205 protein-coding genes, 1 tRNA gene and 3 pseudogenes (2 of these 209 running past the window's edge) are annotated in these 230,686 nt (G+C 66.1%); 126 read left to right on the top strand and 83 right to left on the bottom strand.

Annotation, left to right across the window (positions count from 1 at the left end; translation table 11 throughout):
- From WK25_RS31530 to WK25_RS27965, 6 genes are all read right to left on the bottom strand, one after another.
- Positions 1-984, bottom strand: partial view of a YadA-like family protein gene (locus tag WK25_RS31530; RefSeq protein WP_156789128.1) — the start only. Its footprint begins 6,951 nt before the window's first position; only the first 984 of its 7,935 coding nucleotides appear in the window; its start codon is at positions 982-984; its stop codon lies beyond the left edge, outside the window.
- Positions 985-2,114: 1,130 nt separating this feature from the next.
- The gene (locus tag WK25_RS27985; protein WP_069243319.1) at positions 2,115-3,017 is read right to left on the bottom strand and encodes an aminomethyltransferase; all 903 of its coding nucleotides are present in this window, start codon (positions 3,015-3,017) and stop codon (positions 2,115-2,117) included.
- Positions 3,018-3,111: 94 nt separating this feature from the next.
- Positions 3,112-3,330, bottom strand: coding sequence for a hypothetical protein (locus tag WK25_RS27980; RefSeq protein WP_006749916.1), 219 nt, complete (start codon positions 3,328-3,330; stop codon positions 3,112-3,114).
- Between the two features lie 225 nt (positions 3,331-3,555).
- Entirely contained in the window at positions 3,556-4,206 is a 651-nt protein-coding gene (locus WK25_RS27975; protein WP_040138668.1) for an NADPH-dependent FMN reductase, read from the bottom strand.
- A gap of 339 nt (positions 4,207-4,545) precedes the next feature.
- Positions 4,546-5,898 carry a DUF3999 domain-containing protein gene (locus WK25_RS27970; RefSeq protein ID WP_040138667.1) on the bottom strand — a complete coding sequence of 451 codons (1,353 nt, stop codon included), beginning with the start codon at positions 5,896-5,898 and terminating at the stop codon, positions 4,546-4,548.
- Positions 5,895-8,900: a DUF2339 domain-containing protein gene (locus WK25_RS27965; protein ID WP_069243318.1), complete on the bottom strand. Its 3,006-nt coding sequence runs from the start codon at positions 8,898-8,900 to the stop codon at positions 5,895-5,897. The genes WK25_RS27970 and WK25_RS27965 overlap by 4 nt, the downstream gene beginning before the upstream one ends.
- A gap of 476 nt (positions 8,901-9,376) precedes the next feature.
- Between WK25_RS27965 and WK25_RS27960 the strand changes: the two are divergent.
- The 4 genes and pseudogenes from WK25_RS27960 to WK25_RS27945 form a co-directional block, all read left to right on the top strand.
- Positions 9,377-10,669: pseudogene (locus WK25_RS27960) on the top strand (quaternary amine ABC transporter ATP-binding protein); the annotation flags it as partial.
- On the top strand, positions 10,662-11,558 hold the full coding sequence (gene choW, locus WK25_RS27955; RefSeq protein ID WP_040138664.1) for a choline ABC transporter permease subunit: 897 nt from the start codon (positions 10,662-10,664) through the stop codon (positions 11,556-11,558). The pseudogene WK25_RS27960 and the gene choW, both read left to right, overlap by 8 nt.
- A gap of 118 nt (positions 11,559-11,676) precedes the next feature.
- Positions 11,677-12,678: a GlxA family transcriptional regulator gene (locus tag WK25_RS27950; RefSeq protein ID WP_040138663.1), complete on the top strand. Its 1,002-nt coding sequence runs from the start codon at positions 11,677-11,679 to the stop codon at positions 12,676-12,678.
- Positions 12,679-12,788: 110 nt separating this feature from the next.
- Positions 12,789-13,736 (top strand): choline ABC transporter substrate-binding protein, encoded by a 948-nt coding sequence (locus WK25_RS27945; RefSeq protein WP_040138662.1) that lies wholly within the window; start codon positions 12,789-12,791, stop codon positions 13,734-13,736.
- A 147-nt stretch (positions 13,737-13,883) separates the two neighbouring features.
- Here WK25_RS27945 and WK25_RS27940 read toward each other — a convergent pair whose 3' ends face one another.
- The 3 genes from WK25_RS27940 to WK25_RS27930 form a co-directional block, all read right to left on the bottom strand.
- Positions 13,884-15,038 (bottom strand): WD40/YVTN/BNR-like repeat-containing protein, encoded by a 1,155-nt coding sequence (locus WK25_RS27940; protein WP_069243317.1) that lies wholly within the window; start codon positions 15,036-15,038, stop codon positions 13,884-13,886.
- A gap of 54 nt (positions 15,039-15,092) precedes the next feature.
- The gene (locus tag WK25_RS27935) at positions 15,093-15,362 is read right to left on the bottom strand and encodes a MoaD/ThiS family protein (RefSeq protein WP_059544548.1); all 270 of its coding nucleotides are present in this window, start codon (positions 15,360-15,362) and stop codon (positions 15,093-15,095) included.
- A 150-nt stretch (positions 15,363-15,512) separates the two neighbouring features.
- Positions 15,513-15,911 carry a nuclear transport factor 2 family protein gene (locus WK25_RS27930; RefSeq protein WP_059544546.1) on the bottom strand — a complete coding sequence of 133 codons (399 nt, stop codon included), beginning with the start codon at positions 15,909-15,911 and terminating at the stop codon, positions 15,513-15,515.
- A 77-nt stretch (positions 15,912-15,988) separates the two neighbouring features.
- Here WK25_RS27930 and WK25_RS27925 point away from each other — a divergent pair, with 77 nt between their 5' ends.
- The gene (locus tag WK25_RS27925) at positions 15,989-16,930 is read left to right on the top strand and encodes a LysR substrate-binding domain-containing protein (protein WP_069243574.1); all 942 of its coding nucleotides are present in this window, start codon (positions 15,989-15,991) and stop codon (positions 16,928-16,930) included.
- Between the two features lie 26 nt (positions 16,931-16,956).
- On the opposite strand, the gene WK25_RS27920 is transcribed toward WK25_RS27925, so the two are convergent.
- Positions 16,957-17,646 (bottom strand): aspartyl/asparaginyl beta-hydroxylase domain-containing protein, encoded by a 690-nt coding sequence (locus WK25_RS27920; RefSeq protein WP_069243316.1) that lies wholly within the window; start codon positions 17,644-17,646, stop codon positions 16,957-16,959.
- A gap of 204 nt (positions 17,647-17,850) precedes the next feature.
- On the opposite strand from WK25_RS27920, the gene WK25_RS27915 reads away from it, so the two are divergent.
- Complete coding sequence (locus WK25_RS27915) at positions 17,851-18,195, top strand: DUF4148 domain-containing protein (RefSeq protein WP_059544543.1); 345 nt, start codon at positions 17,851-17,853, stop codon at positions 18,193-18,195.
- 72 nt (positions 18,196-18,267) lie between these two features.
- Positions 18,268-18,528 carry a DUF4148 domain-containing protein gene (locus WK25_RS27910; RefSeq protein WP_069243573.1) on the top strand — a complete coding sequence of 87 codons (261 nt, stop codon included), beginning with the start codon at positions 18,268-18,270 and terminating at the stop codon, positions 18,526-18,528.
- A 184-nt stretch (positions 18,529-18,712) separates the two neighbouring features.
- Here WK25_RS27910 and denD read toward each other — a convergent pair whose 3' ends face one another.
- The 8 genes from denD to WK25_RS27870 form a co-directional block, all read right to left on the bottom strand.
- Positions 18,713-19,684, bottom strand: a complete 972-nt coding sequence (denD, locus tag WK25_RS27905) for a D-erythronate dehydrogenase (protein WP_069243315.1) — start codon at positions 19,682-19,684, stop codon at positions 18,713-18,715.
- 28 nt (positions 19,685-19,712) lie between these two features.
- Positions 19,713-20,489, bottom strand: coding sequence for a 2-oxo-tetronate isomerase (gene otnI / locus WK25_RS27900; RefSeq protein ID WP_069243314.1), 777 nt, complete (start codon positions 20,487-20,489; stop codon positions 19,713-19,715).
- A 67-nt stretch (positions 20,490-20,556) separates the two neighbouring features.
- Positions 20,557-21,882: an MFS transporter gene (locus tag WK25_RS27895; RefSeq protein WP_040138654.1), complete on the bottom strand. Its 1,326-nt coding sequence runs from the start codon at positions 21,880-21,882 to the stop codon at positions 20,557-20,559.
- Between the two features lie 150 nt (positions 21,883-22,032).
- The gene (locus tag WK25_RS27890; protein WP_069243572.1) at positions 22,033-22,671 is read right to left on the bottom strand and encodes an aldolase; all 639 of its coding nucleotides are present in this window, start codon (positions 22,669-22,671) and stop codon (positions 22,033-22,035) included.
- Entirely contained in the window at positions 22,671-23,969 is a 1,299-nt protein-coding gene (otnK, locus tag WK25_RS27885; RefSeq protein WP_069243313.1) for a 3-oxo-tetronate kinase, read from the bottom strand. Before otnK ends, WK25_RS27890 begins: the two co-directional genes overlap by 1 nt.
- 19 nt (positions 23,970-23,988) lie before the next feature.
- Complete coding sequence (gene ltnD / locus WK25_RS27880; RefSeq protein WP_257785764.1) at positions 23,989-25,038, bottom strand: L-threonate dehydrogenase; 1,050 nt, start codon at positions 25,036-25,038, stop codon at positions 23,989-23,991.
- Positions 24,941-25,645 (bottom strand): FadR/GntR family transcriptional regulator, encoded by a 705-nt coding sequence (locus tag WK25_RS27875; RefSeq protein WP_069243312.1) that lies wholly within the window; start codon positions 25,643-25,645, stop codon positions 24,941-24,943. The genes ltnD and WK25_RS27875 overlap by 98 nt, the downstream gene beginning before the upstream one ends.
- A gap of 216 nt (positions 25,646-25,861) precedes the next feature.
- Positions 25,862-26,935: a GlxA family transcriptional regulator gene (locus WK25_RS27870; RefSeq protein ID WP_059544540.1), complete on the bottom strand. Its 1,074-nt coding sequence runs from the start codon at positions 26,933-26,935 to the stop codon at positions 25,862-25,864.
- 245 nt (positions 26,936-27,180) lie between these two features.
- Between WK25_RS27870 and WK25_RS27865 the strand changes: the two genes are divergently transcribed.
- From WK25_RS27865 to WK25_RS27840, 6 genes are read left to right on the top strand one after another with little or no spacing between them, the layout of a single operon-like run.
- On the top strand, positions 27,181-28,566 hold the full coding sequence (locus tag WK25_RS27865) for an L-serine ammonia-lyase (protein WP_069243311.1): 1,386 nt from the start codon (positions 27,181-27,183) through the stop codon (positions 28,564-28,566).
- Between the two features lie 15 nt (positions 28,567-28,581).
- Positions 28,582-29,826, top strand: a complete 1,245-nt coding sequence (locus tag WK25_RS27860; RefSeq protein WP_034204196.1) for a sarcosine oxidase subunit beta family protein — start codon at positions 28,582-28,584, stop codon at positions 29,824-29,826.
- 26 nt (positions 29,827-29,852) lie between these two features.
- Positions 29,853-30,164: a sarcosine oxidase subunit delta gene (locus tag WK25_RS27855; protein WP_040138648.1), complete on the top strand. Its 312-nt coding sequence runs from the start codon at positions 29,853-29,855 to the stop codon at positions 30,162-30,164.
- Positions 30,161-33,172: a sarcosine oxidase subunit alpha family protein gene (locus WK25_RS27850; protein ID WP_069243310.1), complete on the top strand. Its 3,012-nt coding sequence runs from the start codon at positions 30,161-30,163 to the stop codon at positions 33,170-33,172. The genes WK25_RS27855 and WK25_RS27850 overlap by 4 nt, the downstream gene beginning before the upstream one ends.
- Positions 33,162-33,791, top strand: a complete 630-nt coding sequence (locus WK25_RS27845) for a sarcosine oxidase subunit gamma (RefSeq protein WP_069243309.1) — start codon at positions 33,162-33,164, stop codon at positions 33,789-33,791. Before WK25_RS27850 ends, WK25_RS27845 begins: the two co-directional genes overlap by 11 nt.
- Entirely contained in the window at positions 33,788-34,222 is a 435-nt protein-coding gene (locus tag WK25_RS27840; protein ID WP_040138645.1) for a dihydroneopterin aldolase, read from the top strand. Before WK25_RS27845 ends, WK25_RS27840 begins: the two co-directional genes overlap by 4 nt.
- A gap of 208 nt (positions 34,223-34,430) precedes the next feature.
- Here WK25_RS27840 and WK25_RS27835 read toward each other — a convergent pair whose 3' ends face one another.
- The 6 genes from WK25_RS27835 to osmF form a co-directional block, all read right to left on the bottom strand.
- Entirely contained in the window at positions 34,431-35,087 is a 657-nt protein-coding gene (locus WK25_RS27835) for a lytic transglycosylase domain-containing protein (protein WP_069243571.1), read from the bottom strand.
- 229 nt (positions 35,088-35,316) lie between these two features.
- Positions 35,317-35,712, bottom strand: coding sequence for an NAD(+)--rifampin ADP-ribosyltransferase (gene arr / locus WK25_RS27830; RefSeq protein WP_069243308.1), 396 nt, complete (start codon positions 35,710-35,712; stop codon positions 35,317-35,319).
- Between the two features lie 32 nt (positions 35,713-35,744).
- The gene (locus tag WK25_RS27825; protein ID WP_069243307.1) at positions 35,745-36,512 is read right to left on the bottom strand and encodes an ABC transporter permease; all 768 of its coding nucleotides are present in this window, start codon (positions 36,510-36,512) and stop codon (positions 35,745-35,747) included.
- Positions 36,509-37,447 (bottom strand): ABC transporter ATP-binding protein, encoded by a 939-nt coding sequence (locus WK25_RS27820; RefSeq protein ID WP_069243306.1) that lies wholly within the window; start codon positions 37,445-37,447, stop codon positions 36,509-36,511. The genes WK25_RS27825 and WK25_RS27820 overlap by 4 nt, the downstream gene beginning before the upstream one ends.
- Positions 37,444-38,622 carry an ABC transporter permease gene (locus tag WK25_RS27815; RefSeq protein ID WP_069243305.1) on the bottom strand — a complete coding sequence of 393 codons (1,179 nt, stop codon included), beginning with the start codon at positions 38,620-38,622 and terminating at the stop codon, positions 37,444-37,446. Before WK25_RS27815 ends, WK25_RS27820 begins: the two co-directional genes overlap by 4 nt.
- Complete coding sequence (gene osmF, locus WK25_RS27810) at positions 38,619-39,542, bottom strand: ABC transporter substrate-binding protein (RefSeq protein WP_040138640.1); 924 nt, start codon at positions 39,540-39,542, stop codon at positions 38,619-38,621. The genes WK25_RS27815 and osmF overlap by 4 nt, the downstream gene beginning before the upstream one ends.
- A gap of 166 nt (positions 39,543-39,708) precedes the next feature.
- Here osmF and WK25_RS27805 point away from each other — a divergent pair, with 166 nt between their 5' ends.
- Complete coding sequence (locus WK25_RS27805; protein ID WP_069243304.1) at positions 39,709-40,638, top strand: 2-hydroxyacid dehydrogenase; 930 nt, start codon at positions 39,709-39,711, stop codon at positions 40,636-40,638.
- A gap of 333 nt (positions 40,639-40,971) precedes the next feature.
- Here the strand turns inward: WK25_RS27805 and WK25_RS27800 are convergent, their stop codons facing one another.
- Together WK25_RS27800 and WK25_RS27790 are read right to left on the bottom strand one after the other, a co-directional pair.
- Positions 40,972-42,918: a Xaa-Pro dipeptidyl-peptidase gene (locus tag WK25_RS27800; protein ID WP_069243303.1), complete on the bottom strand. Its 1,947-nt coding sequence runs from the start codon at positions 42,916-42,918 to the stop codon at positions 40,972-40,974.
- A 599-nt stretch (positions 42,919-43,517) separates the two neighbouring features.
- Complete coding sequence (locus WK25_RS27790; protein WP_040138636.1) at positions 43,518-43,856, bottom strand: helix-turn-helix domain-containing protein; 339 nt, start codon at positions 43,854-43,856, stop codon at positions 43,518-43,520.
- Between the two features lie 78 nt (positions 43,857-43,934).
- Between WK25_RS27790 and WK25_RS27785 the strand changes: the two genes are divergently transcribed.
- Positions 43,935-44,840: a hypothetical protein gene (locus WK25_RS27785; RefSeq protein ID WP_040138635.1), complete on the top strand. Its 906-nt coding sequence runs from the start codon at positions 43,935-43,937 to the stop codon at positions 44,838-44,840.
- A gap of 275 nt (positions 44,841-45,115) precedes the next feature.
- Positions 45,116-45,346: a hypothetical protein gene (locus WK25_RS27780; protein WP_040138634.1), complete on the top strand. Its 231-nt coding sequence runs from the start codon at positions 45,116-45,118 to the stop codon at positions 45,344-45,346.
- A 270-nt stretch (positions 45,347-45,616) separates the two neighbouring features.
- On the opposite strand, the gene WK25_RS27775 is transcribed toward WK25_RS27780, so the two are convergent.
- From WK25_RS27775 to WK25_RS27765, 3 genes are all read right to left on the bottom strand, one after another.
- Positions 45,617-46,465: an alpha/beta hydrolase gene (locus WK25_RS27775; RefSeq protein WP_174554705.1), complete on the bottom strand. Its 849-nt coding sequence runs from the start codon at positions 46,463-46,465 to the stop codon at positions 45,617-45,619.
- Between the two features lie 145 nt (positions 46,466-46,610).
- Positions 46,611-47,042 (bottom strand): YciI family protein, encoded by a 432-nt coding sequence (locus tag WK25_RS27770; RefSeq protein WP_040138632.1) that lies wholly within the window; start codon positions 47,040-47,042, stop codon positions 46,611-46,613.
- A 178-nt stretch (positions 47,043-47,220) separates the two neighbouring features.
- Positions 47,221-48,990: an ATP-binding protein gene (locus tag WK25_RS27765; RefSeq protein WP_069243301.1), complete on the bottom strand. Its 1,770-nt coding sequence runs from the start codon at positions 48,988-48,990 to the stop codon at positions 47,221-47,223.
- Positions 48,991-49,143: 153 nt separating this feature from the next.
- On the opposite strand from WK25_RS27765, the gene WK25_RS27760 reads away from it, so the two are divergent.
- Positions 49,144-49,374, top strand: a complete 231-nt coding sequence (locus WK25_RS27760) for a hypothetical protein (RefSeq protein WP_040138630.1) — start codon at positions 49,144-49,146, stop codon at positions 49,372-49,374.
- Positions 49,375-49,410: 36 nt separating this feature from the next.
- Here the strand turns inward: WK25_RS27760 and WK25_RS27755 are convergent, their stop codons facing one another.
- The 4 genes from WK25_RS27755 to WK25_RS31525 all read right to left on the bottom strand — a co-directional run bounded on the left by WK25_RS27755 (position 49,411) and on the right by WK25_RS31525 (position 52,215).
- Positions 49,411-50,112 carry an MBL fold metallo-hydrolase gene (locus WK25_RS27755; RefSeq protein ID WP_040138629.1) on the bottom strand — a complete coding sequence of 234 codons (702 nt, stop codon included), beginning with the start codon at positions 50,110-50,112 and terminating at the stop codon, positions 49,411-49,413.
- Positions 50,113-50,258: 146 nt separating this feature from the next.
- Entirely contained in the window at positions 50,259-51,029 is a 771-nt protein-coding gene (locus WK25_RS27750) for an ABC transporter permease (RefSeq protein WP_040138628.1), read from the bottom strand.
- A 5-nt stretch (positions 51,030-51,034) separates the two neighbouring features.
- Positions 51,035-51,979, bottom strand: coding sequence for an ABC transporter ATP-binding protein (locus tag WK25_RS27745; RefSeq protein ID WP_040138627.1), 945 nt, complete (start codon positions 51,977-51,979; stop codon positions 51,035-51,037).
- A gap of 2 nt (positions 51,980-51,981) precedes the next feature.
- Positions 51,982-52,215 (bottom strand): hypothetical protein, encoded by a 234-nt coding sequence (locus WK25_RS31525; RefSeq protein ID WP_156789116.1) that lies wholly within the window; start codon positions 52,213-52,215, stop codon positions 51,982-51,984.
- A gap of 193 nt (positions 52,216-52,408) precedes the next feature.
- Between WK25_RS31525 and WK25_RS27740 the strand changes: the two genes are divergently transcribed.
- The 6 genes from WK25_RS27740 (at position 52,409) to WK25_RS27715 (ending at position 59,095) form a co-directional block, all read left to right on the top strand.
- Positions 52,409-52,705 carry a cupin domain-containing protein gene (locus WK25_RS27740; RefSeq protein WP_040138626.1) on the top strand — a complete coding sequence of 99 codons (297 nt, stop codon included), beginning with the start codon at positions 52,409-52,411 and terminating at the stop codon, positions 52,703-52,705.
- 592 nt (positions 52,706-53,297) lie between these two features.
- Positions 53,298-54,896 (top strand): DUF2957 domain-containing protein, encoded by a 1,599-nt coding sequence (locus WK25_RS27735; RefSeq protein WP_069243300.1) that lies wholly within the window; start codon positions 53,298-53,300, stop codon positions 54,894-54,896.
- 71 nt (positions 54,897-54,967) lie between these two features.
- Positions 54,968-56,221 carry a DUF2957 domain-containing protein gene (locus tag WK25_RS27730; protein WP_069243299.1) on the top strand — a complete coding sequence of 418 codons (1,254 nt, stop codon included), beginning with the start codon at positions 54,968-54,970 and terminating at the stop codon, positions 56,219-56,221.
- A gap of 76 nt (positions 56,222-56,297) precedes the next feature.
- The gene (locus WK25_RS27725) at positions 56,298-57,122 is read left to right on the top strand and encodes an OmpW/AlkL family protein (protein ID WP_040138623.1); all 825 of its coding nucleotides are present in this window, start codon (positions 56,298-56,300) and stop codon (positions 57,120-57,122) included.
- 122 nt (positions 57,123-57,244) lie between these two features.
- A complete protein-coding gene (locus tag WK25_RS27720) occupies positions 57,245-57,748 on the top strand; it encodes a hypothetical protein (RefSeq protein ID WP_040138622.1) in 504 nt (167 codons plus the stop codon).
- Between the two features lie 225 nt (positions 57,749-57,973).
- Positions 57,974-59,095 (top strand): hypothetical protein, encoded by a 1,122-nt coding sequence (locus WK25_RS27715; RefSeq protein WP_069243298.1) that lies wholly within the window; start codon positions 57,974-57,976, stop codon positions 59,093-59,095.
- A gap of 79 nt (positions 59,096-59,174) precedes the next feature.
- Here the strand turns inward: WK25_RS27715 and betA are convergent, their stop codons facing one another.
- Genes betA through betI form a run of 3 tightly spaced genes read right to left on the bottom strand, consistent with a single transcriptional unit; the run spans position 59,175 to position 62,984 of the window.
- A complete protein-coding gene (betA, locus tag WK25_RS27710) occupies positions 59,175-60,875 on the bottom strand; it encodes a choline dehydrogenase (RefSeq protein WP_040138620.1) in 1,701 nt (566 codons plus the stop codon).
- A gap of 22 nt (positions 60,876-60,897) precedes the next feature.
- Complete coding sequence (gene betB / locus WK25_RS27705; protein ID WP_040138619.1) at positions 60,898-62,367, bottom strand: betaine-aldehyde dehydrogenase; 1,470 nt, start codon at positions 62,365-62,367, stop codon at positions 60,898-60,900.
- 32 nt (positions 62,368-62,399) lie between these two features.
- Complete coding sequence (gene betI, locus WK25_RS27700; protein ID WP_040138618.1) at positions 62,400-62,984, bottom strand: transcriptional regulator BetI; 585 nt, start codon at positions 62,982-62,984, stop codon at positions 62,400-62,402.
- 719 nt (positions 62,985-63,703) lie between these two features.
- Between betI and WK25_RS27695 the strand changes: the two genes are divergently transcribed.
- The 8 genes from WK25_RS27695 (at position 63,704) to fdhA (ending at position 73,598) form a co-directional block, all read left to right on the top strand.
- Complete coding sequence (locus WK25_RS27695) at positions 63,704-64,606, top strand: alpha/beta fold hydrolase (protein WP_069243570.1); 903 nt, start codon at positions 63,704-63,706, stop codon at positions 64,604-64,606.
- A 66-nt stretch (positions 64,607-64,672) separates the two neighbouring features.
- On the top strand, positions 64,673-65,242 hold the full coding sequence (locus WK25_RS27690; RefSeq protein ID WP_040138616.1) for a methyltransferase family protein: 570 nt from the start codon (positions 64,673-64,675) through the stop codon (positions 65,240-65,242).
- 17 nt (positions 65,243-65,259) lie between these two features.
- The gene (locus WK25_RS27685) at positions 65,260-66,543 is read left to right on the top strand and encodes a glycosyltransferase (protein WP_069243297.1); all 1,284 of its coding nucleotides are present in this window, start codon (positions 65,260-65,262) and stop codon (positions 66,541-66,543) included.
- Positions 66,540-68,129 carry a DHA2 family efflux MFS transporter permease subunit gene (locus WK25_RS27680; protein WP_069243296.1) on the top strand — a complete coding sequence of 530 codons (1,590 nt, stop codon included), beginning with the start codon at positions 66,540-66,542 and terminating at the stop codon, positions 68,127-68,129. Before WK25_RS27685 ends, WK25_RS27680 begins: the two co-directional genes overlap by 4 nt.
- Before the next feature lie 11 nt (positions 68,130-68,140).
- Complete coding sequence (locus tag WK25_RS27675; protein WP_069243295.1) at positions 68,141-69,079, top strand: glycosyltransferase family 2 protein; 939 nt, start codon at positions 68,141-68,143, stop codon at positions 69,077-69,079.
- 8 nt (positions 69,080-69,087) lie between these two features.
- Positions 69,088-70,914 (top strand): efflux transporter outer membrane subunit, encoded by a 1,827-nt coding sequence (locus WK25_RS27670; protein WP_069243294.1) that lies wholly within the window; start codon positions 69,088-69,090, stop codon positions 70,912-70,914.
- The gene (locus WK25_RS27665) at positions 70,914-72,104 is read left to right on the top strand and encodes an HlyD family efflux transporter periplasmic adaptor subunit (protein WP_040138611.1); all 1,191 of its coding nucleotides are present in this window, start codon (positions 70,914-70,916) and stop codon (positions 72,102-72,104) included. The genes WK25_RS27670 and WK25_RS27665 overlap by 1 nt, the downstream gene beginning before the upstream one ends.
- Before the next feature lie 297 nt (positions 72,105-72,401).
- Entirely contained in the window at positions 72,402-73,598 is a 1,197-nt protein-coding gene (gene fdhA / locus WK25_RS27660; protein WP_040138610.1) for a formaldehyde dehydrogenase, glutathione-independent, read from the top strand.
- 154 nt (positions 73,599-73,752) lie between these two features.
- On the opposite strand, the gene WK25_RS27655 is transcribed toward fdhA, so the two are convergent.
- Entirely contained in the window at positions 73,753-74,580 is an 828-nt protein-coding gene (locus WK25_RS27655) for an ATP-dependent serine protease (RefSeq protein WP_069243293.1), read from the bottom strand.
- An 8-nt stretch (positions 74,581-74,588) separates the two neighbouring features.
- Entirely contained in the window at positions 74,589-76,010 is a 1,422-nt protein-coding gene (locus WK25_RS27650; protein WP_069243292.1) for a PLP-dependent aminotransferase family protein, read from the bottom strand.
- A gap of 292 nt (positions 76,011-76,302) precedes the next feature.
- On the opposite strand from WK25_RS27650, the gene WK25_RS27645 reads away from it, so the two are divergent.
- Positions 76,303-77,715, top strand: coding sequence for a discoidin domain-containing protein (locus WK25_RS27645; protein ID WP_069243291.1), 1,413 nt, complete (start codon positions 76,303-76,305; stop codon positions 77,713-77,715).
- Positions 77,716-77,769: 54 nt separating this feature from the next.
- On the opposite strand, the gene WK25_RS27640 is transcribed toward WK25_RS27645, so the two are convergent.
- Complete coding sequence (locus tag WK25_RS27640; RefSeq protein ID WP_040138606.1) at positions 77,770-78,801, bottom strand: GlxA family transcriptional regulator; 1,032 nt, start codon at positions 78,799-78,801, stop codon at positions 77,770-77,772.
- A 446-nt stretch (positions 78,802-79,247) separates the two neighbouring features.
- Here WK25_RS27640 and WK25_RS27635 point away from each other — a divergent pair, with 446 nt between their 5' ends.
- From WK25_RS27635 to WK25_RS27585, 11 genes are all read left to right on the top strand, one after another.
- Entirely contained in the window at positions 79,248-80,522 is a 1,275-nt protein-coding gene (locus tag WK25_RS27635; RefSeq protein ID WP_069243290.1) for a serine hydroxymethyltransferase, read from the top strand.
- 42 nt (positions 80,523-80,564) lie between these two features.
- Positions 80,565-81,536 (top strand): dipeptidase, encoded by a 972-nt coding sequence (locus WK25_RS27630; RefSeq protein WP_040138604.1) that lies wholly within the window; start codon positions 80,565-80,567, stop codon positions 81,534-81,536.
- Positions 81,537-81,675: 139 nt separating this feature from the next.
- Positions 81,676-82,209: a DUF5943 domain-containing protein gene (locus WK25_RS27625; RefSeq protein ID WP_069243289.1), complete on the top strand. Its 534-nt coding sequence runs from the start codon at positions 81,676-81,678 to the stop codon at positions 82,207-82,209.
- Between the two features lie 82 nt (positions 82,210-82,291).
- Positions 82,292-84,355, top strand: coding sequence for an NADH:flavin oxidoreductase (locus tag WK25_RS27620; RefSeq protein ID WP_040138602.1), 2,064 nt, complete (start codon positions 82,292-82,294; stop codon positions 84,353-84,355).
- A 3-nt stretch (positions 84,356-84,358) separates the two neighbouring features.
- Positions 84,359-86,284, top strand: a complete 1,926-nt coding sequence (locus WK25_RS27615; protein WP_069243288.1) for a (Fe-S)-binding protein — start codon at positions 84,359-84,361, stop codon at positions 86,282-86,284.
- A 4-nt stretch (positions 86,285-86,288) separates the two neighbouring features.
- Positions 86,289-87,458, top strand: coding sequence for an electron transfer flavoprotein subunit alpha/FixB family protein (locus WK25_RS27610; RefSeq protein ID WP_040138600.1), 1,170 nt, complete (start codon positions 86,289-86,291; stop codon positions 87,456-87,458).
- The gene (locus WK25_RS27605; protein WP_040138599.1) at positions 87,455-88,240 is read left to right on the top strand and encodes an electron transfer flavoprotein subunit beta/FixA family protein; all 786 of its coding nucleotides are present in this window, start codon (positions 87,455-87,457) and stop codon (positions 88,238-88,240) included. Before WK25_RS27610 ends, WK25_RS27605 begins: the two co-directional genes overlap by 4 nt.
- A 52-nt stretch (positions 88,241-88,292) precedes the next feature.
- Positions 88,293-89,534 (top strand): aromatic ring-hydroxylating oxygenase subunit alpha, encoded by a 1,242-nt coding sequence (locus WK25_RS27600; protein WP_040138598.1) that lies wholly within the window; start codon positions 88,293-88,295, stop codon positions 89,532-89,534.
- Between the two features lie 36 nt (positions 89,535-89,570).
- Positions 89,571-90,719: a hybrid-cluster NAD(P)-dependent oxidoreductase gene (locus WK25_RS27595; protein ID WP_040140803.1), complete on the top strand. Its 1,149-nt coding sequence runs from the start codon at positions 89,571-89,573 to the stop codon at positions 90,717-90,719.
- A gap of 133 nt (positions 90,720-90,852) precedes the next feature.
- Entirely contained in the window at positions 90,853-91,716 is an 864-nt protein-coding gene (locus WK25_RS27590) for a glycine betaine ABC transporter substrate-binding protein (RefSeq protein WP_040140802.1), read from the top strand.
- 225 nt (positions 91,717-91,941) lie between these two features.
- Positions 91,942-93,597 carry an APC family permease gene (locus WK25_RS27585; RefSeq protein WP_069243287.1) on the top strand — a complete coding sequence of 552 codons (1,656 nt, stop codon included), beginning with the start codon at positions 91,942-91,944 and terminating at the stop codon, positions 93,595-93,597.
- A 137-nt stretch (positions 93,598-93,734) separates the two neighbouring features.
- Here the strand turns inward: WK25_RS27585 and purU are convergent, their stop codons facing one another.
- Positions 93,735-94,619, bottom strand: a complete 885-nt coding sequence (gene purU, locus WK25_RS27580; protein WP_040140800.1) for a formyltetrahydrofolate deformylase — start codon at positions 94,617-94,619, stop codon at positions 93,735-93,737.
- A 229-nt stretch (positions 94,620-94,848) separates the two neighbouring features.
- Positions 94,849-95,775, bottom strand: a complete 927-nt coding sequence (locus WK25_RS27575; protein ID WP_083253098.1) for a choline sulfate utilization transcriptional regulator — start codon at positions 95,773-95,775, stop codon at positions 94,849-94,851.
- Between the two features lie 200 nt (positions 95,776-95,975).
- Between WK25_RS27575 and betC the strand changes: the two genes are divergently transcribed.
- From betC to WK25_RS27555, 4 genes are all read left to right on the top strand, one after another.
- Entirely contained in the window at positions 95,976-97,511 is a 1,536-nt protein-coding gene (gene betC / locus WK25_RS27570; RefSeq protein WP_069243569.1) for a choline-sulfatase, read from the top strand.
- A 45-nt stretch (positions 97,512-97,556) separates the two neighbouring features.
- Positions 97,557-98,528 (top strand): choline ABC transporter substrate-binding protein, encoded by a 972-nt coding sequence (choX, locus tag WK25_RS27565; protein ID WP_040140798.1) that lies wholly within the window; start codon positions 97,557-97,559, stop codon positions 98,526-98,528.
- Between the two features lie 254 nt (positions 98,529-98,782).
- Entirely contained in the window at positions 98,783-99,922 is a 1,140-nt protein-coding gene (locus WK25_RS27560) for a porin (RefSeq protein WP_069243285.1), read from the top strand.
- A 198-nt stretch (positions 99,923-100,120) separates the two neighbouring features.
- Complete coding sequence (locus WK25_RS27555; protein WP_069243284.1) at positions 100,121-101,371, top strand: MFS transporter; 1,251 nt, start codon at positions 100,121-100,123, stop codon at positions 101,369-101,371.
- A 139-nt stretch (positions 101,372-101,510) separates the two neighbouring features.
- On the opposite strand, the gene WK25_RS27550 is transcribed toward WK25_RS27555, so the two are convergent.
- From WK25_RS27550 to WK25_RS27530, 6 genes and pseudogenes are all read right to left on the bottom strand, one after another.
- A complete protein-coding gene (locus WK25_RS27550) occupies positions 101,511-101,879 on the bottom strand; it encodes a YbjQ family protein (RefSeq protein ID WP_069243283.1) in 369 nt (122 codons plus the stop codon).
- A 127-nt stretch (positions 101,880-102,006) separates the two neighbouring features.
- Positions 102,007-102,181: pseudogene (locus WK25_RS31520) on the bottom strand (M20/M25/M40 family metallo-hydrolase); the annotation flags it as partial.
- A 2-nt stretch (positions 102,182-102,183) separates the two neighbouring features.
- On the bottom strand, positions 102,184-103,128 hold the full coding sequence (locus WK25_RS27545) for a GlxA family transcriptional regulator (protein WP_069243282.1): 945 nt from the start codon (positions 103,126-103,128) through the stop codon (positions 102,184-102,186).
- A 260-nt stretch (positions 103,129-103,388) separates the two neighbouring features.
- Positions 103,389-104,915: a CYTH and CHAD domain-containing protein gene (locus WK25_RS27540; protein ID WP_069243281.1), complete on the bottom strand. Its 1,527-nt coding sequence runs from the start codon at positions 104,913-104,915 to the stop codon at positions 103,389-103,391.
- Between the two features lie 22 nt (positions 104,916-104,937).
- Positions 104,938-106,728 (bottom strand): SulP family inorganic anion transporter, encoded by a 1,791-nt coding sequence (locus WK25_RS27535; RefSeq protein WP_083253097.1) that lies wholly within the window; start codon positions 106,726-106,728, stop codon positions 104,938-104,940.
- Positions 106,729-106,878: 150 nt separating this feature from the next.
- The gene (locus tag WK25_RS27530; protein WP_069243280.1) at positions 106,879-107,643 is read right to left on the bottom strand and encodes an SDR family NAD(P)-dependent oxidoreductase; all 765 of its coding nucleotides are present in this window, start codon (positions 107,641-107,643) and stop codon (positions 106,879-106,881) included.
- Between the two features lie 139 nt (positions 107,644-107,782).
- On the opposite strand from WK25_RS27530, the gene WK25_RS27525 reads away from it, so the two are divergent.
- Both WK25_RS27525 and WK25_RS27520 read left to right on the top strand, forming a co-directional pair.
- Positions 107,783-108,700 (top strand): LysR family transcriptional regulator, encoded by a 918-nt coding sequence (locus WK25_RS27525; RefSeq protein WP_040140784.1) that lies wholly within the window; start codon positions 107,783-107,785, stop codon positions 108,698-108,700.
- A gap of 164 nt (positions 108,701-108,864) precedes the next feature.
- Positions 108,865-109,992, top strand: a complete 1,128-nt coding sequence (locus tag WK25_RS27520) for an aminotransferase class V-fold PLP-dependent enzyme (RefSeq protein ID WP_069243279.1) — start codon at positions 108,865-108,867, stop codon at positions 109,990-109,992.
- Positions 109,993-110,310: 318 nt separating this feature from the next.
- Here the strand turns inward: WK25_RS27520 and WK25_RS27515 are convergent, their stop codons facing one another.
- Positions 110,311-111,123, bottom strand: coding sequence for a DNA-binding transcriptional regulator (locus WK25_RS27515; protein ID WP_059544505.1), 813 nt, complete (start codon positions 111,121-111,123; stop codon positions 110,311-110,313).
- Positions 111,124-111,286: 163 nt separating this feature from the next.
- On the opposite strand from WK25_RS27515, the gene WK25_RS27510 reads away from it, so the two are divergent.
- From WK25_RS27510 to WK25_RS27480, 7 genes are read left to right on the top strand one after another with little or no spacing between them, the layout of a single operon-like run.
- Entirely contained in the window at positions 111,287-113,134 is a 1,848-nt protein-coding gene (locus WK25_RS27510) for a bifunctional 3-(3-hydroxy-phenyl)propionate/3-hydroxycinnamic acid hydroxylase (RefSeq protein WP_069243278.1), read from the top strand.
- Position 113,135: 1 nt separating this feature from the next.
- Positions 113,136-114,089 carry a 3-carboxyethylcatechol 2,3-dioxygenase gene (locus tag WK25_RS27505; protein WP_069243277.1) on the top strand — a complete coding sequence of 318 codons (954 nt, stop codon included), beginning with the start codon at positions 113,136-113,138 and terminating at the stop codon, positions 114,087-114,089.
- A gap of 4 nt (positions 114,090-114,093) precedes the next feature.
- Complete coding sequence (gene mhpD, locus WK25_RS27500) at positions 114,094-114,882, top strand: 2-keto-4-pentenoate hydratase (RefSeq protein WP_040140774.1); 789 nt, start codon at positions 114,094-114,096, stop codon at positions 114,880-114,882.
- A gap of 17 nt (positions 114,883-114,899) precedes the next feature.
- Positions 114,900-115,847: an acetaldehyde dehydrogenase (acetylating) gene (locus WK25_RS27495; RefSeq protein WP_040140772.1), complete on the top strand. Its 948-nt coding sequence runs from the start codon at positions 114,900-114,902 to the stop codon at positions 115,845-115,847.
- A gap of 15 nt (positions 115,848-115,862) precedes the next feature.
- Positions 115,863-116,885, top strand: coding sequence for a 4-hydroxy-2-oxovalerate aldolase (gene dmpG, locus WK25_RS27490; protein WP_319000776.1), 1,023 nt, complete (start codon positions 115,863-115,865; stop codon positions 116,883-116,885).
- A gap of 58 nt (positions 116,886-116,943) precedes the next feature.
- Positions 116,944-118,197, top strand: coding sequence for a 3-(3-hydroxy-phenyl)propionate transporter MhpT (gene mhpT, locus WK25_RS27485; RefSeq protein WP_069243567.1), 1,254 nt, complete (start codon positions 116,944-116,946; stop codon positions 118,195-118,197).
- A gap of 14 nt (positions 118,198-118,211) precedes the next feature.
- The gene (locus WK25_RS27480) at positions 118,212-119,108 is read left to right on the top strand and encodes an alpha/beta fold hydrolase (RefSeq protein ID WP_069243275.1); all 897 of its coding nucleotides are present in this window, start codon (positions 118,212-118,214) and stop codon (positions 119,106-119,108) included.
- 224 nt (positions 119,109-119,332) lie between these two features.
- Here the strand turns inward: WK25_RS27480 and WK25_RS27475 are convergent, their stop codons facing one another.
- Positions 119,333-121,633, bottom strand: coding sequence for an NADP-dependent malic enzyme (locus WK25_RS27475; protein ID WP_040141282.1), 2,301 nt, complete (start codon positions 121,631-121,633; stop codon positions 119,333-119,335).
- Between the two features lie 136 nt (positions 121,634-121,769).
- Here WK25_RS27475 and WK25_RS27470 point away from each other — a divergent pair, with 136 nt between their 5' ends.
- From WK25_RS27470 to WK25_RS27440, 7 genes are all read left to right on the top strand, one after another.
- Entirely contained in the window at positions 121,770-122,741 is a 972-nt protein-coding gene (locus WK25_RS27470; protein WP_069243274.1) for a LysR substrate-binding domain-containing protein, read from the top strand.
- Between the two features lie 322 nt (positions 122,742-123,063).
- On the top strand, positions 123,064-124,017 hold the full coding sequence (locus WK25_RS27465; RefSeq protein WP_040140764.1) for a choline ABC transporter substrate-binding protein: 954 nt from the start codon (positions 123,064-123,066) through the stop codon (positions 124,015-124,017).
- 131 nt (positions 124,018-124,148) lie between these two features.
- The gene (locus tag WK25_RS27460) at positions 124,149-125,078 is read left to right on the top strand and encodes a 3-keto-5-aminohexanoate cleavage protein (protein ID WP_069243273.1); all 930 of its coding nucleotides are present in this window, start codon (positions 124,149-124,151) and stop codon (positions 125,076-125,078) included.
- A gap of 87 nt (positions 125,079-125,165) precedes the next feature.
- On the top strand, positions 125,166-126,131 hold the full coding sequence (locus WK25_RS27455) for an L-carnitine dehydrogenase (protein ID WP_069243272.1): 966 nt from the start codon (positions 125,166-125,168) through the stop codon (positions 126,129-126,131).
- Positions 126,132-126,137: 6 nt separating this feature from the next.
- Complete coding sequence (locus WK25_RS27450) at positions 126,138-126,626, top strand: thioesterase family protein (protein ID WP_069243271.1); 489 nt, start codon at positions 126,138-126,140, stop codon at positions 126,624-126,626.
- Positions 126,627-126,677: 51 nt separating this feature from the next.
- Positions 126,678-127,634 carry an alpha/beta hydrolase gene (locus tag WK25_RS27445; RefSeq protein ID WP_069243270.1) on the top strand — a complete coding sequence of 319 codons (957 nt, stop codon included), beginning with the start codon at positions 126,678-126,680 and terminating at the stop codon, positions 127,632-127,634.
- Positions 127,635-127,656: 22 nt separating this feature from the next.
- Positions 127,657-128,850, top strand: coding sequence for a TauD/TfdA family dioxygenase (locus tag WK25_RS27440; RefSeq protein ID WP_040140754.1), 1,194 nt, complete (start codon positions 127,657-127,659; stop codon positions 128,848-128,850).
- Between the two features lie 193 nt (positions 128,851-129,043).
- Here WK25_RS27440 and WK25_RS27435 read toward each other — a convergent pair whose 3' ends face one another.
- The 3 genes from WK25_RS27435 to WK25_RS27425 form a co-directional block, all read right to left on the bottom strand.
- On the bottom strand, positions 129,044-129,346 hold the full coding sequence (locus tag WK25_RS27435; RefSeq protein WP_069243269.1) for a DUF4148 domain-containing protein: 303 nt from the start codon (positions 129,344-129,346) through the stop codon (positions 129,044-129,046).
- A gap of 215 nt (positions 129,347-129,561) precedes the next feature.
- Positions 129,562-130,548, bottom strand: a complete 987-nt coding sequence (locus tag WK25_RS27430; protein ID WP_069243566.1) for an oxidoreductase — start codon at positions 130,546-130,548, stop codon at positions 129,562-129,564.
- A 169-nt stretch (positions 130,549-130,717) separates the two neighbouring features.
- The gene (locus tag WK25_RS27425; protein WP_040140750.1) at positions 130,718-131,005 is read right to left on the bottom strand and encodes a DUF3331 domain-containing protein; all 288 of its coding nucleotides are present in this window, start codon (positions 131,003-131,005) and stop codon (positions 130,718-130,720) included.
- Between the two features lie 80 nt (positions 131,006-131,085).
- Between WK25_RS27425 and WK25_RS31515 the strand changes: the two genes are divergently transcribed.
- From WK25_RS31515 to WK25_RS27380, 10 genes are all read left to right on the top strand, one after another.
- On the top strand, positions 131,086-131,577 hold the full coding sequence (locus tag WK25_RS31515) for a hypothetical protein (RefSeq protein ID WP_156789115.1): 492 nt from the start codon (positions 131,086-131,088) through the stop codon (positions 131,575-131,577).
- Positions 131,578-131,684: 107 nt separating this feature from the next.
- Complete coding sequence (locus WK25_RS27420; protein ID WP_069243268.1) at positions 131,685-132,449, top strand: SDR family oxidoreductase; 765 nt, start codon at positions 131,685-131,687, stop codon at positions 132,447-132,449.
- 77 nt (positions 132,450-132,526) lie between these two features.
- Positions 132,527-133,369: an ureidoglycolate lyase gene (locus tag WK25_RS27415; RefSeq protein WP_040140746.1), complete on the top strand. Its 843-nt coding sequence runs from the start codon at positions 132,527-132,529 to the stop codon at positions 133,367-133,369.
- A 23-nt stretch (positions 133,370-133,392) separates the two neighbouring features.
- A complete protein-coding gene (locus WK25_RS27410) occupies positions 133,393-134,670 on the top strand; it encodes an L-fuconate dehydratase (protein ID WP_069243267.1) in 1,278 nt (425 codons plus the stop codon).
- 72 nt (positions 134,671-134,742) lie between these two features.
- Positions 134,743-135,519 carry an SDR family oxidoreductase gene (locus WK25_RS27405; protein ID WP_069243266.1) on the top strand — a complete coding sequence of 259 codons (777 nt, stop codon included), beginning with the start codon at positions 134,743-134,745 and terminating at the stop codon, positions 135,517-135,519.
- A 12-nt stretch (positions 135,520-135,531) separates the two neighbouring features.
- Positions 135,532-137,079: a sugar ABC transporter ATP-binding protein gene (locus tag WK25_RS27400; RefSeq protein ID WP_069243265.1), complete on the top strand. Its 1,548-nt coding sequence runs from the start codon at positions 135,532-135,534 to the stop codon at positions 137,077-137,079.
- Between the two features lie 26 nt (positions 137,080-137,105).
- Positions 137,106-138,143, top strand: a complete 1,038-nt coding sequence (locus WK25_RS27395; RefSeq protein ID WP_069243264.1) for an ABC transporter permease — start codon at positions 137,106-137,108, stop codon at positions 138,141-138,143.
- A gap of 90 nt (positions 138,144-138,233) precedes the next feature.
- A complete protein-coding gene (locus WK25_RS27390) occupies positions 138,234-139,175 on the top strand; it encodes an ABC transporter substrate-binding protein (RefSeq protein WP_040140737.1) in 942 nt (313 codons plus the stop codon).
- Positions 139,176-139,218: 43 nt separating this feature from the next.
- The gene (locus WK25_RS27385; RefSeq protein WP_069243263.1) at positions 139,219-140,109 is read left to right on the top strand and encodes an amidohydrolase family protein; all 891 of its coding nucleotides are present in this window, start codon (positions 139,219-139,221) and stop codon (positions 140,107-140,109) included.
- 77 nt (positions 140,110-140,186) lie between these two features.
- On the top strand, positions 140,187-140,948 hold the full coding sequence (locus WK25_RS27380) for a FadR/GntR family transcriptional regulator (protein ID WP_040140733.1): 762 nt from the start codon (positions 140,187-140,189) through the stop codon (positions 140,946-140,948).
- A 48-nt stretch (positions 140,949-140,996) separates the two neighbouring features.
- On the opposite strand, the gene WK25_RS27375 is transcribed toward WK25_RS27380, so the two are convergent.
- On the bottom strand, positions 140,997-142,238 hold the full coding sequence (locus tag WK25_RS27375) for an NAD(P)/FAD-dependent oxidoreductase (protein WP_059544480.1): 1,242 nt from the start codon (positions 142,236-142,238) through the stop codon (positions 140,997-140,999).
- A 492-nt stretch (positions 142,239-142,730) separates the two neighbouring features.
- Between WK25_RS27375 and WK25_RS27370 the strand changes: the two genes are divergently transcribed.
- From WK25_RS27370 to WK25_RS27360, 3 genes are all read left to right on the top strand, one after another.
- Positions 142,731-143,438, top strand: coding sequence for a YfiR family protein (locus tag WK25_RS27370; RefSeq protein ID WP_040140729.1), 708 nt, complete (start codon positions 142,731-142,733; stop codon positions 143,436-143,438).
- Positions 143,435-144,703, top strand: coding sequence for a diguanylate cyclase domain-containing protein (locus WK25_RS27365; protein WP_069243262.1), 1,269 nt, complete (start codon positions 143,435-143,437; stop codon positions 144,701-144,703). The genes WK25_RS27370 and WK25_RS27365 overlap by 4 nt, the downstream gene beginning before the upstream one ends.
- A gap of 84 nt (positions 144,704-144,787) precedes the next feature.
- Positions 144,788-145,297: an OmpA family protein gene (locus WK25_RS27360; protein WP_059544479.1), complete on the top strand. Its 510-nt coding sequence runs from the start codon at positions 144,788-144,790 to the stop codon at positions 145,295-145,297.
- Positions 145,298-145,310: 13 nt separating this feature from the next.
- On the opposite strand, the gene WK25_RS27355 is transcribed toward WK25_RS27360, so the two are convergent.
- Positions 145,311-146,024: an IclR family transcriptional regulator gene (locus tag WK25_RS27355; protein ID WP_040140723.1), complete on the bottom strand. Its 714-nt coding sequence runs from the start codon at positions 146,022-146,024 to the stop codon at positions 145,311-145,313.
- A gap of 165 nt (positions 146,025-146,189) precedes the next feature.
- On the opposite strand from WK25_RS27355, the gene WK25_RS27350 reads away from it, so the two are divergent.
- The 15 genes from WK25_RS27350 to WK25_RS27275 all read left to right on the top strand — a co-directional run bounded on the left by WK25_RS27350 (position 146,190) and on the right by WK25_RS27275 (position 163,782).
- The gene (locus WK25_RS27350; RefSeq protein ID WP_069243261.1) at positions 146,190-146,888 is read left to right on the top strand and encodes an RraA family protein; all 699 of its coding nucleotides are present in this window, start codon (positions 146,190-146,192) and stop codon (positions 146,886-146,888) included.
- Positions 146,888-147,835 carry a hydroxyacid dehydrogenase gene (locus WK25_RS27345; protein WP_040140719.1) on the top strand — a complete coding sequence of 316 codons (948 nt, stop codon included), beginning with the start codon at positions 146,888-146,890 and terminating at the stop codon, positions 147,833-147,835. The genes WK25_RS27350 and WK25_RS27345 overlap by 1 nt, the downstream gene beginning before the upstream one ends.
- A gap of 21 nt (positions 147,836-147,856) precedes the next feature.
- A complete protein-coding gene (locus WK25_RS27340; RefSeq protein ID WP_069243260.1) occupies positions 147,857-148,786 on the top strand; it encodes an SMP-30/gluconolactonase/LRE family protein in 930 nt (309 codons plus the stop codon).
- Positions 148,787-148,872: 86 nt separating this feature from the next.
- The gene (locus WK25_RS27335; protein WP_040140715.1) at positions 148,873-150,252 is read left to right on the top strand and encodes an MFS transporter; all 1,380 of its coding nucleotides are present in this window, start codon (positions 148,873-148,875) and stop codon (positions 150,250-150,252) included.
- Between the two features lie 46 nt (positions 150,253-150,298).
- Positions 150,299-151,450, top strand: coding sequence for a porin (locus tag WK25_RS27330; RefSeq protein ID WP_059544475.1), 1,152 nt, complete (start codon positions 150,299-150,301; stop codon positions 151,448-151,450).
- 10 nt (positions 151,451-151,460) lie between these two features.
- On the top strand, positions 151,461-152,507 hold the full coding sequence (locus tag WK25_RS27325) for an amidohydrolase family protein (RefSeq protein WP_069243259.1): 1,047 nt from the start codon (positions 151,461-151,463) through the stop codon (positions 152,505-152,507).
- On the top strand, positions 152,504-153,784 hold the full coding sequence (locus WK25_RS27320) for an MFS transporter (protein WP_069243258.1): 1,281 nt from the start codon (positions 152,504-152,506) through the stop codon (positions 153,782-153,784). The genes WK25_RS27325 and WK25_RS27320 overlap by 4 nt, the downstream gene beginning before the upstream one ends.
- A complete protein-coding gene (locus WK25_RS27315; RefSeq protein WP_069243257.1) occupies positions 153,781-155,019 on the top strand; it encodes an MFS transporter in 1,239 nt (412 codons plus the stop codon). The genes WK25_RS27320 and WK25_RS27315 overlap by 4 nt, the downstream gene beginning before the upstream one ends.
- Positions 155,020-155,030: 11 nt before the next feature.
- Positions 155,031-156,353, top strand: a complete 1,323-nt coding sequence (locus WK25_RS27310; protein ID WP_069243256.1) for an MFS transporter — start codon at positions 155,031-155,033, stop codon at positions 156,351-156,353.
- 2 nt (positions 156,354-156,355) lie between these two features.
- The gene (locus tag WK25_RS27305) at positions 156,356-157,288 is read left to right on the top strand and encodes an amidohydrolase family protein (protein WP_069243255.1); all 933 of its coding nucleotides are present in this window, start codon (positions 156,356-156,358) and stop codon (positions 157,286-157,288) included.
- 1,509 nt (positions 157,289-158,797) lie between these two features.
- Positions 158,798-159,916, top strand: coding sequence for a branched-chain amino acid ABC transporter substrate-binding protein (locus WK25_RS27295; RefSeq protein ID WP_040140699.1), 1,119 nt, complete (start codon positions 158,798-158,800; stop codon positions 159,914-159,916).
- A gap of 185 nt (positions 159,917-160,101) precedes the next feature.
- Positions 160,102-161,028 (top strand): high-affinity branched-chain amino acid ABC transporter permease LivH, encoded by a 927-nt coding sequence (livH, locus tag WK25_RS27290; protein WP_069243253.1) that lies wholly within the window; start codon positions 160,102-160,104, stop codon positions 161,026-161,028.
- Between the two features lie 11 nt (positions 161,029-161,039).
- Positions 161,040-162,311 carry a high-affinity branched-chain amino acid ABC transporter permease LivM gene (locus WK25_RS27285; protein WP_040140694.1) on the top strand — a complete coding sequence of 424 codons (1,272 nt, stop codon included), beginning with the start codon at positions 161,040-161,042 and terminating at the stop codon, positions 162,309-162,311.
- Positions 162,308-163,081, top strand: a complete 774-nt coding sequence (livG, locus tag WK25_RS27280) for a high-affinity branched-chain amino acid ABC transporter ATP-binding protein LivG (RefSeq protein ID WP_040140691.1) — start codon at positions 162,308-162,310, stop codon at positions 163,079-163,081. Before WK25_RS27285 ends, livG begins: the two co-directional genes overlap by 4 nt.
- Positions 163,081-163,782: an ABC transporter ATP-binding protein gene (locus WK25_RS27275; RefSeq protein WP_040140689.1), complete on the top strand. Its 702-nt coding sequence runs from the start codon at positions 163,081-163,083 to the stop codon at positions 163,780-163,782. The genes livG and WK25_RS27275 overlap by 1 nt, the downstream gene beginning before the upstream one ends.
- Before the next feature lie 168 nt (positions 163,783-163,950).
- Here WK25_RS27275 and WK25_RS27270 read toward each other — a convergent pair whose 3' ends face one another.
- From WK25_RS27270 to WK25_RS27260, 3 genes are all read right to left on the bottom strand, one after another.
- On the bottom strand, positions 163,951-164,358 hold the full coding sequence (locus tag WK25_RS27270; RefSeq protein ID WP_040140687.1) for a DUF2000 domain-containing protein: 408 nt from the start codon (positions 164,356-164,358) through the stop codon (positions 163,951-163,953).
- A gap of 44 nt (positions 164,359-164,402) precedes the next feature.
- Positions 164,403-165,260, bottom strand: coding sequence for an AraC family transcriptional regulator (locus WK25_RS27265; protein ID WP_069243252.1), 858 nt, complete (start codon positions 165,258-165,260; stop codon positions 164,403-164,405).
- Between the two features lie 91 nt (positions 165,261-165,351).
- Positions 165,352-166,653 (bottom strand): aspartate aminotransferase family protein, encoded by a 1,302-nt coding sequence (locus WK25_RS27260; protein ID WP_069243251.1) that lies wholly within the window; start codon positions 166,651-166,653, stop codon positions 165,352-165,354.
- Between the two features lie 102 nt (positions 166,654-166,755).
- Here WK25_RS27260 and WK25_RS27255 point away from each other — a divergent pair, with 102 nt between their 5' ends.
- From WK25_RS27255 to WK25_RS27230, 6 genes are all read left to right on the top strand, one after another.
- Entirely contained in the window at positions 166,756-167,613 is an 858-nt protein-coding gene (locus WK25_RS27255; protein WP_040140683.1) for a LysR family transcriptional regulator, read from the top strand.
- Positions 167,614-167,808: 195 nt separating this feature from the next.
- Entirely contained in the window at positions 167,809-168,708 is a 900-nt protein-coding gene (locus WK25_RS27250) for a LysR substrate-binding domain-containing protein (protein WP_069243250.1), read from the top strand.
- A gap of 164 nt (positions 168,709-168,872) precedes the next feature.
- On the top strand, positions 168,873-169,622 hold the full coding sequence (locus WK25_RS27245; protein ID WP_069243249.1) for an SDR family NAD(P)-dependent oxidoreductase: 750 nt from the start codon (positions 168,873-168,875) through the stop codon (positions 169,620-169,622).
- 74 nt (positions 169,623-169,696) lie between these two features.
- Positions 169,697-171,022 (top strand): MFS transporter, encoded by a 1,326-nt coding sequence (locus WK25_RS27240; protein WP_069243248.1) that lies wholly within the window; start codon positions 169,697-169,699, stop codon positions 171,020-171,022.
- A 40-nt stretch (positions 171,023-171,062) separates the two neighbouring features.
- Positions 171,063-171,908, top strand: coding sequence for a transketolase (locus WK25_RS27235; RefSeq protein WP_040140675.1), 846 nt, complete (start codon positions 171,063-171,065; stop codon positions 171,906-171,908).
- Positions 171,905-172,903: a transketolase family protein gene (locus tag WK25_RS27230; RefSeq protein WP_040140670.1), complete on the top strand. Its 999-nt coding sequence runs from the start codon at positions 171,905-171,907 to the stop codon at positions 172,901-172,903. The genes WK25_RS27235 and WK25_RS27230 overlap by 4 nt, the downstream gene beginning before the upstream one ends.
- 156 nt (positions 172,904-173,059) lie before the next feature.
- Here the strand turns inward: WK25_RS27230 and WK25_RS27225 are convergent.
- Positions 173,060-173,144: transfer RNA gene (locus WK25_RS27225), tRNA-Leu, on the bottom strand.
- Positions 173,145-173,292: 148 nt separating this feature from the next.
- Between WK25_RS27225 and WK25_RS27220 the strand changes: the two genes are divergently transcribed.
- Positions 173,293-174,618 carry a leucine-rich repeat-containing protein kinase family protein gene (locus WK25_RS27220; RefSeq protein ID WP_069243247.1) on the top strand — a complete coding sequence of 442 codons (1,326 nt, stop codon included), beginning with the start codon at positions 173,293-173,295 and terminating at the stop codon, positions 174,616-174,618.
- Positions 174,619-174,648: 30 nt separating this feature from the next.
- Here WK25_RS27220 and WK25_RS27215 read toward each other — a convergent pair whose 3' ends face one another.
- The 8 genes from WK25_RS27215 to WK25_RS32290 form a co-directional block, all read right to left on the bottom strand.
- Entirely contained in the window at positions 174,649-175,278 is a 630-nt protein-coding gene (locus WK25_RS27215; protein WP_040140664.1) for a LysE family translocator, read from the bottom strand.
- 87 nt (positions 175,279-175,365) lie between these two features.
- A complete protein-coding gene (locus WK25_RS31890) occupies positions 175,366-175,542 on the bottom strand; it encodes a hypothetical protein (protein ID WP_167432681.1) in 177 nt (58 codons plus the stop codon).
- Positions 175,543-175,572: 30 nt separating this feature from the next.
- Entirely contained in the window at positions 175,573-176,019 is a 447-nt protein-coding gene (locus WK25_RS27205; protein ID WP_069243245.1) for a copper chaperone PCu(A)C, read from the bottom strand.
- 52 nt (positions 176,020-176,071) lie between these two features.
- Entirely contained in the window at positions 176,072-176,437 is a 366-nt protein-coding gene (gene copC / locus WK25_RS27200) for a copper homeostasis periplasmic binding protein CopC (RefSeq protein ID WP_040140658.1), read from the bottom strand.
- A gap of 222 nt (positions 176,438-176,659) precedes the next feature.
- A complete protein-coding gene (locus WK25_RS27195) occupies positions 176,660-177,037 on the bottom strand; it encodes a DUF2946 domain-containing protein (RefSeq protein ID WP_040141274.1) in 378 nt (125 codons plus the stop codon).
- A gap of 218 nt (positions 177,038-177,255) precedes the next feature.
- Complete coding sequence (locus tag WK25_RS27190; protein WP_040140656.1) at positions 177,256-177,558, bottom strand: 2Fe-2S iron-sulfur cluster-binding protein; 303 nt, start codon at positions 177,556-177,558, stop codon at positions 177,256-177,258.
- A gap of 107 nt (positions 177,559-177,665) precedes the next feature.
- Positions 177,666-179,558 carry a sigma-54-dependent Fis family transcriptional regulator gene (locus WK25_RS27185; protein ID WP_069243244.1) on the bottom strand — a complete coding sequence of 631 codons (1,893 nt, stop codon included), beginning with the start codon at positions 179,556-179,558 and terminating at the stop codon, positions 177,666-177,668.
- Positions 179,559-179,736: 178 nt separating this feature from the next.
- The gene (locus tag WK25_RS32290; RefSeq protein WP_257785763.1) at positions 179,737-179,865 is read right to left on the bottom strand and encodes a hypothetical protein; all 129 of its coding nucleotides are present in this window, start codon (positions 179,863-179,865) and stop codon (positions 179,737-179,739) included.
- Positions 179,866-179,988: 123 nt separating this feature from the next.
- On the opposite strand from WK25_RS32290, the gene WK25_RS32230 reads away from it, so the two are divergent.
- Together WK25_RS32230 and WK25_RS27170 are read left to right on the top strand one after the other, a co-directional pair.
- Positions 179,989-180,264 carry a DUF2964 family protein gene (locus WK25_RS32230; RefSeq protein WP_315854907.1) on the top strand — a complete coding sequence of 92 codons (276 nt, stop codon included), beginning with the start codon at positions 179,989-179,991 and terminating at the stop codon, positions 180,262-180,264.
- Positions 180,265-180,508: 244 nt separating this feature from the next.
- On the top strand, positions 180,509-180,796 hold the full coding sequence (locus WK25_RS27170) for a DUF1488 domain-containing protein (RefSeq protein ID WP_014898618.1): 288 nt from the start codon (positions 180,509-180,511) through the stop codon (positions 180,794-180,796).
- A 312-nt stretch (positions 180,797-181,108) separates the two neighbouring features.
- Here WK25_RS27170 and WK25_RS27165 read toward each other — a convergent pair whose 3' ends face one another.
- Positions 181,109-182,410 carry an NCS2 family permease gene (locus WK25_RS27165; RefSeq protein ID WP_040140648.1) on the bottom strand — a complete coding sequence of 434 codons (1,302 nt, stop codon included), beginning with the start codon at positions 182,408-182,410 and terminating at the stop codon, positions 181,109-181,111.
- Between the two features lie 790 nt (positions 182,411-183,200).
- On the opposite strand from WK25_RS27165, the gene WK25_RS27160 reads away from it, so the two are divergent.
- Positions 183,201-183,482, top strand: coding sequence for a hypothetical protein (locus tag WK25_RS27160; RefSeq protein WP_040141270.1), 282 nt, complete (start codon positions 183,201-183,203; stop codon positions 183,480-183,482).
- 173 nt (positions 183,483-183,655) lie between these two features.
- On the opposite strand, the gene WK25_RS27155 is transcribed toward WK25_RS27160, so the two are convergent.
- The 5 genes from WK25_RS27155 to WK25_RS27135 form a co-directional block, all read right to left on the bottom strand.
- Complete coding sequence (locus WK25_RS27155) at positions 183,656-184,039, bottom strand: DUF2917 domain-containing protein (protein ID WP_069243565.1); 384 nt, start codon at positions 184,037-184,039, stop codon at positions 183,656-183,658.
- Positions 184,040-184,290: 251 nt separating this feature from the next.
- Positions 184,291-184,578: a hypothetical protein gene (locus tag WK25_RS27150; protein ID WP_040140647.1), complete on the bottom strand. Its 288-nt coding sequence runs from the start codon at positions 184,576-184,578 to the stop codon at positions 184,291-184,293.
- A gap of 91 nt (positions 184,579-184,669) precedes the next feature.
- The gene (locus tag WK25_RS27145) at positions 184,670-185,575 is read right to left on the bottom strand and encodes a metal-dependent hydrolase (RefSeq protein ID WP_040140645.1); all 906 of its coding nucleotides are present in this window, start codon (positions 185,573-185,575) and stop codon (positions 184,670-184,672) included.
- A 34-nt stretch (positions 185,576-185,609) separates the two neighbouring features.
- Positions 185,610-187,397, bottom strand: coding sequence for an SDR family oxidoreductase (locus WK25_RS27140; protein WP_069243242.1), 1,788 nt, complete (start codon positions 187,395-187,397; stop codon positions 185,610-185,612).
- A 47-nt stretch (positions 187,398-187,444) separates the two neighbouring features.
- Positions 187,445-188,344, bottom strand: coding sequence for a M24 family metallopeptidase (locus WK25_RS27135; protein WP_069243564.1), 900 nt, complete (start codon positions 188,342-188,344; stop codon positions 187,445-187,447).
- Between the two features lie 496 nt (positions 188,345-188,840).
- On the opposite strand from WK25_RS27135, the gene WK25_RS27130 reads away from it, so the two are divergent.
- Positions 188,841-190,118, top strand: a complete 1,278-nt coding sequence (locus WK25_RS27130) for a haloacid dehalogenase-like hydrolase (RefSeq protein WP_040140641.1) — start codon at positions 188,841-188,843, stop codon at positions 190,116-190,118.
- A gap of 103 nt (positions 190,119-190,221) precedes the next feature.
- On the opposite strand, the gene WK25_RS27125 is transcribed toward WK25_RS27130, so the two are convergent.
- The 3 genes from WK25_RS27125 to WK25_RS27115 all read right to left on the bottom strand — a co-directional run bounded on the left by WK25_RS27125 (position 190,222) and on the right by WK25_RS27115 (position 193,719).
- Entirely contained in the window at positions 190,222-190,995 is a 774-nt protein-coding gene (locus tag WK25_RS27125; protein WP_040140639.1) for a slipin family protein, read from the bottom strand.
- Complete coding sequence (locus WK25_RS27120) at positions 190,992-192,560, bottom strand: NfeD family protein (RefSeq protein ID WP_069243241.1); 1,569 nt, start codon at positions 192,558-192,560, stop codon at positions 190,992-190,994. The genes WK25_RS27125 and WK25_RS27120 overlap by 4 nt, the downstream gene beginning before the upstream one ends.
- 121 nt (positions 192,561-192,681) lie before the next feature.
- The gene (locus tag WK25_RS27115) at positions 192,682-193,719 is read right to left on the bottom strand and encodes an AraC family transcriptional regulator (protein ID WP_069243240.1); all 1,038 of its coding nucleotides are present in this window, start codon (positions 193,717-193,719) and stop codon (positions 192,682-192,684) included.
- Positions 193,720-193,856: 137 nt separating this feature from the next.
- Between WK25_RS27115 and WK25_RS27110 the strand changes: the two genes are divergently transcribed.
- The 6 genes from WK25_RS27110 to WK25_RS27085 all read left to right on the top strand — a co-directional run bounded on the left by WK25_RS27110 (position 193,857) and on the right by WK25_RS27085 (position 201,427).
- Positions 193,857-194,990 carry an acyl-CoA dehydrogenase family protein gene (locus WK25_RS27110; protein WP_059544579.1) on the top strand — a complete coding sequence of 378 codons (1,134 nt, stop codon included), beginning with the start codon at positions 193,857-193,859 and terminating at the stop codon, positions 194,988-194,990.
- 237 nt (positions 194,991-195,227) lie between these two features.
- Positions 195,228-196,934: an AMP-binding protein gene (locus WK25_RS27105; protein ID WP_040140633.1), complete on the top strand. Its 1,707-nt coding sequence runs from the start codon at positions 195,228-195,230 to the stop codon at positions 196,932-196,934.
- A 118-nt stretch (positions 196,935-197,052) separates the two neighbouring features.
- Positions 197,053-198,582, top strand: a complete 1,530-nt coding sequence (locus tag WK25_RS27100; protein WP_040140630.1) for a CoA-acylating methylmalonate-semialdehyde dehydrogenase — start codon at positions 197,053-197,055, stop codon at positions 198,580-198,582.
- An 18-nt stretch (positions 198,583-198,600) separates the two neighbouring features.
- A complete protein-coding gene (mmsB, locus tag WK25_RS27095) occupies positions 198,601-199,500 on the top strand; it encodes a 3-hydroxyisobutyrate dehydrogenase (RefSeq protein WP_040140628.1) in 900 nt (299 codons plus the stop codon).
- Positions 199,500-200,291, top strand: coding sequence for an enoyl-CoA hydratase (locus WK25_RS27090; protein ID WP_069243239.1), 792 nt, complete (start codon positions 199,500-199,502; stop codon positions 200,289-200,291). The genes mmsB and WK25_RS27090 overlap by 1 nt, the downstream gene beginning before the upstream one ends.
- Complete coding sequence (locus tag WK25_RS27085; protein WP_059544435.1) at positions 200,288-201,427, top strand: enoyl-CoA hydratase/isomerase family protein; 1,140 nt, start codon at positions 200,288-200,290, stop codon at positions 201,425-201,427. Before WK25_RS27090 ends, WK25_RS27085 begins: the two co-directional genes overlap by 4 nt.
- A gap of 42 nt (positions 201,428-201,469) precedes the next feature.
- Here WK25_RS27085 and WK25_RS27080 read toward each other — a convergent pair whose 3' ends face one another.
- Complete coding sequence (locus tag WK25_RS27080) at positions 201,470-202,405, bottom strand: LysR family transcriptional regulator (protein WP_059544434.1); 936 nt, start codon at positions 202,403-202,405, stop codon at positions 201,470-201,472.
- A 186-nt stretch (positions 202,406-202,591) separates the two neighbouring features.
- Between WK25_RS27080 and WK25_RS27075 the strand changes: the two genes are divergently transcribed.
- On the top strand, positions 202,592-204,130 hold the full coding sequence (locus WK25_RS27075) for an MFS transporter (protein ID WP_069243238.1): 1,539 nt from the start codon (positions 202,592-202,594) through the stop codon (positions 204,128-204,130).
- Between the two features lie 255 nt (positions 204,131-204,385).
- Here the strand turns inward: WK25_RS27075 and WK25_RS27070 are convergent.
- Positions 204,386-204,967, bottom strand: a pseudogene (locus WK25_RS27070) (HD domain-containing protein).
- A 107-nt stretch (positions 204,968-205,074) separates the two neighbouring features.
- Positions 205,075-205,632 (bottom strand): helix-turn-helix domain-containing protein, encoded by a 558-nt coding sequence (locus WK25_RS27065; RefSeq protein ID WP_069243563.1) that lies wholly within the window; start codon positions 205,630-205,632, stop codon positions 205,075-205,077.
- A gap of 326 nt (positions 205,633-205,958) precedes the next feature.
- Between WK25_RS27065 and WK25_RS27060 the strand changes: the two genes are divergently transcribed.
- Positions 205,959-207,362: an HdeD family acid-resistance protein gene (locus WK25_RS27060; RefSeq protein WP_069243237.1), complete on the top strand. Its 1,404-nt coding sequence runs from the start codon at positions 205,959-205,961 to the stop codon at positions 207,360-207,362.
- 204 nt (positions 207,363-207,566) lie between these two features.
- Positions 207,567-208,298 (top strand): ribonuclease T2, encoded by a 732-nt coding sequence (locus WK25_RS27055; RefSeq protein ID WP_059544426.1) that lies wholly within the window; start codon positions 207,567-207,569, stop codon positions 208,296-208,298.
- 84 nt (positions 208,299-208,382) lie between these two features.
- Here the strand turns inward: WK25_RS27055 and WK25_RS27050 are convergent, their stop codons facing one another.
- The gene (locus tag WK25_RS27050) at positions 208,383-209,018 is read right to left on the bottom strand and encodes an isochorismatase family cysteine hydrolase (RefSeq protein WP_069243236.1); all 636 of its coding nucleotides are present in this window, start codon (positions 209,016-209,018) and stop codon (positions 208,383-208,385) included.
- A 560-nt stretch (positions 209,019-209,578) separates the two neighbouring features.
- Here WK25_RS27050 and WK25_RS27040 point away from each other — a divergent pair.
- From WK25_RS27040 to WK25_RS27000, 9 genes are all read left to right on the top strand, one after another.
- Positions 209,579-210,789 (top strand): IS3 family transposase gene (locus WK25_RS27040; RefSeq protein WP_135801118.1). Its coding sequence is split into 2 segments (ribosomal slippage): positions 209,579-209,894 and positions 209,894-210,789, totalling 1,212 coding nucleotides; the frame shifts between segments, so codons are not numbered across the junction.
- Positions 210,790-210,793: 4 nt separating this feature from the next.
- The gene (locus tag WK25_RS27035; protein ID WP_083253094.1) at positions 210,794-211,201 is read left to right on the top strand and encodes a cupin domain-containing protein; all 408 of its coding nucleotides are present in this window, start codon (positions 210,794-210,796) and stop codon (positions 211,199-211,201) included.
- 183 nt (positions 211,202-211,384) lie between these two features.
- On the top strand, positions 211,385-211,957 hold the full coding sequence (locus tag WK25_RS27030) for a hypothetical protein (RefSeq protein ID WP_083253093.1): 573 nt from the start codon (positions 211,385-211,387) through the stop codon (positions 211,955-211,957).
- Positions 211,958-212,184: 227 nt separating this feature from the next.
- Positions 212,185-212,655, top strand: a complete 471-nt coding sequence (locus WK25_RS30935; protein WP_083253092.1) for a type VI secretion system baseplate subunit TssF — start codon at positions 212,185-212,187, stop codon at positions 212,653-212,655.
- Between the two features lie 143 nt (positions 212,656-212,798).
- Positions 212,799-215,804 carry a type VI secretion system Vgr family protein gene (locus tag WK25_RS27020; protein WP_069243233.1) on the top strand — a complete coding sequence of 1,002 codons (3,006 nt, stop codon included), beginning with the start codon at positions 212,799-212,801 and terminating at the stop codon, positions 215,802-215,804.
- 97 nt (positions 215,805-215,901) lie between these two features.
- A complete protein-coding gene (locus tag WK25_RS27015) occupies positions 215,902-216,675 on the top strand; it encodes an ankyrin repeat domain-containing protein (protein WP_409995335.1) in 774 nt (257 codons plus the stop codon).
- A 112-nt stretch (positions 216,676-216,787) separates the two neighbouring features.
- Positions 216,788-217,246 carry a DUF1795 domain-containing protein gene (locus tag WK25_RS27010; RefSeq protein ID WP_040140602.1) on the top strand — a complete coding sequence of 153 codons (459 nt, stop codon included), beginning with the start codon at positions 216,788-216,790 and terminating at the stop codon, positions 217,244-217,246.
- A 20-nt stretch (positions 217,247-217,266) separates the two neighbouring features.
- The gene (locus WK25_RS27005; RefSeq protein ID WP_069243232.1) at positions 217,267-221,532 is read left to right on the top strand and encodes an RHS repeat-associated core domain-containing protein; all 4,266 of its coding nucleotides are present in this window, start codon (positions 217,267-217,269) and stop codon (positions 221,530-221,532) included.
- Positions 221,532-222,158 (top strand): hypothetical protein, encoded by a 627-nt coding sequence (locus tag WK25_RS27000; protein ID WP_069243231.1) that lies wholly within the window; start codon positions 221,532-221,534, stop codon positions 222,156-222,158. The genes WK25_RS27005 and WK25_RS27000 overlap by 1 nt, the downstream gene beginning before the upstream one ends.
- A 386-nt stretch (positions 222,159-222,544) precedes the next feature.
- On the opposite strand, the gene WK25_RS26995 is transcribed toward WK25_RS27000, so the two are convergent.
- Together WK25_RS26995 and WK25_RS26990 are read right to left on the bottom strand one after the other, a co-directional pair.
- Positions 222,545-223,279, bottom strand: coding sequence for an anti-sigma factor (locus WK25_RS26995; RefSeq protein ID WP_069243230.1), 735 nt, complete (start codon positions 223,277-223,279; stop codon positions 222,545-222,547).
- Positions 223,276-223,887: a sigma-70 family RNA polymerase sigma factor gene (locus WK25_RS26990; RefSeq protein ID WP_040140594.1), complete on the bottom strand. Its 612-nt coding sequence runs from the start codon at positions 223,885-223,887 to the stop codon at positions 223,276-223,278. Before WK25_RS26990 ends, WK25_RS26995 begins: the two co-directional genes overlap by 4 nt.
- 642 nt (positions 223,888-224,529) lie before the next feature.
- Between WK25_RS26990 and WK25_RS26985 the strand changes: the two genes are divergently transcribed.
- The 6 genes from WK25_RS26985 (at position 224,530) to WK25_RS26960 (ending at position 229,543) form a co-directional block, all read left to right on the top strand.
- On the top strand, positions 224,530-224,730 hold the full coding sequence (locus WK25_RS26985; protein ID WP_069243229.1) for a hypothetical protein: 201 nt from the start codon (positions 224,530-224,532) through the stop codon (positions 224,728-224,730).
- A gap of 9 nt (positions 224,731-224,739) precedes the next feature.
- On the top strand, positions 224,740-225,819 hold the full coding sequence (locus tag WK25_RS26980; protein WP_069243228.1) for a linear amide C-N hydrolase: 1,080 nt from the start codon (positions 224,740-224,742) through the stop codon (positions 225,817-225,819).
- Between the two features lie 62 nt (positions 225,820-225,881).
- Complete coding sequence (locus WK25_RS26975; protein ID WP_226209288.1) at positions 225,882-226,481, top strand: TetR/AcrR family transcriptional regulator; 600 nt, start codon at positions 225,882-225,884, stop codon at positions 226,479-226,481.
- A 48-nt stretch (positions 226,482-226,529) separates the two neighbouring features.
- Positions 226,530-227,498 (top strand): quinone oxidoreductase family protein, encoded by a 969-nt coding sequence (locus WK25_RS26970; RefSeq protein WP_040140588.1) that lies wholly within the window; start codon positions 226,530-226,532, stop codon positions 227,496-227,498.
- A 580-nt stretch (positions 227,499-228,078) separates the two neighbouring features.
- Positions 228,079-228,960, top strand: a complete 882-nt coding sequence (locus tag WK25_RS26965) for an NmrA family NAD(P)-binding protein (protein ID WP_069243227.1) — start codon at positions 228,079-228,081, stop codon at positions 228,958-228,960.
- Between the two features lie 121 nt (positions 228,961-229,081).
- Entirely contained in the window at positions 229,082-229,543 is a 462-nt protein-coding gene (locus tag WK25_RS26960) for a MarR family winged helix-turn-helix transcriptional regulator (protein WP_069243226.1), read from the top strand.
- A 210-nt stretch (positions 229,544-229,753) separates the two neighbouring features.
- Here WK25_RS26960 and WK25_RS26955 read toward each other — a convergent pair whose 3' ends face one another.
- Positions 229,754-230,362 (bottom strand): carbonic anhydrase, encoded by a 609-nt coding sequence (locus tag WK25_RS26955; RefSeq protein WP_069243225.1) that lies wholly within the window; start codon positions 230,360-230,362, stop codon positions 229,754-229,756.
- 151 nt (positions 230,363-230,513) lie between these two features.
- Positions 230,514-230,686, bottom strand: partial view of an HD domain-containing protein gene (locus WK25_RS26950; protein WP_059544410.1) — the 3' portion only. The gene runs 451 nt beyond the window's last position; the window shows 173 of its 624 coding nt (coding positions 452-624); its start codon lies beyond the right edge, outside the window — the gene reads right to left on this strand; its stop codon occupies positions 230,514-230,516.

Genomic DNA, 230,686 nt, shown 5'->3' with positions numbered 1-230,686 from the left:
CGACGAGATCGAGCTATTGGCTGACGAAAGCCCCGTCGACGTCGACGTCGACAAGCTGCTGATCGCACTGGTCGTCGTGCTCATCCCGGTGCTGAGCTGAGCCACGGTGACCGCATCCTGAGGTGCAGAGCCGTCGGCGACGTTCGTGATGCGACGCAGCGCCGTCGAACTGCCGACCGACACTTCCGACGTCGGGGCGGTGCTGCCCGTCAGATACCCCGTTCCCGTCGGTGCCGCCGCGCCGGTCACGCTGCCTGCACCGATTGCGACACTCGACGTGTAGTTGGCCGTGCCGCCGAGCGCGATCGCGTTGGTGCCCGTCGCCGTAGCGCCATTGCCGAGGGCGGTTGCGCCGGAGCCCGCTGCCGTGGCTGCCGAACCGAGCGCCGTGCCGTTGGTGCCAACCGACGTGACCGTCGCATTCGAACCGATTGCGATACCTGACGTCGTCGCCGCGTTGACGTTCGAAAACCGACCCAGTGCGATCGCGTTGCTGCCGGCCGCCACCGCCCCGCCCGAGCCGGAGCTGTTGCCGCCGCCAATTGCGATCGAGCTGGAGCCCGAAGCGGTCGCGTCGTTGCCGACCGCGGTCGCGCCCGTGTTGAGTGCCTTCGCGCCGGAGCCTATCCCGATCGCGCTCGAGCCGGTCGCCGTCGTGGCCTGACCGAAAGCTTGCGAGTAGTTGCCGGACGCCGTGGCGTTCGCGCCGATTGCAATCGACGTAGCCCCGCTCGCCGTCGTGGTGCTGCCGCCATTGCCGCCGATCGCAATGCCCTGCGTGCCGGTGCCCGTGACAGTGCCGCCGCCAGCCGCGTACTGCGCGTACACGATGTTGCTATTGGCGACGCCGGCAACGAGCGCGGCGGCGGCGACCGCCTTCACGACGGCCGACTTGTTCGGCTTGCCCCGTGCCGAATCGTGTTCGGATGCCGCGACCCAGGCGCCAAGGGCTTCGTTCCAGATCGAACGGTATGTGCGGTTCATGTCGTACTACCTCCAAATAAGCACGTCACACACCGGTCTCTTTCGTTAGATGAATCTGCCGTGCGCCCGCGCGAATCTCAAAAATGATGGGCGGAGTTTATTGGAGGCGTTATTTTGAGATTGATAAACAGTGAAAAATTGCTGGTCGGAAAAGTTAAAGAATGGTTAATGAATCGCGCTTTGATGTATTGAGGGGTCGTTAAGTCGATAACTCGTGGAGAGTTGAGGGTGGGCGGCTTCTCCACGCGAGGATTGGTGTGAAAATCCTCAAAAATCAATGTCTTATTATGTTTTGGGGTCGCTTTGGTCACTCACGAACATCAGAAAAGTACGACGAATTCGAGCGCAAACGTTTGCGCAACCGAGATTTCTTTCTGTTCTGTAAGATTTCTGTCGTGCTAGTTGATAATGGTTTTGCGTATCTATTAACTTATTATATTTTTGTTTTATGGATGGTTTTCGTCGGATTCAGTGCGTATCTCTAAAATGGAATAAAAGTTAAAGGCGTATTGCCCGAGTGTGCCGATTTGCGCATCGCATCGGCCTCAGTTGCCCGTCGGACGGGCGTTTCGTTGCCCCCGCTTTCATGAAGTTGTAAAAAAATGCAACGAGCGCATCGGTGCCGTGAACGGGATTCGGCTATCGAATCGCGCGCAAAGGCGGCATTCATATGCGGGTTCAGGTTCGGCGATGAGCCGAGGCCTCTGTGGCGCCTGGCGCGGGCGGCCCGCATGCGCGGCCATTGCGGCGGCGACCGACTTTCGCAATCGTTTGCATGTGAAGCGGAAGGTCGGTGTTACGGGGGGACGTAGGGGAATGTCGGATCCGCTCCACGCCGACGACGCTGTCCGGCTCGGGCGCGGATGCAGTCCGCCGGAGCCGGGAACGGACGTGCAACGTGCGATGCGCGTGCAGTCGTGCCCGGCGGGCCGCTGCACCCTTGCAACGTCGGCGCCGGCCGAGTCAATCTGCGGCGGGAAGATTTGCGGCGGGCGCGCGTATCGATTCGATGGACGGGCGCGGATGACGGCAGGGGCGAAACCCGCTCCCGCCGCCCAGTTCCGGCACCGAAGCAGACCGCCGCGCGCGATTGGCATTCGCGCCTCGGCCCGCTACGGGCCGCCGCAGCGCTACTTCCGCATGAAGCGCAGCGCGAGGCGCGCCATGCGTGGTACGAACATCGGACGCAGCAACCGTTTGTCGTAGCCGGCCATACGGCGCTCGTTCTCGACGAGGCACAACTCGATCAGCTCGCGCGGGTTAAGCGATTCGCCGATGTCCGCCGTGCTCGTCGCCGGGAAGTTCGCGTCGCGGGCGACGCCGTCGGGGTCGATGCCGCGCGCGATGCTGACGCGCTCGCGAATCAGGAACGCCCACACGGCCGCGACGCGTGCGAAGAACCACGGCCGACGCCACCACGGCAGGTTGCGCCAGTACCACGCATACCAGTTCACGAAAAACAGGATGTGGCGACCTTCCTCCTGGATCACGGGTTCGAAGGTATCGACGAGTTCGGTCGGGAAATAGCCGGAGCGCTGCGCGGAACGGAACAGGCCGAATGCGAAGAAGCTGTCGATGCATTCGCTGAAGCCGGTCACCATCCACGCCCATTCGGGATCCTTCGGCGCCGGATAGGGCGGTTCGGGGGCGAGATCGATCCCGTATGCCTCGACCAGCTTCGACAGCACGACCTTGTGCCGGGCTTCCTCGCCGCCGTCCATCTCGAGCGCGCGGCGCAGCAGCGGATCGTCGACGGTGGCCGCGAACGTGGCAACGCGGATCGACGCGCGGCCTTCCGTTTGCACGGCAATGTCCCAAATCGGCAGCGACGTGAGCCGCTTGAGTTCGTCGGGCTTGAGCGGCGGCCAATCGATGACGGCCGGCTTGTACGGGTTGTGCGTGTCGAGCAGCATGCGGCAGAACATTTGCCTGTGCGCATCGGAACCGATCCGGACCGGGCCCGGATGCTCGAAGGTCCAGTTGCGCATTGCGTGATCTGCCGCCGCATGTTCGTGCTGCAGCGTGTCGGACATGGCTGTTGTTATGCGATTACGAGACGAAAGATTCTTGCATAGCTTCCGTAATCGCGCATTTTCGTGCGGCCGTCCGCGCCGCCGCGCGCGGCGTTTACGCTTGCGTATCGACCCACAGGCGTCCCCAGCGGGACGCATACGCGAGCGCGTGTTCCTCTTCGAAGAAGAAGTCGATGGCGTCGAACGACACGGCGCGCGGCGACGGGCCGCCGCTTGCCTTCTCGATCGTCAGGTTCGCGGCGAACAGCCCGTTCGGCAGCCGGGCGGCGGCGGGGGCGACTTCGTAGCCCTTGTAGCGGATCGTGCGGTTCATGGCGGGCACATAGCAAGTACGGGCTTTCAGCGTACGAAAACCCGCGGTCCGCGTGAACCAATCTTTCGGCCAATGCAAATCACGTGGCGAGCCGAATTGTTATCGGGCGGGAAACCGGGATGCGTGCGGGTGTCGGGGCAGTGCGCGCCGGCCGGAGGGCCGGATGCGCGCCGCCCGCACGCGGCGAGCGTCGCCGGCCGGGTGCGGGCGGTGCAAAGGCGGGCGTTACTGATTGGCGATCTTCAGCACGGGCGCGAGCGCATCGACCGATGCGGCGTGCGTGGCCGCACGATGCGATGCGAACGCGAGCGCGAATTCGGCCGCCTGCGCGCCGACGGTCTCGAGCTGCGCGACGACTTTCGGGTCCGAGCAGCTGTCGGCACTGTCGAAGCGCGTTTCGAGCGTATTCACGGTGGCGCCGAACGGCGTCGGCCAGCCGCGCAAAGCATGCACGATCGAACGCAGCGACGTAAGCACGGTGCCCGCGGCCTGCCAGCCGTACGCGGTGACGATCAGGCCGACCGCGCGGCCGTCGAGATACGGGCGCTCGTCGGCGCGCAGTTCCTCGAGCGTGTCGAGTGCGTTCTTCACGAGACCTGATACGCCGCCGTGATAACCGGGCGTCGCAATGATGATTGCGTCGGCTTCGCGCACGGTGTCGATCAGTTCGCGCTGCGAGTCGGTCAGCGTTTTATGCTCGGGGGCGTAGTGCGGCAGCGTATGCAGGAACGGGCCGTCGAACAGGCGCGTGCGTGCGCCGGCGGCCTGTGCGCCGCGCAGCGCGAACGAAAGCGCGCGCTCGGTCGACGACGCGGCCCGGGTGGTGCCGCCGATGCCGACCACGAACGGGCGGCGGTGTTGATCGAATGCAGTCAAGGGGCGCTCCTTGGGGATGGCTTGCCCGGCTAAGCACAGGCTTAAAACCAGATGGTAACGACCCCGCCGCCACTGTGAAAACGACTTTTCGTTCTATCGATATGCGCTGCATGCGGGGCGAGTGTACGCGCGGCGAAGCAGATGAATAGCAGAAAAGCTTGGTTGGGGCGGCGCGCCGGGCTCGATAAGATGGGCCCGTCTCCTCCATGATGTCTCTACTGACATGGGTTGGCCCCGCCACGCGGATGCAGGCGGGGCTTTTTTTCGTCCTGCGCCGGCGAAGCGGGGCGCGATGCTCGGACGCGCGCCACGCAGCGGCCGCTGCACGATCGGGATACCCTATTCGTCGCGCTTGCGTGTGCCGGTGCCGCCGCGCGCGACGCGCAATGCGATCGTGCCGAGCACACCGACCGCCACCACAAGCGCGCCCCACAGCACGTAGCGGCGTGTCGCATCCGCATCGTTGAGCAAATCCGGCTGCATCGGCGATGCCGGCAACGCGTCGCCGACGCGCGCGGGCCGCACTTCCGGCGCCATCCCGACCAGCAGCGCGTCGCGACTCACGGCCGACGACGACAGCGACGCATTGCCGACGCCGAGCGTGAACGGCGCCGTGCCGCGCGCGACGAAGGTCAGCGCGGCAGGATGCCAGCCAACCGCGACGGCCGGCTGGCCGCCGCCGAAGCCGCCGTTGCGCATGTCGACGACGATCCGCCACGCGCGATCGCTGTCCGGCGCGAACGCCAGCGGCGCGTTGCGCTGCTCGCCGCCGTTGCCCTGCAGCCGGAACAGCACCGCGCCGGCGACGTCGCGCCACGGCGTCTGCGCGTCGGCGCGGCTCTGCAGCGTTGCGCGCGCAACCGTGTTTGGCTGCGGCAGGTCGATGCGCACCCGATCGACGGGATATGCACCGTCGGTGTCGAACAGATACTCGCCGGGTGCGCCGCCTGCCCGCACGCGCACGGCGTCGCGCCATTGGCGCGGCACCGCCGCGGTGTCGGCCGTGCGCGCATCGCGCGGCTGCGTTTCGATGTCGATCGACTCGATCGCGGGTACACCGTCGAGCCAGCCGAGCCGTACGTAGCGCGGCACCGTGCCTTCGAGCGCGATGCGCTCCTGCACCAGCATGTCGTTGCCGCGCCCGACTTTGAGCAGTTGCGTGGTGCCGAGTGCGCGCCAGCTGCGCAGGTCGTCGCTCGCTTCGACGGCGACGCGCCCTTGATAGCTGGCGTCGCTCACGTGCACGAGCAGCGCGCCGACTTCGCCGTCCGCATGCGACAGGTCGACGAGATCGGCCGCGTGCTTCGCGTGCAGCGGCGCGGTGGCGGCCGCGCGCAGCGAACCGTCCGGTGCGACCGACACGCCGAGCGGCGCATGACCGTCGTCGGTGCGCGGCGGCGGCAGCGGAAACCAGTGCGCGGGCATGCGCGACGGCGGCACGGCGGCCGCTGCCGGTGCGTCGAGCGAATACGGGACGGGCTCGCCTGCGGCGTTGAAGATGCGCACGTCGCCGAGATCGCTGCGCCGGCTGGCTGCATACACGGCTTGCGGCACGGTGAGCTGGTAATACGCGGCGCTGCCGTCGAGGTCGAGTGCGAAGCGTCGTGCGACGCGTTCGGCGCCGGGTGTGCCGCCCGCTGCCGCGAACGACGTCAGCAGGCTCAAACCGAGCAGGGCTGCGAATCGTTTCATGGTAGGGTGCCGTTCCGGGGGGCCGCGGCCTTTGGCGGCAGCGGCGAGAAATAGCCGATCAACAGCAGCAGCACACCGATGCCGATGAACGACACGATGCGTTCGATGCCGGTGACGTGCGACAGGTCGAACAGGAACAGTTTGATCACGGTGAGCGCGAGCAGTGCCGCGCCGACGAACCACAGAGGACGCAAGCCGCGACGCGTGGCCCAGATCGTCGTCGCAAGCGCGCAGAGCGTCCAGTAGACGGAAACGGACGCCTGCACGAGCGTCGATGCCGCCATCGCTTCGACTGTATACGGCACGCCCGTCCAGTGATGCAGCGTGCGCAGCAGCAGCGCGTTGAACCACAGGAAAGCGATCGCGAGCACCGCAAGCCCGGACGCGAGCGGATGTATGTTGACGTCGAGCGTCTTCACGCGGCGCAGCCAGGCGGCGAACGCGACGAAGATCAGCAACTGCGCGACATCGAGCGGGTTGAGCAGCGGCAACCATAACAGCGGCGACGCATCGCCGTCGCTTGCGGTGCTGGCGATGCTCCACAGCCACAACAGCGCGGCGAGCGGCGCGGCGCCCCATAACTGATACGCACGCGGGAATGCCGCGACCGGCCAGCGCAGGCGCGAGCCGGGGCCCGACACCAGCAGAAGCAGCGCGCCGAAGCCGTAGGCCCACGCGCTCCAGCTCCATGCGCCTTCAGGCACGAACGCGCGCAGGCGCCAGTAGCCTTCGAGCGAGCACAGGCCGCACAACGTCCAGAACATCAGCGTGTGCAGCGGCGCGATGACCGGCGTCGGGATGGATGTTACGGCCGACGTGGCTGATGTGGCTGATGTGCCGGCGCCGGCCGTCGCCGACCCGGCGCCGCCCGCCGCCGACCCGGCGGCCGCTGCGCCGCGCGACTGACGCAGCAGCAGCGCATAGCATGCAATGACGGCGGCCGGCCATGCGAATGCGCCGATGCCGGACAGCGGCGGTTGATGCGAATCGAACGCACGCAATGCGAGCAGCGCGAGCACCGGCGTCAGCGCGAGCGCCGGCCATTCGGCGATCGGCCATGCGAGCTTGCGGCGTGCGACGTGCGCGAGCCACGCGGTGGCCGCGGCGAACAGCGCGGTTGCATCGACGACGAAGCGGTCCGCATGCAGGTCGACGTGGCGGCTCGCATAGACGAGGATCTCGTGCAGCCCGCCGCTCAGCCACCACAGCAGCCCCCACGCAGCGGCGGCTATGCCGAGGTCCGGCATCCACGGATGCCACGCGCGCGCCTCCCCGCTCCCGTGCAGCCACCAGCCGGTAAATAACCCGGCGAGCGCGATCAGCAGCATCGCGATGTATCCACTGTTGAGCACCGGCAGCGCGTTCGTATCGGCCGGCCCGAGCAGGCTCGTGAAGAACGCGCCGGCCGCGGCGAGCTGCATCGCAAGGCCGAAGCCGAACGCCAGCACGCGTTTCTGGCGCACGCCCAGCCACACGACGGCCGCGCCTTCGATGGCCCACGCGGCGCTCGTTGTCGGCCCCGAGAATGCGAGCGGCACCGCGAGCGTCGCGAAGATCGCCGCGAGCGCGAGCATCGATTCGAACAGCAGCCCGAGCCGATCTCGGCGCCTCGAAAGCCATGCGGCCACCGCCACGTAGAACGCCGACAGTGCGACCGCGCTCCACGCGAGCGCGAACGGCATGTCCTTCACGAGGGATGCCTGAAGCGCAGTCGCGACGATCGGCGTGCCGAACACGAGCGTGCCGTCCACGTAGTGGCGCAGCGCCAGCTCGCGCTTGATCGCGTACAGCAGCGCGATGCCGACATACATCAGGAAGAACAGGATCAGGAACGGCTCGGTGGTGGCGAACAGCTCGGGGCGATAAGCGGTCACGCCCCATGCCGAGCCGATCGTGAACGTGAACACGAACCCGAGCAGGTTCAGCGGCCGCCACGCCTTGAACCATGCGATCGCGAAGATGCCGGCGTTCAGCAGCGCGTAATAGCTGAACAGTGCGATGTGGCTGCCGTGCCCGGTCGACAGCAGTACGGGCGCGAGAAAGCCGCCGGCACTTCCCATGAACGCGAGCGGCAGCGCATTCTGCTTCACCGCGAGAAACGCGCTCAGCGCGCATACCGCAACCATCAGCGGGAACGCGGCGCCGACCGGCAGCAGCGCGTAGAGCTTGGTCGCGGCGAAGATCGTCAGGTAGAGGATGCCGACTCCGCCGCCTTGCAGCACGAGGCCGTACGCGGCGCGGCGCGCGCGCACGCGCCAGCCGATCGCGAGCAGCGCCGCCGCGGCGAGTGCCGTGCCGGCCAGGCGGAATTCGATCGGCAGCATGTCGTTGTCGGCCGCGTACTTGAGCAGGAACGCGACGCCGAAGAACAGCACGATGACGCCGACGCGCACCACCGTGTTGCCGCCGAGCAGCCAGTCGCGCGCCGCCTGTAGTGCGCGTTCGGCGATGCCTGGCTCGCGCGGCTGCGGGGTAGCAGGATGTTCTGTCGTTGCACGTGCATCGATCTCTGCAGCGGCAGTGACAGCGGCGGTGGCGGCGGCCGGCCCTTCGCTCGCGCGCGCGGCAAACGGTTGCGTCGGCGCAGGCGTCGATATCGACGATGCCGTGCCGGCACTGGCGGCGGCCGGCTGCGCGACGGGGAACGGTGGCGTGGCAGCGGGCGTTGTTGACGGCGCGGGCGCGGCGCCGCTTGCTGCCGTCGCTGTAACCTGCGTGCCGGCGAGCTGCGTGCGCAGCATGTCGAGCTCGCGTGTAAGCGCATCGACGGTCGTTTCGAGGCGCGCGACGCGCTCCGCAAGCGGCACGGGCGGGGGCGCCGGCGGCATCGCCGAGGTGCCGGTCGCCGCGCCGCCGCTCTCGCGATTGCGCTGTTGCAGCACGCGGCCGATGGCGAACCCGAGCGCCGCGCCGAGCAGCATGCCGCTGGCGGCCGGGAAATCCCCGAACAATGCGGCGATACCGCCCACGATGAAACCGATTGCGGCAAAGGCCCAATTCATCGCCTAGCTTCCTCTCTCATTTCGTTATCGTCCTTCGATCGTCGCGCGGCCGATCGAGGCTGTATCGGCAAGGCCGGCAGGCGAACCGGCGTCCGTGTATCCCCGGCACGCCGCGGCGCGCAAAGGTGCGCGGCGAGGTCGCAACCGGTGTGGCTGCCGGCAATGTATCACAGCGCCCATGCGGGATTTTCTGGGTTGCCGGCGCGGTCGAAAACATGACTCGCGCGCGTTCGTGGTGCATGTTTTCGTACGACCATTCGCTTTGTGCGCTCGACGCAGCCGGCTCAGTCCGATCGGACGTGAAATTGTCGCAAAGCGACGCGCGCCCGCTGGCGATTGTCGCAAAACGACCGCGCATTCGTGTCGCGCTGCTTCGCACAACGCCGGCGGGCGATGCCCGTCGTTGTTGGGCGCGCGCGTACTGCATTGCCGCAATCAGGTGCGCTCGGGCGCAGCGCCCCGCCTGGCGCGGCTGTCGGGCGTGTCGTATTTGCGCAAGCGTTTGTCGTAATTCGTCGGCAGGTCGGGGTTTTTTCTGGCAACTATGTAGGCACGCTAGGAACACGCGTGAGTCCCCGCTACACGAGGAGAAGGTTTCGATGGATGCCCCCAAGGTCGTGGTCGAAGGTCTGTGCAAGGTGTTTGGAAGCAACCCGCAACAGGCGCTCGACATGCTCGCCGCCGGTGCGACGAAAGACGATGTGCTCAAGCGTACCGGCCAGGTGGTCGGCGTGCACAACGTGTCGTTCAATGTGCAGGAAGGCGAAATATTCGTGCTGATGGGCCTGTCCGGCTCCGGCAAATCCACATTGATCCGCCTCGTGAACCGGCTGGTCGATCCAAGCGCCGGCAAGGTGCTGATCGACGGGCTCGACGTCGCATCGGCCCGCCGCTCGGCGCTGACCGCGCTGCGCCGCAAGGACATGAGCATGGTGTTCCAGTCGTTCGCGCTGATGCCGCATCGCACCGTGGTGTCCAACGCCGCGTTCGGCCTCGAAGTTGCGGGCGTCGGCAAGAAGGAGCGCGAGCGCCGCGCGATGGAAGTGCTGGAACAGGTCGGTCTCGCACCGTTCTGCCACAAGCTGCCGTCCGAGCTGTCCGGCGGGATGCAGCAGCGCGTCGGCCTTGCCCGCGCGCTTGCCGTGAACCCGTCGCTGATGATCATGGACGAGGCATTCTCCGCGCTCGATCCGCTCAAGCGCCGCGAAATGCAGGATGTGCTGCTGCAACTGCAGAAGGAACAGCGCCGCACGATCATGTTCGTGTCGCACGACCTCGAAGAGGCACTGCGCATCGGCAACCGCATCGCGATCATGGAGGGCGGCCGCCTCGTGCAGGTCGGCACGCCGCAGGACATCATCGCAAACCCGGCCGACGATTACGTGCGCGCATTCTTCGACGGCATCGACACGAGCCGCTACCTGACGGCTGGGGACCTGATGCAGACGGGCGCCGTGCCGGTCGTGTCGAAGTGCGATGCCGCGAACGTCGCGGCGACGCTGAACGGCAGCGCCGAATACGCATTCGTGCTCGACGCCCAGCGCAAGATCCGCGGCTTCGTCACGCGTGAGGCGATCGGCCAGGACACGCCGTCCGTGCGGCCGATCGAAAGCATTCGCCGCGACGCGTCGCTCGAACACGTCGTCGCGCGCGTCGTCGCGAGTCCGAATGCACTGCCCGTCGTCGACGACGACGGCTGCTACTGCGGCTCGGTCGACCGTGCACTCATCCTGAAGGCCATCACGCGTTCGCGAGGCTCCCATGTCTGAAATGATTCCGCTCGGCAGCTGGGTCGACCAGTCCGTTCATTACCTGCTCGACCATGACGCGGCGACGTTCGATGCGATCGGCCGCGCGATCGAAGGGCTTGCCGCATTCGTCGAGCACAGCCTGCAGGCGGTTCCGATGTGGCTGATGATGGCCGTCTTCATCGGCGTGGGTTTGTGGCGCGTGGGCTGGCGCTTCGCGCTGTTTACCACACTGTCGTTGCTGCTGATCTTCGCGACGGGCTTCTGGGATCAGACGGTCATCACGCTCGGCCTCACGCTGTCGTCGACGATCATCAGCCTCGTGCTCGGCATTCCGCTCGGCATCTGGGCCGCGAAGAGCAAGTGGGTCGCCGCGATCGTGCGTCCGATTCTCGACCTGATGCAGACGATGCCCGCATTCGTCTACCTGATTCCGGCTGCGATGCTGTTCGGTCTCGGCCGCGTGCCGGGGATCCTGTCGACGGTGATCTTCGCGATGCCGCCGGCCGTGCGGCTGACGAGCCTCGGCATCCGGCACGTGAATCGCGAGATCGTCGAGGCCGGCCAGGCATTCGGCTGCACGCCGTGGCAGTTGCTGTACAAGGTGCAGTTCCCGAACGCGCTGCCGTCGATCATGCAGGGCGTGAACCAGACGATCATGATGGCGCTGTCGATGGTGATCATCGCGTCGATGGTCGGCGCCGGCGGCCTCGGCAACGACGTGCTCGCGAGCATCCAGCGCCTCGACATCGGTCTTGGCTTCGAAAGCGGTCTGTCGGTCGTGCTGCTCGCGATCATTCTCGACCGCATCACCGAGAGCTTCGGCCGCGCGCCGGGCACCGTGAAAGCACCGCTGTTCTCGGGCCTGAAGCAGCTGTTCCGCGCGAAGGGCGCGCCCGTTCAAGCCTGATTCACCGGCGGCCGGCGCGTCTGCCGGCCGCCTTCCCGATTCGACTCCGGCCCTCCGCTGCATATGCCGCGGGGGCTGGCATCCTGCAACCTGCTCAACCGTTCGTCAGGAGCCCGATGTGACGTCCGCCGCCGCCGCCGCCGTGCCCGCCGCTTGCGTTTCACCGGTTTCGTCGCTTGCCCATTTCGGTTTCCTCACGCTGCCGAACTTTTCGATGATCGCGTTCTCGAGCGCCGTCGAAGTGCTTCGGATGGCGAACTACGTCGGACGTGCGGACCATTACCGCTGGTCGATCTATTCGCTCGACGGTGCGCCGGTCCATGCGAGCAATGGAATCGCCGTGCGGCCGACCCAGGCGCTCGACTACACGAACCTGCCCGACGTGATGATCGTGTGCGGCGGAATCCGCATCCGCGACGTCGTCGACGACCGTGCGCGCGACACGCTCGCGGCGCTCGCCGAACGCGGGTTGCCGCTCGGCGGCATCTGTACCGGCGCGTACGCGTTGATGTCCGGCGGGCTGCTCGACGGCTATCGCTGCACCGTCCACTGGGAAAACCTGTCCGCGCTGCATGCGGAATTTCCGCAGGTCGGGTTTGCCGACGAGCTGTTCGTCGTCGATCGCGACCGCCTCACGTGCACCGGCGGAACCGCGCCGCTCGACCTGATGCTCAACCTCGTCGGGATGCGCTTCGGCCAGCAGCTGGCCGCGCAGGTGTCCGAACAGTTCATCCTCGAGCGCATCCGCAGCTCGACCGACACGCAGCCGATTCCGGTCGATGCACGCGTCGGATTCTCGCGCGCGGAGCTGATCGAGGTCGTGCGGCTGATGGAGGCGAACATCGAGGAACCGCTGTCGCTGGAGGAACTCGCGCGGCTCGTGCGGCTGTCGCAGCGGCACCTGCAGCGGATGTTCAAGGTGTACCTGAACGTTTCGCCGACGCACTATTACCTGACCCTGCGGTTGAAACGCGCGCGCGATTTGCTGCGCACGACCGATGCGTCGATCGCACGCGTGACGACGACGTGCGGCTTCCATTCGCCGTGTCACTTCAGCAAGGCGTATCGCGCGCAGTTCGGTCACGCGCCGAGCTACGAGCGCCGGCTGCCGGGGCGCTGATGCGACCGGCGCGAACCACTTGCGCCGCGACGCCGCCGGGATCGCGGCGCGCGGTTTCAATCATCGATCCCGCACCCATGAAAAACGACGTCACTTTGAGGAGAAGACAGATGAAGCGCCTATTGATCGCAGCGGTATGCGGGATCGGAATTGCCGCGCCGACGTCGGCCGTATATGCGGCCGATCCGCCCGTGTGCAAGAACGTGCGCTTCGCGGACGTCGGCTGGACCGACATCGCGGCCACCACCGGCCTCGCGGCCACGATGCTGCAGGGGCTTGGCTATACGCCGACGAAGACGATCGCGTCGGTGCCGATCACGTTCGCCGGCATCAAGAGCAAGCAGATCGACGTGTTCCTCGGCTACTGGTCGCCGACGATGGACCCGATCATTCAGCCGTTCACGAAGGCCGGCACGATCAAGGTGCTTGCCACGCCAAACCTGACCGGCGCGAAATACACGCTCGCGGTGCCCGACTACGTGTACCAGGGCGGCTTGAAGTCGTTCGCCGATATCCAGAAGTACGCGGACAAGCTCAACGGCAAGATCTACGGGATCGAGCCGGGTAACGACGGCAATGCGCTGATCAAGAAGATGATCGACGGCAACCAGTTCGGTCTCGGCAAGTTCAAGCTGGTCGAATCGAGCGAGGCCGGGATGCTCGTCGAGGTGAATCGCGCGATTCGCGACAAGCAGTGGATCGTGTTCCTCGGGTGGGAACCGCATCCGATGAACGTGCAGATGAAGATCGACTACTTGAGCGGCGGCGACGACGTGTTCGGCCCGAACTACGGCGAAGCGAAGGTGCTGACGGCCACGCCGCCCGACTATGCGCAGCGCTGCCCGAACGTCGCGAAGTTCGTGTCGAACCTGCAGTTCACGACGTCGATCGAGAACCACGTGATGGTGCCGATCATGAACAAGGAAGACCCGAACAAGGCCGCTGCCGCGTGGCTGAAGGCGAACCCGCAATCGCTCGACAAGTGGCTGGCCGGCGTGACGACGATCGACGGCAAGCCGGGCCTGCCGGCGGTGAAGGCGTATCTCGGCGTGCATTGATCGATGCGCGCGGGCTTGCCGGACGTCGCCGGCAAGCCCGCGTCGATATCAGCCGCCGGTGGCAGGGCAGACGTCCTGCTGCCGGCGGCTTTGTCATTTTCTGCGCGCAGCGCGGCGCGCTTTGCGTCGTTCCACGTTCGCCGAGCGTCACCCGAAGCGTACGCAATACACGGGCGGCAAATGTGCGGAAATCTGCCGCCAGTGGTCGCCGCCATCCTCGGACGTCCATAGTCCACCCGTCGTCGACGCCATCGCGACACGCGTGCCCGAGTCGTCCACCGCGAGCCCGTGCCGGTACACGAGGTCGTAGGCGGGCGCCGGCGGCAAGCCGTTCGACAGGATCTCGAAACTGCGCCCGCCGTCGCGCGTGCGCGTGACGACCAACCGGCCGTTCACCGGAATCCGGCACGCATCCTTCACGGCCGGCACGAACCACGCGGTGTCGGGATCGCGCGGATGGACGGCCACCGCGAAGCCGAAGCTCGACGGCTGCGCTTCGATCCGTTGCCAATGCGCGCCGCCGTCGGTCGAGCGGAAGATCGCGCAGTGATGCTGGGTCCACAGCACGTCCGGGTTGGCCGCGCACTGGACGACGCGATGCGGATCCTGCACGTTGGGCTCGCCGCGCCGCTCGGGCGGCATGTAGTCGGCCTCCATGCCGTCTGCGCTGACGCGCCACGTCGCGCCGCCATCGACGGTCTGCCACACGCCGCCGCACGAGATGCCGATCGTCACGTGCCTGCTGTCGCGCGGATCCACCATCACCGAATGGATGCCCGGCGCGTCGTAGCCGCCGCCGAACCACTCCAGCCGCTCCGGACGGTCCCACAGCGCGCGGTCGAGCACCCACGAATCGCCGCCGTCGCCGGAGCGGAACAGCCCGCCCGGGATCGTGCCGGCCCACAATACGCCGGGCTCGTCGGCGCCGCCGGTTTCGAGCGACCAGATCTGCTGGAGTGTCCACGGCGGGCGAGGCGGCGCGGGCGCTTCGTCCGCGGCGTCGGCGTCGCCCGTGCGCGCATGTGCGCCGGTGTCGGCCCGCGGCGGCTCGGCGGGCTGCGGCGGATAGACGGGCACCGCGCATTCTTCCCATTCTGCCGCGCCGGCGCGACGACGATGCAGCTTCACGCCGAAATGGCCGAGATTGAGCGCCGCATACAGCGTGCCGTCGCGCGGGTCGGCCAGCGCCATGCTGACGGGTTCGCCGATGAAGTCGGGTTCGCCGAGCGACCAGCCGCCATTACCGTCGGCGTGAAGCACGAACAGGCCCTTGCGGGTCGCGACGAGCAGTCGATCGTTCATGTCGGGTGTCTCCTGGGGCGCGATCGGGCGCTTGCTACGGTGCGGATCCGCGAGTTACCCGCCGGACAATGCCTGCACGACGTACACGCGGCTCTCCGTACCGAGCGGATCCGACAGATGTTGCCGGTCGCGCGCCGGCTGGCCGTCGATGAACACCGACAGGTGCTTTCGCAGCGCGCCCTGGTCGTCGACGATATAGCCGCGCAGCCGCGGCTGTTCGCCGAACACGTATTCGAACGCTTCGCCGAGCGTGCGCGCGTCGACGTCGCGCTCGGGCGTGTCGATGTGCCGCTGGATCGATGCCGCGAAGAAGATGTGGGCCATGTCAGTGGCTGGCAGGAGCCGCGCGGAGCCGGAATCGTCTGTAGTGTAGGCGATCGATCGGGCCGATGGCGGCACAGTCGTACGCGTCAGTCGCTGGCGAGGTTGCTGCGGCGCGCCATTGCCCGGGGCGTCCGGGCGCGCGCCGCCGCGTCATGCATACTTGTCGCCGACCGTACTGCGGATCGGATACGTGTCGTAGACGATGATCATGCGCTCGATGCGCGCGTCCTCGGCGAATTCGAATACGTCGACGCACTCGAACCGCACGGCGGAGCCGTCTTTCAGTCCCCAGTCATAGACGAAATAGCCGGTGGCCCGGCGTGCGCCGGTCGTGCTGACGCAGATGTCGATCGGCGTGATCCGGCTTTGTCCCGATGCGGCCACGACCTTGTCGAAGAACGGCTGCGGCGACATCCATCCGAGGAATGGCGAAAATATCTGCGCGTCCGGCGTGAACAATGCACAGATCTCGGCTGCATCGCCGCGTTCGAGCGTTTTCAGGTAGGTATCGACCTGCCGCGTGTATAGTGCGCTGGACGATTCGACCATGGTATTTCTCCGCTGAGTGTTGAAGGGCCATCGCGACCGCGGTCGCGATGCGGTCCAACCACGATAGCGATGCAGCGATGACCGAACAAACGAAAAATCCGCAATCCGGGTATGCCGGACACGCATATCCGCTCGCGGACCTCACCCGCGCGCTGCCGCCGCTGACGGCGTTCCAGGCCTTTGTCGCTGCCGCCGAACTTGGCAGTTTCAATCGCGCAGCCGAGCATCTGTGCCGGACGCAAGGCGCGGTGAGCCGGCAGGTGCAGCAGCTCGAAGCGCATTACCGGTGCGCATTGTTCGTGCGCCATCCGTCGGGGCTCACGCTGACCGCCGAAGGCACCGCATTGCTGGCAGTCGCCGTCGACGTGCTCGCGCAACTGGCGCGACACGCGCATGCCCACGCGCACGCTGCGTCGACGCTTACGTTGCGCTTGCCGTCGACGTTCGCGATTCGCTGGCTGCTGCCGCGGCTGGCGGCGCTCAATCATGCGTTGCCGCGCACCGAGCTGCGCATTCACACATCGGCCGACGACACGCCGGATTTCACCGACGCCGGTTTCGACGCGATCGTCGTGCGCGGCAGCGGACACTGGACGGGCATCGTGGCGGTGCCGCTGTTCGACGAATGCCTGACGCCGCTGTGCACGCGCGAGACCGGCGCGTCGTTGAAGTCCGCCGCCGATCTTGCACGGGCGACGCTGCTGCATCCGGCGGGCAACCGCGACGAATGGCGATGCTGGTTGAACGCCGTCGGCGCGGTGCAGGTCGACCCAGCTACCGGGCTGGTGTTCGATACGCTCGAACTGACGCTGACGGCCGCGGCACAGGGGCATGGCGTTGCGATAGGCGATCCGCGCATGGCGGCGGACCGGATCGCGGCCGGAACGCTGGTTGCGCCGTTTCCGGACGTGGTGCGCAATGGTCTCGGCTACTACCTCGTCTATCCGGCGCAGCGTGCCGCGCAACCGGCGATTCAGGCGCTTGCGGACGTACTGACGCGGCTCGCGCGCGAGGACTGAATGCGCAGCGCGCGTGTGCCGGCCCGCTAGACCGGAATCGACTGCCCGCGCACGCGAATCCCGAGCCGCACGATGCCGATCACAGCGTTCGACAGCCACGTGAGCACGCGCGGCATTCCGCGCCGGCGGATATCGAGCAGCAGCACGATCCGCACTTCGTCGCTGTCGTTCCAGACCTCGTGCACGAACGTGTCGTCCCACAGCAGGAAACGGCCTTCTTCGAGCCGATATTCGCGGCCGTCGACCTTGAGCACGGCAGCCGGCGTGCCATCTGCGCGCTTCGGCATCGACAGCACCAGATAGCCGCGCAGAATGCCGCGGAACGGCCCGCGATGCGGCGGGATGTACTTGCCCGGCGCAAGGAACGACAGCGACGCGGACAGCACGTCCGGCGACGCCGCGACGATTGCTGCGACGGTCGGGCAGCGCGACAGGTTGCGCGGAAACGGCTGTCCGTAAGCCTGCATGATGAACATTCGCCAGTCGCGCGCATCGTTGGCCGAGATGTCGCGCTGCTCGCGCATGATCTCGTGAAAGCGCGGGATGCGCGGCAGATCGCGCGCGACGTCGAGCGCTTCTGCGCGAATGGCCGGCCACGCGCGAACGAAACGTTCGGCGTCGGGGAATGCGGCCGTATCGAGTACGGCGCCGCTGTCGATATGGCGGTCGTACAGCCTGCGAAGCAGGCCGGCTGCATAGTCGTATACGACGGACATGGTCGGTGAGCGGTCCACAAGGTGTCGTCAGTCTGCCCCACGCAAGGTGGGGCCTGCGTTACGTCAGGTTACGCCGGCTGACGAAAGAATGACAGCACGCGGAAATCCGGCGCATGCAGCGCGCGACTGCGGGAATAAACACCCATCGGGCGTCGTCATACGGGATGTAGCACGTCGTCTCGTTGACTTCCGAAGGAGCTGAGCATGAATACGTATTGGCTGGTGGCCGCCACGGTGGCGGCAATTTCCGTCGCGAGTGTCGCGACGCCCGCGTCGGCACAGGCGCTGACGCGCGCGCAGGTCAGGCAGCAATTGATCGACGCCGAAAACGACGGGTTGCGCTTCGTGACCGACACGTCATACCCGGCGGTGAGCCCGATGTTCGAGCGGCAAGCCGCGCAGATGCCGCAACGGCAGGCGGAGACTGCGCTCGGCAGCGCGCCGGCCGCGACGACCGATGCGGGCAAGCCGGCAATGCCCGCGCCGAGTGCGCGCACCGCAGCGTGCGTGGGTCCGGAAAGCTTCTGCACGCTGTACTTCGGAAGCTGAGCGGGCGGCACGCTTCGTCGCATTCTCGTCTTCACCTCGTTTGATCAGCAAGGAAAACTGCAGGAGCCGATGATGAAAACTTGTATCGCACTACTGATCGTGGCCGGCGCGTGTGCCGCTCAAGCGTCGTTCGCGCAATCGAATACGCCGCTGACGCGCGCGCAGGTTCGTGAAGAGTTGATGCGTCTGGAGGCGGCCGGGTACGACCCGTCGAAAGGCGACGACGGCGAATATCCGGCGGACATTCAGGCGGCACAAGCGCGGGTGGCCGCGAACGAGCATGCACGAATGGCGGCGTCTGCCGCTGGCGCGCCGGTCCCGCTCGGAAACTAGATGGCGATGTGCCCGTACATGCTTGCCGGTCGCCCAGCATCCGGACCCGCTCGGGCGCGCATGTCGCGGCGCGCACCCGTGGACAGTACCGCGCCGTGCGTCGGCGGCGCGGCGCGCGCGTGGCGTCATGCTGGCTGCATGCGCCCTTCGCGCCGCGTGCCGCGCCGGCCGATGGGCGCGGCCGTCAATGCCGTTCGTCGGCGATGTAGCTGCGGATCACGTCTGCGAACGACGTATCGCCCTTCAGTCCGAGCGCTTCCGCGCGCGTCGTGTCCCAGCGGCCCGGCCAGCTGCCGACGATCTTCTCGATGCGTTCGTCCGGCGCGTGGCGGATCAGTTTCACGACGTCGTTGCCGGCGACTTCGCGCAGCGCGTCGATCATTTCATCGACCGACACCGACAGGCCCGGCAGGTTGATCGCACGCTTGTTGCCAAGCCGCGCGCCGTCGAGCTCGCACCCGGCGACGAGCGCTTCGATCGCGCCGCGCGGCGACAGCAGCCACAGCCGGGTCGAGCCTGGCACCGGGCACACGCTTTCCTCGCCGTTCAGCGGCTCGCGGATGATGCCGCTCGCGAACGACGACGCTGCAGCGTTCGGGCGGCCTGGCCGCACGCTGATGGTCGGCAGCCGCAGCACGCGGCCGTCGACGAAGCCGCGGCGCGCGTAGTCGCACAGCAGCAGTTCGGCGATCGCCTTCTCGGCGCCGTACGACGATTGCGGGTTCAGCGCGGTGTCGTCCTGCACGACGTCGGGCAGCGCGCCGCCGTAGACGGCTACCGAGCTCGTGAACACGACGCGCGGCTTGTGGCCGCGCGCGCGGCACACTTCGAGCAGCGCGCGCGACGCATCGAGATTGATCCGCATGCCGAGATCGAAATCGGCTTCGGCCTGGCCGCTGACGATTGCCGCGAGGTGGAAGATCGCGCCCGTCTGCGTGTCGATCGCACGCTCGAGCACCGCGCGGTCTGCGATGTCACCGACGATGGACGTCACGCGTGCATCGCCGAAGTCGCTGCCCTGGACGACATCGAGCAGCACCAGCTCATCGATCTTGCCGGTCCGGCCGTCGGGGCCGGTCAGTTCTCCGCGCTCGAGCAGCTTGCGCGCGAGACGCTGGCCGAGAAAGCCGGCGCCGCCGGTGATCAGTACTTTCATGTTCGTTGCCCTCGTTGAAATACTTGAATTACAGGTACGGCTTCAGCCAGCCCAGGCCTTCCGACGTGCCGGCCTTCGGCCGATATTCGCAGCCGATCCAGCCGTCGTAGCCGAGCGCGTCGATCAGCGCGAACAGATACGGGTAGTTCAGTTCGCCGACGTCCGGCTCGTGACGCTCGGGCACGCCGGCGATCTGGATGTGGCCGATGCCCGCGAAATCGCGCTTGAGCTTCATCGCGAGATCGCCCTCGACGATCTGACAGTGATAGCAGTCGAACTGCACCTTCAGGTTCGGCGCGCCGACTTCCGCACAGATGTCGTGCGCGTCGTCCTGGCGGCTCAGGAAATAGCCGGGCATGTCGCGCTGGTTGATCGGTTCGATCAGGACGGTGATACCGAATGCGGCTGCGGCCTGCGTCGCATGGCGCAGGTTCGCGACATAGGTGTCGCGATGGCGCGCGCGGTCCGCGCCCGGCAGCACCATCCCGGCCATCACGTGCAGCTTCTTGTTGCCGAGCACGCGTGCATAGTCGAGCGCCTGATCGATGCCGCGCCGGAATTCTTCCTCGCGGCCGGGCAGCGACGCAATTCCGCGTTCGCCTGCAGCCCAGTCGCCCGGCGGCGCATTGAACAGTGCCTGCTCGAGGTTGTGCGCATCGAGGCGTGCGCGGATATCGTCCGCGGCGAAGTCGTACGGGAACAGGTATTCGACGGCCTTGAAGCCGTCATGCGCGGCGGCGGCGAAGCGGTCGAGGAACGCGTGCTCGTTGTACATCATCGAGAGATTGGCGGCGAAGCGGGGCATGGCAGCAGGTCCTGTGAATGAATGAGCGGGGCGCTCGGCACCCCGCGTCGAATGGCAAATCGTCGGCTCAGCGGTTCACGAGTTTGGCCGGCGTGAGCCACACGGCGATCGCGCCGATCACGAGCATCCCGGCGAGCACGTACATGCCGGACGACGTGCTGTGCGTGAGGTCCTTCAGATAGCCGATCACGTACGGGCTCGCGAACCCGGCGAGGTTGCCGACCGAGTTGATGATCGCGATCCCGGCCGCCGCGGCGGAGCCGGCGAGAAACGCGGTCGGCAGCGACCAGAACAGCGGTGCGCAGGTCAGCACGCCGCCCGCCGCGAGCGACAGGAACACGATCGACACCGCCGTATTGTGCGAGTACGACGCGGCGACCGCAAACCCGATCGCACCCATCAGCGCGGGCACGATCAGGTGCCAGCGGCGTTCGCGACGTTTGTCCGCGCTGTGGCCGAACACGTTCATCACGACGATCGCGACGACGAACGGAATGGCGGACAGCAGACCGATCTGGAACGTATCGGTGATACCGGTCGACTTGACGAGCGTCGGCATCCAGAACGTGAGCCCGTACTGGCCGGTGACGAACGCGAAATAGATCAGCGACATCCACCACATGCGCGGGTCGGCGAACACGGCTTTCAGCGTGTGACCGTGCTTGTGCTGTTCCTGCGGCTGCGCGGCGATTTCATCCTCGAGCAGTTGCTTCTCGCGCTCGTCGAGCCACTTCGCGCTGCGGATGCCGTTGTCGAGATACAGGATCGTTGCAATGCCGATCAGCAGGGCCGGGACGGCCTCGATCACGAACATCCATTGCCAGCCGTGAAAGCCCGAGCCGCCGTGAAAGCGCTCCATGATCCAGCCCGACAGCGGATTGCCGAAAATGCCCGATACCGGAATCGCCGACATGAACACCGCGATGATTTTCGCGCGGCGATGCGACGGGAACCAGTACGTGAGGTACAGGATCACGCCCGGATAGAAGCCGGCTTCCGCGAGGCCCAGCAGGAAGCGCAGCACGTAGAACTGCGTCGGCGTCTTCACGAACGCGAACAGTGCGGACAGCAGCCCCCACGTAATCATGATCCGCGCGATCCAGATGCGCGCGCCGATGCGATGCATCAGCATGTTGCTCGGCAGCTCGAACAGGAAGTAGCCAAGGAAGAAGATGCCGGCGCCGAGGCCGAACACCGTTTCGCTGAACGCGAGATCCTGCGACATCTGCAGCTTGGCGAAGCCGACGTTCACGCGGTCGAGATACGCGACCACGTAGCAGAGCATCAGGAACGGCACGATGCGCCAGAAAACCTTCTTGTAGGTGCGGTCGAGTTCGCCCGCTTGGGCGGCCGCGGCGGTTGAGCGGCTTGCGGCCGCGTCGAGAGCAGTCATCGTTGTCTCCAATGATGTCGTGTGCCGGCGGCGCGTACGCCGCCGGATCGTGTGTGTGCTGACGGAAGGGCCCACGCACACGGCGGGCGAGATAATCGGTTGGTAGTCCTCTATGACGCGCAATGCACGATGCGTGCGATGTACGTTGGGTTACCAGCGCGCGCCGAAGGTTTCGCGAAGTTCGTCGAGCGCAGTGCCGGAAAGCGGTTCCGGTTTCGGGTTCGACATCAGCCACAGCTTCGCCGTTTCCTCGAGCTCCTCGAGCGCATATGACGCATGCGATACCGACGGTCCCCACATCACCGGGCCAAGGCGCTCGAGCAGCACGCCGCGCACCTGGTCGGCGAGCGCCGCGACTTCGGCCGCGACGGCCGGATCGCCGGGGCGGCGATAGCGGATCAGCGGAACGTGGCCGACTTTCATCACGTAGTACGGCGTGATCGGCGGCAGCACGTCGGTGTCGCGCCACACGCCCGCGAGTGTCAGCGCGACGAGATGTGTCGAATGCGTGTGGACGACGCCGTTGGCTTGCGTGTTGCGTGCGTAGATCCCGCGATGCAGCGCGAGCGTCTTCGACGGCTTGCCGCCCGAGACGGGCTGGCCATCGAAGCCGACCTTCGCGATGTCGGTCGGATCGAGGCGGCCGAGGCAGGCGTCGGTCGGCGTGATCAGCCAGCCGTCGGCAACCCGCGCGCTGATGTTGCCGGCGCTGCCGACCGCATGCCCGCGCGCATACAGGCTCGCGCCGACGACGCAGATTTCTTCGCGCAGTTTCGCTTCGTTGCTCATCATGCGGCTCCGTCGAACGCGCGCAGCGCCTTGTCGAAAAAGTCCACGGCGCCGAAGTTGCCGGATTTCAGTGCGAGGCCGAGCGGCTGCGCGCCGATGGTGGCGGTGGCCGGCACACCCGGATCGATCTGTGCGCCGATCTGCAGCGATTTCACGTCGAGCGCCTGCACGACCGCGCCGGACGTCTCGCCGCCCGCGACGACGAACTTGCGCACGCCAAGCTCGCGCAGCCCGCGCGCGATCGCCGCGAGTGTGGTTTCGACAAGGTGGCCGGCCGCTTCGACGCCGAGTGCGTGCTGAACGGCCCTCACTTCGTCGGGCGTCGCGGTCGCATAGATCAGCACGGGCTGCGGCAGATGCGAACGCGCGAAGGCGAGCGCTTCGTCGACGACGGGTTCGCCGCGCGCTGCGGCAAGCGGATCGATCCGGAAGCTCGGGCGGCTTTCGCGCCAGGCGGCAACCTGGGCATTCGTCGCCTTCGACGCGCTGCCGGCGAGCACTGCCGACAGCCCGTCGATGCGGGGCAGCGATGCCGCGTTGTCGCGCTGCGGCAGCAGCCCCGCGCGGCGGAAATTCTCCGGCAGGCCGAGTGCGATACCCGAGCCGCCGGTGACGAGCGGCAGGTTCGCGCACGCTTCGCCGAGCACGTGAAGATCGTGGTCCGACAGCGCATCGGCAATCGCGAAGCGCACGCCATCCGCGCGCAGCGCGTCGATGCGCGCACGCACGGCCGCTGCACCCTGCGCGATCGTGTCGTAGCGGATCAGGCCCACCGGCGACTTCGTCTGTTGCTGCAGCACGCGCACGAGGTTCGCGTCCTTCATCGGCGTGAGCGGATGATGCTCCATTCCCGATTCGTTCAGCAGCACGTCGCCGACGAACAGGTGGCCGCGAAAGATCGTGCGGCCGTTCTCGGGGAACGCCGGACACGCGATCGTGAAGGCGTCGCCGGCCGCATCGAGCAGCGCGTCGCCAACCGGCCCGATGTTGCCGGCATCGGTCGAGTCGAACGTCGAGCAGTACTTGAAGAAGAACTGCCGGCAGCCTTGCGCGCGCAGCCATGCGTACGCGGCGAGCGATTGCGCGACGGCGTCGGCCGCGGGAATCGTACGCGACTTCAGCGCGACGACGATCGCGTCGGCGTCGATCGGCGTGTCGATCGCGGCGCCGTCGGCGGGCACGCCGATCGTCTGCACGGTGCGCATGCCGCTTTTGACGAGCATGTTCGCGAGATCGGTCGCGCCGGTGAAATCGTCGGCGATGCAGCCGAGCAAGGGACGGGAAGCGGAAGCGGTCATGGCAGGTACGTCGTTCGAATCAGCGGGCGGGCGGCAGCGTGATGCCGGGGAAAGTCTTGATCACGGCGGAATCGTCCTCGCCGCCGTGGCCGGCGCTCGACGCATTCATGAACATCTGGTGCGCGGTAGCCGACAGCGGCAGCGGGAACTTGCTGCGGCGCGCGGTATCGAGCACGAGGCCGAGATCCTTCACGAAGATGTCGACGGCGGACAGCGGCGTGTAGTCGCCGTTCAGGATGTGCGGCACGCGGTTCTCGAACATCCACGAATTGCCCGCGCTGTGCGTGATCACGTCGTACAGCGCGTCCGCATCGACGCCTTCGCGCAACCCGAGCGCCATCGCCTCGGCCGCCGCCGCGATATGCACGCCGGCCAGCAACTGGTTGATGATCTTCACCTTCGAGCCGATGCCGTGCGCGTCGCCGAGACGGTAGACCTTGCCGGCGATCGCGGCGAGCACGTCGTCGCACGCCGCGTACGCGGCGGCAGGGCCCGACGTCATCATCGTCATTTCGCCCGACGCCGCACGCGCGGCGCCGCCGGACACCGGCGCATCGAGCATCTGCAAGCCCGCGGCTTCGATGCGCGCACCGAGCGCGACCGCGAAATCGGGCGCGACGGTCGCGCTCGCGATCACGACGCCGCCGGGCTTCATCGCAGCGACCGCGCCGTGTTCACCGAACAGCACCGTGTCGGTCTGCGCAGCATTGACGACGAGCGTGACGACGACGTCGCACCGCGCGCCGAGTTCGGCCGGCGTCGCGCACGCGACGCCGCCTTCTGCCGCGAATGCCTGCAATACGGTGTCGCGCACGTCGCACGCGTGTACGCGGAACCCCGCGCGCAGCAGCGAGCGGGCGACGCCGAGGCCCATCGCGCCGAGGCCGATGACTCCAACATTTCGTGACATGGTCAACCTTGATCGATTCGATAGAGATTCGGGACAACGGCGACGCGCGCGCCGCCGGGCTTCAACAGATGCCGGCTTCCGCGAGACGGCGGGCGGCGTTGTACATGTGCGTGCGCGCCGCGTTGCGCGCCGCCATCGGGTCGCGCGCGCGGATCGCATCCGCGATCGCCGCGTGTTCGTCGCGCACCTGCCGCGAGAAATCCTCGCGCGTTGCTTCGTTGCGACGCGTGACCTTCACGCCGGCCTCGAGGTACTGGTTCAGGAACTGCAGCGTCTTGAGGAAATACGGATTACCGGTGACGCCCGCGATCGTGCGGTGAAACGCGACGTCTTCGGCGACGCCGTCGCGCCCTTCGGCCACCGCGTCGTCGATTTTGCGCAGCGCGTCGTCGATGTCGGCCATGTCGTCGGCGGTGTGGTGCAGCGCGGCTTCGGCCGCGACTTCAGCCTCGATCGCGCGGCGCACCGCGAGCAGGTGCGGCAGCGAACTCGCCTCGACGGCTTCCGCGTAATCGATCCGCAGCGGCCGGATCGCGCCGTGCTGGTTCACGAACACGCCGCTGCCCTGGCGCGGCTCGACCACGCCCTCGTTCTTCAGCCGCGAGATCGCTTCGCGAATCACGGTGCGGCTCACGCCGAATTCCTGCGCGAGCACGGCTTCCGTCGGCAGCTTGCCGGTGGCCGAGAAACTGCCGGCTTCGATCTGCTTGAGCAGTTGCTGCGCGACGTGGTCGCTCATCGCACGGGCGGGAATTTTCTCGAACATGGCGCAATGGTTTGTAAGGTGATGTGGTCATCATACAAATTTGTGCGCGCGTGTCAGTATCGGGAATAACCCTCGGTCAGCGACGCTCAACGTCGGCCAACTTGGCTGGAACCGGTTTCAATCGCGCTGATTTGCAGCGATCCTGAAGGGTGTGGTGCGCGGGGGAAGGGAAATGAGGCGAATGCGCGCGGCAGCGTCTGCGGCGGCGCGCGATCGTCAGTCGGCGATGTCTTCAACGGGATCGGCGTCGGTCGCGGCCGGCACGCCGGCGTCCGCGACGTCCGCGCCGCGCTCCCGGTACGTCGCGGGCGGCACGCCGAATTGCTTGCGGAATTCGCGGCCGAGGTGCGACGCATCGGCGAACCCGCAGCTCGACGCGATATCGGCGACGGTGCGGTCGGAGCTCGTCAGCAGCCACGCGGCCGTGCGCAGCCGGACCTGCTTCGCGAATGCCTGCGGGCTCTTGCCGGTCTCGGCCTTGAACAGCCGCTCGAGCTGGCGCGTCGACATGTCGAGCTTGCACGCGAGTTCCTCGAGCGGCAGCGCGCGCCCGACATGCTGTTCCATCAGAAGAATCGCGCGCTTGACCTTCGGGTGCGTGGCCGGCTCCAGGCCCGGCGGATGCGGCTGCGGCGCGTTGCCTTTCTGCATCTCGCCGACGAGCAAGATCCGCAGTGCCTTCTGCACGGTCGCGTGGTCGAAATGGCGCAGCAGGATCGCGGCGGCGACGTCAATCGAGGCGCGCCCGCCCGAGCAGGTGATCCGGCGTCGGTCGATCACGAACAGACGGTCGGCGATCAGCATGTCGGGGGCGGCGTTCGGGAAGCGTTCGATGAAGTCCCAGTAGTGGAACCAGCTTACGCACGTGCGGTAGCCGTCGAGCACGTTTGCACGCATCAGCGTAAACACGCCCGTGCAGATTCCGACGATCGTCGCGCCGCCGCCCGCCGCGCGGCGGATGAACTCGAGCGTTTCGGGGCCGGCTTGCGGGCCCGAATGCAACAACCCGCCGACCACGACCACGTAATCGAACGGTTCCGCGCTGTCGAAGGTTTCCCACGGCGTGATCTGGATCCCGCAGCTCGCGCGCACCGGCGCCAGCGTTTCGCCGATCACGCTCCATGCGCAGCGCACCGGCTTGCTGTAATCGCCGTCGTCGGCGGACAGGCGCAGCATGTCGACGAAGCCCGAGAACGCCGTGAGCGTGAAGTTCGGCAGCAGCACGATTCCGAAGCGGATGCGCTGCGGCGGCGGTTCGGCGATCGGGGAAGCGGGTACGTCGGGTGTCATTGCGGTCAATCTCGTCACGCCCGGAAGGCGGGTCTCACTCGGTTCATTCACTCTGCGGGCACTGCTCGCGGCCGACTTGTGGTTTTTCGTCGTCAATCATCGCCAAAACGCACTTTCCGACCATCCGTCGCGGCGCTTGGCGGCGGTATCCCACGCCGATGCCGTTTTTGTTCTATCGGCCAATTTTACGCTTTGATGTACTGACGCCAACGACATTTCACGTACGCCCACCCAGAGGAAGCCAGATGAACGTCAGCGCGTTCGACCTGTTCAAGATCGGCATCGGCCCGTCCAGCTCGCATACGGTCGGCCCGATGATCGCCGCCTGCCGTTTCGCGTCGCACATCGAAGACGCGAACCTGCTTGGCTTCGTGCGCCGCGTGCGGGTCGAACTATACGGCTCGCTCGGTGCGACGGGCAAGGGCCACGGCACCGACAAGGCGGTGTTGGTCGGTCTCGAGGGCCATCTGCCGGACACTATCGATCCCGACCTGATCGAGCCGCGGCTCGCCGCGATCCGCGCGGAGAAGTCGCTGTCGCTGCTCGGCAAGCAGACGATCCGCTTCGACGAGAAGGAGAACATCGGTTTCTACCGCAAGCTGATGAGCGGCACGAGCATCGTGCATCCGAACGGGATGCGCTTCCAGGCGTTCGACGAGCACGGCCAGCTGCTCGTGGAGAAGGAGTATTACTCGGTAGGCGGCGGCTTCGTCGTAAACCGCGACGGCGATCGCGTGAACGGCGTGCGTGCGGCCGCCGAGGTCCCGTATCCGTTCCGCACCGGCGACGACCTGATGCGCCAGTGCCGCGAACACGGGCTGTCGATCGCCGAAGTGATGCTGCGCAACGAATGTGCGCTGCGCTCCGAAGACGAGGTGCGCGCCGGGCTGCTCGCGATCTGGCGCACGATGGCCGCCTGCGTCGAGCGCGGCTGCAAGGTCGAAGGCGACCTGCCGGGCCCGATGCGCGTGAAGCGCCGTGCGGCGGAACTGAACGGGCGCCTGCGTGCGCGCTCCGAGGAGTCGCTGCGCGATCCGCTGTCGATGCTCGACTGGGTCAACCTGTATGCGATGGCCGTCAACGAAGAAAACGCGGCGGGCGGCCGTGTCGTCACCGCGCCGACGAATGGCGCGGCCGGCGTGATTCCGGCGGTGCTGCACTACTACGTGAAATTCGTGCCGGGCTCGAACGAAGCCGGCATCGTCGAGTTCCTGCTGACGGCCGCCGCAATCGGGATCATCTACAAGGAAACCGCGTCGATTTCCGGCGCGGAAGTCGGTTGCCAGGGCGAAGTCGGCGTCGCGTGCTCGATGGCCGCGGCCGCACTCGCCGCGGTGATGGGCGGTACGCCGGACCAGGTCGAAAACGCGGCGGAGATCGGCATGGAACACAACCTCGGGATGACTTGCGACCCGGTCGGCGGGCTCGTGCAGATTCCGTGCATCGAACGCAACGCGATGGGCGCGATCAAGGCGCTGAACGCGTCGCGCATGGCGCTCAAGGGTAACGGCCAGCATTACGTGTCGCTCGATTCGGTCATCAAGACGATGCGCGAGACGGGTGCCGACATGAAGACGAAATACAAGGAAACGTCGCGCGGCGGCCTCGCCGTGAACGTCATCGAATGCTAACGAAGGATCACTAACATGAGCCGCTACTCGATATTCAGCCTGTTCCGCAACGGCCTCTCGTATCACGAGAACTGGGAAAAGCAGTGGAAGAGCCCGGAACCGAAGAAGGAATACGACGTCGTGATCGTCGGCGGCGGCGGCCACGGCCTCGCGACTGCCTACTATCTCGCGAAGGAACACGGGATCACGAACGTCGCGATCCTCGAGAAGGGCTGGATCGGCGGCGGGAACACCGCGCGCAACACGACGATCGTGCGCTCCAACTACTTGTGGGACGAATCGGCCGCGCTGTACGAGAAGGCGATGAAGCTGTGGGAAGGGCTGTCGCAGGATCTCAACTACAACGTGATGTTCAGCCAGCGCGGCGTGATGAACCTCGCGCACACGCTGCAGGACGTGCGTGACACCGAGCGGCGCGTGAACGCGAACCGGCTGAACGGCGTCGACGCCGAATTCCTGACGCCCGCGCAGATCAAGGAAATCGAACCGACGATCAATCTGAACAGCCGCTACCCGGTGCTCGGCGCATCGATCCAGCGCCGTGCCGGCGTCGCGCGTCACGACGCGGTGGCCTGGGGCTTCGCGCGCGGCGCCGACCGCGCCGGTGTCGACATCATCCAGAACTGCCAGGTGACGGGCATTCGCCGCGAAGGCGGCGCGGTGGTCGGCGTCGATACGGTGAAGGGCTTCATCAAGGCGAAGAAGGTCGCGGTGGTGGCCGCCGGCAACACGACGACGCTCGCCGACATGGCCGGCATCCGCCTGCCGATCGAGAGCCACCCGCTGCAGGCGCTGGTGTCTGAGCCGATCAAGCCGGTCGTGAACTCGGTGATCATGTCGAACGCGGTGCACGCGTACATCAGCCAGTCCGACAAGGGCGACCTCGTGATCGGCGCGGGTATCGACCAGTACACGGGCTTCGGCCAGCGCGGCAGCTTCCACATCATCGAAAGCACGCTGCAGGCGATCATCGAGATGTTCCCGGTGTTCTCGCGCGTGCGGATGAACCGCCAGTGGGGCGGCATCGTCGACGTGTCGCCGGATGCATGCCCGATCATCACCAAGACCGACGTTAAGGGCCTGTATTTCAACTGCGGCTGGGGTACCGGCGGCTTCAAGGCGACGCCCGGCTCGGGTTGGGTGTTCGCGCACACGATCGCCCGCGACGAACCGCATCCGCTGAACGCACCGTTCGCGCTCGACCGCTTCTACACGGGCCACCTGATCGACGAGCACGGCGCAGCCGCCGTCGCGCACTAACCCCCCGCACTGAAGGAGAAAGAAACATGTTGCTGATCGAATGTCCGTGGTGCGGGCCGCGCGCCGAATCCGAGTTCACGTGCGGCGGTGAAGCCGACATCGTGCGCCCGGTCGCAAACGAGACCATGACCGACCGCGAATGGGGCGAATACGTGTTCATGCGCGAGAACAAGCGCGGTGTTCACCGCGAGCAGTGGCTGCACACGCAAGGCTGCCGCCGCTGGTTCAAGGTGACGCGCGATACGGTCACTTACGATATCAAGGGATACGAAAAGTTCGGCGGAGCTGCCAATGGCGCGGCTGCCGGCAACGCACACGAAGAGGGCACCAGCAAATGAGCCAGAAAGACCGCCTCGGCACCGGTGGCCGCATCAACCGCGCGATTCCGTTGACGTTCACGTTCAACGGCCGCACGTATCAGGGCTTCCAGGGCGACACGCTCGCGTCCGCGCTGCTCGCAAACGGCGTGCACTTCGTCGCACGCAGCTTCAAGTACCACCGTCCGCGCGGGATCGTGACGGCCGACGTCGCGGAACCGAATGCCGTCGTGCAGCTCGAGACCGGCCCGTACACGGTGCCGAACGCGCGCGCGACCGAGATCGAGCTGTACCAGGGCCTCGTCGCGACGAGCGTGAACGCGGAGCCGTCGCTCGAGAACGACAAGTACGCGATCAACCAGAAGCTGTCGCGCTTCATGCCGGCCGGCTTCTATTACAAGACGTTCATGTGGCCGCGCAACATGTGGCCGAAGTATGAAGAGAAGATCCGCGAGGCCGCCGGCCTCGGCAAGGCGCCGGAGGTGCTCGACGCCGACCGTTACGACAAGTGCTACGCGCACTGCGACGTGCTCGTGGTGGGCGGCGGTCCGTCGGGTCTCGCGGCCGCGCATGCGGCAGCGATCGCCGGCGCGCGCGTGATCCTCGTCGACGACCAGCGCGAGCTGGGCGGCAGCCTGCTGTCGTGCCGTGCGGAAATCGACGCGAAGCCCGCGCTGCAGTGGGTCGAGAAGATCGAGGCCGAACTGCGCAAGTTGCCGGACGTGACGATCCTGTCGCGCAGCACCGCATTCGGCTACCAGGACCACAACCTCGTGACGATCACGCAGCGCCTGACCGATCACCAGCCGGTGTCGATGCGCAAGGGCACGCGCGAGCTGCTGTGGAAAGTCCGCGCGAAACGCGTGATCCTCGCGACCGGTGCGCACGAGCGTCCGATCGTGTTCGGCAACAACGACCTGCCGGGCGTGATGCTGGCGGGCGCGGTGTCCACCTACATTCATCGCTACGGCGTGCTGCCGGGCCGCAACGCGGTCGTGTTCACGAACAACGACCGCGCGTATCAGACGGCGCTCGACCTGAAGGCATGCGGTGCGAAGGTGACGGTCGTCGATTCGCGCGCGTCGTCGAACGGCGCGCTGCCCGCCGCCGCGAAGCGGCAGGGCGTGACGGTGATGAGCGGTGCGGTCGTGACGGCCGCTTCGGGCAAGTGGCGCGTATCGTCGGTCGACGTCGCGTCCTACTCGAACGGCCAGACGGGCGGCAAGCTGCAGTCGCTGGCGTGCGACCTCGTCGCGATGTCGGGCGGCTTCAGCCCGGTGCTGCACCTGTTCGCGCAGTCCGGCGGCAAGGCGTGCTGGAACGACGAAAAGGCGTGCTTCCTGCCGGGCAAGCCCGTGCAGGCCGAGGCGAGCGTCGGCGCGGCCGCGGGCGAGTTCGGTCTCGCCCGTGCGCTGCGGCTCGCGGTCGACGCGGGCGCCGAAGCGGCGAACGCGGCAGGCTTCACGGCCGCGCAGCGTCCGGTCGCACCGCAGGTTGCGGAGACGGTCGAAGGCGCACTGCAGCCATTGTGGCTGGTCGGCAGTCGCGAGGCCGCCGCACGCGGTCCGAAGCAGTTCGTTGACTTCCAGAACGATGTGGCCGCGGCCGACATCCTGCTGGCCGCACGCGAAGGCTTCGAATCGGTCGAGCACGTGAAGCGCTACACCGCGATGGGCTTCGGCACCGACCAGGGCAAGCTCGGCAACATCAACGGGATGGCGATCCTCGCGCAGGCGCTCGGCAAGACGATTCCGGAAACGGGTACGACGACGTTCCGCCCGAACTACACGCCCGTGTCGTTCGGCACGTTCGCCGGCCGCGCGACGGGCGACTTCCTCGATCCGATCCGCAAGACATGCGTGCACGAGTGGCACGTCGAGCACGGCGCGATGTTCGAGGACGTCGGCAACTGGAAACGGCCGTGGTATTTCCCGAAGAACGGCGAGGATCTGCATGCGGCCGTAAAGCGCGAATGCCTCGCGGTGCGCAACAGCGTCGGCATTCTCGATGCGTCGACGCTCGGCAAGATCGACATCCAGGGTCCCGACGCAGTGAAGCTGCTGAACTGGATGTACACGAACCCGTGGAACAAGCTCGAAGTCGGCAAGTGCCGCTACGGGCTGATGCTCGACGAGAACGGGATGGTGTTCGACGACGGCGTGACGGTGCGCCTCGCCGACCAGCATTTCATGATGACGACGACGACCGGCGGCGCGGCGCGCGTGCTCACGTGGCTCGAGCGCTGGCTGCAGACCGAATGGCCGGACATGAAGGTGCGGCTCGCGTCCGTCACCGATCACTGGGCGACGTTCGCGGTGGTTGGCCCGAAGAGCCGCAAGGTCGTGCAGAAGGTGTGCCAGGACATCGACTTCGGAAACGACGCATTCCCGTTCATGAGCTACCGGAACGGCACCGTCGCCGGCGTGAAGGCGCGCGTGATGCGGATCAGCTTCTCGGGCGAACTCGCGTATGAAGTGAACGTGCCGGCCAACGCGGGCCGCGCGGTGTGGGAAGCATTGATGGCGGCCGGGGCCGAGTTCGACATCACGCCGTACGGCACGGAAACGATGCACGTGCTGCGTGCGGAGAAGGGCTACATCATCGTCGGTCAGGATACGGACGGCTCGATCACGCCGTACGACCTCGGGATGGGCGGGCTCGTCGCGAAGTCGAAGGACTTCCTCGGCAAGCGGTCGCTGTCGCGCTCGGATACCGCGAAGGAGGGCCGCAAGCAGTTCGTCGGCCTGCTGACCGAAGACGAACAGTTCGTGTTGCCGGAAGGCGCGCAGATCATCGCAAAGGACACGCAGGTGTCGGCGGTCGATCCGACGCCGATGATCGGCCACGTGACGTCGAGTTATTACAGCCCGATCCTGAAGCGCTCGATCGCGCTCGCGGTGGTGAAGGGCGGTCTGAACAAGATGGGCGAGAGCGTCGTGATTCCGCTGGCCAACGGCAAGCGCATCACCGCGAAGATTTCGAGCCCGGTTTTCTACGATACCGAAGGGGTGCGCCAGCATGTGGAATGAAACGAGAAACCAGACGCCGGTGGCGGGCGCGGGCGTGACGCTTGAATCGCCGTTCGTCGGCGCGGCCGATGTGCTGAAGCCGCATCACGCACGCGCATCGAAGAAGTTCACGCTGCGTGAACGAGCGTTCCTCGATCTCGTCAACGTGCGCGGCGAGCTGGCCGACCCCGCATTCGTCAGCGCGTTCGAGCGCGTGGTCGGCTGCCTGCCGCCGTCGGTGCCGAACACCGTCGCGCGCGGCGCCGAGTACGACGTGCTGTGGCTCGGCCCCGACGAGTGGCTCGTGCGCTCGAACGGCCCGGTGCAGGCCGGCGTGCTCGAGGCTCGCCTTGCCGAGGCGGTGCAGGGCTCGTATGCGGCGGCGGTCGACGTCGGCAGCGGCTACACGGTCGTCGAGGTCACCGGCGAGCGCGTGCGCGACGTGATCGCGCGCGGCTGCCCGCTCGATCTGCATCCGCGCGTGTTCAAGCAGGGCCAGTGCGCGCAGTCGCATTACTTCAAGTCGCCGATCACGCTGATCGCGACCGGCGACGATACGTTCGAGATCGTGGTGCGCCGCAGCTTCGCCGACTATTTCGTGCGCATCATGCTCGACGCCGCGGCGCCGCTCGTATCATGAAGCCGTTCGACGAACCGTTCGTGGCGATCGACACGCCGCGCCTGCGCGGGGCTGGCTGGAGCGTGTTCGTCGACGAATTGAAGGTGCCCGCGCGGATCGGGATCCATGCACACGAGCACGAGGCGCCGCAACCGGTCGTGATCGATGCGCGGCTCGGGTATCGGTGCGAGCCGAGCGAGCAGGGCGAGTGGATCGACTATGACGGGTACTGCGCACGCGTTGCATCATTCTTGTCGCACAAGCCGCACACGCGGTTGCTCGAAACGCTCGTCGCGGATGTCGCGGTAATGTCCTTCCGCGAGTGGCCCGCGCTGGAGTCGCTGACGCTGTCGATGTACAAGCCGAAGATCCGGCCGGGGACGAAGCGGGTCGGCGTGTCGCTCGACTGGACGCGCGGGGATTACCTGCGGTGGACGGAGGCGGCGGGGTAGTCGCGATTCGAAGGAGCCGCGGCAGGCCCCCGTGCTCCGCTGGGCGTCGTTACGGCTGCTGATTCGATGGAGACCCTCTGGCCGTGTGGTGTGAACCTTCGTGAGGCGCGACCGCGCATCGGCACAGGTGGTGGTCGCACTTCGTGTTGCCATGACGGACGATGCTGGCCTGCAGAGGCGGCGCGCCGCGAACGCGCGTGCGCGTTGCTTACTTCACGTTGCGACCTCCGGCCGACACGCCGGACGGATCGCTGACCGGCACCATGCGCGCCTTCCCGTCGCTTGCCGCGTTCGCGCCGTCTTCCGGTTCGAGCACGAACCGGAACGCGTCCACGCGCTGCATCACCTTCGCCGCATACGCATTGGATCCGCCATAGCTCTTCAGCCCAGCCTGCACGTTGCCGCCGGCCGCCTTCACGTAGCCCGACAGGATCCGCGAGCCGGCTTCGACGTTCGCATTCGGCTCGGTCAGGTCCTTCACGTCCCGCAGCATGCCGCGGTGCGCCGACGGCACGACCTGCATCAGACCAGTCGCGCCGTGCTGGCCGCGCGCCTTTTCCTGGAAGCGCGATTCGATCGAGATAATCGCGTAAACGAGTGCCGGAGGCAGCGAATATTTCGTCGCGGTTACGCTCACGATATCGGCGAGCTTCGCGGCCTTTTCCTTCGCGACACCGAATTTCTTCGTGAGGTACGACGTGATGCGGCGGTTTTCTTCGTTCGGCTGATCGTTCGCGAGCGGTGCGGACGCCGCGGATGCGGCCGCTTCGGGCGCGGACGCAGTCAGCGCGGGCGCCTGCTGCGCCGACGCCTGTTGCGCAATGCCGAGCGAAAGCACGATCAGCCAGAAAAACCGTCGTCGCATGGTCGTGTACGGGGAAATGGAAGGCGCATAGTATATCGGCCAATCGACGCGTGCGGTCGAGCGCCGGCTCGAATGAAAGCCGCGTGTAGGCTTGTTGCGTTCGCAATGGTCGGCGCGCCGGCCGTTGCACGCACACGCATCGCAGTCCGGACGAACAACGCACATGCGGCTCGCTTGCGTCATTCCGCGCGCGGTTCGCGCGTTGCTGACGAAGCGGCCAGCCGCGACGCTAGTTGATGATCTCGCCCATGCCGGTTTCGATGCGACTCCTGAGTTGCGCGATGAACTCCGGGTCGTACGGTTCCCAGCTATCGAGTTCGCCGACGATCTTCAACGGGCGTGCGCTTCGATACGATCGCGTGGGATTGCCCGGGAATTTCTTGTCCGTCACGTTCGGATCGTTTTCGAATTCCCCGGTCGGTTCGACGATGTAGACGCGTGGCTTACCGTCGCCTTTGGCCATTTCCGCCGCGAGGCCTGCGCCTTTGGGCAGCGCAGTGAAATACACGTGATTCATCACGACCTCGTCGCGATAATTCGACCGGAAACCCGCGGTCAGCAGATCGCCGATCCGCAGATTCGCTTTCGTGCCGTGAAAGAATGGGCCGGTGTCCAGGACAGCCATGGCGTCTCCTTCGTAAAGTCTCGCGGCGGCTTCTACGTGCGCCGCGCGCGCATCATTCGCCCGAGCGTGCCGATCGCATCGCTGACCAGCACGGCGAGCAACCCGACGATCACGCCGCCTTGCAGGACGAACGCGGTGTTCGACGTCTGCAGCCCGGCGATGATCACGTCGCCGAGACCGCGCGCGGCAACTGTCGAGCCGATCGTCGCGGTGCCGAGATTGATTACGACCGCGAGCCGGATCCCGTTCACGATCACTGGAAGCGCGAGCGGCAGTTCGACCGACACCAACTGCTGCCAGCCGCTCATCCCCATCCCGCGTGCGGCTTCGACGACATCGCGCGGCACGTCTTCGAGCCCCGCGATCGTGCTCTCGAAAATCGGCAGGAGCCCGTACAGTACGAGCGCGATCAATACGGGCTTCAGCCCGAAGCCCACGGCCGGCACGGCGAGCGCGAGCACCGCGACGGGCGGAAACGTCTGGCCGATGTCGACGATGCTGCGTGCGAGCGGCAGGAAATCCGCACCCGCCGGCCGCGTGACCGTGATGCCGGCGGCGACCGCGACGAGCGTGCCGATCAGGCTCGACAGCGCGACGGTGCCGAGGTGCGCGAGCGTCAGGTCGAGCAGGCTCGCGCGATCGTAGATGACGGGCGCGCCGTTGTCCGCGAACGGCGCGAACAGCCCTTGCAGCCACGCAGGGCGCAACAACAGCACGAGCAACAGTGCAAGCGCGGCCGCGCGCGCGACATATGCCGGCAGCCGATGCGGCAGCGTCGGACCCGCTGGCCGCGCCGTCATGCGGGCTGCCTCGCATGCGCGCGAATCGCATCGAGCGTGATGCGGCGCGCCGCGTGTCCGTTGCCGTCGTCGACGGGCAATGCGTCGGCGCCGCGCCACAGCAGTTCCGAGACCGCATCGCGGAGCGTGCGCGTCGCGGCGATCGGCTCGCCATCGGCGTGACCCGGTTCGGCCACCGCGTCGACCGGTGTCAGCGCGAGCAGGCGCAGCGGCCGGTCGACACCGGCGACGAGCTGTTCGACGACACCCGGCGCCGGCTTGCCGAGAATCTCGGCCGGTGACGCAACCTGCAGCAGCCGACCGCCGTCCATCACCGCGATGGTATCGCCGAGCTTCAATGCTTCCTCGATATCGTGCGTGACGATCACGATCGTGATCCCGAGGCGGCGCTGCAATGCGTACAGATCGTCCTGGGCCTTGGTGCGGATGATCGGGTCGAGCGCGCCGAACGGCTCGTCCATCAGCAGCATCGCGGGCTCGGCCGCGAGCGCGCGAGCGACGCCGACGCGCTGCTGTTGTCCGCCGGACAGTTCGTGCGGCAGCTTGTCCGCGAACTCGGCAGGGGCGAGGTCGAACAGCTCGAGCAGCTCATGCACACGCGCATCGATGCGCTGCGCGGGCCAGCCGAGCAGGCGCGGTACGGTCGCGATATTGCGCGCGACGCTCCAGTGCGGAAACAGGCCATGCCCCTGGATCACATAGCCGATGCGCCGCCGCAACTGCTCTGGCGGCACGCTTGCGGTGTCGACGCCGTCGATGCGGATCGTGCCGCTGCTAGGTGCGATGAGCCGATTGATCATCCGCAGCAGCGTCGATTTGCCGCTGCCCGAGGCGCCGACGAGTGCGGTGATCGTGCATTGCTTCATCGTCAGCGACACGTCGTCGACCGCGACGATATCGCCGAAGCGTTTGCCGATGCGTTCGATCTCGATCATGCGGTGCGTCCCTTCGCGAGTGTGGTCGCTGCTTCGAACACGACGGCGGCCGCCAGTGCGAGCGCGATGGTCGGAATCGCGCCGAGCAGCACGAGGTCGGCGGCCGCTTGTCCGATCCCCTGGAAGATGAAAGTGCCGAACCCGCCGCCGCCGATCAGCGCGGCGACCGCGGTCAGCCCTATGTTCTGCACGAGCACGATGCGCACGCCGCTCAGGATCACCGGCAACGCGAGCGCGAGATCGACGCGCACGAGCCGCTGCGTTCGCGTCATCCCCATTGCGCGCGCCGCTTCGGTCACGTGCGGCGGCACCTGTTCGAGGCCGACCACGACGCTCGACGCGATCGGCAGCAGCGAATAGAGAAACAGCGCGAGCGCTGCCGGTGCGATGCCGATTCCGCGAATACCGAGCGCGGCCGCGAGCGGCACGTGTGCGGCAAGCAGGCCGAGCGGCGCCATCATCAGCCCGTACATCGCGATGCTCGGGATCGTCTGCACGATATTGAGCACCGGCATCACGACGGTGCGCAGGGGTGCGATCCGCGCGCATGCAATGCCGAGCGGCAGGCCCGCGACGAGCGCGGCCGCGACCGAGCCGCCCGCGAGCGAGACGTGCCGGATCGCCTCGCGCCAGAAATCGTCGCTGCGCACCGCGTATTCGCGCATCACCGACAGCCCGTCCCACCAGCCGCTCGCGAGCGGCAGCGAAATCGCTGCTATCGCGACGGCGAGCGCGACGACGCGTCGCCACGGGCCGAACGCGAGCCGTGCAAGCGCGTCGGCGACGAGCACTGTCCATGCGAACAGCAGCATCCACACGCCGGCCGCAGGCGACACGCGCGCGAGCATGTCGTCGGGCGCGACGACGTGCGCCGCTGCCGCGCCCACCGCATACGCGAGGGTCGTGAGCCCCGTGCAGCCGGCCGCGAGACGCCACGCGGGGCGGCTCGCCGTCATCGCCCACAGCGCGCCGGCGATCCACAGCGCGGCGAGCGCGGCCCCCTGCATCGCGGGCAGCGCGGCGAACACCGACAGCCCGGTGCCGGCCGCGATGCGGTTCGGCCGCAGCACGATGAACGGCAGCGCGGAAACTGCGGCGATCGTCAGCACACCGATCAGGATGCCGACCTTGTCGAGCGTGACGCGCCGCGCGGACGCCATCGCGCGTCCCGTCACTTAACGAAGCCCTTCGACTTCAGGTAGCTCTTCGCGACGCCGGCGGCCGGTTCGCCGTTGATCTGGATGCGTGCGTTCAGCATTTGCAGCGTCTTCAGGTCGAGGCTCGCGAACACCGGTTTCAGATAATCGGCGATTTGCGGATGCGCGTTCAGCACGGCTTCGCGAATCACCGGCGTCGGCGCATAGACGGGCTGCACGTGCTTGTCGTCGTCGAGCACGGCGAGGCCGCTCGACGAAATCCCGCCGTCGGTGCCGTACACCATCGCCGCATTCACGCCGTCGGTTTGATTCGCGGCGGCCTTGATCGTCGCGGCCGTGTCGCCGCCGGACAGCACGACGAGCTGGTCGGGTTTCAGCTTGAAACCGTACGCCTTCTCGAACGACGGCAGCGCCGATGCGCTGTTCACGAATTCGGCCGATGCCGCGAGTTTCAGCTTGCCGCCGCCCGCGACCCATTTGCCGAGATCGGAGAAAGTCTTCAAATGCTGGGATTGCGCGACCTGCGCGAGCACGGCCACGCCCCACGTATTGTTCGCAGGCGCCGGTGCGAGCCAGACGAGATGATTCGCCGCATAGTCGAGCTTCTTAGCGGTCTCGTAGCCCTGGGTTGCGTTCTTCCACACGGGATCGTCGGCCTTGTTGAAGAAGAACGCGGCGTTGCCCGTGTATTCGGGGTAGATGTCGATTTCGCCGCTCGTGAGCGCCTTGCGCACAATCGGCGTCGTGCCGAGCGCGATTTTTTCGGTGACGGGAACGCCGTGCGCCTTCAACACCTGCGCGATGACATTGCCGAGCAGGTTGCCTTCGGTGTCGATCTTCGACGACACGACGACGGGAGTATCGGCGTGGGCGCCGGGTGCGACGACGGCGGCGGCGAACGCGAAGCCCAGGATTCGGGCGGGCAGGGCGAGCTTCATCGGGGCCAATCTCCAGAATGCGGACGTACGCCGAAAGTTACTTGAGTGAGTCGGCTTTGGCAAACCGCGTGCGGCGGCGCGCCCACAGCGAGCGTGGGGATAACCGGCGCGCGTCACACGCCGTTGTTACACTGGAGCGCATTACCGCCTGCGGACATTTGCTGACATGAAGCCCGAGCTGCTGGTCCTGATCGCGCTGCGCGGCGACGCGCACCGCCGGATTGCCGCGTCGTACGACGTGCACTACGCGCCCACCATCGACGAACGCGAGCGCGCGGTCGTCGAACATGGCAGCACGATTCGCGCGGTGCTCACCAACGGCAGCACGGGCCTGACTGCCGCCGAGATCGACCGGCTGCCGCAACTCACGTTCGTCAGCGCGCTCGGGGCGGGCTACGAGCACATCGATGTCGCGCATGCGAAGGCGCGCGGCGTCACGGTGGTCACGGGGGCCGGCACCAACGACGATTGCGTCGCCGATCACGCGTTCGCGCTGCTGCTCGCCGTCGTCCGCAACGTCGTGCAGCTCGATGCGAAAACCCGCGCAGGCGTATGGCGCGACGGGCTCGCGATGCCGCCGAACGTGTCGGGCAAGAAGCTCGGCATCGTCGGGCTCGGCAAGATCGGCGAGAAATGCGCGCGTCGGGCGGCCGGCTTCGATATCGAAATCGCTTATCACAATCGCACGGTGAAGCCCGTGCCGTATCGCTATTTCGACCGGGGGGACGCGCTCGCGCAATGGGCCGATTTCCTGATCGTCGCGACGCCGGGCGGCGCAGGCACGCGCCATCTGATCGACCGCGCGGTGCTCGATGCGTTGGGCCCCGGCGGTTTTCTCGTGAACGTGTCGCGCGGCAGTGTTGTCGATACCGCTGCTTTGGCGGACGCGCTGCGCGAACGGCGCATCGCGGGCGCGGGGCTCGACGTGTACGAAGGCGAACCCGAACCGCCGCGCATGCTGACGGACCTCGACAATGTCGTGCTGACGCCGCACATGGGCGGCTGGTCGCCGGAGGCGCTCGATCGTTCCGTGCAGCAGTTTCTCGACAATGCCGCGCGGCATTTCGCGGGGGAGCCGGTGCTTACGCCGCTGTAAGCGGGGCGGATGTGCGTCTGCCGAACCGGATACGAGCCGTTTCTTCCTCGAGCGGCGCGCGAAGGCTGTAGAAAACTGCAATGCGGCTGCAAGCCAGCGGCCGGAACATCCATCCCGGGGAAACGACGTTTTGCCTCATGCAGCCGGACAGTGGCGGACCCGTGCCGGTACTGCAGATCGCAGATAGCGGACGACTTTCTCTGTAGTCAGGCCGCTGCGCCGGGTCGACGCCGGATCGCGAGCCGATGCGTGCGCGGCCGCGGCCGCGAAGCGAACCCGGTCGCCGCACGCGTGCGATCGTTTGCGATCGCACGCGCATCACGTCGAATACGCTCAGGACGTAACCAGCGGCACGGTCACCGACGTTCCCGCTGGATCCAGCGCAAGGCCGGTGCCCGGCGTCGGCCGCAGCGTCGCTTCGTTGTCGCTCGACAGCACGACGAGGCCGAGCTTGTGGCCCGCCTGGAGCGTGTAGTCTCGCGGCATGAAGGTCAGCTTCAGGTCATACGGCATCCCCGGCAACAGCGGTTCGGAGAACCAGTCCGACACGCGATTGCGCGGATCGGTCCACGCGCGTGTGACGATCGTCGCCGTGCCGTCCGGTGCGCGGTCGACCAGCAGCGCCGTCACGTTCGCGACACCGGTGAACGTCAGTCGCACGCGCGCTGTCGCGGTGCCGGCCAGGCGCGTCGCGGTTGCGAACGGCGCGGTCTCGAAGCGGCTGCGATGCTCGCCCGTCGTCGCGTTCGCCAGCGTGAGCGCCGGAATCGTCGCGTCGTCGGTGAAGCGTGCAAGCGGGCCGCCGCTCGGTGTGCGCAACAGCGTGCCGGTGCCAGCGCCGTCGCCGCCCGCGAAGTACGCAACCGGCGTCGCGCGCCGGGCGGCCCAGTCGGTTTCCTTCAGCAACGTGCCGTCCGCCTGCTCGACCACCGCGCGCGGATCGCGTTCGACGTCGTTGTCGACGCCGATCAGATAGCGCGTGAACCAGCGGTTCACCTCGGCAGTCCACGCGTCGGCCATCGCCTGCACGCGGGTCGGGTCGGTATGCTTCAGGCGATGCAGCCACAGCTGTGTCGGCACGCCCTGGCGGCGCATCGCGAGATACCACGACGTCGACTGGTCGACACGCACGTTGTCGTCGGTCAGCCCTTGCGCGACCAGCGCAGGCGCGACCGCGCGCGCGGTCGGAATGTCGCGCGCTGCCCAGAACGGCGAGTAGTCGCCGGTCTTGCGGTCTTCCTGCTGCAGCGCTTCGTCGACCAGGTGCGTGCAGCGTTCCGGATGCGCATTCGTCAGCAGCGCCTTGATGTAGACGTCGACGTCCTCGCCTTGGTACCCGTCCGGCGCGCGCACGAGCCCGCCCGAACGGTAGTAGCCGTACATGTTCGACAGCCCGGCGACCGGCACGATCGCGTCGAGCCCGCGCGTGCGCAGGCTCGCGACCATCTTCGGCAGCGTGCCGTCGTACGACACGCCGTACATGCCGACGTGGCCCGTCGACCAGCTCGCGACGACGGGCTTGCCGCTCGCGTCCTTCGCGGTCGCATCGCGGCCGAGCCAGCGAATCACCGACGCCATCGCGACGGATTCGTCACGCGTGAGGATCGTCGGGCAGCCGTCGGAACCGGCGGTGCCCAGGGAATCCGCATAGACGATCGTGAAGCCGCGCGGGATGAAATAGCCTTCGATCCATGAACGGCCAGCCGCGGCCGCTTCGAGCTGCTGAAGTATCCGCAGCTGCGGCGCCGCGGCCATCACGCGTGCGGATGCGCCGCCGGCGGCCGCTGACGTTGCGACGGGATGCGGCGTGCCGTCGAGTTCGACGTCGACGTCGTGGTTCGGGCTGTCGGCCAGCCCCGCGTAGTACGGGCTCGCGAGCACGATGACCGGCGTGCGGGCGCCGTTCGCGGTTTCGGACGGACGCACGATGCGAACGTGAATCCGGTCTTTCGTGCCGTCGCCGTCGGAATCGACCGGCGTGTCGACCCACGCGTTTTCCTCGATCGTGCCGCCCGATAACGATGGCTGCACCTGGCCGTTGCTGATCACCGGCTTGTAGCGGCCGCCGCTGGCCGGGTTCGCATACGGAACGCCGGACGGCGACACGCGCCGCTGCGCGGCGCCATCGGCCTGTTGATCCTGAGCCTGACCTTGATTTTGCGCGAGCGCGGACACGCCGGCCACGCTGCCGCCGTCATCGCCGCCGCAAGCGGCGAGCGTCGCGGCGGCGACGAGCGCGGGTAGCCATGCGCGACGCGATCCTCTGACATGAATTTGCATTGCCGACCTCGTTCTTGTGTTTGTGTAAATGCGACCGTTCCGCGAGACGCCCCCTGCGGGCCGGGCCGATTACTGCATGAAACGAAGACCAAAACTGCGCACTAAGAACAGCGCCGCGGCGCAATGCGACGGCGCCGTACCGCTGTCATGCAGGACTGCGAATCAAAAATGCGCATGCCGCACATCCTTCCAGATGAAACGGAACGACATCGTTCGACGAGGCGGGGATGATGCGAGCTGCGGTGCTGCGCTGCGGAAACACACGACGCGACGCGCGTGCGGCGGCGGAAGGAAACGGATCGGCGGTTTCGGCCGCGCCGCGCATCGTGATGGCTTGCCGGTTTGCATTTGCTTTCCGGAAGCTTGCACAAAAGTTATCTCAGGGAAAACGGCGTGTCAAACTTTTTTAACTGACGGCAAAAAAGTTTCGATAGTGGGACGCGCAGGCCGTGCGGCGCGCGTGCGGCGCGCTTGCCGTTGCTTTGGTGCGGACGCCCGACGCAAATGCAGAACGGGCGGTCGCGAATCGTATTCGCCATCGCCCGTTCTGCGGATGCCTGCATTCGTGTTCGATTCAAGCCATCGAAGCCTGCGCGCCATCAGCCGTCATCCGCCTTCGCCTGCAGATCCTTCAATCCCTGAATCACGACCAGCAGGGCGCGCCCGTGCTCGTCGGAGCCGTCCCATGCGTCGACGATCGCGTCGCGCAGCAGGTCGTTATAGCGGCGGCGTGCCGGGCCGGTATCGACGCCATAGAAATTGCATAGCTTATTGAATGGCGCACTGCGTCGCAGCCGGCGCCCGTTCGATAGCCGCAAGCGCGACACCGTCGGTTGACTGACCCCGGAAAGCCGCGCTATTTCGCTGGACGAACGCGTATCCGCCATCAAGCGGCGTAACAGGTCTTGAACAGGAAAATCGTGATCCGGGGCTTCCATGCGATGCATTATACCTATACAGTTACGGTTGTTGAATGGGCTTGCTGTCACCGGCGAGGCTGTATCCCGAGAAAGTTGATGACACTGAAACACCTCCCTCCCACGTTCTGCTGGACGAAGATCGGTACCGAGTCCGGCGAGGAACTGCCGACCGTCGTGCTCCGCAAGGAATGGGAGCGACGGCTGGGTGGCGGGCGTTTTCTGTGGGGCATCAGCCAGCCGCTCGGCAGCAGTGCGCAGGTGGCCGCGCACCGCACCGGTTCGCTGCTCGCGTTGTTCTCGCCGGTTGCGTCGCGCACGCGTGCCGGCGAGCGCAAGCGTGAGGACGCGCTGCTATGGAATGCATGGGTCGACGCCGGCGGCCAGGTGCGGCCGCTGCCGCCGCACACGTTCATCGCGAGCCGCGCCACGCTGCCGTCGGGCCGCCGTCGCGAGCAGCACTACGCGCTCGTTTGCGCATCGTCCACTGCGTTGACGGTCGGCACGCAATTGCGCGTATTTCCCGATCATCTGCGTAGCGTGAGCACCGGCAAGCCGCTTGGCGTCGCGCAAGGCGCGGCCGTGGTCGACTGCATCGGGCGTGCGAAGGAGCAAACGGGCAGAAGTTATCCGCTCGCGCTGTCCGTGGAACTCGAGGCGCCGTATTTCGTGCGGCTCGCGCAGCCATGCGTGCTGAAGGCGCGAGATCTCGCAGAGGTAAACAAGGCGACGCGCGCCGGCGATTTCGATCGGTTCGTTGAACTGGTCGCGCGTTTGCGGGGCAGGTCGCCAACGGATGCCGTGCGCGGCGTCACGCGAGATCTGTTCGACGTCCCGCCGATCGAAACGGCGGCCGCCTATGTCGCCCCCGCACATGCGGTTCGGCTGCGCAGCCGGCCCGCGGCCGAGCATCCGGGTGAACTCACCGGCGATCTGTTCGATCTGTCGCCCGCCGACGCGGCCGCGTTCGGCGGTCTCGCGCATTCGCGCATCGGGCGCGCGTGACGTGCGTGCCGGCGATGTTCGGCGCGTGATGTGAAGCAGTGCAGCGTTACGACCGTGCAGCGACGCGCGCCAATGCGAGCGCGATTCGATACGCAAGAATTTGTTGCAATCTCGCCGTAGCGGATCGACGAGTGTGGCGCGACAATCGCGACGAAGCGGGCTGCGCGGCGATCGTGCGACGGCACGTCCGCTGTCGTCGGTCACGTCGACGACATGCGCTGCACGCACACTGAGTGCCGGCTCGCTTCACACAGCAACCTGAGGGAGAAGTGTCGATGCCGACTCATGTCTGTTCGCGGGAAGCCCGGGCTGCACAACGCTTCGTCGAAGCGACGCGCAACGTCGACCAGGCGTTTCGCGCCGTGCGCGGCGAAGGCGACGACGACATCTCGTCGGCCGAATATGCACGCGCGATGTCGCGCCTCGATCGTGCGCTCGCCGAATTGGCGCGTGCGCAGGAATTCTTCGATCGCGTGGTGAGCGCCGACGCGGCGCACGGGAATTGAACTTCAGCCGCGGGCGATTTCCGTTTTCCGCTTTGTTTTCACGTCGCGTCGCGCGAAGTCGGCGCACCGCACGTCCGCGCACCGGATGATCGCGCCGGCCATGTCGTTCATCCATCGGCGCAATCGGCAATGCGGAACCGGCAGCCGGCGAGCCCGGGTAGAGCGAGAGGCGGTTGATCGCTTCGATCAGCGCGTCGCGCGCGGTGCCGTTATGGGGCGTCTTTTTCAGATGAAATTGCGAGTCGTTGGCACGCTATGGCGTGACGAGTGCTATGCGTAGCCGCCGTGCTGGAACGACGTCGCGAAGAAACGCATTTGGTAGCGGATCGCATGCGCCCAGTAGTCCCACGTATGGCCGCCAGGGCGTTCCGCATAGTCGTGCGGCACGCCGAGCGCGACGAGCCGCTCGTGCAGCGTGCGGTTCGAGCCGACGAACGAGTCGTCGCGGCCGCAGTCGATGATCAGGTCCAGATGCGCGCGGACGAATGCGCGTGCGTTTTCGACGATCGCGCTGCGGTTCCAGAACGACGGATGACGGACGGGGTCGCCGAACACGTGGGCGATGCCGGGCTCGTCTTCGCAGCAGCGCGGATCGACCGCGCCGCTGATGCTGCCGACCGCGCCGAACGTGTCCGGCCTATCGAGCGCGATGCGCAGCGCGCCGAAACCGCCCATGCTGAGCCCGGTGATCGCGCGGGCGCCCTTGGTCGCGATCGTTCTGAAGTGCATGTCCGTGTACGACACGACTTCGTCGCCGACGAAGGTTTCATAGCGGCTGCCCGAGTCGAACGGGCTGTCGATGTACCAGCTTTCGTGGCCGCCATCCGGCATCACAAGGATGACGCGATAGCGATCGGCGAGCGCGGCGATCCGGGTGTTGGCGGTCCAGTCGGTATGGTCGCCGCCGGAGCCATGCAGCAGGTAGACGACCGGAAAGCGTTCGACGCTGCGCTCGGGGCCGTGATGCAGGCGCGCGTACGCGTCCGGCAGCACGACGGTCGCCTGCAGCGTCTGGTTCATTGCCGCGCTTGGAATCGCGACGACCCGCGCCTGATAGGCAAGCGCGGGGGCTGCGGCGGCGAGCAGCAACAATAGCCAGAACGTGCGTAACAGGTTCATGGAGCCTCGCATGTGTCGTTTCCGTTCGGCAGTCGGACATCGGGAAAACCCTGCGAAGGACTCTAGCAACGGCGCCTTTCAACCAAATTTCAGCGAATCCTACGGGGTTGTCAGGTGACGGGGGAGGAAACCGCGAGGTGCCGCCTTACCCACCCGACTTGCCTTCCATCTCCGCCCGCAGCCGTGCTTCCTGTTCCTGCAGTTCCGGCGTGAAAGCCTCGCCGAAATCCTCCGGCGAGAAAACGGGACGGATCTCGATGTCCGACTCCGTGGGCATCGGGTTCGGGCAGCGCTTCACCCATTCGACAGCTTCGTCCATCGAATTGACCTGCCACAGCCAATAGCCGGCGATGAGTTCCTTGGTCTCGGCGAACGGGCCGTCGATGACGGTCCGTTCCTTGCCGGAGAAGTGCACGCGCTTGCCGCGCGAACTCGGATGCAGCCCTTCGCCGGCAAGCATCACGCCGGCCTTGACGAGTTCCTCGTTGTACCGGCCCATTGCCGCCAGCAGTTCGGTATCGGGCATCGCCCCCGATTCGGAAGCGGCTGTTGCCTTGACGATCACCATCACGCGCATTGTCGTTACTCCTTGAACGGGAAGGGGAAACCTTTGCCGGCCGTGCTGACGGCAAAACGGGCGGTTACGACACTACGACGCGCGACGATCGCGCGAATCGACATCGAACGCAGAAAAATCATTCGACCGCCGGCGGGCCGGCCGCGCAGGCAGGGGCGCCCGCCGGCCGGCCCGCCGCTTACGCCGCCTTCACGTGCGCGTCGAGCACCGCGCGGATCCGTGCCGCGAGCTCGTCGCGGCGGTACGGCTTGCCGAGCAGCATGACGCCGGGATCGAGCCGCCCGGAATGGAAGATTTCGTCGCGCGTATAGCCGGACGTGAACAGCACGGGCAACGGCGGCGAGCGCAGCGCGGCACGGCGCGCGAGCTCGCTGCCCTTGATGCGGCCCGGCATGATTACGTCGGTGAACAGCAGATCGATCGGCGTGCCGCTATCGAGCATCCGCAACGCGGCTTCGCCGTCGGATGCGGTGAGGACCTTGTAGCCGAGCTGCGCGAGCATGTCGACGACGGTGAGCCTGACATCGGCATCGTCTTCGACGACGAGGATGGTTTCGCGGCCACGCACCGGATCGTGCTGCGGCACACGGGGCGGCTCCTCGGCGTACGTATCGTGGCAGCGCGGAAACGTGAGGCGCACCGTGGTGCCCTGGCCGGGCGTGCTGTCGATCGACGTGTGACCGCCGCTTTGCTTGACGAAGCCGAACACCATGCTGAGGCCGAGCCCCGTGCCTTCGCCGTCCGCCTTGGTCGTGAAGAACGGTTCGAACACGCGCTCCAGCACGTCGGCCGTCATGCCGGTGCCGGTGTCGGTGACCTCGAACGTCACGTAGTCGCCGGGCGGCAACGGTGCGCGGCGCACGCCCGCGGCCGGCGCGGGGGCCACGCCGTTGTACGCGGCAATCGTCAGCGTGCCGTCGCCGCGCATCGCGTCGCGCGCATTGATCGCAAGATTGAGCAGCGCGTTTTCGAGCTGGTGCCGATCGGCGAGCACGTTGCCGACGTCGGCCGCGAGCGCCGGTACGATCCGTACGGATTCGCCGAGCGCGCGATGCAGCATCTCGTTCATGCCGTCGATCAGCTGGCGCGGATTGAGCACCGTCGGCGACAGTGGCTGGCGCCGCGCAAAGGCCAGCAGGTGCGATGCGAGCTGCGCGCCGCGCCGCACCGCGTTGTTCGCGCTTTCGATCCGCGGCTGCGCGCTCGCGCGCTCGCCGAGTTCGACCGCGAGGATCTGCAGGTTGCCGCTGATCACCTGCAGCACGTTGTTGAAGTCGTGCGCGATGCCGCCGGTCAGGCTGCCGATCGCTTCCATCTTCTGCGCATGGCGCAACTGTTCCTCGATCGCCGCGCGCTCCGCGATCGCGTCGGCCACCCGCTGTTCGAGCGTTTCGGTCAGCCGGCGCAGCGCATCGTTGGAAGCCTGCAGCGCCGCTTCCGCCTGTTCGCGATGGCGCCGGGCGAGCACGCGTTCGGTCGTCTCGATCACGACGGCGAGTACGCCGCCCGGCGCACCTTCGTCATCGGGCAGCGGGCTGTAGTGCAGGTCCATCCATACGTCTTCGGGGCGGCCGTTGCGCAGCAGCACGAGTTCCTTGTCGCGATACGACAGCGTGCCGCCCGCGAGGCAGGTATGCATCACGTTGCGGTTGAAGTCGGCGACCTCGGGCCAGCCGAGTTCGACGGCCTTGCCGAGCAGATACGGATGGCGTCCGCCGGCAAATCCGGCATACGCGTCGTTGTAGATCATGTAGCCCGGCTCGCCCCACAGCATCACCACCGGCAGCGGCGACGCGAGCACGGTGCGGACGGCAGCGACGAGGCTCGCCGGCCAGCGGTCGAGCGGCCCGAGCCCGGTTGCCGACCAGTCGAAGGCGGCGATGCGCTGCGCCATTTCGCCTTTCCAGCCCGGACAATCGTGGTGCTGCGCGAACAATTCGACATGCATGGAATCACTCCAGTCAGGACATGACGGCCGCGGTTCGGTGCAGCAAGTGGCATAAGCGATTCATTCTAGTGCAGATCGATCGCGCGGCGGCGCGTCCGAGCCGCCGGTCAAAGCTGATATGCTGACCGGCATCACGTCGATGCGGAGGGCGTCATGGCAACGAAGGAAGTGTCGAAGAAAAAGTACCTGAAGATCCTGAACAAACGCCTGCGGGCGGAGCCGAATGCGCCGGCCGGCGCGTCGTTCGTGTTCTTTCCGCTCGGCGCGAAGGCCAAGCATGCGACGGGCGTCGTGTCCGGCGAGCCGTGCAGCGAGCGCGAGCTCGCGGTGATGGCCGCGATCCAGAGCAAGGCGGCCGCCGAATTCGTCGTGACCGGCGCGTAACCGGCCGCCGCCGGCCGTACGCAAAGCGCTTGCGCGCTACGCCGCGGCCGCCTCGCAGTGTTCGATCACGCCGGCGATCACGCGCGGAATGTCGCGCGTGATCGCCGCGCCGTGCATCGGCAAGATGATGTCGAGATCGAGCGCCTGAATGCGGCGCAGCGCGCCGGCGAGATGCCGGAGCGACGGCAGGTAATCCGAGCGCTTGATTGCGTCGACGATTGGCGGCAGTGGATCTTCGGCATCGTCGCGGCCGAACCGCATCAGGATGTCCGACGACAGCAGCGCCTTGTACGCCGGCAGATACACGACCAGCGCGTCCCACTGATGCACGTGCTTCGTGAAGACGGGCACGACGTCGATGCCCGACAGCGTCACCGGTTCGCCATCCTTCAGCGGGACGGCGCGCACGCCGAACACGTCGGCGAGCCCCCATGTGCACATCGGATGTCCATACGCGACGAGCGCCGGGTTGGCCGCGAGGAAATCGGGCAGCGCGCCCATTTCGTCGGCTTCGAAGTGCGGGACGATCACGTTGCTGACCATCGACGGCGCGATGCCGACGGTGTCGAGCGCCGCGCTCAGCTGCGTGAAATTCGAACGCGTGCCGGTTTCCACGCAGAGCACGTCGCCATGCGGCGATCGTACGAAGAACTGGCTGAAGCAGAGGTCAAGCGTGTCGACGTAGGACGTCGCGCGAAACAGGCCGTCGCGGACGGCGTCGATTCGGGAGGCGCTCATCGGGATCCTCGCGCAGGGAATGGGGCGGGAGCGGCGGCGCCCGCGCGCCGCAGGTTGTGGTGCGGCGCGCGGCAGCAGTCGATCTCCGATCCAGTCTAGCAGCGTCGCCGCCGATCCGCGAACCGGCCGGCGGTGGCCGTGGCGCGTCAGTTCTTCAGTTTGTAGCCGGTGCGGAACATCCACGCGACGATCGCGAGCAGGATCGCGAGGAACAGCGTGGTTGCGGCGAGGCTGATCCACACGTGCACGTCGGCGAGCCCGTAGAACGACCAGCGGAAGCCGCTGATCAGATAGACGATCGGATTGAACAGCGTCACGATGCGCCAGGCGGGCGGCAGCATGTCGACCGAATAGAAGCTGCCGCCGAGGAACGTGAGCGGCGTGATGATCAGAAGCGGCACGAGCTGCAACTTTTCGAAGCTGTCGGCCCAGATCCCGATCACGAAGCCGAACAGGCTGAACGTGACGGACGTCAGCACGAGGAACAGCACCATCCAGAACGGATGCAGGATATGCAGCGGCACGAACAGGCCGGCCGTGGCGAGGATGATCAATCCCAGCAGCAACGACTTCGACGCGGCCGCGCCCACGTACGCGATCACGATCTCCCAGTACGACACGGGTGCGGACAGAATCTCGTAGATCGTGCCCGTGAAGCGCGGGAAGTAGATGCCGAACGACGCGTTCGAGATGCTCTGCGACAGCAGCGACAGCATCACGAGCCCCGGGACGATGAACGACCCGTAGCCGATCCCGTTCACGTCGCTGATGCGCGAGCCGATTGCCGAACCGAACACGACGAAGTACAGCGATGTCGAGATCACCGGCGCGATGATGCTTTGCATCAGCGTGCGGCGCGTGCGGGCCATTTCGGCGCGGTAGATCGCGCGGATGCCGTGAAAATTCCAGTTCGCCATGTGCGTTAGGCCCCTTGTGCGCCGTTGCGGCGATTGTCGATCAGGCTGACGAAAATGTCCTCGAGCGAGCTCTGCGTCGTGTGCAGGTCGCGGAAGCCGATGCCGGCCGTGCCGAGCGCGTTGATCAGCGTCGCGATACTCGCGTCGTCGCGCTGCGAGTCGTACGTGTAGACGAGCGCGGTGCCGTCGGCTGCGCGTTCGAGCCCGAACGCAGCGAGTTCCGCCGGCACGGCCGCGAGCGGATGCTCGAGTTGCACGGTCAGCTGCTTCTTGCCGAGCTTGCGCATGAGTTCGCGCTTCTCTTCGACGAGCACGAGCTCGCCGCCGAGAATGATGCCGATCCGGTCGGCCATCTCCTCGGCTTCCTCGATGTAGTGCGTGGTCAGCAGGATCGTCACGCCGCTTTCGCGCAGCGAATCGACGAGCTTCCACATGTCGCGGCGCAGTTCGACGTCGACGCCGGCGGTCGGCTCGTCGAGGAACAGGATGCGCGGCTCGTGCGACAGTGCCTTCGCGATCATCACGCGGCGTTTCATGCCGCCCGACAGCGTCATCAGCTTGTTGTCGCGCTTGTCCCACAGCGACAGCGCCTTCAGCGTCTTTTCGATGTAAGCGGGATCGGGCGCCTTGCCGAACAGGCCGCGGCTGAACGATACCGTCGCCCATACGGTTTCGAACGCGTCGGTCGTCAGTTCCTGCGGCACGAGGCCGATCATTTCGCGCGCCGCGCGGTAGTGATCGCGAATGTCGTGGCCGCCGACCGTTACGCGGCCTTCGGTCGGTGTGACGATGCCGCAGATCGAGCCGATCAGCGTGGTCTTGCCCGCGCCGTTCGGCCCGAGCAGCGCGAAGATTTCGCCGGGCTGGATGTCGAGGGTCACGTGCTTCAGCGCCTGGAAGCCGGACGCGTAAGTCTTGGAGAGATCGGAGACGGAAAGGATCGGTTGCATGCTCACGGGTGGCATGGCCGCTCGGTCAGACGCAGTGCGCCGCGCTTGCCCGATGCCGCAGCCGCGCGGCGGCCGGTGTCGGGTGCGGCATGGCGAACGGGCGTCATGTGGAACGGCGTTGTGGTGGGGGATCGCAGGACCGCCATATTAGCAATCGGAACATGGAAATGCATTTTGATGAGTACGACATGCGATGCCTGGGCGGGATTCGCATGAAATGTGTGGAAAATCTTCAATAAAACGGTGCTTTATTTGGCACGAGAGAACAATGCGCGGCATTTCCCGGCCGCTGCGGTGGACGCGCGTTGCGCGCGGAAGCGTGCTTGGCGCCGTCGCGACTGTGCTGCCGGAACGCCGCCGCGCCGTACCGGGACGGCCCGCCCCGCACTGGCGATAATGCGGTCCTCTCGTGTTCGCGGAGCGGTGCGCATGTCTCTGATCGATTTCAAGTCCGTCGCGGCCGCGCAGGCCGCCGCGTGGAAATCCACGATCGTCGGTGAAGTCGGGCCGGCCCGGATCAAGGTGCTGCGGATGGACGCGCAGCCGTACGACGCTGAAGTGCACGACTACGACGAAGGGCTGCTCGTGCTCGACGGCCGGCTGATGCTCGAGGTCGACGCGCGGACGATCGTGGTCGAGCCCGGCCAAATGTATCTCGCAACGGCCGGCACCCGTCACGCGGTGCTGCCCGGCAGCCACGGCACGCTCGCGATCATCGACGTATGACGTTGCGCCGCAGCATGCGCGCCGCGCGGGCGATACATGTCGCGCGCGCTTCGCGCGGGTTTGAACGGGTCTCCTTCAAACGCAGTGAGATTGCGCGGGTATTTGTCTGAGCAAATAAATTGAAGGCCGTTTGAAAAACTGTCAAACACCGCGCGCGCACGAGGATCACGCGCGCTCCGTTCGTTTGGAACTCTGCATCCATTTACTTGCGCGCGGGGTCCGCTCATAGTCTCGGCAAACGACGCATCACGATAACGAATCCAGCGTACGTACGGAGACCAAATCATGAGAGGCCCATTCGAGGGGGCAGCCGCACTGCCATTTTCTTGCTCGTCGCCGGATGCGGGCGCGCCGCGAGTTGCGCCCCCGCATCATCGCTTCGCGTCGCCGGTGTAGCGACGCACACCATCCCGTTTCGATTTCCCGAGCGCGCCGGCGTGTCGCGGCTGGGTTCGCCGCATCCGCGCGAACCGCGACACCGCGCGTAGGCGCTCCGCATCATGCGCCGCATGCCGGTGCGGCGGCGCGATACCAACCGGCGGGCCATGCAGCCCGTCCGGACGAGACTGTCGTACCTCAAAAGGAGGGGTTGATGCTTTGCATTCCTGAATGGCGTAAGGCGATCCTGTCGGGCGCCGTGCTGGCGCTGCCGTTCGTCGCCGGTTGCGGCGGCGGCGACGATCCGGGTCCGATCAACGTGCCGCAGTGCTCGGGCAGCGCATGCGGGCCGAGCGGCGCCGAAACGACACCGCCCGTGGTGACGAAACTGTGCCCGGATTCGCTGGACTACACGACGACATATACGGGCGGCGCCGGTAGCGGCGAATACGTGAAGGTGAAGTTCGATACGACGAAGCTCACGTATCAGATGCAGTTCATCGACTCGTCGGTGCCGACGTCGGCGGGACAGGTCAACAACACGCGCGCCGGTCTTACGATCAGCGGCGCGTTCCATCATCCGGCCAACCTGCCGACCGCCGAGCAGAACCGTTGCGCGTTCGTCCTCGACAGCGGCGCGACGAGCGACGGCGCGTATGCGGTGACGATCAACCGTGCTGACCCGCCGATGCTGTTCGTCGGTAACGGGGTGGTGGGCGGCGGGATTCCGGGGGCGACGATCCAGTTCGACGGCATTCCTGTCGTGCCGGGGCTCAATATCGGCACCGTGCCGTCGCGCACGTTCGATTTCTATCCGTTCATCGGCTTTTCCGACACCGAGACCGATTTCGCGAAGGTGGCCGGCGTGTACAACGAGGTCGGCATTCATCTGTCGCCGACCGGCAGCACCTATCAGACCGCGACGCCGCAGGGTTGGCAGCCGGATGTCGTGAACTGGACCCAGACGCTCAATGCGGACGGCACGTGCACGACCACGCCGGGCAGCGACTACTCGTGCCAGACGACCGGCACACCGTGGACGCTGCGCAAGAACGCGGACGGGAGTGCGGACAACGTGTTCGTCAGCGGCGCGAATCCGGGCTCGCCGTATCCGTCGGCCGGGCAGGAGCAGCCGCTCGTGCTGCTCGCACCGACCCAGGCGCATGGCGTGATGATCGTCGGCAAGCTGAACGGCGTGCTGGTGCCGATCGTGATCCGCGTCGGCTATTCGCATGCCGATGCGAGCAACCTGCTCGCGTCCGTCGCCGATGCGGAAGTCGGCATCTCGATGCTGTCGCGCGCGCAGCCGGTCGCGGCCAACGTGCTGAAGGGCGGCTTCATCGGTGCGACGAGCGCGTCCGCGTGCGGGGTGGTGACGTCCAACGGCGTGTCGGGCGCGCCGGCGATCCCGGGGCCGAGTTTCAGCAGCACCACCGCGCATCCCGATCTGCCGGGTACGTTCAACGGCACGTTCTTCCTGCCCGAAGCCGGAAACTGCACGGACGGCACCGCGGTATCGACGATCGCCGCGAACTATACGTCGACGCTGTTCCAGGGCGCGACCGCGGCGTTCATCGACCCGCAGACGTCGTCGGTCACGTCGCAGTTCGCGCTCGACTACACGCAGGCTACGCCCGGCAAGATCAAGGTCACCGCCACACAGGACTTCAACGCGAAGGGAGCGAACGGCAACGTGGCGATCTTCAGCAAGGGCGACACGGGCTGGCTCGTGACGGCCGGCAACATCTACGCGATGGCCGTCAACAACAGCAAGGTCAATCCGTTCTTCACGGTCGGCGCGTTCGTTCAGTAACGGCGTACAAGGCATGGAACACCGGCGGCGCATGCGTCGCCGCCGGCTAATCGAAATTCAAGAGGATTCCTATGAATGTGAAGCATTGGATGGCTGCTGTGTCGGTCGCGCCGCTGCTGGCCGCATGCGGCGGCGACGGCGACCCGCCGCCCGCGCCGGTGGTCCGGCTGTGCCCGCAGACGATCGACTACAACACTGTGTTCATCGGCGGCTCCGGATCGGGCGAACTCGTGAAGGTGCAGCTCGACACGACGAAGATGACGTATCGCGTGACCTACCTCGCGTCGCCGGTGCCGAGCACCGCCGGCACGGTTCAGCCGACGCGCGACACGGCCCCGGCCAACGTCGTCGACGGCACGCTGGCCGACGAAACCGGCCTGCCGACCGTCAAGCTGAACCAGTGCACGTTCCGGATGCAGAACGCGAGCCTCGATCCGAACCGGCCCGCGCGGCTGTTCCTCGGCGAAGGCGTGCTGGGCGGCGCGATTCCGGGCGCGACGATCCAGTTCGACGGTGTGATCGGGGTCGGCAGGATTCCGAAGACGACGTTCCCGTACTACCCGTTCATCAGCTTCTCGGCACTCGAAACCGATCTGTCGAAGATCGCCGGCGCCTACAACCAGCTCGGCTATCACCAGGTGCCGTCGCAGAGTTTCCAGCCCGTGGCGCTCGACCAGCAGGTGACGATCAACGCGGACGGCAGTTACGTCGAAACCGACAACTTCGGCAAGAAGAACGGCGGGCAGCCGCTCGTGTCGAGCCCGACGGTGAACCAGCCGTTCACGTTGCGCGCCGATGCGCCGGCGTTCCAGTCGCTCAACTACCAGCCGCAGATTGCGCCGACGCTCGCCGCGCTCGATCCCGCGAAGGCCGGCAAGGGGATCCTGATCGTCGGCAAGCTGCGCAATCAGCTCGTACCGATTTTCATCCGCACCGGTGCCGCGAACGCGGACCTCACGCAGGGGCCGCCGAGCGCGGACGACGAATCGGGGATTTCGTTCCTGAGCCCCCGGACGGCGGTCGCGCAGGGGTCGCAAAACGGCGAGTACACGGGTGTCGACAGCGCGTTCAACTACCGCGCAACCGCGCTCGTCGGCGCGCAGGCGACGTTGCTCGATCCGTTCAACGCGTCACAGGCCGCGCTCGCGCGCGCGCTGAACCTCGATTTCACGCAGAAGGTGCCGGGCGTCGTGACGACCGTGCATGCGGATGCGGCGTCGGGGCCGGCGACCGGCAAGTTCGTGTTCACCGGCGGCGTGTTCGGGTTCCTCGACATGGCCGATGCGAGCAATCCGTACTTCACGGTCGGTGCGTTCGTGCAGTGATCGCGCGCGGATGGAGACACGGCGGTGCATGCGCGTACATGCGCGGCGCCGCCCGGACAGAATGAGGGGAGACTTGATGAAGAAGCTGATTGTCGCGGGTGTCGTCGCAGGCGTGTCGACGCTCGCATCGGCCCAGCAGGCGGGCGACAACGTCGCGACGCTGGGCTGGCTGCACATCATGCCGCAGGATTCGACCAACGGGTTGACGACGAATCTGGCGAGCATGCCGATCAACGGGCCGCTGCGTCTGCCCGGGTCGTTCACGTCGCCGGGTACGAGCCTGACCGTCAACAATGCCGATACGGTCGGTCTCACGCTCACGCACTTCTTCACCGACCATATTGCAGTCACGTCGGTGCTCGGCATTCCTCCGGAGTTCACGCTCACGGGGCACGGCGTGATCCGGCCGCCCGGCCCGTCCGGCGCGCTCGGCTCGGTCGACATGGACAAGACGTCGAACCAGCCGGCGGTAAAGAACGCTCGGCAATGGAGTCCGACAGTCATTCTGCAGTACTACTTCAACGCGCCGACCGCGAAGTTCCGCCCGTTCGTCGGGATCGGCGTCGCCTACAGCTGGTTCAGCAACATCGAGCTGAACGGCAACTTCGCGAGAGACATCAACGAGAACCTCGGCAGCGTGCTCGCGGCCGGCGCCGGCAAGCCGGGGCCGACGTCGGTCGAGGGCAAGGCGTCGTCGTCGTTCACGCCGGTCTACAACGTCGGCGCGAGCTATGCGATCGACAAGCATTGGGGACTGACGGCGACGCTCACGTACATGCCGCTGAAGACCTATTCATCGCTGGTAATCAAGGCCGCCGACGGATCGACGCTCGCGACCACGCGCACGCGGTTGAAGGCCGATCCGCTGATCACGTTCGTCGGGATTTCCTACAAGTTCTGAGCCGTGCGGCGCGCATCGCGCGCGCCGGCGGCGTCCTGCGACCGGTCGGCCCGGAGCGATCCGGCCGGACGGTCGCGTTTCTGGCGGCGTGCCGCCATTTGTCAAGAGAGGGGGCAGTGCAAATGAGCATTCGCAAAATCGTATCGCTTGTTGCTGCAGTGGCGTTCACCGCGGTTTCGGCCGCGCCCGCGTTCGCGGTGACCGTGTCGCGCGCGGACGGTCAGCCGATGAATCCGAACGGCGAACCGTTCTCCGCGTCGGGGATCACGACGCTCAGCAAAGGGGCCGTCAACGCGAGCTGCAATGCGACGTTCAACGGCACGATCACGTCGACCGGCATCGTCAGCATCACGTCGACGACGTTCTCGGGCGGCGCGACGTGCGGTCTGATCAGCGGGAGCGCGACGAGCGCGGCACCGTGGACGGGGCAGGCCGACAGCACGACGCAACTGTCGATCAACAACGCGAAGGTGAGCGTCACGCTGCTCGGCACGTGCGGACCGAGCAAGGTCGTGACGACGTGGAGCGATCCGAACTCGTCGCTGACGTTCAACAACGCCGTGCTGACGCCGGACTGTACGGTGAGCGGCACGGTCGCCACGTCGCCGAAGTTCCACGTGCAGTAAGCATCGTGATCGACGCCGGGGCGCCCGCCAGATACGAGGGCCGTGCAAGGATGCGCGGCGGGCGCACCGGTTTCGGCGTCACGCTTGGCGGCGTGACGAACGGGGCGCCGCCCGCGTCGCGATCCGACGCGGGCGGCAATGCAGCGGCCGGTGCGATGGGCGGTGCCGCCTGCGTCGACCGACACGCCAGACCCATTCCGATTCGTAGAACCATTCCGAACCACCATGCTCACCGAGCCCGCGAAGTATGGCGATGCCCGCGGTGCGACGCCCGACCGGCTGCGCACGGCTGCGTGGCTGCAGTATCTGATCGACCACCTGGACGACGCGGCGTGCATCGCGGCGTCCGATGCACGCGCAGCGATCGGCGGGCCGTCGCCCGACGCGCGCGCGCAACCGGGCATGCACCTGTCGCACGACGCGATCGCTGCGTTGCATGAATTCGCACCGTGGACGGCGGCGGGCGGTAGCGGCTGCGCTTGCAACGCGACGGACCCGCGCGAAACATGCATGCACGTACCCGACGCGCGGCAGCTTGCGCACGCGGAGCGACGCTGCCCGGGATCGCGCGCGGTATTCGAATCCGCGCACGGTTTCGTCGACGCGTGGGCGTTCGACGACCCCGACGACGGCTGGGCCGCGCTGGAGCGGATCGTCGGCGGCGTGGATGCCGGATGCGGCGAAGGCGACGCCGCGTACGAGCGCGAAGAACAGCCCGAGATTGACGAAGCGCCGCCTGCGAAAAACCTGAGAGAACGACGCGCGGCCGTCGTGGCGCGTCGCGTGAATCCGTCGGCGCGGCCGGGCGCGATCATCGACGCGAACGTGCTGCACGTCTGCGGGCCCCGCAACGATGCCGCGCGTATCGACGAGCTGGCCGCGCTCGCGATGTTCAGCGCGGAACTGGCCGCCGGCAAAGGGGTGTCCGTCGCTGCGTACGGCGGGCGGCACAACCTCGTCGCACGCGCGATCCGCGACCGGCGCGCGGATCTCGGATCGGTCGCCGGGCTGCTTGCAGCGGTGTCCGTGTGTCGTCTCGACCGGCTCGTCGGCGCGGGCAGCTTCTGGGCGTACTACCTGCTCGCCGGCATCGTGATCGCGGCACCGGACATGGTGCGCGGATTCGCGCGCCGCTTTCACGGCGATGCGTGGAAGGCCTGGCTCGATGAAACGCTCGCATGGCCGGCAGCGGGCCGCTTCGGACGAAACGAAGATGTCGCGTTCGACCGGTTGCGCGGTGCGATGAGCCTGACGTCGCGATCGAACCCGATCGTGCATGCCAAACGCGCGCGGCCGGCCGCGACGTCCGTCGCACGCTTGCGCACGCGCGGCGGCCGCGCCCGGTGAAATGAAAAACGGCCCGCGGCGAGTGTGCCGCGGGCCGCGCCCGTCGTGACTGCCGCGCCCGGCGACGGGCGCTTGCCGACTACACCGTCTCCGGCTGCCGCACTGCCTTCGCGACGTTGCGCGCCATCGCGCCGTTTGCGACGAAGTAGGGGACGTCCACGCGCGCGAGCGGCTTGCGCCCGCGAATCTTGTCCGCGATCTTCTCCGCGATCATGATCGTCGGCGCGTTCAGATTCCCGGTCGTGATGATCGGCATGATCGACGCGTCGACGACACGCAGCCCTTCCAGCCCGTGCACGCGGCCTTCTTCGTCGACGACCGCCATGTCGTCATAACCCATCTTGCACGAGCACGACGGATGGAACGCGGTTTCCGCGCGAGCCCGCACGAACGCGTCGAGCTCCTTGTCGGTCTTGCAGTCGGCGCCCGGGTTCAGCTCGCGGCCGCGATAGCGATCGAGCGCAGGCTGCCGCATGATCTCGCGCGTCGCGCGGATCGCGTCGCGGAACTCGCGCCAGTCGAGCGCCTCGGCCATGTAGTTGAACAGGATGCTCGGATGATCGTTCGGATCGCGCGAACGCAGCTTCACGCGGCCTCGGCTCGGCGAGCGCATCGAGCCGACGTGCGCCTGGAAGCCGTGCATCTCGATCGCGTTCGAGCCGTTGTAGTTGATCGCGACCGGCAGGAAGTGATACTGGATGTTCGGCCACAAATCGTCGTCGCGCGTGCGGATGAAGCCGCCCGCCTCGAAGTGGTTGCTCGCGCCCAGGCCGGTGCCGTTCAGCATCCATTCGAGGCCGATTTTCGGCTGGTTCCACCATTTGAGCGCCGGATACAGCGACACCGGTTCCTTGCATTCGTACTGGATGTACATCTCCAGGTGATCCTGCAGGTTCTGGCCGACGCCAGGCAGATCGAGTACGACCGGAATGTCGAGTTCCTTGAGCCACGCGCCGGGGCCGACGCCCGAGCGCTGCAGCAGTTGCGGCGACGCGATAGCGCCGCTGCAGACGAGCACTTCGCGGCGCGCACGCGCGGTTGCGCGCTCGCTCCCGCGCAGGTACGTGACGCCGGACGCGCGCTTGCCGTCGAACAGGATGCGGTCGGCGAGCGCGTGCGTGACGATCTCGAGATTCGGTCGCGCCTTCGCCTGGTCGAGGTAGCCGCGTGCGGTGCTCGCGCGGCGACCCTTCGGCGTGACGGTGCGATCCATCGGGCCGAAGCCTTCCTGCTGATAGCCGTTCAGGTCGTCGGTGCGCGGATAGCCTGCCTGCACGCCCGCGTCGACCATCGCCTCGAACAGCGGGTTCGCGCCCGGCTTGCTGGTCGTGACCGACACGGGGCCGTCGCCGCCGTGATAGTCGTTCGGGCCGATGTCGCGCGTTTCGGCCTTCTTGAAGTACGGCAGGCAGTCGAGATACGTCCAGTTCTCGAGCCCCTTGTGCGTCGACCAGTTGTCGTAGTCGAGCGCATTGCCGCGGATGTAGCACATCCCGTTGATCAGCGACGAGCCGCCGAGCCCCTTGCCGCGACCGCATTCCATCCGGCGGTTGTCCATGTGCGGCTCGGGATCGGTTTCGTAGGCCCAGTTGTAGCGGCGGCCCTGCAGCGGATAGGCGAGTGCCGCCGGCATCTGCGTACGGAAGTCGAAGCGGTAGTCGGGGCCGCCCGCTTCGAGCAGCAGCACCGTGACGTTCGGATCTTCCGTCAGGCGCGTCGCGAGCACGTTGCCCGCGGAACCGGCGCCGCAGATGATGTAGTCGTATTCGCGTGTCGTCATGACGGGTTAACTCCTCTCGTTCTCAAAACACCGGGTTGTAGCGGCCGAGCTCGACCTGTACCGACTTGATGCGAGTGTAGTGTTCGAGCGTCGTGATGCCGTTCTCGCGTCCGACACCGGATTGCTTGTATCCGCCAACCGGCATTTCGGCCGGCGATTCGCCCCACGTGTTGATCCAGCAGATGCCGGCTTCGAGGCGATGGATCGTGCGATGCGCGCGCGACAGGTTCTCGGTGACGACCCCGGCGGCCAGGCCGTAGTGCGTGTCGTTCGCACGGGCGACTACTTCGTCCTCCGATTCGAACTCGAGAATGCTCATCACCGGACCGAAGATTTCCTCGCGCACGATCTTCATGTCGTCGCGGCAGTCGCCGAACACGGTCGGCGCGACATACTGGCCGCTGGCGAAGTGGCCTTCGGTCAGCCGCGTGCCGCCGGCGAGCAGTTTCGCGCCTTCGGCCTTGCCGCTTTCGATGAAGCCGAGCACCTTGTCGAGCTGCGCGGCCGACACGAGCGGACCGAAGTTGGTGTCCGCATCGGTCGGCTTGCCGACGCGGATGCGCTTCACGCGTTCGAGCACCTTCTGCGTGAAGGCGTCCTTGATCGAGCGATGCACGAATACGCGCGTGCCGTTCGTGCAGACCTGGCCGGAGCTGAAAAAGTTGGCGGTGACCGCGATGTCGGCCGCGCGGTCGAGGTCCGCATCGTCGAACACGATCAGCGGCGACTTGCCGCCGAGCTCCATCGTCACTTCCTTCAGCGACGACGCGCCGGCGAGCGACATTACCTTCTTGCCGGTCTCGACGCCGCCGGTGAACGACACCTTCGCAATGTCCGGATGGCCGGTGAGCAGCGCGCCGACCGAGCCGTCGCCCTGCACGACGTTGAACACGCCGGCCGGCACGCCGGCTTCGGTATAGATTTCCGCAAGTTTCAGTGCGGTGAGCGGCGTGACTTCGCTCGGCTTGAACACCATCGCATTGCCGGCCGCAAGCGCCGGCGCCGTCTTCCAGCACGCGATCTGGATCGGGTAGTTCCACGCGCCGATGCCTGCGCATACACCGAGCGGCTCGCGGCGCGTGTAGACGAACGATTCGGCGCGCAGCGGCACCTGCAGCCCTTCGATCGCGGTTGCGAGGCCCGCGTAGTACTCGATCACGTCCGCGCCGGTGACGATGTCGACCGCGAGCGTCTCGCCGATCGGCTTGCCGGTGTCGCGCGTTTCGATCGCCGCGAGCTCGTCGTTGCGGTCGCGCAGCAGCTCGACCGCGCGGCGCAGGATGCGCGAGCGCTGCATCGCGGTCATCGCCGCCCATTCGCGCTGGCCTTCCTGCGCCGACGCGACCGCCCGGTCGACGTCGGCCGCGCTCGCCTGCTGCACCTGCGCGAGCAGTTCGCCGGTGGCCGGATCGAAGGTGTCGAAAGTCTTGCCGCTGGTGGCGTCGACGTAACCGCCGCCGATGTAGAGGCGCTGCAAACCGTATACGGACATGAGGATCTCCTTGAGGGCGACTGCGTCGCGCGTCAGTGGGACGCGAGCAGCAGGTCGATGTAATCGTTGGCGAGCTTCAGTGCAGCCCGGGTATCGATCGGGCCGCCGGCCAGCGCGCCGCGCAGCCACAGGCCGTCGATCAGCGCCGCAAGGCCGCTGGCGGCTTCGCGTGCCTTCGCACGCGGCAGCGCCTTCGCGAATTCGGCGCACAGGTTCGAATGGAGGCGGCGCGTGTTGACATGCTGCAGCCGCTTGAGCATGGCGTCGTGCATGCTCTGCGACCAGAACGCGAGCCACGTCTTCATTACCGGTGCGCTGACCTGCGTGTCGTCGAAGTTCGCGGCGACGATCGCGCGCAGCCGCGAACGCGGATCTTTGCGGGCGGCGACGCGGCGCTGCGTGGTGGCGGCCCACAGATCGCGCAGCACGTGGCGCATCGTCGCTTCGAGGAGACCGTCCTTGTCGCCGAAGTAGTGGCTGACGATGCCGGTCGAGATATTCGCGCGCTGCGCGACCGATGCGAGCGTCGTGCCGGGCAGGCCGGCCTCGTCGATCGAGCGCAGCGTCGCGTCGATCAACTGTGCGCGGCGAATCTCCCGCATTCCGACTTTCGGCATCGCGACTCCCTTCGCCCGGACGGGCCCGTTGCTGGAAGTCGTGAGCTTAGCGGTTTTTTATTGATCGTTCAATCAAAGAAAAAATAAGGGTCCGAGTAATAAATCCGCCAACAGGCGGGGCGCTGACCGTGGCAACGATTGTGCGGATGCGGAAAAATCGATTGAAAGCAGGTTAAATAATTTTAAGTTTGTTTAAAACGTCGAGAGTCTCGGCGGCTTAATAGGTGCGGTAGTTTCAAATTCCGATTCATTACATCTCGAAAGAATGTCGAATTCCGTCAGATTTGTAAATTTCAAAGTATTTGCAGGTTCATCCGGCGGGCTGTCAATTTGGCCGAATGCGTTTCAATCACGCGATTGGGTGGTGCGTAATCAATTGAATTTGAAGAGAATATTCTTCTATGTTCGATGGTGTGGCACTGCCTCGCAAACGATTGCCATTCACTGTCGACGAACTTCGCATACCATAAAAAACACCGGAAAAATTTGAATCGCCCGTATTTCCGGATGGACTAGAGGGGATCGTTGGAATGACTTGAGTAAGTAATATTGCCCGTATTAGTATGGCGCCGCACTTCAAGGAATGAATCGGCGCCGCGCGAATTTGCCGCGGTGCATCGGCAATGAGCGCGGGCAATAACCGCGACGCGGCGGGCGCCGGCCCTTGCGCACCGCAGCATGCCGTGACGCCGAGATGCCGCATCCACCGGAGAACGACGATGCCGACCGAAAAACACGTGGTCCCGCTACCGAATGGTCTGAAGGTCTACGTCGAACGGAACGTGTTCGACCCGTCGTTCGATACGGCGATGCTCGTCAACGGCGCGCTCGCGACGACCGCGTCGTTCGGGCAGACCGTCCAGTACCTCGGTGAGCGGATGAATACGATCTGCTTCGACTTGCCGTATGCGGGGCAGTCGCGCCAGTACAACCCCGGCCGCTTCATCCTGACCAAGGACGACGAGGCCGCGATTCTCCAGTACCTCGTCGAGCGCTTTGCGCCGGCGTTCCTCGTGTCGGTGTCGTGGGGCGGCGTCGCGTCGCTGTTCGCACTCGCTCGCGGGTGCCCGAGCGTGCGGCGCGCGGCGATCTGCTCGTTCTCGCCGTTCCTGAACGACGCGATGGTCGATTACGTGACGCGCGCCCGCGATCACATCGCGGCCGGCGAGAACCTGAAGGCCGCGCAGTTGCTGAACGATACGGTCGGCCGCTACCTGCCGCGCATCATGAAGCTGTACAACTACCGTTATCTGACGCGCCTGCCCCGAGACGAGCAGGACCAGGTCGCGTTCCACGTCGACCAGATCCTGTCGCTGCAACCGGAGCGTTACCTGAGCGAGTTCGCGAACATCGGCTGCGAGCTGCTGTTCCTGAACGGCGAGCGCGACGAATACACGACGCCGGCCGACGTTCGCCAGCTCGGCGCACACGTGCCGCGCGCGCGCTTCGCGACGATCCTCGACGCCGGGCATTTTCTCGACATCGAGGGCCGCGCGCAGCGTGAAAGCACGCGCGCCGCGCTCCTTGGCTTCTTCTGCGACGCGCCGCCTGCCGCCGCGAGCGTCGCGCCCGACGCCGCGCATGCGTGCGTGTCCGCGCCGATGCCGGCGCTGTCGTCGTAGTCCCGTACTGCGCGCACCGGCCCGCCGGGCGCGTTCGAATTCTCATCCACACGAGGCAGGCCAGCCGTGAATATCGTTCAGACCATCGCCATCGTCGTTCCGTGGGCCGTGTGGCTCGCTTACTGGATCGCGACGTCGCAGGCCGTGAAGACGACCGTGCGCAAGGAGGCGTCGCGCTCGCGCACGCTGCAGTCGATTCCGCTGATCGTCGGCGGCGCGCTGATCGTCCTGCCCGATCCGTCGTGGCAGGCGCTCGCGCCCGACTGGCACCGCTTCGGACTGCAGGCGCAATGCGGGCTCGCGGTGCTCGTTGCCGGGCTGCTGTTCTCGGTATGGGCACGGCTGCATCTCGGCACGAACTGGAGCGTATCCGTCACGCTGAAGGAAAACCACGAGCTCGTGCGCACCGGCCCGTACGGCCTCGTGCGCCATCCGATCTACACCGGTTGCCTGATCGCGCTCGTCGGCGCCGCGCTGATCGGCGGCGAATGGCGCGGTGCGTTCGGCGTGGCGCTCGTATTCGCGTCGCTCGCGTACAAGGTGCGCGTCGAGGAGAGCTGGCTTACCGGCTATTTCGGCGCGGCGTACACCCAGTATCGCCGCGAGGTCGCGGCGCTGATCCCCGGCTTCTACTGATTTCCGCGAGGCGCGCGATGGCGAAGGTGATCGTGACGGCGATCGGCTCGGCGGGCGACGTGCATCCGCTGCTCGGCGTCGCGCGCGCGCTCGCGACGCGCGGCCACGACGTCGTGTTCTGCACGCACCCGCCGTTCGAAGCGAGCGTGCGCCGCTGCGGCTTCGCGTTTGTGCCGGTCGGCACGGCGGCCGAGTACGACGCGGCGATGGCGAACCCGGCACTGTGGGATCCGCGCACGTCGTTTCGTACGCTGTGGCAGGTGATCGCGCCGGTGCTGCGCCCGCATTACGACGCGCTGCGCGCGCTGACCGATCGCGATACCGTGCTGGTCGGCACGCTGTGGGCGTTTTCCGCGCGCTTCATGCAAGAGCTGCATCGCACGCCATATGTGTCGGTGCAGGTGTCGCCGTCGACGCTGCTGTCCGCGCACGTGCCGCCTACACATCCGCGCCTCACGATTCCCGCGCGCTGGCCGCTGCCGGTGAAGGCGGCGTTGATGACGCTGATCGAGCGGCAGGTGCTGGACCGTGTGTGCGGGCCGGCGCTCAATGCGGTGCGGGATGAACTCGGGCTCGCACCTGCGCGGCGCGTGCTCGGTCGCTGGCTGCATTCGACCGACGGCGTGCTGTGCCTGTTTCCCGGCTGGTTCGCGCCCGCGCAGCGCGACTGGCCCGCGCATTGTGTGCAGAGCGGCTTTCCGCTGTTCAACGACGTCGCCACACCCGCAGACGATCCGGCGCTCGAGGCATTTCTGGCGGCCGGCGAGCCGACCGTGGTGTTCACGGCCGGGTCGACGCTTGTCGACCACGCTGCGTATGCGCGCGCGGTCGCGCACGCGACGCGTGCCGTCGGTGCACGCGGCATTTTGTTGAGCGCGCATGATGCGGCGCCGGGCGACGACCAACTGCTGGTGCGCCGTTTCGTGCCGATGCGCACGTTGCTGCCGCGGTGCCGCGCACTCGTGCATCACGGCGGAATCGGCACCGCGGCGCTCGCGTTCGAAGCCGGCATTCCGCAGGTCGTCACGCCGTTCGCGCACGATCAGTTCGACAACGCGCAGCGCGTCGCGGCGAGCGGCAGCGGGGTGCGCGTCGATGGTCCCGTCGACGGCGTGCGCATGGGCGAGGCGCTCGCGCGCGTGCTCGGCGAACCCGACTTCGCGCGCCATGCGCAGCGCGCGCGTGCGCTGATCCACGCCGCGCCGGACGGCTGCGAGGCGGCCGCCGACTTCATCGAGCGCTTCGCGCCGAAGCCGGGCCGCGTGCCGGCTTCGGGCGCTGTCGCGACGGCGGGCGCATGAGTACGGCGTCGTCGCCCCGACACGCGCCGGCCAGCGCCGGCGCGGGCGATTCGGTATCCGCCGCTGCGGCGCCCGTGCGCGGTGCGCGGCTCGCGCTGCTGACCTTCGCGCTGTCGCTCGCGACTTTCATCGAAGTGCTCGACTCGACCGTGACGAACGTCGCGGTGCCGGCGATCTCCGGCAGCCTCGGCGTATCGAACAGCCAGGGCACGTGGGTGATCAGCTCGTACTCGGTCGCGGCGGCGATAGCGGTGCCGCTGACCGGCTGGCTCGCACGGCGCGTCGGCGAACTGCGGCTGTTCGTCGGCGCGGTTCTGCTCTTTACGCTGACGTCGCTACTGTGCGGTCTCGCGCGCGACCTGCACGTGCTGGTCGTGTGCCGCGCGCTGCAGGGGCTGTGCTCGGGGCCGATGGTTCCGCTGTCGCAGACGATTCTGCTGCGCACGTTTCCGCCCGACAAGCGCACGGTCGCGCTCGCGCTGTGGGCGATGACGGTGCTGCTCGCGCCAATCTTCGGGCCGGTGGTCGGCGGCTGGATCGTCGACAGCTTCTCGTGGCCGTGGATCTTCCTGATCAATCTGCCGATCGGGTTGTTTTCGTTCGCGGTGTGCACGGCAATGCTGCGGCCCGACGCGCAGCGCGGCGCGGCCGGCCCCATCGACGTGCCTGGCATCGTGCTGCTCGTGATCGGCGTCGGCTCGCTGCAGGCGATGCTCGATCTCGGCCACGACAAGGGCTGGTTCGATTCGCCGTTGATCGTCACGCTCGGGGTGATCGCGGCGCTCGCGATCGTTTCGCTGTTGATCTGGGAGGCGGGCGAAGCGCATCCGGTCGTCGACCTGAGCCTGTTTCGCGACCGCACGTTCTCGTTCTGCGTGCTCATCATCTCGCTCGGGATGATGAGTTTCTCGGTGGTGGGCGTCGTGTTTCCGCTGTGGATGCAGGCGGTGATGGGCTACAACGCGTTCCATGCGGGGCTCGCGACCGCATCGCTCGGCGTGCTCGCGCTCGTGTTCTCGATCCTCGTCGGCCTGCACGCGCACCGCTTCGATGCACGCGTGCTCGCGACGTTCGGCTTCGTCGTGTTCGCAGCCGTGCTCGCATGGGACGCGCACTTCACGCTGAAGATGACGTTTCTGCAGATCGCCGCGCCGGGGCTGATTCAGGGCATCGGGCTGCCGTGCTTCTTCATTCCGCTGACGGCCGCGACGCTGTCGCGCATTCCGGACGACCGGCTCGCCGCCGCGTCGAGCCTGTCGAACTTCCTGCGTACGCTGTCGGCCGCGTTCGGCACCGCGATGAGCGTGACGCTGTGGGACAACCGCGCGACTTATCACTACGACGTCGTGTCGCAGTCGGTCACGCATGCGTCGGCCAACACGCAGCGCTTCGTGCATACGCTGAACGCGATGGGCGTCGATGGCGCGCGCGAGCTGTCGACGCTGCACCACGTCGTGATGCAGCAGGCCTACATGATGGCGACGGGCGACATGTTCTGGATGGCGAGCATGACCTGCGTCGTGCTCGCCGCGATGATGTGGCTGACGCGGCCGAAGCGCGGCGCGGCGGCTTCGTTCGGACATTGAGGAGGAGCGGCATGACGACACTCGGCGCACTCGTGATCCTGTATCACCCGACCGACGCTCAGCTCGAGGCGCTCGCCGCGTGGCGGCATGCGTGCGACGCGCTGCTCGTCGTCGACAATACGCCGCGGCCCGATGGGCGCGTGCGCGAGTTGTGCGCACGCGACGGCATCGCGCTGCTGCATCACGGCAATCGTGGCGGAATCGCGGGCGCGTACAACGCGGGGCTGGCCGCGCTGTTCGGCAACGGCGTCGATGCCGTTGCGCTGTTCGATCAGGACTCGTCGGTGCCGCCGGGGTACTTCGCGACGATGCGCGGCGTCTGCGCGACGCGCGCGGCGCGCCCGTTCCTCGCCGGCCCGCGCATCTTCGACGAGAACGCGCAAAGCTTCCTGCCGGAGCTCGCGACGAACGGGATCGGCTTGCGCCGGCTGAACCTCGCGCCCGACGCGCCGCTGCAGCGCTGCGCGTTCCTGATCTCGTCAGGCTGCGTCGTGTCGCGCGCCGCATTCGACGTGCTCGGCCGCTTCGACGAGGCGCTGTTCATCGATCACGTCGACACGGAGTACAGCTTCCGCGCGCTCGCGCGCAACGTGCCGCTCTATGTCGTGCCGTCGCTGGTGCTGTCGCACCGGATCGGCGCGAAGCAGCGTCACTCGTTCGGCCCTTTCGAAATGACGTCGATGAATCACTCGTGGCAACGGCGCTACTACAGCGCGCGCAACGCGGTGCAACTCGGCATCCAGTACGGGTTGCGTTTTCCGGTGGCGATCGTGCCGAATCTGCTGACCGTGTGGCAGGTCGTGCAGATCGCGCTCGTCGAGCGCGACAAGCGCGCCAAGCTTGCCGGCATCCTGTTCGGCATCGCGGACGGCCTGTTCGGACGGCTCGGCCCGCTCGAGCGGACGCGGCCGCGCCTTGCCGCGCGCGCGCAGCGCATTCAGCACGGGTGAGGGACGCGATGGAACGGGTCACGAAGGCGGCGCGCGCAGCGCAGGGCGGCTGGACGATCGTGGCGGCGGCAGCGCTGCTGACGCTCGGCGGGTGCGTGCCGTCGGGCTTTTTGCCGTCGCTGTCGCTGCGTGCTCCGGCCGGCGACGCGCTCGCGCAGACCGCCGGGCCGGGCGCGAACGGCGCGTGGCCCGCGCCCGACTGGGTCACGCAACTGCAGGATCCGCAACTCGACGAACTCGTCGCCGAGGCAGCGCAGAACAATCCGGATCTGCAGGTCGCGCAGGCGCGGCTGCGAATCGCGCAGGCGCAGCTTCAGCAGTTCGATTCGCTGACGGGATTGACCGGAACGGCGGGTGCGACGGTCAGCCGTGCGCGGATGCCGAAACCGGGCGACATCGCCGACGTGACGGCCGGCGGCTATCGCGTGCCGGTGGAGATTTTCGGCGATCCGGTCGTGTCGCCGTCGTCGGTGTTCGTCGGGTTGAACTACCAGCTCGACCTGTGGGGCAAGAACCGCGCGGCGACGAAGAGCCTGATGTCGCTGCGCGACGCGTCAGCAGTCGAGGCAGAGCAGGTGCGGCTCACGCTCGCGGTTGCGATCGTCACCGTGTATTGCCAGCTCGACCAGGCGTACGCGGTGCGCGACCTCCTGCAGGAGAAACTGAAGATCGGTCAGCGCGTGACGGCCGTACTACGCGAGCGCACCGCGCGCGGCCTGGACAATGCATACGACGCGAGCGATGCGTCGATCAAGCGCAGCCGCCTGCTCGCGCAGATCGCGCTGAACGACGAGCAGATCAGACTCGCGCAACTGCAGCTCGGCGTGCTGTCCGGCCGCGGCCCCGAGCGCGGACTGTCGCTGCAGCGGCCGCGCGTCGGCGCGTTCGCCGGCGGCGCGCTGCCCGCCAGGCTGCCGGCCGACCTGCTCGGCCGCCGACCCGATATCGTCGCCGCGCGGCTGCGCGTCGAGGCCGCGTTCGCGAATGCCGATTCGACACGCGCCCAGTTCTATCCGGACGTGAACCTCGTCGCGCTCGGCGGCGTGTTCGCGCTGACGCCCGCATCGCTGTTCTCGCGGGACTCGCTGGCTGGTTCGGTCGGCCCGGCAGTCTCGCTGCCGATTTTCGATCGCGGCCGGCTGAAGGCGAAGCTCGGTGCGGACGTCGCGCAGGCAGACGTTGCGATCGGGCTGTACAACAAGACCGTCGACGACGCGCTCGGGCAAGTCGCGCAGCTCGTCACATCGCTGCAGACCGCGCAGACGCTCGTTGCGCAGCAACAGGACGCCGTGGCCGCCGCGCAGAAAATCGTGCAGATCGCGGCCGATCGCCATCGGCGCGGCGTGCTGATGCAGAAGGATGTCGATGTCGCGGACCTGACGCTGATCGACGAACGTGCGCAGCTGATCGCGTTGCTCGGCAAGCAGCGGACGCTGCGGGTCGGATTGATCGGCGCGCTGGGCGGCGGATTCGATGCGCGCGCAACGACTGCTGAGGCCGCTACGCCGGGTGCGCGTGCCGCGCAAAGCGCGCACAACGCGCGAGCGAAGCGTGGCGGGACGGCGAACGCCGTCGCCGGCGACGCGACGGACGCGGGCGCGCAAGCACGTCGAGCGGCCGTGTCGGGCAGCGCCGCCGCGGTGCGCATCGCACCGGCCGATCGTTCGGCTGCGGTCGTGATTCAGAGCGGCGGCGCGAACGTCGGCACGGTCGGTGCGAGCATCGACGCGAGCACGAGCAAACGCGCTGCAGCACCCGCTGTCGCCGCCGCCCCGCGGGCGTCCGCGATTCCCTCGTTTCAGCATGACCGCCTGATCGTTACGCAAAGCGACTGATGCACCACGACAATCTTCATACCGCCGCGCAGCCGGCCGCACTGACCGACCCGGCTCTCGATGCGCGCCGCGCGACGCGCCGCAAGCGCTTCATGGTTTTCTTTGCGCTCGTATTGTTGGCCGCCTTCGTCTGGATCGCTTTCTGGCTGCTGCACGACCGCTATTACGAAGACACCGACGACGCTTACGTCGCGGGCAGCGTCGTGCAGGTCGCCGCGCAGATCCCGGGCGCCGTTACCGACGTGCTGGTCGCCGACACACAGGCCGTGCGCGCCGGGCAGACGCTGGTGAAGCTCGACGATACGGAAGCGTCCGTCGCGTTCGCGCAGGCGAAGGCGCAGCTCGCGCAGGCGGTGCGACAGGTCGCGAACGCAAAGATCTCGAATGCGATGTACGTGGAGGCCGTGAATGCGCGCCAGGCCGACCTGTGGCTCGCGCAGCGCGCGCTTGCCGCGCGCTCGGGGGCATCGGTCGAGATTGTCGCGCCGGAGGAGCTCGCACGTGCGCGCGCGGCCGTGGCCGGCGCGCAGGCGAACCTCGCAGCCGCGCAGGCGCAGCTGGAAGCCGCGCGCGCGCTCGGCACGCGGCTTCCCGTCGACGAAAGCCCGGCAGTGGTGCAGGCGGCCGCGCAGTTCAAGCTCGCGTACCGGAACCTGAAGCGCACGACGATCGTTGCGCCGGTAGACGGGACGATCGGCCAGCGTTCGGTGCAGGTTGGCCAGCAGGTCGGGCCCGGCGTGCCGCTGATGTCGATCGTGCAACTGAACCGTCTGTGGATCGAAGCGAATTTCAAGGAAGGGCAGATTCGTCACATGCGTATCGGCCAGCCGGTCGACGTGGTGTCGGACCTGTACGGATCGCGCGTCGTCTATCGCGGCCGTGTGCAGGGATTTTCGGCCGGGACCGGCAGTGCATTCTCGATGCTGCCGTCGCAGAATGCGGCCGGCAACTGGATCAAGGTCGTGCAGCGCGTGCCGGTCGTGATTGCGGTCGACCCGCGTGACCTGGCCGCGCATCCGCTGCGGGTCGGCTTGTCGATGCGCGCGACGGTCGACACGCGCAACCGCGACGGACACGCGCTCGACAGCGAGCCGCCGACGCCGCCCGTCAGCACGCGCGTGCACGACGGCGTGGCGAGCGATGCGGAAGCGGCCGCTGCCGCGATCATCCGCGAGAATCAGGGCGGGTAATGCACGATCGGGCGGCGCGCCGCCCAGGTGCGCTCGGCCGTGCGACTCGACCGGCAGGCCGGACCAACCGCGCCGGATCGTCCTCCGGCCGTGCGTTCCGGACCGCCGTGCCCCGCGTGCCGGCTCCCGCCCCGACTTTCGCATTTCCGCCATCGATGTCGGCGCCGTTCAAACGCATGTCGGGTTTGAGACATCGGCGCCCCCGTCTCCGGGACTACTCTCGAACAGCACGTTGCGTGCGTGTCCGCATCCGCCGCCGCATCGCGACGCCATCCAACGAGACATGGAGACAATACGATGAGCAGCAATCGAGGTGTCGTCTATCTTGGGCCGGGCAAGGTCGAAGTTCAGAAGATCGATTATCCGAAGATGGTCGACCCGACCGGCCGCGCGATCGGCCACGGCGTGATCCTGAAAGTCGTCAGCACGAACATCTGCGGGTCCGACCAGCACATGGTGCGCGGCCGCACGACTGCGCCGATCGGCCTGGTGCTCGGTCACGAGATCACCGGCGAAGTGATCGAGGCGGGCCCGGACGTCGAGACGCTGAAAATCGGCGATCTCGTGTCGGTGCCGTTCAACGTCGCGTGCGGCCGCTGCGCGATGTGCAAGGACACGCATACGGGCGTCTGCCTGAACGTGAACCCGTCGCGTGCCGGCGGCGCGTACGGCTACGTCGACATGGGCGGCTGGATTGGCGGCCAGGCCGAGTACGTGCTCGTGCCGTATGCCGACTTCAACCTGCTGAAATTTCCGGACCGCGATCAGGCGATGGCGAAGATCCGCGACCTGACCTGCCTGTCCGACATTCTGCCGACCGGTTATCACGGCGCGGTCAGTGCGGGCGTGAAGCCGGGCTCGACGGTCTATATCGCCGGCGCAGGCCCGGTCGGGATGGCGGCGGCCGCATCGGCGCGTCTGCTCGGCGCCGCGGTGACGATCGTCGGCGACATGAACGCGGAACGCCTCGCACATGCGCGTGCGATGGGCTTCGAGACGGTCGACCTGTCGAAGGACGCATCGCTCGGCGAGCAGATCGAACAGATCCTCGGCGTACCGGAGATCGACTGCGCGGTCGACTGCGTCGGCTTCGAGGCGCACGGCCACGGCTCGTCGGGCCACTCGGAGGAAGCGCCCGCAACGGTGCTGAACTCGCTGATGGAAATCACGCGGCCCGCCGGCGCGATCGGCATCCCGGGCCTGTACGTGACGGATGATCCGGGCGCGAAGGACAAGGCCGCGCAGCATGGCAGCCTCAGCATCCGCTTCGGCCTCGGCTGGGCGAAGTCGCACTCGTTCTTCACGGGCCAGACGCCGGTGCTGAAATACAACCGCAACCTGATGCAGGCGATCCTGTTCGACCGCTTGCCGATCGCGAAGATCGTCAACGTCGAAGTGATCTCGCTCGATCAGGCGCCCGAAGGCTACAAGAAGTTCGACGGCGGCGCGCCGCGTAAATTCGTGATCGATCCGCACGGGTTGCTCGCGGCCTGACGCACGAACGGCACGCAAGCAGCGGGCGGCGCCGGAAGCGGCGCCGCCCGCTTTTTGCTGTGGGCGCTGCGAAGCGACAGCGTGCGGCGTCGCTATCGATGAATCCCGATCGCGGCGTGCCGTTCAAGAAATGGAACCGGTGCACGCCGCGCGTTCAATGCCCGCGGTAGAGCTCGGCCATTTGCATCTCGGTAGCCACGGCGCGATGCTTGTGGCGAGCGTGCATGCTCACGCGGTGGATCGGGTGCGGGCGGCGAGCGGCGCCTTTCCAGTCGGCGACGCGCATGCCGCTGCGTACGCTGTCCGGCCCGCGAACCTGCGGTGCATGTCGAGCGAGCGTCGTCGCCGCGCGCGCCGACGTGCGGGCAGCCGCGTGTCCGCTCGCGCGTGCGGGCGTGCCGGTATCGGCAACGGGCGCCGCGGCGGCCACCTGTGCCGGCTCGCCCTCGGTTGCGCGCGCGGCGTCGGCCGGGGCGCGCAATGGAAGCACGGGTGGGGGCGCGACCGGCTGCGTCGGCGTTGCATCCGCCGCATGCGCACCGGCGTTGATCGTTGCCGCGTCCCGCGCACCCTGGCCTCGACAGACGGGGTCGGCTCGGCACATCCGGTCGAACGTCACGTAACCGCCGACCATCAGCACGAGCGTGAGGATGCTCAGCAGCGGCGCGCTGGATGCGCGCGGCCGCCGTTGCGCCGCGCCGCGCACCGCGGCCGCGACGCGCGACGACCAGGTCGGCGCGGGTTGCGGCGGGTGCGGCGCATGCATCGGGGGGGCCGGCTGCGTGTCGTAGCGCGCGTCGCCGAGTGGCGCGAACGGCCAGTTCCCCAGTCCGCAGACGGGGCACCGCTTGCGCGCGCGAAACGCCATGAAACCGCACTGCCGGCAGCGCTGGCTGACGGCGCCGCGCACGTCGGCACGCAAAGATAGCGCGCCGCGCAGCGTGTCGCGTGTGCGGACCTTCCGGTTGGGCATGACTCGCATGGTCGTTGCTACCTCGTTTGCTGTTGCTGCCGCGCGAGCGTACCGATGGTTCGCATCGCGTCCTCGACGGCAGGGGTCCACGGCCGGCCATAGTTCAGCCGGACATAACGGCGAAAGGCGCCCGTCACGGAAAAGATCGGGCCGGGCGCAACGCTCACGCCGTTCTCCATCGCTTCGTCGAACAATCGCATCGCATCGACGTGCGGCGGCAATTCCATCCAGAGGAAATAGCCGCCGCGCGGCGCATACACCTGGGTGTCGGACGGAAAATACGCGCGAACGGCCGCCAGCATCTGCGCCTGATGCGCGGCCAGATTGCGCCGCAGCCGGCGCAGAAAGCGGTCGTACGCGCCATTGCGCAGGTAACTCGAGATGGCCAGTTGTGCGGGCACGTCCGCCGCCGGCGCGCTCGCGTTCTTCACATGACCGACCTGCTTCGCATAACGGCCGGCCGCCACCCACCCGACGCGGAAACCGGGCGCGAGACATTTCGAGAACGAGCCGCAATGAAGGACGAGCCCGTCGTCGTCGTACAGTTTCGCGGGGCGGGTGGGCGTCGGGCCGAAGTGCAGTTCGCCATACACGTCGTTCTCGATCAGCGGTATTTTTCGCGTCGCGAGCAGATCGACCAGCGCGTGCTTGCGCTCGTCGGGCAACGTCGCGCCGGTGGGATTGTGGAACGACGTCATGAACCAGCATGCGCGCACCGGATGCGTGTCGAGCGCGTCGGCGAGCGCGTCGAGATCGAGCCCGGTGCGCGGATCGACCGGGATTTCGATGGCCTTCAGGTGCAGCCGCTGCACCGTCTGCAGCACCGCGGGGAACGCCGGGCGTTCGATCGCGACGATGTCGCCCGGCCGCGTGAGCGCCTGCAGGCACAGCGTCAGCGCTTCGGCTGCGCCGGTCGTGATGACGATCTCGTCCATCGGCAACGACGCCCCCGCATTCAGGTAGCGCGATGCGATCTGGCGACGCAGCGCTTCGTGCCCCGGCGGCAGCCCGGCGAGCAGTTTCGCGCGGTCCATGTTGCGGGCCGCCGATGCCGCGAACCGCCACAGGCTGCTCATTGGAAACAGCGAGTAACTCGCGAACGTGGAACCGAGCGGCACGATGTCGTCGCGCTTGAGCGAGTCGGCCAGCTGGAACAGTGCACCGTCGTCGCCGGTTTGGGCCGCCCCCGGCTTGCGCGGCACGTCGTGATCTGCCCGCACGCGTTTGTCGTGAAGGTTCGAAACGAAATAACCGGAGCGTGCGCGCGCCGTGATCAATCCCTCGCTTTCCAGCGTGTAGTAAGCGCGAAACACGGTGGAAGGGCTGACACGGTACGCACGGCAAGCCGCGCGCACCGTGGGAATGCGCGCGCCAGCCGCGAGGTCGCCGCGCCGGATCGCGTCGGCAATCATCTGTGCGAGCTCCGCGTATCGCTTCATGCCTGCCCTCCGGCCCGCAGGCCGTCGCTGAAAAAAAGAGTAGCACGGCGTTCGTCGCGTTCAATCCCGCCCCCAATCGCCGCACCACCGATTGCTGATCCGCACGTTCCGGCGCCCGTCTGATCCTTTTCTTCAGACGACAGAACCGGCATCCTCCGCAAGTTTCATTCCCGACGTCCGACCGATATGGAATTTCACGCGGCCCGCTCCCCGGATCCGTGACCCCGCTCAGTGTGCGGGGACCTCGGCACGGCGTCCTCGACCCTCGTCAACCTACCCGGAAGTAACCAGCGTGAAATTGAAGTTCCTCGCCGTGACCATCGTGGCCGGCATCGCGGCCCATCTGTTCAGCAGCACCGCATCGGCAGCCTGCATCAGCAATCCTCCGACTCAGTCGAACGCGTCGTTCCCCGCCGCACTGACCGGCAAACTCGTCTATCACAGCTACGTCAAGTACGGCGACGGTACGAGCCAGCTGTTCCTGTACGATTTCTCCGCGCATACGCTCACGCAACTCAGCAAGAGCAGCTGGGGCATCACCGATCCGATGAACGGCGTGTTCAGCCCCGACGGCAAGTGGCTCGCATTCATGGGCATCAGCAACGGTGCGTGGAACGTGTTCATGCTGCAGCTCGGGGCGGGCACGGCGCCCGTCAACCTGACGCACAGCACCGGCGCGACGCGCAACGAGGATCCGAAGTTCAGCGCGGACGGCAAGACGCTCGTGTTCAAGCAGAACGGCGACGTGAAGCAGGGCACGCTGTCGTACACGAGTGCGGGGCCGGTATTCACGTCCGTCGTGAGCCTGACCAATGCGCCGGCCGGCGCCGAATACTCGATGCCGTTCCTCGCGCCGGACGCGAGCGCCGTGTACTACGCGACGGGCACCGGGTCGAACATGGGCCTGATGAAGCGCACGATCGCGACCGGCGCGACAGCGGTATTCGATCATCCTGCCGGGCTACAGACCTATTACCCGATCGTGCGCGCGGACGGCATGGTGTTCTACGCGCGCTGGAAGGACAGTGGCGGCGCCGACCAGATCTACGCGAAGACCGCCGATCCGGCATCGACGCCCAATGTGCTGCCGGTCAACGACTGCATGAGCAACAACTCGGATCCGGCGCCGGTGAGCGGCACGAACTACGTGTTCTTCTCGTCGACGACGGCGGGCGGCTATCAGCTCTACGTCGGCGACGTGACGACGGGCCAGCGCTGGAGCCTGTCGCAGTTCGGCGTGAATGCCGATTCGAACAAGGCGAAGCTTGGGTCGAATTACTACGGCGGCCCCGCGAGCGCGCAGCCGACCCTGCTGTCGCAAGGGCGTCCTGCTGCCGCATCGGCGAGCTACAACGCGACGCTCACGGCCGACAAGGCGTTCGACGGCAACACGACCAGCACGCGCTGGGATTCGCCAGAAGGCGCGGGCGTCGATCCGCAATGGATCTCCGTCGATCTCGGGGCGGTGAAGAAGATCAGCAGCGTCGACCTCTACTGGGATGCCGGCGCGCTCGTCTATCAGATCCAGACGTCGAACGACAATGTGAACTGGACGACGGTCTACTCGACGAACAACGGCGTGTCGTACGGTCACGTTACGCTGCCGAACCTGAACGCGCAGGGGCGCTACGTGCGGATGCTCGGGACCAAGCGGGCGACGCAGTGGGGATATTCGCTCGACGAAATGCAGGTGTGGGGATCGTAAGCGCAAATGAAAAGCGGCCGTGACGGCCGCTCTTCATATTCAATCACGCTCGCTTCACGCGTGGGCCATATGCGTCTGAAACGCCGGGGTCGGCGTCGGCGTCCCCGCGCCCTGCGCGAGCGGCGCGACCTGCTTGCGGCGTTCGCGCGTCGGTGCGACGCCGAACGCGTCGCGATAGCTCTTGCTGAAGTGGCACGCCGACTGGAAGCCGCACGCCATCGTGATGTGCATGATCGACATGTCGGTCTGCAGCAGCAGTTCGCGCGCGCGCCGTAGCCGCAGCGTCAGGTAGTAGTGCGTCGGCGTCATCCCGAGGTGCTCGCGGAACAGGCGCTGCAGCTGGCGCTGCGACATGTTCGCGAGCCGCGCGAGTTCCTCGCGCGACAGCGGTTCCTCGATGTTGTTCTCCATCAGCGAGATCACTTCGAACAGCGACTTGTTCGCGGAGCCGAGCCGCGCGACGAGCGGCATCCGTTGTTGCGCGCTGGTATCGCGCACGTGTTCGACGATGAACTGCTCGGCAATCTGCGTAACGCGTGCGGTGCCCACGCGCGCGGCGATCAGGTTCAGCATCATGTCGAGCGGCGCGACGCCGCCGGTGCACGTGATGCGGTCGCGATCGACCACGAACAGTTCCTTCAGGAAGCGCGTGTCCGGAAACTCTTCCTTCAGCGCCGACATGTTCTCCCAGTGAATCGCGCACGCGTAGCCCGCGAGCAGCCCCGACTTCGCGAGTGCATACGTGCCCGTGCACAGACTGCCGAGCGGGATGCCGGCGCGCGCGAAGCGGCGCAGCGTCGACAGATGGGCGGGCGTCGTCGCGCGCTGCACGTCCACGCCGCCGCAGACGAATACGATATCCGGCTGCCCCGCGCACTCGGCCGGCCCCGTGTCGACCGTGAGCCCGTTGCTCGCCGTGACCGGGCCGCCTTCCGGGCTGATCACCGACCAGCGGTAGAGCGGCTGTCCGCTCAGGTAGTTCGCCATCCGAAGCACCTCGATCGCATTCGTGAACGCGATCATCGTGAAGTTCGGTAAAGGCATGAACGCGAAGTGAGACAGCGACGCTGTGCGGTCGGGCGACATGGGGAGCGTTCCTTGAATCTCTAATAGCTTTTGGCCCGAGGCACGGATCGGGCTGCCGTATTGTGTGAGCGAGCGCAACAAGCGTGCCATACGGCTAAACCCTAGCTCCATACGTTGTATGGACGTGCGGGCGATGTTGCGCTGCACCGTAAGCGGGCTGCGCTGCACTCCCGACGCGCAGCACAGGCACCGGCGAAGTGCCTGTCCATGGGCGAACCGCGGCGGACGGTTTTCTTGGTCATCCGAAAAAGCACGACCGGTCACTTGTACAAAACGGACGCGCATGGCGGAAAAGGCAAAGAACGCGTCTAAATTCATCAATCCGCCGAAAATCCGAACGACAAGAATAGAGCCGTCGGCAGCCTTGCACTGGATGCACTGGAATCCAGGTACGGCAGGCCTCGAGCTTCGGTCTTACGCCCTTTATTCTTCGTCACGGACGCACTATGTCGAACACCCAGCCTTTCTTCTCGCAGCCCCTCGCCGAACGCGACGCGCCGGTGCGCAGCGCCATCCTGAAGGAACTCGAGCGTCAGCAGTCGCAGGTCGAGCTGATCGCGTCGGAAAACATCGTGTCGCGCGCGGTGCTCGAGGCACAAGGCTCGGTGCTGACCAACAAGTATGCGGAAGGCTATCCGGGCAAGCGCTACTACGGCGGCTGCGAATTCGCGGACGAAGTCGAAGCGCTGGCGATCGAGCGCGTGAAGCAGATCTTCAACGCAGGCTATGCGAACGTGCAACCGCACTCGGGCGCGCAGGCGAACGGCTCGGTGATGCTCGCGCTCGCGAAGCCGGGCGACACGGTGCTCGGCATGTCGCTGGACGCCGGCGGCCACCTGACGCACGGCGCGAAGCCGGCGCTGTCGGGCAAGTGGTTCAACGCGGTGCAGTACGGCGTGAACCGCGACACGATGCGCATCGACTACGACCAGGTCGAGGAACTCGCGCACCAGCACAAGCCGAGCCTGATCATCGCCGGCTTCTCCGCATATCCGCGCGCGCTCGACTTCGCGCGCTTCCGTGCGATCGCGGACAGCGTCGGTGCGAAACTGATGGTCGACATGGCGCACATCGCCGGCGTGATCGCCGCGGGCCGCCATGCGAATCCGGTCGAGCATGCGCACGTCGTCACGTCGACCACGCACAAGACGCTGCGCGGCCCGCGCGGCGGCTTCGTGCTCACCAACGACGAGGAGATCGCGAAGAAGATCAACTCGGCCGTGTTCCCCGGCCTGCAGGGCGGCCCGCTGATGCACGTGATCGCCGGCAAGGCAGTCGCGTTCGGCGAAGTGCTGCACGCCGACTTCAAGACCTACATCGACAACGTGCTGGCGAACGCGCAGGCGCTCGGTGAAGTGCTGAAGGCGGGCGGCGTGGATCTCGTGACCGGCGGCACCGACAACCACCTGCTGCTGGTCGACCTGCGCCCGAAGGGGTTGAAGGGCGCGCCGGTCGAGCAGGCGCTGGAACGCGCGGGCATCACCTGCAACAAGAACGGCATTCCGTTCGACACCGAGAAGCCGACCGTCACGTCGGGCATCCGCCTCGGCACGCCGGCCGGCACGACGCGCGGCTTCGGCGTGGCCGAGTTCCGCGAGATCGGCCGCCTGATTCTCGAAGTATTCGACGCGCTGCGCGCGAATCCGGAAGGCGACCGCGCGACCGAACAGCGCGTGCGCCGCGAGATTTTCGCGCTCTGCGAGCGCTTCCCGATTTACTGATCGACGACCCACACACAGCAGAGACTGGAGCGAGAGGCAGATATGAGCACGCTGCATCAGGACAGCATCATCATCGACGGATTGAACATCTCGAAGTTCGAGAAGCCGGTGTTCGAGGACATGCGCCGCGGCGGCATCACGGCCGCGAACTGCACGGTGTCGGTGTGGGAGAACTTCACCAAGACCGTCGACAACATCGGCGTGATGAAGAAGAAGATCCGCGACAACAGCGAGCTGCTGACGCTGGTGCGCACGACCGACGACATCTTCCGCGCGAAGAAGGAAGGCAAGACCGGGATCATCCTCGGCTTCCAGAACGCGCACGCGTTCGAGGACAACCTCGGCTACATCGAGGCGTTCGCCGACATGGGCGTGCGCGTCGTGCAGCTCTGCTACAACACGCAGAACCTCGTCGGCACCGGTTGCTACGAGCGCGACGGCGGCCTGTCGGACTTCGGCCGCGAGGTGATCACCGAGATGAATCGCGTCGGCATCATGGTCGACCTGTCGCACGTGGGCGGCAACACGTCGTCGGAAGCGATCGCGTTCTCGAAGAAGCCGGTGTGCTACTCGCACTGCCTGCCGTCAGGTCTGAAGGAACACCCGCGCAACAAGAGCGACGCGCAGCTGAAGGAGATCGCCGACGCCGGCGGCTTCGTCGGCGTGACGATGTTCGCGCCGTTCCTGAAGCGCGGGATCGAAGCGAACATCGACGACTACATCGAGGCGATCGACTACGTCGTGAACCTGATCGGCGAGGACGCGGTCGGCATCGGCACGGACTTTACGCAGGACTATGCGAAGGAGTTCTTCGACATGCTCACGCACGACAAGGGCCGCTATCGCCAGCTGACGAACTTCGGCAAGGTGATCAACCCGGACGGCATCCGCACGATCGGCGAATTCCCGAACCTGACCGCGGCGATGGAACGCCACGGCTGGAAGGAGTCCCGCATCCGCAAGATCATGGGCGAGAACTGGGTGCGCGTGTTCAAGGACGTGTGGGGCGCATAAGCGCTCGACGGCCCTAACCGCCAACCGCCATTCAACACCAGAACAATCGGGACGTGCCGGCGCCTGTCGCACCGGCACGCGGACGATGTCGCGCCAGCGCCCGAGCCGCGCGGCCATTTTTCCTCACGGAGTCACCACGATGCAACCGCAACTTCCGATCGACGTCGATCCCGATACCGGCGTCTGGACCACCGACGCGCTGCCGATGCTGTACGTGCCGCGCCACTTCTTCACGAACAATCACGTCGCCGTCGAGGAAGCGCTGGGTGTCGAAGCGTATGCCGAGATCCTGTACAAGGCCGGCTACAAATCCGCGTATCACTGGTGCGACAAGGAAGCGAAACTGCACGGCCTCACCGGGATGGCCGTGTTCGAGCACTACCTGAAGCGCCTGTCGCAACGCGGCTGGGGCCTGTTCTCGATCATCGAGGCCGACCCGGTCGGCGCGCGCGCGAAGATCGAGCTGCGCCATTCGTCGTTCGTGCTCCAGCAGCCGGGCAAGGAAGGCAAGCTCTGCTACATGTTCGCGGGCTGGTTCGCCGGCGCGATGGACTGGGTCAACGACACGACGCCGGAAGGCAAGAACGCGCCGCGCGCGCAGTCGAAGGAAGTGCAGTGTGCGGCCGAGCACCACGACCACTGCGTCTTCGAAGTGTCGCCGATCGCGCACTGATGCGCTGACGTCGAGACACAGCAATACGGCAACACAACAACACCCGCAATACGAGACATTCGAACGCCAGAGGTCGCCTGCGATGCGTTATCCCCACCTGTTCAAACCCATGCAGCTGAACCAGCTGACGCTGCGCAACCGGATCGTCAGCACCGCGCATGCGGAGGTGTATGCCGAGCCGGGCGGCCTGCCGGGCGACCGCTACATCCGCTATTACGAAGAAAAGGCGAAGGGTGGCGTCGGCCTCGCGATCTGCGGCGGTTCGAGCCCCGTGTCGATCGACAGCCCGCAAGGCTGGTGGAAGTCGGTGAATCTGTCGAACGACAAGATCATCGACCCGCTCACGCGCCTGGCCGACACGATGCACAAGCACGGCGCGAAGATCATGATCCAGGCGACGCACATGGGCCGCCGCTCGTCGTTCCACGGCGAGCACTGGCCGCACCTGATGTCGCCGTCGGGCGTGCGCGAGCCGGTGCACCGGGGCAATGCGAAGATCATCGAGATCGAGGAAATCCGCCGCATCATCGGCGACTTCGCGGCAGCCGCGAAGCGCGTGAAAGCAGCCGGCATGGACGGCATCGAAATTTCCGCCGCGCACCAGCACCTGATCGACCAGTTCTGGAGCAAGCGGTCGAACCATCGCACCGACGAATGGGGCGGCAGCCTCGAGAACCGTCTGCGCTTTGGCATCGAAGTGCTGACGGCCGTGCGCGAAGCGGTCGGCAAGGACTTCTGCGTCGGCCTGCGCATGTGCGGCGACGAATTCCACGAGGACGGTCTCGATCATGAAGCACTGAAGGAAATCGCGCAGGCGATGTCGGAGACGGGCCTGATCGACTATCTGAGCGTGGTCGGATCTGGCGGCGACACGCACAACACGATCGCGAACTGCATGCCGCCGATGGCGCTTCCGCCGGAGCCGTTCGTGCACCTCGCGGCCGGCATCAAGTCGGTCGTGAAGATTCCGGTGATGCACGCGCAGAGCATCCGCGATGCGGGACAGGCGGAGCGCCTGCTCGCGAACGGGATGATCGATCTGGTCGGCATGACGCGCGCGCAGATCGCGGATCCGCACATGGTGATCAAGATCCGCGACGGCCGCGAAGACGAAATCAAGCAGTGCGTCGGCGCGAACTACTGCATCGACCGCCAGTACAACGGCCTCGACGTGCTGTGCATCCAGAACGCCGCGACGTCGCGCGAAGCGACGATGCCGCACATCATCGAGAAGTCGCGCGGCCCGAAGCGCAAGGTGGTCGTGGTCGGTGCGGGCCCCGCAGGGCTCGAGGCCGCGCGCGTCGCGAAGCTGCGCGGACACGACGTCGTGCTGTTCGAGAAGAACGCCGAAGTGGGCGGCCAGGTGATGATCGCCGCGAAGGCGCCGCAGCGCGAACAGATGTCGGGGATCATCCGCTGGTTCGACATGGAAACGAAGCGTCTCGGCGTCGACCGGCGCCTCGGCGTCGCCGCCGACGAGAAGATGATCATGGCCGAGAAGCCGGACATCGTCGTGCTTGCCACCGGCGGGTCGAGCTTCACGTGGCAGGTGCCGGCGTGGGGCGTCGCCGAAGGATTGGCCGTCAGCTCGTGGGACATCCTGACCGGCAAGGTCGAGCCGAAGCAGAACGTGCTGCTGTTCGACGGCGTGAGCACGCATGCGGGTGCCGGCGTTGCCGATTTCATGGCGAGCCGCGGTTCGAAGGTCGAGGTGGTGACGCCGGACGTGAAGGTCGCCGACGATTGCGGCGGCACGACGTTCCCGATCTTCTACCGCCGCCTCTACGCGCTCGGCGTGATCCAGACGCCGAACACGATGCTCGACCGCGTATACGAGGAAGACGGCAAGAAAATCGCCGTGCTGCGCAACGAATACACGGAGGAACTGGAAGAGCGCGCGGTCGATCAGGTCGTGATCGAGAACGGTTCGTCGCCGAACGACGAGTTGTACTGGAAGCTCAAGCCGGAGTCGGTGAACCGCGGCCAGATCGATCCGCATACGCTGTTCGCGGCGCAGCCGCAGCCGTGCCTGTCGGAAGAACTGGGCAACGGCCGCTTCCTGCTGTTCCGTGTCGGCGACTGCATCTCGATGCATAACGTCCACGGTGCGATCTACGATTCGCTGCGTCTCGTCAAGGATTTCTAAAAAATGAACCCGGCTTTCCTCATTACCGCACTGCTGTGGCTGTCGGTGGCGGGGCTCGCGTTCGCGGTCGCGAAGCGCTCGTCCTACTGGCGTCTCGGGCGCGCGACGGCGCCGGGCTCGTTCGGCGTCGCGAACCTGTTCGCGATTCCGAAGCGCTATTTCGTCGACCTGCACCACGTCGTGGCTCGCGATCCCTACATCGCGAAGACCCACGTGGCGACCGCGGGCGGCGCGATCGCCGCGCTCGCACTGGTGTTCGTCAACTATGGCCTCGCGATCTATTCGCCGTGGCTCGACAAGCTGATCTTCCTCGCGGCGCTCGCGATGCTTGCCGGCGTGGTGTTCGTGTGGCGCCGCCGCGCGGCGAAGGACGTGCCGGCCCGGCTGTCGCGCGGCCCGTGGAACGCGCTGCCGTGGCTGCTCGGCTCGTTCGCGCTCGGCCTCGTGCTGTTCGTGGTGGTGCCGGCCGGCGTGATGTCGGGTGCGTTCGCGGTGCTCTGCGCGCTGCTGATCGGCGCCGGCGCATTCACGATGACCATCGGCGCCGCGAAGGGCGGCCCGATGAAGCACGCGATCGCCGGGTTGCTGCACCTCGCATTCCATCCGCGCCAGGAACGCTTCGCGGCGACCCGCGAATCGTTCACGGGCAACGGCACGGCCACGCCGCCGACCGCGCTCAAGCTGCCGGACATCGAGCACGAAGAATACGGCGTCGCGAAGCCCGTCGAATTCCGCTGGAATCAACTGCTGAGCTTCGACGCGTGCGTTCAGTGCGGCAAGTGCGAAGCCGCGTGTCCCGCATTCGCGTCGGGCCAGCCGCTGAATCCGAAGAAGCTGATCCAGGATCTCGTCGTCGGGATGGCGGGCGGCACCGATGCCGCGTATGCGGGCAGCCCGACGCCGGGCCTCGCGGTCGGCCAGCATCGCGGCGAGCCGAACGGCCCGATCGTGTCCGGCCTGATCGAGGAGCAGACACTGTGGTCGTGCACCACCTGCCGCGCGTGCGTGCAGGAGTGCCCGATGCTGATCGAGCACGTGGATGCGATCGTCGACATGCGCCGCAACCGCACGCTCGTGCACGGGACGGTGCCGGGCAAGGGACAGGAAGTGCTGGCGAACCTGCGCGAGACCGGCACGATGGGCGGCTACGACACGGCGGCGCGCTACGACTGGTCGGTCGACCTGAATGCACCGGTCGCGCAGCCGGGCAAACCGGTCGACGTGTTGATCGTCGCGGGTGAAGGCGCGTTCGACATGCGTTACCAGCGCACGCTGCGTGCGTTCGTGAAGGTGCTGAACAAGGCGGGCGTCGATTACGCGGTGCTGGGTGCGACCGAGACCGACACCGGCGACGTCGCACGCCGCCTCGGCGACGAAGCGACGTTCCAGCAGATGGCGAAGCGCCTGATCGGCACGCTCGGCTCGCTGTCGTACAAGCAAATCGTGACGGCGGACCCTCATGTGATGCACAGCCTGCGCAACGAATATCGCGCGTTGGGGCTGCGTGTGACGGTCAAGCATCACACGACGTACATGGCGGAACTGGCCGACAGCGGCAAGATCGCGCCGAAGGCGGTCGACGCGCTGCTCGAAAAACGTACCACGTATCACGATCCGTGCTATCTCGGCCGCTACAACGGCGAGACGGAATCGCCGCGCAAGCTGCTGAAGACGATCGGCATCCAGGTCGTCGAGATGGAGCGCAACGGCATGCGCGGCCGCTGCTGCGGCGGTGGCGGCGGTGCGCCGCTGACCGACATCCCGGGCAAGCAGCGTATTCCCGACATCCGCATCGCCGACGCGCGCGCGATCGGCGCGGACGTGGTCGCAGTCGGATGCCCGAACTGTACGGCGATGCTCGAAGGCGTCGTGGGCCCGCGCCCGGACGTGCTCGACGTGGCCGAACTCGTTGCCGCCTCGCTGGAGTGAATCGATGAACACGATCAAACGAATCGATCCGCGCCGGCCGTTCATCATCACGGCCGCCGGGCTCAAGCGCATCACGCTCGGCGAGGAAGGCAGCGCCGATGCGAGCGCCGCGCAGTGGGCCGCGCACGGCCACGGCGCCGCGGCCGCGAAGCCGCGCCGCGCGGTGCAGGACCCGAAGCACGTGATGCTGGTGGTCGCGCATGCCGAACGCGGCGCGCTCGACGAGCATGCGCGGCAGGTAATTGCCGCCGCCGCGATACTCGCCGACGCGCAGACGGAAGTCGCGCTGCTGGTATTCGGCGAGCTGAAGGATGACGCCGCCGAACTCGGCGTCGACAAGCTGATCGAGCTCGCGGGCTTCGACCGCCGCGCGTTCGCGCCCGAAAGCGAATTGCAGGCATTGCAGGCATGCGCGGCAGCGCTGGCGCCAAAGCACGTGTTCGTGCCCGACAACGCGACCGGCGACGGCGATCTCGGCCGGCGTTATGCCGCGGCGGCCGGCGCGAGCGTCGCGACCCACGTGGTCGAGATCGACGCGAAGCATGTCGGCGCATACGCGCACGCCGGGCGCGCATTCGCGACGCGCGGCTTGCCGGACGTGATCCTGCTCGCGCAGAACGCGGTCGAGGCGAAGCTGCCGTTCGTCGGCGCGGGCGAACGCCTGGCCGCCGACTTCATCCGGCCGGCCGCCGGCGCGGTGCAGCCGTACCGCGATCTCGGCCTCGACGAAATCGACGCGGCGCAGGTCGCGCTGGAGGAGGCCGACTTCATCGTGTCGGCGGGCAACGGCGTGTCGGACATCGCCGCGTTCGAGCGGCTCGCCGGCGCATTCGGCGCGGCGATCGGCGCGAGCCGCGTGGCGGTCGACAACGGTCACTTCACGCGCGACAAGCAGGTCGGCGCCACCGGCAAGACGGTCGAAGCGAGCGTGTACATCGCGTTCGGCATCTCCGGCGCGGTGCAGCACTTGCAGGGGATCAAGGACTGCCGCCACGTGATCGCGGTGAACCTCGACGGCAGCGCGCCGATCGCGAAGCGCGCGAACCTGACGGTGGTGGGCGACGCGCAGGCGACGATCGCCGCGCTGATCGAACAGGTGCAGGCCGCGCGCGCGGCGCGCGGGCAATCGCCGGCTGTTGTCGGCAGCCGTGAAACGGAAGGAGTCGCAGCATGAACGCCCCTCGCCAGTTGCAACGTATCGCGGTGCTCGTGTCCGTGGGCCGGCACCCGGTCAGCGGCGCCGCGCGTTACAGCCGCAACGACGCGGCCGCGCTCGAAGCCGGCCGCCAGCTCGCGGAGCGGCATCGTGCGCAGCTCGACGTGATCCATGCGGGCGACCCCGCGAATGAAGCGCTCGCCGAATACCTTGCGCTCGGCGCGCGCCAGGTCGAAGTGCTGGCCTGCCGCGACGGCGACGATGCCGTGCACGCGATCGCCGCACGCGTCGACGGCTACGACCTCGTGCTGACCGGCACGCGCGCAGAGGGCGCGTACGACACCGGGATGCTGCCGTATCGCGTCGCCGCGGCGCTCGGCTATCCGCTCGTCGGCTCGGCCGTCGACGTGGCGGTCGACGGCGGCCGCGCGGCGGTCCGGCAATTCTTGCCGAAAGGGCTGCGGCGGCGCGTCGACGCCGCTCTGCCGGCCGTGGTAGCGGTCCATCCGCTCGCGAACGTGGCGCCGCGCTACGCGTACGCGCGCCTGCGGGCCGGCGCGATCCGCCCGGCGCTCGCGTCGACCGGCGCGGATGCCGATGCGGCCGCGTGGAAGGTCGGGCCGATCGAGCGTAAACCCGTAAAGCTGGTCGCGGCCGAGAAGCGCTCCGGGCATGCACGCATGCTGTCCGCGACGACGACCGAAAGCCGCGGCGGCAACGTCGTAAATGAAGGGAGTTCGGTCGAAAAAGCACAAGTGATCCTCGCGTATTTGCGCGAGCATCAGCTCATCGACTACTGATTTTGATGCCTGTCGGCAACCACACTGGGATGCAAGGAATCCGGAGCAAACGATGAAAGTATCGGCAGACATTCGTGCACTGATCGAACGCCGCAAGGCAGGCTACAGCCTCGAGGCGCCGTTCTACACGAGCGAGGAGATTTTCGCCCTCGACATGGAGGCGATTTTCCGCCAGCACTGGATCCAGGTCGCGGTTGAACCGGACATTCCGGAGCCGGGCGACTACGTGACCGTCGAACTGGGCAGCGACTCGATCCTGATCGTGCGCGACGACGACATGGAAATCCGCGCGTTCCACAACGTGTGCCGCCACCGCGGCGCGCGCCTGTGCAACGAAGACAAGGGCTCGGTCGGCAACATCGTGTGCCCGTACCACAGCTGGACCTACAACCTGACGGGCCAGCTGATGTTCGCCGAGCACATGGGCGAGCAGTTCGACCGCTGCAAGCACAGCCTGAAGTCGGTGCACGTGCAGAATCTCGCGGGCCTGATCTTCGTGTGCCTCGCGGAAGAACCGCCGGCCGACTTCGCGCAACTGCGCGCCGAGATGGAGCCGTATCTGCTGCCGCACGATCTGCCGAACACGAAGATCGCCGCGCAGGTCGACATCATCGAGGAAGGCAACTGGAAGCTCACGATGGAGAACAACCGCGAGTGCTATCACTGCGTCGCGAACCATCCGGAGCTGACGATCTCGCTGTATGAATACGGCTTCGGCTATCAGCGCTCCGAAGCGAACGCCGAAGGCATGGACGCGTTCGCTGAAACGTGCGTGCGCCGCGGCAAGGAGTGGGCCGAGATGGGCCTGCCGTCCGCCGAAATCGAAAAGCTGCTCGACGTGACGGGCTTCCGTACGCAGCGCCTGCCGCTCGATCGCAGCGGCGAATCGCAGACGCTCGACGCGAAGGTTGCGTCGAAGAAGCTGCTCGGCAAGTTCGATCAGGCCGACCTCGGCGGCCTGTCGTTCTGGACGCAGCCCAACTCGTGGCACCACTTCATGAGCGATCACATCGTGACGTTCTCGGTGATTCCGCTGTCGGCGGGCAAGACGCTCGTGCGCACCAAGTGGCTCGTGCACAAGGACGCGAAGGAAGGCATCGACTACGACGTGAAGAACCTGACGGCCGTGTGGAACGCGACCAACGACCAGGATCGCGCGCTCGTCGAATTCTCGCAGCGCGGCGCGACCAGCAGCGCGTACGAACCGGGCCCGTATTCGCCGTACACGGAAGGTCTCGTCGAAAAATTCTCGGCCTGGTACATCGGCCGGCTCGCCGCACAAACCGGCGCGTAGTACCCGGCACTACCCAGCACTGAAGCGGAGCTACACATGATGCGAGATGCGGCCAATTTCGAGCCGGCGGACAGCCGGGTCACCCACCCGGCGTTCTGGAACGCGCTTCCCGAGCGCTGGACGAGCGACGTCGAGGAAACGCTGCTGTGCTGCCACGTCCGGCAGGAAACCCACGACGTGAAGAGCTTCTTCTTCCGTTCGCCGCAAGGCCGCGCGTTCTCGTTCGAGCCCGGGCAGTTCATCACGCTCGAGCTCGACATCGACGGCGAGACGATCAACCGGTGCTACACGATCTCGTCGTCGCCGGCACGGCCGCACACGATCTCGATCACGGTGAAGCGCGTGCCGGGCGGCAAGGTATCGAACTGGCTGCACGACAACCTGCAGCCGGGCGCGTCGGTTCGCGTGCTCGGCCCGGCCGGCGAATTCACGTGCGCTCGGCATCCGGCGCGCAAGTACCTGTTCCTGTCGGCAGGCTCGGGTGTCACGCCGCTGATGTCGATGAGCCGTGCGCACCACGATCTCGCCGAAGACCGCGACATCCTGTTCGTGCACAGCGCCCGCACGCCGGACGACATCATCTTCGCGCGCGAGCTCGACCTGATCGCGTCGAATCACGCGAACTTCCGCACGTCGTTCGTCGTCGAGCGCGTCGGCGCGCGCACGAACTGGCCGGGCGTCACGGGCTTCCTGACGCTGCCGCTGCTGAAGCTGATCGCACCGGATTTCATGGAGCGCGAGATCTTCACGTGCGGCCCGGCGCCATACATGAAGGCGGTGCGCGACCTGCTCGACGAAGCCGGGTTCGACCGCAAGCGTTATCACGAGGAAAGCTTCTCGTTCGAAACGCTCGCGCAGACCGCGAGCGACGAGGTGCTCGCCGAACTCGTGCCGGCTGCCGGCGGCGACGACGTCGCGACGAAGCAGTACACGGTCAGCTTCGCGAAGAGCAACCGCGAAATTTCCTGCGGCTCCGAGCAGCACGTGCTCGACGCGGCGCGCCAGTCGGGCGTGCGGCTGCCGGCATCGTGCACGCAGGGCATGTGCGGCACCTGCAAGGTGAAGCTCGTGTCGGGGCAGGTCGAGATGAAGCACAACGGCGGTATCCGCCAGCGCGAGATCGATCAGGGGATGGTGCTGCTGTGCTGCAGCAAGCCGCTGTCGGATCTGGTGATCGACAAGTAGTCCAGCAGGCCACCGGCTGTCCGGACGCGTCGCGTTCGGACAAGCATCCGTCGGAAAAGAACGATACCGCGGATTTGTGGTTGAAGAACCTAGAGAGACATCGCGCGGTGTGCGCATATCAAGGAGATCGACCATGAAACTGTTCGGAAAAATGCTATGGAGTGGTGCCCTGTCGGCGATGGTGGCACTGAGCGCGTCCGCGCTTGCCGATACGAAACCGACGCTGAAAATCGGTTACGTCGAAGGATGGGACGACAGCGTCGCGACGTCGAACGTCGCGGCCCGCGTGATCGAGAAGAAGCTCGGTTACCAGGTCCAGCTCGTGCCGGTGGCTGCCGGGATCATGTGGCAGGGCGTCGCGCGCGGCGACCTCGACGCGACGCTGTCGGCATGGCTGCCGGTCACGCACGGCTCGTACTGGAGCGAGTACAAGAGCAAGGTCGTCGACGTCGGCGCAAACTTTCCGGACGCGAAGATCGGCCTGATCGTTCCCGACTACGTGAAGGCGAAGAGCATCGAGGATCTGAACGCCGAGAAGAGCAGCTTCGGCGGCCGGATCGTCGGCATCGACGCCGGTGCCGGCGTGATGCGCAAGACCGACGAGGCGATCAAGAACTACGGGCTGAGCTACACGCTGATGCCGAGCTCGGGCAGTGCGATGACGGCCGAGCTGTCGCGCTCGGTGGGCGCGAACAAGCCGGTCATCGTGACCGGGTGGGCGCCGCACTGGATGTTCGCGAAGTGGAAGCTGCGCTTCCTCGACGATCCGAAGAAGGTATTCGGCGGTGCGGAGCACGTCGACAGCGTCGTCAATCCGCAGCTCGAAACGAAGGCGAAGCCGGTCGTTGCGTTCCTGAAGAAGTTCCAGTGGAAGCCGGGTGAAATCGACAGCGTGATGCTGGCGATCCAGAACGGCTCGAAGCCGGAAGCGGCAGCGGATGCATGGATTGCCGCGCATGCGGACCGCGTGAATTCGTGGACTGAAGGCGCGCAGTAACACCGCGGCGAATCGTCGCGAGAATCAACACAACAACACGCCGGGAATGGCATGCAGGAATCCGAAACAATCGTGAATTCATGCAGCCAGATCCCGGTTTTCTTTTGCTGATTCTGCAAAAATGCGCGTAAGTTGTTACACTAGCGCCCTTGTGCGGAGTCATCTGCTTTGTATCGGACCAGAGTAAGCGCTGTAGCGCTGACGCTGAACGAGAGGAGGAATTGGATGAGTCAGGCAGGACTGCGTGCGAATCGCACCAGTGACGTTGAGGCAACCATCTCACATGATTCGACGGGCCACACGCTGCATCGTGGCCTGACCTGGAAAGACGCTTTTTGGGTAACGAGCGGTGTGCCGGCAGGCGTGCTGTTCACGATCGGCGGCGTATGCACGACGATCGGCCAGCCCGCGTGGGCGATCTGGATCGCCGCGATCACGATGGGGCTAATTCAAAGCGCGACTTATGCGGAAATATCGGGGCTATTTCCCCATAAATCGGGCGGCGCGTCGGTGTATGGCGCGATCGGCTGGGTCCGTTACAGCAAGCTGATTGCCCCGGTTTCCGTGTGGTGCAACTGGCTCGCATGGTCGCCGATGCTCGCGCTCGGCTGCGGCCTCGCGGCGAGCTACGCACTCACGAGTCTCTTTCCCGCCAATGCGGCGGTGCTGCACTGGCAGTTCAGGGTGGCGGATCTCGGTTTCATCAAGCCAGGTCTGTCGCTGCGAATCAACGCGACGTTCATCGTCGCGACGATTCTGCTTCTCATCACGTTCAAGCTTCAGCACAGTGGCGCGTCGAAGGCAGCGCGCACGCAGCGCATTCTCGGCATTGCATCGCTGACACCGCTCCTGATCGTCGGCATCGTGCCGTTCGTCACCGGCGACGTGCCGATGTCGAATCTGCTGCCGCTGCTGCCGCTCGGTCACGATGCCCAAGGCAACGTGACGGCCGCGACGTTCGGCTCGTGGAACGGGCAGGGCGTCACGATGGCGCTCGGCGCGATGTTCATGGCCGGCTGGGCGTCGTATGGCTTCGAGACGGCCGTCTGCTACACGCGCGAATTCCGCGATCCGCGACGCGACACCGCGAAGGCGATCTTCTGGTCCGGTGCGCTGTGTCTGGTCGTGATGACGCTGGTGCCGATGGCATTCCAGGGTGCGCTCGGCACGCAGGCAATGCTCGATCCGGCGATCGGCGACGGCACCGGCGTTGCGGCCGCGATGGCGAAAATCGTCGGCGGCGGCGCATGGGTCGCGAACGCTGTCGTCGTGATGCTGATGCTGTCGATCCTGCTGATCGTGATGACGTCGATGATGGGCTCGTCGCGCACGTTGTATCAGGCATCGGTCGACGGATGGCTGCCGAAGTACCTGTCGCACGTGAACGAGCACGGCTCGCCGACGCGCGCGATGTGGACCGATCTCGGCTTCAACCTCGTGTTGCTGATGATGTCGGACTACATGACGGTGCTGTCGATCTCGAACGTCTGCTACATGCTGTTCGTATTCCTGAACCTGCAGTCGGGCTGGATCCACCGGATGGATCGCGGCAACTGGGAGCGGCCGTTCCGCTGCCCGACGTGGCTGCTCGTCGCCGGTTCGATCTGCGGCTACGCGAACCTCGTTTATGTCGGCGCGGGCGCGAACCTGCAGGGCGAAGGCACGCTGCGCAACGGGCTGATCGCGATGCTGCTGATCGTGCCGGTATTCCTGTATCGCCACTACTGGCAGGATCGCGGCCGCTTCCCCGCTCAGATGCAGCGCGACATGGAACTCGAAGTGCCGAAGCGCGCGATGTGGCTGAACCTGATGCCGTACGCGGCGCTGGTCGGCGCGGCGCTCACGATCTGGCTGTCGTACTACTTCGCGTGGGTGAAATAGAAGCACGCGGACGACGCTTCGCGCGGCCACCCGGATACCGCACCCGGGCCGTCGCGCGAAGCGGCCAACGACTGCACAAAAAAACGGCCGGCTGATTGCCGGCCTTTTTTTGTTCGCGTTCCGCCGAACGCGGGCGCTTACGGAAACACCACGGTGCGGTCGCCGTTCAGGAACACACGGCGCTCGATGAATGCCTTCACCGCGCGCGCGAGCGTGATGCATTCTACGTCGCGTCCGACCGCCAGCAGTTGCTCGGGCCGCAGCGCATGGTCGACGCGCTCGACCACCTGCTCGATGATCGGGCCTTCGTCGAGATCGTCGGTCACGAAGTGCGCGGTCGCGCCGATCAGCTTGACGCCGCGCGCATGCGCCTGATGATACGGCTTCGCGCCCTTGAAGCCCGGCAGGAACGAGTGATGGATGTTGATCGCCCGGTTCGCGAGCTTCGCGCTGGTTTCCTGCGACAGCACCTGCATGTAGCGCGCAAGGATCACGAGCTCGGCGCCGCTCGATTCGAAGAAGTCGAGCCACTGCGCTTCCTGCTGGGCCTTCGTGTCGGCCGTGATCGGGAAATGGCGGAACGGCAGCCCGTGCTGCGCAGCGAGCGGTTCGAAGTCCGGATGATTCGACACGATCCCGACGATGTCCATCTTCAGCTCGCCCATCCGCCAGCGGAACAGCAAGTCCGCGAGGCAATGCTCGAGCTTCGACACCATGATCAGCACCTTCGGACGCGCGTTCACGTCGTGAATCGCCCATTGCGTGTCGCCTGCGCCGCCGGCCAGCGCAGCCGCGATCGGCCCGAACTCCTGGCGCAGCGCGTCGATCTGCAATGTTTCGTCCGTCGGATGAAACACGCAGCGCACGAAGAAATGGTTGCTGAGATCGTCGTCGAACACATTCAGCGCATCGACGTAGCAGCGATGGCGCTCGAGAAAGCCGACGACGGCGGCGACCTGGCCGGCCGCGCTCGGGCACGACAGCGTCAGGACGAATTGATCGGGGCGTGAGTCGGCGGTCATGAGATTCCTCGGATGTCATGGGGCGCGGACCGATGCGGCGGCGCACCATGGCGCCGCACGGCACGGGCCGCGGGAGCCTCAAGTAAATCAGGACGATATGGGCGCGGATAGAACCAACGCGCCGTGTGGCTGGTATCGGCGCGCCAGCGCGATGGGGCTCGCGCGGCGCGTCAGCGCGCCGGTCGCGCCGCGATGGCGCGCGCGTTCGCGCTTGCGGCGGAACGGCGCGTTACACCGACGCGCACGCGTCGAGCAACCAGCGCCGGAACACGTGCGTCGCGTCCGGCTCGGGCCGCTGCGGCGGCCGCACGAGAAAGTAGCCGCGCGACGTGACGACGGGTGCATCGACGAGCTTCAGGAGCTGCCCGGATGCGACGAGCTCGTCGACGAGCGGCGACCAGCCGAGCGCGACACCCTCGCCGAGCAGCGCCGCATGGATCACCAGCGCATAGCTGTTGAACGTCACACCGCGCGCGGCGGCCGCCGCGTCGAGGCCGTGCGCGTCGAACCAGGCCGCCCACGACAGCCAGCGCTCGGGGCGCGTCGGCTGCACGTGCAGCAGCGGCAGCGCGTGCAGATCGTCGGGCCGTGCGACGTGCGGATGCGCGTCGCGGAACGTAGGGGAGCACACGGGCGTGACCGATTCGGGAAAGAGGCGTGCTGCCGTGCATGACGGCCAGTGACCGTCGCCGAACAGGATCGCGATGTCCGCGTGGTCGCGCTGCGCGTCGTAATCCTGCGATGTGACGACCCGCACGTCCACATCCGGCATCACGCGCTTCAGGCCCGCGAGGCGCGGCATCAGCCAGTAGGTCGCGAAGCCGAAATCCGTGACGATCGTCAGCGTGCCCTGCTCGCGGCGCGCGCGCAGCGTCGCGGTGGCGCCGCGCAGCGTGTCGAGGCTCACCCGCACCGCTTCGTACAGGCATTGGCCGTCGCTCGTCAGCGTGACACCGCGCGGGCTGCGCTCGAACAGCGGCACGCCGAGCTCCACCTCGAGCTGGAACACCTGCTGGCTCACGGCCGGCTGCGTGGAGCCGAGCTCGCGGGCGGCGGCGGTGAAGCTCTGCAGGCGCGCAGCCGATTCGAACGCGCGCAGCGCCTGCATCGACGGTAACGCTTCGGGTTTCGACATAAGTCTCTCTAATGGCCCCATAAGGGCCGGACGCCTTCCCGCACGAATTCGGGCGGGCGATAGTGCATCGGACGGCACGATGGTGGTGCCGCCTTTCCGCGATTCTGCCAGTCGCGGAACGTGCGCGCGGCACTTTCTGCACGCCGCGTCCGTCATGCCGGTTGCGGCGCCGCCGAAGCGCCGCGCCGCTCCGTTCGAACACCGATTTCTCCACGACCGCGATGACGAACCCGACTCCCAACATTCTGATCCTGATGGCCGACCAGCTGACGCCGTTCGCGCTGCCGGCATACGGCAACCGCGTCGCGCGCACGCCGACGCTCGACCGCCTCGCGACGCAAGGCGTGGTGTTCGACGCCGCCTACTGCGCGAGCCCGCTGTGCGCGCCGTCGCGTTTCTCGCTGCTGACCGGCAAGCTGCCGTCGGGTATCGGCGCCTACGATAACGCCGCCGAATTGCCCGCGCAAACGCTGACCTTCGCACACTACCTGCGCGCCGGCGGCTATCGGACGATGCTGTCCGGCAAGATGCACTTCTGCGGCCCGGACCAACTGCACGGCTTCGAGGAGCGGCTCACGACCGACATCTATCCGGCCGACTTCGGCTGGGTGCCCGACTGGGACCATCCGGCCGAGCGGCCAAGCTGGTATCACAACATGAGCTCGGTGCTCGAGGCCGGCCCGTGCGTGCGCACGAATCAGCTCGACTTCGACGATGAAGTGACGTTCGCGGCGAAGCAGAAGCTGTACGACGTCGCGCGCGAGCGTGCGGCGGGGCACGACGAACGGCCGTTCTGCATGGTCGTGTCGCTCACGCATCCGCACGATCCGTACGCGATTACGCGCGAGTACTGGGATCTGTACAGGGACGACGAGATCGACATGCCGGCCGTGCGGCTCGCGGCTGCGGACAGCGACCCGCATTCGCAGCGGCTGCGCTTCGTCTGCGAGAACGACCGCACGCCGCCTACGGACGCGCAGATTCGCGCCGCGCGCCGCGCATACTATGGCGCGACGTCCTACGTCGACGCGCAGTTCGGCAGCGTGCTGGCCGCGCTCGAGCAATGCGGATTCGCCGACGACACGATCGTGATCGTCACGTCCGACCATGGCGACATGCTCGGCGAGCGCGGGCTCTGGTACAAGATGACGTTCTTCGAAGGCGGCTGCCGCGTGCCGCTGATCGTGCACGCGCCGGGCCGCTTCGACGCCGCACGCGTGCGCGCGCCGGTGTCGCACGTCGACCTGCTGCCGACGCTCGCCGACCTCGCAGGCGTGGCGCCGGCCGGCGGCTGGCCGGACCCGGTCGACGGCGCGAGCCTCGTTCCGCATCTGCACGGCACGCCCGCGCACCACGTCGCGCTCGGCGAATATCTCGCGGAAGGGGCGATCGCACCGATCGTGATGATTCGCCGCGGCGACTGGAAGTTCGTGCATTGTCCGGCGGATCCCGATCAGCTCTACAACCTCGCCGACGATCCGCGCGAGCGTACGAACCTGGCCGGCTTGCCGGAAGCCGCCGACGTGCTGGCTGCATTTCGCGCGGAAGCCGTGCAACGCTGGAACCTGCCGGAGCTCGACGCACGGGTGCGCGCGAGCCAGCGTCGTCGCCGCTTCCACTACGCGGCGACGACGCAGGGCCGCATCCACGCGTGGGACTGGCAGCCGTTCACCGATGCGAGCCAGCGCTACATGCGCAATCACATCGAACTCGATACGCTCGAAGCGATGGCGCGCTTTCCGCGCGTCGGGCGCTGAACGATCCGCATCGCGGACATTGACGAACGACGGAGGAAGCAGACCATGAAACGGCAAATCCATGCAGCAAACCGCAGTTTCGGCACGGCGCTGGCCGTGGCCGCGTGTGTGTTGGCGATGCAGCAGCCCGCACGCGCCGCCGATCCGCAGACATGTCGCGACGTGAAGATGGCGGCGCCCGGCTGGACCGACATCGACGCGACGAACGCGATGGCAGGCGTCGTGCTGAAGGCGCTCGGCTACCGGCAGGACGTCGCGAACCTGTCGGTGCCGATCACATACCAGGGCTTGAAGAAAGGGCAGGTCGACGTGTTCCTCGGCAACTGGATGCCCGCGCAGGCGCCGCTCGTGAAGCCGTTCGTCGACGAGAAGTCGATCGACGTGCTGCACGCGAACCTCAGCGGCGCGAAGTTTACGCTCGCGGTGCCCGACTACGTCGCGGCGGCCGGCGTGCACACGTTCGCCGATCTCGCGCGCTACGCGGACCGTTTCGGCGACAAGATCTACGGGATCGAGCCCGGCGCGCCGGCGAACCAGAACATCAAGCGGATGCTGTCCGATCATGCGCTTGGCGCCGCGAACTGGTCGCTCGTCGAATCGAGCGAAACGGGGATGCTCACGCAGGTCGAACGCGCGGTGCGCGACAAGCGCTGGATCGTGTTTCTTGCGTGGGAGCCGCATCTGATGAACACCAAGTTCCATCTGACGTATCTGTCGGGCGGCGACGCGTATTTCGGGCCGAACTACGGCGGCGCGACGGTCAACACGGTCGCGCGCGCGGGCTTTGCCGGGCAGTGCGCGAACCTCGCACGCCTGTTCCGGCAGATGACCTTCTCCGTCGACGTCGAGAACCGGATGATCGCCGACATGCTCGACAACAAGACGTCGCCCGCGGTCGCCGCGCAGCGCGTGCTGAAGGCCGACCCGGCGCTCGTCGCGGGCTGGCTCGACGGCGTGACGACGGCGTCCGGCACACCGGCGCTGCCCGCCGTGCGCGCGGCCCTCGACGCCCGTTGATCCCCGTCCGGGCGGCCAGTTTTTGCCGCGCCGCCCGTCTCCGTGTTTTCCCGACCCGTCGCATCAAGACCATTTGGTGTCGCCTTCAGACGGGTGACCTGAAATATGGGTTTGTATTTTTCGCCAATGGCTGCGTTATTGCGGAAAACGAAATGCCGGAGCCAGCGGATGTACCGAATTCGAATCAGCCGGCGTATTGCGTCGCGCGCCGAGCCACGGTTCTTTCCATCGAACGGTTCAGGGGGTAGTCGACAATGAAGCAAAAGAAAGTTGCCGTAGCTGCCGCGCTCGCTTGCGCGGCCTGTATTCCCGCCATCGGTCATGCGCAGAGCAGCGTGACGCTGTACGGGATCATCGACGCGGGCATCACGTACGTGAACAATACCGGCGGCTCGCACGTGGTCAAGTTCGACGACGGCATCGCGTACGGCAACCGCTTCGGCCTGAAGGGCACGGAGGACCTTGGCGGCGGCCTGAAAGCGGTGTTTACGCTCGAGAGCGGCTTCCACCTCGGCAACGGGCAGCTCGGCTTCGGCGGCGCGGAATTTGGGCGTCAGGCTTATGTCGGCCTGCAGAACGACTGGGGCACGCTGTCGTTCGGCAACCAGCTGGACATTACCAACGAGCTCGTGTCGATCTACAACATCTCGGCATGGGGCAGCGGCTACGCAATCCACCAGGGCGACTTCGACCGCTTCAACGGCGACCGCCTGCCGAACTCGGTGAAATTCCTGTCGAACGACCTGAACGGCTTCAAGTTCGGCGCGATGTACTCGTTCGGCAACGTCGCCGGCAACTTCCACCGCAACAGCGCGTGGAGCGCGGGCGCGAGCTTCACGAAGGGCGACTTCTCGATTGGCGCCGCGTACACGCGCCTGAACAACCCGAACGGCATTTATGCGTTCGATCCTTACGCGATGATCGGCACGCACACGTTCCTCGGCCAGCAGACCGTGACCGTCGATTCGGCGACGGGCGCGCGCACCGACCTGTTCTCGAACACCGCGATGGATGTCGACAGCCAGGGCACGTTCGGCATCGGCACGAGTTACACGATCGGCAAGCTCACGCTCGATGCGAACTACTCGTACACGACGATCAAGGGCTTCGGCCAGTCGTCGCACATGCAGGTGTACGAAGGCGGCGGCCTGTATCAATTCACGCCGGCGCTCAGTTTCATCGCGGGCTACCAACACACGCGCTTCGAAGGGCATCACTGGAACCAGGGCACGGCCGGCCTGCACTACCTGCTGTCGAAGCGCACCGACGTGTACATCTCCGGCGATTACCTGCGCGCGTCGCAGGGTGTCGATGCGGTGATCGGCTACAGCTTTACGCCGTCGACGACGCAAACGCAGGCCGATGTGCGGATCGGGATGCGGCATTCGTTCTGAGCACGGCGGCCGGATCGTTCTACGTCTTCAGCGAGGTCTCTCTTTGGCGCGAACCGCGGTTCGCGCTTTTTTTTTGCGCGGCGCGATGCCGCGCGCGAGCGGGTATCCGGCAGCGTTCCGGCGGTTGACGCTATCATCGCGCTTTGGCCGCATCCGCGTCTCGCCGATCGCGGGCCTCGTCCGATCACGTCTCTCCCGATGACCGCCCCGTTACCCGAATCCGCCTCGCCGGCGCCGTTACCCGTCAACCTGTTCCGTCACGCACCGTTCCAGCGCTTCTGGGGCACGCGCGTGATGTCGTCGCTCGCGTTCCAGATCCTGTCGGTCGCAATCGGCTGGTATGTGTATGCGCTCACGCACAGCGCGTTCGCGCTCGGGCTCGTCGGGCTCGCGCAGTTCGTGCCGATGTTCGTGCTGACGCTCGTCGTCGGCCAGGTGGCGGACCGTTACGACCGTCGCCGCATCGCGACGATTTGCCAGAGCGTCGAGGCACTGGCCGCCGGCGTGTTTCTGCTCGGCGCGGCGAAAGGCGGACTCACGGCACCGGGCGTGTATGCGCTGGCGGCGATCGTCGGCACCGCGCGCGCGTTCGAATCGCCGTCGGTGTCGTCGCTGCTGCCGGCTGTCGTGCCGCGCGGCGACCTGCCGCGCGCGACCGCGCTGTCGACGTCCGCGAACCAGGCCGCGCAGATTCTCGGCCCCGCATTCGGCGGCGTGCTGTACGGCGTCGGCGCGCCGGTCGCATTCGGCACAAGCGTCGTCGCGTTCGCGATCGCTGCGCTGCTGAGCGGCACGATTCCGCTGCGCAGTGCGCCGCCCGCGCGCGAACCGGTCACACTGCGTTCGGTGTTTTCCGGCATCGCGTTCATCCGGCGCGAGCCGGCGATCCTCGGTGCGCTGTCGCTCGACCTGTTCGCCGTGTTGTTCGGCGGCGCGACCGCGCTGCTGCCCATCTATGCGCGCGACATCCTGCAGGTCGGGCCGTGGGGCCTCGGCGCGCTGCGCGCCGCGCCAGCCGCCGGTGCGCTCGCGGGCACGCTCTGGCTCACGCGCTTCCCGCTGAAGGGCAGGCCCGGCCGGGCGATGTTCGGCGGCGTGATCGCGTTCGGGATCGCGACGATCGTATTCGGGCTGTCGCGCAATTTCGTGCTGTCGCTTGTCGCGCTGGCGGCGTTCGGGGCGGCGGACGTGGTGAGTGTCGTCGTGCGCCTGTCGTTCGTGCAGTTGCGCACGCCCGACGACATGCTCGGCCGCGTGAGCGCGGTCAACTCGCTGTTCATCGGCACGTCGAACCAGCTCGGCGAATTCGAATCGGGCGTAACGGCCGCGTGGTGGGGCGCGCCGGCCGCGATCGTCGTTGGCGGCGCGGCGACGATCGCCGTCGCGCTGACGTGGATGCGCCTGTTCCCGACGTTGCGAAACATGACGTCGCTCGATCGCGATCATTGAATCGCCGTCGTTAATCCGGGCATTCGCGAGTCGCAGCCTTGTTCGGGCGAATCGCTTCAAGCTGCCTTTTTCAATTGAATTCCCGACGGCACATCGGCGGGATACGGCCCGTCGATACGCTCGAGGGCGCGCCTGCCGATCAGATGCCGCCGTTCGGCGCAACCTGCACGGCCGTGCCGTAGCAGATGACTTCCGTGACGCCCGCGCCGATCTCGGTCGAGTCGTAACGCATCGCGACGACCGCATTTGCGCCGAGCTTGCGTGCATCGGCGAGCATCTTGTCGAATGCCTGCTGGCGTGCTTTCTCGCACAGCGACGTATACAGCGTGATGTTGCCGCCGAAGATGGTCTGCAGCGACGCGCCGAACGAGCCGACGATCGAACGCGACCGTACGATGATGCCTTGCGCGACGCCGAGCAAGCGCACGGTCGTGTGGCCGGGCAGGTCGAACGCGGTCGTCACGCGCTCGGGTGAGAGATCGCCGGTAGAGCGGGAAAGGTCGGTCATGGCGGGGCACCGTGAGGCGGGATTGAACGAACGACGATTCTATCCGGAACGGGAGCCGCGCCCGTCCGGTGCGCTGCGGCGCGAGCCGGCCGCGGCCGCTCAGTGCTTGACCGTCGCGCCGCCGTCGCCGCCGAGGTCGGCCGCATACGCGCGACGCGAGCAGGCCGGCTTCCTCGGCTTCGTACCCGACGAACTCGATCGTCCGCTTCGGCTTGTAGCGGTTCGCGAGCAGCACGCGCAGCGCTTCGGTCAGGCATCGCGATGCCCGATGCATCGTCATCCGCGCCGGGCGAGCGGGTGTCGTTCAGCGCGTCGCGCGTCGGTCGCTGCGCGGGCTCACGCCGAAACGCGAACGATACGTGCGCGAGAAATGCGACGGCGATTCGAAGCCGCACGCGACGCACACCGACGTGATGCTCATGTCGGTCTGCTGCAGCAGCTCGCGTGCGCGATCGAGCCGCAGGTTCAGGTAGAAGTGCGTCGGCGTGTCGTTCAGCGTCGCGCTGAACAGCCGCTCGAGCTGGCGGCGCGTGATCGATACCTCCTGCGCGAGCGCGTCGGAGCCGAGCGGCGTCTCCATGTGCCGCTGCATCGTGCCGATGACCTGAATCAGCTTGCGGTTGTGCACGCCGTAGCGCGCGGCGATCTCGAGCCGCTGGCTGTCCGACCGCTGCCGGATGCGGCTCACGACGAATTGCTCGGAAATCGCCGCCGCGAGATCGGCGCCGTGCCGCCGGCCGATCAGGTCCAGCATCATGTCGATCGACGCGGTGCCGCCCGCGCACGTGATGCGGCGGTCGTCGATCTCGAACAGCTCCTGCGTTGCGTTCAGGGCCGGGTAGCGTTCGCGGAACGCGGCGAGCGCCTCCCAGTGCAGCGTGAGCGTTTGCGACGCGTCGAACAGCCCGGCTTCCGCGAGCACGAAGCTGCCGGTGTCGATACCGCCGAGCGTCGCGCGATGCCGGTTCTGGCGGCGCAGCCAGTCGGCGAGCGGACGGTCGTAGCACACGAGCGGATCGAAGCCCGCGACGACGAACACCGTCTCGACCCGTTCGACGTCCGCGCATGCGGCTTCCGCCGCGACCGGAATGCCGTTGCTCGCGGCGACGGGCGCGCCGTCCGCACTGATCACATGCCAGCGGTACAGCTCGGTGCGGAACCGGTTCGCGACGCGCAACGGTTCGACCGCTGACATGAAGCCGAGCGCGGAAAAGCCGGGCAGCAACAGGAAATGAAAATCCTCGGGCATCGGAGCGTGGGTCGAATCGGGTGGTCGTCGCGCCGCAGCGAGCGGTCCGCGGCGCGCGCCTGACCGGCTCGCCGCAGTCGCGGGTTCAGCACGGGATTATCGCGGGTTTTGTGCGCGCTTAGCGCGTTTTTGCGGTGCGTGCCGTCTGGCGCGCAGCCGCACGAGCACGGCCTGCATCGTAGATGCGTTCCCGCGCGTGGCGACCGCATCGCCAACGCACGACGCAATCGATCGTGCACGCGGACAGGCATCGCGACGACTCAGCGTGGCGGCGACAGCCGTTTGAAGCGGCTCCACAGCTTCTTCAGCGTCTGATGATCGGACGCGGCACGCGCGGCGAGAAAGCCGCGAGCGAAGCCAGCGCCCGGCGCGGCTTCGGCCGATGTACGAGGGAGTGCCTTCAGAAGCCGATCCGCGACCACGGCATCGTTGCGCCAGCCCAGATCGTCCTGAAGCCCGGTCAGCGCGCCGACATACGCGCGGACGGCTTGCTTGCTGCACAGCGACGCGAAAAATTCGGTGGCGTACCGCACTTTCTTGGCCGCGATGCGTGCACGGTGACGACGGTGATCGTCGAGATCGGCGAGCCGTTTGCCGCGTTTGATTAGTTTCCGGTGCCGGCGACGCAGCACGTCGCGGGCAAACGGACGCGCCGGCTGCACGAGCGCAGCGCGCTGTTCGTCGGACATCCCGTCGCGCCAGCCCTTCCGGTTCAACCATGACGCGAGCCGCAACGCGAGCCGCGTGTAGCGAACCGACTGCACCGCGGCAGCCGCGCGCTGACGATTCGTGATCGCAATACGCTGGCACGCGTGGCGGACGGGACGGATCTCGTCCTGGTTGCCATTCGTGCCGGCGTGGTCGAGCGTCGTTCCCGCAAGCACTTCCCAGTCACGCGCGGCGCCGAGCTCGCCGGCGATCCAGCGCAGCTCGTGATCGAGGCCGGGAAACGCCGGAATCGCTTTCTCGAACAGGTCGAGCGCCGAGCGCAGCCGACGAAGCCCCACCCGCATCTGATGAACGCTCGACGGATCATGGCCGGACTCGACACCGCGCTCGTTCGCGTGGATCTGGTCCAGGCAGTTGCGCACGATCCGGCAGAAGGCGTCTTCAATCGAGTCATCCCGCGTCAGTTGCACCGGTTGCGCGTTGACGGCCGGTTGATGCTCGGCGACGAGGAGTCCGTAGCCGAGATCGGCCTTGCTTTCATGATCGATACGCAATGGCACGACGTCGAGCAATTCCAGTGCGATGCCGTACAGGTTTTCAGCGCGGCCCCGTTTCAGCTCCAGTTCGACCGCGGCGATCGGAAGCGAACTCGCGTTCGCGTCGACCGTCCCCTTGTCGAGCGCGACCTCGACCTCGTCTCCGGACGGCAGACGCAGCGGTAAAACGGTCCGCTTGATTCGCGTGACGAATACAGGGCGAAGATCGGGCGCGGTGGCTTCGTCGCGAACGAGGCGACCGCAGTCGGTGTCGTCAGGGAGCTTGTCTCGCAGCAGTGTCAGATCGGGCGCGTCGCCATCGACGGGCATCTCGAATTCGTCCCGGTCGAACAGGCCCGCCTGCGGCGACCCTTCCAGTTTCAACGTCTGGATCCGCTCGTTGCCGACCGCGCGTACGCGCAGGGAAGCCGCACATTTGTGAAACGCCAGCGCGGCGGTGTCGAAGTACGTGCTCGTCAGCTGTTGACGCGCGCGGGCGCCATTCGCGTGCGCGAGCAACGGTGCGTGGCGCAACTTGTCGAGATCGTCGACGGAAACCCGCAGCTTCAGCTCTCGTTCCATACCGCCTCCGAAGGGTCGCCGACTATCGGCCTGCGCCCGGTCCGCGGGCGTCTTCCCAGTCGTGCCAGTCGATTCGATGTATTTCCACATACCGGCCTACCGCTTCGCCGATCGTCGGAAAGAAGTTGTCGTCGCCGAACATGCTGTACATCCCGTAACGCTTCAGACTGTCCTTGACCGGGCCTTTCAGCTCGGCGAACACGAGCTTCACCTGCCGCGCGGCAAGTTCGCGATGCAGCCGTTCGAGTACGTCGGCGGCCGTCAGATCGATGTCGGTCACGGGCTCCGCTGCGATGACGATCCAGCGTGCCGGCTCCGGCGACGCGTCGACCGCACGCAACACGCGTTCCCGAAAAATTTCCCCGTTCGCGAAAAACAGCGGCGCATCCCAGCGCAGCAGTACGAGCCCGGGCACGCGACGCGCGTCCGGATGACGCGACACGTCGTGATAACCCTTCCTGCCGTCGACGCGCCCGAGCACGGCTGCGTACGGCCGCCATGCACGCCATAGAAACGACAGCACGGTGAGCAGTAATGCCAGGGCAATACCGTTCACGACCCCGACGGTCGCCACGCCGACGAAGCACGCCAAGGCCTGCACGAACTCGCTTTTGCGCAGCCGGTAAAGCCGCACGACGCCGCGCACTTCGATCATGTTCACGCATGCGGCGATCACGACGGCGGCCAGCACGGATTGCGGCGTGTGCGCCAGCGCACGCGGTGCGAACAGCAGCAGCGCGGCAACGACGGCGGCGGCGACCACGCCCGTCGCCTGCGTCTTTGCGCCTGCTGCTTCCGCGACGGGCGTGCGGGAGCCGCTGGCGCTCACGGCGAACCCTTGCACCAAACCGGCTGCGAGGTTCGCCAGCCCGAGCGCGACGCATTCGTGATTGCGGTCCACGCTTGCGTCGTTGCGCAATTCGTAGGCACGGGACAGCACGCTGATATCCGTGAACGAAACGAGCGCGATCGCCGCCGCGCTTCCCGCGAGATGCAGCCAGTCGTCGACGCTCACGTCCGGTATCCGCGGCACAGGCAGACCTTGCGGGACCGCGCCGACGGTCGCGACACCCGCGCGCGTCGCCAGGTCGAACCACATCACCGCAGCCGTCGCGCCCGCCACGGCGAGCAGCACGCCCGGCACCCTGGGGCAGAGCCGTTTGCATGCGAGTATCAGCACGAGCGACGCGCCACCGAGTGCGAATGACGTTGCGTTCACGTTCGATGCCGCGATGCCATCGACCACGGCGCGCACCTGCTCGATGAACGATTCGCCGCCACCCTTGTACCCGAGAAGCTTGGGCAACTGCCCGATGCTGATCGTCAGCATGATGCCGTTCAGAAAACCGTACCGAATCGGCAGCGACAGCAGCTCGGTGACGAAGCCGAGCCTGAGCGCGCCGACCGCGATGCAGATGGAGCCCGTGAGTACCGCTAGTGCGCCGGCAAGGGCCAGCGCATGCGCGGCATCGCCGCGAGCGAGCGGCGTGATGCTGGCGGCGATCAGCGCGACGAGCGCGGAGTCGGGGCCGAGCACGAGGATACGGCTCGGACCGAAGAGCGCATACGCAAGCATCGCGGCAAACGACGCATAGAGGCCACTGGCGGCGGGCAGTCCCGCTGCGTTCGCGTACGCCATGCCCGCGGGCACGAGCACGGCGCTGAGCGTGACGCCGGCCAGCAAGTCGTGCGGCAGCCACGCCAAGCGATAGGTGCGCACCGCGGCGAGTCCGTTGATCCACCGCAGCGGGCCGGCATCGGGCTGGCGGGTCGGTCGGGCCGTGTGCGGGCGGGCACGGCTTTTGATGTTCATCGCAGGACGTCAGGGAACCCGGCGGAAACGGTCGCCATGTCCGCCGGTATCGTTAAAGATTATGTTCCCGTGTCGCCGCAGGGCAAGGCCGGTTTCACGATGTTGCGTATCGGCGCGCCGGCGTTGCCTCCGGCGCGCGTCGCGCATCATTCAGATCTGTTGCTGGCCGCCATCGACGAACAGCTCGATCCCGTTCACGAAGCTCGCATCGTCCGACGCGAGGAACAGCGCGGCTGCGGCAATCTCTTCCGGTTCGCCGAGACGGCCCATCGGAATCAGCGAGGCCAGGTAATCGGCCAGCCCTTGCCGTTGCGCGGCGTCCTGACCGGCGAGGTCGAGCAGGCCCGGCGTACGCGTCGCACCCGGGCTGATCGTGTTCACACGGATGCGGCGTTCCTTGAGGTCGAGAATCCAGTTGCGTGCGAACGCGCGCACGGCGGCCTTCGACGCCGAATACACGCTGAATGCGGCGGTCCCCGCACTGCCGGCCGTCGAGCCGGTGAGGATGACCGATGCGCCGTCGGCGAGCAGCGGCAGCGCCTTTTGCACGGTGAACAGCACGCCCTTCACGTTGCGATTGAACGTATCGTCGAAATGCTCTTCGGTGATGCTGCCGAACGGCAACATCGAGCCGCCGCCGGCGTTCGCGAACAGCACGTCGAGCCGGCCGCGTTCTTCGTTGATCTGCGCGTACAGCGCATCCAGTTCGGCGAGCTGCGTGGAGTCGATGCGCACGCCAGTTGCGCTGCCGCCGCTGTCGCGGATCGCCTGCACGGCGGCATCGAGTTCGGCCTGACGCCGGCCGGTCACGTAGACGTGTGCGCCTTCCGCCGCGAAGCGCCGGGCGGTGGCGAGGCCGATCCCGCTGGTGCCGCCGGTGACGAGTGCGATCTTGTTGTCGAGCTTGCGTGCCATGTTGCTTCTCCTTTGGTTCGGTACGTTGACGAAGGGTTCGTGTTGCGTGCTGCGATGTAAGGAGAATATCGACGGCCCTTTCTTTTCGAAATAGAATTGATCGCAAACCAACGTTGCAAAATTGCAAGGATGATCCGCAATGGCGAGACTGCCAGACTTCGAAGGGCTCGCGATGTTCGCGAAGGTTGCCGAGGAGGGATCGTTCGCGGCCGCGGCGCGCTTGATGGGCGTGTCGGTCGCGACGGTTTCGCGCGGCGTCGCGCGGCTGGAAGACCGTCTGGGCGGGCGGCTCTTCAACCGGACGTCGCGTCAGCTCGCGCTGACCGAATTCGGCAGAACCCTCAGCGAAAAGGCCGGCGACATGTATCGCCATGCCGAAGAGGCCGAGAGCGCCGCACGCGAGCTGGCCGTACAGCCGCGCGGGCTCGTGCGTTTCGCCGTGCCGATGTCGTTCGGATTGCGGTGGGTCGCGCCGCTGCTGCCGGGTTTCTTTCGCGCCTATCCGGAAGTGTCGATCGACCTGCACCTGTCGGATGCGGCGGTCGATCTGATCGCCGATGGTTTCGATGCGGCATTGCGGATCGCCGCGCTGCCGGATTCGTCGCTGGTCGCCCGGCGCTTGTGCGCCGTAACGCAATACGTGGTTGCGTCCCCCGCGTATCTGAAGCGCGAAGGGCGCCCCGCGCATCCGCGCGACCTCGCGGGGCGGCGTTGCCTTTCGTATGCGTATCGCGCGCATAGCGACGTGTGGCGCTTCACGAACGACGCCGGCGACGAAGAGCCGGTCATGCCGAATGGCCCGCTGCGTGTGACGAACGCCGATGCACTGCTGCCGACGTTGCTCGATGGCCTCGCTATCGGCGAACTGCCGGAGTTCATTGCGGGCGAATATCTGGCCGACGGCCGCCTCGAAGCGATCCTGACCGACTGGTCGCTGACGAAGGGCGGCCTCTACTTCGTCACGCCGTCCGCGCGTGCACGTCCGGCGAAGGTCGCCGCGCTGTCCGACTATTTCGCCGAGCACCTGTCCGCTCCGTCCTGGCGATGGCCGAAGTGAGGGGCGATGCCGCAAGCCGTGCGATGCACCGAAATTCCCGGCCGAAGGTCGCATTCGCTAGAATCGGTCGTCGTCGAAGCAATACGCCGAAATGCATTGGCGCAGCGGTGCCGAACGCACGAATGCCGCTCGCGCTCATCCCATGTCCTTTACTGGAGGCGAACGTGCCAGGATTACTTCCCGATGTCGACCGCGACGGGCTTCTCGAATACTCGGTCGTGTACACCGACCGGTCGATCAATCACATGTCGCAGCGTTTCCAGCGCGTGATGCGCGACATTTCCGCTGCGCTGAAGCATGTCTACAACGCGAAAGCGGTTGCAATCGTCCCCGGCAGCGGGACGTTCGGCATGGAGGCCGTGGCGCGGCAGTTCGCGACGAACCGGAAGTGCGTCGTCATCCGCAACGGCTGGTTCAGCTTCCGCTGGTCGCAGATTTTCGACATGGGCGGCATTCCGTCCGAATCGATCGTGTTGAAGGCGCGTCCGGTCGAAGCGGGCAGGCAGGCCGCGTTCGCGCCGGCGCCGATCGACGAAGTCGTCGCGGCGATTCGCGAGCACAAGCCGGATCTCGTGTTTGCGCCGCACGTCGAAACCGCGTCGGGGATGATGTTGCCCGATGCGTATTTGCGTGCGGTGGCCGACGCCGTGCATGCGGTCGGCGGCATGTTCGTGCTCGATTGCATCGCATCCGGCACGATCTGGGTCGACATGGAGGCGAGCGGCGTCGACGTGCTGATCAGTGCGCCGCAAAAGGGCTGGAGCGCGTCGCCCGGCTGCGCGCTGGTAATGATGAGTCCGCTGGCACGCGAGCGAATCGATGCGACGACCAGCACGAGCTTTGCATGCGACCTGCGCAAGTGGCTGCAAATCATGGAAGCGTACGAGAACGGCGGGTTCGCGTATCACGCGACAATGCCGACCGACAGCCTCGCGACGCTGCGCGACGTGATCAAGGAAACGGAAGCGTACGGCTTCGACAAGGTGAGGGCGGAACAGCTCGAACTGGGCATGCGGATTCGCGCGCTGCTCGCGGAGAAGGGGTTCCGCAGTGTCGCGGCCGACGGTTTCGAGGCGCCGGGTGTCGTCGTTTGCTATACCGATGACGATGATATCCGGTCCGGCAAGAAATTCGCCGATGTCGGCATGCAGATCGCGGCGGGCGTGCCGCTGCAATGCGATGAGCCGGCGGATTTCAAGACGTTCCGGATCGGCCTGTTCGGTCTCGACAAGCTGCACGACGTCGACGCGGCGGTTGCGCGGTTCGCTAGCGCGCTCGAGCGCGTGCTGTAGCGGGTCGCCCCGCTGTGCGGGTGCGCGGCGCATGACGTGACGACACCGGTTCGATCCATCTCACACATGCGCCGCGGTTCCCGGAGGTCGCCGCGATGGAGCGGCGGCCGATGAGCGCAGAGGCGCGACGCGAAGCGGATACGCGCCGGTTGCCAGTGCTTGTCAGTGCAGCCGACACGTGACGGGTTGGACTGGATCAGACCGGCGGCGGATTGGCTGACGCCGCTTGGCCACTCTCGGCCGTCCGGGATGGCCGGGCACATCGTCATTCGCGTGACGATTCACCTCCCGTTCGCGTGATTCAGCCGGTCAGGCTGCCTACATTGATGCGCGAGGACGCGTGGCCGGTTCCTGCCTCAATGCTTCGGCAATGTCCGATGCTGCTTTTTGCAGCTCGGGCACATAGCGGCGAGTGGCATCTGCAAGACTTACCGCGCGTGACAGGAACACGACATTGAGACTGGCGATCACGCGTTCGTCCGCGCTGATCGAGACCGCCACCGCGCCGATTTTCGCCTGCGCGGTCCAGTCGCCGTGATTCGATCCGAAACCATCGTCGCGCACGCGCCGGATCAGCTTGCGCACGAGCGCATCGTTTCTCGCGAACGCCTGTTGCTCTTCACCCCCTGCACCGGAGCGCAACAGTTCCAGAATATCCTCGCGCTCCTCATCGGGGCACATCGCGAAGTACGCGCGACCCGCGGCCGTCAGCAACATCGGCAAACGCCGCCCGACCATTGCGCGATGAAACGACAAACGGCTGAAGCGATGCGTCGTCTCGCGGATGATCATCGCGTCGCCATCGGGCGTGGTCAGATCGGATGGCCACGCGACGCGCTGCAGCAACTGCCCCATGATCGGCGGCGCCACGGTCGCGATGCGCTCGGTATCGGTGAAGCCCTCGCTCAATGAACGCACCGCGAGCGTCAGGCGGAAGCTGTCGTCCGATGTACTGCGGCGCACGAATCCTTCCTCCATCAACGTTTCGAGCAGGCGGCGCACCGTAGTGCGATGCAGGCCGGTCAGATCGGCGATTTGCTGACTCGTCGCCCGGCCGTTTTCCATCGCATTCAGCGCCCTCAGCACCTGGAGGCCGCGCGCCAGACCGCGCACGTTCGTGTAGGTCGTCACGTAAAAATACCCTTTGGAATCAACAATGTGCATTCTATGCACATTCCGGAGATTTTGTTGAGGGTGTTTTTCGCGCCCCATAAACTGCGTTCGCAAGCTGAACGATCGAGAGCCACGCGCTTCGCCGGTTCGGCACATCGGACAAGACATTCAGGAGACAAGCATGCGCCCCGCCTTTGAACCGGCGGCCGGCAACGGCCGCGCTCATCCTCAAGAAACGACACATCGTTCGATCGACGCAGATGTCGCCATCATCGGCGCGGGCCCGGTCGGCCTGATGATCGCGAACATTCTCGGCCTGCAGGGCGTGCGCGTCGTCGTTATCGAGAAGCTCGCGCAGATCATCGACTATCCGCGCGCCATCGGCCTCGACGACGAAGCGCTGCGCGTGTTCCAGTCGGTCGGCCTTGTCGACGCGCTGCTGCCGCACACCACGCCGAATCACTGGATGCGCTTCACGCTGAAAGGGAAATGCTTCGCGTCGATCGAGCCGCGCACCGACGAGTTCGGCTGGCCGCGCCGCAATGCCTTCATCCAGCCGCTCGCCGATCAGATCCTGTACAGCGGCCTCGAGCGTTTCGAGAATGTGTCAACGCTGCTTGGTCACAGCGTCGACAGCTTTGCACAGGACGAGGGCGGCGTGACCATAGAAGCGACCGACGCGCACGGTGCGAAGACAACGATCCGCGCCGCGTACATGGTCGGCGCGGACGGCGGCAACAGTTTTGTGCGCCGCACGCTCGGCGTGCCGTTCGAAGGCCGCACGAAGCCGAATCAATGGATCGTGATCGATGTGCGCAACGACCCGATTGGCTCTCCGCATGTTTATCTGCATTGCGACGCGCGGCGTCCGTACGTCTCTGCGGCGCTGCCGCACGGGATCCGGCGCTTCGAATTCATGGTGATGCCGGGCGAGACGGAGGAGGAGCTGTCGAAGCCGGAGAACATGGCGGCGTTGGTGCGCGGGGTTGTCGACGATCCCGACAAGGTCGACTACATTCGCCGGCGCGTCTATACGCACAACGCGCGGCTCGCGAGCACCTTCCGGGTGAAACGCATCCTGCTCGCCGGGGACGCCGCGCACATCATGCCCGTTTGGCAGGGGCAGGGCTATAACAGCGGCATTCGCGACGCGAGCAATCTCGGCTGGAAGCTCGCGATGGTCGTGAAAGGCACGGCGCGCGATTCTCTGCTCGATACCTACACGACGGAGCGGCGCGCGCACGCGCGTTCGATGATCCACCTGTCGGAAGTCGCGGGCGACATCTTCGCGCCGACGAGTTTCTTCGGATCGAAAGTGCGCGACGCGTTCGTGCGCTGTTTCGACGTGCTGCCTTCCATGAAACGCTACTTCATCGAAATGCGTTTCAAGCCGATGCCGCGCTATGAGGAGGGCGTCGTGCTTCTGGCGCCGCGCGAGCGGTCCGACGGCGTGCTCGCACGCATGATCGCGAAGCGGGGGCATGGCGCGTTCGGGCGCCTCGTCGGTCTGATGAGCGAGAAGCGCGAATCGCTGGTCGGCCGGATCGTGCACGGCCGCGATGCGCAGGCGGGCACGCCCGTGGGCCGCATGTTCATCCAGCCGCGCGTGCGTCTCGCGGATGGCCGCATCGTCCGGCTCGACGACGCGATCGGCAACCGCTTCGCGATCGTGGGGTGGGGCGCCGACCCGACGTTCGGCTTGACTCCCGAGGCGCGCCGCATCTGGCGCGCGCTAGGCGGCTGCTTCGTGATTGCGAAGCCCGACCCGCAGCTTGCCTTCCATGAGGACGTGCCTGACGACGTGATCGCGATTGGCGATGTCGACTCGCGCCTGCGCGACTGGTTCGCGCGTGTGCCGGAATCCGTCGTGCTGCTGCGGCCCGACCGCTTCGTGGCCGGCATGTGCTCGCCGCAACGTGTATCGGGTTGCGTGTTGCAGCTTGCGCAACGGCTGTCGCTTGCCATGGCAGCCGGCGCGACGCCCGGCGGCGCGACGTTCGCGCATGCTGCCGACCTGGTAGGGGCCTGAGATGCCGATTCATCTTGAATGCATGTCGCACACGCCGTTGCACGGGTATTTCGACCCCAGGCCGGAAGTCGTCGCGGAAGTCGAACGCGTGCAGCGCGCGGCGCGCGAGCGGGTCGATGCGTTCGATCCGGAGTTGGTGATCGTGTTCGCGCCGGACCACTACAACGGATTTTTCTACGACGTGATGCCGCAGTTCTGCATCGGCGTGAGCGCGACGGCAATCGGCGATTTCGGCAGCGCGGCCGGCCCGTTGCCCGTTGCGCGCGATGCGGCGCTCGCGCTCGCCGATGCCGCACTCGCGAGCGATATCGACGTCGCCGTTTCGTATCGCATGCAGGTCGATCACGGCTGCGCGCAGGCGCTCGAGGTACTCGCGGGCGGCATCGACCGCTATCCAGTGGTACCCGTTTTCATCAACTCGGTTGCGCCGCCGATGGCGTCGTGCCGCCGCGCGCGGCTGCTCGGCGATGCGATCGGTCGTGCCGTCGCGCGCATGAACCGGCGCGTATTGCTGATCGGCTCGGGCGGCATGTCGCACGAGCCGCCGGTGCCGGAAATTGCGGGCGCGGACGATGTCGTCGCGGAGCGGTTGATTGCGGGACGCAACCCGTCGCCGGCGTCGCGCGATGCGCGGCAAGCCCGCACCGTCGCCGCGGCCAAGGCGTTCGCTGCGGGTGACAGCAGGCTGCATCCGCTCAATCCCGCATGGGACCGTGCGTTTCTCGAATTGCTCGAACGCGGCGAACTCACCGCCGCCGACGGCCTCACGAACGAAGCGATCACGCGCGACGCAGGCAAGTCCGCGCACGAAATCCGCACGTGGGTCGCCGCATTCGGGGCGCTTGCGGCGAGCGGCGCTTACGACGCATCGATCGATTACTACCGTGCGATTCCGGAATGGATCGCGGGCTTCGGCGCGATGCACGCGCGGGAACGGACTCTTTCCAGGAGATAGAACCATGTCGGACGACAGCAACATTTTTTCGCTGGCCGCGCGCCTGCGTGACGCGCAGGCGTCGCGTCGCACGATCGCGCCGCTGCGCGAGACGTGTCCTGCAGGCGACGCGACACTCGCCTACGCGATCCAGCAGATCAACAACGACCTACGCGCGGCGAACGGAGAGCGTGTCGTCGGCAGGAAGATCGGCCTGACTTCGCCCGCGGTGCAGAAGCAACTTGGCGTCGATCAGCCGGACTTCGGCGCGTTGTTCGCGTCAATGGCCTACGGCGACAGTCAACCGATGCCGCTCGCTTCATTGATTCAGCCGAAGGTCGAAGCGGAAATTGCACTCGTGCTCGAACGCGACCTGACCGCCGAAAAGCACACCTTCGCGGATCTGATCTCCGCGACCGCCTATGCGGTGGCGGCGATCGAGGTCGTCGACAGTCGCATCCGCGACTGGGACATCCGGTTTTTCGACACCGTCGCGGACAACGCGTCGAGCGCGCTGTTCGTGCTCGGCAGCAGGCCCGTCCCGCTGCGCGATATCGATGTGAGCGCTTGCGCAATGACGCTCACGCAGGACGGCGAAGTCCTTTCACGTGGCAACGGCGGCGCGTGCCTCGGCAATCCGCTGAATGCGGCTGCATGGCTCGCGGATCGGATGGTTCGACTCGGCACGCCGCTGCGCGCGGGCGACATCGTGCTGACGGGCGCGCTTGGGCCCATGGTCGCGGTGAAGGCGGCCGGCACTTATACGGCGCACATCGACGGCCTCGGCAGTGTGCGCGCCAGTTTCAGCGAATGACGGACGGAGACATTTCCATGGCAACAGACATCAGCAAGTGCAAAGCCGCGATCATCGGATCAGGCAACATCGGCACCGACCTCATGATCAAGATCATGCGCCGCAGCAAGCATCTCGAAGTCGCGGCAATGGTCGGCATCGATCCCGCCTCGGACGGCCTCGCGCGCGCCGCGCGGCTTGGCGTGGCAACGACGCACGAAGGCGTGGAAGGGCTGGCGCGCCTGCCCGTGTTCGACGAGATCGACTTCGTGTTCGATGCGACGTCCGCCGGCGCACATGTGAAGAATGACGCGTTTCTGCGCACGCTCAAGCCGGGCATTCGCGTGATCGACCTGACGCCCGCCGCCATCGGCCCGTACTGCGTGCCGGTGGTGAATCTCGACGCGCATCTCGATGCGCCGAACGTGAACATGGTCACGTGCGGCGGACAGGCGACGATCCCGATGGTCGCCGCCGTGTCGCGGGTCGCAACGGTGCATTACGCGGAGATCGTCGCATCGATCAGCAGCAAGTCTGCCGGCCCCGGTACGCGCGCCAACATCGACGAGTTCACGGAGACGACGTCGAAGGCGATTGAGGCGGTGGGCGGCGCCGGCAAGGGAAAGGCGATCATCGTGCTCAATCCGGCCGAGCCGCCGCTCATGATGCGCGACACGGTCTATGTGCTCTCCGAAGCGGCAGACCGGACGCTGATCGAAACGTCGATCAATCAAATGGCCGCTGCGGTTCAGGCCTATGTGCCCGGCTATCGCCTGAAGCAATCCGTGCAGTTCGACGACATCCCGTCCGCTGCGCCGTTGCACATTCCAGGACTCGGCCATTTCAGCGGACTCAAGACCTCGATCTTCATCGAAGTGGAAGGCGCGGCACATTATCTGCCGGCCTACGCCGGCAATCTCGACATCATGACGTCGGCCGCGCTGGCAACGGCCGAGCGCATGGCCGCGTCGCTTGTGAACGCCTGAAGCAGGGAGCACTCGATCATGGACAAGAAACTCTACATCTCCGATGTGACGCTGCGCGACGGCATGCACGCGATCCGTCATCAGTATTCGATTGAAAACGTGCAGGACATTGCACGCGCGCTGGACGACGCGAAGGTCGACAGCATCGAGGTCGCGCACGGCGACGGCTTGCAGGGCTCGAGCTTCAACTATGGCTTCGGCGCGCACAGCGATCTGGAATGGATCGAGGCGGTAGCCGATGTGGTGAAGCACGCGAAAATCGCGACGCTGCTGCTGCCCGGCATCGGCACGATTCACGACCTGAAGGCTGCGTACGACGCAGGCGCGCGAGTCGTACGTGTCGCGACCCATTGCACGGAAGCGGACATTTCGAAGCAGCACGTCGAATATGCGCGCAGCCTCGGCATGGATACGGTCGGCTTCCTGATGATGAGTCACATGACCACGCCCGACCACCTCGCGATCGAGGCGAAGAAGATGGAAAGCTACGGTGCGACCTGCGTGTACGTGGTCGATTCCGGCGGCGCGATGAACATGCACGACATTCGGGCGCGCTTCAGGGCGCTCAAAGCCGTGCTTCGCCCCGAGACCCACACGGGCATGCATGCCCATCACAACCTGAGCCTCGGCGTGGCCAACTCGATCGTCGCGGTCGAAGAAGGCTGCGACCGTGTCGATGCGAGCCTGGCGGGCATGGGCGCGGGAGCGGGCAACGCACCGCTCGAAGTGTTCATCGCGGCGGCCGAGCGCCTTGGCTGGCATCACGGCACGGATCTCTATCGGTTGCTCGACGCGGCCGACGATATCGTCCGCCCGTTGCAGGACCGACCGGTGCGCGTGGACCGCGAAACGCTCGCGCTCGGCTATGCGGGCGTGTATTCGAGCTTCCTGCGGCATTCCGAAATCGCGGCGAAGAAGTACGGGCTGAAGGCCGTCGACATTCTCGTCGAACTGGGCAAGCGGCGCATGGTGGGCGGTCAGGAAGACATGATCGTCGATGTCGCACTGGATCTGAAGAAGCGCGCAGCCCACGCGTGAACCTTTCGCTATGCCACGCGCCATGAAGAGCGCCGCATCGTTCAACCTGGAGACATCAATGAAAACGTCAACGGCTTCCCCGTCGCGCAGCGGCGGCGCCATCACCATCGGCCTGTGCTTCGCAGTCGCGCTCCTCGAAGGGCTCGATCTGCAATCCACCGGCATCGCCGCACCGCGCATGGCTCGCGAGTTCCACCTCGCTGCCGCGCAGCTCGGCTGGGCGTTCGGCATCGGCGCGCTCGGTTTGTTGCCGGGCGCGGCGATCGGCGGCAGGCTCGCGGATCGCATCGGCCGCAAACGCGTGCTGATGATGGCGGTCGCGCTGTTCGGGATATTTTCGATTGCAACGACCCAGGTGTGGGATCTGCACAGCCTGCTGGTCGCGCGCCTGCTGACGGGGCTCGGTCTCGGCGCTGCGATGCCGAACCTGATCGCGCTGTGTGCGGAGGCTGCCGCGCCCGGACAACGCAGCACGGCGGTCGGTGCGATGTACTGCGGCATGCCATTCGGAGCGGCGCTCGCGGCGGTAATCGGCATCGTCAGCCCGAGCGTCGAGGCCTGGCGGCACATCTTCTATGTCGGCGGGGTCGGGCCGCTGCTGACCCTGCCGCTGCTGGCGCTGTTCATAAAGGAGTCGACGCATTTCGTCGCGGCAAGCCAACACGCGACCCGCGATCCGAACGGCGGCATCGTGCACGCACTCTTCAGCAACGGGCGCGCGGCGACGACCATCGCGTTGTGGATCAGCTATCTGGGAACGCTGATCGTGCTGTACTTCCTGATGAACTGGCTGCCGTCGATGGTCCTCTCGCGCGGCCTTACGCCGGTACAGGCGAGCATCGTGCAGATGATGTTCAACATCGGCGGCGGCATCGGCGCGATCGTGATCGCGGGGCTGATGGATCGCATCGGCAAGCGGATGGTGGTGGTCGGCATGTATACGGGCATCGCGACTGCGTTGCTTGCGCTCGCCAGTGCAAACGGCAGCATGTCGATGGGATTCGGCGGCCTGCTGGCCGGCCTGTTTCTCGTCGGCGCGCAGTCGGTGCTGTACGCGCTCGCCGGTGCGACGTATCCGACGCAGTTTCGCGGCACGGGCGTCGGCGCGGCGGTGGCCGTCGGCCGCGTTGGCTCGATGGTAGGCCCGTTGATCGCCGGGCAATTGTTTGCACTCGGCCAGAGCGGCTCGGTGCTCGTGATCTCCAGCATTCCGATCATCGTGATCGCGGCGCTCGGCGCGCTCGCGGTGGTCAGGAAGTTTCCGTGCGAGTCGGCCGACGGCTCGCGCACGTTTGGAACCGAATCGATCTGACGAAGGATATCGACATGACTGACACTGTGACTCATCGCGAAGCCGCGACCAGCAAGTACGTGAACGTGGCGGAAGGTGGCGTGGAACTGCGCGTGCACTACAACGACACCGGTGCGGGCAAGGAAACGCTCGTTCTGCTGCACGGCTCGGGTCCGGGCGCGACCGGCTGGGCGAACTTTCATCGCAATGTGGACGCGTTCGCGAACGCGGGTTATCGCGTAATCCTCGTCGACTGTCCCGGCTGGGGCAAGAGCGATTCGACCGTCTGCACCGGCTCGCGCTCCGACCTCAACGCGCGCGTGCTGAAGGGCGTGCTGGATACGCTTGGCATCGAGCGCGCGCATCTCGTCGGCAACTCGATGGGCGGGCATAGCGCGGTGGCCTTCGCGCTGGCGTATCCCGAGCGTGTCGGCAAGCTGGTGCTGATGGGCGGCGGCACGGGCGGTCCGAGCCAGTTTGTGCCGATGCCGACCGAGGGCATCAAGCTGCTGCAAGCGCTGTATCGCGACCCGACGCTCGAGAACCTGAAGAAAATGCTGAATGTCTTCGTCTACGATGCGAGCACGATGACGGAAGAGCTGATGCAGACGCGGCTCGATAATATGCTGGCGCGGCGCGATCATCTCGAGAACTTCGTGAAGAGTATGGCGGCCAATCCGAAGCAATTTCCGGACTACGGTCACCGGCTGAACGAGATCAAGGCGCCCGCGCTCGTGATTTGGGGGCGCGACGACCGTTTCGTGCCGATGGACGTCGGCCTGCGCCTTGTTTGGGGCATGCCGAACGCAGATCTGCATGTGTTCGGGCGCTGTGGGCACTGGGCGCAATGGGAGCACGCGGAGCGCTTCAACCGGATGGTGCTGGAGTTTCTGCGCCGGCAACAAGACGTTGCATCGGTGGGGGCCGTTTAGCCTGCTGCCTTTCGCAATTCGTCCGGCGGGCCGCTGCCGTGCTTCGAAAGCGGCCCGTCGACAGGCACTGGCGCCGGACGACCAAGACGGGCCGCTCCCGAACATTGAAGGCGCGCGGTCGATCGTCCGTGGCCCAATCTGACGTTGACCGACCGATCAGATATCGGCCTGTGAGTACAGGGCCGGCCGCGGCCCGCCGGCCCGGGCGGTCACATCGCGCGCACTCAGCCGGCCGCGTTCCGATTCGCCTCGATCACCGTCAACGCGGTCATGTTCACGATCCGCCGCACGGTCGCGCTCGAGGTGAGGATGTTCACCGGCGCATTGACCCCCAGCAGGAACGGCCCGACCGCGACGTTGCTGCCGGCTTCCGTCTTCAGCAGGTTGTAAGCGATGTTCCCCGCATCGACGTTCGGGCACACGAGCAGGTTCGCCGCGCCCTTCAGCGGCGACATCGGCAACAGTCGCGCGCGCAGCGCTTCATCGAGCGCACAGTCGCCATGCATCTCGCCATCTGCTTCGAGATCCGGCGCATGCGCACGAATGATTTCCAGCGCCTTGCGCATTTTCGGGCCCGACGCCGCGCTGCCCGATCCGAAGTTCGACCGCGACAGCAGCGCCGCCTTCGGCGTCAGGTTCAGCCATTCCATCTGCCGCGCGGCCGCGATCGTGAACTCCGCGATCTGCTCGGCATCCGGATTGTCGTTGACGTGCGTATCCACGAGCGCGACCGTCCGCTGATTCAGCAGCAGGATATTCATCGCCGCGTAGGTCGATGCATCGGGCTTCCTGCCGATCACTTCATCGACGAAGCGCAGATGATTGTGATACTCGCCAACCGTGCCGCAGATCATCCCGTCCGCGTCGCCGAGCCGCACCATCATCGCGCCGATCAGCGTCAGGCGCCGCCGCATTTCGACGCGCGCCATCTCCTTCGAAATTCCGTCGCGGCAACGCAGTTCCCAATAGGTGGTCCAGTATTGCGGGAAGCGCTCGTCGTATTCCGGGTTCGTCACCTCGACGTCCTGACCGAGACGCAGCCGCAGGCCGAACCGCTCGATCCGCGCGAGCAACACCTCCGGACGGCCCACCAGGATCGGACGCGCAAGCTTCTCGTCGACGATTACCTGCACCGCGCGCAGCACGCGCTCGTCCTCGCCTTCGGTGAACACGATGCGTGCGTTGCCGCCATCGCGCACGAGCTGGCGCGCGGTCGCGAACAGCGGCTTCATGAACGCGCCGGAGTGGTAGACGAACTGCTGCAGCTGCTCGACATACGCGTCGAGATCCGCGAGCGGGCGCGTCGCCACGCCGCCTTCGATCGCCGCCTTCGCGACGGCCGGCGCGATGCGCACGATCAGGCGCGGGTCGAACGGCTTCGGAATCAGGTATTGCGGACCGAACGACACTTCGTCGCCGCCGTACGCGGCCGCGACGATGTCGTTCTGCTCTTCCTGCGCGAGCCCGGCGATCGCGTGAACCGCGGCGATTTCCATTTCGCGCGTGATCGTCGTGGCACCCACGTCCAGCGCGCCGCGGAAGATGTACGGGAAGCACAGCACGTTGTTGACCTGGTTCGGGAAATCCGAGCGGCCGGTTGCGATCACGACGTCGTCGCGCGTCGCATGGGCGAGTTCGGGAAAGATCTCCGGCGTCGGGTTCGCGAGCGCGAGAATCAGCGGCCGCGCGGCCATCGCCTTCAGCATCTCCGGTTTCAGAATGCCGCCGACCGACAGGCCGAGAAACACGTCGGCGCCGCCGATCACTTCGGCCAGCGTACGCGCATCGGTTTCCTGTGCGAAGCGCTCCTTGGCCGGGTCCATCAACGCGGTACGGCCGCGATAGACGACGCCTTCGATGTCCGTCGCCCAGATGTTCGCGACCGGCAGCCCCAGGTCGACCAGCAGGTCCAGGCACGCGAGCGCGGCGGCGCCTGCGCCCGACGTGACGACCTTCACTTCCTTGATCGACTTGCCGACCACCTTCAGTCCGTTGATGAACGCGGCCGCAACGGTAATCGCCGTGCCGTGCTGGTCGTCGTGGAACACGGGAATCTTCATGCGCTCGCGCAGCTTGCGCTCGACGGTGAAGCATTCCGGCGCCTTGATGTCTTCGAGGTTGATGCCGCCGAACGTGGGCTCGAGGCCGGCGATGATGTCGACGAGCTTGTCCGGGTCCGTCTCGTTGATCTCGATGTCGAACACGTCGATGCCGGCGAACTTCTTGAACAGCACGGCCTTGCCTTCCATGACCGGCTTCGACGCGAGCGCGCCGATGTTGCCCAGACCCAGCACCGCGGTGCCGTTGGTGATGACGCCCACCAGATTTCCGCGGCTCGTGAAGCGGTGCGCGTTCAGCGGCTCGGCGGCGATCGACTCGCAGACGCTCGCGACGCCCGGCGTGTACGCGAGCGCGAGATCGCGCTGCGTGACGAGCGGCTTGCTGGCGACGACGGAGATCTTCCCCGGGGTCGGAAACTCGTGGTAGTCGAACGCGGCCTGCTGCTGTGTCTCTGTCTGTTTCATGGTTGTCGGTCCGGGCGTGCGCGCCAGGCCAGTCCCGACGCGATCCATGGAGGTGATTCTAGGGATCCGCCATAACTACATGATTCTGTTTTAATATCGGCCCATCACTTTTTCATGATGGCATGGCCGTCCGGCAATGACTTTCGACGCGAACGACGTGGTGAGGCGCCTTGGCGCGCGCCTGAAGATGCGGCACCTGATGCTGCTGCTGCAGATCCAGCAGCACGGGTCGCTGACGCGCGTCGCCGAGCACATGGCCAGCAGCCAGCCGGCCGTGACGAACGCGCTGGCGGAGCTGGAGAGCATGTTCGGCACGCCGCTGTTCGAGCGCTCGTCGCGCGGGATGCGGCCGACCGCGCTCGGCTCGGTCGTGCTCGAACGGGCCAGGGCCATGCTGAAGGACCTCGACCATCTCGCCCGCGAGATGGAGGCGGTCGCGGCCGGCCATGCGGCGCATCTGCATATCGGTGTGATTCCGTTTATTTCGGGGCAGATGCTGTCCGCGGCGCTGAAGCGGTTGCAATCGCGGATGGAGCGGCGTCTGACCGTGACGATCCACGAAGGCACGAGCGACCAGCTGCTGCTGCAGTTGAGGGACCACAGCGTCGATCTGGTAATCGGGCGCGCGTCGTCGGCGGTCGATCTCGGGCAGGTGTCGTTCGAAGTGCTGTACCAGCAGCAGCCGCGGATGATCGCGAGCCGCCGCCTCGCGGCGAAACTGGCGCGCACGAGGCTCGACTGGGAAAAGCTGCATGCGCTCGACTGGATTCTCGGCGCGCCGCATACGCCGATGCGCGAGCAGGTGACCGACCTGTTCCTGTCGGCCGGCATCGCGCCGCCGGTGCCGATCGTCGAGAGCTACTCGTCGAAGCTGATCGGCGAAATGATCGCGTCGAGCGACGATGCGGTGTCGATCGTGCCCGCCGATATCGCGGAAGAAATGGTGCGTATCGCCGGCGTCGCGATCGTCCCTTATTCGCTGGTGTGGACGCTGCCGCCGATTGCGCTGTTTACGCGCGCCGCCGAACCGCATGCGCCGGCGCGCGATCTGCTGGTCCACGCGCTGCGCGAGATCTGCCGCGAAACGTACGTCGAAGCGCCGCGATGACGCCTCGCAACCCGGGCCGAATGCGCGCGGCCGGCGGCGGCGTCGCACCCGCATGGATGGCGCCAACGAAGGGCACGCTCGCCCGATATTTGCGACGCCGCATCCGGGCAAACCCGTTTCGGCCAAAATCCCCCGGGAATCCCCGCCGCGCAAGCCGCTGCCCGCGTATAGTGGTTTCCACTCATAGTCGCAAATAGTCAAGAAAAGGTCGCCGGCGGTCGTCTTGCGGCCAATATGGCTCGTTACTTTTACTCCCACGATGCAGCCCGGGACGCACTCCGCGGACCCGTCAGGACATCGGTCCAACCGAAGGGGAGAAACCATGAAGTCGACAAAGATCGCCGCGTTCGTCGCGGCCGTGCTGGCGACCGGCGCATTCACGACCGCGGCGCAGGCCGAAACGGATCCCGCGACCTGCCGCAACGTGCGTTTCGCCGACATCGGCTGGACCGACATCACGTCGACGACGGCGCTCGCGTCGACGGTATTCGAAGGGCTCGGCTACAAGCCGACGACGACGATCGCGTCGGTGCCGATTTCGTTTGCCGGTCTGAAGAGCAAGCAGCTCGACGTGTCGCTCGGCTACTGGTGGCCGGTGCAGCAGAAGCAACTGCAGCCGTTCCTTGACAGCAAGTCGATCAACGTCGTCGAGCCGCCGAACCTGTCGGGGGCGAAGGCGACGCTCGCGGTGCCGAGCTACGCATACCAGGCGGGCCTGAAGACCTTCGACGACATTGCGAAGCATCGCGCGGAGCTCGACGGCAAGATTTACGGGATCGAGCCGGGCAGCAGCGCGAACGCGACGATCCAGAAGATGATCGACACGAACCAGTACGGGCTCGGCGGCTTCAAGCTGGTCGAGTCGAGCGAGGCGGGAATGCTCGTGACCGTCGAGCGTGCGATCCGCGAGAAGAAATGGGTGGTGTTCCTCGGCTGGGAGCCGCATCCGATGAACATTCAGATCAGCATGAACTATTTGTCGGGCGGCGACGCGGCGTTCGGGCCGAACTACGGCGAGGCGCGCGTGTACACGCTGACGGCGCCCGACTTCATCTCGCGCTGCCCGAACGCGGGCAAGCTCGTGACGAACCTGCGCTTCTCGACGCAGCTCGAAAACCAGCTGATGCAGTCGGTGATGAACAAGACGAAACCCGGCGACGCAGCGAAGGCATACCTGAAGAAGAATCCGCAGGTGCTCGACGCGTGGCTCGCCGGCGTCAAGACGTTCGACGGCAAGGACGGACTGCCCGCGGTGAAGGCCTATCTCGGCCTGTAACGGCCGGCGCGCGGCGGCAGCATGCGTCGCGCCGAAGAATGATCTGCAGTACGACGGAAATCGGGCGATATGAATCGCTTCGAGAGCGAATCAAGCACGAATCAAGCACGAATCAAGCGAGGGCTTTCAGCATGAACAACGAAGTCATCATCACCTGTGCGGTCACCGGCGCGGGCGATACGGTCGGCAAGCACCCGGCGATTCCGGTCACGCCGAAGGAAATCGCCGCTGCGGCGATCGAAGCGGCGAAGGCCGGCGCGACGGTCGCGCACTGCCACGTGCGCGATCCGCAGACGGGCCGTGGCAGCCGCGATCCGAACCTGTACCGCGAAGTGGTCGATCGCATTCGCTCGGCCGACGTCGACGTGATCATCAATCTGACGGCCGGCATGGGCGGCGATCTGGAAATCGGCCCGGGCGAGGACCCGATGCGCTTCGGCAAGGGCACCGATCTCGTGGGCGGGCTCACGCGTCTTGCGCACGTCGAGGAGCTGCTGCCGGAAATCTGCACGCTCGATTGCGGCACGCTCAATTTCGGCGACGGCGATTACATCTACGTGTCGACGCCCGCGCAACTGCGTGCCGGCGCGAAGCGCATCCAGGAACTCGGCGTGAAGCCCGAACTGGAAATCTTCGATACGGGCCATCTCTGGTTCGCGAAGCAACTGCTGAAGGAAGGACTGCTCGACGATCCGCCGCTGTTCCAGCTGTGTCTGGGCATTCCGTGGGGGGCGCCCGCAGACACCGGCACGATGAAGGCAATGGTCGACAACCTGCCGCCGGGCGCGCACTGGGCCGGCTTCGGAATCGGCCGCATGCAGATGCCGATGGTCGCGCAGGCGATGCTGCTCGGCGGTCACGTGCGCGTCGGTCTCGAGGACAACATCTGGCTCGATCGCGGCGTGCATGCGACCAACGGCACGCTCGTCGAGCGTGGGCGGGAAATCATCGAACGGCTCGGCGGCCGCGTGCTGACGCCGGCCGAAGGACGTCGCAAGCTCGGTCTGCCTGCGCGCGGCGAGCGTCTGCTCGAGCGCCGTGCGGTAGCCGAATTCGCGTGAGTGCCGGCGACCGGTTCCGATTCATGATCGCGGCGCGCACGTGCGTGGCCGCGATCCGATTCCCCTCGATTTGAAGGATGCGTTGACATGGCTGTGAAGACCGACATCAAGACGTTCGCCGCAATCGGCACTGGCGTCATCGGCAGCGGATGGATTTGCCGTGCGCTCGCGCACGGTCTCGACGTGGTCGTATGGGATCCTGCGCCCGGCGCCGAAGCGCGGCTGCGCGCGAACGTCGCGAATGCGTGGCCCGCGCTGGAGCGCGTCGGCCTCGCACCCGGCGCCGATCCCGCGCGATTGCGCTTCGAAGCGACGATCGAAGCGTGCGTCGCCGACGCGGATTTCATCCAGGAAAGCGCGCCCGAGCGCGAGGCGCTGAAGCTCGAACTGCACGAGCAAATCAGCCGCGCGGCGAAGCCGGACGCGATCATCGCGTCGTCGACGTCGGGATTGCTGCCGACCGATTTCTATGCGCGCGCGACGCATCCCGAGCGTTGCTTGGTCGGTCACCCGTTCAATCCGGTCTACCTGCTGCCGCTCGTCGAGGTGCTCGGCGGCGCGCGCACGTCGCCGGAAGCGGTCGAAGCCGCGATGGACATCTATCGCAAGCTCGGCATGCGGCCGCTGCACGTGCGCAAGGAAGTGCCGGGCTTCATCGCCGACCGCCTGCTCGAAGCGTTGTGGCGCGAGGCGCTGCATCTCGTCAACGAAGGCGTCGCGACGACCGGCGAGATCGACGACGCGATCCGGTTCGGCGCGGGCATCCGCTGGTCGTTCATGGGCACGTTCCTGACCTATACGCTCGCCGGCGGCGACGCAGGCATGCGACACTTCATGCAGCAGTTCGGGCCCGCGCTCGAGCTGCCATGGACGAAGCTGGTCGCGCCGAAGCTGACCGACGCACTGATCGACAGCGTCGTCGAAGGCACGAGCGAGCAGCAGGGCACGCGCAGCATCAAGGAGCTCGAGCGCTATCGCGACGAGTGCATCACCGAAGTGCTCAAAGCGATCGCCGCAGTGAAGGCGCGGCACGGAATGCGATTCGAGGACTGAACGAACATGACCGGCGACACCCCGCTGACGATCTACCGCGACGTGGTCCGGCCCGAATGGGTCGACTACAACGGCCACCTGCGCGACGCGTTTTATCTGCTGATCTTCAGTTTCGCGACCGATGCGCTGCTGGATCGCATCGGTCTCGACGACGCCACGCGTCGCGCGCGGGGCCGATCGGTCTACACGCTCGAAGCGCACGTGAACTATCTGCAGGAGATCAAGGAAGGCACGCGCGTGCGCGTCGATGCGCGGGTATTCGCGCACGACGCGAAGCGCATGCATCTGTACCTCGAATTGTTCGCAACCGGGCATGACGACGCGGTGTCGGCGAGCGAGCAGATGCTGCTGCACGTCGACACGCGCGACGGCGCGAAATCTGCACCGTTCGATGAAGACGTCGCCGCGCGCGTCGCCGCGCTGCACGCATTGCAGCGCGATTGCGCGGCGCCCGCGTATGCGGGACGCGTGATCGGATTGCCGCCGCGCCGGTAGCGCGGCGCCGTTCGACGTCGAACGTTCAACTCTCGATCGCGGAGCGCCACGATGCTCGAACCGGAAATCGCGGCGTTCGTCGCGGCCGTCGACGCCGCATACCCGGCCGGCGCGGCGGCGCTTTCGCCCGGCGAGCAGCGTCGCCTCTACGACCGATTCGCGGCCGCGTGGACGCCCGCGCAACTCCCCGCCGGCGTCGTGCAGCACGACGCGGTGTGGCACGCACCGGACGGGCGCGCGATCGCGCTGCGGCGTTACGCGCGTGCACACGCCGCGCCGCGCGGCACCGTGCTGTTCTTTCATGGCGGCGGCTTCGTCGTCGGTTCGCTCGACAGTCACGCGCTGATCACCGCGCAACTGGCGGCCGACACGGGGCTCGCCGTGATCGCGGTCGACTATCGGCTCGCGCCGGAGCATCCCGCGCCGGCCGCGCTCGATGATTGCGTCGCCGTCACGCGCGCCGCGCGCGACGCGGCGCACTGGCCTTTCGACGCCTGCGCGCGACCGTTGACGCTCGCGGGCGACAGTGCGGGCGGCAATCTTGCCGCGGCCGTCGCCGCTGTGCTGCGCGACGCCGGAGAAGGCGGCATCGACGGGATCGCTGTCGTATATCCGATGCTCGGTTTCGAACCGCAATCGCCGGCACGCGAAGCGCAAGCGCATGCGCCGATGCTGACGCTCGACGACGTCCATCGCTACCGCGCGCTGTACTGGGGCGACGCGGACGAAGCCGCGTTGCACGACGATCCGCTGCTGCGTGCGTCGGTGCCGCTCGCGGCGGCGCGCTTCGACGGGCTGCCGCCGGTACTCGCGATCGGCGCGGAACACGATCCGCTGCGCGACGACGCACGCGTCTACGTGGAACGGATTCTCGCGGCCGGCGGGGCCGCGCGTTACTGGATTGGAGAAGGGCTGGTGCACGGCTGCTGGCGCGCGCTCGGAACGAGCCCGCAGGCTGCGCGGATGCACCGGATGATCGGCGGGTTTCTGCTCGCACCACACGCGTAGCGGGCGTTTCCGGGAGGCAACGATGCAGGCAGCGCAACAGCGTATCGAGGATTGGCGGACGTTTTCCGACGACGCGGCCATCGCGGCGGCGACGATCGGTGATGGAGCGGTGGACGTCGAGTGGAGCGATGCGCGACGATCGCCGTTTCACTTCGACTGGTTGCGCGACAACTGCGCGTGTCCCGCGTGCGTGCATGTGCTCACGCGCGAACAGGTGTTCGAGATCGCGGATGCGCGCGAGGATCTGTCCGCCGTTGCCGTGCATGTCGAAACCGATGGCGCACTGCACGTCGAGTGGGACGACGGGCATCGCAGCACGTGGTCGCCCGGATGGTTGCGCGCGCACGCATACGACGATGCGTCTCGCGCGGAGCGCCATGCGGCGCATGCACGGCACATATGGACCGGCGACGATGCGACGGCGATCGGCGTGTTCGCGTGGCGCGACGTGATCGGTGACGACGATGCGTTGCTCGCGTGGCTCGCTGCGCTGCAGCGCACCGGGCTGACGCTCGTCGAAGGCGTGCCGGCCGAACGCGGCAGAGTCGACGAGATCGCGCGCCGTATCGGGCTGATCCGCGAAAGCAATTTCGGCGTGCTGTTCGACGTCGAATCGAAACCGCGCCCGGACAGCAATGCGTACACGTCGCTCAATCTGCCGCCGCACACCGACCTGCCGACGCGCGAGTTGCAGCCCGGCGTGCAGTTCCTGCATTGTCTGGCTAACGACGCGACCGGCGGCGACAGTATTTTCCTCGACGGCTTCGCGCTTGCCGATGCATTGCGGCGCGAACACCCGGCCGATTTCGGGCACCTTGCGTCGACGCCGTTCGAGTTCTGGAACAAGAGCGCAACCAGCGACTACCGTTGCTCGGCGCCGGTGATCGGGCTCGATGCGCGCGGCAACGTGACCGAGGTGCGTGTCGCGAACTTCCTGCGCGGGCCGCTCGATGCGCCGGCCGGATCGGTCGCGGCCGTCTACCGCGCGTACCGGCGGTTTCTCGCGCTCGCGCGCGAGCCGCGCTTCCGCGTGCAGCGACGGCTGCGCGCGGGCGACATGTGGGCCTTCGACAACCGGCGCGTGCTGCATGCGCGCACCGAGTTCGATCCGTCGACGGGGCGCCGGCATCTGCAGGGTTGCTACGTCGATCGCGATGAATTGCTGTCGCGGTGGCGCGTACTGTCCCGCACGGCACCTGCGGCCGCGGCCCGTTGATCTGCTCGTTCGCCTGCGTTGCGCCTGCCTCGCCGGCGAAAAAGCGCCCGGACGCATCGCGTCCGGGCGAAGCCTCCCGTTGCCGGGCGGCGGAGGTATGCGTGTGACAAAAAAGACGAGCCCGCATGACGGGCTCGTCCGGATACAGCGTGGGTCGCGCGACGCGCGGTGCGCCCGCCGGGGGCGCGTCGGCTTACTGGCCGAAGAACACCGAGTCGCGGGCGTTCGACGACGTTGCGGTCGCCGGGGCGCCCGAGTGCACGACCGGAGCCGGTTGCGCGCCGTAGCCGCTGGCATCGGCGCCATGAACGCGCGCTTCCGCCGACTGGATGTCGTTCGGGTAGTACGGGCTCGACACGCCCGGCTTGTAGCCGGCTTGTTCGAGCTGGACCAGTTCGTTGCGGACTTGCGCGCGCGTCACGGTGCTTTGTGCAAAAGCGCCGAACGAAGCGGTGAGGGCGGCAGCGGCAACGACTGCGGAAACGAGCGATTTCATGATGACCTCCGGTGTTTTATCGAGTTCGCTTGCGACACCATGTCTGCAGCGATTGACTAAATCTTAGTCACCGGGTCGTACAGGGTAAACGCTGATTTTGACGATAGATTGTTTCCGGACTGGTAACAGTAGGGCGCCGATTCAGCCTTTCATTGCGCTTTCATTTCTGTAAGTGTAACAAGTATGAAGAATATGACGGCAACGCAGCGCGCGACTCAACGCATCTCGGCTGCGGTGTCCGACGGCTGGCCGGGCGATCGTCCGGCCAATGCGCCGGAACTCAGGAAACGTACGCCAGTGGCGGCTTCCGACGCTTCCCACAGCAGCGCGGCGACGGCTACGTCGCGCGCCGCGCGCGGCACGCTCGCGGGGGCGGGCAGCCCGCGCGCCTCGAACCAGCCGGACGGTCCGATGTACGCGCCGCCGGTCAGATCCGGCGACGTTGCCGCATGGATGGCCGGCAAAGCGCCCTGGGCGGCCGATTGCGCGAGATAACGGTTCGCCGCGCGCATCAGGGCGACGCGCGCGGGCGAGCCGTCCATCGCGGGGCCAGCGAATTGCAGATTGGTCGCCGCGTAGCCGGGATGCGCGGCGACGCTGATCCCGGCGAGTGCCGCGCGCTGAAAGCGGCGTTGCAGTTCGATCGCGAATACGAGGTTCGCGAGCTTGCTGTCGCAGTACGCGAGATAACGGTTGTAGCCGCGCTCGGCGCGCAGATCGTCGACGCGGATGCGGCCGCCGCGGTTCAAGCCGCTCGACATCGTGACGACCCGCGCGCGCCGGGCGGCGCGCAGCGCGGGCAGCAGATGGCCGGTCAGCGCGAAATGGCCGAGGTGGTTGGTGCCGAACTGCATCTCGAAGCCGTCGCGCGTGTGGCGCAGCGGCAGGAACATCACGCCGGCGTTGTTGCAGAGGATGTCGACACGCCCGTGCCGGTCGGATACATCGGCGGCGAAGCGCTGAATCGACGCGAGATCGGCGAGGTCGAGCGGCTCGACTTCGACGCGCGCGGCAGGATGGAACCGGCGAATCGCGGCGGCGGCTTGCGTCGCCCGCGCTGCATCGCGGCAGCCCATCACGACGGTCGCGCCCTTGGCTGCGAGCGTTTCCGCGATATGCCAGCCAAGGCCGCTATTGGCGCCTGTGACGATCGCGACCTTGCCGCCCTGCGCCGGGACGTGGCGCGCGCTCCATGCATGCATGTCTGCCTCCATCGGCGCGGCCGGGGCGCCACGACGCGGTATCGTTACATTGATCGATGTAACGATAGTCCGCGCAAGCGGGACAGACAAGCGGGGGAATTAGACCGGCGCTTCTAGAGCGGGCATCGGCGGGTTGCGTTCGGCGCGCAAACGCAGACGACGGGCGATATCAGTTGCCTGCCAGCGCGAGCACTTCGGCGGCTGAGATCATCGCGGCCGCGTTCGCCGGGGCCGGACGCTCGGCCGGGCGGAATACTTCGTCGCCGCGCTGGATCACCTGGCGCGACAGCGCGCACGTGCCGGTGCGCTGCGCGAAGCGACGGCGCCAGCGTTGTTCACCGTAGTGACAGCGGCCGGGTTCGACCCAGCGTACGACGAGCAGCGTATCGGAACGTTCGAGGATTTCGACGTGGACGTCGGCGGGATCGAGCGCAGGCAGGGATTTGGAAGCCTTCATTTTGCCGTTTCCTAAAGCTCGTGCGGGTTCGGCCATGGCAGTGGATGTCACTACCTGCGGGCGAATCCGTAGCGGTTTCCATGAGTGGTGCGCTAAATGTAAGCTTCTGTGACCGGAAAAAACATCCTGTCTGGCTCAAATTACCTTTTGCCGATTTAGAAACAATCGCCGCGCATTTTCTTGAAATAGCCAATGACAAAAGCGCCCCGGACGCGAACGTCCGGGGCAAACGACTGGCCCTCGCCTCCGTGTCTGCTCGCTCAGGCACGGGGCGCACCGCGGGGGACGGAGGCGCCCGCCACGGATGGGTGGCGGGCGGTGCGGTGAACCGGAAAGCATGGGCCGGCAACCCGATGATCGCGCGCGAATCCCGTTCGGACGCTGACGCGTGCATGACTTTTTTGTCAGCTTCGGCGGACGGCGCCGTGGCGCAAACGTACCGGCCCCGCCGGAGCGCCACGTCCACCTTGGTTTTGCGGGCGACGCGCCCGATCGCACGGTGTCGAAAAACCCCGGAAACAAAGCCGCCCGCGCTGCTGGCGACGCGATTTCGTCGCTCGGGAAAACACTGAATCCCGCGTTCGTGACAAATCCGGATTCTGTTCCTATGATTGGTTGGACCTTTAGTCCTTTGTGCCAATCCACCGGCGTGGCGGCCGGGTTCTCGGGAGAGCTGCTCATGAGATTGCAGGGCAAGCGCGCGCTGGTGACGGCGGCGGGGCAAGGCATCGGGCGCGCGACCGCGCTGCGGTTCGCAAGCGAAGGGGCCGACGTGCTCGCGACCGACATCAACGAAGCCGCGCTCGCGCAGCTTGCCGCCGACGCCGAGCGGGCCGGCGGCCAGCTCGCCACGCGGCGGCTCGACGTGACCGACGCCGGCGACATCGCGGGGCTCGCCGCGAAAGAACGCGCGTTCGACGTGCTGTTCAACTGCGCGGGCTTCGTGCACCACGGCTCGATCCTCGACTGCGACGACGACGCGTGGGCGTTTTCGCTGAACCTGAACGTCACGTCGATGTACCGGTTGATTCGCGCGCTGCTGCCGGCGATGCTGGACGCGGGCGGCGCGTCCATCGTCAACATGGCGTCGGCGGCGTCGAGCGTGAAGGGCGTGCCGAACCGTTTCGTCTACGGGACGACCAAGGCGGCCGTGATCGGCCTGACCAAGTCGGTAGCCGCCGATTTCGTCGAGCGGCGCATTCGCTGCAACGCGATCTGCCCGGGCACGATCGAATCGCCGTCGCTGGAGCAGCGCATCGCCGAGCAGGCGCGCACGCGCGACGTGTCGATCGACATCGTGCGCCAGGCATTTGTCGCACGTCAGCCGATGGGGCGCATCGGCAGCGCCGACGAAGTCGCCGCGCTCGCGTTGTATCTCGCGTCCGACGAGTCGTCCTTCACCACCGGCACGATTCACCTGATCGATGGCGGCTGGTCAAACTGACCGTGTCGAACTGACCGTGTCGAACTGATCGTGTTTGACCGCCGCTCCTGTCCACTTTCCGCTTCCGCTTACACGACATGAAACTGCTGAGATTTGGCGACAAACATCAAGAGAAACCCGGCCTGCTCGATGCGCAGCGCAGGATTCGCGATCTGTCGGGCGTAATCGACGACGTCGCCGGCGACGCGCTGACGCCCGGGTCGCTCGCGCGGCTGCGCGACATCGACCCGTCGTCGCTGCCGCTCGTCGACGGCGCGCCGCGGCTCGGCCCGTGCGTCGGCCGCGTCGGCAAGTTCATCTGCATCGGGCTCAACTATTCGGACCACGCGGCCGAGTCCGGAATGGAAGTCCCGAAGGAGCCGGTCGTGTTCGGCAAGTGGACGAGCGCGATCTCCGGGCCGAACGACGACATCGAGATTCCGCGCGGATCGGAGAAGACCGACTGGGAAGTCGAGCTCGGCGTCGTGATCGGCAAGGCCGGCCGATATATCGACGAAGCCGATGCGATGACCCATGTCGCCGGCTACTGCGTGGTGAACGACGTATCGGAGCGCGAATACCAGCTCGAACGCGGCGGCACATGGGACAAGGGCAAGGGCAACGACACCTTCGGGCCGATCGGGCCGTGGCTCGTCACGGCGGACGAAGTGCCGGATCCGCACGCGTTGCGGCTGTGGCTCGACGTCGACGGCCATCGCTATCAGAACGGCTCGACCGCGACGATGGTGTTTCGCGTGCCGCATCTGATCAGCTACCTGAGCCGCTTCATGAGCCTGCAGCCGGGCGACGTGATTTCGACCGGCACGCCGCCGGGCGTCGGGCTCGGGCAGAAGCCGCCCGTTTATCTGCGCGCCGGGCAGGTGATCACGCTCGGCATCGACGGGCTCGGCGAACAGCGCCAGCGCACCGTGCAGGCCTGATTCCCTTCAACGGACGATTCGTCATGCCAATCATTCGATCCATGCGCGTCCTCGACGTGCGCTTCCCGACCTCGCGCCAGCTCGACGGTTCCGACGCGATGAATCCGGACCCCGATTATTCGGCCGCGTACGTCGTGCTCGAAACCGACCGCGACGGCCTCGAAGGTCACGGGCTCACGTTCACCATCGGGCGCGGCAACGAGATCTGCTGCGCGGCGATCGACGCGATGCGCCATCTCGTCGTCGGCCTCGACCTCGACTGGATCCGCGAGGACATGGGCCGGTTCTGGCGTCACGTGACGTCGGACAGCCAGTTGCGCTGGATCGGCCCGGACAAGGGCGCGATCCACCTCGCGACGGGCGCCGTCGTCAACGCGGTGTGGGACTTGTGGGCGAAGGCCGTCGGCAAGCCGTTGTGGCGGCTCGTCGCCGACATGAGCCCCGAGGAAATCGTGCGTGCGATCGATTTCCGCTACCTGACCGACTGCCTGACGCGCGACGAAGCGCTCGACCTTCTGCGCCGGCAGGCGCCGGGCAAGGCCGAACGCATCGCGGCGCTCGAGCGCGACGGCTACCCGTGCTACACGACGTCGGCCGGCTGGCTCGGCTACAGCGACGACAAGCTGCGCCGGTTGTGCCGCGAGGCGGTGGACGCCGGTTTCGAGCACGTGAAGCTGAAGGTCGGCGCGAACCTGGACGACGACATCCGCCGCGTGACGATCGCGCGCGACGTGATCGGCCCGGATCGCAAGCTGATGATCGATGCGAACCAGGTATGGGAAGTGCATGAAGCGATCGACTGGGTGCGCGAGCTGTCGTTCGCGAAGCCGTGGTTCATCGAAGAGCCGACGAGCCCCGACGACGTCGAAGGGCATCGGAAGATTCGCGAGGCGATCGGCCCGGTGCAGGTCGCGACCGGCGAGATGTGCCAGAACCGCGTGCTGTTCAAGCAATTCATCGAGCGCGGCGCGATCGACGTCGTGCAGATCGACGCATGCCGGCTCGGCGGCGTGAACGAGATCCTCGCGGTGTTGCTGCTCGCCGCGAAGTACGGGTTGCCGGTGTGCCCGCATGCGGGCGGCGTCGGGCTGTGCGAGTACGTGCAGCATCTGTCGATGATCGACTACGTGTGTATTTCCGGCACGAAGGAAGGGCGCGTCGCCGAATACGTCGATCACCTGCACGAGCATTTCGTCGAGCCCTGTGTCGTGCGCGGCGCCGCGTACATGCCGCCGACGGCGCCCGGATTCTCGATCGAGATGAAGCCCGAATCGCTCGAGCAGTACCGGTTCCGCGGCTGAAGCACGCCGCGCGCGGCACGGCGATGCACCGCGCGGCGTACGCGGCGACAACATGAATGACGGAGACGCGAAGTGGATTTGAATCTGCAACAGAAGGTCGTGATCGTGACCGGCGGCGCGTCGGGCATCGGCGCCGCGATCTCGATGCGGCTGGCCGGCGAAGGCGCGATTCCGGTCGTGTTCGCACGCCACGCACCGGACGACGGTTTCTGGCGCGAACTCGTTCGGCGGCAACCGCATGCAGCGAACATCGCCGTCGAACTGCAGGACGACGCGCAGTGCCGCGACGGCGTCGCGCAGACCATCGCGCGCTTCGGCCGCATCGACGGGCTCGTCAACAACGCGGGCATCAACGACAACATCGGCCTCGATGCCGGCCGCGACGCGTTCGTCGCCTCGCTGGAGCGGAACCTCGTCCACTACTACGTGATGGCGCATTACTGCGTGCCGCATCTGAAAGCGACGCGCGGCGCGATCGTCAACATCTCGTCGAAAACGGCCGTCACCGGGCAGGGCAACACGAGCGGCTACTGCGCATCGAAGGGCGCGCAGCTCGCGCTCACGCGCGAATGGGCGGTCGCATTGCGCAACGACGGCGTGCGCGTGAACGCGGTGATTCCGGCCGAAGTGATGACGCCGCTCTACCGGAGCTGGATCGCCGGCTTCGACGATCCGCAAGCGAAGATCGCGGAAATCGCCGGCAAGGTGCCGCTCGGCAAGCGCTTCACGACGGCCGACGAGATCGCGGACACCACCGTATTCCTGCTGTCGGAACGCGCGTCGCACACGACGGGCCAGTGGCTGTTCGTCGACGGCGGCTATACGCATCTCGATCGCGCGATCGGCTGAGGACGGCGAGCCATGCAACCCGATTCGGACCGGAACCTGCATACTGCCGCACCGCCGTTGATCGCATTGGCCGGCGTCAGCAAGCGTTTTCCCGGCGTGCAGGCGCTCGACGATTGCCGGTTCGACCTGCGCGCCGGCGAAGTGCACGCGCTGATGGGCGAGAACGGCGCCGGCAAATCGACGTTGATGAAAATTCTCGCCGGCGTTTATCAGAAGGACGAAGGCGAGATCCGGATGGACGGCCGCGCGGTCGAGATCGCCGATCCGCGCGCGGCACAGGCGCTCGGGATCGGCATCATCCATCAGGAACTGAACCTGATGAATCACCTGAGCGTCGCGCAAAACATCTTCATCGGCCGCGAGCCGCGCGGACGCTTCGGCGTGTTCGTCGACGAAGACAAGCTCAATCGCGACGCCGCCGCCATCTTCGCTCGGATGCGGCTCGATCTCGATCCGCGCACGCGGGTCGGCCGGCTGACGGTCGCGAAGCAGCAGATGGTCGAGATCGCGAAGGCGCTGTCGTTCGATTCGCGCGTGCTGATCATGGACGAGCCGACCGCCGCGCTGAACAACGCCGAGATCGCCGAGTTGTTCCGGATCATCCGCGACCTGCGCGCGCATGGCGTCGGCATCGTCTACATCTCGCACAAGATGGACGAGTTGCGGCAGATCGCCGATCGCGTGACGGTGATGCGCGACGGCAAGTACGTCGCGACCGTGCCGATGGCCGGCACGTCGATGGAGTCGATCATCGCGATGATGGTCGGCCGTCAGCTCGATACGCAGTTCCGCACGCCGCCCGATACGACGAAAAACGACATCGCGCTCGAAGTGCGAGGGCTGTCGCGCGGCCGCGCCATTCGCGACGTCGGCTTCACGCTGCGGCGCGGCGAGATCCTCGGCTTCGCGGGGCTGATGGGGGCGGGCCGCACCGAGGTTGCGCGCGCGGTGTTCGGTGCGGATCCGGTCGACGCGGGCGAGATCCGCGTGCACGGCAGGACCGTGACGATCCGCACGCCGGCCGATGCGGTCAGGCACGGGATCGGTTACTTGTCGGAAGATCGCAAGCAATTCGGGCTCGCGGTCGGAATGGACGTGCAGAACAACATCGCGCTGGCGAGCATGCAGCGCTTCGTGCGTCGCGGCATGTTCGTCGATGCGCGCGAGATGCGCGACGCCGCGCGGTCGTACGTGCGGCAACTCGCGATCCGCACGCCGTCGGTCGCGCAGCCCGCGCGGCTGCTGTCCGGCGGCAACCAGCAGAAGATCGTCATCGCGAAGTGGCTGCTGCGCGACTGCGACATCCTGTTCTTCGACGAGCCGACGCGCGGCATCGACGTCGGCGCGAAAAGCGAGATCTACAAGCTGCTCGATGCGCTCGCCGCCGAAGGCAAGGCGATCGTGATGATCTCGTCCGAATTGCCGGAGGTGCTGCGGATGAGCCACCGGATCCTGGTGATGTGCGAAGGGCGCGTGACCGGCGAATTGCGCGCGGCCGACGCCACGCAGGAAAAGATCATGCAGCTCGCGACGCAGCGCGAGTCGACCGTATTGTCCTGACTGTTTTGTTCAGACGCCTACCGATCATGCCCAACGATACGCATCGCGTTCCGCCTCTTGCCACCGGCGACGCGCCGGCCGGCGCACCGGGCCTGCGCGCCCGCTTCTTCAATCCGGCCGCGCGGCAGAAGCTGCTCGCGTTCGCGAGCCTCGTGCTGCTGATCGTGTTTTTCGGCTTCGCGTCGTCGAACTTTCTCGAAGTCGACAACCTGGTCGCGATCCTGCAGGCCACCGCGGTGAACGGCGTGCTGGCCGTCGCGTGCACATACGTGATCATCACGTCGGGGATCGATCTCTCCGTCGGCACGCTGATGACGTTTTGCGCTGTGATGGCCGGCGTCGTGCTGACGAAGTGGGGAATGCCGCTGCCGCTGGGGATCCTGGCCGCGCTGTGTTTCGGCGCGCTGTCGGGCAGCGTGTCCGGCTTCGTGATCGCGAAGATGAAGGTGCCGCCGTTCATCGCGACGCTCGGGATGATGATGCTGCTCAAGGGGCTGTCGCTCGTGATCTCGGGCACGCGGCCGATCTATTTCAACGACACGCCGGGCTTCACGTCGATCGCGCAGGATTCGCTGATCGGCGCCCTGATTCCCGCGCTGCCGATGCCGAACGCGGTGCTGATCCTGTTCCTCGTCGCGCTCGGCGCGTCGATCGTGCTGAACCGCACGATCTTCGGCCGCTACACGTTCGCGCTCGGCAGCAACGAGGAGGCGCTGCGGCTGTCCGGCGTGAACGTCGATGCGTGGAAGATCGCCGTCTACACGTTCAGCGGCGCGGTGTGCGGGATCGCCGGGCTGCTGATCGCATCGCGGCTCAACTCCGCGCAACCGGCGCTCGGGCAGGGCTACGAGCTCGACGCGATCGCGGCGGTCGTGATCGGCGGCACGTCGCTGTCGGGCGGCGCGGGCAGCATCGTCGGCACCATCATCGGCGCGTTCATCATGAGCGTGCTGACCAACGGGCTGCGCATCATGTCGGTCGCGCAGGAGTGGCAGACCGTCGTGACGGGCGTGATCATCATCCTCGCCGTCTACGTGGACATCCTGCGCCGGCGCCGGCGCTGACGCGCGCGCGGACGGACGAAAACAGGCACACAGGCGCATCACCGCCGGCCGGGCCGGCATTTCAGTCGATACGAACCAAGGAGACGCGAAGTGATCAGGAGCAAGGTGTTGAACGCGATCGTCGGGCTGACGTTCGCCGTCGGAGCGACGGCCGGTGCGCACGCGCAGGAAAGCTACATCCCGCTGATCTCGAAGGGCTTCCAGCATCAGTTCTGGCAGGCCGTGAAATCCGGCGCGGTGCAGGCGGCGAAAGACTACAAGGTGAAAGTGACGTTCGAGGGCCCCGAGACAGAGGCGATGGTGGACAAGCAGATCGACATGCTGTCCGCCGCGATTGCGAAGAAGCCCGCCGCACTCGGCTTCGCGGCGCTCGACAGCAAGGCCGCGCTGCCGCTGCTGAAGAAGGCGCAGGCCGAGAAGATCCCGGTCATCGCGTTCGACTCCGGCGTCGACAGCGATATCCCGGTGACGACCGCCGCGACCGACAACAAGGCCGCCGCCGCGCTCGCCGCGGACAAGCTCGCCGCGCTGATCGGCGACGACGGCGAGGTGGCCGTGGTTGCGCACGACCAGACGAGCCGCACCGGCATCGACCGCCGCGACGGTTTTCTCGAAAGGATGAAAGCGGCGCACCCGAAGGTGCAGGTCGTGACCGTGCAATACGGCGAAGGCGACCAGCTGAAGTCGACCGAAGTGACGAAGTCGATTCTGCAGGCGTATCCGAAGCTCAAGGGCTTGTTCGGCACCAACGAAGGCTCGGCGATCGGCGTGGTCAACGGCGTGCGCGAGATGAAGCGCAAGGTCGTGATCGTCGGTTACGATTCCGGCAAGCAGCAGAAGGACGCGATCCGCAGCGGGCTGATGGCCGGCGCGATCACGCAGAACCCGGTCGGGATCGGCTACAAGACGGTCGAGGCGGCCGTGAAGGCGATCAAGGGCGAGAAGCTGCCGAAGATCATCGACACCGGCTTCTACTGGTACGACAAAACCAATATCGACGACCCGAAAATCAAGGCGGTGTTGTACGACTGAGCGTGACACGACGCCGCAAGCGACGGCGAAACACGAGGACACCATGGGCGCAGTGCGTATCGATTCCCATCAGCATTTCTGGCGTTACCGCGCGGCCGACTATCCGTGGATCGGCGCCGGGATGGGCGTGCTCGCCCGCGATTACCTGCCCGCCGCGCTGTGGCCGCAGATGCATGCGCAGGCGCTCGACGCATCGATCGCGGTGCAGGCGCGCGCCGGGCGCGACGAGACCGCGTTCCTGCTCGAGCTTGCCCGCGACGACGCGCGCATTGCGGCGGTGGTCGGCTGGGAGGATCTCGGTGCACCCCAGCTGGCCGATCGTGTCGCCGAATGGCGCAGCCCGAAGCTGCGCGGCTTTCGTCATCAGCTGCAGGACGAAGCCGACGTCGCCGCATTCGTCGCGGATCCCGCGTTCAATCGCGGTATTGCGTGGCTGCAGGCGAACGGCTATGTGTACGACGTGCTCGTGTTCGAGCGTCAGTTGCGCGACGTGCGTGCGTTTTGTGCGCGGCACGATGCGCACTGGCTCGTGCTCGACCATGCGGGCAAGCCGGCGCTCGCCGAATTCGACCGCGACGATAGCGCGCTCGCGCGCTGGCGTGCCGGCCTGCGCGAGCTGGGCGCGCTGCCGCACGTCGTGTGCAAGCTGTCGGGGCTCGTGACCGAGACGGACTGGCGGCGCGGCTTGCGCGGGCCGGATATCCGCCACATCGAGCAATGCCTCGACGCGGCGCTCGACGCGTTCGGACCGCAGCGGCTGATGTTCGGATCGGACTGGCCCGTATGCCTGCTCGCGGCATCGTATGACGAAGTGGCGTCGCTGGTCGAGCGCTGGGCCGAAGCGCGGTTGTCGGCGGCCGAGCGCAACGCGTTGTGGGGCGGCACGGCCGCACGTTGCTATGCGTTGCAGGGCGATACCGGGCCCGGCAGATAAAATAGGCGCGAACGGCCCGATGCGCCGGATGCGAGCATCGCGCCGTCCGCAACACAACCGCTTACCTGTATCAACGTATGTCCATCCAGCCGATTCAGAACCGCCGCCTGTATCAGCAGATCGCCGACAAGCTCAGCGCAATGATCGAGTCCGGCGATTTCCCGCCGGGCAGTTATCTGCCGCCCGAGCGGGAACTGGCCGAACGGTTCGGCGTGTCGCGCACGTCGGTGCGCGAGGCGCTGATCGCGCTGGAGGTGAACGGACTCGTGAGCGTACGCGTCGGCGACGGCGTGAAGGTGCGTCAGCCCGGGGCGATCGCCGCACCTGCGCCGGCGATCGATACGAAGGTCGCACCGTTCTCGATCGTCGAGATCGATCCGGAGCTCGGCATCGCACTCGACCTCGATACCGAGATTCCGCCGTTCGCGCTGCTGCAGGCACGCCGGCTGATCGAGCCGGAAGCCGCGGCGCTTGCCGCGAAGCACGGCTCGGACGCGCAGATCGAAGGCATTCACGACGCGTTCCTGCGCAACCAGGAAGACAATCGCAGCGGCTCGCTCACCCATCCGGGCGACCGGCTGTTCCATATCCGTATCGCGGAAGCGAGCGACAACGCGGCGTATGCACTGATGATCAAGCAGCTGCTCGCGCACAAGTACGACCCGATGTTCCAGCGGCTGCAGTCGCTGTACATGCCGAACGACATGCCGCACCGGTCGGAACTCGAGCACCGGGCGATCCTCGATGCAATCCGTGCGCGCGACCCGGAGGCCGCGCGCCGTGCGATGGCCGCACACCTCGACGAAGTGATCGAAATCTTCGGCCGCGCGCTCGACTGAGCGCGGGCGATCGCACGCGCGCGCGGTTCAGGCGTTTCGCATCCCGCATCAGAAGCGGTCGGCGCGGTAGGGCGTCGGGTCGGTGAACGGCGTCTCGCCGGTCATCATTTCCGCGAGCAGGCGGCCGGACACAGGACCGAGCGTGAGCCCGTGATGGTTGTGCCCGAACGAAAACCACAGCCCGCGATGCGCGGGCGCGGGGCCGATCACCGGCCGCATGTCGGGCGTGCACGGCCGGAAACCCAGCCACGGCTGCGGATCGAGCCGCGCGCCGAAGCCGAACACCGGGCGCGCGATGCGTTCCGCGCGATCGAGCTGCACGCCCGTCGGCGGCAGCCCGCGCCGTGCGATTTCGACGCCGGTCGTCAGCCGCAACCCGCGCCGCATCGGTGCGATCACGTACCCGTATTCGCGATCGACGATCGGTGCCGACGGCGTGCCGCGTTCGGATGGTGCGTAGTGCATGTGATAGCCGCGCTTCTCGCGCAGCGGGATCTTGTAGCCGAACTTGCCGAATACCGTGTCCGACCACGGGCCCAGCGCGACGACCACCGACGGCGCGGCGATGTTGCCGTCGTCCGTCATGACTTGCCACCCGGGCGACAACGCGTCGAGGCTCGCCGCATCGCCGGTGAGCAGCGTGCCGCCGCCTTGCACGAAGAGCTGCGCGTAGGCTTTGACGAGCGCGGACGGATCGACGACGCTTTTCGGGTCGAGCCAGTGCAGCGCACCGCAGAAGCCCGGTGCGAGGCTCGGTTCCTGTGCGCGCAGTGCGGACGCGTCGAGCGGCGTGATGCCGAGCCCGTGGCGGCGCGCGGTGAGCCCGGCATCGGCGACCGCGCGTTCGAACGCGGCCGGCGTGCGGAACGCTTCCATCCAGCCGCTTGCGCGCACCAGTTCACCTGCGCCGGCCCGCGCGATCAGCGCGTCGTGCTCGACGATGCAGCGCTCGATCAGCGGCAACATGTCACGCGATGCTGCCGCGTGGCGCATCGGCGCGGATTCCCACCAGAAGCGCGCGAGCCACGGCGCGAAGGCAGGCAGCGACATGCTGTGCCAGTAGAGATCGGTCGAGCGGTTCAGCGCATAGCGCATCAGCGTGAACGGGCTGCGCGGAAACGGATACGGCTCGATCGACGAGCGCTCGATCAAGCCCGCGTTGCCGAAGCTCGTGCCTTCGCCGGGTGCGCCGCGGTCGACCAGTGCGACCTTGCGGCCGCGATCCTGCAGATGCAGCGCGGCGGATACGCCGACGATGCCTGCGCCCAGAACGATTACGTCGAAGTCCATTCGGTAGTGGCCATTGGCGGTGCGCTTGGCCGCGATGCGGCGGGCGCGCCCTGGTTGGAGATCGTATGAAGTGAAAGCATACTCGCGGCCGCGTGACGCACCAAGAGGGTATGCGCTGACGACATGGTGCAGGTGGCCCGCGCACGACGAATCGGGATCGTTTGGGTCAGTCGGGGCAGCCGCGTGCGCACGTTTCGGCATTGATGTACGGCCCGCGCTGTAGATTCGGCAAATCGCCGCCGACGAATGCATGACGCTGGCGCATCGACGTTTCCAACCGGCTCGCCGATCGACGTCGTCGCCGCAGAATCAGCGTCACGTGCAGCGTTCCCGATTCAGCAGATTTTTCCGCGCTATTCGCGGGTGTATCCCACTGGTTTGGGATGCGAATTTTTATCTAAGATTGAAGGACCTGTGCGCGGGATACGGTCGCTGCACGCGCATGGCTGGCAGGGCGCAGCACCGGAACCACTGCAACAGAATGTCTTCATCATGGACGCGAGCGTGTGCGCGGCGGCTGCGGGTATTGCAGTCGCATCGACGCCAGCGTGCGCGGCGGCAATCGCTGCCCGCAAGGCGTCCGGCCCACAGGGCCGAGCCGCCACGCTGCGTCACGCGTTCGTCGCAATCGTTTGCGTTCTGAGCATCGCCCGCGGCGTCCTCGCAGGCGCACCCGCCGATGCCGGCGATCCGGTCGAGCCGATGCAATTCGCCGGCACCACGACCCCCGCCAATCCCGCCGGCCCAGCCTTTTCGTCACACGACTCCGCCGTGCGGCAGGTCGTGCTCGGCATCGTGAGTTTCACGCGCTGGCCGACCACGTCCGGTCGCCTGCGTCTGTGCGTGACCGGCAGAACCGGCTACGCGAGCGGCCTCACCGACACGTTGCAAGCCGGTTCGACGGCGATCGATACGCGGCGTGTGCGCGCCGACGATCCGGCACTCGGCGGCGAGTGCGACGTCGTGTATCTCGGCGCGCTCGGCAGCGATGAGCGAACCCGCGTGCGCGCGGCGCTGGCGGGCCATCCGGTCCTGACCATCGACGAGCACGATCCGTCCTGCACGGCCGGCAGCATGTTTTGTCTGACCGTAGAAGGCGAGCGCGTGACGTTCGACGTCAATCTGGATGCGGTCGAGCGCAGCGGCGTGCGCGTTCATCCCAATGTGCTCGGCCTCGCGCGGCGACCGGTGACGCCATGACACGTTCCGCGCCCCCCGTTGCCCCGTCACGCGTGCCGCGCCCGACGCTGCAAAGCGTGTTGCGCCGTGCGCACCTGCGCCTCGCGTTCGTTGCGGTCGCGATGGCCGCCGTGTCGCTGATCGTCGTGGCCGTGATCGCGTTGCGCGCCTATGCCGGCAACAATCTGAACCTGCTTGCCCGCTCGCTCGGCTATACGGTCGAGGCGGCGCTCGTGTTCGGGGACCGCGTCGCGGCGAACGAGGCGATCGCGACGATCGCCGGCGACGAGGACGTCGCGCAGATCGTCGTCGTCGACGGCAACGGGCAACTGTTCGCGACGTGGAAGCTGCCGGCCAGAGGCGGAATCGCCAGCCTCGAGCGCGGCGTCGCCGGCCTCGTGTTGCCGGGGCCCGCGAACGTTCCGGTGATGCACGACGGTATCGTCGTCGGTCAGGTCATCGTGCGTGGCCGCGGGCACCAGTTCTTCGGGTTCCTGGTCGGCGGCATCGGCGGCATTCTCGGCTGCCTCGTCGTCAGTATGTTCGGCGCTTACATCAGCTCGAAGCGGCTGCTGCACAACATCGTCGCGCCGCTGCGCGCGCTCGCCGGCGTCGCGCACGCCGTGCGGCGCGAGCGTGCGTTCGCACGGCGCGTGGAGCCGGTGGCGATCGCGGAGCTGAACCAGCTCGGCGACGACTTCAACGCGCTGCTCGACGAATTCGAAGAATGGCAGAACACGCTGCGCGACGAGAACGCATCGCTCGAGCACAAGGCAACGCACGACGCGCTCACCGGTTTGCCCAATCGCGCGCAGTTCGAGTCGCGTCTGTCGGTTGCGTTGTGCGATGCCGTGGTGACGGGGCAGCGGGTCGCCGTGCTGTATCTCGATTGCGATCGCTTCAAGGAAATCAATGACGGCCTGGGCCACGACGCCGGCGATGCGGTGCTGGTTGGCGTCGCGGCGCGGCTGCGCACGCAGGTGCGCGAGACCGATCTGGTCGCTCGGCTCGGGGGCGACGAGTTTGCGGTGATGCTGGCCGGCGTGCGCGAAGCGGACAGCGTGTGCCGGATCGCCGACGAGATCTTGTCCGGCATGGCGCCGTCGATCGCGCTGTCCGACGGACACATGGTGGCCACCATGATGAGTGTCGGCGTTGCGCTGTATCCCGATCACGCGTCGGACGCGAGCGGTCTGCTGCGCGCGGCGGATGCCGCGATGTACCGCGCCAAGCGAGCGCGGCCGGGTTCGTGGCAACTGGCGGAAGGTGTTGCCGGGCGAGTTTGATGGCAATCGTTTCGCGCTGCGGACGAGGCCGCAGCTGCGGGATAAAAAGCGCACGCGACGCGGGCGCACGAAGGGGACGCGATCATGAAAAGCTCGTTGCCAATGAGCATTGGGAGGATGGGCGTCGGGGGCGCGGTGCTGCTGTGCGTGCTGCTTGTCGGCTGCAAGACGGCGCCGTTGCATCGGGGGCTCACGCAGACGCAGGTCACGGCGCTGAAGTCGGCCGGGTTTCACGAGACCGACCAGGGTTTCGAGTTCGGTTCGGCCGGGCCGATCCTGTTCGACTTCGATCGGTATAACCTGAAGCCGGATGTCAGGCGGATCGTCGAGCGGATCGGCAGGACGTTGAAGTCGGCGGAAATCAACGGGGTCCGGGTGTACGGGTATTCGGATCAGGAAGGGGATGCGGCTTACGACCTGGAGTTGTCCCGGCGACGGGCCGAGGTGGTGGCCGGTGAGCTTGTCGATGCGGGGCTGGACGGGAAGCGGATTTCGATCGTCGGCAAGGGGAAGAGCGATCCGGTCGGCGATAACCGCACGCCGGCCGGAAGAATGCAGAATCGGCGGGCGGCGATCGTGGTTTCGCCGAGGTGACGGGTATCGTCGTTCAGCGTGAGCCGTAGATGTTCTCGCAGAGCGCGACACTCGCGCCGAGCTTGCGGGATAGATCGGCCGCTGCGTCCAGTTGCGGCCGATCCAGTTCCCCCGACTCGTGCGCGACGCTGAGGCGAGACGCGGGACCGGAAAGCGTCAGCGCCGCCATGAACTTGTCGCCTGCACCAAAGATCGGCACCGCGAACGCTGCCGTGTGCACATCGCGCGCGCCGGCGGTGAAAAGGGGCAGTGCGGGTGGCGTGTCATAAATCGGTTCGCCGAGTCCCCAGAAGCGGATCACATGGCTGATGGCCGTGTCGTCGAGCGGCAGCATCGTCCCCGCGAGCCGCGTTTCACGCAGGCCTTCGGACGGCTCGGCGCGAAACAGGCAAAGCCGCTGCCCGTTGTCGTGCACGTAGTACGACGCGCTTTCTTTCGTCAGCGCGGCCAGCGCGTGCAGCGCCGGTTCGACTACCGTGGACAGATGGAATGACTGCTCATACAGTTTGCCGAGGTACAGCACGCGGTGTCCAAGCGAATAGTTGCCGGATTGCGCGCGCACGACATACCCCATTCGCTCCAGCGAATTCATGAGCCGATAGACCGTCGTCTTGTGCATGCCGGATGCCTGCGACAGCATCGCAAGCGACTGCGATTCGGCGCCGGGCTTGAAGCAGTCCAGCAGCGAAAGCGCCTTTTCCACGGCAACGACCCCGTCGTTTCCCATTCTGTCTCTCCCGTCGATTCTCTCCAGATATTGTACAGAGTAAAACGCTGGTTTACCACGTAAAAGGGTAAACGCCAGTGTCATCGTGCACGCCTGATGGTTATAGTGATTTCACCATGTACACCAGTGTTGTACAGAGTACAACACTCAACCCGAGGTCGAATCATGAGCAAGCCATCCATCAGCCCTTCTCCGATCAATCGCGACATCGAGCGCGTGCCGCCCGAACTGGTTCAGGCCGCCGCGCGCTATCAAGCCGCGATCCTGGCCGACGTCGCCGGCCGCCGCGGCACGGTGCATGGCCGTGTGCGCCCGCTGTCGCCGACGATGAAGGTTGCCGGCCCTGCGATCACGGTCGAAGTTCGCGCGGGCGACAACCTGGCGATCCATGCGGCGCTTGCCGTCGCGAAGCCGGGCGACGTCGTCGTCGTCGATGGCAAGGGCGACATCTCGTGCGCGCTGCTCGGTGAAATCATGGCGGCGCAGGCGAAGGCGAGCGGCATCGCCGGCATCGTGATCGATGGCGCGGTACGTGACGCGCACGAACTGGCCAACGGCGACTACCCGATCTTCTCGGCCGGCCTCAATCCGTGCGGGCCGACCAAAAGCATCGCGGGACGCGTGAATGCACCGATTTCGCTGGGCGGCGCGGCGGTCAATCCGGGCGACCTGGTGGTCGGGGACGCCGACGGCATCGTCGTCATTCCGCGCGCCGACGTTGCGCGCATCGTCGATCTCGCGCAGAAAAAGCTCGACGTAGAGACCGCGCGTATTGCGGCGATTCACAAGGGCGATCTTCGTCCGGGCTGGATCGAGAAGGAACTGCGCGCGGCGGGCATGCTGGCCGAAGACGAGGTGCTGTGATGCTGGCCGCTTCGCACAAGCCCGTGGTCCTCGTGACCGCCGCCGACCTCGCGCCGCAAGCGCTCGAGATGCTGGCGCAGTTCGACGTCGTGTTCGCCGGCAAGCAACCGACCGAGGACGACATTGTGTCGCTCTGCACGCGGCACAAGCCGGTCGCGATCATCGTCCGGTACGGCAAGATCAACGCACGCATCATGGATGCGGCCGAAAACCTGCAGGTGATTTCGAAACACGGCAGCGGCATCGACGTGATCGATCAGGACGCTGCCGCCGCACGCGGTATAGCGGTGCGAGCCGCTGTCGGCGCGAACGCGGCCGCCGTAGCCGAGCACGCGTGGGCGCTGCTGCTCGCGTGTGCGAAGTCGGTTCCGCAGCTCGATGTCCGCATGCGCGAAGGCCATTGGGACAAGTCCACGCACAAGTCCATCGAACTCGACGGCCGCACGCTCGGTCTCGTCGGGCTCGGCGCGATCGGGCGCCGCGTGGCCGCGATCGGCGCGGCGTTCGGCATGCAGGTACTCGCGTTCGATCCGTTCGCGAACGAAGCGCCCGCGGGCGTGAAGCTGGTGCCGCTCGACACGCTGTACGCGGAGTCGGACGTCGTGTCGATGCATTGTCCGTTGACGGCCGACAACCGCCGGATGCTCAACCGCGACACGCTCGCGCGCTTCAAGCGCGGGGCGATTCTCGTCAATACCGCACGCGGCGGCTTGATCGACGAAGCCGCGCTCGTGGACGCATTGACGAGCGGTCAATTGCACGCGGCGGGACTCGACAGCTTCGACGTGGAGCCGATGACGGCGCCGCACCCGTTCCAGCGGATCCCCAACGTGATTCTGTCTCCGCATATCGGCGGCGTGAGCGATGCCGCATACGTGAACATGGGGAAGGGCGCCGCTGCGAACATTCTCGCGGTGCTCGACGAACGCGCGCACAGCGCGGCCTGAACGCTGAACATCGAGGTAAGCATGTTTTATCTGACGAGTCCGCAAGTGCGCGAAGCCGACGTATTCACGCGCATGCCGGAGAAGTTCCGCAAGCCGGACGTCCGCACGGAATGGGCGCGCGCGAACCGCGGCGGAATGGTCACGGATTCCTTTCTCGAAGGGCCCGTCTGGGATCCGGACGGTTATCTGTTCGTCACCGACATTCCGCACGGGCGCATCTTCCGCATTTCGCCGTCGGGCGACTGGGAACTCGTTGCCGAATACGACGGCGAGCCCAACGGGATGAAGCGCTTCGATGCATCGCACCTGATCATCACCGACTACCGGAACGGCCTGATGCTGCTCGATATCGAGCGCGGTGAAGTCCGTCCGTACCTCGAGCGGCGCAACACCGAGCGCTTCAAGGGCGTGAACGACCTGACGTTCGACTCGGCCGGCAACATCTATTTCACCGACCAGGGGCAGACCGGGCTGCACGATCCGACGGGCCGCGTGTATCGGCTGTCGCCAGACGGAAAGCTCGACATGCTGATCGGCACCTGCCCGAGCCCGAACGGGCTCGTCCTGTCGCGCGACGAGAAGGTGCTGTTCGTCGCGATGACGCGCGGCAATGCCGTCTGGCGCATGCCGCTGCAGGCCGACGGCTCGGTCACCAAGGTCAGTCAGTTCTTCACGTCATACGGACCGAGCGGCCCCGACGGCATCACCGTCGATCTCGAAGGCCGCCTGTTCGTCGCGAATCCGGGGCTCGGCCACGTGTGGGTGCTCAACCACTGCGCGGAGCCCATCGAGATCCTGACCGGGCCGAAAGGCGCGTCGCTCACGAGCGTGTGCTTCGGCGGCCCGGAGATGAAGACGCTTTTCATTACCGAATCGACGTCCGGTTCAGTGCTGAAAGCGGATATGAGCATTGCCGGTCCGCTGCCGAACCAGGCGGCGAAGAAGGACTGAAACCCGCGAGCCGGGACGCCGCTGGTCGGCTTCCCGCCAGCATGCCGAAAGATCGCGCCGTCAGCTGCGCGACGAAGGAGACAAGCATGACCGTTTCGCACGTGCTGCGTGCCGGCGACGACTCACCGCGCGCCGACGCGCAACCCGCAGAGCGTCTGGCCGGCGACGATTACGCGGCCAGCGAGCGCACGCTCGCCAGGGCGTTCCGGCGCATTCTGCCGTTCATCTTCGTCTGCTACGTAATCAGTTATCTCGACCGGACCAACGTCGGCTTTGCCGCACTTACGATGAACAAGGATCTCGGCCTCACGGCCGAGCAGTTCGGCGTCGGTGCGGGACTGTTCTTCATCGGCTATTTCCTGTTCGAGATTCCGAGCAACCTGATCATGCAGAAGGTCGGGGCGCGCGTGTGGATCGCGAGAATCATGATCACGTGGGGACTGTTCTCGATGGCGACGGCGTTCGTCGTCGGACCGACGAGCTTCGCGGCTGCGCGCTTTCTGCTCGGGCTCGCCGAGGCGGGATTCACGCCCGGCATCTATCTGTATTTCACGCACTGGTTTCCCGGCAAATGGCGCGCGAAGGTAACGGCTGCATTTCTCGTCGGCATTCCTGTCGCAAACATGATCGGCTCGCCGATTTCCGGTGCGCTGCTCGAGCTCGGCGGCCTGCATGGGCTGCGCAGCTGGCAGTGGTTGCTGCTGATCGAAGGCATTCCTGCAGTGATGCTCGGCATCGCGTGCCTGTTCGTGCTGGCCGACCGTCCCGAGAAAGCCGCGTGGCTCAGTGACGAAGAGAAGGCGTCGCTCGCGAAGCGCCTCGCGTTCGAGCAGCGCGACATCGGCGCGAAGCACGGCAGCAACCTGCGCGACGCCATGACGAACTGGCGCGTGTTCGTGCTCGCGTTCATCAACTTCTGCGGGATCGTCGGCTCGCTCGGCGTCGGCTTGTGGATGCCGCAGATCATCAGGCAGTTCGGCGTCGAACATGCGGTGGTCGGCTGGCTGACGGCCATTCCGTATGCGATCGGTGCCGGCGCGATGCTCTGGTGGGCGCGCGTCGCCAATCGTGCGGCCAACCGCATTCCGCATGTCGCAAGCGCGTTGGCCGTCGCGGCCGTGGCGTTGTGCGCGAGCGCCTTCATTCATGCGCCGGCCTTCAAGCTGATCGCACTGTGCGTCGCGGTGAGCGGGATCCTCGCGTTCCAGGCGACGTACTGGGCCATTCCGTCGGGATTCCTCACCGGGCGGGCCGCCGCGGGCGGACTCGCGCTGATCGTGTCGGTCGGCAATCTCGGCGGCTTCGTCGGGCCGTCGATGATCGGCGCGCTCAAGCAGTTCTCCGGCGGCTTTACCGCGCCGCTCGTCGCCGTGTCCGGTGTGCTGCTGCTCGGCGCGTTGACCATTGCATGGCTCGGCGATCCGGGTTCGGACGCCGGCGAAGCGCCCGCAGCTCGCGAGTCGTGAATTTTCCTTCGTCAGTTCCGCCTACAAAAAACAGTTTGGAGACTCCATGTTGTCGAATCACGCCAGTCAGAATGCCCGCCCGAAATCCCGTTTCGCGCTCGGCGCCGTCACCGTCGCGAGTGCGACCTTGTGGTGCGGCGCCGCGCATGCGCAAAGCAGCGTCACGCTGTACGGCATTGCCGACGTCGGCATCGAGCACATCAACAATACGAGTACCGGCGGCGCTCAGACGCGCGAAGCGTCGGGCAATCTGTCCGGTTCGCGCTGGGGACTGAAGGGCGTCGAGGATCTCGGCGGCGGCATGAAGGCCATTTTCCAGCTGGAAAACGGCTTCAACATCAATGACGGCACGACCGCGCAGTCGACGAAAGGCCTCGGTTCGAACGCCGCCACGACGTCGCGGATTTTCGGCCGGCAGGCGTGGGTCGGGCTGTCGTACCGCGGTCAGCAGTTGACGTTCGGCCGCCAGAACTCGCTCTTCTACGAACAGGCCGTTGCGTTCGACCCGATGGGCGCGTCGTCGCGATACTCGGTGCTGTCGCTCGACTACGCGGCGGCCGCGCGTATCGACAATTCGGCGAAGTACACCGGCGTGTTCGGTCCGGTGACCGCGCAGGCGATGTACAGCACCCGTTACGACACCGGGTACGGCGCCGAGGTGCCGGGCGCGCAACTCACCGGCCGCTTCTTCAGCGGCGCGCTGAGTTTCGCGCAAGGACCGCTCGCCGCAAGCGTGTCGTACGAGCAGCGCAACAGCAACACCGTCGCGACGAACACCGGCACCGAGCGTCGCGCGACGGCGGCCGCGTCGTATGCAATCGGACCGGTGAAGGGATTCGCCGGCTATCGCTACCTCCACGCGTCGAACGCGTTCCTGCCGGCGAATCCGATTCGCGTCGCGAACGGCGCCGAAGCCAGCGCGGCGAACCTGTACTGGGCCGGCGCGCAATACGCGGTGTCGCCGGCGTTCGTGGTCACGGCAACCGCCTATTACCAGGACGTGCATTCGACCAGCGCCGATCCGTGGCTCGCCGTGCTCTGTGCGGACTATCTGCTGTCGAAGCGCACCGATATCTATGCGACGGCGGGCTTTGCGCGCAACAAGGGCGGCTCCGCGCTCGGCGTGAACGGCTATGGCACGGTCGCACCCGATCACAACCAGACGGGCGTGGTGATCGGCATGCGCCAGAAGTTCTGAGGCGAGCGCGATGCAGACCGTTCACGCACCGCATCTTCCCGTCCGGCCCGAGTGGCTCGCACTGCGCGACGAGCCGGCACTCGAACCCGCGCTTGCGATCGTCGACGCCCATCATCACCTGTGGGACCGCCAGACCGGGCGTTATCTCGCGGACGAGTTCGGCGCGGACGTGCGCAGCGGGCATCGGGTCGTATCGACGGTCTATGTGCAGTGCCGCTCGATGTTGCGCGCCGGCGGGCCGGATGCGTTCAAGCCGGTTGGCGAAGTGGAATTCGCGACAGGCGTCGCCGCGATGTTCGCAAGCGGCGCATACGGCCCAACGCGCTGCTGCGAGGCCATCGTCGGCGGCGCCGATCTGTCGCTCGGCGCGGAACTCGATGCAGTGCTCGACGCGATGCTGGCGGTTTCGGGTGGCCGGCTGCGCCGGATCCGCAATCCGCTCGCGTGGCATGCGAGCCCCGACGTGCGATCGAGCCCGGTTACGCCGCCGCGCGACCGTATGTCGAATCCCGCTTTCAGGCAGGGCGTGATGACGCTCGGCCGCTATGGGCTGTCGCTCGACGCGTGGGTCTATCACACGCAGCTCGACGACCTGTATGAACTCGCACGCGCATGCGAGAACGTCACCATCGTCATCGACCATTTCGGCGGTCCGCTCGGCGTGGGCCCGCATGCCGGCCGGCGCGAGGAAGTCCATGCGCAATGGAGACGCCAACTCGCGCGTCTGGCCGCGTTGCCGAACACGTGCATGAAGCTCGGCGGCGCGGGCATGACCGTGTTCGGCTCGGACTTCGCCGCGCGCGACCTGCCGCCGTCGTCGCAGGAACTGGCGGCGGCGTGGCAGCCGTATTTCGACACGTGCGTCGAACTGTTCGGCGTCGATCGCTGCATGTTCGAGAGCAACTTCCCCGTCGACAAGGGGATGTTCAGCTATCGCGTGCTGTGGAACGCCTTCAAACGCCTTGCGTCCGCGATGTCGGCCGACGAAAGGGCCGCGCTGTTCAGCCGGACGGCTGCATCGACGTATCGCATCGCGATTCCCGGAGACAACCCATGAAGACGACTGCAACCTTGGCGACACCAGAGATGGAATCCGCAGCCGCTGAAAAAGGCCTCACGCGCGTGACCGGTACCGAGTGGCGTTCGCTGTCGCTCGCGGGGCTCGGCTGGATGTTCGAGAGCTACGACTCGTTTCTGCTTTCGCTGCTGCTGCCGACGCTCGCGCTGCAGTTCGGATTGAACAAGGCGCAGCTCGGCATTTTCACCAGCGTCACGGCGGCCGGACAGATCGTCGGCGGCATTCTGTTCGGCTTCGGGTCGGACCGGATCGGGCGCGTGCGCACCGCACTGCTCTGCATCGGCATCTACTCGCTTTTTTCCGGCCTGATCGCATTTGCGCCCGACGCGCACTCGTTCGCCGCGTTGCGCTTTCTCGGCGCGCTGGGCATGGGCGGCACCTGGACCGCCGGCGCGGCGCTCATTGCGGAAACCTGGCATTCGAGCCGGCGCGGCAAGGGCGGTGCGCTGATGCAGATGGGCCTGCCGGTCGGCGCGATTCTCGCGATCGCGATCTCGGGCATCGTCGGCGCCGCGCATGGCGGATTGACCGGCGACAGTTGGCGTCTGCTGTTCCTGATCGGCGCGTCGCCGTTCTTCATCCTGTTCTGGGTCGCGCGCAAGACGCCGGAATCGCCGATCTGGCTCGAGCGCAGAAACGCGAAGGCACAGGGCCGCCAGCTCGACACGGCAGGTCGCGAGAAGCTGAACGTGCGTGGACTTTTCACCGCTTTCTGTTTCATCTTCTTTCTGCAGTACCTCTACTGGGGTGTATTCACGTGGACGCCGACGTTCCTCGTCGCGGTGAAGCACCTCGATTTCGTGCATAGCCTGAAGTTCGTGCTGGCGCTGCAGTTCGGCGCGATCGCCGGGTTTCTGCTGTTCTCGGCATGGGTCGACCGGCTCGGCCGGCGGCCGATGTTCCTGGCCTATCTGCTGGTCGGCGCGATGGCCGTCGGCGTGTATATCGTGTCGGCGAATCCGTTGCTGCTGATGACCGCAATCTTCCTGACCGGCTTCAGCGTGAACGGCATCTTCGCGGGCGCCGGTCCGTTCCTCGCGGAGATCATCGGCAACACCGCATCGCGCGGGTTTTTCATGGGCCTCGCGTACAACGGCGGCCGGCTCGGCGGCTTCATCGCGCCGTTGATCATCGGTGCGCTGGCGTCGACGTCCGGAGGCTTCGTGCTCGGGCTCGCGACGACGATCGTCGCGTTCATCGCCGCGGCCGCGGTCGTGCTGTTCGCGCCCGAAACCCGCGGAAAGGCGCTGTCATGAACGTGGCAACGCAAGCGGGTTGGGTGAACAGGCTGTTTCCAGCGCTGACGGAGGCATCGCTGCGGCGTTATCTGAGCGGGCAGGTCGCGTCGGTGCTCGGCAGCTGGACGCAAAACGTCACGCTCAATCTGCTGATCTATCACCTGTCCGGCTCGGCGGCGATCCTGGCGCTGCTCAACTTTCTGCTGTACGGGCCGCAGCTGATCGTCGCGCCGGTGGCGGGGTCGCGCATCGGCTCGGCCAACGCGCGCCGAGTGACGCTATGCGTGCTCACGACGTCGCTGGTGCTGACGGGCAGCCTCTTCACGTTGTCGCTCCTCGGCATGCTCGGGGTGAAGCTGATCCTTGCGCATGCGCTCGCGATCGGCGTGTCGAGCGCGGTGGAGACGCCTGCGCGGCAGGTGCTGCTGCTGACGAGCCTGCAGGACGCCACGCATACCTCCAATGCGGTCGCGATGAACACGATGGTCTACAACGTCGGGCGCATGGTCGGCCCGACCATCGCCGGATTCGTCTATCCGGCGCTGGGGCCGAGAACGTCGTTTGCCATCTACGCGCTCGCGCTGTGCTTCATGGCGGCGTGCGTGCGGTCGATCCGGGCCGCGCCGGTGAATCGCCCGGCGCGCGCGGAGAGCGGTTTGCGCGACGCGGTCGGCTACGTGCTGTCCGACGTGTTCTCGGCGCGCTATCTGCCGATTCTCGCGTGCATCGGCCTGTTTGCCGGCAGCTACCAGACGCTCGTGCCGCTGCTCGCGGACCAGGGCTTTCACGACGCGGCGCGCTTTACCGGCGTGTTCTTCGCCTGCGCCGGCGCGGGTTCGTTGAGCGCGGCGGTGCTGCTGTCGTCGGCGTGGGGGCCGCGCGCGTCGCACCGGTTCATTGCGTATGCACCGTGGACGGCAATCGGCGCGCTGGCCGTGCTGGCTGCGACGACCGATGCGGCGGGATCGATTCCCGCGTTCTATGCGCTCGGCTTCAGCCTCACGTTCGCGGCCACGTCGACGAACGCGACCATTCAGCGCCGGTGCCCCGAACACGTGCGCGGCGGGCTCGTCGGGATGTACGGCATGGCCTACAACGGCACGATGCCGTTCGGTTATCTGCTCGTCGGCAGCGCATCCGAGGCGCTGGGCGTGCGGCACACATTCGCGGCAATGGCCGTCGTGCTCGCCTGCGGCGTCATTTCGATCATCGCGTGGCAACGGTTCACGGGAACGCGCTCAGGCGCACAATAAACGGAGACAACATGCAAGTCGGTTTCATGGAAACGTCCGCGATCGAGCGCCGGACCGTACGAAAGGTCGTCTGGCGGCTCATTCCCTTTTTGATGATCTGCTACCTGCTTGCCTTCATCGACCGGGGCAACGTCGGGATGGCGTCGTTGCAGATGAACCAGGACCTCGGGATGTCGGCGAAGGTCTTCGGCTTCGGAAGCAGCCTGTTCTTCATTTCATACTTCTTTTTCGAAGTGCCGAGCAATCTCGCGTTGCAGAAATACGGCGCACGGATCTGGATCGCGCGGATCATGATCACGTGGGGCATCGTGTCGGCGGCGACCGCGCTCGTGCACAACGCGACGTCGTTCTACGTGCTGCGCTTTCTGCTGGGCGCCGCCGAAGCGGGCTTCTTCCCGGGCGTGCTGCTCTATCTGTCGTACTGGATTCCCGCGCAGTATCGCGCGCGGATCGTCGCGACGTTCATGGTCGCGATTCCGGCCGCGAGTTTCATCGGTTCGCCGATCTCCGCGCTGCTGTTGCAGATGGACGGCGTCTGGGGCCTGCGTGGCTGGCACTGGCTGTTCATCCTCGAAGGCATTCCGACCGTGCTGCTCGGCGTCGCATGCCTGTTCATGCTGACGAACAAGCCGGAGAACGCGAAGTGGCTCGACGACGACGAGCGTGCGTGGCTTTCGGGCGCGCTTGCCGCCGGCCACAAGACACGCAAGAAGGTGCCGTCGCTCCCGCTCGCGCAGCTGTTCCGCAATCGCTACGTGCTGTGCCTCGCGCTCGTCGACACGTGTGCGTCCGCGGCAGGCAGCACGCTGTCCGTGTGGCAGCCGCAACTGCTGAAGTCGTTCGGCCTGACCGTCATGCAGACGGGCCTGCTGAATTCGGTGCCGTACGCGGTAGCCTCGGTGCTGATGGTCTACTGGGGCCGGCGCTCCGACCGCGTCGGCGAACGGCGCTGGCACACGGTCGTGCCGATGCTGCTGATCGGCGTGGGGCTGTTCGCGACGTCGCTGAGCGGATCGCTGCTCCCGACGATCTGCATGCTCTGCGCAGTGCTGGTCGGCGCGTATTCGTTCAAGGGGCCGTTCTGGGCGCTCGCGACCGACATGCTGTCCAACAGTACCGTGGCGGCCGGTCTTGCGACGGTCAATGCGATCGCGAACCTGCTCGGCGGCGGGCTGATGGTGAACGTGTACGGATGGGTCAAGTCGGCGACGGGCAGCTACGCGCTGGCATTGATGCCGCTCGCGATCCTCACGCTCTTGAGCGTCGCGACGCTTTTGCTGCTCACGCGCAATCATGCGTCCGACAAGCTGGTCGGCAAGACGGGGACCATCTGATCATGGCGCGGATGGCGAGACGCGGGTTCCTCAGGATCGCGGGCGCGACGCTGGCTTCGGCGGCATTGCCGATGGGGGCCGCCGCCGACGAAACGTGGTCGAGCGGCAACGAGCAGCCTGCGTTTCGGCTGCCAGTCGGGGCGATCGACTGTCACATGCATATCTATGACGACCGGTTTCCGGTTGCGCCGGGCACGACGCTGCGGCCGCCGAATGCGACTGTCGAGCAATACAGGCGCCTGCAGACGCGTATCGGTGCGAAGCGCAGCGTGGTCGTGACGCCGTCGACGTACGGCACCGACAATCGCTGCACGCTCGCGGCGATCGCACAGTTCGGCGACGCCGCGCGCGGTGTCGCGGTGGTGGACGGCACGGTGAGCGACGACGAACTTCGGATGCTCGATCGCGGCGGCATCCGTGCGATCCGGTTCAATCTCAGCTATCCGGGCGCGACGACGCTCGACATGCTTGCGCCGCTCGCCGCGCGTATCGCGAACCTCGGGTGGCATATCGAGCTGGTGGTTCAGGGCGCGCGGCTGCCGGAGCTGGAGCCGCATCTCGCGGCGCTGCCGTGTCCGCTCGTCATCGACCATATCGCGCATGTGCCGCAGCCCGGCGGGCTGGCGTCGGCCGCGTTCGGTACCGCGCGGCGCCTGGTCGAAAAAGGCAATACGTGGATCACGTTGTCGGGACCGTACGTCGACAGCAAGACGGGTGCGCCCGCGTACGACGACGTCGCCCCGGTCGCGAAGGCGCTGATCGCGATGGCGCCCGAGCGCATGCTGTGGGGCACCGACTGGCCGCACCCGACGCAGAAGACGGACAAGCCGGACGACGCGAGCATGCTGGACGTGATCGCCGGCTGGATCGGGCGTCCGGACTGGCAGCAACTGATATTCGTCGGCAACCCCACGAAGTTGTACGGGTTTGCATAGCGCGGACGAGGCGATGCGAACGCGAGAGCACGCGATCGGGAAGGCGCGAGCGTCAATTCACGCGCCCCGCATCGTCACCCCCCGGCGTCACCACGCGATATGGCAGGACGACCGCGCCGTCCCCGCACCGCCGGTCGCCGTGCAATGCGACCCTGCGCCGTCGTCGTAGAACGTCCGCGTCTCCGGTTGAGGCACGGACGGATCGTACGGATTCGTCGTGCTGCGCGGGCCGCGCGCGGGTTCGAAGGGGCGCGTCGGCGCGTACGAATTCCCGCCGCCATGCGCATGCGATCCATTGGCTCTCAAATACTCGTTCCAGTTCAGCTCGCGCTGTTCGTGTCGCGGCAACGCACGGCCGAAGCTGTCGCGACCGCCCGCGCCGAGTTCAACGCGATTCGGCGGCCACGCGGAATCGCGAGATCCATGTGCCGCTGAAGGCAGCGGCACGAGCGTATCCCCGGAAACACGCAGCGGCCGCGTATCGCGCGTATCGAACGGACTGCGTTCGACGGGCGCCGCGTACTGGATAGGCCGCGTCGAGTTCTTCACCGTGTGCCAGTCATCCGGGGCCAGAGCGCGGCGTTCCGAACGAAACACATTGGCACTGCGCGAACGATCGACCAGCGTGTCGCTGGCGCAAGCATCGACAGCAGAAACAGACAGCGCGCACGCAAGCGCGGCGGCGCGGGACAAACGGTGAAGATGATTCATCGGCGACTCAAAGCAGGTGATGTGCAATGACAAAAACGGCAGATCACTGGCTGGCGGTTCGGCGACGGACGGGCGTCGGAGCGGCGACGAAGCGGGGCCGACGCGACGGAGGGAAGGCTGGCTGGATTGCTGAAGCGAATTCGTATTATTTCATAAAACCAACATATTGCTTTCTGTCGTGGTGCGCATGTCGGCAAATAGAAGGTTTTGCGGGCACGGCGGAGTGCCCCGTTGTGGGGCGCTTCGCGTGAATCATCAGTTGATTGATGCCAGACGATCCGGCGACGGACGATCCAGCGATCGCGCACGGCGACACGAAACATCCGCCGCAGCCAATGCCGGCGGGCACGAGCGCCGCAAATCAGTCCAAAATCGCAACCCGATTGCACCTGCCGCAAACGCTGACTCACGCGTGCGGTTGCTCCCGGGTCGCCCTTCCGGGACGCCAAGTTTCTCCGTGTTTTCCCTCGGTATGCCGGCATTTTTGACAGACGATTTAAAAACGCCCATATAATTTCGACTGCCTTGCCAACGGCTGTCGGACCATCCCTCCGGACGAGCAGTTGGCAAGCGGGGCAGGCGAAACGCTTGCGCAATGCAAGACGCATCACGATGTCTTTCCGAACCAGACGTCCCCTTCGGGGACTGCAAGAGCCGGGCCCCGCTACGCATCATCCATCCGCAGGTCCGTCTTCATGTGTCTCGGGCGTGTCCCATGTTCTCGCCCCGGGTGCTGTTCGATTGCGCAAGTCATGCCGCCTTTGCCCGTATGACTAAACAACATCGAGGAGCTCCCAGATGACGCTGTCCCGTCTTACGTCCATTTCCGTCGCCGCCGTGCTGTTCGCCGCCGGCGCCGCCGCCGCGCAAGCGGAAACCGTGAAGATCGCCATCGCTGGTCCGATGAGCGGCTCGGTCGCTCAATACGGCGACATGGTGAAGGCCGGCGCGCTGACCGCGATCGAACAGATCAACGCGGCCGGCGGTGCGGGCGGCAACAAGTTTGAAGTGGTGATGATGGACGACGCATGCGAACCGAAGCAGGCGGTCGCCGTCGCCAACAAGATCGTCAGCCAGAAGATCAAGTACGTGATCGGCCACGTGTGCTCGGGTTCGACGATCCCCGCATCCGACATCTACGAAAACGAAGGCATCGTGATGGTCACGCCGTCGGCCACCGCGCCGCAGCTGACCGAAGGGAAGAAGCGCCACTTCATCTTCCGCACGATCGGCCGCGACGACCAGCAGGGCCCGGCCGCCGCGCATTACATCATCAACAACGTGAAGCCGAAGAAGGTCGCGGTCCTGCACGACAAGCAGTCGTACGGCCAGGGCATCGCGTCGTCGGTGAAGAAGGACCTCGAAGCAGCGAAGATTCCGGTCGTGCTGTTCGAAGGCATCAACGCCGGCGATTCGGACTACTCGGCGATCATCACGAAGCTGAAGTCGCAAGGCGTCGATTTCGTCTACTTCGGCGGCTACCACCCGGAAATGGGCCTGCTGATGCGTCAGGCGCGCGAGCAGGGCGTGAAGGCGACCTTCATGGGGCCTGAAGGCGTCGGCAACAAGGACGTGACGGCGATTGCCGGCCCGGCTTCGGAAGGCATGCTCGTCACGCTGCCGGCCGACTTCTCGGCCGACCCGGCCAACGCGGCGCTCGTGAAAGCGTTCGCGGACAAGAAGCGCGACGCGAACGGCCCGTTCCAGATGCCGGCGTACGCAGCGGTGAAGATCATCGCCGACTCGATCGCGGGCGCGAAGACGACGGACCCGACGAAGGTCGCCGCGTACATGCACAAGACCACGTTCGACACGCCGATCGGCAAGGTCGCGTATGACGCACAGGGCGACCTGAAGGCGTTCAAGTTCGTCGTCTATACGTGGCACAAGGACGCGACGAAGACCGCCGCCCGGTAATAACGAAGTACCCGCCCGCGCACCCGCCCTGTCCGCGAACCGGACGGGGCGCGTGCGCATTTGGCCGCGCATTCCCCGTGCACGGCCAACGAGGGCGGCCCGAGACGACACCGTGCGTTGCGCGCGGCCGAACGCCGTGATCCGGCGACGGCATGCGCGCCAACGCCAACGGGAGCTTCCCGCACATGACTGACTTCTTTCCTCAATTCGCCCAGCAGCTGGTCAACGGCCTGACGCTGGGTGCGATCTATGCGCTGATCGCCATCGGCTACTCGATGGTCTACGGCATCATCGGCATGATCAACTTCGCCCACGGCGAGATCTACATGATCGGCGCATACGTGGGCCTCGTGACGCTCACAGCGATCGGCGTGTCCGCCGGCTACCCGTTGCCGCTCGTGCTCGGCGCCGCGCTGATCGTGTCGGTGATCGTTACCGGCCTGTACGGCTTCGCGGTCGAACGCGTCGCATATCGCCCATTGCGCGGCGGTCCGCGCCTCGTGCCGCTGATCTCCGCGATCGGCATGTCGATCTTCCTGCAAAACTACGTGCAGATCGGCCAGGGCGCGCGCGACGTATCGGTGCCGGTGCTGATCTCCGGTGCGTTCGACATCCATCTCGGCGGCGACTACGACGTGACGGTTCCGTATGCGCGTCTGCTGATCGTCTGCGTGACGATCGTGCTGATGACCGCGCTCACGCTGTTCATCTCGCATTCGCGGATGGGCCGCGCGTGCCGCGCGTGCGCGGAAGACATGAAGATGGCGAACCTGCTCGGCATCGACACGAACCGCGTGATCTCGTTCACGTTCGTGCTCGGTGCGATGCTGGCCGCCGTCGGCGGCGTGCTGATCGGGCTGACGATCGGCAAGCTGAATCCGTACATCGGCTTCGTCGCAGGCATCAAGGCGTTCACCGCCGCGGTGCTCGGCGGGATCGGCAGCATTCCGGGCGCGATGCTCGGCGGCGTGCTGCTCGGACTGGCCGAAACCTTCGCCGCAGGCTACATGCCGGCCGAGTACAAGGACGTGGTCGCGTTCGGCCTGCTCGTGCTGATCCTGCTCTTCCGCCCGACCGGCCTGCTCGGCAAGTCGGACATCGAAAAGGTCTGAGGGAGACGCAGATGAGTCAAGTCATTTCCGTTCGCCGCCCGGCCGCCGACGCATCGATCGGCCAGGCGCTGAAGAACGCGGTCGCTGCTGCGCTGCTGACCGCGGTCCTCACGATTCCGGTGCTCGGCCTGCAGCTGAAGCTCGACGGCTATCAGGTGGTGCTGACGCCGCATTGGCGCCCGGTGTGGATTGCGGTCGCGGCCGTGTTCCTGTTCCAGTTGTTCAAGCCGTGGCTGATGCGCGCGAAAGCGGCCGTGAAGCTGCCGGCGGCGCCGACGATGGGCGCGCGGCAACAGCGCGCGATCATCTGGGTGCTGCTCGCGGTCGGCCTCGTGTGGCCGTTTTTCGGCTCGCGCGGCGCGGTGGACGTCGCGACGCTCGCGCTGATCTACGTGATCCTTGGTCTCGGGCTGAACATCGTGGTCGGCTTCGCGGGGCTGCTCGATCTCGGCTATGTCGGGTTCTACGCGGTCGGCGGCTATACGTACGCGATGCTGAACCAGTATTTCGGGCTGACGTTCTGGGAGTGTCTGCCGATCGCGGCGATCGCGGCGGCGACGTTCGGCTTCCTGCTCGGCTTCCCGGTGCTGCGGCTGCGCGGCGACTATCTCGCGATCGTCACGCTCGGCTTCGGCGAAATCATCCGTCTGCTCGCGAACAACCTGACGAGCCTGACCGGCGGCCCGGACGGCATCTCGAGCATTCCGAAGCCGACGGTGTTCGGCTTCGAGATGGCGCGCTCGGCGAGCGTCGAAGGCGCGAAGACCTTCCATGAACTGATCGGGCTGGAATACAGCGGCGAGCACATGGTGATCTTCCTGTACCTGATCGCGCTGGTGCTGGTCGGCTTCACGCTGTTCGTGACGAGCCGCCTGATCCGCATGCCGATGGGCCGCGCGTGGGAAGCGCTGCGCGACGACGAGATCGCGTGCCGTTCGCTCGGCCTGAACCCGACGCGGATCAAGCTGTCGGCGTTCACGCTCGGCGCGGCGTTCGCGGGGATCGGCGGCGCGTTCTTCGCCGCGCGCCAGGGCCTCGTGAATCCTGAATCGTTCACTTTCATCGAATCGGCGCTGATCCTCGCGATCGTCGTGCTCGGCGGGATGGGTTCGCAGCTCGGCGTGATTCTCGCGGCGATCCTGTTGACGGTGCTGCCGGAGGTCGCGCGCGGCTTTGCCGAGTACCGGATGCTGATCTTCGGTCTGGTGATGGTGTTGATGATGATGTGGCGTCCGCAGGGCCTGCTGCCCGCGAGCCGCCCCCACGTGGAGCTGCCGCAATGAGCGCGAATGCAGAACTGTTGAAGGTCGCCGGGCTGCAGATGCGCTTCGGCGGGTTGCTCGCGGTGGACGGCATCGATTTCGACGTGCGCCGCGACGAGGTGTTCGCGATCATCGGGCCGAACGGCGCGGGCAAGACCACGGTGTTCAACTGCGTCGGCGGCTTCTACAAGCCGACCGGCGGCGACGTCGTGCTCGACGGTCACGCGATCGGCGGGCTGCCGAGCCACAAGATCGCGCTGAAGGGCCTGGTACGCACGTTTCAGAACATTCGGTTGTTCAAGTCGCTGACGGTCGTCGAGAACCTGCTCGTCGCGCAGCACCGCAAGGTGAAGTCGGGGCTGCTGCCGGGCCTGTTCTCGACGCCCGCGTATCGCCGCGCCGAAAAGGAAGCGCTCGAACGCGCAGCCGTATGGCTCGACCGGATGGGGCTGACGTCGGTTGCCAACCGGCCGGCCGGCACGCTGTCGTACGGGCACCAGCGGCGCCTGGAAATTGCGCGCTGCATGATCACCGAGCCGCGCCTGTTGATGCTGGACGAGCCGGCGGCCGGTCTCAACCCGCAGGAAAAGATCGAGCTGCAGCACCTGATCGACAAGCTGCGCCGCGAGTTCGGCGTATCGGTGCTGCTGATCGAGCACGACATGAGCCTCGTGATGGGCGTGTCGGACCGCATCCTCGTGATGGAGCACGGGCGGCCGATCGTGATCGGCACGCCGGAAGCGGTCCGCAACGACCCGCGCGTGATCAAGGCGTATCTGGGGGAAGAGTGATGCTGAAGCTGGAACAGGTCCATACGCACTACGGCGCGGTCGAAGCGCTCGCGGGCGTGTCGATCGAGGTGAACAAGGGCGAGATTGTCACGCTGATCGGCAGCAACGGCGCCGGCAAGACGACGCTGATGATGACGGTATGCGGCGCGCCGCGCGCGTCGTCGGGCCGCGTGCTGTTCGAGGGCAACGACATCACCGCGATGTCGACGCACCAGATCATGCGGCAGGGGATGGCGATCTCGCCGGAAGGGCGGCGCGTGTTCCCGAGCCTGACGGTGCTCGAGAACCTGAAGATGGGCGGCTTCTTCGCGAGCCGTCACGAGATCGACGACGGCATCGAGCACGTGTTCAAGCTGTTTCCGCGCCTGAAGGAACGCGCGACGCAGCGGGCCGGCACGATGTCGGGCGGCGAACAGCAGATGCTCGCGATCGGCCGCGCGCTGATGAGCAAGCCGCGCCTGCTGCTGCTCGACGAGCCGACGCTCGGTCTCGCGCCGCTCGTGATCGCGCAGATCTTCGACATCATCCGGACGATCCGCGACGAAGGCGTCACGGTGTTCCTCGTCGAGCAGAACGCGAACAAGGCGCTCGGCGTGGCCGATCGCGGCTACGTGCTCGAAACGGGGCGCGTGGTGCTGGCCGACACGGGCGCGAACCTGCTCGCGAACGACCGGATCAAGCAGGCGTATCTCGGCGGTTGATCGAACGGAAGCTGCGGGCCTGCAATGGGCCGGCGGCTTTCTTCCGCGGTGTGCGGATGCGTCGGTACGACGGCCGCCCTGCCGTCCGCGCAGCGGAGTCGCAGCCGGTCCTGCATCAACGTGCTCGTGCATCGCCGGGCGGCGACGGCGAACCGGGCATGCACGCGTTCATGCGTGCAATGCCAGCCCCTTTACCGCCTTGTCGACGGCCTTCTTCGGCCCGTGCAGCGCCAGGCCGACCAGATCCGGGTGGTCCGCATCCTCGGCGCGAAATGCTTCGCGGTTGGCCGCGTCATGGCCGGTCGAGAACATCGCGCGCACGTACGGCACGATCGTCAACTCGCGCGACAGTGCCTGCCGGTGCGCGGCCTGCAATCCGTTCAGATCGGCCGCGAACACCAGCATCGGCTGGCCGAGCATCCGGCCGTAGCGGCGGCCGGCCGCATCCTCGTAAGGCTCGCCGAGCGCCTCCGGCGCCCCGGCGGCGACGCCCGTCGCGAGAAACGCGACGACATTGAGTTTCTGCCACGCGGCGAGATCGTCGCGCACGATCAGCGCTACCTTCGTATCGAACATGCTTGCTCCTGGTTGGAGCGCTCATGATCGGATGCCGCGCGCGATCAGTCTGGAACGTTTGTGCAGAGTTGCCGGTACGCGGCCGGCGTGATCCGGTATGCGCGGCGGAACCAGCGGCCGAGGTGGCTCTGGTCGGCGAAGCCGACGTCGGCGGCTACCTGAGCCGGCGTGCGGCCGGCTGCCAGCAGCCGGCGTGCCGCGCGCAGTCGCATGCGCACGAGGTACGCGTGCGGCGACGTGCCGAACGCGCGCTGGAACATCCGCGTCAGCCGGAACCGGTCGATGCCGGCGACGCTCGCGAGTTCGTCGAGGCCGACGTTGCCGTCCATCTGTTCGTGCAGCAGGTCGCGCACCCGCGCGATCGCGGGCGGCACGGCATTGCTTTCCGGCGCGAGCGGTTTGCCCAGCTGGCTGCCGAGACGCATCAGCAGGCGGTCGAGCGTCTGGTCGCGCGCGAGCCGGCCTTCGTTGTCGTGGATCGCGAAGAACGCATTCCGGATCGCGTCGACGAGGCCGCGATCGTCGACGAGCGTATGGCCGAACGTGGTCTCGACGCTGCCGAGGCCCGGCAGCCCGAGCCGGCGCGCGGCGCGCTCGACCCACGCCTGCGGCAAGTAAAGCATCCCGTACGTGAAGCCGCCGGCTTCGGGCGCATGACCGTCGTGCATCGCGCCCGGCTCGATCAGGATCGCGCGGCCGGGCACGCTCGTATGGAGCGAACGGTGGCACTGGAAGCGTTGCACGCCGTGTTCGGTGAAGCCGACCAGCATGTCGTCGTGATCGTGCGGATCGTACGCATGGCCGCTGAAATGCGCGCGCAGACTTTCGATCCCCGTTTCCGCGTCGCGGCGCGCCTGAAGCCAGTGCCCGTTCGTGCCGTCGTCGTTCGCCGCGCTTGCCATCGCTTGCCTCGTTGCCCGAAGTTGCCTGCCGGATAGTGTACGCAGATCGCGGGCGCCCGGTGCTGCAGCGACGGCGGGCGGCGCGGCGGCGTTACAGTGCGCGCGTGATCGCCTGCTCCAGCAGCGACAGCCCAAGATCGATCTCTGCGTCGCTGACGGTCAGCGGCGGTGCGATCCGGAACACGCCGCCCATCCCGGGCAACTGCACGATGTTCATGCTGAGCCCGAGCTTCATGCACTCGCGCGTGATCTGCGCGCCGAGGCCGTCCGCCGGCTCCTTCGTGCGCCGGTCCTTGACGATTTCCACGCCGAGCAGCAGCCCGCGCCCGCGCACGTCGCCGATGCAATCGAAGCGCTCCATCAGGTCGAGCAGGCCGCGCCGGAGCCGGCTGCCCATCACGTTCGCGCGTTCCACCAGACCGTCGCGCTGCACGACGTCGAGCACGCGCAGGCCGACCGCGGCCGGCAGCGGATCCGACACATGCGTCGTATAGAACAGGTAGCCGAGGTCGTGCGCGCGTTCCTCGATCTGCGCGGACGTGACGACGGCCGCGAGCGGCAATCCGGCGCCGAGCGTTTTCGACAGCGTGAGGATGTCGGGCGTCACGCCGTCGCGCTGGCACGCGAACATCGTGCCGGTGCGGCCGACGCCCGTCTGCGCTTCGTCGAGGATCAGCAGCATCGCGCGTTCTTCGCACTTGCGCTTGAGCGCCGCCATGTAACCGTCGGGCAATTCGATGATGCCGCCCGAGCTGAGGATCGGCTCCGCGATGAACGCGGCGAGGTTGCCGCTCGACTGGCGATCGATCAGATCGAATGCGTAGTCGAGTTCGGCGAGATAGTCGTACGTGCCGTCGCGCTCGAAGCGCGGCCGGTACGCGAACGGGGCCGGAATCGCGAACGAGCCGACCGACGCCGGCCCGACGCCCTTGCGGCCGGCGCTGTACGTCGCGGACGCGGCCGCGCCCGTCATCCCGTGCCACGACTGCGCGAAGCCGACGATCTCGTACTTGCCGGTGACGAGCTTCGCCATCCGGATCGCGGCTTCGTTCGATTCCGCGCCGGTGCTGAGCAGCAGCGCGCGATCGAGGCCCGGCGGCGTGATGTCGGCGAGCCGCGTCGCGAGATCGACGACCGGGCGCGACAGCATCCCGCTGAACAGATGATCGAGCTTGCCCGCGTATTCGGCGATCACGGCGACGATCTCCGGATGGCAGTGTCCGAGCACCGCGCTCATTTGTCCCGACGTGAAATCGAGGATTGCGCGGCCGTCCGCGTCGTAGACGAAGCTGCCTTGCGCTCGCTCGACGATCATCGGCTCGAACGTGCCGCCGTAGCGGATCAGGTGCTGCCTGGCGTTGCGCCAGAACGTGGCGTCGTCGTTCAGTGACATCGGGCTTCTCCGGGCATGGGCAGGGATCGCTTGCAGTCTAGGCGCCGGTCTGGTTTTATGGAAACGAATAGTTCTTATGCAAGGTAGAAAAGGAGCTAATACTTGGCACGTTCGCTCGACATCGACCTGCTGCGCTCGTTCGTCGTCATCGCCGAGGTGCGTGCGCTTAGCCGCGCGGCAGCGCGCGTCGGCCGCACGCAGTCGGCGCTCAGCCAGCAGATGAGGCGGCTCGAGGAAATCGTCGAGCAGCCGCTGTTCCAGCGCACCGGGCGCGGCGTGGTGCTGACGCACCCGGGCGAGCGGCTGCTCGTGCATGCGCAACGCATCCTGCGGCAGCACGACGAGGCGATGGCCGATCTGTGCGGCACGGGGCTGTCGGGCACCATCCGGTTCGGCTGCCCGGACGATTACGCGCAGGTCTGGCTGCCCTCGTTGCTGCGACAGTTCTCGAGCCAGCATCCGCACGCGATCGTCGAAGTCGTGTGCGGGCCGACGCCGCGGCTGCTCGAGCAGCTCGACAAGCGCGCGGTCGATCTCGCGCTGATCTCGTTGCCGGACGACGGGACGAGCGGCGCTTTCATTCGCCGCGAGCAACTGGTGTGGATCGGTTATCCGGGGCTCGACGCGGCGCGGTTCGATCCGTTGCCGCTTGCGCTGTCCGATCCCGATACGCTCGATCACATTGCCGCGTGCGAAGCGCTCGATCGCGCCGGGCGCGATTATCGTGTCGCGTATGCGAGCAGCAGCCTCGCGGGGCTGATCGCGCTGGTACGTTCGGGGCAGGCGTTCGCGGTGATGACGCAAACGGCGGTGCCCGGCGATCTGGCGATCGCGGCCGGCGATCGCGGGCTGCCGCCGCTGCCGGCGGTGGGCGTTACGTTGAAGTTCAGCCGCAAACGGCCCGCGCATCTGACTGCGGCATTCGCCGAGCATATCCGGGCGGTGTTGCCGCTGCTGTGACGGCACGGCAGCACGGCCGGCTTCGCGAACCGCACACCGGCAGCCGGCGCATGTCGCATTGCGTCGCGCGACCGGCGCCGGGCGGCGCTTTAGAATTGACGCCTGATTGCCCGCGGCGCCGCTGCGCGGACGATGTTCCGATATCGCAGGCGGCCCGGCCTGTCTGTCGAACCGCTGTATTCACCGGATTCCAACATGCGCATCCCCCCGCTCAAGGCGATCATCGCATTCGAAAGCGTCGCCCGCACCAAAAGCGTCAATCGCGCGGCGGAAGAGCTAGGCCTGACCGCGTCGGCCGTGAGTCATCAGCTCAGCAATCTCGAATCCCAGATCGGTCAGCCGTTGTTCCAGCGCTCGGGGCGCGGCCTCGTTCTGACACCTACCGGCGAACGCTATCTGGCCGACGTCACGGGCTCGCTCGCCGATCTCAGCCGCGCGACCGAGCGTGCATCGAGCCGCACCGAGGTCGACATCCTGCGCGTGCACTCGAGCCCGAGCTTCGGGCTGATGTGGTTGCTGCCGCGGTTGTCGTCGTTTCAGGAGGCGAACGGCGATATCCAGTTGAACCTCGCGTGTTCGTACGAGAACGTGTCGTTCTCGAACGGCTTCTACGATATCGACGTCCGCCATGGCTACGGCAACTGGGACAACCTCGAGGTGAAGACGGTGCGCGGCGAGTTCATCGCGCCGCTCGCGTCGCCGCAATACCTCGAACGGCATCCGGTGAACGCGCCGGAAGACCTGCTCGCGCATCGTCTGATCTATTCCGAAACGCCGCTGGTGCAGTGGAAGCAGTGGTTCGGCCGGGTGGGCGTGCCGTTTGCCGCGCAGAAGACGTTCGACTTTTCGTTCGACCGGTCGTACATGTCGCTCGAAACGGCCGCGCTCGGCCTCGGCATCGCGCTCGAAAGCCTGATGCTCGCGTCGGTGAAGATCCGGGAAGGCCGGCTGGTGCCGGTATTCGACGCGACTCGTTCGGTCGAAGTCGGCGCGCATCATCTCGTTTACCCGCGGCAGAACGCCGAACTGCCGCGCGTAAAGCGCTTCCTCGCGTGGATCGAGCGGGAGGTCGCCGCGCAGGGCCGCGCGGATTGAGCGTGGCGGGTTCCGGCCGCCTGTCATAGTGCGTTGCAGCACGCCGCGTCGACCCGCGCGGCGACATCTGAAATTTTCTCAGCCATGGCTGAGCGTTTCCGCGTTGATGCGGGTGTCCGGGCAGCCGACACTCTCCTCACACACATCAACACAGGAGACGACCGATGTTGCTCGACCGAAAGACCATCATCGTGACCGGCGCCGCATCGCCGCGCGGAATCGGCAAGGCCACGGCACGCGCACTCGCCGCACACGGCGCGCGCGTGGCGATCCTCGACCTGCGCCGCGAAGACGCCGAGGCTGCCGCAGCCGATCTTGGGGCCGGCCATCTCGGGCTCGCGTGCGACGTGACCGACCGCGACGCGTGCGTGGCGGCAGCTCGTGCGACGCTCGAGCGCTTCGGCCGCATCGACGGCCTGGTCAACAACGCCGGCATCACGCAACCGGTGCGGACGATGGACATTTCCGCGCGCGACTTCGATGCGATCGTCGACGTGAACCTGCGCGGCACGCTGTACATGTCGCAAGCGGTGCTTCCGGCGATGAAGGAGCAGCGCGGCGGCAGCATCGTATGCATGTCGTCGGTGTCCGCGCAACGCGGCGGCGGCATCTTCGGCGGTCCGCACTACAGCGCCGCGAAGGCCGGCGTGCTCGGCCTCGCGAAGGCGATGGCGCGCGAATTCGGCGCCGACCGCATCCGCATCAATTCGATCGCGCCGGGCCTGATCCAGACGGACATCACGGGCGACAAGCTGACGCCCGCGATGCGCGAGAACATCATCAACGGAATTCCGCTGGGCCGCCTCGGCGACGCCGACGACGTCGCCAATGCGTGCCTGTTCCTGCTGAGCGACCTGTCGAGCTACCTGACGGGCATCACGCTCGACGTCAATGGCGGGATGCTGATCCACTGACAACGGCGCCGCGACACGCGCGGCGCCGCCCATCATGCACCCGGGACAACCCGGGGCCGTGGCAGGAGACAAACATGAGAGCCAAGTACCCCGCACCGCCGGTTCAGCGCGACATGCTGGAACGGGACGATGCGCAGACGTTCGAGGCGGCAACCTATGCGAAGGTCGCGCGCCGGCTGATCCCGTTCCTGATGCTGTGCTATCTCGGCGCCTATCTGGATCGCGTCAACGTCGGCTTCGCGAAACTGCAGATGCTCAACGACCTTCGTTTCAGCGAGACCGTGTACGGCATGGGCGCAGGCATTTTCTTCCTGGGCTACTTCCTGTTCGAAGTACCGAGCAACCTGATCCTGCATCGCGTCGGTGCGCGCCGCTGGCTCGCGCGCATCATGCTGACGTGGGCCGTGATTTCGGCGAGCTTCGTATTCGTGAAGTCGCCCGCCGCGTTCTACGTGCTGCGGTTTCTGCTCGGCGTTGCCGAAGCCGGCTTCGCGCCGGGCGTGATCCTGTATCTGACGTACTGGTTCCCGGCGGCGCGGCGCGCGAAGGCGCTTTCGCTGTTCTTCATGGCGATTCCGCTCGCGGGAATCGTCGGCGGGCCGCTGTCCGGCGCAATCATGCACTCGCTGCACGGCGCGATGTCGATGGCCGGCTGGAAGTGGCTGTTCTTGCTCGAAGCGCTGCCTTCGTTGGTGCTCGGCTTCGCGATCCTGCTGTATCTCGACGACGGCATCGACCGCGCAACCTGGCTGACCGATACCGAAAAGGCCTTGCTCGCGCGCAACGTGTCGGCCGACGCCGCGCACACGACTGCGCACCTGTCGATCCGCGCATTCGTTGCCGACCGCCGGCTGTGGCTGATGGCCGCGATCTATTTCTGCGTCGTGCTCGGGCAGTACGGGCTCACGTTCTGGCTGCCGACGATCATTCGCAAGGCAGGCGTCGCCGATCCGTTGTGGGTTGGCCTGTTCACCGCGATTCCGTATGCGTGCGCGATCGTCGCGCTGCCGTTGATCGGCATGAGCGCCGACCGCCACCGCGAGCGGCGCTTCCATCTCGCAGTGCCGATGCTGATCGCGGCGGCGGGTTTCGCGACGTTGCCGATGCTCGGCAGCGTCGGCGCTTCGATCGTGTGCCTGAGCATCGCGTCGGCCGGCATTCTCGCGTCGTCGTCGCAGTTCTGGTCGCTGCCGACGGCGCTGCTCGGCGGGATGTCGGCCGCCGCGGGCATCGCCGCGGTCAATTGCTTCGCGAACCTCGCGGGCTTCTTCTCGCCGGCGATCGTCGGCTGGCTGAACGATCTGACCGGCAAGTCCACTGCGGGGCTCGTCTTCATCTCCGTTGCGATCACGTTCGGTGCGCTGCTGGTGTTTCTCGTGCCCCGATCTGTGAACCGCTGATTCGATCTGCATCCCTTTCGACCCGATACTGGAGTTATCGATGGATACCGAAACCATCCATGAAGCGGTCCCGCTCGCCGAGCGCGCATACCGCATCCGCAGAAACGCCGTGCTGATGGGCGAAGTGCAGGGCCAGGGCTATGTCGGCCAGGCACTCGACATCGCCGACGTGCTGGCCGTCGCGTACTTCGGTGCGATGCGCTATCGCCCCGACGATCCCGAGTGGGAAGGGCGCGACCGCTTCCTGCTGTCGAACGGCCATTATGCGATCGCGCTGTACGCCGCGCTGTTCGAAGCCGGGATCCTGCCGGCCGACGAGCTCGAGACCTACGGCAGCGACGACAGCCGTTTGCCGATGTCCGGGATGGCAAGCTACACGCCCGGGATGGAAATGTCCGGCGGTTCGCTCGGGCAGGGCCTGACGATCGCCGTTGGCCGCTGCCTCGGGCTCAAGCGCAACGGCTCGGACGCATTCGTCTATACGCTGTTCTCGGACGGCGAACTCGACGAAGGCGCGATCTGGGAGGGGCTGATGTCCGCCGCGCACTGGAAGCTCGACAACCTGATCGCGATCGTCGACGTGAACAACCAGCAGGCCGACGGGCCGTCGACGCAGATCATGGCGTTCGAGCCGCTGGTCGACAAGCTCCGTGCGTTCGGCTGGTACACGCAACGTGTGGACGGCAACGACATCGATGCGGTGAAGCGCGCGTTCGACAACGCTCGCGCGCATGACGCGCCGCAGCCGCGCATCATCGTCTGCGATACGAAGATGGGGCGCGGTGTGCCGTTCCTCGAAGCACGCGAGAAGAGCCATTTCATTCGCGTCGATGCGCACGAGTGGCAACTCGCGCTCGACGCACTCGAAGCAGGGAGACACGCATGAGCACCGTCGACAACAAGCCGCGCCTGAAGACATCCGCGATGATCGCGTCCATCGCCGCCGACGGGCAGGCGACGCGTGCCGCGCCGTTTGGCCATGCGCTCGCGAAGCTCGCGCGCACCCGCGACAACGTGATCGGCATGACGGCCGATCTCGGCAAGTACACGGACCTGCACATCTTTGCGAAGGAATTTCCGGAGCGCTATTACCAGATGGGCATGGCCGAGCAATTGCTGATGGGCGCGGCCGCCGGGTTTGCACACGAAGGCGCGCAGCCGTTCGTCACGACCTATGCGGTGTTCGCGACGCGTCGCGCGTACGACTTCATCCATCAGGCGATCGCCGAGGACAATCTCGACGTCAAGCTCGTATGTGCGCTGCCGGGGCTCACGACCGGCTACGGGCCGAGCCACCAGGCGGCCGAGGATCTGGCGCTGATGCGCGCGATGCCGAACATGACCGTGATCGATCCGTGCGACGCGCTGGACATCGAACAGATGGTGCCGGCGATTGCCGCGCACAAGGGGCCGGTGTATGCACGCCTGCTGCGCGGCAACGTGCCGGCGGTGCTCGACGAATACGATTACCGGTTCGAACTCGGCAAGGCGAAGCTGCTGCGCGACGGTAACGACGTGCTGTTGATCTCGTCCGGGATCATGACGATGCGTTCGCTCGAGGTCGCGAAGGCGCTCGAGGCCGACCGCATCGATGCGGCCGTGCTGCATGTGCCGACGATCAAGCCGCTCGACACGGCGACCATCGTTCGCGAGGCGTCACGCAGCGGGCGCATGGTGATCGTCGCCGAAAACCATACGGTGATCGGCGGGCTCGGCGAAGCGGTGGCAAGCGCGCTGATGACGGTCGGCGTGGCCGTGCCGTTCCGGCAGATCGGGTTGCCCGATGCATATCTGGCCGCGGGCGCGTTGCCGACGCTGCATGATCGCTACGGGATCTCGGCCGGCGCGATGCGGGCGAACATCCGGTCGTGGGCCGGATGATGGATCGGCGCCGGTGCCGCGGGCGATTCGCGCTCGTGCCGGCGGCGTCCGACCGGGATCCTGTCGGACGACAATACCCGCAGAAACAAAAAAACCGCGAAGCGTTGCGCTGTCGCGGTTTTTTGCATCTTTCCGAAATACGGTGAAAACCGTATCTGGTGCCGACGGCGAGACTCGAACTCGCACAGCTTTCGCCACTACCCCCTCAAGATAGCGTGTCTACCAATTTCACCACGTCGGCACTTCGGTACTGCAAGGGCCGCAATTCTAGCGTCACATTCCGCGTTTGTGAAGGGGGGGGACACGGTTGCGAGGAAGCCGAAGTCGATCCCGGTAGAATTCGCCGGATCGATCCGACGAATATCGCAACCGGAACCCGCTTTCTCTCCGTGACGACCCCCCTCGAACAACTGCAGGCCGGCCAGCTGGCCGGCGCCCGGCAACTCAAGCTCGCGTGCGGGCTGACCGAATTTCCGCGCGAGATCTTCGACCTGGCCGACACGCTCGAAGTGCTGGACCTGTCCGGCAATGCGCTGTCCGCGCTGCCGGACGACATCGCGCGGCTGCGGCGGCTGCGCATCCTGTTCGCATCCGGCAATCGCTTCACCGAATTGCCGGAAGTGCTCGGCACGTGCGCGCAGCTCGACATGATCGGCTTCAAGGCGAACCGGATCCGCGCGGTGCCGCGCGGATCGCTGCCGCGCGCGCTGCGCTGGCTGATCCTGACCGACAACGAAATCGGCGAACTGCCGGGACAAATCGGCGAATGCTCGCGGTTGCAGAAACTGATGCTCGCGGGCAACCGGCTGCGTGCGCTGCCCGACGAAATGGCCGCGTGCCGCGCACTCGAACTGGTGCGCGTGTCGGCGAATCGTCTCGACGCGCTGCCGGACTGGCTGTTGCGCCTGCCGCGACTCGCGTGGCTCGCGGCCGCCGGCAATCCGTTCGGCGCGGCGCCTGAGGCCGCGGCGTCGGCCGAGCCGGGCGTTGCCGACATCGACTGGGCGTCGCTGTCATGCGAGCAGAAGCTCGGCGAAGGCGCCTCGGGCGTGATATATCGTGCGCAGTGGCGCGCGAGCGCACACGCGCCGCGGGCGGTCGCGGTGAAGCTGTTCAAGGGCGCGGTGACGAGCGACGGGCTGCCCGACTGCGAAATGGCCGCGTGTCTGCACGCCGCGCGTCACCCGAACATGATTCCGGTGGTGGGCAAGGTGCATGGTCATCCGGACGGCGTGCACGGCCTCGTGATGGAACTGGTGGATCCGGCGCTGACGAATCTCGCCGGGCCGCCAAGCTTTGCATCGTGCACGCGCGACGTGTATGCGGATGGCGCGCGATTCGCGCCGGCGCACGCATTGCGGATCGCGCATGGCATCGCGTCGGTGGCCGCGCATCTGCACGCGCGCGGCATCATGCACGGCGACTTGTACGCGCACAACATCCTGCACGACAGTGCGGGCGGCGCGCTGCTCGGCGATTTCGGCGCGGCGTCGGTCTACGACGTGCACGATCGCGTGCGTGCGGCGCGGCTACAGCGGCTCGAAGTGAGGGCGTTCGGTTATCTGCTCGGCGAGTTGCTGGCGCGATGCGAGCCGCAGGCTGCGGACGACACGCATGCGCTCGACATGCTGGCGGCTGCGTGCATCAACGAGGACGTCGATGCGCGGCCGTCGTTCGATCAGATCGTGGCTGCGCTGGCCGCATCGAGGAGCTGACTGCCCGACCGGCGGCGCCGGCTCCGGCGTTCAAGCCTGTCGCGCGGTCAGCAGCTTGATCCCGAGCCCGACGAACAGCAGTCCGCTTGCGCGCTTGGCGGTGCGTACCCACGGGCTGACGCCGAAGCCGCGGTGCAGCCGGCGCACGCCGAACGAATAGACGCTATGCACGACGACAACGGTGCACGCGATCGTCGCATACATCACGACGAACTGCATCGCGAGCGGGCGATCGTGCGCGATGAATTGCGGCATGAACGCGGACATGAAGATCATCGTCTTCGGGTTGCTGCCCGACACGAACAGCGCTTCGCGGAACAGCTTCCTGCGATCGGGCTCGACGATTGCCGTGTTGCCGTCCGGCGAGCGCCGGTTGCGGTCGCTGCGCAGTTGCCGGATGCCCAGAAAGATCAGATACGCGGCGCCGATGACTTTCATCGCGACGAACAGCGGCGGCATCGCGGCCAGCACCGCGCCGACGCCGAGCGCGACCAGCATCACGATCACACCTTGCGCGACGAGGTTGCCGGCGATCGTCGCGGCAGTGCCGCGCGAACCGTAGCGCACCGTGTTCCGGATGACGAGCAGCACGTTCGGGCCCGGCGACAGCGTCGTCGCGAGATAGGCTGCGGCAAACAACATCCAGGTCTGAACGGACATACGGCGCTCCTGAACGGGAGGTTCTGCGGTCGGGGTGTATCCGTGCATGATGCCACGAACGAGCACGATTCACCCCGACGCACGCCTTCAACGCGCGGCGCGCGGGCAGTATGCGGCGATCGACGCCGGCGAATCGATCGCGGACGGCCGCGTCATCCACGCGACCCAACCGGCCCATAACCCGCAGACGATCAGCACGGCGAGATTCAGCGGCGTCCGGTAGCGGACGATCCGGTCGGCGAGCCGCAAGCGTTCGTTGCTCATGTTCGTCTCCATCGGTTTGGCGTTGCGACGTTACTGGCCGGTATACGACGGCGCCTTTGCGTCGCAGGTCGCGGACACCGCCGCGCCGTCCGCGAAGTGCAGCGTGAGCGGCACCGTCGTGCCGGGCGCGACCGGTTTGCGCGCATCCTCGAGCATCACGTGATAGCTCTTCGGTTTGAACGTCACCGAGCCGTGCGCGGGCACGTCGACCGTGTCGATGTGAACCATCTTGGCAGTGCTGCCGGCCGTCTGCGTTTCGTGGATCATCGCCATCCCGTACGCGGGCGTGTCGATGCCGGTGAGCGTGGCCGGCTTGTCGCCGTCGTTCTTCAGCGTGAAGTAGCCGGACGACGGCGCCGTCGCCGGCATCGTGCGGATCCAGCATGCATCGGCGTGTAAAGCCGACGCCGCGAACGTGGCCGGCGCCTGCAGTGCCAGCAGCGCAAACAGCAGGCTGGCCGGAATCGAACGTTTCATTGAGCGCTCTCCTTATCGGTTGTCGAATGTCGCCGCGCGGGCATCGTTTGCGTTACTTCACCGTGAACGTGTAGCGGCCCTGCGTGCGATGGCCGTCGCTCGCCACGGCGATCCACGCGACCGTGTACGTGCCGGCGGCGAGATTGGTCAGCGCGACGTGCATCCGCTTGCGATTGCCGGAGTCGACTGCCGATTTGCCTTCGGCGACCGACTGGCCATGGCTGTCGGTGACTGCGATCGAGCTGAAGGCCGGTTCGAGCGTTTCGCTGAAGTCGATCGTGACCGCGTGCGGCGCGCTCGACAGCATCGCGTCGGCCGCGGGCTCGAGGGTTTTCGGATGCGCATGCGCGTGAGCGGCCTGGGCGATGACGAAGCCGAGCGCAACGAGTGCGCCGCGAACGATGGCAGTGGTTTTCATATTCGGGTAATCCAGTTGAAGATGATGAGGGAGACGATGCGGTCGACATGTCGCTGTATGCATTCGCACACGTGATCGCCGTAATCGGGCGAGCGCGTGCACGGCACGATGCCGCGAGCGATACGGTCGAACACGGAGGTCCTGCGAAACGTCACACACGGGCACGCGTATGCGCGTGCGGGCGACGCGATGCGCTACGGCATCACGCGTTGTGGCGACGAATCAGGATGCGAGCGGCGGCGCGCGCGGCTGCGCGGCCGTGAGCGGCAGCGTGCGCCGCAGGCTTTCGAAGCGCGTCGCTTCGCGATGTTGGAGAGGGTGGATGTTGGCCGCGAACGTTAGTTCGGGCGCGGGCAGTGCCGGTGTGTGCGCGAGCAGGCTGCAGTAGCCGCAAGCCTGCAGATGCGCGTGCAGGCTCTTCGAAGACGCGTCGCCGACGTGGTCGGCATCCGTCGCGCTGGCCGTGCAGTAACCGGCGAGCAGCGCGTCGACGCGGCCTTGCGTCGTCAGCGCTTGCGAGATCGTCGGTGCGAGCGTCGTCATCAGGATGGCGAGCATCCCGATCAGACCGACGATCTTCCGGAGACGACGACTCAGCATGCGATGTGCGGCGGCGTATGGATGGCGATGGAGCGGATTATGCCACGCGTGCGCCGCGCGGGCATGCGAGCAAGCGAATACCGTGAATGTAGCCGGGGCGCCCGCTCGGCGCGGCGCGCTGACGCGTGCGTCGCCGGGCGCTTCGCGATCGGCGTCATGTGCGCGGCCCGGCCCCGATCGTTCACCGCTGCGGAGCGATGCGCGCACGCGCACCGCATTCAGTCGATCATCACCGCGTCGGGCACGTCGAGCACGACATCCGATGTCGCGACGGCCACGCACGGCAGCGTATAGCCGTCGGCCTTTTCGTCGCGGCTCAGGCCGGGCCATTCGATCGTGTAGCGTACGCTGCCGCTGACGATCCGGCACAGGCAACTGCGGCACGTGCCGTTGCGGCACGAGCGCGGCAGCCGGACGTGTGCGAATGCGGCGGCCTCGAGCAGCGTCAACGAATCGGGCGCGTCGAACGTTGCGCCGAGCGGCTCGATGCGTACGACGGGCGAGTGGTCGGGATCGGTCATGGGGCGAAGCGGGCAGCGTTGTGTGCCGACGTTGCAGGGTAACGCAGCTGCCAAGCATACCCGAAGCGGCGCGCGGCCGGCGCCCGCGGGGCAGCCGGCGCGGCGCGTCAATGTCGGCGCAGGTAGCGGTACACGGTATTGCGCGCGAGGCCGAGCTCGCGTGCGGCGGCCGACACGTTGCCGCCGTGCCGTGCGAGCACCGCGTCGATCACCGCGGCCTGGTGGCTCTGCAGCGTCGTCGCTTCGCGCGTGCCGGCCGGCGCGGCGTTCGGCGCGGGTGCGTCGTCGCAGTCGAGCCAGAAATCGTCCGGCAGGTGCGCAAGCGTGATTTCGGTTTCGTCCTCGGCGAGCATGCCGGCCGTGCGCAGCACGTTGGTCATTTGACGCAGGTTGCCAGGCCAGCGGTGCCGCCTGAATGCGGCGAGCACGTCGGCCGCGACACGCGTCGGCATCGGCTCGCTGCGTGCGAGTCGCGCGAGAATCCGCTCGACCAGCACCGGCAGATCGGTGCGCGCGGCGAGCGCCGGCAGCGTGACCGCGAGCCCGTTGATCCGGTAGAACAGGTCTTCGCGGAACGTACCTTCGGCGATCATCGCGCGCAGGTCGCGGTGTGTCGCGCACACCACCCGCACGTCGACGGGCACCGCGCGCGCGCTGCCGAGCGGCATCACCGCACGTTCCTGCAGTACGCGCATCAGCCGGACCTGCTGGGCGAGCGGCATGTCGCCGATTTCGTCGAGAAACAGCGTGCCGCCGTCTGCCTGCGCGATCTTGCCGGGGCTGCCTCGCTTGCGCGCGCCGGTGAATGCGCCGTCTTCGTAGCCGAACAGTTCGGCTTCGATCAGCGAATCCGGCAGCGCCGCGCAGTTGACCGCGACGAACGGGCCGTCCGCGCGCGGCGACGCCTGGTGCAGCGCACGCGCGAGCCACTCCTTGCCGGTGCCGGTCTGCCCGAGGATCAGCAGCGGCAGGTCGCGCCCGCGGATCTTCGCGACACGTTCGAGCACGGCGGCCATCCGCGTGTCGCCGGTATCGAGCGTCGCGAACGTGATCGCGTCGGGGTCCGGCGCGCGCGTGCGCACCGCAGCGGGGGCGGGTGGCGCGACGGCGACGGCCGTCTTGTGCGCTTCCGCGAATTCGCAGCGCGCGAGCACGCGCACGCCGGTGGACAGCGTGAGCCGGAACGGCGCGCCGGGCGCGCGCGCCGCGTGTTGCGCGAGTTCGCCGAAGTGCATGCCGAACAGCGCATCGCAGCTGCGATGCTGCAATGCATCGAAGGTCGCGCCGAGCTGGAATTGCGCGCTGCGGTTCGCGGCGATGAGGCCGCCGTCGGGCCCGAAGGCGACGAGGCCGGCGAACAGCGAGTCGACGCAGTCCTCGTGCGCGTGAAAGCGCAGTCGCAGCGCTTCTGCGCACTGGTTTGCGAACAGATGGTTCTCGATCAGCTGAGCGGACATCCGCACGAGCGCGAGCGTATGCGGGCTGAAGCCGCGCGGGTCGCCGCTTACGTCGAGCGTGCCGAGCGTGCGGCCGAACGGATCGACGATCGGCGCGCACGAGCAGGTGAGGATGTGATTCGCGCGCAGGAAGTGTTCGGACGCGTGCACGGCGACGGCCTGGCCCGATGCGAGCGCGGTGCCGATTGCGTTGGTGCCGCGTGCGTGTTCGGCCCAGGATACGCCGGTGCATAGCGCGACGCGGTTCGCCTTTTCGATGAAGTCGGCGTCCCCGATGCTGTGCAGGATCACGCCGTCGGCGTCGGTGAGCAGCACGAGGCTTTGCGTGTCGGCGATTTGCGCGTGCAGGTTTTCCATCACCGGGCGGGCGTGCGCGAACAGTGCGTGGTTGGTGTCGAGCAGTTCGCGCAGTGCGAGTTGCGACAGCGGCGAGAAGTCCGGGCGCTCGTTTGCGCGCAGGCCGACCGCGGTCGAACGGGCATGCGCCTGCGCGAGCAGGTCGGTGCGGCCCGTGGTGGCGGGCAGCACGAAAGATTGAGGCATGTCTTGTCTCCTGTCGGCCCCAGTTAGCGCTTCAGCGCTTACTGGGGCCCCATGCTTCGCGGTCGGCCCCAGTTAGCGCTTCAGCGCTTGCTGGGGCCCCATGCTTCGCGGTCGGCCCCAGTTAGCGCTTCAGCGCTTGCCGAGGCCCCATGCTTCGCGGTCGGTGCCGGTCGGCGCTTCAGCGCTTGCTGAGGCCCCATGCTTCGCAGTCGGTGCCGGTCTGCGCTTCCTCGCTTGCCGGAATCCCGCGCTTCGCGGTCCATGCCAGCCGGCCGTTCAGCGCCTGCCCGGACCCGACGCTTCGCATCCACTGCCTGCCGATGCTTTGCGCCGCACCATCCGCCGCCTTGAATATCGCCTCATCATACAAGCGACGCGCGCGTTGCGCGACCGCGTACAAAAACCCCTTGCTTTCGAGCGCCCGCCTGCAATGATGGAAACGGAGCACGCACGCGCCGTGTTCCGCATTGCAACATGCATGCGACGCGACATGCATCCGTTCGGGAGAAGCATCATGGTTCGGACGGAACTGAGAGTCGTGCTGGCGGCCATCGCCACCTTCATCATGCTGGGCGGCATCGCCGTGGCGATCCACGGTCTGCTGTTCGATCTGACCAACGCGGTGCAATATGGAGCGGCCGCAATCGCGGTAGGCGCGACAACCGCCGCGATCGCGCTGAACATCTGGCCGACCGATCCCCACTGACGCAGCCCGGAAAACGGTGCCGGATATCGCGCAGGTCTGATGAAAATGCGCGTCGGAGCGACGCACATTCCAAAATTTGCCTCCTGCACGAAACCGTCTAAAGTGGAAGGCAACCGGCATGCATTGTCCGCGCCATAGCCCCGCGGACGGTGAGTCCGCCGGCGAGCCCGCGTACATTTTCGTCCGGCCGGTGGCGGACGACGGACGCGGTCATTTGCTTTCTACCGGACGATAGGCGGCTCCCATGCAGATTCATTTCACGAATGAGAAGCCCGAATATTCGGGGCGCGACCTGATGCTAGGGTTCACGGCGCTGGTCAATGGCGAGCGCGTCCAATGTCAGATCACCGCCGAGGCGCTGGAGGACCATTTCGGTGCGGCATCGCCGCGCTTCGAGGACATGGTCGGTGCGTACGATCAGCACCGCGAGCGCATCGAGGCGGCCGCGCGGCGGCTGTTGTCCGAGACGCGCGCGCAATGCGTGACGCTGCGCAGCGGCTACGTGCGCTTCTACGAGGCGAACTGGCGCTGAACCGGACAACCGGCAGCGACCGAGCGGGCGCCGAATACCGGCGCCCGTGTCGTATCGGCACGCCTATGCAGCGAGCGGCGGATACGCGTTGTCCGCGCCCGTCGGTCGCCAGTTCGTTCGCCGCCGGCGTCACCCAATCGTTGCGATGACCACTCGAATCGGCACGCTTCCGGCAACGCGGTCGATTTGATTCGGATGCCGCATCATTTCCCGTCAAGACGATCCGCGCATCGAGCGCGACGCGCGGGCGCAAACGACAACGCCACCCGCAGGTGGCGTTGTTTCATCGTGTAGCGCGCGGATGCGCGTGCGTCACTCGCTGCCGAGATAGAAGAAGCGGAACAGGAACACGGCCGCGATGATCCATACGATCGGCTTGACCGTGCGGCCCTGGCCCGTGAGCAGCTTCAGGCCGCCGTACGCGATGAAGCCGAACGCGACGCCGTTCGCGATCGAATATGTGAACGGCATCAGCAGCGCGGTCAGCGCAGCCGGCACGGCTTCGGTGGCATCGTCCCACGGCACTTCGACCATCTCGCGCAGCATCAGGCACGACACGTACAGCAGCGCCGGCGCCGTCGCATATGCCGGCACGACGCCGGCGAGCGGCGCGATGAACAGGCACGCGAGGAACAGCACCGCGACGGTGACCGCCGTCATGCCCGTGCGGCCGCCGGCCTGCACGCCGGACGCGCTTTCGATATACGCGGTCGTCGACGACGTGCCGAGCACCGAGCCCGCGACGATCGCGGTGCTGTCCGCGAGCAGCGCCTTGTTCAGGCGGTGCATCTTGCCTTCGACGAGCAGGCCCGCGCGGTTCGCGACGCCCATCAGCGTGCCGGTCGCATCGAACAGCTCGACGAGGAAGAACACGAGGATCACGTTGATGATGCCGGTCGACAGCGCGGCGCCGATGTCGAGCTTGAACAGCGTCGCGTCGATCGACGGCGGCGCGGACAGCACGCCGTGGAACTGGTTGCCGGCAAAGAAGAATGAGAGGATCGTCACGCCGATGATGCCGATCAGGATCGCGCCGCGCACGCGCAGATGGTCGAGCGTGACGATCGTGAAGAAGCCGACGATCGCGAGGATCGTCTCGTGCTTGTGCAGGTCGCCGAGCGTGACGAGCGTGGCCGGGTTGCCGACGATCACACCCGACGTCTTCAGCGAGATGATGCCGAGGAACAGGCCGATGCCGGCGGTGATCGAAATGCGCAGCGATTTCGGAATGCCGTTGACGATGGCCTCGCGCACGCGGAATAACGTGACGAGCAGGAACAGGCAGCCGGAAATGAATACCGCGCCGAGCGCGGCCTGCCACGTGAAGCCCATTCCCTTGACGACGGTGTACGCGAAATACGCGTTCAGGCCCATGCCGGGCGCGCACGCGATCGGATAGTTCGCGTACAGCCCCATGATCAGCGACGCCAGCGCGGCGACGAGGCACGTCGCGACGAACACCGATTCCTTCGGCATGCCGGCGTCGCCGAGGATCGCGGGGTTGACGAAGATGATGTAGGCCATCGTCAGAAACGTGGTGACGCCCGCGAGTATTTCGGTGCGGAAGTCGGTGCCGGCTTCAGCGAAGCCGAAATACCGCTTGATGGATTCCATGAAGGCGTTTCTCCGGTCGGGATGTCGTGTTGCTTGTTGTTTGGGCCGAATTGTTGTAACGGCAGCGCGGGGCCGGCGTACTGTAACCAGCCACTATTGGCACGCTATCGGCGGATTGTAATAGCGCGGATAGCTCCGACGATATAGTCGCGGGGCTCGATCGCGCGTTCGCGCGAACGGTCGGACAGGCCTGCCGCGCGACGAAGGCGCGCATTTTACCGGTTCGGAGAAGCGGGCTGGCGGGAACGACGGGAGCGACGGTGGAAACGTTTCGACGCGCGGGCGCTGCGGGCCGATGCGGGCGCAACCGCAGCGCGGATGCCGCGCATGAAGCCGCGACGCGAAGACATGCGCCCGGCGGCGAGCATCCTCACGCGGGCGGATGCGGGATGAGAGCGGACTCAGCGCCGGATGCACATGCGTGCGCAAGCGGCGGCGCGCAAACGCTCCCCACCGCGGGGGTGCGTGCGGCAGGCATTCGTCGGTCCCGGCAATCCCAGATATCGGGCTATCCTGCTCCGAAGCCGTCGCGTGCGCAACCATCATTTTGCGAGGCGGTCCCGACTGTGGTTTCTGTGTAAAAGATTGCAAGACGTCATCGCGTAAACCGGCAAGTGTTTCTAGGATAGATACACCGCGCACACACGCCGGCCGATTGCTGCCGACGCGGGGGAGTCGCAGTCCGTGCAGGCCAGGCGGTGAAGTGCGGTGACGGTCGCGGCGCATTCGGGCAGGGCGCGACCGGTTGCGATTGCCCGACGCGGGTTCGTCCGTAATCACGGAGGTCAGCATGTTGAACTGGATCAGCCGCTGGGCGATGCGACACGCCCCCACGCCGGAAAAAACCGCTGCGTCGATGCTCGTGACGGCGCGCATGGAATTGTTCGCAGCCGAACAGCGCGTCATCGATGCGAAATTACAAGCGGATTACTGGCGTACGCGAGTGTCATTTCTCGAGGAGGTGCAGAAGCAAGGCATCGACCCGTGGGTGACCTCGCAGGCGGCGCAACGCCCCGACCTCGATTCCACGCCTCGCAGCACGGGCCCGCGTCTCGCCGCCGCCAGCACCTGATGCACACGCTGTTTGTGAAAGCTGCGCACGGCGCGCGATCGCGCGCGGCACGCACCGGCGTGCCGCGCCATTCGACACGCACCTGCGGCGCGCGGCGCCGCAGGTGCGTCCATTTCCGGCTGCGCTGATTCCACGCGTTCCGGTGTTCCGGCGCGCGCCGACGCTGTGCAGCGTCAATCCGTTCTCCGCCATCGACCGACAAGCAAACGTTGCACTTGTGCGAGCGTGCGTCTGAGCCGTTCGCCGCGCCGCACGTACGCGGTCGTGATCGACGCTTCGGCTGACCGGTCGTCATCGGTGCCGAGCCAGATGCGATCGCCGCGCGCGATGCGCAGCACGTCGCCGGGCTGGATCCAGTAGTCGTCGACGCTCGGCGGACGCGTGATCCACAGCGGCGCGCCGTGCGCGCGGATCTCCGCATCGCTCGGCGCACGCCAGGTCAGCGTCGTGCGCGGCGCAACCGCGAAACGAATCACGACGGTCGGTAATGCGATCGTGGGCATCGCGCCGGCGCGGCGCGCATCGGGACGGTCGAACAACGGGCTTGCCTGGTCCATCGTCTTCTCCATTCGTTGAGCCGGACGGATGACGCGCACCAGAACAAAAAGGCCTCATCCGTTTCCGGTGAGGCCTTGTGTGACATGCAGTACTGCTCGGATGCTAACGCACAAGCGCCTCCCGTGATCCATTCTTTCGAATGTTCAGCGAGCAATGATTCGCGATGGCGATGAGCTTGAACGTAGGCATGCGAACGAGTTTGTCGATGTCGTGTGGCGTTGTCAACGACTATTTTCGAGATACGTGGCGCTTACGCATCGCGCTGCGCGAGGCCGTTCACGAGCAGTTCGGACAGCAGGCCCGTCATCCCGTTCGGGTGCGTGGCGGCACGCGCCTTCAGCTGTTCGACGAGTTCGGCGTTGAGCTTGCACGCGAACGGCACGAGGCCCTGTTCCTGGTCGAGCTTGCGCTGCGCGCGGCGATCGAGCTTCGCCGCTTCCTCGGCGCCCTTGCCGAAGCGCGAGGAGCTCGACTGCTTCATCGCGTGCGTCAGCTTGAGCGCCTTGTTCTTTTCTAGATCGGTTTTCTTCATGGCCATCGCGGCACCTCCGGGAAATGAAGCCGCGATTGTACGCATTTCGGCGGACGCGTCCCGCCGAGCGCTGTTACAAACGCGCCGGCGGACGGGGTCACGCGCCTTTCGTCGTGCCCCAGTTGCCGCCGTGCGCGGCCGCCTGCGCGGCCGGCGAGCGCGCCAGATACGCGAGCGCCTGTTCGGTCGAGCCTTCGTGATGCGGCGTATAGCCCGGCTTGAAATAACGCAGCGCCGCGCCGATCACCTTCCAGAACGACGGCAGGTGGCCGCGCCGCGATCCCTTCCACCAGGAGAGCACGAAACCCGGGTAGCGGCCGGCGGCCGGATCGCGCCGGTACATGAAGCGCGCGCCGCCGGTGATGAAATAGAGCAGCAGCACGATCACGAACGCCATATGCACGCAACGTTCGACGTACTTGCCGCCCATGTGGTTGTAGATGTCGAACGCGACGGTGCGGTGCTCGACTTCCTCCGCGCCGTGCCAGCGCAACAGGTCGACCATCGCCGGGTCGGCGCGGCCTTCGTCGAGCCCGTGCGCATTGAGCACCCAGTTGCCGAGATAGCCGAAGAAGTGCTCGAGCGACGCGATCACCGCAAGCTGCTGACGCAGCCAGAAGCGCGTGTGACCGATCTTCAGACCGAACGGCGCTTCGCCGAGCACGCGCGTGAACAGCCAGTTCAGCTTCTGCGTGAACGGTTTCGTGTCGATCCCGTGCCGGTCGTAGTAGTGCTTGAGCACGCCGCCGTGCGAGCGCGAATGCACGGCTTCCTGGCGCAGGAAGCCTTCGGCTTCGTCGCGCAGGCGCGCGTCGGCGATGTGCGGCAGCGCCTTGTTGTACACACGGCAAAACCACAGTTCGCCTTCCGGAAACAGCAGGTTCAGCGTGTTGATGATGTGCGTGCTGCCCGGATCGTTTGGCACCCACGTGATCGGTGTGTCGCTGAAGTCGAACTTCACGTGCCGGGCCTTGATCCTGTGATAGTCGGCGGATTCGGTCATCTGTGTCTCCTGTCCTCTGCGGCGGCGTGCGCCGTCAATGCGACGCCATGCTGACGCGGGCGATCATCCGGCCGAGCAACGGCATGAAACGGCCGACGAAGCGCAGTGCGTGTGCTTCGGTGCCCACCGCGACGACCGGCCGGTTGCGCAGCACGCCGTCGACCATCGCCTGCGCGACGGTCTCCGGTTTCAGGCCGCGCAGCTGGTACAGCTTCGTCGCGCGCTTGCGCAACCGCGCTTCGTCCTGCGCGCTGGCGCCCGCGTACTGCGTCGACGCCATGATTCCGGTTTCCGCGAAGCCGGGGCACACGGCCGTCACACCGATGCCTTTGTCCGCGAGTTCCGCGCGCATGCATTCGCTGAGCATCAGCACGGCGGCCTTCGTCGTCGCGTACGCGGGCAGGTCGCGCGACGGCCCGAACGCGGCCGCCGACGCGGTGTTCACGATGTGGCCGCCGGCGCCGCGCGCGGCCATCTGCTGCGCGAACAGCCGTGAGCCATGGATTACGCCCCACAGGTTCACGTGCAGGATGCGCTGCCAGTGCTGCTCGCTCGTGTCCAGGATGCCGCCTGCCATGCCGATGCCCGCGTTGTTGATCACGACGTCCGCGCCGCCGAGCTCGCTGCCGACCCATGCGGCGAGCGCTTCCATGTCGTCGGCGCAGCCGACGTCCACGCGCTTCGCATGCGCGGTCGCGCCGGTCAGTCCGACCAGCAGCGCGGTGCGCTCCGCGCTCGCGAGATCGATGTCGCAAGCGACCACCGTTGCGCCTTCGCGGGCGAACGCGAGCGCCGCGCAGCGGCCGATGCCGCTGCCCGCGCCGGTGACGACCGCGACCTTGCCGCCGAAGCGGCCGCTGGTCGCGCGGCGGCGTGCGTTCGCGAGCGCCGGCGGTTCCTTGCCCGACTCGACTGCATCGATCAACTCGCCGGCGAGGCTCGCGAAGCGCGCGGGATCCGCGAGCGGCAGCCAGTGGCCGGCCGCGACTTCGCGGCGGTAGTACTGCGGCACCCAGCGCGACAGGTTTTCCGACAGCGCGGGGCTCACGTACCTGTCGCCGAGCGGCACGATGGTCTGCACCGGTGCGTGTGCATACCGCTCGCGCGGCGCGAACAGGCAGCGCACGAAGTTCGCGCGATAGAGGCGCACGCCGCGTGCGCCGTCGTCGGCCTGCGTCGCGCGCGGCGTGGCGGGCGTCTTTTCGATCCGGCGCAGCAGGCGCGGCCACGCGCGGCCGAGCCACAGCCGCCAGCCCAGCTCGGGAACGAACGGCAGGTGAAACAGGTACACGTACCACGAGCGCACGAGCTGGCCGCCGAGCTTCGCGAGCGACGCGGGCGTCGGATGCAGTACGCGTTCGCGCAGCCAGAAACCGACGTGATCGAGGCATGGTCCGGAGCACGACGTATACGACGCGATGCGGCCGGCGAGCCCCGGATCGGTGACGAATTCCCAGCTCTGGATCGAGCCCCAGTCGTGCGCGATCAGGTGCACCGCGCGCGCGGGGCAGAGCGTGTCGATCACCGCGATGAAATCGTCGGTCAGCTTCGCGAGGTGATAGTCGGCCGTGCGCTTCGGCGCGCCGGACAGGCCGGCGCCGCGCACGTCGTACGCGATCACGTAGTGCTTGCGCGCGAGCAGCGGCGCGACGCGCTGCCATACGCTGCTGTCGTCGGGATAGCCGTGCACGAGCACGACCGGCGAGCGGCCAGGGTCGCCCCAGGTCCGCACTGCGAGCGTCAGCTCGCCGGACGCGACGGCCGTTTCGCTGTGAACCGGTTCGAACAAGGCCAGCGGCGCTTCGTCGGAAAGAGGCTGCATCTTGAGTCCGTCGTTCAGGGATTCGGGAGGAACGCGCGCGGAATGCGTCAGGCGGCGGCCTGCGCGTTCGCCGCGGCCTGCGCACGCTCGGCCTGGCGGCGCTGCCAGCGGCGCACGTGCGGCAGGTCGTCGTCGAGCCAGTACGCATCGTCGTCGGTGATCACCAGCAGTTCCTCGAATTTCGCGCCGACGCCGGCGAAGCCGAGATGCGGCTCGACGGCCCACAGGCCGGGCACCGGCGCGTGCTCGGAGCGGCGGTCGATCGACCACAGCGGCGACCAGCCCTGCTGCTTCGCCGCACGGCCCTGGTCGAGCAGCAGGTTGCGCGTCGCGTTCAGCCCGAAGCGCGCGACGAACCGCGGCTTCGACAGCTTGTGGATCTTCGCGACGCGATGCGCGAGCACCTTGAACGGATACGCCTTGTGGCGCGGCTCGACGCCCTGGCGGCGGCACAGCGCGTCGACCGCCTGCGCGACTTCCGCCATCGGACGGCGCGCCTTCACGAGCCGCACGATCATGTCGCGATGGTCCATCAGGTCGTCCTGCAACTGCGCGAGGATCGGGTTGTGGCCGAGACAGTGCGCGTAGCCGACGTCCGCGACGATGCCGTCGAGCACGGGCGCGACGTCGAGGATCACCGGCATGTCGGCTTCGAGCTGGCGGTTGCTCGGAAAGAACGCGGCGTTGAAGCCGCCCAGATGCTTCAGACCCGAGAAGCCGTCGAACGCGGTGCGGGTGCCGAACCACGCAAACGGCTTGTGCAGCCAGTCGCGCACGCCGTTGTCCTGCAGCCATTCGGTCAGCAGCCGCGCGGCCTCCTTCTCGGTGATGCCGGGGTAGAGCATCGCGCCGACCGTTTCCACGCAACGGTACGCAAGCTGCTGGACTGCGCGGAATTGCGGCAGTTCGTCGAGGTGGACTTCCGGCAGCGGATGGTGGGCAGTCATGATGCGTCTCCATGTGTCGGCCCGCGTGTGCCGGTCGGCGCGCTGCGCGTGCCGTGCGATGCGGGGCGCTGATGCCGAACGCATCCGCCGGTGATCCGAAAGCGGACTATTCAGCCAGCATTTAATGTGCCATTGAATGATGTAACGATCATAGCCGGTTCGACGTTCGCGGAAGTGAGGACTTTTCCTAATCAGCGGCCGAAATGGAGGGAAAGCTCTAGCTTGCGGCCGGCCGCTGCCGGATCGGCGTCGCCTGGCACGCGTGTCGAGCAGGAGCCCGCCGGGGCGGAGCACGCAAGGTTTCGGCGCGGGCGCAGGATGTCGCGCCGGAGCAACTCGCGGTCGTGTCGGCGCGCGACGCTGTCAAATTGCCGAAATAGTCTCGCCACATCATTCGCCCCCGATTCGAAGCCGTCCCGGCTTCGCGGGGCCGGTGTCCCGCGCGTCGCGCAGCGCCGCGACCGAAGCCGATTCGGCATTTCAACGGAGAGAGACCATGCAACGCCGCCAGTTCATCAATACCCTTGCCGCGGCGAGCGCCGCGACGCCGCTGATGCTCAAGGCCGGCACGGCCAACGCGAAGCGTGCCACCGCGCCCGACGCGCTCGACCCCGGCCGCTGGTCGCCGTTCAACGCCGCGCGCCTGCAAGCGGTGCTCGACCAGCATGGCGTCGCGAGCGCGCGCTACGACGGAAAGCGCCGCCCGTACGCAGTATTCGACTGGGACAACACGTGCATCATGAACGACTGCGAGGAGGCGTTGCTGATGTACCAGATCAACCATCTGCAATACAAGCTGACGCCTGACGAGTTCGTCGCCGTGATGTGGAAGGACGTGCCGAAGGGCGCGTTCATGAAGGACTACACGACCGTCGACGGCAAGCCGGTAACGATGGAGGATCTGGCCGCCGACGTCGAGTCCGACTACCGCTGGCTCCATGCGAACTACAAGGGCTTCGGCGGCGACAAGAGCCTCGACGAGATTCGCGAGACCGACCAGTTCAAGGATTTCCGCGCGAAGCTGTACTTCATGTACGACGCGATCTGCGACACGCATCCGCTCGAAGTCGGCTACAAGTGGATCATCTACTTCTACAAGAACATGACGACCGCCGAGTTGCAGGCGATGGCGGAAGCGTCGAACAACTACGGTATCGGAGACGCGCTGCGCAAGGTCCGCTACGAAAGCCCGAAGGCGCTGCCGGGCAAGGCGGGCGTCGTGGCCGATACGCATTTTCACGGCATCCGCATTCACGAGGAAATCCGCGCGGTGATGCATACGCTGCGTGCTAACGGCATCGACGTGTACGTGAGCACCGCATCGCTCGACGACGTCGTGCGCGTATTCGCCGGCAATCCGAACTATGGCTACGGCGTGCCGCCCGAGAACGTGATCGGCCTGCGTCTCGACATGCAGGACGGCAAGTACACGAGCACCTATCCGGCCGGGTGGCATTTCAACTGGGGGCCCGGCAAGACGGTGGGAATCCGCAACGTCCTCGCATCGAAGAAGGGCTACGGCCCGCTGCTGGTGTTCGGCGACAGCGACGGCGACGCGTGGATGCTGCGGGATTTCAAGGACACCGCGGCCGGCGTGATCGTCAACCGGATGAAGAAAGGCGAGATCGGCGCGGATAGCAAGCTCGCGGCCGAACAGATCGGCGACCCGGGCGCGCGCTTCCTGCTGCAAGGCCGCGACGAGCACACGGGGCTGATGATCCCGGACGAGAAGTCGATCAAGTACGGCAAGACCGAGCGCAAGCTGCTGGCCTGACGCGGGCGGCGCACGGGCCGGACGACGCGGACGCGGCCGGTGCCGATGGGCGCGGCGCCACGGCGGCGCTGGCGTGCGCCGTGCGGGCCGGCACACGCGTGTGTCAACGCTCGCGCGGCGGCCCCAATCGCTCCAGCAACGCGCCGAGCAGATCGACCGGCAGCGGAAACACGATCGTCGAATTCTTGTCCGCCGCGATCGTCGTCAGCGTCTGCAGGTAGCGCAGCTGCATTGCCTGCGGCTGCTGCGCGAGCCGCTGCGCGGCCTGCAGCAGCTTCTCCGACGCCTGCAATTCTCCTTCCGCGTGGATCACCTTCGCGCGCCGCTCGCGCTCGGCCTCGGCCTGGCGCGCGATCGCACGGATCATCGTCTCGTTCAGGTCCACGTGCTTGATCTCGACGGTGGACACCTTGATGCCCCACGCGTCGGTCTGCGCGTCGAGCGTCTTCTGGATATCGGCGTTCAATTGCTCGCGCTCGGCGAGCAGCGCATCGAGCTCGTGCTTGCCGAGCACCGCGCGTAGCGTGGTTTGCGCGAGCTGGCTCGTCGCCTCGAAGAAGCGCGCGACCTGGATCACGGCCTTCTCCGGATCGACGACGCGGAAATACACGACCGCATTGACCTTCACCGACACGTTGTCGCGCGTGATCACGTCCTGCGCGGGCACGTCGAACACAACGGTGCGCAAGTCGATCCGCACGACCTGCTGGACGACCGGAATGATCAGGACGAGCCCTGGCCCCTTCACTTTCCAGAAGCGGCCGAGCATGAACACGACGCCGCGCTCGTACTCGCGGAAGATGCGGATCGACGATGCGACGAGCACCACGACGAAGACGATCAGGACGCTGCCGAAGCCAAACGTGTAGCCCATCATGACGGTGCTCCCTGCTGTTGTTGTTCGTGTGCCGGCACGTCGTAGAGCGGCGTGACGGTCAGCGTCAGCCCGTGGCGGCCGGTGACGCGCACGCGGCAGCCGGCGGCGAGCGGCGTGCTGCTCGCGACGCGCCAGCGTTCTCCGTGCACGCGCGCCCAGCCCGCCGCCGACGGCTCGGGGCCGGCCGCGCCCTGCGGCTGATCGGCGCGCAGGCCGTCGTCGAGCACTTCGCCGATGCTGCCGACGATTGCCTCGGCGCCCGTCACCACGGGCCGCCGCCGCGCGCGTAGCGCGACGCTCGACACGGCGGCGACCAGCAACCCGCCGCCGATGGCGAGGCCGGCAATCACCGGCCATGGAATCCCGTAGCCGGGCACGTCGGTGTCGATCAGCATCAGCGCGCCGATCGTGAACGCGACGATCCCGCCGAAGCCGAGCACGCCGAAGGTCGGCAGAAACGCCTCCGCGACGAGGCAGCCGAGCCCGAGCAGCACGAGCCCGAGCCCCGCGTAACTGATCGGCAGCAACTGCATCGCGAACAGACCGACCAGCAGGCAGATCGTGCCGGCCACGCCCGGCAGCACGAAGCCGGGATTCGCGAATTCGAAGAACAGCCCGTAGATGCCGATCGTCAGCAGGATCAGCGCGACGTTCGGGTCCGCGATGATCGCCAGGAAGCGGCTGCGCCAGTCGGGCGCGAGCACGACGAGCGGTGCATGCGCGGTCGCGAGATGCAGCGTGCCGGCGGTCGTCGTCACCGTGCGGCCGTCTAGCCGGCGCGCGAGATCGGCCGGATCCTGCGCGATCACGTCGACGACGTGCTGCGTGAGCGCGTCGTTGGCGGGCAGGCTCACGGCCTCGCGCACCGCGCGCTCGGCCCAGTCGGCATTGCGTCCGCGCAGCTGCGCGAGGCCGCGGATGTACGCGGCGGCGTCCTGCGTCGCCTTGCGGATTTCGGTCGACTGCGTATCGTTCGGCAATTCGGCGCGCGCAACCGGTGCGCCAGGTACGCCCGACGACGCCGATGCAGCCGATGCACCGGCAGCGCCCGACGTGCCGGCAGGCGAGGGTTTCGGCGCGCCACGCGTACCGCCGATCCCGAACTGCACCGGCGATGCCGCGCCGAGATTGGTGCCGGGCGCCATCGCGGCGACGTGGCTCGCGTAGACGATATAGGTGCCGGCGCTAGCGGCCCGTGCACCTCCCGGCGCGACGAAGGCCGCTACCGGCACCGGCGAGCCGAGAATCGCCTTGATGATCTGCCGCATCGACGTGTCGAGCCCGCCCGGCGTGTCGAGCTGCAGGATCGCGAGCGGCGCTTGCTCGCGCGCCGCGCGGTCGAGCGAACGCACGATGAAGTCGGCGCTGGCCGGGCCGATTGCGCCGTTGACGGGAATCACGATGACCGGCGCCGCTGCCGCGCGCGTCAGCGCGGCAACCGCCGCGCACATGACGAGCAGCGCTGCGAACAGCGCGGCGCGTGCGACCCGCGCGGACAGCGGGTGACGGGGGTGGCCGCCCCGCGATGCAGACGCAGGCGGCGGCCCATGACGGTGAATGCGCATCGGGGCGTCCGGGCGGCGCGCGGCCGCACGCCGTCCGGCTCGCGGAAAGGGCGTTGGCCCGATGCTTGAAGATTAGGCGGTTTCGGCAGAAAGCGCGAAGCCGGGGCTGAAACGCTCGCGCTCAGCCGCCGGCGCCGCCGCCGCGCGCGAGCGTTTCTTCCCGGTACTCGGCCGGACTGCGCCCGCTCCATTTGCGAAACGCGCGGTAGAACGCGCTTGGTTCGGCGAAACCGGCAGCGGCAGCGACGTCCGCGATCGTGCGCGACGGATCGGCCAGCGCCTCGAACGCGAGGTCGCGCCGCAGCGTGTCCTTAATCGACTGGTACGCGTGGCCTTCCTGGTGCAGCTTGCGGCGCAGCGTCGCCTCGGCCACGTGCAGCCGCGCGGCCATCCCGCCGGCGCCGGGCCACGACGCGGGCGGCATCCTGCGCAGCACCGTGCGCACGCGCTGCGCGAGCGCGTTCGGGTTGCGGTACTTGACGATGAAGCTGGCCGGCGCGTTGCGCAGAAACGTCTTCAGCGTCTTCGCGTTCTGCACGACGGGCAGCGTCGCGAATTCGGGATCGAAATCGACATACGAATCGGGCTGGTTGAACCGCATGTCGTCGCACAGCATCGACGGATATTCATGGTCGGCCGGCGGCGTGTCGCAGCGAAAGCTCGCGTGCAGCACCGGGATCCGCCGCCCGATCAGCCAGCAGGTGAGCCCGTACACGATGATGAAATAGGTCGCGTACGTGAACATCGCGGGTGCGGCGACGCTGTTGCGGTGCACGAAGCGCAGCCGCACGCGCTGGGGATTCGCGTCGAGCTCCGCGTGCAGGTCGTCGAGCACGCAGTGCATGAAATTCACCGCACGCGCCATCGCATGGAGCCCGTCCTGCGCGGACAGCGCGGCCTGGCTCATCGCGATGAAGCTGCCGCTGCGCATCGGATGGCGATCCTGCCCGAAAAATTCGTCGTCGAGCGCGCGCGCGATCGCATTCCACAACGCGCCATATTGCTGAGCGGACACGCGCGCACGCGGCTGCACGAGCAGCGCGGGCGCGATGCCTGCCTGCGCGAGCAGCGGCTCGGCCGCGACGCCGCGCCGGGTGGCAAGCTCGACGCTGTAAGCGACGAGGCTGATCGCGACGGTTCCCTTGTCTTCCTGCTTCATCGACGCCGCCGGTATGGCAAAAACGCTCAGTGTAAATGAGCGGCGCGAGCATCGAACAGTCGCGCGCGCTTGCCTACACTTGTTGCATCGAAACAAAAGGTCGGTCGCCGCACGCGGCCGCGGGAGACAGCAGCGCAATGGACGAGCTTTACACCGAAGACCAGCGGATGATCCGCGACGCCGCGCGCGCCTTTGCCATTGAAGTGCTGGCGCCGAACGCCGCGCAATGGGACCAAGACGCGCATTTGCCCGACGCGGTCGTCGCGCAGCTCGGCGAACTCGGACTGCTCGGAATGATCGTGCCGCAGGAGCTGGGCGGCGCGTATACCGATTACGTCGCGTACGCGCTGGCGATCGAGGAGATCGCTGCCGGCGACGCCGCATGCGCGACGATGATGAGCGTGCACAACTCGGTCGGCTGCGGGCCGATCCTCGGCTTCGGCACGCCCGCGCAGAAGGATCGCTGGCTGGCAGAGATGGCGGCGGGCCGTGTGATCGGCGCATTCTGCCTGACCGAGCCGCAGGCGGGCTCCGAAGCGAACAACCTGCGCACGCGCGCGGAGCTGCGCGACGGCAAGTGGGTGATCAACGGCGCGAAGCAGTTCGTGACGAACGGCCAGCGCGCCGGTGTCGCGATCGTTTTTGCCATGACGGATCCTGAAGCCGGCAAGCGCGGCATTTCTGCGTTCCTCGTGCCGACCGACACGCCGGGCTTCATCGTCGGCAAGCCCGAGAAGAAGATGGGGATCCGTGCGTCCGACACGTGCCCGATCACGTTCGAGAACTGCGCGATTCCCGAGGAGAATCTGCTCGGCAATCGCGGCGAGGGGCTGAAGATTGCGCTGTCGAACCTCGAAGGCGGCCGGATCGGCATCGCCGCGCAGGCGCTCGGCATCGCGCGCGCCGCGTTCGACAAGGCGCGCCGCTATGCGGGCGAGCGCGTGCAGTTCGGCAAGCCGATCGCCGAACACCAGGCGATCCAGCAGAAGCTCGCCGACATGGCCACGCAGATCAACGCGGCGCGGCTGCTCGTGCATCACGCGGCGCAGCTGCGCACGGCCGGGCTGCCGTGTCTGTCCGAAGCGTCGCAGGCGAAGCTGTTCGCATCCGAGATGGCCGAGCGCGTGTGCTCGGACGCGATCCAGATCCACGGCGGCTACGGTTATCTCGCCGATTACGAAGTCGAGCGTCACTATCGCGACGCGCGCATCACGCAGATTTACGAAGGCACCAGCGAAGTACAGCGGATGGTGATCGCGCGACAGCTGTGAGCCGCCGCGCGCTCGCATCCGGCGTCGCGCAGTGCAACAAAAACGATCGAACAAGCACGTAACAACGCAGGCCGCAACGCAGGCAACCAACGCAGGCAACCAACGCAGGCACGAGGGCAGCGCGGCGAACGCGGCACGCAACGACGTGACCGTGCGCCGTGCAATACGGAACCGGGCAGGTGCTGCAGCACATGCGCCGGTTGACCGCTAGGCATGGAGACTGGACGGAGACGACACATGACGGTACAGGCATTCCTGGACGCACGCGACTTCCTGCTGCGCCATCGCACCGACTACGACACCGCTTACCGCGATTTCGAGTGGCCGGTGCTCGATGCGTTCAACTGGGCGCTCGACTACTTCGATCCGATGGCGCGCGGCAACGACCAGCCCGCGCTATGGATCGTCGATGCGGCGACGGGCACGGGCGAGCCGTATTCGTTCGCGCAGATGTCCGAGCGCTCGTCGCGGATCGCGAACTGGCTGCGCGGCATCGGCGTCGTGCGCGGCGACCGGATCCTGCTGATGTTGCCGAACCGTGTCGAACTGTGGGACGCGATGCTCGCCGCGATGAAACTCGGCGCGATCGTGCTGCCCGCGACCACGCAGCTGTCGGCCGACGATGTGCGCGATCGCGTACAGATCGGCGGCGCGACCTACGCGATCGTCGACGAGCACGAAACCGCGAAGTTCGAGCAGGCCGGCCTCGGCCTCAAGCAGAAGATCGTCGCGGGCGCGCCGCGCGAAGGCTGGCTCGCGATGAACGACGGCTACGCGGCGAGCGCCGCGTTCGAGCCGGATGCAGTCACGCACGCGAACGATCCGATGCTGCTGTATTTCACGTCGGGCACGACCTCGAAGCCGAAGCTCGTCGAGCATACGCACCGCACGTATCCGGTAGGCCACTTGTCGACGATGTACTGGATCGGGCTGCAGCCCGGCGACATTCACTGGAACATCAGCTCGCCCGGTTGGGCCAAGCATGCGTGGAGCTGCTTCTTCGCGCCGTGGAATGCGCAGGCGTGCGTGTTCGCGTTCAACTACGCGCGCTTCGACCCGAAGGTCGTGCTCGATGCGCTCGTCGACTACCGGGTCACCACGTTGTGCGCGCCGCCGACCGTGTGGCGCATGCTCGTGCAGCAGCCGCTCGCGTCGTTCGACGTGAAGCTGCGCGAGATCGTCGGCGCGGGCGAGCCGCTGAATCCCGAGATCATCGAGCGCGTGAAGAAGGCGTGGGGCATCACGATTCGCGACGGCTATGGCCAGACCGAGACGACCTGCCTGATCGGCAATTCGCCGGGGCAGGCCGTCGTCGCGGGCTCGATGGGCCGCCCGCTGCCCGGCTACCGGATCGCGCTGCTCGATCCGGACGGCGCGCCGGTCAGCGAAGGGGAGGTCGCGCTGCCGCTCGGCGATGGCGCCGCGCGACCGGTCGGGCTGATGAACGGCTATGCGAACAACCCCGACGCAACGGCCCATGCGATGCGCGACGGCCATTACCGCACGTCCGACATCGCGATGCGCGGCGAAGACGGCTACTACGTGTACATCGGCCGCGCGGACGACGTGTTCAAGTCGTCCGACTACCGGCTGAGCCCGTTCGAACTGGAAAGTGTGCTGATCGAGCATCCGGCGATCGCTGAAGCGGCCGTCGTGCCGAGTCCGGACCCGGTGCGGCTGTCGGTGCCGAAGACGTTCGTCACGCTGCGCCAGGGCTATGACGAAAGCCCCGCGCTCGCGCTGGAAATCTTCCGCTTCTCGCGCGAGAAGCTCGCGCCGTACAAGCGGATCCGCCGCTTGCAGTTCGCGGAGCTGCCGAAAACCATCTCCGGAAAAATTCGCCGCGTCGAACTGCGCCGCCGCGAAATCGAGCGCGGCGAAGATGCAACGACGCGGATGCCCGGCGAATACTGGGAAGAAGACTTCGCAAACGAGCTGAAATAAGAAACGACCGGCTGCGGGCCGCGCACTCGGTTTTTACGCGCGCAGCCCCGGCCTCACCGAACCGAACCCGCCGCGCGTCGCATGACGCCACGCGGCCCACTCCAAGGAGAGCGCACTGATGAACGCGAATCCGACGCCCCGTTCGGGGCAACACGTGCCGACGGTCAAGCTGCTGATCGACGGCGCCTTCGTCGAGTCGACCACGAGCGAGTGGCGCGACATCGTCAACCCGGCAACGCAGCAGGTGCTTGCACGCGTGCCTTTCGCAACCGTCGCGGAAGTCGACGCGGCCGTGCAGGCCGCGCACACCGCGTATGCGACGTGGAAGAACACGCCGATTTCCGCTCGCATGCGCATCATGCTGAAGTTCCAGGATCTCGTGCGCGCGAACCAGCAGCGGATCGCGAAGACGCTGACGGCCGAGCAGGGCAAGACGATTCCCGACGCCGAAGGCGACATCTTCCGCGGTCTGGAAGTGGTCGAGCACGCGTGTTCGATCGGCACGCTGCAGCTTGGCGAATTCGCGGAGAACGTCGCGGGCGGCGTCGACACGTATACGCTGCGCCAGCCGCTCGGCGTGTGCGCGGGCATTACGCCGTTCAACTTCCCCGCAATGATTCCGCTGTGGATGTTCCCGATGGCGATCGTGTGCGGCAACACGTTCGTGCTGAAACCGTCGGAGCAGGACCCGCTGTCGACGATGGAACTCGTCGAACTCGCGATCGAAGCCGGTGTGCCGAAGGGCGTGCTGAACGTCGTGCACGGCGGCAAGGAAGTCGTCGACGCGATCTGCACGCATCCGCTCGTGAAGGCGATCTCGTTCGTCGGCTCGACGGCCGTCGGCACGCACGTGTACAACCTCGGCAGCCAGCACGGCAAGCGCGTGCAGTCGATGATGGGCGCGAAGAATCACGCGGTGGTGCTGCCTGACGCGAACCGCGAGCAGTCGATCAACGCGCTCGTCGGCGCGGGCTTCGGCGCGGCCGGCCAGCGCTGCATGGCGACGTCCGTTGCGGTGCTGGTGGGCAGCGCGCGCGACTGGCTGCCCGACATCGTCGCAAAAGCGAAGACGCTCAAGGTCAACGCCGGCTCGGAACCGGGCACGGACGTCGGGCCGGTCGTGTCGCGCGGTGCGAAGGCGCGCATCCTGTCGTTGATCGAAGCCGGCGTGAAGGAAGGCGCCAAGCTCGAACTCGACGGCCGCGACGTGAAGGTCGCCGGTTACGAGGAAGGCAACTTCATCGGGCCGACGATTTTCTCCGGCGTGACGCCCGAGATGACCGTCTACACGCACGAAATCTTCGGGCCGGTGCTGGTCGTGATGGAAGTCGACACGCTCGACGACGCGATCGCGCTGGTCAATGCGAATCCGATGGGCAACGGCGTGGGCATCTTCACGCAGAGCGGCGCGGCCGCGCGCAAGTTCCAGAGCGAGATCGACGTCGGCCAGGTCGGCATCAACATCCCGATTCCGGTGCCGGTGCCGTTCTTCAGCTTCACCGGTTCGCGCGGCTCGAAGCTCGGCGATCTCGGCCCGTACGGCAAGCAGGTCGTGCAGTTCTATACGCAGACGAAGACGGTGACCGCACGCTGGTTCGACGACGACACCACGGCCGCGCCGGTGAACACGACGATCCGGCTGCATTGAGCCGCGCAGGAGACGAACATGAAAATCGGATTTATCGGGTTGGGCCACATGGGTGCGCCGATGGCGCTGAACCTGCTGAAGGCCGGCCATGACGTGCATGCGTTCGACCTGAGCGCCGATGCATTGCGCGCGCTGCAGGACGCCGGCGCGCAGGTGGCTGCGTCGCCGCGCGACGCGGCGACGGGCGCGGCGTTCGTGATCACGATGCTGCCGGCCGCGCCGCACGTGCGCTCGGTGCTCGCCGGCGAGAACGGCGTGCTGGCCGGCCTCGGCGCGGGCGCAACCGTCATCGATTCGAGCACGATCGACCCGGCGAGCGCGCAGGCGTTCGGCGCGCTCGTGCGCGAGCACGGCGGCGCGTTCGTCGATGCGCCGGTGTCGGGCGGCACGGGCGGCGCCGCTGCCGGCACGCTGACGTTCATGGTCGGCGGCAGCGATGCGGATTTCGAGCGCGTGAAGCCCGTGCTCGCAGGGATGGGCAAGAACATCGTCCACTGTGGCGCGACGGGGATGGGGCAGGTCGCGAAGGTCTGCAACAACCTCGTGCTCGGCATTTCGATGGCGGCCGTGTCGGAAGCGATGTCGCTCGGCGTCGCGCTCGGCATCGACCCGAAGGTGCTTGCCGGCATCGTCAACACGTCGACGGGCCGCTGCTGGAGTTCCGACACCTACAACCCGTATCCGGGCGTGATCGACACCGCGCCGTCGTCGCGCGGTTACAGCGGCGGCTTCGGCACCGACCTGATGCTGAAGGATCTCGGTCTCGCGAACGATGCGGCGAAGCAGGCGCGCCAGCCCGTCTATCTCGGCGCGCTCGCGCAGCAGCTGTACCAGACCATGAGCAGCCGCGGCGACGGGCAGCTCGATTTCTCGGCGGTGATACGCCTGTACCAACCGGCCACGAAGAAGGACGCGTGATGATCGAACTGGACTACGTCGACGACGGCGCGATCGCGTGCGCGACGCTCAAGCGTCCGCCCGCGAACGCCTTTACCGCCGACGGGCTGCAGCAACTGCAGGCAACCGTCGCCGAACTGAATGCGGACCCGCGCGTGCGCGCGCTGGTGATCACCGGCGACGGCCCGAAGTTCTTCAGCGCGGGCGCCGACCTGAACACGTTCGCCGACGGCGACCGTGCGGTTGCGCGCGCGATGGCCGCGCGTTTCGGCGCGGCGTTCGAGGCGCTGCACGATGCGCGCGTCGTGACGATCGCGGCGATCAACGGCTATGCGATGGGCGGCGGCCTCGAATGCGCGCTCGCTTGCGATCTGCGGATCGCCGAGACGCACGCGCAAATGGCGCTGCCCGAGCCGTCGGTCGGCTTGCTGCCTTGCGGCCTCGGCACGCAGACGCTGCCCTGGCTCGTCGGCGAAGGCTGGGCGAAGAAAATCATCCTCGCCGGTACGCGCGTCGATGCGGCCACCGCGCTGCGGATCGGCCTCGTCGAGGACGTAGTCGAAAGCGGCGCCGCACGCGACGCGGCGCTGGCGCTCGCGCGCAAGGTCGCGCGGCAGAGCCCGCATGCGGTTGCGTACAGCAAGGAACTGATCGGGCTCGCACGCCGCGGCGTGCCGCGCAGCGCGGCGCTGGCGGTCGAGCGCGAGCGCTTCGTCGACCTGTTCGACACGCGCGATCCGCGCGAAGGGGTGGCCGCGTTTCTCGGCAAACGCGCGCCGCAATGGCACGCCGACGGGGAGCCGCAACGATGAGCACGCCGGTCACGACTCAACCCGGCTTCGCGCAGCCGGCACCGGAGGTGCTGTTCCGCGTGGTCAATCGCGTCGCGATCATCACGCTGAACCGGCCGACCGCGCTGAACGCGTTGTCGTATCCGATGATCGGTGAGCTGGCCATGCTCGTCGAGCGGTGCCGGCACGACGAACAAATCGTCGCGGTCGTGCTGCGCGGTGCGGGCGAGAAGGGCTTCTGCGCGGGCGGCGACGTGCGCGCGCTCTACAAGATGGTCGCGCAGCGTGAGACGTGGCTGCCGTTCTTCGTCGACGAATATCGGCTCGACCATGCGATCCATACGTTTACGAAGCCCGTCGTCGCGCTGATGGACGGCGTGACGATGGGCGGCGGAATGGGTCTTGCGCAAGGCGCGGCGCTGCGCGTCGCGACCGAGCGCAGCAAGATTGCCATGCCGGAGACGCGCATCGGTCTCGTGCCCGACGTCGGCGCGACGCATTTCCTGTCGCGCATGCCGGTCGAACTCGAGTTGTACGTCGGGCTGACGGGCGCGATGCTGTCCGGCGCCGATGCGCTGAGCGCGAAGCTTGCGGATCTGTGCGTGCCGTCGTCGTGGCTCGACACGTTCGAGACGCGCATCGAGCGCGTCAAATGGGACGGCGACGTGCTGGCGGCGCTGCGCAAGGTGTTCGAGCCGCCGTGCAACGTCGTGCCGCATGCGGCGCTCGACAGCCAGATGGCGTGGATCGTCCGTCACTTCGACAAGCGCTCGACCATCGAGCGGATCGTCGCGACGCTGAAGCACGATCTCGCGCGCGACGAACTGCCGCGCGAACATCGCCAATGGCTGCAGGCGACGCTCGACGCGCTCACCGGCCATTCGCCGACGATGCTGAGCGTGACGCGCGAAGCGTTGCTGCGCGGCCGCCAGATGACGCTCGCGGAGTCGTTCCGGATGGAGCTCGGCATCGTCGCGCGTGCGATCGAGGAGGGCGACTTCTGCGAGGGCGTGCGTGCGCATCTCGTCGACAAGGACCGCAAGCCGCGCTGGGCGCCCGCGTCGCTCGTCGAAGTGCGCGCCGAACGCGTGCGGCATTTCCTGACGTCGCCGTGGAAGCTGTTCGCGCATCCGCTCGCCGATCTCGGCGCGGCGTGATCCCCGTGTGAGGGTTCGACGCGCCCGTGCGGCGCGTCGGCTTCAACCCGCCTTCTTGAGGTTGGCGGGCTCCGGGCGCTCGATCATCGGCGGCACCGCCTGCACCAGCGCGTCGATCACGCAGCGCGTTTTGCGCGGCAGGTAGCGCGTTTTCGGCCAGATCGCGTGAATGTCGCCTTCGCAAACGAAGCAGCGATCGAGCACGACGACCATCTCGCCGCGCTTCACGTACTGATCGAGCAGCCAGCTTGGCAGCCATGCGATGCCGAACCCCGAAGCGCCGGCCGCGGCGATCGCCTGCACGTCGTCGAAGCTCAGCTGGTGCGGCATGTCGATGTGCACGGACGAGCCGTCCGGCGCACGCAGATACCACGGCTGCACGACGCCCGAGCGCGAATACGCGACCGTGCGATGGTTGCGCAGATCGTCGAGCGATTGCGGCATGCCGTAGCGCGCGAGATACGACGGCGCCGCGCCGAGGCTCCCGTACTGCGTGCCGAGTCGCCGCACCGCGAGGCTCGTGCTGTCCGCGAGCGGGCCGATCCGCACCGCGAGATCGATGCCTTCCTCGACGAGGTCGACAAACCGGTCGGTGATTGATACGTCGATCCGAAGATGCGGGTAGGTGCGTGCGAGATCGAGCACGATCGGCGTCACGCAGTGATGCCCGAACGCGAGCGGCACGCTCAGCCGCAGCTTGCCGCGCGCTTCGTTGCGGCCGCAATCGAGATCGGCTTCGGCGGCTTCCAGTTCCGCCAGCGCGCGCACGCACCGGTCGTAGTACGCCTGGCCGTCGTCGGTCAGGCTCTGGCTGCGGGTCGTGCGCTGCAGCAGCCGCGCGCCCAGCCGCTTCTCGAGCCGCGCGATTGCCTTGCCGACCGCCGAGCGCGTCATGTCGAGCCGCTCCGCGGCCAGCGCGAAACTGCCGGATTCCACTACCTGGACGAAGGTCGTCACGCCGTCGAGTCTGTCGGTCATAGCGGGTTGCGTTGATTGCGTCCTGTGATTCCCCAGTTCCGGGATGCGGACGCGTCAATGGGGATCGGAATTCTCACTATAGTACCGATTCCCGCCCAGCGCGTCGCCGGCCTTCAGGCCGGCCGCCCGCGGCGACTTCCTTCTACCTGGAGGCGCACGGCCGTTGCGGGCCGCCGCGCAAAACGCATGACGCTATCCGATTCCCGCAGGAACGCGGTCGCGCTCGCGGCCGTCTGTCTCACGTCGCTGATGTTCGGCCTTGAAATCTCGAGCGTGCCGGTGATCCTGCCGACGCTCGAACACGTACTGCATGGCGACTTCAACGGCATGCAGTGGATCATGAACGCGTACACGATCGCCTGCACGACGGTGCTGATGGCGGCCGGCACGCTCGCGGATCGTTTCGGCCGCAAGCGCGTGTACGTGATCGGCACCGGGCTGTTCGCCGCGACGTCGCTGTTGTGCGGGCTCGCACCGAACGTGCCGGTGCTGGTCGCGGGGCGCCTGCTGCAAGGCGCGAGTGGCGGCGCGATGCTGATCTGCCAGATCGCGGTGCTGTCGCATCAGTTCCGCGAAGGTCGCGAGCGCGGCCGAGCATTCGGAACTTGGGGGATCGTGTTCGGCATCGGCCTCGGCTTCGGGCCGATCGTCGGCGGCGCGATCGTCGCGCTCGCGAGCTGGCCGTGGGTGTTCCTCGTTCACGCGCCGCTCGCAGCCGTCGCGCTCGTGCTGATCCGCGGTGCCGTGCAGGAATCTCGCGACCCGCATGCGGGCACGCTCGACGTGGCCGGTATCGTCACGCTGTCGCTCGCGGTGCTCGGCCTCGCGTTCTACATCACCCAAAGCGCGGAGCTCGGGCTCGCGAGCGCAGCCGGGCTCGGCGTGCTGGGTGCGACCGTGCTCGCGCTATTCGCGTTCTTCGTCGCGGAACGCATGAGCGCGCGGCCGATGTTCGACTTCTCCGTGTTCCGGATCCGCGCGTTCACCGGCGCAATCTTCGGCTCGATGGGGATGAACTTCAGTTTCTGGCCGTTCATGATCTACTTGCCGATCTGGTTCCAGGTCGCGCTCGGCTACGACAGCGTGACGGCTGGCCTCGCGTTGCTCGCGTACACGTTGCCGACGCTCGCCGCGCCGCCGTTCGGCGAACGGCTCGCATTGCGTTACGGGCCCGGCGTCGTGATACCCGGCGGGCTGTTCACGATCGCGGCCGGCTTCGTGCTGATGCGTATCGGCAGCGGCGTCGACCACGCGAGCTGGGTCACGATGCTGCCCGGCTGCGTGATCGCCGGGATCGGGCTCGGACTCACGAATACGCCGGTCACCAACACGACGACGGGCGCGGTGCCGGCTTCGCGGGCCGGGATGGCGTCAGGCATCGACATGAGCGCGCGGATGATCTCGCTCGCGCTGAACATCGCGACGATGGGCTTCGTGCTGGTGGCCGGGATCGTCGCGAGCCTGAAGGCCGGGATGGCGGGCGCGATCGATGCCGGGACGCTGCACATGCTGGCGCAGCAGATCGCGTCGGGCCGCACCGACGGACTGCATGCGATCGCACCGGCGCTCGCTCGGGCCGACCCGGCTGGCGCGGCGCTGCACGCGGCGCTCGTGCACGGCTTCGGGTGGGTGATGATGTACGGCGCGGCCGGCGCGACCATGCTCGCGACCGCGAGCGCGGTGGCGTTCGCGCCGGCGAGGCGCAGGGCGACGGTGTGTGAGTGACGCGTGCGACGCTAACGCCGCGCGGCCGCAATCGCCATCATCGGCCGCTCGCGTTCTTCTTCGAAGGCGGGCATCGCGGCGAGCTGTTCCGGTGTCGGCACCCATTCGTTCAGATGCATGAGCGTGAAGCACCGAGCGGTTCAGGCGGCTGTAGCCTGCGAAGAAAGCGGGATCGTCGTAGATGTTCCGCGTCATGCTGCGTGCCTGGCGTTCGTACGAATGCGGCGCGTGTGCCGCGCGGCCGGCTCCGCGAGCTTACGCGCCGTCGTCGCGAGTATCGATCCTGCGTTGCGTGTCCGCATCGACGATCGCGCGGATCGCGCCGAACAGCGGCGCCGCGTCGGTGTAGCGCCGGCCTTAGCCGAGATTGAACGCGTAGTCGAAATCCGGCGGATTGCTCCCCTGGTTGTGCTGCATGATCGTCTCCAGCTTGTCGAGTGCCTTCGCTGCGCGTGCTTCCGGGGAGACTGCCGCTTCATATTCGTCCCACAGTGCGACGATCTCGTCGCGCAGCGCGCGATCGAGTCCGGCTGTCAGCGTCTGCAGGTCGTCGCGTTCGTGTGTGCTCTTGTCAGGATGCGCGGCCTGCTCGATCGCGGGGATGTCGCCGTGCAGCGCTTCGCCGAGATCGTGCACGACGCAGAGCTTCAGCAGCTTCGTCGTGTCGACGTCGGGTAGCGCATCGGCAAACACGAGTGCCATCAGGCATAGCCGCCAGCTGTGTTCGGCCGTGCTTTCAGCGCGCCCGGCCGACGTATGGCCACTGCGAAGCACGTCTTTCAGGCGTTCGGCGTCGCGCAGGAAATCGAGCCGCGCGTGAATCGTATCGAGGTTCATGGCAGGGAAGGGCGTGAATCGAGCACTCAAGCGTACGCCGCGCCGATGCGATGCGTCCACGCATGAAATATGCGCGTCGCGCTTGCGCCCGGCGACTGGCGCATGTGCTACAGCGTTTCGACGAGTCGCGCGGCGGAGCCGTCCGACAGCATCATCCGCGTCCAGCGGCAAGTGCTGCCGCGGATCGGCACGATGCGCGACGCATTGGCGCCGGTCGCGAATTCGACGCTCGGCGGTCCCGCGCAATCGCGCCAGCCGAGCGGGTCGAGCGCGGCTTCCATGCGGACGATTTCCGGCGACGCGTACCGCCAGAGCGACGTGCCGAGCAACGTCGCCAGCGGCCGCGAGAACTCGGCGGCGCGCGATGGCGAACTGGCGAGCAGACGGTGCGTGAGATCGCATACGAGATGCATGCGTGACGGGCTGCTCTCGATCAGCCGGGCGAGCGCGCGATCGCCCGCTGAATCGAGACGCGCGGCAAGCAGCCGTTCGGCCATCGCGCGCTCGTCGGCGGACATCTGCTGGATGCCGGCCTCCCAGCGCGAGATCGTCGATTGCGCAACGCCGAACAACTCGGCCGCGTGACTCTGCTTCATGCGATGCAGCGTGCGCCAACGCTTGAGTTGCGGGCCGAGCGGCGGAGTATGAAGCGGTGACGCGCACATGTTCGTGTTCCGTTCGGGATGCGGGCCGCGCGGGCGCCGCGTTGCGACATGGGTGAATGGGGCCTTCATTCCCGGAATGGCTGGATCACGGCGAACTTGATGCCGGGCGTCCCGATTCGGCCGGGTTGTTTTCGCCGAGCTTTCAACCGGCTCCACCGTATCTTATTATTCGGCGAACGCGGCGTGCGCCGGCCGCCATTGCCGATGTGAAGGCATGACGCGCCGGCCGGCATTCCCGCCTTCCGGCTTTCGCATCGCACGATGCGCAGTCGGCACGACAGGAGACGCGTGGCCAGCGCGTATCCCGAAAACGATACGAGGGCGCCATGGTAAGACTGGTCTTGCTGTTGCTGGGCATCGAATATCTGCGAACGCGCTGGCGCGGGCTGACCGTGCTCGGCTGGCTGTGGATCGCCGCGGGCGTCGGCATCTTCGTCGATGCGCTCGACGGTGCGCTGCATTTTCCGATCGAACTGTTCGCGTGGCTGTTCCTGATCGAGGGCCTCGCGACGCTCGCGGTGGCCGGCAGCGGCGTCGGCGGCCAGCGCGTCCTGCGTTACGTGAAGGGCGTCGCGGCCGTGGTTGCCGCCGCGCTCGTGTTCGCGGGCCATCATCACGGCCACTTCCTGCTGTCGATGATCTTCGGCACGCTGTTCTTCGTCGACGGGTTGCTGCAGTGCACGTCTGCGTGGATGGTGCGTTACCGCCGCTGGAACGTCGCATTCGCGTGGGGCGTCGTCGAGATCCTGCTCGCGATCTTCTTCTATCAGCCGTATCCGACCCACTATGCGGGGACCGTGCCGTACTGCCTTGGCCTGCTGCTGACGTTCGGCGGGATGCACATGCTCAGCCTGGCGGCGCGCGTGCGGCGGCTGACGCGCAATCCGGCGTTGGTCACGTCGCCGGCACCGTCGATCGTGCCCGACATCGACGCGATGCCCGACGTCCCGCGCTTCACGCAGTCGGAATGGGACGGCCCGCCGGCCGACCATGAGCGTGCGCTGACCGTGCACGTGTGGACGCCGACCGGCACGTCGAAGGCCGAAGCGCAACGCTATCCGGTGATCGACCGTTACATCGCGGCGGTGGACATCAACGGCGTGATTTCCACCGGCCACGCGGCGCTGGAGTCACCGGAGGGCATATACATCAGCCTGTACCCGGCCGTCGAGATCGATCGTTCTCCGGACGAATTTACGCGGATCCTGCGCGCGACGCGCGAAAACGACGTGCCGGGCCTGTTTCAGCCCGACTACGAGACCGAGTCGAGCACGTGGTGCCCGTCCACCGTGCGCGTGCGGATTCGCAACTACGATCCGGCGAAGCTCGCGGCATTCTGGGCGTCATATCGGCAGAACGTCACGTACAACCTCACGCACCGCAACTGCTCGAGCACCGTCTCGAATGCGCTCGAAGCCGCGCTCGACGGCGCGGTATGGCGACTCAAGGGCGAACGGGCCGGCTGGGGCGCGTTCGTGCGGCTGCTGCTCTCGCCCGAGTTGTGGGTCGCCGCGCAGATCCGCAAGCGTGCGGTGACGATGGCGTGGACGCCCGGGCTCACGCTGGACTATGCGCGCGCGCTCAGCATGCTGGCCGATCCGCGGCCGTTTGCGTGGTGGAAGGTGGCGCGCTCGGCCGTGCGGGCTATCGTGGCGTCGCGCCGCGCGTGGCGCGAGCAGGACAGCGCGGCGCTGTCGCCCGGTGGATCGGAAGGGGCGTCGTCGAAATGATCGCGCGGCCCCGGACGGCGGCCCGGCGCGACATCGCGGCGTCGCTGTTGCGTGCCGGCGCGCGGCGATGACGAATGCCGCGCTGCGGAAAATTGCCCGTAAGCCTTCATATTCGTGCCACGTTGCGTCGGCAACAATCGTGGGCAGATATTCGATAATCTTGCGGCGCATCCCGTGACCGCAAGCCTTTTCCGAGGAAACGCCATGCTCAAGACGCTCGCCCGCGCCGCGGCCGTAATCGCCGTCGCATCCGCCTCGCTGCACGCCGTTGCGCAGACCGGCTACGACTATTTGTTGCTCGCTGCCTCGTGGGAGCCCGGCTTTTGCGCATCGCACGACACGCCGGAGTGTACGAACCTTGCCGGCACGTATGCGGCGACGAGCCTGTCGTTGCACGGCCTGTGGCCGAACCGTTACGATGGCAACCAGCCGTTCTATTGCGGCGTGCCGCAAAGCGACGTCGATCTCGACAACGCGCATCAGTGGTGCAGCATGGACGCCTATCCGGTCAGCAGCTCGACGCGCAGCACGCTGTCGACATATATGCCCGGCGTCGCGTCGTGTCTCGACAAGCACGAGTGGTTCAAGCACGGCACCTGCTCGAATTCGGCGTCGCCGGATGCGTACTGGAACGACGCGACCGGGATGATCAGCCGGCTCGGCAACACGTCGTTCAATGCGTTCCTGCAGGCGAATGCGGGCAAGACGGTGACGCGCAACCAGCTGCTGTCCGCGTTCGAAGGCGCGTTCGGCAGCAGTACGCGCAGCGCGGTGTCGCTGAAGTGTACGAAGACGAACGGCGTCAGCTACTTCACCGAAGCGTGGATCGCGGTTAAGACGAACGCGACCGCGCAGTTCCCCAGTGCGGCGTCGCTCGTGACGGACGGCAATACGCAAGGCACCTGTCCGACGACGGGCGTGTTCATCGCGAAGTAACGCGCGACGTTGCGCGCGCAGTGTCGGAGAATGCACCGGCCGGATGGGGACCGGCCGGCCGCGGTGTGTCGGCGTTGCCCGTTTCTATGCGAGCAGCTGCAACGCATCGGCGAGCGACAGCACCGTCGTGCGGGTCTCGAACGCCGTCGCGAACAGATGTTCGTGCACCACTTGGTCGGGGTCGTAGCAGCAGTCCTTTACCGTAAACAACCGGAAATCCGCGTCGCTCGCATGCGCGACGGATGACAGCACGACGCCGGTCGATGCGATCCCGACCAGGATCAGCGTATCGATACCCTTCGCGACGAGCCGCGGCTGCAGGTCGGTGCGACAGAACACGCTCGCGCGATGGGCGGCGATCAGCGGCTCGTGATCCAGCCGGCCGAGCTCCGGGCACGGGCCGTCGTTGACGAACAGGCCGAGCTGCTTGATGCCCTGGCCGTTCTTGTTGCGCGGGCTGACTTCGGGGTAGCCGGGGCTGAAGTGCAAATTCGCGAAGTAGACCTGGACGCCACCGGTCCGCGCTGCATCGCACAGCTTGCGCGTGTTGGCGAGCAGGGTGGGAGCGACCGACGGAAATAGACCGAGAATGTCGGTCTGGTAGTGCATCACGATCAGCGCGGTTTGCGCCGGTACGATCGATGGAATCGGCGCGGGCGCGCCGCTGCCGGTAGATGCGTGGTGGGGCGTTGCGGGGTTTGAAGCGTGTTCGGGTTGCATGACTGACGCTCTCCCATGAGTCACTTCGGTGGTCACTTCAAGGTGTTTGGAAAATCGACCGCTACGGATCCGTCGGCGCTCGTTTGAGCGCCGGCGTCGGCGCGCTCCTGAAATATAAACTGACGGGGAACCTTTCTTCGGGACAGACTGTGCGGGTTGGGGGCGCGCCGCCTGGGGCGAGCGAGTTTGGCCAGGAAGGGACACTGGGCCCTATGCCAGCATCGTTGACAATCGCAGCAAAAAAGCGCCTAAAGCAACTGGGGTTCACGACCAATCGAAGATAGGTTGATTGTTCGAATCAAGATTGACGTCTCCGTCATGCATTTCCACAATCTCTTTTGCCTATTTTGACGGAGTGAGAATTGCAAATGGATCAGCCCCAAGCTTGCATGGTCGCCGCCGATGCAGCACCCCGTACGAAACCTTCAAACTACCCTGAGCCGTTTGCCTCGCGCATGACGGGACGTGGAGCAGCCCCCTGAAACACCGGACATAGCCTCTCACTTAAACTAGCGGGTAGGCATAAGACTGTGTTTTTGACTAACACCAGGCAGGAAGTGATGGAAGTGTTGACGGGCCCGGAGCGTCGGCGGCGCTGGACGGCGGAGCAGAAGCTGGCGATGGTTCGCGAGAGTTTCGAACCGGGGAAGTCGGTTTCGATGGTTGCGCGCCAGCACGGCGTGAACCCGAACCAGCTGTTCCACTGGCGCAAGCTGTACCAGGACGGGAGTCTGTCGGCGGTCAAGGCTGGAGAGGAAGTGGTCCCTGCATCAGAGCTGGCCGATGCCCTCAAGCAGATTCGTGAGCTGCAGCGGATGCTCGGCAAGAAGACCATGGAGAACGAGATTCTCCGCGAAGCAGTCGAGTATGGCCGAGCAAAAAAATGGATAGCGCACTCGCCCTCGCTGCCGGAGGACGACCAGTGAAACTGGTTTGTGAAGTTCTCGGCGTGTCGCGCTCGAACGTATCGGCACGACTGTCGCGTCCGGTGACGTGGCGCGATGGCCGTCAATCGCGGCAGACGGACGATGCGAGCGTGGTCGAGGAAATCCGCCGAGTCGTCGGCGATTTGCCCAGCTATGGCTATCGCCGGGTGTGGGGCTCGCTGCGCAATGAACGCATTGCTGCCGGACAGGTGCCGTTCAATGCGAAGCGCATCTATCGCATCATGCGCACTCACGGTCTGCTGATGCAACGGCGTCCAGCCCCGCCTCGGCCGCAACGTCGGCACGATGGCAAGGTGGCCGTCGCGCGCAGCAATCAGCGATGGTGCTCGGACGGCTTCGAGTTCCGCTGCGACAACGGCGAGCCGCTTCGAGTGACATTCGCGCTTGACTGCTGCGACCGCGAAGCGATGAGCTGGGCGGCTACGACGGCAGGTCACAGCGGCGACATCGTGCGCGACGTCATGCTGGCAGCAGTGGAAAATCGGTTTGGCAACGAGCTGCATACACCGTCCGAAATCGAGTGGCTGAGTGACAACGGTTCGGGCTATACGGCCGACGATACACGCCGGTTTGCAGCGGCCATCGGCCTGAAGCCATTGACCACGCCGGTGTGCAGCCCGCAAAGTAACGGGATGGCCGAGAGCTTCGTGAAGACAATGAAGCGCGACTACGTTGCCTTCATGCCAAAGCCGGACGCAGCGACTGCTGCACGCAACTTGGCCATCGCGTTCGAGCATTACAACGAGAAGCATCCCCATAGCGCGCTGAAGTACCGCTCGCCTCGCGAGTTCCGGCGCTCAATGGATTCAGCAACCTTAGTGTGACGCTGTGTCCGGGATTACAGGGTCAACTCCAGGACGGGAGAAGAAACCTCTTGGCGATCCTTTCGGTTTGGAGCAGTTTGGTGTGAACTTGACGACATTGAGCCCCGGCGCGGTGTCTGCTCTACACCATCGGCACTCGAAACAGGATGAGTGGGTGTATGTCCTCAGCGGCGAGGTCACCCTCTACGTCGGTGACGAAAGCTACCTCATGCGACCTGGAATGTGCGCCGGGTTTCGCGCGAATGGCATGGCGCACCATCTACAAAACAACTCGGCAGCCGATGCCACGATCATCGAGGTCGGCAGCAGGGTATCTGGCGACGCAGTAAGCTATGCAACGGACGATCTCGTTGCTGTGATGGGTTCAAACGGCCAGTGGGGTTTCCAGCACAAGAACGGTGAACCCTACTAATTTCAACGTCTGCTTTGGAGGGAGCTGAACGCCACCGATGGGTCGCGTGCCGCCGCTCGCCGAAAGGCAGACGTCGGCCAGGAAGGGACGTTGGACACTGACCCACGAATCGTCGACAATCGCGCGTAGCGGCCCGGATTGGCTACGTTACATCATACCTGCCGGTTAGCGTCACATTTGTCAATGAAGCAGACGACCGTTGAAAAAAACCGATCCCGTGCGCATGGAAGAGAATGGTTTGCTGCAAGCCACTTCTATGTTTGGCTGGGCGCCGCTGCGATTATTTATTTTAGTGACCAGCTTGATCGGTTGTTTGGTCTATGGATTCTGCTTGTTCCCTTGATGGCGATTCCTGTTCTAGTCGCGATAAGCATCTTCGTCGGGGGATTCATCGCCATCCTTTTGGCTCGCCGATGGAGAAGGTTGTTCTCGGTGTTCACCGCACCGTTGATGGCCATCGGACTGCTTATGGCCGCCCGTCAATTTGGGATCAATCCAGACTGGATCCGATTTCAAGTGATGCGTGCTCACTATTCGGACCTTGCACGCAATCTCCCAGGACCGTCACCAAGATATGGCGAGTGGAGTTGGGGAGGCACGGGGGGGGCGACCGGAGCGAACATCTTCTATACCCTGGTCTATGACGAAGCGGACAAGCCTCTCGAGCGAGCTACGAAGCAGGGACGCGAAGGGGCAGAATTTTCTGCACGCTCGTATGGTCATCACTTCTTTCTGGTAACAGAGCTCTATCAATAACAATCGGTATTCGAAGTCTCGCCCTTGCGTGTCAATCATTACTTCGAAACCGCCCCCGCACTGACGGCCCTGTCAAATCATCGGGTCATCGGGTTTGGGAAGCCCAATTCGAATGTCCGCCGTTGACCAGAACCAAAGACCGATTCGGGTTGGGGAAGTCGCCGGTCGCGTGTCGGAGAGCGGCGACCGGCTGAGTTCGGCCAGAATCAGCCGTTCGACAACGAAATCTGAATCGTCGACAATGCAAGCCCACACCACAGCCGCCGAGCCCGAGCCGAACGCCGACCTTTCGTCACGGAGAGCTGTGGGATCTACTGTCTTGGCTGGTCCCGCAGGCGATACGGCTCAACAACGACGGACTCGCGCAGTTCAAGCGCTTGTGCACGCGTTTCGCGATGTCCGCTCCCGACGCTGGGCGCCGCTTCGACGCGCTGGTCTCCTTGTCGACCAAGCGGGTTCGCCGCTGGATGCCCGGGAAGCCTGCTTCTGCATTTGTACAGGGGCTCGAGATACGAATCACGGTCGACGAGCAAAGATTCGCCCAGTTCAGCCTCGACGGGCTGGGCAGGGTAATGGACCGGATCTTTGCCTGCCACGTGCCGATCACCGGCTTCGTACAGATAGTGCTGCTGTCGGCCATTACGGGCGCAACCCTGCGGTGCGGTGAGCCGTGCCCAGGCGCCCAGCCCCTCGCCTGATAAATAGATTGCGCTTTCGGTGAAAAATAATTGAAAGGTGCTTTCGAGCATCTTTCGCCGTGTCGGAATTTGTCCTAGAGTATCGGGGCCTCGGATTGGCGGTCTGCCGGGGCAGAACCTGAGACGAGAAGAAAGGAACAAGAATGAGTTTCGCCCCGAATGGCGGTATTCCGAGCGGATTCGGAGGGAATTCGTTGGGCTCACTGAGTGCGCTCGGCGGCCTTGCCGGTCCAATTGCGTCCACAGTGGCCGGTCAAATCGGCCCGCTTGCTGGCGTCGCCGGCCATCTCGACACCGTACAGCGCGCGGTGCAATTGGCGCAGACCGGTTTCTCGCTGATGAACAAGACGCCCGCTGCGATTGCGGATGCGCTCAACAATGCAACGGGCGGCGTCGCTCGTCTCACGCAACTGAACCGGTATGTGACGATCGAATCTCCGCTCGGGCCCGACGTTTTATTGGTCGGTGCTGCGGTCATCGACGAATACGTCAATCGCCTGCCGGAAATTCATCTCGATTTGCTGTCGCATCAGCATGATCTCACGCCGGATCATCTGATCGGCCAGCCAATCAAGCTGCGGCTCGATCACGATGCGCGGCAATCGACACTCGAACGCATCGTAATGTCCGGAGGTGCCGAAAATAACCGCTATTTCGACGGGTATGTCGCGTCCTTCGATCGCGCCGGCAATCCGGGGCGCGTAACGCAGTACCACATGACCGTGGTGCCCTGGTTCTGGTTCCTGACGCGCTCGACCGATTGTCGAATTTTCCAGAACAAGACTTCGCGTGAAATCCTCGGCGAGATTTTCCAGGATCACGGGTTCACCGACTTCGAGTTCGACATCCGGACCGCCCAGAAACCCCTCGAGTACATCGTGATGTACCAGGAGTCGTATTACAATTTTTGCGCGCGATTGATGGAGCAGGAAGGGCTGATCTGGACGCACCGCTACGAGAAGGACAAACACATTCTCGTGATCGGCGATACCAACTTCGTGTTTCGCCCAATCGACGGCCTGACAACTGTGCCGTATGCGGACAGTGAAGCCAGCGAGTTCAATGGAATCGATCAACTGCACGAAGGCCGGCGTTTCGGCGTCGGCAAGGTCACGTTCCAGGATTTCAATCATCAGAACCCGTCGTCCCCCCTGATGCTCGTACAGGCTGAGCCGCAGACGTTGCGACACGCGCGGCTCGATGCAACGGAGCGTTTCGAGCACCAGTCGCTGTATGACCACGGTGACGACGGCAATCGCTACGCGCGCATCGCGATGCAGGCCGAGGAAGCTCAGGCGCATCGATATACCGGTGGCGGCTATGCATGGAGAATGACCACCGCCGGCAGTGTGACGGTAGCCAATCATCCCGTGATGGCAAACAATCAGGAATACGCGATCCTGCATGTGCGGCACGAAGCGGTGAACGACTACACGCAACATGCCGCGAAGATGCCGTACCGCAACTCGTTCGCGCTTCTGCCGAAAAAAATTCCGTACCGCGCGCCGCGTAACACGCCGAAGCCGGTCATCCATGGAACTCAGTCGGCGATTGTAGTCGGTCCGATAGGCGAGCAAATCCATACGAACGGCAGTTGCGTGAAGCTGCACTTCCTGTGGGATCGTCGCGGGCAGATGGATGGGTCTGACTCGATGTGGATTCGTGTGTCCCAGCCATGGGCGGGTGCGGGGTGGGGTGCAGCTGCGATTCCGCGGATCGGGCAGGAAGTTCTGGTCTCGTTCAATCAGGGCGATCCTGATAACCCGGTGATTGTGGGGCGTGTGTTCAACGGTGAGCAAGGCAATCCTTACCACGGTGCGGCTGGCCAGACGATGGGGATCAAGAGCCAGACGCACAAAGGGCAGGGCTCGAACGAGTTGCGGTTTTCCGACGTGAACGGTGCTCAGGAAGTCTTTCTGCATGCTCAGAAGGATATGAAGACCGTGATCAAGGATTCCGAAACGCATACTGTGGAAGCGGGCGCACGCACTGTTTCATTGCTCAAGGGCAGCGAAACCAAGCAGATCGCGCAGGGCGGGCTGACCGAAACCATCGCGCTGACGCGCGACACCACCGCGAACGTGATCAACACGAAGGCGATCGCGAGCAAGGCTGGCCCCGGGATGCAGAGTCACCAGGCCAGCGACGGCATGGAGTTTCGTGTCGGCGAAAGCATCGTGACGATGACGCCGGACGGCATAAAGCTGGCGCACGGACCGTCGACGATCCTCATGAACGCGAACGGTATCTATCTCGACGCACCGGTCATCCACCTGAACCAGGGCAGTGCCCAGGCCCCCGAACAGGCGCTTGCGCTGCAGTGGGCCGCTGCGCAGGCAATGATCGCCGAAGGACTCGCGAGTTCCGATCCGGCGACACGTGCGGCAGCGGCGAAATACGCGAGCTCGCTCAAGGCGCAGCAAATGGCGAAGCTCGCCGATCACGTCTACCACCCGAACGATCCGCCACCCACGGGATGGAAGGTGGCCACCAACGATCCGGAGGCGCTGAAGGCGTTCGGCCTCAAGCCCGACAACTTCCATATCGACGGCAGCAACTTCGGTTCGCAAATGTATGTGCCCGACCCGAAGGTTTTCGGCGACAGCATGAAGCCAACCATCGCGTTCAAGGGCACACAGAGCCTCGCGCCGTGGGGCGACGATATGAGCAACAACATGGCGCAAGGACTCGGCGATGAATCTCCGTACTACCGGAAAGCCGTGACCATCGGTAGTCGCCTCGAACAGTCGGGCGCGGCGTCAGGCGTCGATTTCACCGGACACTCGTTAGGCGGCGGGATGGCTTCTGCCGCAGCGGAGGCGAGCGGTGGTTCGGCCGTTACGTTCAATGCGGCCGGCCTCAATCCCGAAACGGTCGCGCAGTACGGCGGGACGGTTCAACCGACCAACATTACGGCCTATCGCGTCGACGGTGACATATTGACCGGGCTCCAGGAAGGTCGGCTCGGGCCGATCAGTGATGGTACTGCTCAACTCATGCCCAAAGCGGTGGGCACCCCGGTTACGCTCGATGGCCAGAGCATCACCACTGTTGGGCGCCACATGATGGGAGACGTGACGACCGGGATGAACCAGCAAGTCGCGAAGGACGAGCTGGATCTGGTTTCACAACTGAATTCCTCACACTGATATGCAATTCAAGAAAGCGATAACTGCCGGCACGGTTGCGGCACTCATTGGAGTGACCTCGCCGCTCTGGTGGCCCACTCAAGCGCAAGGGACGAACATGGCTGGCTTCAAACGATACGCACCGGAAGACTTCTTTTCGGGGCAGCAGCTCACGTTGGCTCAGGCCATTCATGACGGCGATCTTGCCCGCGTTCAGCAGCTCGCGCCGAAGACCGACCTGAATGCCCCGGGCGCGAAGAATACGACTCTTTTGTCGTATGCCGTGCAGGAGATCGTCCCGGTCAAGAACGATGCTGCAAACCCGCGCTACCAGATTATTGCGACGCTTCTCAAGAACGGCGCAGATCCCAAGGCGCCGGTCGGCGCTAGCGGTGGGACGGTCGTCTATGCCGCGCTGCACGCCGACACGCCGAACTTGCTTCGCGTGCTGCTGGACGGTGGTCTCGATCCCAACTGGCGGCCTAGCGGCGATACGCCGATGATTTTCGAAGTCGCGGAAAACAAACTCCTGCCACAACTGAAGCTGTTGGTCGAACACAAGGCGAACGTGAACCTTCGCGACTCACTCGGCGCGACAGCCATCTTCGATGCGACGTCGCTCCAACAGTGGGATGCAGTCGATTATCTGCTCGCGCACGGCGCTGACCCGAAGGTGGCCAACCAGCTGGGCGTTTCGTACGGCTGGGTACTGCAGAACACGATGGAAAAGCACACGGCGCCCGATTCCCCGGCGCGTGCGCGCGTCGAAGCAATCCGCCGCAGGATCGTCGCGGCTGGCGCGCCGTGGCCGCCGATCGATCCGAAGGCGCAACGAATGGCCATGCGTGCGCGCGGCGAAAAAGTCGTGACACCCGCGGGCCAGACCGATTGAACTTGCGTTTCAGCCGGGACGCCGTCGGTGCGCTGCCGAGCAGAGAGCGTTGCCGAGGCATACCGACGGACCCTGACATCTTCCGACTTCCACGTTTCACGAGATCTTCCGCATGAACGATTCCGACAACCGCATCCGGATTCACGAAGGCAGCATAGTCCTGCCGGATGGCTTCGAGGATCGTACGACCAATCTATTCGTTCCCACCGACCTCGCGACGCAGCCGAACCTCAGCATCGCGCGTGACTGGCTCAAGGACGGCGAAACCCTGGCACCCTACATCGACCGCCAGCTGGCGATGCTCAAGTCGCGTTTGCAAGGCCATCGGCTGATCTCACGCCAAGCCGAACGTCTTGGGCCAGAGGTGGACGCCATGCCCGGTGAGCGCATTGACACGGCGTACCGTAATGGCGCAAAGATGGTCTTTCAACGGCAAGCGGCGTTTATCGTGGCGCCCGGTCGTGTACTGATTTTCACGGCATCGAGTGCGAAGAGCTTCGGCGAATCGTTCGATGCCCTCTGGCGGAATTGGCTCGAGGGTTACCTGCCAGCCGAGCCGGAAACAGCATAACAACTAGAAAGGGCCGAAGAATGTACGAAGCCGCACGCGTCACTGACCCGATCGAGCACACCAGTGCGCTCACGGGCTTTCTCGTCGGCGCTGTCCTGGGAATCGCGCTCATCGCCGCCGTCGCATTCGCTACGTTCACATGCGGTTTCGGTGTCGCGCTGCTCGCCGGCATGGCGGCTGGGATCGGCGCGCAGGTGCTGCTTTCATTAGGAGAGGCGGTTGGCCGGATGTTCAGCTCGCCGTCCGGCAACATCGTCACTGGCTCGTCGGACGTCTATGTGAACGGGAAGCCGGCCGCCTATGCAACGCTAAGCGGCGTGGCATGCACCAAGCACAATCCCATACCTCTGGTCGCGCAGGGCTCGACGAACATCTTCATCAACGGTCGGCCCGCCGCACGCAAGGACGACAAAACCACTTGCGGCGCCACGATCGGCGACGGCTCGCACGACACATTCTTCCACGGCGGCACGCAGACGTATCTCCCCGTCGCCGATGAGGTGCCGCCGTGGCTTCGGACCGCAACGGATTGGGCGTTTGCTCTGGCAGGGCTGGTAGGCGGCCTAGGCGGACTGCTGAGGCAGGCCGGCGGCCTGTCGCGGGCAGTGCTACCGTGCGCAGCCAAATTCATCGGCGGTTATGTGTTGGGCGAAGCAGTGGGGCGCTACGTAGCCGGTCCCGCGATCAACAAGGCGATCGGCGGGATGTTCGGCAACCCGGTCGACGTCACGACCGGGCGTAAGATTCTGTTGGCCGAATCAGAAACCGACTACGTGATCCCAAGCCCGATGCCGGTCGCGATTAAGCGATTCTATTCGAGCAGCCTCGACTACGTGGGCTCGCTCGGCCGCGGCTGGGTCCTGCCGTGGGAGCTTCGACTCCAGGCGCGAGACGGACGCCTCTGGTACACCGACGCTCAGGGGCGAGAAAGCGGATTTCCATTGCTGCGTGCGGGGCAGGCGGCATTCAGCGAGGCTGACCAGCTCTACTTGGTCTGCGCACCCGACGGCCGCTACATCCTGCGCGACGTCGGCGAGACATATTTCGACTTCGGCCGATACGATCCGGATTCCAGCCGCATCGCCTGGGTGCGCCGCATCGAGGATCAGGCAGGGCAGTGGTACCAGTTCGAGCGAGACAGCCGTGGCCGCGTCACCGAAATCCAGACGTGCGGCGGCCTGCAGGCTGCGCTCGATTATGAACCGGAGCACGGCCGCCTTGGCGTGGTCACACTCGTTCACGGTGACGAGCGCCGGGTTGCTGTCACCTACGGGTACGACCAAAACGGCCAACTAGCCTCTGTGACGGATGCAAACGGAGCAATCGTGCGCCGATTCAGGTATGCCGACGGCCTGATGACGAGTCATTCCAATGCGCTGGGCTTCACGTCGAGCTACGTGTGGTCAATGATCGAAGGACAGCAGCGCGTCGTCGAGACGAACACCAGCGAGGGTGAACACTGGACCTTCGAGTACGACGTCAACGGTCGGCAAACTCGCGTTCGGCTTGCCGACGGCCGTACCACGCATTGGCGTTTCGACGCTGCGTTTCAGATCATCGAGTACACCGACCTCGACGGTGGCTTCTATCGGGTCAAGTACAACGATGCGGGTATGCCGACGATGCTCATGCTGCCGGGCGAGCGGACGGTCCAGTTCGAATACGACGACGCCGGCCGGATCGTCGCGGAAACCGATCCGCTCGGGCGCACGACGCGTACCCGCTATGACGGCAACAGCATGCGGCCCGTGGAGATCATCGGGGCTGATGGGGGCGCCTGGCGTGCCGAATACGATCCGCAAGGTCGGCTGCTGTCGACTCAGGACCCGCTGGGCCGTGAGAATCGTTACGAATATCCCAAAGGATTGACCGCGCTGCCGACGGTGCACGTCGATGCACGGGGTGGCCGCAAAACGCTGGAGTGGAACCGCCTTGGCGAGCTGGTCGGCTACACGGACTGCTCGGGCAAAACAACGCGTACGTTCTTCGATGCGTTCGGCCTTCCGCTCGCACGCGAGAACGCGCTCGGGCAGCGCATCTCGTATGACGTGCGTCCAACCGGTGAGCCCCGTCGGATCACCTATCCCGACGGCAGTACGGAAACTTTCGAATACGATGCGGCCGGGCTCGTCGTGCAACACGTCGGACTCGGTGGCCGGATTCAACAATCGCTGCGCAATGCACGGGGGCAGCTTGTCGAGGCAATTGATCCGGCTGGCCGACGGACCCGCTTCCGTTACGATCCCGAGGGGCGGCTTCGGGAGCTACAGCAGGGACACGCGCGCTACGCCTTCACGTATAGCGCCGGCGGTCGACTTGCGACCGAAACACGTCCCGATGGCGTCGAACGGCGGTTCGGGTACGGCGAAGCCGGAGAACTGGTCGCGCTGGACATCGTCGGCGCGCCGGACAGCGGTACAACCTCGAATCGACCGATCCGCACCGTCCGATTCGAGCGTGATCGGATGGGGAATCTGAAGGTCCAGCACACGCCGACCGAAGTGACCCGCTACGAGCGTGACAAGGGAGATCGGCTGCTGAAGGTGGAGCGCACCCCGACGACCATGGGCGTCGCACTCGGCATTACGCCGGATACCGTTGAGTTTGAGTACGACAAGGCCGGCCGCCTTGTTGCCGAGCATGGTGCAAACGGAACCGTTCAGTACACGCTGGACGACCTGGACAACGTGATGACGCTCGAATTGCCGCACGAGCAGACGCTGCAGATGCTGCGCTACGGCTCAGGCCACGTGCATCAAATCCGTTGCGGCGATCAGATAGTCAGCGACTTCGAGCGCGACGACCTGCATCGCGAGCTGACACGTACGCAAGGGCGGCTGATTCAGCGTTCTGCGTATGACCCGCTTGGCCGAAAGGTCTGGCAGTCCGCCGGTTTCCAGCCCGAGGCGCTGGGCCGCGGGCGCGGCCATTTGTGGCGTAGCTACGGGTACGATGCCGCCGGCGAACTGATCGAAACGAGTGACAACCTGCGCGGCAGCACGCAGTACAACTACGACCCGGCTGGACGGCTGACTCGACGCGTGAACATGTTGGACCGACAGCTAGAGGAGTTCGCGTGGGATGCCGCCGGTAACATGCTCGACGATGTGCAGCGCAGAAGCCGCGGATATGTCGAAGGCAACCGTCTGCGAATGTGGCAGGATCTGCGGTTCGAATACGATGCATTCGGCAATCTGGTGGCCAAGATGCGGGGCGCGAACCGGACGCAGCGCTTTACGTACGACGGGCAGGATCGGTTGATCGCGGTGCGCACGCAGGACGCGCGCGGCGTTGTGGAATCGCGCTTCGCTTACGATCCTCTCGGTCGGCGCATCGCGAAGTCCGATACGTTTTTCGACATCCGCGGCGTGAAGCAGCGCACCGAGACGAAGCGGTTCGTATGGGAGGGGCTGAGACTTGCGCAGGAGGTCCGCGAAACCGGGGTGAGCAGCTATGTGTACAGCCCTGGCGAGCCGTACTCGCCCGCCGCGCGCGTCGACGCGGTGCTGGCGGAGGCACTTGCGGCCGCAGCGATCGACACCGCGAAGCGGACTTCCCGGATCTACCACTTCCATACCGACCTAGTGGGGGCGCCGCTGGAAATGACCGACGAGTCGGGCGGGTTGACATGGGCCGGGCAATATTCGGCCTGGGGCAAGGTCGAGCCGGGGAGTCGGCAATCGACTACGGCCCGGACCGACCAGCCCCTGCGCTATGCCGGACAATATGCCGATGACAGCACCGGACTTCACTACAACACGTTCCGGTACTACGATCCGGATGTTGGGCGGTTCATCAATCATGATCCGATCGGGCTGCTGGGCGGCGAAAATCTGTACGCATATGCCGCGAACCCGTTGACCCTGGTCGATCCGATGGGGTGGTGCTCGACGAAGCTCGGGAACAATATGGGCGCGCGTTCTGGTGATGGTATGGCGAACCATCACTTGATTCCCGAAGAGCTCATGAAGCATCCCGACTATGCAGCCATGTTCAATCGGTTGCGCGGTATGGGTTTCGATGGTGATGGCGCGTCCAATGGCATATTCCTGCCCGGTAGCTCGAAGCTAGCGCAAACGCTCGAGCTACCCGGACACTGGTCGAACCATGGCCAGTACACTGCGGCCATTGAAACCGAGCTAAAGAAGTTGAACCAACAATTCCTTGCCGGCCGTCTCAGCGATACGCAACTTGCGCTTGGTGTAGGGCGCATTCAAAATATGGCGCGCGAGGGCTTGGAGTCCGGTAAATATGCGATTGATGCAATAACGGGAAGGTTACTTTAATGAATGCACGTTTCTACGTCGTTAAATATCGCGCCGGAGAGGCAGGTTGCCCGCCGTATCTGTCCGGTGAATTGAATCGCGGAGAATGGGAATGGCCTATGTATGTGGCCGATCCATTTGGCATCGAAGTAAAGCACGACTATGTTTTCACGTTGTCTGATCCGTCGGTCCAGATTGATTTTGACTTCTACGGCGCGCAAACGAATTATGTGTCGAAGGAGTTTCTGGGTGTATGTGACAGAATGGGGGTTCGTTATCGCGCAATTCCCATAAACATTGTCAGGGACGCGAAGCCTGTCAGCCAAAAAGTTTACTCCATATTTTTACCGGGCGATCACGAATCACTGCTTGATCGCCAAAAGTCAGAGTATTTGGAAGACCGCGATTTGGAAACAAAGGAGATCGCTGAAAATAATCTATACCCGGGAACTCCAATGTACAGCTGGATAAAGCAGTTTGTTCCGCGTGAAGATTGTTCCGCTGTTTTGTTCAGGTGCACCGAAACAATGGAGCTGGTTTGCAATCGTGACTTTAAGGCCGAGGTGGAGCGCTGCGCGTTGAAAGGTATTGACTTCGTACCAATCGATGAAAGCTACTCTTACGACCCCTGGGGTGAGGCGCCCTAAACGAACGTATGGGTCGAAAAGCGGCCGCCGATCAGGAAGAGACACTCACAGTTGCGCCTCCAAAGCGGACGAATGGTCTGCGCGATGTCGCTGCGAAGACAAGCGTATCCGCCAAGATACGCGCAAGGAATGACCGCCTGCGGAAAAAAATAGATTGTGTCGAAGTGAAGTCCCGTCACGGCCGAACTTCATTGAACATGCGAGTCCCCTCTCGCGCTTTGCACGAGACACTGTTTCTCGCAACGCTCACGGATCCATCCTTCCGCGGCGAGGCGGGAGCGTCGACTTGTGTGGTATGACCGATTTCTGCCTTTTTCGCGAAATGGCGAAGGCACGAACTGGGTGGGACGGCGCGAAGGGTTTGTCCGCGGCGCGCGTCCCGACCGTCAAGCGGCGTGCATTGCGCCGCTCGCGAGTACCGGGCCGGTAGGTTGACCGTGCGGCGCGCCGCCGCGAGGCTCGAGCGACACTGCCAGCACCGCCCGCGGATCGAGTTGCGCGATGATCGCTTGCGGCAACGGCATCGAAGTCGGCGCATTCGACGCGAATACGCCGAGCGAGATCGGCTTCGCATTCGGCGGAATCAGCCACAGTTCGGTGGAGCGATCCGCGGCAACGGGCGGCGTGTTGGCGGGCACCACGACCATCCGCGCGCGCCGCAGGTCGACCGTGGCGGTCCATTGCGCGACGCCATCCGGGCGTGCCAGCGTAGCGGCCATGTACTTGCTGCCCTCGGCAGTCGGGCGGGGCGGTGCTTCGTCCACCCGGATCACGTTGACCGCGAGCAGGCCAAGCGCCGCCGCGCTCGCTCCAATGCCGACCCAGCGCCAAAGCCGCACGCTGTTCCACCACCCGCCGGCCGGCGCGGCGCCCCGAGCGAGCGGCGCCGCGGCGAAGCCAAGGTCGTGCTGAATTCGCGTCCAGATTCGCGCGGGCGGGTCGACGGGCGTGATGTCGTCCGCGAGCGGGGCGAAGCGGCGCTGCCACCGCTCGAGCGTGGCTTGCAACGCCGGGTCGCGAGCGGCGGACTGCTCCAGCGCGCGGCGTGCGTCCGCGTCGAGCACGCCGAGGGCGTATTCTGCGCAGCGCAATTCGGGATCGTGATCGGCCGGCGTATTCATTGCTCCAGGCATATCTTCAGCTGCATCAGGCTGCGCCGGATCCAGCTCTTCATTGTTCCGAGGGGCACGCGCAGCCGCGCTGCCAGCTCGCTGTAGGTCGCACCGCTGAAAAAGGCCTCGCGCACCGCGCGGCACTGCTGCGGATCGAGTTGTGACAGGCAGCGCTCGAGACGTCGGCGCTCCTGCGTTGCCTCCGCCAGCGCGGCGGGCGTCGGATTCTCGTCGGGAAGCTCCAGCACCTGTTCGTCGTCGAGCTGGGCGTCGCGATGCTGCCGCAAACGGTCGATCGTCCTGTTGCGAGCCAGCGTGATGAGCCACGTCATCGCGCCGCCGCGCGCCGGATCGAACGTATCGATGCGTCGCCACGCCATCGTGTAGACCTCCTGGAGGAGATCCTCGGCTTCCCCGTGATCGTGAAGCATGCGTACGATCGTCCCGAACACGCGCGACGCGCTCAGCCGATATAACTCCGCGAAAGCCGCCTGGTCTCCGCCGGCTGCACGAGCCATCAGCCGATTCAGATGCTCACGGCGCGCGACATCCACAGCGGCATCCCGCGAAGGGGTTGACTGGTCGAGGCCACTGGAATCGCTCGGCGTGTCGCTCATGCGTTGTGGAGGGCGCGTCGCGCCACGGTGTGAATGTCGGGCCAAATATAGCATTGTCGGATGCATCCGATTGAACGATCTGCGCGCGCCAGTTGCTTGTGATGCCCGGCGACGCTCGATGCGAGCTTCCGAGCCAAATACGAGCGTCGCGCGTATTGGGATGCATACCGTCGGCAACGTGCAGCAGACGTGCGGGACCGCCGGCGGTTGAGTGCCACAATTTGCGCGTTTCGTGTCAGGAGGGCCAATCGATGAGGCGAGGCATCGCGGGCAGGCCGCTGCTGACAGCCTGCGTGATCGTCGTGGTCACTGCAGTCCTGCCGGCCGGATGTGCAAGCTTCGCCGGGCGACGATCTTGACCGCTACGTCGGCAGTGGGTGCGAGTTCGCGCGATATGAAAACCGTGTCGCGCGCGGGCGCGACGGCGTTACGACCTTTGCCGAACAGGTTGGCGCGCAGCGAAGCAGATGTTCAAAGTGGGACATCTGACGGTTGTGCCATCGTCGTTGAAACTTACGATGTTGAGGAACACGAAGGTCGAGCCGTTTGTAGTTTGTAAAAGTAGAGGTGAAGGACCGGGAGTACTCGGCGCCCGAGTGTCGTTGCTGAAAGCGTGGCGACATTGCACCGCAAGCAGAGAAGATGCAACCCGCCGTGCGCCCCGATCTCACACTTGACTTCAGCGGCCCAGTTGACAACTGCATTACGGAAATCGAATACTTCCTTCTCCTCGAACGTTGTCGACGCGATATTGCCGAGTACTCAATGCGCAGCAGGCAAACGCGAGTCGTCTTCGCCGCGCGCGTCGGCGTCGAGCAATCTGCAATCACCAACACAGCGTGAGGAGTTGCCATGCGCCGCCCCGTTTGCGCCGTTCTGACCTGTCTCGCCGCAGCAGCGACGCTCCTCGTCGACCCGGCCGGGTCGCTAGCCTGCACACGCGTAGTCTATCTCGGCAACAACGACGACGTTATCACCGCCCGATCGATGGACTGGAAACTCGATGTCGCCACCAATCTCTACATCCTGCCGCGTGGTATCGCGCGCACCGGCGAATCCGGTCCGAACTCTCTCAAATGGACCGCGAAATACGGTAGCGTCGTGGCGACCGGTTATGACGTCTCCACCACCGATGGGATGAACGAAAAGGGGCTAGCCGCTGAGCTGCTCTGGCTCGTCGAGTCGCAATATCCCCCCTTCGACAAAAACTCGAAACCGGGACTCACGATCGCCGCATGGGCGCAGTACGTGCTGGACAATTTTGCGACCGTCGCGGAAGCCGTCGCTGCGCTCGAGAAAGAGCCGTTCACAATCGTCACTGACAACGTCCCCGGAGAACAGCGCCTGACGACACTTCACCTCGCGATGTCAGACGCGACTGGCGACAGCGCCATCGTCGAGTACATCGCCGGCAAGCAGATCATCCATCATGGTCGGCAGTATCAGGTCATGACGAACTCACCGATCTTCGACGAGCAGCTTGCACTGAACGAATATTGGAAGCAGATAGGCGGCACCGTCTGGCTGCCTGGCACCAATCGCTCTGCTGACCGGTTCGCGCGCGCGTCGTTCTACGTCAACGCTATCCCCAAGAGTGAAGACCCCGCCATTGCACTTGCCAGCGTTTTCAGCTTGATCCGTAACGTATCGGTGCCGTTCGGGATCGCCACGCCGGGCGAGCCGAATATATCGTCCACGCGCTGGCGCACCGTTGCCGATCACAAGCGCATGCTTTACTTCTTCGAATCGGCCGTCACTCCGAGTACCTTCTGGGTCGACCTCCACAAGGTCGACTTCTCCGCCGGCGCACCGGTCAAACGTCTCGACCTCGGCAAGGATCAGCGCAACGCATTCGGCGGCGAAGTTTCCAAGGACTTTCAACGCGCACCCGCGTTTCCCTTCCTCGGCACCGACGCGAGCAAATCCCGCTGAAGCGTGGCGTCACGGCTTCATCAACATCGCCTTATTTGACTGTTCGTTCCAGTATCGATAGAATGGTTTCTTGGCTGGAAACCAAGGGTTCGATCATGGCTAGAAATAAAGAGTTCGATATTGACTACGTCCTGGATGCCGCAATCGAAGTCTTTCGCTCGCACGGCTATGCAGGCACCTCAGCCGGCATGCTGGTCGACGCAATGCGGATCGGTCGACAAAGCTTGTACGACACATTTGGCGACAAGTGGGGACTCTATTGCGCAGCAGTAAAGCGATATGGCGATACCGAACGTCAGGCGCATCTTGACGCGCTGAATCAAGGTCACAAGGCCATCGACGGCTTGCGCGCGATGATGAATCGCGTCGTGCGGGAGGCGCGTCAGTCCTGTTTGGGTGTGGTTTCAATCTGTGAGTTCGGAGACTCGGATCCGGAACTGACGAAATTGCGCGAAGGAATCGGTAAATTTTTGCTCAAGGCGCTGACCCAGAAAGTACGGGAAGCTCAGGCGCAAGGTGACGTTTCACTGGAAGTGGACGCCAAACAAGCCGCAAGCTTTCTGGTTGCAAGTATCGCCGCTATTCGGTTGTCGGCGCGCGGAGGCGCCGGCGACTCGGAACTGGCATCACTGGGCCGGTTGGCGATGCGAGTGTTGATGTAAATTTTTTTGCCTTTTAATGGAACGATCATTCCATTATTGGAGAGTGTGATGAAAGCAGTGGTGATGAATGGCGTTGGCGATGTAGACATGCTCGAGTATGTCGAGCGAAATGATCCGGTTCCTGGTCCGGGTGAAGTGCTGGTCGGCATCGCTGTGGCCGGCGTGAATTTCATGGACATTGGCGTTCGCCAGGGAATGGCCTGGACCAACGTGCCCAATCCTAAAATAATCGGCGTGGAGGGTGCGGGGCGTGTGCTGGCACTGGGCGAAGGCGTGTCCGATCTCGAGATAGGTCAGCGCGTGGCTTGGGCATATGCACCAGGCAGCTATGCGGAAAAGGTCGTGCTGCCGGCCGCGGCGCTGGCGCAGGTGCCGGACGACATTGACGACCGTGTCGCGGCGTCGCTCATGATGAATGGCTTTACTGCGAGCCATTTTGCCACCGACTTCTATCCGGTCCAGCAGGGCGATATTGCGCTGGTGCATGCCGCCGCCGGTGGCGTAGGTTCGCTGCTGGCTCAAATCATCAAGTTGCGTGGTGGTACGGTCATCGGCCGCGTTTCGTCGGAATCCAAGGTTGCGGCAGCTAAAGCAGCCGGCGCGGATCATGTAATTGTGGATCGCTCGGGCAATTTTGTTGATGCCGTAATGGACATCACGCGAGGAGACGGCGTGCATGTGGTGTACGACGGCTCGGGGCCGGCTACATTCCAGGCGTCGCTTGATGTGTTGCGTTATTCCGGTACCTTGTGCTGGTACGGACCGGTGCTGGGAGCCGATGCGACGATCGAGCTGTTCCGGTTGCCCAAGAGCATCAAGATCGGTTATGCGTCATTCGCCGACCATATTCGGACCCCTGCGTTGCTGCGTTCGCATGCAGCGCAGCTGTTCGGTTGGGTGCGTGAAGGGCGGCTCAAGGTGCACAACGGCGGCGTATATGCGTTGGCAGATGCCGCGAAAGCTCAAGCCGATATGTGGAGCCGTAAGACTTCCGGCAAGTTGCTGCTTGTTCCATGATTTGACCGGCAGGCGACCCCGAGCCGCGAGCATACTGACCGGGTCTTCTGCGGGGGCGATAAAGACCTATGGGTTGCCTCACAGTCGCCAGCATTGCGACGGCAGAAGAGCCGATGACTTGTCGTCGAGCAAGCAACGCGACGAGACGACCGTTCCGCTCCGATATCCGGCCTTAGGGCTGCCGCGGCATGAGCGAGAGCAACGGGGCGGCAGCAGAAGTTCGGTGGTCGGCCCAGCGCGGTTGATCGCCTGCCAACTTCGAGCTTCCGCGTTCGGCCACTTTCAGTCGTTCGCTCGCGCCGCCGGATGGAAACTCAAATGTGTGCTCCAAGCATAGCTGCGGCCCCTCCTGCAGTGTGGCTGATCAGTCGCAAATAAGCACGGACGTATCGGCGCTCGGAGGCGCTTCGCACTGCGGGGCGCCCGCCCGGCAGCCCGTCGATGCTCGCTAGCAATGCCGTCAGCCGAACCGAGCGTGATGTTATCCGGATTGCGAATAAAAAACTTGACAGTGAGAGCATATGCTCCTAGTCTTTGTCTTAAGAGAGCATATGCTCTCACTTTCGAACGGAGCGAAGTGATGAACGAGCCTGAGATTCTTGTAAGCGGTGCAACCGGACGCACCGGCGGTTTCGCCATTGACGAACTGCTCAAGATGCACAAGCGCGTGCGCGCCTATGTGCGCACCGATGATGATCGAGCGGCAGCCCTGAGGCAGCGTGGCGTCGACGTCGCAGTCGGAGACTTCACCGACCTCGACGACATTCGGGCCGCGATGGAAGGCATCCGATCGGCGTATTTCCTTCATCCGATCGCGCCGGGAATCATCGGAGCCGCGGCCTATTTCGCGCAGGCAGCAAAGGAAGCGGGCGTCGCGGCGATCGTCAACATGTCGCAGATTTCCGCGCGCCGGGAGTCAATGAGCCACGCGGCACAGGATCACTGGGTCTCCGAGCAGGTCTTCGACTGGTCGGGTGTGGCGACCACACATTTGCGCCCCACCTTCTTTGCTGATTGGCTCGTGTATCCGCATTTTGCGCGGGAGATATGGGCCACGAAGAAGATCGAATTTCCGTTTGGCAACGGCCGTCACGCGCCCATCGCCAGCGACGATCAGGGGCGCGTAATCGCCCACATCCTCGCCAATCCGGAAGGCCACGAGGGCAAGACCTACACGCTCCACGGCCCCGTCGAGATGAACCACGTCGAGATCGCAGCCGCGATGAGCGAGGTTCTGGGCGTCCGGATCGAATACGCGCCCACTTCCATCGAGGAATTCCGGATCAAGATGGAAACCCTTTACAAGTTTCCGCCGTTCCTCACGCAGCATCTGGTCGAAGTCGCACAGAACTACCGCGATGGCATCTTCTCGGGCAACAACGACGTCGTCGAGAAGATCACCGGAAAGCCGCCGCTGTCGGTCCAGCAGTTTGTCGCCAAGCACCGGGCCGCATTTGTGTGAACACATCCTTGAGAAAAATCGCGCGTTCCGAAAACGTCATGCACCGAATCGAAGGAACCCGCCGTACCTCGCGACGCGCGGGTAACGTTGGCGCAATTAACCGAAATCAGGAGTGCAACACATGTTGTCCGTTCACCAGCCACTCGGAATCGATCAATGTAACTGCTTCGCCGTGAGGAAGGCGAGCAGGCAGATCTCCCGACTCTACGATAGCCATCTCGAGCCCGTGGGTCTGCGCATCACGCAATTCCTCACCCTGGCCGCCCTGCATGAAGTGGGGAGTACACCGGTCAATGCCCTTGCGGAACGACTCGATATCGAACGAACGGCGATGGGAAAAATGGTTGGCTTCCTCGAACGCGACGGCTTCGTCACGATCAAGCCCTCGCCCACGGACGGCCGAAGTCGCCTTGTCGAACTGACCGAGGCGGGGCAGCGCCTGCACGAAAGAGCGTCCCCTCTCTGGCAGGAAGCGCAACGGGAGTTTGAGCAACTGAACGGCGTAGACAACGTTACAGCGTTGCGAGAAAGGTTGAAAGGCGTGGTCGTCGGCGACGTGTCGATGCGTTCGTCGGAAGACTAGGCGTCGGGATTGTTGCATGAAACGAACGCGCCCGACCTGACGGCGGTGCAAATACATAGCCGGTTGCGAAATCGCGCCGTCGGAGTATCCACAACCGGGGAATCGCCACACCATCTCGAGGTTCAGACTCTTCGAAGGATTGGAAAATGCTCACATGGCGATGAGAGCCGGAAGGGGAGGCGCGGCCAACATTCCTTCCGCATGGCGCGTCTACGGAGCGACCTCGGCCGGGATATCCCGCACCACTTCGGTCAGCTTGCCGGAATTGATCTCGTAGAAGAAACCGTAGAGTTTGATGTTCTTCGGCACGGCCGCGCTGGAACGAAGCAGTTGGACATCGTGCCTGATTGATTCCTCAAAATCCGAAATGGCGAGACTGTCGTGGTCGAACATCGTTGAAATGTCGGCGTGGTGATGATCGTGGAACTCTTCAACGAGCGCGTCGGGCGTGAAGGCCGTTGCGCCGCAAAACGAGTGGTGCACCACTGCGACGTTTTGCACCTTGAAGAGATAGTCCATCGTCGCGACCGACTGCAGAGCCGACAGGGCACGTCCTCCTGCGTTCGACACGGCAAACAACGTACGCGTGTTGCCGATCCGGTTGCCGGCCTCGTCCAGAATGTTTTCGCCTGGATAGACTTCGTCGCCGAAGTAGTCGGCGACCGCCTGCGGGATTTCAGATGCTCTCGGGTCAAAGCAGTGGATCACGATGGTCTTCATCGGGATGAAACGGCTGAATCCCTGAAAGTTCGACCGGTCGAACCATGTCGGGTCAAACCATGGTTGTGTCCTGAATTCGAATTGACTGTATTGGCTCATTTGCGTTGCCCCGCTCTGTACGTTCGCCGGCTAGCCGGAAAGGCAGCGACGTGGCGCTGCGTGTGACGTTGAGTATAGGTTTGCCGATCTGCGTCACAAATGACATTGAGCCCTCGGTTTCTGCCAGTGGCCTGTCGCACGAAGCCGTTGCTCATTCGTCGAACGGCGCCCAATCCAGCACGACCGGCGCGTCTACGATGGTGAGCGGCGACCGGTTGTGCGCAACACGCGAACAGATGTGGAACCAGTGCGGGTACGGCTGTTTGCAATCGACCTCGTGGTTGAGCATTTCGTTGAAAGCGCGCTTGAAGTTTCGCCGCGGGT

The organism is Burkholderia latens, assembly GCF_001718795.1.
In the GTDB taxonomy this organism is placed as follows: domain Bacteria; phylum Pseudomonadota; class Gammaproteobacteria; order Burkholderiales; family Burkholderiaceae; genus Burkholderia; species Burkholderia latens_A.
Note: the sequence above shows the minus strand (reverse complement) of the source record. Positions and strands in the feature narration are given on the sequence as shown.

Excerpts from the sequence above, each read along its gene's own strand:
- WK25_RS27985 (WP_069243319.1), bottom strand. The coding sequence starts at position 3,017 with ATGTCCGACACGCTGCAGCACGAACATGCGGCGGCAGATCACGCAATG.
- WK25_RS27980 (WP_006749916.1), bottom strand. The coding sequence starts at position 3,330 with ATGAACCGCACGATCCGCTACAAGGGCTACGAAGTCGCCCCCGCCGCC.
- WK25_RS27970 (WP_040138667.1), bottom strand. The coding sequence starts at position 5,898 with ATGAAACGATTCGCAGCCCTGCTCGGTTTGAGCCTGCTGACGTCGTTC.
- WK25_RS27965 (WP_069243318.1), bottom strand. The coding sequence starts at position 8,900 with ATGAATTGGGCCTTTGCCGCAATCGGTTTCATCGTGGGCGGTATCGCC.
- choW (WP_040138664.1), top strand. The coding sequence starts at position 10,662 with ATGTCTGAAATGATTCCGCTCGGCAGCTGGGTCGACCAGTCCGTTCAT.
- WK25_RS27945 (WP_040138662.1), top strand. The coding sequence starts at position 12,789 with ATGAAGCGCCTATTGATCGCAGCGGTATGCGGGATCGGAATTGCCGCG.
- WK25_RS27940 (WP_069243317.1), bottom strand. The coding sequence starts at position 15,038 with ATGAACGATCGACTGCTCGTCGCGACCCGCAAGGGCCTGTTCGTGCTT.
- WK25_RS27935 (WP_059544548.1), bottom strand. The coding sequence starts at position 15,362 with ATGGCCCACATCTTCTTCGCGGCATCGATCCAGCGGCACATCGACACG.
- WK25_RS27930 (WP_059544546.1), bottom strand. The coding sequence starts at position 15,911 with ATGGTCGAATCGTCCAGCGCACTATACACGCGGCAGGTCGATACCTAC.
- WK25_RS27925 (WP_069243574.1), top strand. The coding sequence starts at position 15,989 with ATGACCGAACAAACGAAAAATCCGCAATCCGGGTATGCCGGACACGCA.
- WK25_RS27920 (WP_069243316.1), bottom strand. The coding sequence starts at position 17,646 with ATGTCCGTCGTATACGACTATGCAGCCGGCCTGCTTCGCAGGCTGTAC.
- WK25_RS27915 (WP_059544543.1), top strand. The coding sequence starts at position 17,851 with ATGAATACGTATTGGCTGGTGGCCGCCACGGTGGCGGCAATTTCCGTC.
- WK25_RS27910 (WP_069243573.1), top strand. The coding sequence starts at position 18,268 with ATGAAAACTTGTATCGCACTACTGATCGTGGCCGGCGCGTGTGCCGCT.
- denD (WP_069243315.1), bottom strand. The coding sequence starts at position 19,684 with ATGAAAGTACTGATCACCGGCGGCGCCGGCTTTCTCGGCCAGCGTCTC.
- otnI (WP_069243314.1), bottom strand. The coding sequence starts at position 20,489 with ATGCCCCGCTTCGCCGCCAATCTCTCGATGATGTACAACGAGCACGCG.
- WK25_RS27895 (WP_040138654.1), bottom strand. The coding sequence starts at position 21,882 with ATGACTGCTCTCGACGCGGCCGCAAGCCGCTCAACCGCCGCGGCCGCC.
- WK25_RS27890 (WP_069243572.1), bottom strand. The coding sequence starts at position 22,671 with ATGAGCAACGAAGCGAAACTGCGCGAAGAAATCTGCGTCGTCGGCGCG.
- otnK (WP_069243313.1), bottom strand. The coding sequence starts at position 23,969 with ATGACCGCTTCCGCTTCCCGTCCCTTGCTCGGCTGCATCGCCGACGAT.
- ltnD (WP_257785764.1), bottom strand. The coding sequence starts at position 25,038 with ATGCGATCCGCGCGCGCGACCCGATGGCGGCGCGCAACGCGGCGCGCA.
- WK25_RS27875 (WP_069243312.1), bottom strand. The coding sequence starts at position 25,645 with ATGTTCGAGAAAATTCCCGCCCGTGCGATGAGCGACCACGTCGCGCAG.
- WK25_RS27870 (WP_059544540.1), bottom strand. The coding sequence starts at position 26,935 with ATGACACCCGACGTACCCGCTTCCCCGATCGCCGAACCGCCGCCGCAG.
- WK25_RS27865 (WP_069243311.1), top strand. The coding sequence starts at position 27,181 with ATGAACGTCAGCGCGTTCGACCTGTTCAAGATCGGCATCGGCCCGTCC.
- WK25_RS27860 (WP_034204196.1), top strand. The coding sequence starts at position 28,582 with ATGAGCCGCTACTCGATATTCAGCCTGTTCCGCAACGGCCTCTCGTAT.
- WK25_RS27855 (WP_040138648.1), top strand. The coding sequence starts at position 29,853 with ATGTTGCTGATCGAATGTCCGTGGTGCGGGCCGCGCGCCGAATCCGAG.
- WK25_RS27850 (WP_069243310.1), top strand. The coding sequence starts at position 30,161 with ATGAGCCAGAAAGACCGCCTCGGCACCGGTGGCCGCATCAACCGCGCG.
- WK25_RS27845 (WP_069243309.1), top strand. The coding sequence starts at position 33,162 with ATGTGGAATGAAACGAGAAACCAGACGCCGGTGGCGGGCGCGGGCGTG.
- WK25_RS27840 (WP_040138645.1), top strand. The coding sequence starts at position 33,788 with ATGAAGCCGTTCGACGAACCGTTCGTGGCGATCGACACGCCGCGCCTG.
- WK25_RS27835 (WP_069243571.1), bottom strand. The coding sequence starts at position 35,087 with ATGCGACGACGGTTTTTCTGGCTGATCGTGCTTTCGCTCGGCATTGCG.
- arr (WP_069243308.1), bottom strand. The coding sequence starts at position 35,712 with ATGGCTGTCCTGGACACCGGCCCATTCTTTCACGGCACGAAAGCGAAT.
- WK25_RS27825 (WP_069243307.1), bottom strand. The coding sequence starts at position 36,512 with ATGACGGCGCGGCCAGCGGGTCCGACGCTGCCGCATCGGCTGCCGGCA.
- WK25_RS27820 (WP_069243306.1), bottom strand. The coding sequence starts at position 37,447 with ATGATCGAGATCGAACGCATCGGCAAACGCTTCGGCGATATCGTCGCG.
- osmF (WP_040138640.1), bottom strand. The coding sequence starts at position 39,542 with ATGAAGCTCGCCCTGCCCGCCCGAATCCTGGGCTTCGCGTTCGCCGCC.
- WK25_RS27805 (WP_069243304.1), top strand. The coding sequence starts at position 39,709 with ATGAAGCCCGAGCTGCTGGTCCTGATCGCGCTGCGCGGCGACGCGCAC.
- WK25_RS27800 (WP_069243303.1), bottom strand. The coding sequence starts at position 42,918 with ATGCAAATTCATGTCAGAGGATCGCGTCGCGCATGGCTACCCGCGCTC.
- WK25_RS27790 (WP_040138636.1), bottom strand. The coding sequence starts at position 43,856 with ATGGAAGCCCCGGATCACGATTTTCCTGTTCAAGACCTGTTACGCCGC.
- WK25_RS27785 (WP_040138635.1), top strand. The coding sequence starts at position 43,935 with ATGACACTGAAACACCTCCCTCCCACGTTCTGCTGGACGAAGATCGGT.
- WK25_RS27780 (WP_040138634.1), top strand. The coding sequence starts at position 45,116 with ATGCCGACTCATGTCTGTTCGCGGGAAGCCCGGGCTGCACAACGCTTC.
- WK25_RS27775 (WP_174554705.1), bottom strand. The coding sequence starts at position 46,465 with ATGAACCTGTTACGCACGTTCTGGCTATTGTTGCTGCTCGCCGCCGCA.
- WK25_RS27770 (WP_040138632.1), bottom strand. The coding sequence starts at position 47,042 with ATGCGCGTGATGGTGATCGTCAAGGCAACAGCCGCTTCCGAATCGGGG.
- WK25_RS27765 (WP_069243301.1), bottom strand. The coding sequence starts at position 48,990 with ATGCATGTCGAATTGTTCGCGCAGCACCACGATTGTCCGGGCTGGAAA.
- WK25_RS27760 (WP_040138630.1), top strand. The coding sequence starts at position 49,144 with ATGGCAACGAAGGAAGTGTCGAAGAAAAAGTACCTGAAGATCCTGAAC.
- WK25_RS27755 (WP_040138629.1), bottom strand. The coding sequence starts at position 50,112 with ATGAGCGCCTCCCGAATCGACGCCGTCCGCGACGGCCTGTTTCGCGCG.
- WK25_RS27750 (WP_040138628.1), bottom strand. The coding sequence starts at position 51,029 with ATGGCGAACTGGAATTTTCACGGCATCCGCGCGATCTACCGCGCCGAA.
- WK25_RS27745 (WP_040138627.1), bottom strand. The coding sequence starts at position 51,979 with ATGCAACCGATCCTTTCCGTCTCCGATCTCTCCAAGACTTACGCGTCC.
- WK25_RS27740 (WP_040138626.1), top strand. The coding sequence starts at position 52,409 with ATGTCTCTGATCGATTTCAAGTCCGTCGCGGCCGCGCAGGCCGCCGCG.
- WK25_RS27735 (WP_069243300.1), top strand. The coding sequence starts at position 53,298 with ATGCTTTGCATTCCTGAATGGCGTAAGGCGATCCTGTCGGGCGCCGTG.
- WK25_RS27730 (WP_069243299.1), top strand. The coding sequence starts at position 54,968 with ATGAATGTGAAGCATTGGATGGCTGCTGTGTCGGTCGCGCCGCTGCTG.
- WK25_RS27725 (WP_040138623.1), top strand. The coding sequence starts at position 56,298 with ATGAAGAAGCTGATTGTCGCGGGTGTCGTCGCAGGCGTGTCGACGCTC.
- WK25_RS27720 (WP_040138622.1), top strand. The coding sequence starts at position 57,245 with ATGAGCATTCGCAAAATCGTATCGCTTGTTGCTGCAGTGGCGTTCACC.
- WK25_RS27715 (WP_069243298.1), top strand. The coding sequence starts at position 57,974 with ATGCTCACCGAGCCCGCGAAGTATGGCGATGCCCGCGGTGCGACGCCC.
- betA (WP_040138620.1), bottom strand. The coding sequence starts at position 60,875 with ATGACGACACGCGAATACGACTACATCATCTGCGGCGCCGGTTCCGCG.
- betB (WP_040138619.1), bottom strand. The coding sequence starts at position 62,367 with ATGTCCGTATACGGTTTGCAGCGCCTCTACATCGGCGGCGGTTACGTC.
- betI (WP_040138618.1), bottom strand. The coding sequence starts at position 62,984 with ATGCCGAAAGTCGGAATGCGGGAGATTCGCCGCGCACAGTTGATCGAC.
- WK25_RS27695 (WP_069243570.1), top strand. The coding sequence starts at position 63,704 with ATGCCGACCGAAAAACACGTGGTCCCGCTACCGAATGGTCTGAAGGTC.
- WK25_RS27685 (WP_069243297.1), top strand. The coding sequence starts at position 65,260 with ATGGCGAAGGTGATCGTGACGGCGATCGGCTCGGCGGGCGACGTGCAT.
- WK25_RS27680 (WP_069243296.1), top strand. The coding sequence starts at position 66,540 with ATGAGTACGGCGTCGTCGCCCCGACACGCGCCGGCCAGCGCCGGCGCG.
- WK25_RS27675 (WP_069243295.1), top strand. The coding sequence starts at position 68,141 with ATGACGACACTCGGCGCACTCGTGATCCTGTATCACCCGACCGACGCT.
- WK25_RS27670 (WP_069243294.1), top strand. The coding sequence starts at position 69,088 with ATGGAACGGGTCACGAAGGCGGCGCGCGCAGCGCAGGGCGGCTGGACG.
- WK25_RS27665 (WP_040138611.1), top strand. The coding sequence starts at position 70,914 with ATGCACCACGACAATCTTCATACCGCCGCGCAGCCGGCCGCACTGACC.
- fdhA (WP_040138610.1), top strand. The coding sequence starts at position 72,402 with ATGAGCAGCAATCGAGGTGTCGTCTATCTTGGGCCGGGCAAGGTCGAA.
- WK25_RS27655 (WP_069243293.1), bottom strand. The coding sequence starts at position 74,580 with ATGCGAGTCATGCCCAACCGGAAGGTCCGCACACGCGACACGCTGCGC.
- WK25_RS27650 (WP_069243292.1), bottom strand. The coding sequence starts at position 76,010 with ATGAAGCGATACGCGGAGCTCGCACAGATGATTGCCGACGCGATCCGG.
- WK25_RS27640 (WP_040138606.1), bottom strand. The coding sequence starts at position 78,801 with ATGTCGCCCGACCGCACAGCGTCGCTGTCTCACTTCGCGTTCATGCCT.
- WK25_RS27635 (WP_069243290.1), top strand. The coding sequence starts at position 79,248 with ATGTCGAACACCCAGCCTTTCTTCTCGCAGCCCCTCGCCGAACGCGAC.
- WK25_RS27630 (WP_040138604.1), top strand. The coding sequence starts at position 80,565 with ATGAGCACGCTGCATCAGGACAGCATCATCATCGACGGATTGAACATC.
- WK25_RS27625 (WP_069243289.1), top strand. The coding sequence starts at position 81,676 with ATGCAACCGCAACTTCCGATCGACGTCGATCCCGATACCGGCGTCTGG.
- WK25_RS27620 (WP_040138602.1), top strand. The coding sequence starts at position 82,292 with ATGCGTTATCCCCACCTGTTCAAACCCATGCAGCTGAACCAGCTGACG.
- WK25_RS27615 (WP_069243288.1), top strand. The coding sequence starts at position 84,359 with ATGAACCCGGCTTTCCTCATTACCGCACTGCTGTGGCTGTCGGTGGCG.
- WK25_RS27610 (WP_040138600.1), top strand. The coding sequence starts at position 86,289 with ATGAACACGATCAAACGAATCGATCCGCGCCGGCCGTTCATCATCACG.
- WK25_RS27605 (WP_040138599.1), top strand. The coding sequence starts at position 87,455 with ATGAACGCCCCTCGCCAGTTGCAACGTATCGCGGTGCTCGTGTCCGTG.
- WK25_RS27600 (WP_040138598.1), top strand. The coding sequence starts at position 88,293 with ATGAAAGTATCGGCAGACATTCGTGCACTGATCGAACGCCGCAAGGCA.
- WK25_RS27595 (WP_040140803.1), top strand. The coding sequence starts at position 89,571 with ATGATGCGAGATGCGGCCAATTTCGAGCCGGCGGACAGCCGGGTCACC.
- WK25_RS27590 (WP_040140802.1), top strand. The coding sequence starts at position 90,853 with ATGAAACTGTTCGGAAAAATGCTATGGAGTGGTGCCCTGTCGGCGATG.
- WK25_RS27585 (WP_069243287.1), top strand. The coding sequence starts at position 91,942 with ATGAGTCAGGCAGGACTGCGTGCGAATCGCACCAGTGACGTTGAGGCA.
- purU (WP_040140800.1), bottom strand. The coding sequence starts at position 94,619 with ATGACCGCCGACTCACGCCCCGATCAATTCGTCCTGACGCTGTCGTGC.
- WK25_RS27575 (WP_083253098.1), bottom strand. The coding sequence starts at position 95,775 with ATGGGGCCATTAGAGAGACTTATGTCGAAACCCGAAGCGTTACCGTCG.
- betC (WP_069243569.1), top strand. The coding sequence starts at position 95,976 with ATGACGAACCCGACTCCCAACATTCTGATCCTGATGGCCGACCAGCTG.
- choX (WP_040140798.1), top strand. The coding sequence starts at position 97,557 with ATGAAACGGCAAATCCATGCAGCAAACCGCAGTTTCGGCACGGCGCTG.
- WK25_RS27560 (WP_069243285.1), top strand. The coding sequence starts at position 98,783 with ATGAAGCAAAAGAAAGTTGCCGTAGCTGCCGCGCTCGCTTGCGCGGCC.
- WK25_RS27555 (WP_069243284.1), top strand. The coding sequence starts at position 100,121 with ATGACCGCCCCGTTACCCGAATCCGCCTCGCCGGCGCCGTTACCCGTC.
- WK25_RS27550 (WP_069243283.1), bottom strand. The coding sequence starts at position 101,879 with ATGACCGACCTTTCCCGCTCTACCGGCGATCTCTCACCCGAGCGCGTG.
- WK25_RS27545 (WP_069243282.1), bottom strand. The coding sequence starts at position 103,128 with ATGCCCGAGGATTTTCATTTCCTGTTGCTGCCCGGCTTTTCCGCGCTC.
- WK25_RS27540 (WP_069243281.1), bottom strand. The coding sequence starts at position 104,915 with ATGGAACGAGAGCTGAAGCTGCGGGTTTCCGTCGACGATCTCGACAAG.
- WK25_RS27535 (WP_083253097.1), bottom strand. The coding sequence starts at position 106,728 with ATGAACATCAAAAGCCGTGCCCGCCCGCACACGGCCCGACCGACCCGC.
- WK25_RS27530 (WP_069243280.1), bottom strand. The coding sequence starts at position 107,643 with ATGGCACGCAAGCTCGACAACAAGATCGCACTCGTCACCGGCGGCACC.
- WK25_RS27525 (WP_040140784.1), top strand. The coding sequence starts at position 107,783 with ATGGCGAGACTGCCAGACTTCGAAGGGCTCGCGATGTTCGCGAAGGTT.
- WK25_RS27510 (WP_069243278.1), top strand. The coding sequence starts at position 111,287 with ATGCGCCCCGCCTTTGAACCGGCGGCCGGCAACGGCCGCGCTCATCCT.
- WK25_RS27505 (WP_069243277.1), top strand. The coding sequence starts at position 113,136 with ATGCCGATTCATCTTGAATGCATGTCGCACACGCCGTTGCACGGGTAT.
- mhpD (WP_040140774.1), top strand. The coding sequence starts at position 114,094 with ATGTCGGACGACAGCAACATTTTTTCGCTGGCCGCGCGCCTGCGTGAC.
- WK25_RS27495 (WP_040140772.1), top strand. The coding sequence starts at position 114,900 with ATGGCAACAGACATCAGCAAGTGCAAAGCCGCGATCATCGGATCAGGC.
- mhpT (WP_069243567.1), top strand. The coding sequence starts at position 116,944 with ATGAAAACGTCAACGGCTTCCCCGTCGCGCAGCGGCGGCGCCATCACC.
- WK25_RS27480 (WP_069243275.1), top strand. The coding sequence starts at position 118,212 with ATGACTGACACTGTGACTCATCGCGAAGCCGCGACCAGCAAGTACGTG.
- WK25_RS27475 (WP_040141282.1), bottom strand. The coding sequence starts at position 121,633 with ATGAAACAGACAGAGACACAGCAGCAGGCCGCGTTCGACTACCACGAG.
- WK25_RS27470 (WP_069243274.1), top strand. The coding sequence starts at position 121,770 with ATGACTTTCGACGCGAACGACGTGGTGAGGCGCCTTGGCGCGCGCCTG.
- WK25_RS27465 (WP_040140764.1), top strand. The coding sequence starts at position 123,064 with ATGAAGTCGACAAAGATCGCCGCGTTCGTCGCGGCCGTGCTGGCGACC.
- WK25_RS27460 (WP_069243273.1), top strand. The coding sequence starts at position 124,149 with ATGAACAACGAAGTCATCATCACCTGTGCGGTCACCGGCGCGGGCGAT.
- WK25_RS27455 (WP_069243272.1), top strand. The coding sequence starts at position 125,166 with ATGGCTGTGAAGACCGACATCAAGACGTTCGCCGCAATCGGCACTGGC.
- WK25_RS27450 (WP_069243271.1), top strand. The coding sequence starts at position 126,138 with ATGACCGGCGACACCCCGCTGACGATCTACCGCGACGTGGTCCGGCCC.
- WK25_RS27445 (WP_069243270.1), top strand. The coding sequence starts at position 126,678 with ATGCTCGAACCGGAAATCGCGGCGTTCGTCGCGGCCGTCGACGCCGCA.
- WK25_RS27440 (WP_040140754.1), top strand. The coding sequence starts at position 127,657 with ATGCAGGCAGCGCAACAGCGTATCGAGGATTGGCGGACGTTTTCCGAC.
- WK25_RS27435 (WP_069243269.1), bottom strand. The coding sequence starts at position 129,346 with ATGAAATCGCTCGTTTCCGCAGTCGTTGCCGCTGCCGCCCTCACCGCT.
- WK25_RS27430 (WP_069243566.1), bottom strand. The coding sequence starts at position 130,548 with ATGCATGCATGGAGCGCGCGCCACGTCCCGGCGCAGGGCGGCAAGGTC.
- WK25_RS27425 (WP_040140750.1), bottom strand. The coding sequence starts at position 131,005 with ATGAAGGCTTCCAAATCCCTGCCTGCGCTCGATCCCGCCGACGTCCAC.
- WK25_RS31515 (WP_156789115.1), top strand. The coding sequence starts at position 131,086 with ATGAGTGGTGCGCTAAATGTAAGCTTCTGTGACCGGAAAAAACATCCT.
- WK25_RS27420 (WP_069243268.1), top strand. The coding sequence starts at position 131,685 with ATGAGATTGCAGGGCAAGCGCGCGCTGGTGACGGCGGCGGGGCAAGGC.
- WK25_RS27415 (WP_040140746.1), top strand. The coding sequence starts at position 132,527 with ATGAAACTGCTGAGATTTGGCGACAAACATCAAGAGAAACCCGGCCTG.
- WK25_RS27410 (WP_069243267.1), top strand. The coding sequence starts at position 133,393 with ATGCCAATCATTCGATCCATGCGCGTCCTCGACGTGCGCTTCCCGACC.
- WK25_RS27400 (WP_069243265.1), top strand. The coding sequence starts at position 135,532 with ATGCAACCCGATTCGGACCGGAACCTGCATACTGCCGCACCGCCGTTG.
- WK25_RS27395 (WP_069243264.1), top strand. The coding sequence starts at position 137,106 with ATGCCCAACGATACGCATCGCGTTCCGCCTCTTGCCACCGGCGACGCG.
- WK25_RS27385 (WP_069243263.1), top strand. The coding sequence starts at position 139,219 with ATGGGCGCAGTGCGTATCGATTCCCATCAGCATTTCTGGCGTTACCGC.
- WK25_RS27380 (WP_040140733.1), top strand. The coding sequence starts at position 140,187 with ATGTCCATCCAGCCGATTCAGAACCGCCGCCTGTATCAGCAGATCGCC.
- WK25_RS27375 (WP_059544480.1), bottom strand. The coding sequence starts at position 142,238 with ATGGACTTCGACGTAATCGTTCTGGGCGCAGGCATCGTCGGCGTATCC.
- WK25_RS27370 (WP_040140729.1), top strand. The coding sequence starts at position 142,731 with ATGGACGCGAGCGTGTGCGCGGCGGCTGCGGGTATTGCAGTCGCATCG.
- WK25_RS27365 (WP_069243262.1), top strand. The coding sequence starts at position 143,435 with ATGACACGTTCCGCGCCCCCCGTTGCCCCGTCACGCGTGCCGCGCCCG.
- WK25_RS27360 (WP_059544479.1), top strand. The coding sequence starts at position 144,788 with ATGAAAAGCTCGTTGCCAATGAGCATTGGGAGGATGGGCGTCGGGGGC.
- WK25_RS27355 (WP_040140723.1), bottom strand. The coding sequence starts at position 146,024 with ATGGGAAACGACGGGGTCGTTGCCGTGGAAAAGGCGCTTTCGCTGCTG.
- WK25_RS27350 (WP_069243261.1), top strand. The coding sequence starts at position 146,190 with ATGAGCAAGCCATCCATCAGCCCTTCTCCGATCAATCGCGACATCGAG.
- WK25_RS27345 (WP_040140719.1), top strand. The coding sequence starts at position 146,888 with ATGCTGGCCGCTTCGCACAAGCCCGTGGTCCTCGTGACCGCCGCCGAC.
- WK25_RS27340 (WP_069243260.1), top strand. The coding sequence starts at position 147,857 with ATGTTTTATCTGACGAGTCCGCAAGTGCGCGAAGCCGACGTATTCACG.
- WK25_RS27335 (WP_040140715.1), top strand. The coding sequence starts at position 148,873 with ATGACCGTTTCGCACGTGCTGCGTGCCGGCGACGACTCACCGCGCGCC.
- WK25_RS27330 (WP_059544475.1), top strand. The coding sequence starts at position 150,299 with ATGTTGTCGAATCACGCCAGTCAGAATGCCCGCCCGAAATCCCGTTTC.
- WK25_RS27325 (WP_069243259.1), top strand. The coding sequence starts at position 151,461 with ATGCAGACCGTTCACGCACCGCATCTTCCCGTCCGGCCCGAGTGGCTC.
- WK25_RS27320 (WP_069243258.1), top strand. The coding sequence starts at position 152,504 with ATGAAGACGACTGCAACCTTGGCGACACCAGAGATGGAATCCGCAGCC.
- WK25_RS27315 (WP_069243257.1), top strand. The coding sequence starts at position 153,781 with ATGAACGTGGCAACGCAAGCGGGTTGGGTGAACAGGCTGTTTCCAGCG.
- WK25_RS27310 (WP_069243256.1), top strand. The coding sequence starts at position 155,031 with ATGCAAGTCGGTTTCATGGAAACGTCCGCGATCGAGCGCCGGACCGTA.
- WK25_RS27305 (WP_069243255.1), top strand. The coding sequence starts at position 156,356 with ATGGCGCGGATGGCGAGACGCGGGTTCCTCAGGATCGCGGGCGCGACG.
- WK25_RS27295 (WP_040140699.1), top strand. The coding sequence starts at position 158,798 with ATGACGCTGTCCCGTCTTACGTCCATTTCCGTCGCCGCCGTGCTGTTC.
- livH (WP_069243253.1), top strand. The coding sequence starts at position 160,102 with ATGACTGACTTCTTTCCTCAATTCGCCCAGCAGCTGGTCAACGGCCTG.
- WK25_RS27285 (WP_040140694.1), top strand. The coding sequence starts at position 161,040 with ATGAGTCAAGTCATTTCCGTTCGCCGCCCGGCCGCCGACGCATCGATC.
- livG (WP_040140691.1), top strand. The coding sequence starts at position 162,308 with ATGAGCGCGAATGCAGAACTGTTGAAGGTCGCCGGGCTGCAGATGCGC.
- WK25_RS27275 (WP_040140689.1), top strand. The coding sequence starts at position 163,081 with ATGCTGAAGCTGGAACAGGTCCATACGCACTACGGCGCGGTCGAAGCG.
- WK25_RS27270 (WP_040140687.1), bottom strand. The coding sequence starts at position 164,358 with ATGTTCGATACGAAGGTAGCGCTGATCGTGCGCGACGATCTCGCCGCG.
- WK25_RS27265 (WP_069243252.1), bottom strand. The coding sequence starts at position 165,260 with ATGGCAAGCGCGGCGAACGACGACGGCACGAACGGGCACTGGCTTCAG.
- WK25_RS27260 (WP_069243251.1), bottom strand. The coding sequence starts at position 166,653 with ATGTCACTGAACGACGACGCCACGTTCTGGCGCAACGCCAGGCAGCAC.
- WK25_RS27250 (WP_069243250.1), top strand. The coding sequence starts at position 167,809 with ATGCGCATCCCCCCGCTCAAGGCGATCATCGCATTCGAAAGCGTCGCC.
- WK25_RS27245 (WP_069243249.1), top strand. The coding sequence starts at position 168,873 with ATGTTGCTCGACCGAAAGACCATCATCGTGACCGGCGCCGCATCGCCG.
- WK25_RS27240 (WP_069243248.1), top strand. The coding sequence starts at position 169,697 with ATGAGAGCCAAGTACCCCGCACCGCCGGTTCAGCGCGACATGCTGGAA.
- WK25_RS27235 (WP_040140675.1), top strand. The coding sequence starts at position 171,063 with ATGGATACCGAAACCATCCATGAAGCGGTCCCGCTCGCCGAGCGCGCA.
- WK25_RS27230 (WP_040140670.1), top strand. The coding sequence starts at position 171,905 with ATGAGCACCGTCGACAACAAGCCGCGCCTGAAGACATCCGCGATGATC.
- WK25_RS27215 (WP_040140664.1), bottom strand. The coding sequence starts at position 175,278 with ATGTCCGTTCAGACCTGGATGTTGTTTGCCGCAGCCTATCTCGCGACG.
- WK25_RS31890 (WP_167432681.1), bottom strand. The coding sequence starts at position 175,542 with ATGAGCAACGAACGCTTGCGGCTCGCCGACCGGATCGTCCGCTACCGG.
- WK25_RS27205 (WP_069243245.1), bottom strand. The coding sequence starts at position 176,019 with ATGAAACGTTCGATTCCGGCCAGCCTGCTGTTTGCGCTGCTGGCACTG.
- copC (WP_040140658.1), bottom strand. The coding sequence starts at position 176,437 with ATGAAAACCACTGCCATCGTTCGCGGCGCACTCGTTGCGCTCGGCTTC.
- WK25_RS27195 (WP_040141274.1), bottom strand. The coding sequence starts at position 177,037 with ATGCTGAGTCGTCGTCTCCGGAAGATCGTCGGTCTGATCGGGATGCTC.
- WK25_RS27190 (WP_040140656.1), bottom strand. The coding sequence starts at position 177,558 with ATGACCGATCCCGACCACTCGCCCGTCGTACGCATCGAGCCGCTCGGC.
- WK25_RS27185 (WP_069243244.1), bottom strand. The coding sequence starts at position 179,558 with ATGCCTCAATCTTTCGTGCTGCCCGCCACCACGGGCCGCACCGACCTG.
- WK25_RS32290 (WP_257785763.1), bottom strand. The coding sequence starts at position 179,865 with ATGCGAAGCGTCGGGTCCGGGCAGGCGCTGAACGGCCGGCTGGCATGG.
- WK25_RS32230 (WP_315854907.1), top strand. The coding sequence starts at position 179,989 with ATGATGGAAACGGAGCACGCACGCGCCGTGTTCCGCATTGCAACATGC.
- WK25_RS27170 (WP_014898618.1), top strand. The coding sequence starts at position 180,509 with ATGCAGATTCATTTCACGAATGAGAAGCCCGAATATTCGGGGCGCGAC.
- WK25_RS27165 (WP_040140648.1), bottom strand. The coding sequence starts at position 182,410 with ATGGAATCCATCAAGCGGTATTTCGGCTTCGCTGAAGCCGGCACCGAC.
- WK25_RS27160 (WP_040141270.1), top strand. The coding sequence starts at position 183,201 with ATGTTGAACTGGATCAGCCGCTGGGCGATGCGACACGCCCCCACGCCG.
- WK25_RS27155 (WP_069243565.1), bottom strand. The coding sequence starts at position 184,039 with ATGGACCAGGCAAGCCCGTTGTTCGACCGTCCCGATGCGCGCCGCGCC.
- WK25_RS27150 (WP_040140647.1), bottom strand. The coding sequence starts at position 184,578 with ATGGCCATGAAGAAAACCGATCTAGAAAAGAACAAGGCGCTCAAGCTG.
- WK25_RS27145 (WP_040140645.1), bottom strand. The coding sequence starts at position 185,575 with ATGACCGAATCCGCCGACTATCACAGGATCAAGGCCCGGCACGTGAAG.
- WK25_RS27140 (WP_069243242.1), bottom strand. The coding sequence starts at position 187,397 with ATGCAGCCTCTTTCCGACGAAGCGCCGCTGGCCTTGTTCGAACCGGTT.
- WK25_RS27135 (WP_069243564.1), bottom strand. The coding sequence starts at position 188,344 with ATGACTGCCCACCATCCGCTGCCGGAAGTCCACCTCGACGAACTGCCG.
- WK25_RS27130 (WP_040140641.1), top strand. The coding sequence starts at position 188,841 with ATGCAACGCCGCCAGTTCATCAATACCCTTGCCGCGGCGAGCGCCGCG.
- WK25_RS27125 (WP_040140639.1), bottom strand. The coding sequence starts at position 190,995 with ATGATGGGCTACACGTTTGGCTTCGGCAGCGTCCTGATCGTCTTCGTC.
- WK25_RS27120 (WP_069243241.1), bottom strand. The coding sequence starts at position 192,560 with ATGCGCATTCACCGTCATGGGCCGCCGCCTGCGTCTGCATCGCGGGGC.
- WK25_RS27115 (WP_069243240.1), bottom strand. The coding sequence starts at position 193,719 with ATGAAGCAGGAAGACAAGGGAACCGTCGCGATCAGCCTCGTCGCTTAC.
- WK25_RS27110 (WP_059544579.1), top strand. The coding sequence starts at position 193,857 with ATGGACGAGCTTTACACCGAAGACCAGCGGATGATCCGCGACGCCGCG.
- WK25_RS27105 (WP_040140633.1), top strand. The coding sequence starts at position 195,228 with ATGACGGTACAGGCATTCCTGGACGCACGCGACTTCCTGCTGCGCCAT.
- WK25_RS27100 (WP_040140630.1), top strand. The coding sequence starts at position 197,053 with ATGAACGCGAATCCGACGCCCCGTTCGGGGCAACACGTGCCGACGGTC.
- mmsB (WP_040140628.1), top strand. The coding sequence starts at position 198,601 with ATGAAAATCGGATTTATCGGGTTGGGCCACATGGGTGCGCCGATGGCG.
- WK25_RS27090 (WP_069243239.1), top strand. The coding sequence starts at position 199,500 with ATGATCGAACTGGACTACGTCGACGACGGCGCGATCGCGTGCGCGACG.
- WK25_RS27085 (WP_059544435.1), top strand. The coding sequence starts at position 200,288 with ATGAGCACGCCGGTCACGACTCAACCCGGCTTCGCGCAGCCGGCACCG.
- WK25_RS27080 (WP_059544434.1), bottom strand. The coding sequence starts at position 202,405 with ATGACCGACAGACTCGACGGCGTGACGACCTTCGTCCAGGTAGTGGAA.
- WK25_RS27075 (WP_069243238.1), top strand. The coding sequence starts at position 202,592 with ATGACGCTATCCGATTCCCGCAGGAACGCGGTCGCGCTCGCGGCCGTC.
- WK25_RS27065 (WP_069243563.1), bottom strand. The coding sequence starts at position 205,632 with ATGTGCGCGTCACCGCTTCATACTCCGCCGCTCGGCCCGCAACTCAAG.
- WK25_RS27060 (WP_069243237.1), top strand. The coding sequence starts at position 205,959 with ATGGTAAGACTGGTCTTGCTGTTGCTGGGCATCGAATATCTGCGAACG.
- WK25_RS27055 (WP_059544426.1), top strand. The coding sequence starts at position 207,567 with ATGCTCAAGACGCTCGCCCGCGCCGCGGCCGTAATCGCCGTCGCATCC.
- WK25_RS27050 (WP_069243236.1), bottom strand. The coding sequence starts at position 209,018 with ATGCAACCCGAACACGCTTCAAACCCCGCAACGCCCCACCACGCATCT.
- WK25_RS27030 (WP_083253093.1), top strand. The coding sequence starts at position 211,385 with ATGAAGCAGACGACCGTTGAAAAAAACCGATCCCGTGCGCATGGAAGA.
- WK25_RS27020 (WP_069243233.1), top strand. The coding sequence starts at position 212,799 with ATGAGTTTCGCCCCGAATGGCGGTATTCCGAGCGGATTCGGAGGGAAT.
- WK25_RS27015 (WP_409995335.1), top strand. The coding sequence starts at position 215,902 with ATGGCTGGCTTCAAACGATACGCACCGGAAGACTTCTTTTCGGGGCAG.
- WK25_RS27010 (WP_040140602.1), top strand. The coding sequence starts at position 216,788 with ATGAACGATTCCGACAACCGCATCCGGATTCACGAAGGCAGCATAGTC.
- WK25_RS27005 (WP_069243232.1), top strand. The coding sequence starts at position 217,267 with ATGTACGAAGCCGCACGCGTCACTGACCCGATCGAGCACACCAGTGCG.
- WK25_RS27000 (WP_069243231.1), top strand. The coding sequence starts at position 221,532 with ATGAATGCACGTTTCTACGTCGTTAAATATCGCGCCGGAGAGGCAGGT.
- WK25_RS26995 (WP_069243230.1), bottom strand. The coding sequence starts at position 223,279 with ATGAATACGCCGGCCGATCACGATCCCGAATTGCGCTGCGCAGAATAC.
- WK25_RS26990 (WP_040140594.1), bottom strand. The coding sequence starts at position 223,887 with ATGAGCGACACGCCGAGCGATTCCAGTGGCCTCGACCAGTCAACCCCT.
- WK25_RS26985 (WP_069243229.1), top strand. The coding sequence starts at position 224,530 with ATGCAACCCGCCGTGCGCCCCGATCTCACACTTGACTTCAGCGGCCCA.
- WK25_RS26980 (WP_069243228.1), top strand. The coding sequence starts at position 224,740 with ATGCGCCGCCCCGTTTGCGCCGTTCTGACCTGTCTCGCCGCAGCAGCG.
- WK25_RS26975 (WP_226209288.1), top strand. The coding sequence starts at position 225,882 with ATGGTTTCTTGGCTGGAAACCAAGGGTTCGATCATGGCTAGAAATAAA.
- WK25_RS26970 (WP_040140588.1), top strand. The coding sequence starts at position 226,530 with ATGAAAGCAGTGGTGATGAATGGCGTTGGCGATGTAGACATGCTCGAG.
- WK25_RS26965 (WP_069243227.1), top strand. The coding sequence starts at position 228,079 with ATGAACGAGCCTGAGATTCTTGTAAGCGGTGCAACCGGACGCACCGGC.
- WK25_RS26960 (WP_069243226.1), top strand. The coding sequence starts at position 229,082 with ATGTTGTCCGTTCACCAGCCACTCGGAATCGATCAATGTAACTGCTTC.
- WK25_RS26955 (WP_069243225.1), bottom strand. The coding sequence starts at position 230,362 with ATGAGCCAATACAGTCAATTCGAATTCAGGACACAACCATGGTTTGAC.